Source organism: Cytobacillus gottheilii (assembly GCF_900166665.1).
Lineage (GTDB): Bacteria > Bacillota > Bacilli > Bacillales > Cytobacillaceae > Cytobacillus > Cytobacillus gottheilii_A.
Map to the genome: position 1 here is coordinate 4,469,280 of NZ_LT800494.1, position 230,686 is coordinate 4,699,965.

The window sequence follows — 230,686 nt, forward strand, 5'->3', positions numbered from 1 at the left end:
GTTTTACTTTTAAGATAATCATTTAATGGATACATGGTTGATACTCTCCCTCCAACTATAATCTTCGGCTTATAGTCTAATTGGTCAATTTGCTCCACCAATCGGATCAGATTCGGAAGATTATACACGATAGATATTGAGATACATAGGACATCTGGCCTCCACTTATTTGCAAATACAACTGCATCATGTACAGGAAGATTTGATCCAAAAAAGCGTATATCCCAGCTATGTTCTTTAAAGACATTGTGGACCATTTTTAGACCTAGGCTATGCTCTTCCCCTTCTATGCAAAACATCATTACCTTGCCTGGAGACTTCTTTTTTTCGATCGCAGCACTTTCTCCTACTTTAGAAAGCACAAAACTGCATACATTGGATGCGATATGCTCCTCTGCAACAGAAATTTCATTTTCCTCCCAAAGCTCGCCTATGTATCTCATTACTTTCGTTAATAGCATTTCATAAATATATAGACGATCGTATCCTTCATCTATCAATTTTGATACTTCAACCCATGTGCCGTGTTCGTCTCCTTTTAGCATTAAATCTGCTAAATCCTTTACTATTTTCCCCTGCATTCCAAACACTCTTTTACCGTTTTTATCATCAGTTTAACAGAAGAAAGTACCATCTACTAGTGCAATTTAATAGATTATGGAATTTTCATAAAAAATCCTCTATTTGAATTTTAATCTTTCTAACTTCCCAACTGACATCGCTAGAAATAGAGACCTGCCTAACGTAAAGATAATAAACGAAAACCACAGCTGGTGCGGGGTCATGGCTGATTGGACAGCAAAGGTATACACCAGAAACAAGATAAGCGCCATAAAAATACTATTTCGAACATATTTTGCTTCAGCAGCTCCTGAAAACACACCTTCCAGCTGAAGATTCCAGAAGCCCACAATTGGGTAAGCCACCATCCAGATTAAGAGCGAGGCAGCCTGAACCTTCACTTCTTGAATGTTTGTGAAAAAGGATAAAAGCTGTTCGCCAAAAAATAAAACGACAAACGCTAACACGCCCGCAGAAATAGCTCCCCATATAAAGGAAAGCGAAAGTGTCCGTTTGAACAAGTTTTTTTGCTGACTGCCAATGGATTTGCCAATCAGGATACTAGAGGCATTCCCAAATCCTCCAATCAGATAAGCTATTATATAATGAATCTGCAGTAAAATACTGTTTGCTGCCAGTGCCACTTCATCCATTCTGGCACTCATCGCTGTAAAAACTCCTGTCATGGTCAGCAGACAAATAGACCTTAAGAATAAATCTCTATTTAATATAAGCATTCTCATAAACGCTTCTTTTTTTAAGATCAGATTCCAGCGAATAGTGCTAATATCGATTTGTTTCATTCTTAGTACAAAATATAATCCTATGAAAACGGTGCTGACTTCAGCAATTAAGGTTGCTGCTGCTACCCCTGCTACGCCCATTCCAAACCCCAGTACGAATAAAAGATCCAACAAGATGTTGCATACATTCATATATACTTGTGTAGCTAATGATAATTTCACCTTTCCTAAGCCCATTAGCCACCCAATTAACACATAATTTAATAGTGCAAAAGGCGCTCCCCAAATTCTTATGGAGAAATAGGCAGAGGTCAATGACTCTATTTCAGATTGGATACCTAATAATTTTTGAGAAATATATAAAATTGGACCCTGCAGAATAATAAAAATAAGACCAATACCAATTGCTATGGCCATAGGACGCAAAAATGATAAGGCAGATTCCTCCTTATCATTTGCACCAATCGCTTGTGCTGTTAAGCCTGTCGTACTTACTCTCAAAAAGCCCAGCAGCCAGTATATTGTATTAAAGATAACTGCCCCAATAGATACAGCTCCTATTCCCACTGGATCAGGCATCCTTCCTACTACAGCAGTGTCAACAGCTCCGATAAGCGGTGTTGAAATCCCTGCAATAATCAGCGGAATGGCCAGCTTAATATAATCATGGTGAGTGACAGTTGTCTGTAAATCCTTTGAGACGGCTGATTTCCGCATTCCCATTCTTTTTATCCTCCGATGGACTTAAGCCCTTAAAATATTTCAATCAATTCTTTTGTATAAGAATGACGGTCCTCTGAAAATAATTCAGAAACAGGAAAATGATCGACTAGTTTTCCTTTTTTCATCACCATAATCTGCTGACTTAATTGATGAACAGCTGTTAAGTCATGTGAAATAAACAAATAAGATAGCTGTAACTGCTGGCGAAGCTCAGCCAGTAAAGCTAATACTTCCGCTTGCGTAATCACATCAAGACTGGCAGTTGGCTCATCAAGAATCAACATCTCCGGCTCAATGCTGATGGCTCTTGCAATGGTCACACGCTGCCGCTGACCGCCGCTGATTTCATGAGGATACCTGTCTCCCATCCCTTTTGGCAATCCAACAGCTTCTAAAAGCTGATTGACATACTGATCCTTGGAAGTAAAAGAAAAATGAGTTAATGATAATTCCTTTTGGTACTGAAGGTATGGGTCTAGTATGGAATCCTTTATTTTCAAGCGGGGGTTTAAGGCTGCTGTAGGATTTTGAAAAATAATCTGTATGTCCTTACGAATTGGCCGAAGCTGACTTTGGCTTAAATTTTGAATTTCCTTGTCCTTAAAAGTGATAGAACCAGCGTCTACACCCTCCAGCCGAAGCAAGCAGCGTGAGAGTGTGCTTTTTCCGCACCCGCTTTCTCCGACAAGTCCAAGACATTCACCCTTTTTGAGATCAAAAGAAATATGATCCACCGCGTTTATTCCGTTATAGGATTTGACCAAATCTTTAACTGAAAGTAGGTTCATGTTTTTTCTCCTCTTCTAAACCAGAACGCAGCCCGCTTCCTAAAATAGGAGCTGCTTTAATCAATTGTCGTGTATATTCGTGCCTCGGATGATCAAGAATACGGTGTTTCCCGCCCGTTTCAATAATCTGGCCTTCCTTCATGACAGCCAGACGATCGGCATAGCGTCTAACATGACGCCAATCATGCGTAATAAAAAGAATCGCACAGCCCGTATCCTTTTGCTTTTGAGCTAATAACTGCAGTATTTTGTGACTTGAAACACTATCCAAAGCAGTTGTGATTTCATCTGCAATCACCAAATCTGGCGAAAGCAAAAGCGCTAAGGCGATGGAAACACGCTGAAGCTGTCCTCCACTGAGCTGAAAAGCATACCTCTTATAGAAAGACGCATCCAATCCCACCGATTCAAGTGCTTCAATGGCATTGTCTTTTCGCTGTTCTCTACTCGAAATGCCATGCGCCTTTTGATACTCGTGAAAATGCTGAGCAATCGTTCGAAAAGGAGTAAAAGAGCCATGATAATCCTGAAAGATATACGAAATTCGCTTGCCCCGAATATCTTTCATCTGCTTCCTGTCTAAAGTCAGCATGTTTTGATTCATGAACTGAATATTTCCACTTGCTTTTAAATTGGCGGGAAGCATTTGACCAACTGCCTGTGAAAGCACGCTTTTTCCGCTTCCGCTCTGTCCAACGAGGGCAAACCATTCCCCTTCCCGAATCGACAAAGAGACATTATGAACAAGCTGTTTTTCCTTCGTGCTCACACCTAATTGTTCAATTGATAGAATCATCCTTGCATCTCCTTTTTAACATCGAATCGATCTCTCCAATAGTCTCCAAGCATATTTGAAACTAACACCACAAGGACAATGGCTATACCAGGATAGATCATTAATTCAGGGTGTGACTGGAAATGTGCTTTAGAATCATTTAGCATTGTTCCCCACTCTGGCACTGGCGGCTGTGCACCAAGCCCAATATAGGATAGGGATGAAATTAATAAAATGATTTTTCCTAAGTCTAAACTTGCCATGACAAGAACATTTCCCACAATATGAGGAATGATATGCTTTTTAATAATGCTAAATGATGATAGTCCATTTGTGCGAGCAGCTAATATATAATCTTTCTTAGATTCAAGCATGACCGTACTGCGGACAAGACGGGCATAATTCACCCATTTAACCAAGACAATTGCAAGCATCAGGTTGCCAATTCCAGGACCAAGCAAGCCGCTAAGCACTATTGCTACGATAGTATCAGGAAAAGCCAAAAATCCATCGGCAATTCTCATAAAAATACGATCAACTACACCGCCCTTATACCCCGAGATAAGTCCGATTGGAATTCCAACAAGCAATGCAGCTAAAAGTGCAAATAAACTATATCCTATTGTTTGCTGTCCACCTAACAGGAGCCTTGTCAGTACATCTCTGCCAAGATGATCGGTACCAAGCGGATGCTCCCAGCTCGAGTCTTGAAGCCTCTGGCCAAGATCTGTTTGCGTTGCATCGTGCTGCAAATATAGAAAGGCATAAAGACAAACTAGCACAATAACGACCAGCAGAAGCTTGAGCAGGTTGAGCTGCCATTTTCCTTTTTGTTTTTTCTGCGCAAAAGCATTCAACGACTTCATTATTTGTTCTCCATTTCTTTCATTCTGATCTCAGGATTTAGATAACGAAGCGAGAGATCAACACATGTATTCACGACAAATACAATCATAGCCATAACCAATATATACCCCTGAATTAGCGGGTAATCTCTCTGCCGAATCGCTTCAACTACAAGACTTCCTAACCCAGGATAGGAAAAGATGACTTCAATAACAACGACACCGCCAATTAAACTTCCTAAGCTCACACCAAAAACAGTTATGACTGGCGGAATACTATGCCGAAATGCATGCATGAAAAAGATCCGAACTTCCGACAATCCGCGTGCCCGGGCAGCACGAATAAATTCTTGGCTGAATGAATCAAGCAAACTTGAGCGAAGCAGACGTACATATACACTTGAAATAGCTAAACCTAAAGTGATGGACGGCAGGAATAATGACATCAATCCATCTCTGCCCATTGTCGGAAACCAATTTAATTGCACTCCAAAAAGCTGAATGAAAATAAGCCCTAGCCAGAAGCTTGGGATGGCTGCTCCAACAATGGATAGAATTCTGCTCACATGGTCAATCCAGTGGTCACGATAAAGGGCAGCTAGAGATCCGAGCGGAATAGCTACAATTAACATGACAACAATGGCACCTATAGATAATTCCACTGTTGCCGGTAAAGCAGCTAATATCATGTCCATGACCTTTTGTCCTGTAACGAAGGATTCTCCAAAATCCAATTGGATAAAATTCAAAAGCCAGAGCCCGTACTGGACGAGAACTGGCTTATCGAATCCCATTTCAGTTCTAAGAGCTTCAACTTGCTCTTGACTTACTGAAAGTTCATCTACATTTAAAATGGTCAATACTGGATCACCAGGTGCTAGTCTAATAAACAGAAAACTAACAAACGTGATAAATAATACAAATATTAATACCTCAAAAAATTTCCTGGTGATGATTTTTAACATTATTTCACTTCCAACTTATTGTTGATCATATAGTACTCACTTTTTGTTGTTACCCAATTTACCACTTTATCCTTGTTAAAAGCAACAATGGTAGAAGGATGCAGCACAAACGAGTTAATCATATGTTCATTTACATAATCAGCTGCTTGTTCAGCAAGCGCAGAACGATCATCTTGATCTACCGCTTGATTCAGCTCATCAATAATTGCTGTTAGTTCTGGCTCGTCTGCACCGCTAAAGTTTAATGCTCCTGTTGGGTGGTACGTAGCATTCAAGTAATATCCAGCATCTCCGCGCGGTGCTGTTAAGTTACTATAGGTAGCTAAATCCCAATCGCGGTTAGAGGCCATATATTCTTCTGGAATTTCAATTTGTCTAATCTCAACTTCAATGCCAATTTGCTTTGCATCAGATTGGAACACTTGTGCAATCAGCGGCAAATCTGCTCTAGCAGGATATGAGAGTAAAGTTAGCTTAAGTGGTTCCCCATCCTTCTGCATAACCCCATCCTGCAGTGTATAGCCGGCTTCTTTTAGGTATTCTACTGCTACATCAGCACCATGCGGCTTTTCTTCATAATCTGGTGCAAATGGAAGGGACGGCAAGAATGGTCCAACAGCTGGCTCAGCGTGGCCAAGCAAGATTTCATCTACAATTCCCTGTCTGTCAATTAATGCATCAACAGCACGGCGGACATTAACATCTTTTAAACTCTCTCTTTGAACGTTCATTGTCATTTGATGCACTCGGAATGTTGCTGTGGATTCTACTTCAATGGATTCATCTTTTTGCAGGTTTTCTAAAGTCTCTACTTCCGGACGGTACACGATATCCACCTGACCTGATTCTAGAGCTAAAGAGCGTGCATTAGCATCTTCATTAAAAGAGAAAGTTACAGTATCTAATTTTGATGCTCCGTCCCAATAATCATCAAAACGTTCAAGCTCCAGTTTACTTCCCGGTGAAAACGAAGTAAGCTTAAACGGGCCTGTTCCAACAGGATTATTGACAATATCTTCTTCTGTAACATCTATAATAGAAACATTTGGATTAACCAGTTCAGAAATAAACTCCGGAAATGGCTCTGTTGTAATTTGCAGTGTCAGTTCATCTACGACTTCTATACCCTCTATCTTTAAGGCATTTTGAATCGCTACATTTTCTGCTAATGCTCGATCTAATGACTTCTTAACAGCTTCTGCATCCATTGCATTTCCATTTTGGAATTTGATGCCTTCACGAAGCTTGATTGTCCAATTTTCACCATCTTCACCTTCCCAGCTTTCAGCCAGCCAAGGTTCAATGCTTAAATTTTCTTCATCTAAGCGGATTAGCGTTTCGGTAATTCCCGCTCTAATAGGCACGTAACTTGAATCTACATGCGGATCAAGTGAATTGGTAGAGAAGTTATATAAGAAATGAATATTCTTCTCTCCATTTTCTTGTCCTTTCTCAGAAGAGGTACCCATACATGCGCTCAGCATAACTGCACATATAATTAATATCACTAAACTCATCCAATTTTTCTTTATGTAAAATCTATTCAAAACAATAACCTCCAAAACGAAATAATTACGATTCTAATAGTATCGTAATGGTTACGATTTATCAAGGAAAATTTTAATCTCTTTTCTATTCTATTTTCATTCATGTATAATAATTCACATTGCCATAATTAATAACTTCATATTTTTATCACATTTTTGTTTTACGCTTTTTCAGTACTTATTATTATTGAAGGAGAAAAATCCAATGAAAGAATTAACGAAGACAAGTTCTTCTAAAAAGCAAACAGATGCTTCATTATATAGATCAGTTTGGCGCTGGCATTTTTATGCCGGCATTATTATTGCACCATTTCTTCTTATCCTAGCGGTTACAGGATCTATTTACTTATTTGCTCCTCAGATTGAACAAGCTATGTATAAAGATTACTATGTTGTTGAAGCACAAGGAGACAAGCTTCCTGCCACAGAGCAGCTTGCAGCTGTATCAGCAGCATATCCAAATGGACTGATTACAGCCTACCGTCCTGGAGAAAACGAAACACGATCAAGTGAAGCAACCATTACAATGAACGATAAATCATACACGGCTTTTATTAATCCATATACAGGTGAACTGGTTGGTTCACTTAATAATGAAGATCGTATTATGGATAAAATTGAAGAAGTCCACGGAGAACTAATGGCAGGCACTATAGGGGATCGTGTTGTAGAGCTTGTTGCATGCTGGGCAGTTGTATTAATCGTTACCGGCTTTTTCTTATGGGCTCCACGGAAAAAGACAGGCCTTCTTGGCACGCTGTTCATTCGTTTTAATAAAGGGAAAAAAATCTTTAGACGAGATCTTCATGCTGTTCCAGCATTTTGGATCTCAGCTGGAATGTTATTTCTAATAATGACGGGTTTGCCTTGGTCCGGTTTCTGGGGCACTAACTTTCAAACCATTGTTACAAACACAGGTACAGGATATCCTCCTTCTGTTTGGGTAGGAAGCGGACCTGAATCGATCGTAAAAACAAAAGATATTGCAGATGTTCCATGGGCAGCGGAAAATTTAGAAGTCCCACAGTCGGATATCCAAGACTATGTTCCAGTTTCAATAGATGAAGTAGTATCCATTGCCAATAGAGAAGACCTTCATCCAAGCTACACCATTAGTATCCCTAATACAAAAGAAGGCGTGTATACCTTATCTGCTTTTCCCCCAAAAGCGAAAGACGAATTAACGATGCATATTGATCAGTATTCTGGTGCAGTATTAACAGATTATCGTTATGACAACTATGAATTTATGGGAAAAGTCATTGCCATTGGCATTACACTTCATAAAGGAACAGAATTTGGACTGATCAATCAGTTAATTAGTTTATTTATCTGCCTGGGGATTATATTAATCGTCCTAAGCGGTTTATATCTATGGTTAAAACGTAAGCCTAAAAAAGAAATGGGTGCACCAAAAGCACCTAAAATCTTCAATAAGAAACTTTTCCTTTTTACGCTCATAGGTTTAGGAATTATTTTCCCGCTAGTTGGCCTATCATTGATTATTGTATGGCTGCTTGACCTGCTTGTGATCCAAAGAATTCCTGCTATAAAGAGATTTTTTAATGCTTAAAGGGAGATTATATCTATGAAAAGATTATTTAGTGTTTTTATATTTTCAGCTTTTCTTCTAAGCGCCTGTTCACTTGATGAGAATGTTGCTGATCTATATAAGCAAGAATCTCCTCTCGAAGCAGATATTTTGATACCTGAGTATTTTTCAAAGGAAGAATCTGAGCTGATCCAAGTTCAACTCACTCAAAATGGAAAAATTGTAGAAAATCCTGATTTTGTTCACCTAGAAATCTGGAAGCAGGACGGCTCTTTGAATTATGGTATGGAAGAAGCTGAAAACTTGGGAGATGGCATCTTCGGCCTCAGCAAACCATTTGACCTGGACGGCCTCTACTATGTCAAAGTTCACGCCAGCAGCGCCGGTTCCATGATCGTTCCCACAAAGCAATTCATTGTCGGTGAACTTTCACAGAGCGACCTGGACGCCCTCCAAAAAGGCATCAAACAAGAGGGTGACACAGGCGGCCATCATCATTAAGCCAGGAAAGTCAGGAGAACGGTTCTCCTGGCTTTTTTGCTGCAGATGGCTGGGGGAAAAGTTTTTGATACCTTTTTAGGGGGAAATTCATTCATTATTGTCCCACATAGAGAAATCTCACTTACAAGTTAGACAGCAGCGTGGAAAAACAACCGTTCAGCTAGTTATTTCCCTGTCCTAATGATACAAAAAAGACGGATATTCGCCGTTGTGGAAATTTATCCGCCGTAATAACTCAAATATTCGCCGTTATTTTCATATATTCGCCGTCTTTTTCATATAATCGCCGTCAGAAAATTTTATCCGCCAAACGCCCTAATTGCCAGAGGACCAGCCTACTGCACCACTTTCAAAAAAAAGAGCGTGGACAACACCACGCTCTTAAAATACTTTCTTCTTATATATATACATCGATAAAAGCCACGAGCCTGCATATAAAACGAAAACAGCACCAGCCATCATAAAATAGATCAGATTTCCCTCCAAAGCAAGGAGCCATCCAATAAACGCTCTAATCTGATCAATCCAATTTCGAACAAATAGATTTATTACCACAATAAAGATGCCTGATCCGATAAGTGTGACCATTAATAATTGGCCGCTTTTAAATTGATAAGAGAGCGGGAAGATAAAGGAAATCACACTAAGGACAATACAAAACATCAGTAAAAAAACTTTCCAATCAACAATCACACCATTAATAACGTAATTGCCTATAAGAATGGTGAGAGCAACTCCCGTTGTAAAAATAAGCGTAACAATATATTTTGAACTGACAATTTCCTTCCTTGTATAGGGCAGGGAATTAAACAGTATATGAATAGGAGACTTCTCATCCTTTGAAAAAGAAGACAATGAGATCACAACGCTAAAGACAATTCCAACCCATAAAATTGAAGTATTCATCGTCAAGTAGATACACAAAACCGGCAACAGCAGGATTGAACTTTTCTGCAAGATTAGATCCTTACGAACCAAACTAAACATGCTGCTTCGCTCCTTTCTTTGTGTAATACATAATGTCTTCTAGTGTAGCCTTCTCCATAATCACCATATCCCCAAAGATCTCTTCTGCTCTTCTCTTATTTGATGTTAAAGCTTCGAAACCGTAATTCGATTTGCGAACTGCCAAAAATTCCTGCTCAATTTCTCTATCCAATAGCTCCAATCCGCCTTTAACAATCGCATACTCTTCTTCAATTTCAATCAGATTTTTTGTGAAAATATGCTCGCCATCATGAATAAACGTAATATAATCTGCAATCATATCTAAATCTGTTGTGATATGTGTGGAAAAGAAGATTGTTTTATCACCGTCTTGCATCAGCTGGTGAAGGATCTCCAGAAGTTCTCGTCTAAAAATAGGATCTAATCCGGATGTTGGCTCATCCATAATGATTAGTTCGGCATGATGTGATAAAGCCATCGTGAGGGAGGCTTTCATCATCATTCCTTTCGAAAACGTTTTAATTTTTTTCTTTAGCGGCAAATCAAATAGTTTTACATACTGGTTGAATAGATGATCATCCCATTTTTCATATGCATGTCTTACAATATCTTTCATTTGTTTCAGTGACAAATGATCATATAATATATTTTCATCATAAACAAATCCAATTCGCTGCTTAATCTCTTTCTCATGCTCTTTATAATTCAAGCCAAAAACAGAAACCGTCCCGCTATCTGGCTGCAGCAAATTCATAATCATTTTTATGGTTGTTGATTTTCCAACTCCATTTCCTCCTATAAATCCTGTGACAAACCCCTTTTTTACAGTTATAGAAAAGTTCTTAATGTTAAACCCTTTAAAGGATTTATGAACATTTTTAAGTTCTATAATGTTTTCCATTATTCTTCCTCCCTGTAAAGAATCGTCAGTAGTTCTTTTAATTCTGTAAGGCTGATGCCAATGTCTTTGCTATTTCGAATGGCAGTGAGCAGCTGCTCCTCAATCCCCTTCATTTTCGCTTCTTTCACCATCTCACTATTTTGCTCTGACACAAAAGAACCTTTTCCGACTATTGAATAAATGAACCCGGTCTTCTCCAGCTCCTCATATGCGCGCTTTGTTGTAATAAGACTTACATTTAACTCCTTTGCCAGCTGCCGCATAGATGGCAGCGACTGTCCTGCTTTCAATTCATCTGATGTGATACTCCTTTTCAGTTGTTCGTAAATTTGCTCATATATGGGCTGTTTTGAGCTATTTGAAATGATAATTTGCATGGCAACCTCTTTTATTGTATATATTGTTTATATACACATTATATACAATATATACAATAAATCAACCCTTCTATTTAAAAACTTGGTTGGCTCTTTTCTGAGTGCTTGTTTTTTTGGTAGATGTTTACTTGAATAAAAAACAGTGAAATAAGCGGAGATTTTACCCTTATTTCTAGAATTGAGCAATTTCGAGGCGAAATAAGCGGAGATTTTCCGGTTATGTGGAATAAAATCGCCGATTTGCATGGTTTTCGGAGAGTTAGACGGAATTTCTCCGTCTATTTAAGCTCATTTTAAGTGGTTTTATGATTTAAGCGGAATTCTTCCGTCTATTTTTTATGCATTTGTAATTTTTGCATTTTCAGAAAAAATCTGTGTACTATGCCTGTTCAATGAAACGATAAGTGTGAGACTCTGCTTATGCTCAGCACCCACCCAGCCGGAAAGCGAGTACATGACTATAGGATTTTTGTATATTTAAGTAATAAAACAAGGTTTGCAAAAACAAAAAAAGCACAGGATGTTGTACCTCATCCTGTGCCGATCCTTCTATTCTTCCTCTGCAAAACGAATTAAAACTCCGCCATCGTCAACTCACTATTCACACCAGCCGCTGCACGGACTCCTTCACTCGCTGCAATAATCAGCTGTGAAGGGCCTGAGAATGATGTATCACCTGCAGCAAACACGCCAGTTATATTCGTTTTTCCGAGGGCATCCACTATGATTCCGCCATTTTCATTTGACGCACAGCCTAACGAAGCTCCAAACTGATTCCCTTGGTATAATTCTGTCGTGACAAACCCGCCTGTCCTTAAGATTTCATGACCGTCTTCAAATATAACCTTTTCCAGCTTGCCTTCTGCACCGTGTAAACGGGCTATTTTTTCCTCCCTCACGAGAATTCCTTTACGCTCAAATACTAATTTATCTTCTTCAGAGATGATGGTGTTTCCATTCGTACAAATGATTAAATCTTTGCTCCACTGATAGATCATTTTTGCCATATGGACCGCATGGGCATTTTCAGAAATCAAGACAAGGGGCTGATCCCTTTGTTCCCAGCCATCGCAATACGGACAGCTGAATAAACTTTTCCCATAGAACTCCCTAACACCTTCAACATTGGGGAGTCTTTCTTTTAATCCTGTAGCAAAAATAAGTTTTTTACTTGTGATAATCTGTCCATCTGCAGTCTTTACACTGATAAGTCCATTCTCTTCCTTATATACTTCAATTATTGTTTCCTTCTCAATTTTTACGGAAGGATATTTAAAAATATCATTATGAGCTGCTTCTCTGAATTCCTTAGGTGTTACACCATCTCTTGTTATAAAGCCATGCGACTCGTGGGTCACCTTGTTTCTGGCATCGTTATTGTCAAACAGTACAGTTTGTCTTCTTGCTCTTCCTAAAACCAATGCTGCATTTAATCCCGCGGGACCACCGCCAATAATGATACACTCCAACATACTTACGCCACCTCATTCGTTAATTTTTTATGCAGATATCAAATGATGTTTTTGACTACTCTTCTTTCAAAGACATTAAAGATATTTATAGTCTATAATTAGAAGAAAAAAATTAGTTTGCCGCCGTGTGAATACTCGTGATCATATCGGCATTTACTTTTTCAGCCACACCTGCAATGGTATTAAGCGTTAAATGCTCTTCCATTTTTTGCTCAGCTTCATTCATAACATTCTCTATCATGCAATTTCGGCGATCATGGATATTATTTTCTAGTCCGCATTGAAAAAAGGATGCTTTGCCTTCAATTGCTTGGATCACATCTAAAAAAGTAATTTCCTTTGGATCCTTAATCAGCTTATATCCGCCGTTTACACCTGTTACAGACTCTACAAAACCAGCCTTGACCAGGTTTGCCAGTACCTTTGACAGATACGTAGGAGAAACCTTTTGGACTTCAGCCAATGACTTTACTCCAATTGTTTTCCCAGATGGTATAACAGCTAAAAAAACCATTGAATGTAATGCGTAATTAGTTGCTTTTGAAAATTTCAACAAACTCACCTTCTAATTATAGACTTACGGTATCTATAATATCCTATTTAAAATTGACCGTCAATCATACGAATTCAATCCTCAAAAACTATTCATCCAGCTTAATTACATAGGACGTAACATTCTTAAGCACATTTTTCCCCGCACTGATAAAATCAATGACATGGCAAAAAGAATAGGAATCTCCATTTGCTAATGTAAGTTGACCATGTGCTGCCGCCTGCTTACCATGTGTAATGACTGCTGATAATTCCAGCTGTGATATCACAATATTGCTTTGTAAATACGCTCCGACCTTTTCTTTGCCTTGAAGGTTTACTTTATTTACAATGTTCCAGCACACATTCTCATCACTATTCTCCAATATAAAGGATGAATCCTTACGAGCAGCTGCCACTAGAATCTCTTGGATTATTTTCTTTTTCGGTGAGTTCCCACAGTCTTTAGGCAAGGTAAAAAGAATTTCATCGTTCTGTCCAAGAGGCTTGCTCATGTCGTCAGTCCTTTTCCTTCAGAATTGCTAATCACTTTTCTTATTGTATAATTTTCTTCTCGTATTTCTCTTTTATGTGTCAGAAGAACAGATTGGAACGCTTTGAATAAAGCTTGAATCTCAGGATGCTGATTGATTAACTCGAGACTTTGTATGTATTCTTTCTCATCAGTATACTTCGTTATTTCTAACCACTTTGTGGGGTCATCTTTACTCTGTAAGTACTGTGTATGGAATAATAGATATCTGCCATATATTCTGCTGGCCTTTTCTTGAATATCTAAAAACTCTTCCAGTTTATCGTCTTGAACATAATATTCATACACCTTAACAAACATCTCTTCCCTCCTCCATTACAGAACTCTTTTTATATTTATAAGATCATTTCCAGAAAAAACAAGCATATATATGTCAGGCATGTCGAGGCTCTTCCAAAAGTCAAAACCATAATCCTTATGATAATAATTCATGATCAGCGCCATCAGATTTCCATGTGTGCCAACAGCCACTTTCTGGCCTGGATGCCGTTTAAGCAGCTCCTTTGTAACGGTCACACCTCTTTGCTGTGCAAACTTATTGGATTCCCCGCCTTCCCAGGAAAAATCCTCATCACTCCAAACCATCGCAATTGCTGCCTGAAAGTCTTCTAAAGGGCGGGCAGCTAAGGTTCTTTCCTTAAAGTTTTCTTCTATAAGTATTTCTTTGCCTATATATTCTGCAATTCCTTCCACTGTTTGCAAAGCCCGTCTATAGGGACTTGAGTAAACATAATCAATTCTTTCCCCTTTTAAAACTTCTGTCACCCGAGCCGCATCTGTATAACCACGCACAGACAGCGGCCTTCTTAGCTCATCAGGTGTATAGTCAGAATGAGCATGTCTGACTAAATATAATTGAGTCGTCGTTTCCATCTGCTTCCTCTCTTAAACTAGTTTATATCTCCTAAGTAAACAGGCTGTTGTTTGCCTGCAAAATAGTTCATGATGAACTGCCGCATGGTGTGCGGGTATAATCGATGCTCCAATAACTCTGATATATTCAGCCATTCTACACCAATCTGGCCATCGTCAGGATTGATTCCATTTCCTATTTCTTTACTGTCCTCTGAAATCCTGCATAAAAACATATATTCTGTCTGCTGAATCTCGTGATCAAAATGGGCATGTTCATGATTTTTCCCAATATACTCACGGATAAAAAGCAACTCTCCAATTTCTACACTTGCATTGATTTCTTCAATACATTCTCTTTTTAACGCCTGATGAAGGTTTTCTCCAAATTCCTGGCCGCCGCCTGGAAGTATATAATACCCTCCTGCCTCATCGCGTTTTTTAATTGCCAGTAAGCTGTTATCTTGGACGATTATCGCTTTTGCTGAGTTTCTAATGCCCATTTGATCATCTCCTATTATTAAATATTATATTCTGTCTATTTAAAACAAAAAGAGAGTGACATCATGCTAAATTACTTACTATTTCCTTTGCCAATTCATCCAGACCCTCATCTTTTTCACCTTCTGTTGGTTTTTCCGCTATATGTATTAAATCATCTTTAAATACCGCTCTAAGATCATCTGGCATTTCTTTAACCAAATACTCTAAACACCAATATTTCCATGGTTCATCATCTGTTGTTAAAACAATTTTAATCAGATGGATAATATCCTCTGGGTAGGTTAACAGCAGCTGCACAACCTCACGCGCAATCGGCCAATTGATGTCTTGCATCCATTCCATGAGCGCCGGCAGCAAGGGGAGCAACTCACTTTTATCCAAATTATTTAATTTAGTCACTCTTTCAATGTCGTGCTTGTGTCTTGGCAAGTAATCATCCAGCAACTGAACCATTTCATTTTCTGTATCTCTTTCTGATATAACCCGATAATTAGATGCAACATATTGAAATATATATCTATCTCCAAGTTCTTCAATCACCTGCATTGTTAATAAGGCTCCACTTTCGTTAAACACTTCCTCCAATTCCAAACCATTAGGAAGGAATTTTTCAGTTTCCCAATTAATCCACTCCCCGTATTTCAAGCTCCATGAAGACAACTCATCTTTTAAAGCATCCGAAATAGGCAATTCCTCAAGATCTAAATTACAGCCGCATCTGTTGCACCAAATCGGATCTGCACCAATATCGCCTTCAACCTTAATATCCTTAGTACTTCCTGTTTTACATAAGCAGTTCATTATTCCACCCACATTCGGTCATTGTAGTAATTTGTTAAAAGAAGTCAGAGATAGCTGTTCATTCACCCTTATCTCCTCCAGTTTGGAAAATCCATTTTTAGTATAAAATTGAATGGCTGGAGCATTATTTGAGGCAGTTGAGACGCAAATGGTATCTATATTATCCATATACGTTTCTATGAAACTTAAAAGTTCCCCAGCAATCCCTTTTTTAAAATATTGAGGATGCACGATTAGCCGATGTATATCTAGTACGTTTTTTTCCAGTTTCACCGATATGACACCACATAACTTTTTCCCGCAATAATAACCAAAGAATATTTCTCCACACCGCTGCAGTGATTCGACCGTATCTTTTAAAGGAGGAATATCTTGATAGCCTATAATATAAGCCTCAATGTTATAGGAAGGAATTTGAACATCTAAAACTGCCTTAGCATGTTCAGGATCTGTAATATCAATTTTCTGTATCAAATCATTTCCTCGTTCCTGTCATATATATTTTTACACTAAAATAGATCACACCTTTGTGTACCTTACCTAGCACATAGAGAATTACAAATTTATATTTATTTACTTTATTTTATTGCTTCATCTTCTGGTTATTTCCATTTTATCATGCCAGTTTGTCATTTCAGGAAATATTTTCAAGGAAAATATATAAAAAAACAGCCCTGCTAGTTTAATAACAAGGCTGTTAGTAATTCTATTACATTTGATGTTCAACTTTTACACGTTTAATAAACAGGGAAATGATGAATCCGATGATCGCCATAATGATAGCAAAGATGAACGCATCCTGAACTCCTGCAGTAAAGGCAAGAAGCTGATTGACAGGGTTAGCTGGATCTTCAACAGATGTCATAAATGACTCTTGACCTGAAGACATAATAGAGATGGCAATGGCCGTTCCAATCGCACCAGCCACCTGCTGCAATGTATTCATAATGGCTGTTCCATCAGGATAAAGCTCACGCGGCAGCTGATTTAAGCCGTTTGTTTGAGCAGGCATCATAATCATAGAGATTCCCACCATTGTAACGATGTGAAGACCAATAATAAATCCAGAGCTTGTTTCCATTGTAATCGTTGAGAATCCAAACATAGCTCCTGCTAAAATGACAATCCCAATTTTCACTAGCCATTTTGGACCGAACTTATCAAATAAACCCCCCATAACTGGAGACAGGATTCCATTAATGATTCCTCCTGGAAGAAGAAGCAATCCTGCTGCAAACGTCGTTAAGGCAAGGGATGTCTGTAAGTATAATGGTAAAAGGATCATGGTTGATAACATGACCATCATACAAACAAGAATTAACAGCAATCCAATTGTAAACATTGGGTATTTAAACGCTCGTAAATCAAGCATCGGCTTTTCCATCTTCGTTTGTCGGATTGAAAATAGAACTAAGGAAATTACCCCAACAATAATGGCAATGATAACCGTTGGACTTCCCCAGCCGCCGCCTTCACCCGCACTGCTGAATCCAAATACAATTCCGCCAAAACCAAGAGTCGATAGAATAATAGAAAGAAAATCAATTTTTGGTTTTGTTGGAACTGCTACATTTTGCATAAAGAATAAGCCAAAAATAAGAGCACCAATTAATAAAGGCAGTGAGAACCAAAAAATCCAATGCCATGTTAAATTATTGATAATAATACCTGAAATCGTTGGTCCTACGGCTGGAGCAAACATAATAACCAGACCAATAACACCCATAATACGACCACGTCTATGCGGCGGTATTATTAGTAGCATTGTATTAAACATAAGCGGCAGTAATAAAGCTGTCCCGATTGCCTGAACGACACGTGCGATCATTAAAACAGCAAAAGTTGGAGCAATGGCTGCGATCAGCGTTCCAATAATCGAAGCAATAAGTGATGTGATAAATAACTGCCTTGTTGTAAACCACTGCATAATAAGTCCTGAAACTGGCACTAAAATTCCTAATGTCAGCAAGTATCCAGTTGTTAACCATTGAGCCGTGGTTTCGTGAATACCAAAGTCTCCAATTAAATTTGTTAACGCCATATTTAACGCTGTTTCACTAAACAAGCCAATAAAACCTGCTACAACAAATGAGATGATGATCGGCACAACGCGCAAATCACCAATATTGATTTCCCCCGTTTTCACCTGCTGTGTATTACCCATTTCCATTCTGTTTCCCCCTATATGTCATTCTTGATTCATTTTTAACAGCAACGACAGCTGCCTTGCGATCCTCCGGATAGGATTCCCATTTTGATACGTGATCGACAAAATGCATGCCCCTTCTATCATTGCAGCTATGGTAATTCCTAACTCTTCCGCGTTTTCTCTTCTAAACCCATACTGCATGAGGATCCCAGCATATAGAGTCTGAAAATCTTTGAAAACCATTTCACATGAATAACGAAGCCTCTCATGTGTAAACGCTGTTTCCGATGCGATTAATCCGATTGATAACCCATCGATACAATCTCTTACATCAAAAATCGCAGCTACATTATCAAGATAATATTCGAATGCCTCTGCTGCTGTATTTTTCCCAGATAAGTCTTTCTCAGCTCCCTCCAGTACTAGCTTTCTCATCACTGAAATGGCTTCAATGGCAATTTCTTCTTTGCCGTTTGGAAAGTGATAATAAATGGAGCCTTTTGGAGCACCACTTTCCTCAATGATCTGATTAAGCCCTGTTCCGTTATAGCCTTGACGCTGAAATAAACGAGTAGCAGTTTGCAAGATGATATCCTTTGTATTCTGTTTACCCTTCATCCTATTCACCCCAAAAATATAGCAACCGGTCTAGAGTATGTTAACCAATTATTTTTATAGAGTCAATTGGAGTGCTCGCTTATTTATAAAATCTTTACAATGGTCATTTTCTTTTGAATGCAATATTAAATGAGTGTAAGCAGCAGGTTGAAATGTTTAATCGTTTGTGGAAATACGGAGGGCTACAACTGGTAAAACAGGAGAGGGCAGAACCATCTAAAAACATTTTGGCTCTAACCCTCTATCATACGATCTAATGTTTCTTGTATTTCTTTCTCATAAGGAATGTCCTTTGAGCTTAAATTTTGTTCATGCACGTAAAAGATCAATATATTTTGCTTTCCATAAGTAAGGAATGAGACTAAATTAAAGGCAGCGGTCTGATCATCAAAATCGTTCAGTCCTTTTTTCAATGCTTCTTCTGATTTAAACTCAAAAATATATAGCTCTTTAGCATTTAACTTATAGACAGCTGGTTTCACATGATTTAACTTTGAGCCGAAAACACTCCCTTTTGTACTGTCTGCTTCTTCTAAATTAATTCCATCTTCTATTAAGGCAGCAACGATTTCTTCTTCAGTCAAAAGCGAGCTATCATTGGTGTTTTGCGCCTGACAAGAGATCAAGAGCATGACCAAGCATATTATGATTAATTTTTTCATAGATCACCTTTATTAGAATGATTGTGCATCTGTCCTTATATCCCGCTTTAATAGAGAGTATATGTATAAGTCATCAAATTTCCCGTTTGTATATTCATAGTTTCTCAATAGCCCCTCTTTTATAAAGCCTATTTTTTCTACCACTTTTTGCGAAGGCTGATTTGCTGGTTCAATTAGTGCTTCAATCCGATTGATGTTCATTTGGTCAAACCCGTAACTGACGACTGCTTTGATTGCTTCTGCTGCAATTCCCTTGCCCCAATAAGCTTTACTTAATTCAAAACCAATTTCTGTTCGAAAATGCTTTGCAACTCCGTTATGAAAACCGCAGCTTCCAATAATAATATCTTCTTCCTTTAGAGTAATGCCCCACCTCATACCGGTCTGTTGATCTTGTATGGATTGATACCAAGCGATCTCATCTAACGCATCGTCTACTGATGTAAAGGGTAATAATCCGTAATATTTCATTACATCCTCATCAGAAAGATAAACTAAAATACTATTCGCATCCTCTGCTGTTATTTTCCTTAATCTTAATCTGGGTGTTTCTATTATTGGGAAATGCTCCGCACTGATTTTCACTGCAAAATCTCCTTTTTCAATGTATGATTTTCCTTTATAGTTTAACACCATAAACTTAGCATTAGTTTATTAATTTAAGACAATTTTCAATAGTGAAAATATAAATATTCACTTATAATAATAAATAGATTATCACCAAGTTTTTGCGGCAAAATTAGAATATTTTGAAGGAGCTAAAACATGCAAATCTCTAACAAAGTTACGGTGGAAACAACTGTTCACGCACCAATTGAAAAAGTTTGGACGTATTGGACAGAACCAGACCATATTAAAAACTGGAATAGTGCCTCTGAGGATTGGCACACTCCATTTGCTGAAAACGACCTTCGAGCTGGAGGGAGCTTTGTTTCCAGAATGGAAGCAAAGGATGGCAGCGCTGGCTTCGACATGGGCGGAGTGTATGATGAAGTGGTGTTACATGAACGAATCTCCTATACAATGGCTGATGGCAGAACGGTTCAAATACAATTTAAAGAAAACGGAAACGAAACCGAGATCGTTGAGACCTTTGATGCCGAGAGCACTCATCCAGTTGAATTTCAACAGCAAGGCTGGCAGGCCATTTTAGATAACTTTAAAAACTATGCAGAAGGCAGCAACTAATTCTCTACAGGAAAAGACTCAATCACCAGATTGAGTCTTTTATTTTGGATCCAAGATTAAAGCATACTAGCCAATCAATTGTTCGTAGAGTTCCTCCCACTGCTGCTCAAGCTTTTCCTTCTCTGCAAACAATTGCTGCAGAAGCTCTAAATCCTGAACTTCTGCCAGCCTTTCTTCTAGCCCAGAAATTTTCTTCTCTACTTCTTCTAACACCTCTTCCAGATCTCTAGGCTGTAAATCCTTCTGTTTAGGTGATCTTAGTCTGGCTGGAGCAGCTTTCTTCTTCTCTTCTGCTCCTGGCTGAAGACGGCTTGTTCTTTCAAACATTTTCTGTTTAGCCCATTGATAATTCCCGTCAAATCCATGAACTTTCTTCGATTCAATCCAATAGATCCTATCGAACAGCTTATTCAAAAAGTAACGGTCATGCGAAACGGCTAGGATCGTCCCCTTATAACTTTCTAAAGATTCTTCTAACACTTCACGAGAGTCAATATCAAGATGGTTTGTTGGCTCATCCAAAACCAGAACATTCGTATCCTGGTACATCAGCTGAGCTAAGCGAAGTCTCATTCGCTCTCCCCCGCTCAACTGGGAAACCTTGCGGAAAACCATATGACCATAAAATAAAAATCCTGCTAATATCTGTCTCGCCTCACCTTCTGTCACTCTTACCTCGTTGCGGAATACATCCATAACGGTTTCATCTGCAATATCAGAAAAAATATGCTGTGATAGATAACCAAATTTCACGTTGCTACCGATCTTCACTTCTCCTGCATCTGCTTCCATTTGACCAAGTATCATCTTGATCAAAGTAGATTTCCCCGTTCCATTTTCTCCAATAATAGCCGTTCGATCCTGGTATGAAATATGCAAATTGACATGACTAAAAAGCAACTGTTCTCCAAATGTTTTCGATACCTCTTTAAGACTGATTACATCCTTTCCGCTGCGACCAGAAGAGTCCATATCAAGGTTCATTTTCTTGCGATTTAACACTGGTCGGTTCAATTTTTCCATTCTTTCCAAGGCTCTTTCCATATTCCTCGCCCGCTTATGCAGCCCTTCATTTGGGGGATTTGCACGGTTTGCCCACTCTCTGAGCCGCTTAATCGCTTCTTTCATCTTCTTTATTTTCTTTTGCTGTTCTTCATAAGCGTGAAACTCCTGCAGCAGCTGTTCTTCCTTCTTCACTATATAATCAGAAAAGTTTGTTGGATAAGATTGAATCTCTCCATCCTCTAAATCTAAAATTTTATTAACGACTTCATCTAGAAAATATCGGTCATGGGAGACCACCACAATTGTCCCGCTATAGTCTTTGAGAAAATGCCCAAGCCATTCGACTGCCATTAAATCCAAGTGATTAGTCGGTTCATCTAAAATTAAAAAGTCCGGCTTTTTAAGCAGCATCAAGGCTAAACCAATCTTTGTTTTTTCTCCTCCGCTCAAGGAAGCAAATAACTTTTCCAGCAGATTCGAAATCTGAAGGCCGTTGACGATTTTATCGATATTTGCCTCCACTTCATACCCTCCTGCTAACATGAATTCATCCTGCAGCTGGCCGTAATCTTGGATCAGCTTTTCTAACCTTTCACTGTTAGCTGGTGTACTCATTTCCACTTCGAGTTCCTTCAATCGATCTTCTAACTGAAAAAGACTTGAGAAGGCCGTCTTTAATACTTCCTTCGTTGTTAATTCCTTTGGAAATTCAGGGATTTGTGCCAAGTATCCAATTTGGGAACCTTTTCTCCAATGGATTTGCCCATGATCGGGGGCCTCTTCACCAGATAATAATTTTAATAATGTCGTCTTTCCGCTTCCATTTCTGCCAACTAAGCCGACCCGTTCCTGATCTTGAATTTCAAAAGATATATGTTCAAAAATGACGCTTCCGCCATACATTTTGCTAACTCCATTTACACTGCATGCAATCATCCTATTTCCTCCTTAAATAACAAAAATCCATGGGTACAGAAAACACCCATGGATCTCAGACAAATATTTTATACAGAAAAAAGAGGAGCATGAAACGCCCCTCTTTTGCCAGTTATATATAGTGGGTTAGAGATGTTTTCACTGTTTTAGCTTGCTATTAAGTTGTTAAAAATGGACAGACGTGTCCCGTTAACAACTTCAACAGCAAATTTTGCACGGTTAAAATACAAAAACTCATTCCAAAAACCGCACACTAAAACAGCTTGATTCAACATCATTCCCCACCTCCGTTCAAAATAGAATTATTACTATTATAATAAATCCTCTACCATTTTTCAAACTTTTCTCTAAATTAACAATCGACAAAATGCGGGACATTTCGGGGAATTTTGAGGCATCACAGTGACCGGTCAGACCGGGCTGACCATCGCTCCCTGCTCAACACCATATTCAAGGAATCAATCCATTTTCCTTCAAATTCCAGATCATTTCGATCAATACTCTCCAGTACAAATCCAGCCTTTTCGTACACTTTCTTTGCTCTCGGATTAAAATCAAATACACTCAAGGTAATTTGATTTAAATTAGTATTCTGGAATACATAATCAATCAATAACTGAGTGGCTTCAGATCCCATTCCACGGTTTCTCCCTCTTGGACCGATCAGAATCCTAAAATTCATACTATGATTCTTATCATTATATAAATTGATAACTGCTTCCCCTACTGTAATATTTAGAGTCCTATCCACAATGGCAAGATCAAGCCGGTCCTTCTGTTCATTCCTAGTGTTATACCACTCTATGACTGCATCTCTGTCGTAATCCGCACTGCTCCCTGTCAGCTTTAAAACTTCAGGATCCTTTAGACACTCTTCAATAGATGGAAAGTCATCCAGATTAAATGGCCTTAAGATGACTGCCTCACCTATAATAGTTGGTTTTATGCTCAAATCCACCACATGAATCACTCCTGTATTTAAAAGATTATTGCTAATCCTCCCAAATCGAATTTAGATGATACACAAATAACTCATATATTCTTTCTTGGTTCATTCGTTCTTTTTCCATTAAAGCATGTATTGCGATTCCATCAACTAATGCATACAACCGTTCAATTTCCAGATCGATATTTAAGTCTTTACGCAGCAGTTTTAACTGATCCATTGATCGAATAAGCTTGGCCATTCCCTGATAGATCCCATCATGTGGAAGATCCATATTCACTTGCTTATGTCTTGCGTAGCTTATAAATGTGAACCACACTTCCATTTCAGCCAGTGTTTCGGAATTTGTTGGGACAAGTTGCATTAGGATTTGCAACATCATCTCTTTTGGAGGTAATTCTTTTAAGGCTATTTTTTCTATTCGCTCTGTCGCACGTTCCATAACAAGCTTCATCGCAAATTCAAGCAGTTCATCTTGAGTGGAGAAATAGTGACGTAATGCTCCTAATGAGAGCCCTGCTTCTTTTGCTATATTCCGGACTGTTGCTCCTTCCATTCCCTGTTCAAGAATAACCCTCCATGACGCTTCAGCAATTTGGTTTTTTCTTAGATTATGATCAACTATTTTTGGCATAGTTTTATTTTATCATAAATTGTTTTTATAATACGATTGTATTATTTAAAACCAGATGTTATAATCTTTTTAAATAATACAACTGTATTAAAAAGGAGCTGGATCGTTTGAATATAGTTGGCTGGATGATTATCTTTTGTGAAGTGATGTTTTGGGTCGTCATCTTATTAGGGTTAGTGACCCGATATATTTTCAAAAGAAAAAGTCTTGGGTTGTTTTTATTAGCATTAACTCCTGTCATTGATGTCATCTTGTTACTTACAGCTGGTTTTGATTTGTATCAGGGTGAATCCGCTACATTAGCACATGCCCTTGCTGCCGTATATATAGGAGTTTCTCTGTCGTTTGGAAAAAGCATGATTGCATGGGCAGATCAGCGCTTTCAATATTACGTAACAAAGCAAGGAGAAAAGCCAAGAAAACGCTATGGAATGGATTATGCAAAGCATTACTTTACAAGCTGGCTTAGACATCTGTTAGCCTATATTATTGGCGTGGGTATATTAGTGGGATTGATCTTTTGGATTGGTGACCCAGCAAGAACAGAAGCTTTACTGGGAGTAACCAGAATTTGGTCAATCGCTTTGGCAATTGATCTGGTCATCTCAATTACCTTTTTTATTTGGCCGCCAAAACCAAAGGGGATTTCTTCATCAACTTAACAACATTGGGACAATTGTCCAATCAATTGTATTCCCCTTTAGCCTAATAAGGGTTATTTTCGACCACATAAGGACATGGCTAAAGCGTCAATGAATGTTCTGTCCATAATTGAGTTAACTAGCGCTTTAAATTAAACGGAATTTTTCCGACTATTTGCAGGATATAGCTCTTTTCGAAGGATTTAAGGGGAGGTTTTCCGGTTATTTAAAGGAAAACCTTACATTTTCATATTATTTAGGGCAATAGGCGGAATTTCTCCGTCTATTTAAGCTCTTTTCAATGATATTTATTTTATAGTCGGAATTTCTCCGTTTATTTATTAGATTGGGTATTTAGTTGATTTAATCTCTTTACCGCCCTAAATTCCATCTACAGTACTTTTCCTTTTTTCTTAGCATCTGTATCTAATCCTGACCCTATTGCAACACCGATTCCCATCCCGATCGGAAGCCCTAGCGGCATGTTATCGAATAAAAGCAAACCAAATACCATTCCTAAACTTAAACCAAGGGATAAATAAACACTCATATAGTATCCGCTTGTCACCAGTTTATGCTTGTTTATTAAATGAGAAGTAATGTTTGCTGTTATTTTTCTATGAAGCTTAATATCCTGTTGGGTAAGCTCCTCCGTTTTTGTCTGATTTAATAATTTTATAAAATGACTTTCTAAATCATTTACATACTGGTGGCATTCTTCACAGTTTGCTGAGAATTCTTCCAATCGCTTGATTATTCGCATACACTTATCTAATTCCAACTTTGCGGCGTTTTTTTCACCAACTCTATTTTTAAGTTCCTCTATATCAGACTGGATTTTATTCACTAGCTTCTCCATCAGTCAGCCTCCTTAGAATTTCTAAGATATTACTACGGTTACCCACCTTCATTCTAAATGCCTCATTTTAGAAAACGTCTTACTCATTATCTACGAACTACATGAATAATTGGTCTCACTTTTTTTAAAATAAGAAGCAAACAGCGATCGCCTTATTTAAATGGTTTAGGCATTTTTCACATTATAGGCGAAGAGAAATTAATTACCTTTTATAATGCAATATTCGAAGAATGATGGACGAGTAAGCCTTATCCTCGTCATCAGGAGGCTGGGACAAAACGAAATAAATCTTTCTAAAACACGAACCTTCAATATCTTGGTTTGGGTATTTAAACAAGTCCGTTCCACCTGCGCTGCGGACCCTCGCTTTCCGTGGGGAGGAAGCTGAGCCTCCTCGGAGCAAGCTCCTGCGGGGTCTCACCTTTTCCTCTATTGCCCACAGGAGTCGAGAGTCCTCCGTTCCATTTCACTCATGCTAATAAAACACATTTTATAATCGTAAAAAAACCGAATGAATAGAAAGATGACTTCCTAACCATTCGGTTCTATGAGAGTGTTAAATACTTATGTCCCAGCCTCTTAAACTTTTCTGGAATCTGATTTGAAAAACGCTTAGATTTTCGACACATTTCGGGGCGTTCCTGTGACGCTCATTCCACCACAATATACGTCGCTTTAACAGGTCCATGAACACCAACAATAAGATTCATTTCAATATCAGCACTATTACTTGGTCCTGTGATAAAGCTAACATAAGATGGTACATTCTCGCCTGCCGTCTGCATACTGTGTACAAGTGCAGCAGCCTGTGTCATTCTTGCCACAAGTGTACTTTTCGGTATAATCGCTATAAAGGTTTTTGGCAGCAGACTAATGGAGCGCCCATGATCTTTATTATGAAATAAGGTGACAGTGCCAGATTCGGCGAGCGTTACGTCACTAAAAACGAGCCCAACATCTGCCGCTTCTGCTATTTGCTGATTTCTCTTTCCTTCTGCTGGATCCCAAATGTGAATATCCATATCTTTATCCGCGGCTTTAAGATAATCTGTAACCCCATATTCTTCAAATCGTATGTCATTTGGCATAATAATGGACTTTCCATCAAATCCGCTAATCGTTTCTCTAACAGTGTCGAGTAAGCCTTTACGATCTGTCCGCTTGAATTCTGTATGAATCACTCTGCAGTGTTCAGCTAGTATTTCTACTAACTGATCTTGCGATTTATCTTTAAACACCTCATATTGAGGCGTTACACTCCACTCTGGACGTTCAACGCCTTCCGTGCGGCGCTCCCTACCAAGACGATCTGCGAGCTTATCTAAAAACGTGTCGCGATTTTTGATTGTCATGATGTCTCACCATCTTTCTGCCTTTGCTTAAACCAAGCTCGGAACGATTGGCCTTGCGGAACATCAAAGTTACGCACGTCTGTCCAGTCTTTTAACGGTCCTGGACCATTTTCGATTGTCCCTTCTTTTGTCCAAGGACTAAGAGCAGGCTTTGCCAGATTTGCACTAAGATTATAAAGGGATGGATGAGCAGACCACTGTTCAAACCCTTTCATCATAAGCTTCTCTGCCATTGGTGCTTTCTTTTCTTTTTCAACAATAATTTGGCGGTGTCTTATTAAATGCTCATGGAGCGGAATTTTAACCGGACAAGCTTCTGTACATGCTGCACATAAAGTGGATGCATATGGAAGCTCTTTATGATCATCATAGCCTTCTAAAAGAGGCGTGATGACTGCGCCGATTGGTCCTGGATAAATAGAATTATATGCATGACCGCCAATATGGCGATACACCGGACAAGCATTGATACAGGCTGCGCAGCGAATACAATGCAGAGCAGATTGAAACTCTGTTCCTAATATTTTGGACCGGCCGTTATCTACTATAACCAAATGGAACTCTTCTGGACCATCAACTTCATCATCCAGCTTTGCTCCAGTTATGGCCGTAATATAACTTGTCAGCTTTTGGCCAACTGCGGCTCGCGTTAATAAACCAACCAGGACTTCCATTTCTTCCCACGTTGGAACAATCCGCTCCATTCCCATAACAGTAATGACAGTATCCGGCAGGCTCGTAACCATTTCTGCATTTCCTTCATTCGTGACTAATGTAACAGAACCAGACTCAGCGATAGCAAAGTTACAGCCCGTAACTCCAACATCGGCTGCCAGAAAGTCTTGACGAAGCTGTTCTCTTGCAAAAGCAGCCAGTTCCTCTGGTGTATCTGAACCTGAATATCCTTTTTCTCTCATAAATGTTTCACGAATTTGCTGCTTATTTTTGTGCAATGCAGGCGTTACAATATGTGAGGGCGGATCTTCATCTAATTGTAAAATCCATTCCCCTAAATCCGATTCAACAACCTCTGCTCCAACTTCTTCAAGAGCCTTATTTAAGCCAATTTCTTCTGTTACCATTGATTTTGCTTTAACAACCTTCTTGGCTTCCTTTTTTTGAATAATCTGCTTCACATAGTCATTTGCTTCCTCTGCCGTCTCTGCAAAGAAGACATTGCCGCCACGTTTCGCTACCTGCTCACTTAATTGCTGCAAGTAGTAATCGAGATTTTCTAACGTATGAGAACGAATTTCCGACCCAAGCTGACGCCAGTCCTCCCAGTTTCCTAATGCTTCTGCCTGTGTCAGTCTTCCATTACGAAACCTTCCTTGCGCGGAGGATACGGCTTTCCTCATGAAGTCATCCTTAATTCCTTTTTGAATACGCTCTTTATATGGAATTTCACCAATTTTAACGCTCATGTCTGCCCCTCCGTACTTAGTGAGTATTTAAAATTTCTGTAATATGAACAACCTTAACGTTTTTTCCCTCACGTTTCATGCGGCCGCCGATATTCATTAAACAACCCATATCAGCACCAACCAGGTATTCTGCTTCTGTTTCTGAAACATGTCGTGACTTCTCGCTCACCATCTCCTGGGAAATAGCAGCATTTTTCACGGCAAAAGTTCCTCCAAAGCCGCAGCAGTCTTCCTCGTAAGGCAAATTGACTAACTCGACTCCTTCTACATTGTTTAATAATATTTTCGGCTGTTCTTTTACGCCAAGCAGCCTTTTCATATGACAAGAAGAATGGAATGTTACTTTTCCTTTAAACGTTGACCCAACATCTGTCACTTTTAGCACATCTACTAGAAACTCAGTAATTTCATAGCATTTAGAAGCAAATGTCTTGGCTTCCTGCTCCCATTCCGGATCCCCGACAAAAACGTGGGGATACTCTTTAAGCATACTAATACATGAACCGGATGGACCTACGATATATTCGGACTGGCGGAAAGCTTTCATCATTTGTTTCATAGACTTTTTTGCCTCCTGCAAATAGCCGCTATTGTAAGCAGGCTGACCGCAGCAGGTTTGCCCCATAGGATAATCAACTGTGCATCCGAACCGCTCTAAAAGTTCAAGTGTATGTTTGGACACATCCGCATAAAGAATATCGCTAAGACATGTACTAAATAAGGAAACTTTCATTCTTACTCACCTCTAAAAATTTGTTAAAACACACGACCAACTATTCAATATACTGAAAAAGGCGCTTTTGAACTGTCTGCAAATGCTCAAGCATCGCCTGTCTTGCCTCGTTTGGCTGTCTATTTTTTATAGCTTCATAGATTTTTCGATGTTCTGTTTTAAGATCTTCTATGGTATTACCTGAATATAAAAATACTTTTCTCGCTTCCTGAATCGTTTCAGATATAACGGAGGAAACACTGCTCATCAGGTTAATTAATAATTTGTTATGTGTTGCGTTTGCAATAGCTAGATGAAAATCAATATCTCCGCTAGATGCCAATTCTTCGTTGCCATTTGCATTTTCCATAACAATGATTGCTTTCTCAAGCGCAAGGAGGTCTTCTTCTGTATGAACAAGAGCTGCCTGAGCAGCTGTGCCTACCTCTAAAATTTCGCGCACCTGGTATAGCTCTTTTATATCTTCTATTTTCATTAAAAATGCGATATTAACCGGAAGCTGGAACTTAGTTGGATCAAAACTGTTAACAAACGTTCCCTCTCCATGCCTTACCTCTACTAACCCCATCGTTCGCAGACCGCTAAGCGCCTCACGTATTGTTGACTGTCCCACTTCAAAGCTTTTAGCCAACTTTTCAACAGAGTCTAATTTATCTCCAGGTTTTAAATCACCTTTTTTTATGAATTCAATTAAAGTTTCAGCTACTTCTTCATAGATCTTTTTTCCGCGTACACGTTTATAATTCACTTTCTTCAACCCCCATCTATCTCTCTATTATATAAGTTTACTGACAGGAGAAACCAATGGGAAATCATGCTTTTCGAGTTTAAAAGATATAGAGGAAAAGAAATCCTGAAATACCAGCTAAGACTCCGTATAGAATCGCAGGTATAAGCGTTTTGCGGATAATTTCTCCTTCTTTTCCGGATAAGCCAACAACTGCACTCGCAGCCACGACATTATGCACGCAGATCATATTTCCTGCTGCCGCGCCGATCAGCTGTACAGCCAACACAATATTAATGTCCAGTCCAATCGCCTCAGCCACATTGTACTGAATCGGAGAGAACGTTAATGTTGAAACGGTCGCGCTTCCAGTGATAAAAGATCCTAATTCTCCCAGGAATGGTGCAACAAAAATCCAAACCGAACCTAGCGAATTAGCAAATGATTCTGCGATATATTGTGGCATGCTATTTAAATCATTTATGTTGATACCTGAATTAACAAACACTTGCACCATTGCTAACGTAGCAATTAAAGAAACGCTTGTGATTTTCATTGTACTTAATGATTTCTTCGATGCTTGAGTAAATGTGCTGTATGACTTGCGCTGGATTAAGAAAGCGAAAATAGCTGCCAGTGTTAAAACGGTTCCGGGAGAATACAAGAATTCCCAAGCTGATGTTACCCCTTCGACACCTAAAATATTGGTCCATGTGAAATCGACAGCAGTTTGTGTAAATTCTTTAAGCCAAGGTACAATCCTTGTCAGCAATAACAAGGCAACAACTGCTACATATGGTGACCAAGCTGTAAAGATACTCATTGAAGATCTTTCATCGCTAACTGTAAAGTCTTCACGCATTGCTTTCTTCCATTCCGTTTTTGGAAGCAGGATGCCTTTGGAAGCTGTTAATGTCGCTACAACTAAAGTAATTAGTGCTGCCAGAATAGATACAAATTCATGACCAAATAGGCTTGCTACTCCCAATGCGCTGACTGTGTAAATAACACCAATCAACATCGTCCATGGAAGCATTGGCAGGGCAGCTTTCATGCCGTCTCCGCTGAAGGCAGTTAACAGCACGATTAGAATAAATGGAATAAAAGTACCTGCAAGCAGGTCAACACTCGTAACCGTTACGGCTATGTCGTGAAAAAAACTGGTATCCGCATTCGGAATATTACTTAATCCTACCGCTACAGGCGTTCCTACCGCTCCAAACATAACGGACGTACTATCTGCAATTAACGCGATCGTTGCGGCTACTAATGGCCGAAAACCTAAGGCTAATAATAACGGTCCTGTTACCATTGCCGGTGTGCCAAATCCAGCTGCACCTTCAATAAGAGCACCGAATAAGAAAGCGACAACAATAACCTGTACACGCATATCCCCTGAAATACTTTGAAAACCTTGGTTAATGCGATCGACTGCCCCTGTATTTTGAAGCGTATTTAACAAAACCAAGGCTCCAAATAAAATCCATAAGATCGTTAATGTTTTATGCGTCCCTTGAAAAACAGATGATAAAACAACCTGCCCTTCCATCCCCCAAGTGGTAAGCGCTAACAAAATTACGATAACTGAACTAATTGCCATGCCCTTTGCTGCAGACATTCTCAGGACAACAAGAAACAAAAACGGAGCAATAATTGCACTTAGTGCAATGAGCAATAACATATAAACCCTTCCCCCCTTGCTTTTCCATAAAAAATACAAGCGTTTACATATAACAGGTCATCTGATGACCTCATAAATATAGTTACATATATTTCATAATTTTACAATGAAAAAGTTAATATTTTGTGAACAAATGTGATTTTTTAAATAGTTTGGTAAAACATGAGCCTTTTAGAAAAAAATAATACTTTACTAGGCTATACCTCTTTCAATATATGAATAACCTTACTCTGCTTAACGAAAAAAGACGATGGAACAAAACAAAAATTCTATGTCTAATACACAAATATTCATTGCCATGGTTGAAGTATTTAAACCAGCCCGTTCCATTGCGCTGCGGACCCTGTTTTTTCTTGGGGGCACAAGCTGAGCCTCATCGTCGCTTCCGCTCCTGCGGGGGACTCACCCTTTCCTCTACCGCCCACAGGAGTCCATTTCACTCATGTTTCGAAAGAAAAATTAAAAAAAGCAAATAAAAAACCGGATGATTAGAAATAGTCACTTTCTAATCATTCGGCTCTAAGGTTGTGTCAAATACATATGTTCCAGCTCTATAGTAATCAAAGGCTGCAAAGATACTATCTAGATCCTTTTTCCTTCTCAAGCTCTTTAATGAGATTTTCACCCTCGATATCAAGGTTTGGCAGAACTCGATCGAGCCATTTTGGCAGCCACCATACTTTGTCACCGAACATTGACATCACTGCAGGTACAAAAATCATTCTAATTAAGAAGGCATCAATTAAAATGCCCAGTGCCAGAGCGAATCCGATTTGTTTAATCATGATGTCGTCTGTAAAAATAAATCCTGAGAAGACGGAAACCATAATTAAGGCAGCAGCAACAACTACTCTGCTTGCAATTGTATAGCCATTTATGACACCTTTATCACCTTTATGTCCATGTACATATGCTTCCCGCATAGATGAAACAAGGAAAACTTGATAATCCATTGCCAATCCATACAAGATACCTGTAACCATAATAGGAATAAAGCTTAATAATGGACCACCCGTGTCTACATCAAAGATAGAGCCTAACCAGCCCCATTGGAATACTGCTGTAGTAACACCAAATGTTGCCATAATACTTAACAGGAAACCTACCGTTGCTTTAATAGGTACAATGATAGACCTAAACACAACCAAAAGAATAGCGAGTGATAGGACGACAATAATCCCAATATAAATCGGAAACACTTCAGATAAATTCTCTGAGATATCAATATTGATCGCTGTCAATCCTGTTACTCCGACAACTAGATCAGTATTTTCAACAACTGATGCATCTGTTCTTAAATGCTCAACTAATTCTTTTGTTTCATTATCTGTTGGCCCATTTTCAGGAACAATACTTAGAATTGCCATTGTTCCATCATCATTGAACCCTCCTGGAGTCACTTCCGCAACACCATCAAGTTCATGTAAATTAGTGATTAATTGAAAAAGATCTTCCTGATTAACTGCATTTGCCTCATTATTTTCAGCCACCAGCACTAACGGCCCATTATAGCCTTCGCCAAATCCATCAGTGATTAAGTCATAGGCTTGTCTTTGTGCGGTATCTTTATTTGCGCTTGCTCCTGATGGCATTCCTAAGTTCATATCTATTACAGGGTAGGCCAAGAATCCTAATCCCGCTACAACAATAACAACTGCAAGCCATTTAAACCTAATAACACCGTTAATCCAGTGCGATGAGAACGTTGGTTTATCCTTGTGCTTTCCTTGCTGTGCTTTCCTTGCTTTTGCAGAGACAATTCTTTCACCCACCAGCCCTAAAAGAGCAGGCAGCAGCGTAAGAGCAACGAGCACATCTAAGAATACAGTTAACGAAGCGACTAAAGCCATGCTGCTTAAAAAGCCGATTCCAATGACCAATAAACCGCAAAGGGCAATAATAACCGTCAATCCTGCAAAGAAAACTGCACTGCCTGCAGTGCCAATCGCTCTAGCTGCAGCTTCTTTAGAAGATAACCCTTCTTCTAAAATTAATCTTCTTTGTCTGTTGACAATAAATAACGCATAATCAATTCCAACAGCAAGACCAACCATTAATGCAAGAACTGGGGTCATACTGTTAATTTCAAAAATACTAGACATTGCGTATGTTCCGCCGACACCTACACCAACGCCTATTAGTGCTGTAACGAGCGGTAATCCCGCTGCCACCAATGAACCTAGAGTAACAAAGAGAATGATCGCTGCTACGACTAACCCAATAATCTCATGGGTGCCGCCAATCGGAATATCCGTTTTCATAAGTGAACCAGAAGGTACTGCAATTATGGATGTATCTTCTTCAATTTCACTCGCTGTACTTAATAATTCATCAAGTTCATCATCTGTTAAACTTTCGACTTGTTCAGTAAGCTGGAATTGAAAAAGAGCAATATTTCCTTCTTCAGAAATCTTCACGCCAGGGATTGGAATGTTATTGACAATCAGTGGTCTATAACTCACTTCAGCTGCACCCGGAATTTGAGCCAGCTGTGCTTGCATTTCCTGCATTTGTGATGCTTGCGGGCTTTCAGCTAATAATTCGAGTGGATTAACCACTACTTCTAATTCATAAATATCGTTGATTGTCTTTGTCAGTGATTCAATATTCTCAAGTGAGTCAACTTGTTCTCCTTCTGGAAGCTCAAATAAAAAACTGCCTTGTCCTCCAGAAGCCATTGGGAAATCCTTCTCAAGCTGATCTAAAATATCCTGTGATTCTGTTCCATCTATTCGAGTCTCTGTACTAACACTAATTCCGTTTGCCACTATGGCAGTAATAACTACTCCCAATATAAAAAGCCAGCCTACGATAAAAGCCCATGGCTTATTATAAGCAGCTTTACCCATTTTATATAAAAATTTTGACATATATTGCACTCCTCAAGTTAAATAATTGAAACAAAATTCAGTACTTCGATACCTCCCCTTTTCTATTTGCTGCATTGACATGCATAAATACTTTCCATAAAATAAAACTTACAAATGAACTAACAAGTGTAAGTATAGGCAGTAAAAATCCTTCTTTCAAGTTTAAATGGCTTCCTAAGCCTTAAAGCGAACAAAACAAGGAGATGTGTTAGCGATGAGAAAATCGAGAGAAGACAGCATTAACTCCCAGAAATATATTATGGAAGCATTAAATGCACTATTGCATGAACAGCGGCTGCAAGATATTACAGTGACAGATATATGTAAAAAAGCTGGTGTTGCGAGGGTTACATTCTACAAATACTACAGTACAATTTACGATGTTATGCGTGCAACTGTTGACGAGAAAGTGGAACAATTTTCTGGAAAAATTGCTAATTTAGATCCTCATTCAGATTTACAGAGAATTATAGAATATGTAATTGAGGTTCTTGACTACTCAGAAGGAATTCTAAAAAATATCATTAATTCAAATATGTCAGGAATTCTTCTTGATTATATTAATTATGGAATCGAAATGATAACAGAAGAGGATGTAAAGAACAATAAGATAAGCAGAACTCAAGTTCTGTTTTTATCTGGAGGAATTTTTAATATTATTCATGACTGGATTAAAAGAGGTTCCAAAGAATCGCCGCAGCTTCTTGCACAGGAACTGATCAAATTGATTCCACCAAGTACATTGCAGGAATAGCCATCTGCCGTTTATTAGTATAGAATAACCTGCCTTTTGGCATCCCTTGAATGCTGACGCAATATTAGCCTGTTCCTCATCTGTCAATGAAGGCAGTTGGGGTTTTTAATAATTAAAAAAGATTAAGGTATTCTCAGTTTCTCACTTAGATCCTCTTTCATATGCTCAATAGTCTCTCCTCAATCAGTTCTCCTTTCCTGTAAAGCTTGCATAGTTGAAGCTATTCTTCCGGAGAATCATTACTTAATACTCCTACTATCTACAAAGGATGTCGCTATGACATTACTTCTGTTAGTTTATCTAATAAACAAACTAATATTTTTAATCTTCCGTAAATATGATAAAATATTTTTAAAAACCTGTTTTATAGACTTAATTGAGGAAAATCCCCCTTATTAAGAGAGGCTAACCGCTTATGTTGAATCAGCTAAAGAAATGGAATACATTGCGTAATCAAATTTTGTTTATCTTTTTAACAGTCATGGTGATTGTACTATTGATTGTCAGTCTTCTTACACTGCGACAAGTCTCTACGTTATTGAAAAACAATGCAGAAAAGCAATTTCAGCAAGTAGCTATTGAAGCAAACGGAAGAATGGAAACGCTTTATAGTCAAATTAATATGTCTTCAAAGCTTATGATTACCGACAGAGAGGTTCAGAGAGTATTGACAGATGTATATGACGGAAATGAATTAGTCTTTCGGGATCGTCAAAGATTAATGGGACACGTGAATAGAATTATGGGGAATACAGAGGGAGTCGTTTCCGTTCAGCTTTTTTCTAATAATCAGAAGCGTGTACTTCCTCTCGATGAAGACTCATTAATCAATCAAACGGATAGAAAGTGGATTAACGCGGCAGACCGAGCTAAAGGAAACATAGTGTGGATCGGTGATGATCCTAATGATAAAAACAACTTCTTAGCCATTCGCAGGGTAAACCTCATGGAAAGGGAGTATAGAAATGGAGGTTATCTGTTAATTTCCATTAACCGCGAACATTTCTATTTTGCAAATGAGGTTTATGAGAACGATCAATTCTCTCTTCTTCTAGATCAAAACCAAAATCCAATTATTCAAAATTACACCGGGGACACTACAAGTATCATTAAAAGCAGTGAAAATATCATTCAATTGGACAAGCAGGATTACTTAGTCACAAAGCAGACATCTGATTTAACTGGCTGGACGGTATTGATCTTAACTCCAGTCAGTGAACTAACAAAGGGTATATCAGGAATTCGGGCAGGGATTATCATTTCTGGTGTAGTTGGAGGATTCATCTTTACTGTTTTTTCTATATTCCTCTCTACCATCATTACAAGACCAATTTTACGACTGACAAAAACGATGCAGCGCGCAGGTGAAGGTTCACTAACATTAAATCCGCGTGTGCATTCTGTAAATGAAATTAATGAATTAAATTATACGTACAATCAGCTCGTAAAAGGTACCAATCACTTGATTCAAATGGTTTATCAAAAAGAAATTTTACGGAATCAGAGTGAATTGAAGGCTCTTCAGGCTCAAATTAATCCCCACTTTCTCTTCAACACCTTGGATGCACTTCATTGGTCACTAGAAGAAAAAGGAGAAGATGAATTATCAGAACTTGTTGTGTCCATGTCAAGTTTATACCGCTATACCATTACCAAGGAAACCGATGATGATTGGGTATTTCTAAAAAGTGAAATTCAGCATATCGGAAACTACATGGATATTATGATGATGCGCTTCGGTGACAGGTTAAAGTGGAAAGCCTCCGTTCCAAAAGAATATGAACTTATTAAAATTCCTAAACTGATTATTCAGCCATTGGTTGAAAATGCAATTTTGCATGGAGCGGGAAGGAAAACAGGGGATTGTCATATCTCTGTCATTGTTGAGCCTGCTGAACAGAACGAGAAGGAGCTCCGGATCATTGTTAAAGACAACGGTTCTGGCATGGAAGAGGACCGGATTCGCTGGGTTGTTCAATCTATGAAGACAGGCGGGACATCTTCAGAAAATGGAAAAGGAATGGCCATATCAAACGTCTATAAGCGGCTGCATTTGTATTTCAAGGATTTTTCCCATCAGGAGTTTTTGATTGAAAGCCAAGTAAACAAAGGAACAACGATCTCATTTAAAATACCGATTGATGCGGAGGAATAACATGTTTACTAGGAATATTGTAATCGTAGATGATGAACCAATTACAAGGAAAGGTATTCAGCGCACTTTAGAAAACTGGAATAATGGAGAATTTGCCATTCACATTGCCGAAAGTGCTGAAGAAGTACTTAGGATTGCAGAAACCAAAAAGATTCATATTTTGCTATCTGATATTAGGCTGCCTGAGATGACCGGTTTACAGCTATTAAAAAATATTAAAGCCATTCAAATGAATCCCGTTGTCATTGTGATTTCTGCCTATTCCGAGTTTGAATATGCTCAAGAAGCCTTAAGATTAGGAGTCGTAAATTATTTGCTCAAACCTGTTGGAAAGAAGAAGTTAATTGAAGCCGTTGAAGAAGCCGTTCAGGTGTTAGCAAAACAGGTGCGAGCTGGAATAATTGAAAAAGTAGTAGATGAAAAGATCATCACTGCCAGCACGAAAGTCCGTTCAACTACAGATCCGGTCCGTGCAGCCATTACATATATAGATCTACATCTTAAAGATGAACTAACTTTAAAAGACGTAGCTGCACATGTCCATTTAAACTCAAGTTATTTCAGTGTTTTGTTTAAGGAACAAATCAATCTAACCTTTAGTGAATATATAACAAGACGAAGGATTCAGCGGGCCAAAGAATTAATGATTTCTACCAATCTGCCAGTCAGCGAGATCGCCGACGAAGTAGGATATAAAACCTCCCGATACTTTATAAAACTATTTAGGGAAATGGAAGGTGTTACCCCTGCGGTTTACCGAAAGCACAATAATGAAAGGGCTTTCTAAACAAAGTAGTATATTTCCCAATCGTGGTTACCTTTTTAGGAAATCTCCTTAATGGTAAAGTTAAATATGAAGGTAGGAGAAACATATTATAGGGGGGATTTAATTTTGAAGAAAAAGAAAGCGTTTTCTCAAGTGGTATCCTTGGCATTAGTTAGCGGATTAATTTTAGGGGCCTGCTCATCGTCTTCTTCTACAGAAGACACAAGTGAGTCAAACAGTGACAAAACCGTTGTAAAAATGATGCATCTATGGCCTGAAGGAAGTTCGAATGCACAGTATTCGATCGTCGATGACATCATTAAATCTTATGAAGAAGAAAATGCGAATGTCGATATTCAAACTGAGATTTTAGGAAATGAACAGTACAAAGAAAAAATTAAAGTATTATCTGCTTCTAATGAACTTCCTGATGTTGGGATTACTTGGGCAGCTGGGTATATGCAGCCTTTCGTTGATGGAAACAAGTTCTCATCTCTAGATGATATTGTGAAAGACGACCAATTTGTTGCTGGTACGCTTGATGCTTTTTCGGTAGATGATTCTGCCTATGCTTTACCTCTTGAATTAAATATCACTCCTGTCTATTACAACAAAGAAATCTTCGAAAAGTATAACTTGGAAGCTCCAAAAACATATGATGAATTTTTAAGCATTGTAGAAACACTTGCTGATAATGGAGTTACTCCTATCACTCTAGGAAACAAGGATCGCTGGACTGGATCTATGTGGTATATGTACCTCGCTGATCGTATTGGTGGTCCTGAATCCTTAAACAACGCCATCAATCGTACTGGAAGCTTTGAAGATCCTGCACTGGTTCAAGCTGCTGAGGAAATAGCAAAGCTTGTTGATATGGACGCATTTGTAAAAGGATTTAATGGCCTTTCCAATGATGAAGCTAAAGGGTATTTCATGAATGAGCAAGCTGCAATGTATTTAATGGCAACTTGGGAACTGCCAAACTACACCACTAGTCCTGATGTTGCTCAAGAGTTTAAAGACAAAGTCGGCTACTTCAAATTCCCTACTTATGAAGGCGGTAAAGGTGACATTGATAGCTATGTGGGAGGACCAGGTGTCGGTTTATTTGTTTCAGAAGAATCCAAGGTTAAAGACGAAGCAAAAAAATTCGTTTCTTATTTAGTTGAAGAATGGGGCAAGCGTTCAGTAACAGATGCTGGTGTCATTCCAGCAACTGTTGTAGATACTTCAAATGGCGATCTCGATCAAATGTACATTGATATTTTAAATGATTTAGGCAATGCGACTAACCTTACACTTTATGCAGATGTACAAATGTCTGCTGGGGTCGCTGATGTACATTTAAATCAAATTCAAGCTTTATTCGGCGGTCAATCTACTCCTGAAGAGTTCACAAAAACCCAAGAAGAGGCGCTTGCTGCTGAGAAATAATACTGAATTCAGAGGAGGACATATGATTAAGAAGTATGTCCTTTTCTTTTTTCACCTTCACCTTAAAGAAAGGAAGATGCTAACCTCATGAAAAATGTAATGTCGAATAAGTTCGTTATTACCCTTTATACACTCCCTGCTTTACTTCTCATTCTTATTCTAATTTATATCCCAATTACATTATCCGGTTATTACGGTCTTATGGAATGGGATGGAATTGGTGAAATGAAGTTTATAGGATTAGATAACTATATCACCTTGGTTCAAGATAAAATGTTCTGGACAAGTACTTGGCACTCTTTTTTATTAGCTCTTTTTTCTACGGCAAGCTTATTGCTATACTTAGCAATCTCACTAGTTCTTGCAAGTAAAATTAAGGGTGCTGATTTATTACGAAAGATTTATTTAATTCCTATGCTATTATCTTCAGTTGCGATCGCACAGCTTTGGATGAAAATATTTGATCCAACAAATGGGATGGCCAACAAATTACTCGAAGCGCTTGGGGTTCAAAACACGCCAATATGGCTAGCAGACCCAGCAATTGCTCTTTATGCAATCTTCATACCCGTTATTTGGCAATATGCCGGTTTTTATATTCTGATTTATTATGCTGCACTGAAAAATGTACCCGATGAAGTCATTGAAGCAGCTAAAATTGACGGTGCATCACCAATCCAAATTGCATTTAAAATTAAGTTACCTCTAATTTCAAATGTATTTAAAGTAACAATTATGCTCGCAGTAGTCGGGTCATTAAAGTATTTTGACTTAATCTATGTTATGACGGGCGGAGGACCAAATGGAGCCAGTGAAGTAATGGCATCCTATATGTATAAAGAAGCATTTAAACTAAATAACTTTGGATATGGAAGTGCAATCGGATTCGGTTTATTAATGATCTGTTTACTCATGACATGGCTGACTTCAAAAGTTACGAAATCGAAAGATGATGTTCAGTATTAAGGGGGATTGAAGCAAGATGAGTGAGGTTCGCACACACAAAACAACGATGAACGTTTCCGCACCTATTAATCCGAAGAAATCTTATCTGAACAAAATCGGTTTAGGATTTCTTTATCTTATATTAGGATTGTTTGCGGTTATTCAAATTTACCCATTAATTTGGCTGGTTTTCTTTTCACTTAAATCGAATCAAGAAGTATTTGGGATGTCGCCTTTTGCATTGCCACAAGATCCTCAGTGGGGAAACTATATGAAAGCATGGACGTCAGGGAATATCGGTCTTTATTTTTTCAATAGTGTCTGGATTACCGTTCTCTCTGTGGCACTTACAATCATTTTAGCTAGTTTCGTAACATTTGCTGTGACTCGGATGCATTGGAAACTGAGCGGCCCCATTCTCGGCTTATTCTTAGTCGCATATATGATTCCGCTGCATTCAACATTAATTCCTCTCTTTAATATGTTTAACAATGCAAATTTAATAGATAACCCAGCATCAATTGTTTTATCCTATACAGCATTTAACCTGCCTTTAACCATTATGATTCTATTAGGGTTTTATAAAACCTTCCCACGTGAAATTGAAGAAGCTGCAGTAATGGACGGCTGCTCTGTGCATCGGATTTTTTTCCAGATCACCCTTCCAATGACCGTGCCCGTCCTTTCAACTACAGCGATTATTAATATGATCTATAACTGGAATGAATTCGTATTTGTTAATACTTTTATTAGTTCTGATAATTTTAAAACATTGACTGTTGGAATTAACAATTTCGTTGGTCAATACTTAACAGATTGGGGTGCTATTGGTGCCACACTAGTGATCAGCATCATCCCGATTCTACTAGCCTTTTTATTCTTAAGCGATAAAATTGTAGAAGGAATGGCCGCAGGTTCTGTAAAAGGTTAAAGGATTCTACCTATAGCAGGATAAAAGGATAAAAATAGCTGTCTAGAAGTTTGCTCTCAAACCTTCCGGACAGCTTTGTTTATTTCTCTAACAGTACTAGAAAATAATAGATCCCTATTCAACATTAAAGGTAGGGACCTTGTTGTACTTATACTCCCTCTAATTAATATAATATGAAAGCAACAATAAAAAACCCGAATGATTATAAAAATGATCCATAACCATCCGGGTATGTCCCAGCTCCTTATATCATCTGCTTCTTCTTAACCTTCTTAAAGACCAAATAGCAAGCAGCCATCAAAATGGCAGCTGTCATACTGCCGCCAAAGAAAAACCCTAATCCTGGTATGAACTTTACCACTAATGCTACAGCAGCCACTCCCGAAATCATCACTAGGTTTTCTATTGGATGAAGCAGCATCATCAAGAATGAATTTTTAATAATTTGCACTAGTGTTAACTCAAAGTGAACATAGACAGGGAACATATAAAAAATAGTTATACCTGCCACAAACATAAACATATATACAGGGACTTGAATAATACCAAAGAAACCACTTCCCGCATTTTGTATAATAACTAAATTAAGTATAATCAGTCCCAGCACGAAGATTGTGATAGCTCCTAAAGAATTGCTTTTCATAAATTCAGACTTATAGGTGTTCCAGAAGGTCTGAAAAATCGGAATGTCAGCATCACCCATTATCCATTTGCGAACGACCGTAAACATCGAGACAGTTGCTGGAAAGATCCCAAAAACTACTAGACCAGCCAGCGAGAAACCAATCCATAATAGGTTAACGTATGCAAATTTTGTGATCCATTCTGTTGCAGCATAAGCCCGGGTTGCCGTTTTATTCATTATACCCACTCCTATATACCGATCTCGGCGAATCATTCCCAATGGATCCGACGAGTTCTGACAAACTGTCCACCGCTTTTCTTATTAATCTACCATTAATCCAAACTTATAATGGGTTACAGAAGTATACCGCTGCCCTTTATCCAAAATGATAGATGCAAAATTGGCATGATGTATAGCATCAGGCAATCCTTGTGTTTCCAGACTTATTCCTAAATACTTTTGAGAAGGCACACCCTGAAAGTCTTTTTCAGATTGCAGCATATTACTAGTATAAACAATAACGGCCGGTTCATCTGTTTCAACGGTTAAAGTTCTTCCACTCTCTTTTTCCTTAAGCACAATTTCGTTATCATGATTTGTATTCAGTAAAAAAGGATGATCATATCCATTCCCTACTAAGACATTTTGCCGATAGTTAGAGGTCACTCCTGTTTCAATCAGGTTCTCCCGTCTGAAATCAAAGGGTGTATTTGCTACTCCAGCTTTATGGCCAGTTGGGATAAAGTCTTGATCCAGCTCTAGGAATTCATCACTTTTTAAAGTTAACGTATGGTTTAAAATATTCCTCTTAGCATCCCCGCTTAAATTAAAGTAGGAATGATTGGTTACCGTTAACAATGTCTTCTGATCCGTTACAGCCTCATAATGGATAGAAAGTTCATTATTATGATTAAGGGTGTATGTTACCTTAATTGTCAGGTTCCCCGGGTATCCCTCTTCACCATCCTTACTTACATAAGAAAAGCATACGCCTCCTTCAATAATTTCAGCATCCCATACAACCTTATCAAACCCTTTTTTCCCGCCATGAAGATGATGTGTGCCGTCGTTTTGCATCAAGGTATATTCTTTTCCGTCTAACTCAAAGGAGCCACCTTTAATGCGTCCCCCAACTCGTCCGACAATCGCTCCTAAATAATTTGTGTCACTTAAGTAGTCTTCCAGTGTTTCATAGTTAAGTACAATATTCTCATAATGATTATTTTTATCCGGTACTATGATGCGTGTAATCGTACAGCCATAATTAATAACAGTCACTTCTACCCCTTGATCATTGATGATGGTATATGAAAAGACTGACTGCTGATCTAATTGTCCGTAGCTTTCTTTGATGACCTGCATAAATATTCCCTCCTTTTAAACGAATACGGCACCTCTCATAATGAAAAGAAATCCCCGCAAAAGTGGGGATAGAATGATAGATGACTATTTTCTTAAGGCTTTTAATTGATCATTAAGTGACTTTGTCTGAGAATACACCTGCTGATACACTGCAAAGATTTCTTTATACACCTTTACATTCTCTGGTATTGGATCATACGTTTTTGCACTTTGAATGAACACATCAGCACAATCTTTTAAAGATGTAAACCAGCCGCTTCCATATGCAGCCAGCATGGCAGCTCCCATACCTGGACCCTGCTCATTGTTCAGCTTTTCAACTTTGGAATTAAAGATATCAGCCTGCATCTGCAGCCATATTTCATTTTTAGCACCGCCGCCAATAGAGATAATTGAATCAATCGATTTGCCGCTGCTTCTAAATAGTTCAATAGAATCATTTAACGAAAAAGTAATTCCTTCAAGTACTGCACGAACAAAATGCTTTTTTTCATGGGCCGCATCTATGCCAATAAAACTGCCGCGTATGGCTGAATCTGCATACGGAGTTCGCTCCCCAGCGATGTATGGTGTAAATACTAATCCATTACTGCCAGGCGAAACTTGATTCAAATCTTTTAAAAGCTCATCAAAATCCTCATTTTTAAAAAAGGTATCTTTAAACCAGCTTAAACTATATCCTGCAGCCAATGTCACACCCATAGTGTAATAAGCATTTTCTTCCCCGTGGTTAAAGTAATGGACCTTACCGTCAAAATCCAAATCATTCTTTTCTTCATAAGAAAGAACCACCCCGGAAGTTCCAATACTGCATAAGGTTTTTCCATCTTTTAAAATCCCAGCTCCAATGGCACCGCAAGCATTATCCGCACCACCTGCAAACACTTTTGTCGCTTCTGATAAACCCGTTTGGCTGGCAAACTCTGATTGAATCGTTCCAACATACGCATGTGACTCCACTAATGGCGGACATAGCTTAAGCGGAATCTCAAAAAGATTTAATAACTCAGAGCTCCATTTTCTTTTCGCCACATTTAATAATAAAGTTCCAGCTGCATCAGAGTATTCCGTGTGCATGTTTCCTGTCATCCGAAACCGTAAATAATCCTTCGGCAGCATAAAAGTATATGCTCTTTGATAAATTTCAGGCTCATTCTCTTTAACCCAAAGAATCTTCGGCAAGGTAAAGCCTTCAAGCGCAGGATTCTTTGTGATCTCTAATAACGTCTGTTTGCCGACCGCCTCATAGATCTGCTTACATTGCTCCGTTGTTCTTGTGTCATTCCAGAGAATAGCATTTCTAAGCACTTCCTTGTCTTGATCCAGCAAAACAAGGCCATGCATCTGGCCAGAGAAGCTAATACCCTCGATATCATTCACATCTCCGTCAAAATGCTCGATTAACTCCGCTAATCCAGCCGTTGTTTTCTCCACCCATTCCTCAGGGTTTTGTTCACTATAACCCGATTTTTCAATGATAAGAGGATAAGGTTTAGATATTTCTTTACATACTTCTCCTTGCTGATTAACTAGCAGGATTTTTACCGCGCTAGTACCAAGATCAATGCCGATTACATATTTCATTTCTATCACCCTTTTTAAAGAAATGTGCTGGAATGATAAACCCCCAGCACATTTCTATTCGCTTATTAAAATAAATTAAGCATTTACACCAGCAAGAGTTTCTAGTAAATACTGATTAATTACAGCCTTTAAGCGCTCTGTTCTTCCTGATTGATTTTTAATTTCGTTTAATTGAAGTGCATAAGCCTCTAGTTCGCGGAAGTTTGTTCTGCCTTCCACAATATCTAAACCGATTCCGCTTGTATAACTGCTGTACCGCTCATCAATGAATTGATCAAGCACTTTATCTTCAATCAATTTATTTGCCACTTTTAGACCGACTGCAAAAGCATCCATTCCTGCAATATGTGCATGGAAAAGATCTTCCGGCTCGAACGAACCTCTTCTTACTTTAGCATCAAAGTTTAATCCGCCGCTGCCTAAACCGCCATTTTTCAAAATTTCATACATCGCTAAAGTATTTGTATATAAGTCTGTCGGAAATTCATCTGTATCCCACCCTAAAAGGGTATCTCCCTGATTGGCATCAACAGAACCCAGCATCCCATTAATACGGGCAGTTCTTAATTCATGCTCAAATGTATGCCCAGCAAGTGTAGCGTGGTTTGCTTCTATATTAAACTTAAATTTGTCTGTTAAATCATATTTCTGCAAGAATGCCAAGCCAGTTGCCACATCAAAATCATACTGATGCTTCGTTGGCTCTTTTGGTTTTGGCTCAATTAAGAACGGAACATCTAGACCAATCTCCTGCGCATAGTCTACTGCCATATGGAAGAAGCGTGCCAAATTGTCCTGTTCAAGTTTCATATCGGTGTTCAGAAGTGTTTCATATCCTTCACGCCCACCCCAGAATACATAGTTTTCAGCACCAAGCTCTTTTGCAACCTCAAGACCTTTTTTCACTTTTGCAGCTGAATATGCAAAAACATCTGCATTTGGAGAAGTAGCAGCTCCATGAGTATATCTTGGATTTGTAAACATATTCGCTGTATTCCATAGTAATTTGGTTCTGCTTGTTTTCATGTAATCTTGAATCATCCCAACAATACGATCGAGATTTTCATTTGTTTCTTTTAAAGTGCTGCCCTCTGGAGCAATATCCACATCATGGAAAGCAAAAAATGGAACGTTCAACTTCTCAAATAATTCAAAGGCAGCCTCCACACGTGCTTTTGCTAAATCTAATCCATGAAATCGGTCCCAAGTACGTACCGCCGTACCAGCCCCAAATGGATCTGATCCATCAGCAGTAAATGTATGCCAATATGCCACTGAATAACGCAGGATTTCCTCCATTGTTTTCCCATTAATCTTTTCTTCTGGATTATAATACTTGAACGCAAAAGGGTTTTTAGAAGCAGAACCTTCATATCTAATTTTGTTAACGTTTTCAAAATAAACCATGGGAATATTCCTCCTATTGTTTTATTAAACAAGTAATCTAATAATGACAAATGAAATATATGCCATTTGTTAAATATATTATAGCATCGCCATCTTAGTTTGTATACATAATAAACTAAGTTTCTATCTTTACCATTCACCGAAACTCGCAAACTTCTTTACAGTATTATTAGAGTTACATTTTTCTTACTATTAGTAGGAATGTCGTAACTACATAGAGCAACAACAAGAAGATTAACCAGCATTTTCATTTATAACACCCAAGTAATATTGAGATACTCACATATCCAAAGTTGGTATATCTGATAAACAAACATTTATGATAAAATACTATTACTAGCTAATAAGGAGTTTTTTACAAGTGGAAACCATGACATGGAATCAGCAGGTCGTTAAGAAAAACAATAAAGCACTCGTATTAAAAATCATTATTGAAAAAGAACAGATTTCAAGAGCAGACATTGCTCAAGTTTCAGGATTAAACAAGACAACCGTGTCTTTATTAGTAAATGAACTATTAGAAGAAGAACTGATCTTCGAATCCGGACCAGGAATCTCCAGCGGCGGACGCCGTCCTGTTATTCTCCATTTTAATAAAGAAGCCGGCTATACCATTGGTGTGGATATCGGGGTCAACTATGTATTATGCGTTCTTACCGATTTGCAGGGAAAAATAATAATTGAAAAAAATCAAAGTGTTCAGCGTACTCCCTATTCAGGAATCATTAGCATTGTTCAAACGATGATTCAAGCTCTATTGGAAGAAATGCCTGCCAGCAAGTACGGTGTTGTCGGTATTGGAGCTGGCGTGCCTGGTATTGTCAACGGTGAAGGGACGATTCTTCTCGCTCCGAATTTAGGCTGGACCAATATTCAGTTAAAGGACGATCTTGAAAAAATGTTCCAAATACCTGTCATCATTGAAAACGAAGCAAAGGCAGGAGCTGTAGGTGAGCAGCAATTTGGTGCTGGCCAAGACTTTCAGAACATCATTTATATAAGTGCTGGTATCGGCATTGGTGTGGGCATTATTTTTAATAAGCAGTTATATCAAGGAAAAAACGGATTTTCAGGTGAAATGGGACATATGGTTATACAAATGAACGGCAAACGCTGTAATTGCGGCAGCCGAGGGTGCTGGGAAGCATACGCTTCTGAACAGGCCTTACTGGAAATGGCCGGGCAAAACGCGGAGAGCTTAGAACAATTGATACAACTAGCAGATAAAGGGGACCAGACAGCACGAGATCTTTTTAAGGAAGCAGGAAATTACTTAGGATATGGCATCAATAATATCATTAATACCTTTAACCCTGACCAAATTATCCTCGGTAACCGCATGGCAATCGCAAAGGACTGGATTGAAGAATCCATACAAACAACGATTGAACAGCACACCCTTCCATATCATAAAAGAGAGATGCAATTTACTTTCTCTACATTGAGTAAATACTCCACTGTCTTAGGTGTATCAGCATTTGTTGTAGAAAATTTCCTTAAAGGAGAAGCTAAAACCTCATGATTTTTCATATGGGGTTTTTGCCTCTCTTTTCTTTTATTAATTAAAAAAGCTGACTCCATTTAAGGACGTCAGCCATATACGAAGCTTATTTATCGCCATAAGGATTAATCGTTTGAATCATTCCGTTCTGATCATAGCTCAGCTCTGTATATTTCACTGAGCGCTTATGGTCCACACCACCCGATAATGAGCAATCATGATAGAACAAATACCATTTTTCTTTATATTGAACAATTGAATGATGAGTAGTCCAGCCTGATACAGGAGTTAAAATCGTACCTTTGTATTCAAATGGACCGTATGGACTTTCACTGGTTGCATAAACAATTTTATGGGTTGTTCCTGTTGAATAGGATAGATAATAGAGACCATTGTATTTATGAAGCCACGGACCTTCAAAATATCTGCGATCCTCATCTCCTGCCAGAATCGGGTTTCCGTTTTCATCTACAATAGATATTTCCTTCGGTTCACCTTTAAAATTCAGCATATCATCGCTTAATTCAGCAACAATTGGGCCTAGGGCAGGTTCTGAAGGGTCTGGACCTTCTCCATCTTGTCTGAAATTTCCAGTCTGCCATTTTTCCATCTGTCCTCCCCAAAGACCCCCAAAATACATATAAGCGCTTTCATCTTCATCCACAAACACCGCCGGGTCAATACTAAAGCTTCCTGGAATATAATTTTCTTCTGGTTTAAATGGGCCTTCTGGTCTCCTGCTTGTTGCAACACCAATCCGAAAAATACCATCATGATCTCTCGCTGGGAAAAATAAGTAATAGGTGTCATTTTTATAAGCAGCATCTGGTGCCCAAAGCTGTTTACTCGCCCAAGGAATATCTCTTAAATGAAGCGCCTCACCGTGGTCTGTACACTCTCCGCCAATTTCATCTAATGATAATACATGGTAGTCTTCCATCTTATATTGATCACCATTGTCATTAGATGGTTCGTCATGCTCAAGATCATGTGAAGGATAAATATAAAGTTTTCCTTCAAATACATGTGCAGAAGGATCTGCAGTAAAGATATGCCTTACTATAGGCTCGTTAAATTTAGGATTGTTCGCCATTGTGTTTCCTCCTTAAATTTATTGATCATTACAATTTCATTATATAGCTAGATTAATAACTTTGTATACCCAACAAACTAATTATTATTTAAAATGATCTTCATTTTGCAGAACATTTCGCTGCTTGTTAAGATCAGGCACCATCCAACCTTTTTATGAAACTAAAAAGAGACAGGGGTTTCCCCGTGTCTCAATTTACATTCTCTTTAATATCTTCTACCGTATCCTCAATCTGCTCTCCCCAATGGTCATTTTTCTCTGTGAAAGTGACATTACCCTCTGAGTCAATGATTCCATAGCCTCTGTATGCTGCATCTCCGTTCTTCATATCCATAGCGTCAATTAACTCTAATTCAGGATCGGAAATGAAAGGGAGACTTTGACCGAACTCATCATTTAAAGCCTTATACAATTGAAGCTGTTCCTCTGGAGAATCCTTGCTGATTACGTACATATCAACATCTAAATCTGTTAACAAATCCATATTTTCGTGCAACTGAACTAGTTGCTGTGCGCAAAGTCCTCAGGTGTATGTTGTAATAAAGAAAAATACAGCCGGCTTGTCTGATGGAAATGTAACTTCTTCTTGATTCTGATTCAGAAGTGTCATGGGCTCACTCAGTGACTTTTGTCCACAAGCTGACACTATGAGCATGGCCAAAATGATGGAAAGAAATAATCTTGTTTTCATTTTTATCTCCTTTTGATTTTTCATAATTATTCATTTCTCTGTAGATAACCTGCTGCTTCTATTTCATTCTCTTGATGACTTACAATAAGATCTAATAATAAAAAGGATACATGATTTCCCGCTTAGGTACAATGCAGAAAAAGAGAATAAACTAATTTGGAGTAGTGAAGACTCTTACACTTTTTTGCCATTTAAAATCATATTTGCCTCTTTTAAAGGCAATATTATTTGTATAAGTATAATTACAGAGGGTGTTCAAATGAAAAAGGCAAGTTATTTAAATATAGGAATGGTGCTGCTATCCTGGTTATCCCTTCCTTTACTTGGTAAAAAATCAGTGAAACGGTTTATCCTTTCCTCTCTTCTCATGAGTCTGTATATCATCTTTGAATTTAGATTTGCAGAAAAGAGAAAGTGGTGGTGGTTTCCCATTTCCCTGAAATCAAATTTCCTGGGAGGCTTACCCATTATACTTGGTCCGTTCCTAATTGGTTCTATGTGGATACTAAAATTCACTTATGGGAAGTTTAATTTGTACCTATTAGTAAACCTCATAGTGGATTCTCTCTTTACATACTTTGGCATGGAATGGTTTAAAAAGATCGGTTACGCATCCTTAGTGAGGTTAACTAAGTTTCAATTATCACTCGTTTTTTTAATAAAGTCTTTTGTGTTATATGGTTTCCAGGTTATATTCGAAAAGGTTACACAAGGTATTTCAAAAGAAACCTAAGGATGAGATTTTCTTTATTAAGATAAAAAGCCCCTCTCTTTTTGAGAATGGCTTTTTATATCTCCCGTAAGTTTCGTACAGAAAGTTATTACATATTCAAGGCTTGACCCTTCTATACTATGAAACAATGGTTCATGTTTTGACTAGATAAAAAGCTGACTTGATAAGCTTACCATTAAATCAGCCATTCGATGACAGCATCTTCTTACACAAGTCTTTTCCGTATTTGAGTAGAGATGAGGTCAATGATTGTTACAACTACAATAATCATTAACAATATAAGCCCCATTTCCTCCCAGTTACGATTCATTTTCGCAAATACAATTAGTGTTCCAATTCCCCCTGCCCCGACAATTCCCAGGATGGTTGAAGCACGAACATCAATTTCAAATCGATAAATGGCATAGGAAAGAAATTCTGGTGTAATCTGCGGAAGAATTCCATGAACTAGAATTTGCAGCTTATTCGCTCCGTTCGCTTCCATGGCTTCCACCACATTTGTATCGATTGATTCCAGAACTTCTGAATACAATTTCCCTAGCATGCCTGTAGAACCAATTGCGATGGCAAGGACTCCCGCAAAAGGCTTTGGTCCGACAACAACTATAAATAAAATGGCTAGAATGATATCCGGAAAAGCACGAATTGCACTTAAGATCCATTTTCCAATTGTCGTTAATACTCTGTTATTCGTCATGTTTTGTGCAGCTAAGAACCCTAGAGGAATGGCGATAATGGCTGCCATCAAAGAGCCGGCAAAAGCAATATAAATCGTTTCTACCATGGCTGCCCAAACATCTGATAGTGCTGACCAGTCGGGATCTAAAAGCTTAGGAATAATGCGGGCATAGTTGTTAGCCATTCGATCTAGTGCTTTGGCAAAGTCAATATCGATGCCCATAAATGTCCAAATATAGATCCCTGCTAAAATAATGGCAATAATGATATCTCGAACTGTCTTAAAGGCTGACCGCTTCGGTTTAGGAGGTAAATTATGCATCATTAGACAATCGCCTCCCTTACTTTTGTGCTAATAAATTCAATGATAACAACCAATGCAAAAATGATGATAATAATGCCCATTGCATTCGGATACTCATAGAATTTGATCTGCTGATCCAGAATTTGTCCAATTCCACCGGCACCTACTAATCCTAATACGACGGACGCACGGATATTAATTTCAAAAACATATAGAACAAATGAAGTGAACTGAGGCAATACTTGCGGCACAACTGAATAATATATAGTTTGAATCGTGTTCGCTCCAGATGCCTGCATCGCCTCAAGCGGATTCATATCAATGGATTCTATCGTTTCACTTATTAATTTGGCCAATATACCAAGAGAAAAAATAACAAGTGCGATGATACCTGGTAATGCTCCAATTCCAAACAATGCAACGAAAATAACAGCTAGTACAAGGTCCGGAATCGTTCTTAAAATATTTAATAAAAAGCGGACAATATTATAAAGGACCTTATTGGTTGTAACATTATTAGCTGCCAGTAGGCTTAATGGAACACAGAGGATCCCTGCAACTGTTGTTGCTATAATAGCCATTTGAATTGTTTCAGCTAAAGCTGGCCAAATGGCTTGAAATAAACCTAAATTTGGCGGGAAAAACTTCTGAAATAGCTCTCCCATGTTTCCAAAGCCTTCTATAAATTCAGTGAGTGAAGACTCTGTTTTATAAGAACTAAACAAGTAGAATGCAAGAACAGCAAAGAAAATAAGTGTAATCCGAAACTTTGCTTTTATAGGAATAACAGCAGGTGACTGCGTACTAGTGTTTTTTATTTCTACTTTTGTCATGCCTCAGTCCCTCCGCGAAGATCACCTTCACGTATTGTTCGGCCATAGATTTCTTCAAATGTTTTTTCATTTACTTCTGAAGCAGGTCCATCGAATACTACTTCACCTGCGCGCATGCCTATAATTCGATCCGCATACTCCATTGCCATATCAATAAAATGGAGATTTACGATCGTTGTTATATTATCTTCTTGATTTATTTTTCTTAAATACGTCATCACCTGATGAGAAGTAGGCGGGTCAAGTGATGCAACAGGTTCATCGGCTAAGATATATTTGGGCTTTTGAGTGAGCACGCGCGCGATACTTACACGCTGCTGCTGTCCGCCGCTTAGTTCGTCTGCACGATTGTATATTTTTTCTTCGATATTGACACGCTTAAGACTTTCATAAGCAAGACTGCGGTCTTCTTTACTAAATAAGTTAAAAAGTGAACGCAAAGTGCCTGTGTGACCCAGCCGACCAGCTAACACATTTTTAAAGACATTGGAGCGTTTTACTAGATTGTAATTTTGGAAGATCATGCCGACTTTTGTGCGGAGATTGCGAAGTTTTTTCCCCTTATGGGTTAAGATGTTCTCACTATCAACCAGCAGCTCTCCTTCAGTCGCCGTAACAAGTCGGTTTATGCTGCGTATTAATGTTGATTTACCGGCACCTGAAAGCCCAACAATAACAACAAATTCTCCCTCGTTGATTGTTAAGTTTACATTTTTCAAACCCTTTGTGCCATTCGGGTATGTTAAGGAAACATTTTTAAATTCAATCATTGGTTATAACCCCTTTTATTCTAGGTGTATTCTAACAGCCACAATTCCTGCCCTTTTAGGAATCTTGCTAATTGGTAAGCTACGATTCTGACCAATTGGCATATAGATGAATGCCATGCAATTCAATTAATCCTTTTAGAAGTGTAAAAAGAGAGGAGAAATTGCCTCCCCTCTCCAAGTTATTCAATATTAGTCTAAGCTAATTGAATCTTTAAGTTTTGAGTATGTGTCACGAACAACATCATATTCAGCATCTTCAGCTTCTTCAATTGCATCCCAGCTGTATACATCGTTCATGATTTGAATCATTTCTTCATCTTCATTGAAAGAAAGGAATGTTTCATTAATTTTTGTAACTAGCTCTTCATCTAATTCTTTAACAGTAGAAATGGTATCGTTCGGAATTTCTGAAGTATAGCCAAGAATTTTTAATTTTTCTTCCATATCTGGATAATCTTCAGTTAGTGTAGTACGAACATCATCAAATGTCGTTGCTACATCAGCATCACCATCATAAACTGCAATTGCAGCGGAATCATGGCCGCCAGCCGCAACACCTTCAGAGAAAAATTCAGTTTGCAGTGCTTCAGCAGATGCAATATCAAACTCGCCCATTAATTGTGCTGCAGGGAATAGGAAACCAGAAGTTGAAGCAGCATCTGGATAAGCCCAAATTTTACCTTCTAGATCTTCTAGTGACTCAATGCCGGAATCTGCACGTACAACGTATTGTGCTTTATATGTTCCACTGCCGTGACGAACAGATTTTAATTGTACATCTACACCATATTGCTCATTAGCAAGTACATAAGCAAATGCAGGGATAAAACCAATTTGTACTTCATTTGCACCCATTGCTTCAATTAATGCTGAGTAATCAGTCATTACTTTACCTTCTACCTCAACACCAAGTTCTTCACTTAAACGATCAGCTAACGGTTCAACAGTATCTGCGATTGTATCGGAATCCTGTGATGGTACAAACCCCATTACAAGACTTTCAGGTGTTTCTGCTGTTTCAGTTGCTTCACTTCCATTGTTATCATCTGTTGAATCTCCTGATGTATCTTCGTTACTTGAAGATTCGCCGCCGCAAGCTGCAAGTGTTACTGCTAAAATTGCTATTAGCAAGAAACCAAGAAATTTTTTCATTACTAATTCCTCCCGAAGTGTATGAATTTTGCCTAAAACCTATTATGACTTCGGATATTCTACTTTTCTACCATTTCTGAGTTTTTTTACAATTCATTTACATGGCTTTACATTTGTTAAAATCAGCACTACGATTCTATCTATTGTTACGGAAAGGATTAGGTAGTTTTCCCTATATTTCACACTTGTTCAATTTACAAAACATTTACATTGATAGAGGTTTAAAAAAGAAATAAAAAAACACCGATCTCTTAAAAAGAGTCAGTGTTTCCTCCATTCTAATCATGATTACCGCAGAATCTTTTCCATCTTTTTTCCCTTTGCTAATTCATCAATCAGTTTATCCAAATAGCGAATTTCGCGCATTGTTGTTTCTTCAATCTCTTCGATTCGCACACCGCAGATTACACCTTTTATTAAGGATCTTGATAGGTTCATTTGCGGAGCGGCTTCAAAGAAGTTCTCAAAGTCTGTTTTATTTTCTATTTGCTCTTCTAACTCAGTTTGGCTATAGCCTGTTAGCCAGCGGATAATTTCATCGACTTCTTCTTTTGTTCGTCCCTTTTTCTCTGCCTTTGTCACATAATGGGGATAGACACTTGCAAAACTAGTCGTATAGATTCGGTGCTTAGTCATTGATACACCCTCACTTATATGTTTTCAACTAGTATATCATGATTAAAGCCTTCTTAAACGACTATACAGCTTCCTATTACTCCTTAATGCTGCTAATGAAAACCTTCTAGTTGAGGAGTTATTATCTGCCGATACAAGTAATCGATCTCATTTCTACAACCAAAATAAAGATACGCCTCTCCAAGCAATATATCAATCTGTTTTGAATTCAGAATTGAGAATCAAGAAAAATCCTTATCCGAACTGAATAGTGATTCAACAAATTTGAAGCGTGGAAGGGAAAAGTGTATGAATTACTAAAAGGGGTATTTCAGCGTTTTTATTGGAAATAATTTTAATAAAATAAAAACCAGTACCATTTAAGGAGGCGATTACTATGGCATCAACCTTTGCTATGTGTATGAACTGTGGTTGTAATGAAGAAGATGTAGAGGTATACAAGTGTTATGATTGCAATAAAACATATTGTTATGTATGTGCAAACTCTGGTTTCTTTTCAACTAATTGCCCTAACTGCAATAGCGGTGGTACAAGACTAGGCAAAATTATATAGATGTACTTTTGCCATAATAAAAAACTGTGCAATAAAAAGAACAGTTAATTCAAATGCCAAGTTTGCTATTTTTATTGAATTTATTGTGTAACTTCTTTCCTCCGTTAGATTTTTTAAACAAAAAAAGAATCGTGATAAAGTGCCGAGGCACATATCACGATTCTAAATTACATAGATTGATTTATATATTATGTCACACGATAATAAAATCCTGTGTCATTTTAAGTTAAAAACTGTGACATTTTATATTAAAATCCACAATAGCTTTTTATTGCCCTGCTAAAAAGTCCTTCCCCGTCTTCCTCTCCCTCTCACTCCCCTCAAACCCTTGCGACTCTAAGCCCCACCCTTCTTATCTTGCCTTTTTTCTTCATTCCATTCTGCTACATAGTTCTTCCCCAAAACCCCCATTTTCGCCCTCTTTTTTCCGTTCTGGGTCGTATCGAATATTCAGACAATGTTAAAAAGTTCTTCCATAATGGAGGGAAGAATCAAGAGAAAAGATTGAAAAAACACGTTGAGAAATACACGAAAAAGAACTGAAACCCTACGGGTTTATGCAGTGAGGAAAACAACATATTAGAAGAGAGAAAAGAATGAGCAAGGATGATTGAACCCCTACTGGACAAGGGATTGAGGAGATATTGGACAAAACAAAAAGACTGGACCACTATTGGATCCAGCCTGAAATATAATTGATTTTACGATTGAAAAATGATTGAGTACATATTGTTCGCCTGCTCTTTTTTCCTCACTCTTCCTTCCGCTCTGGATACCAACTATTTAACAGTAGCTACCGACTTTTTAGCATGGAGAAGAAGAATAAGACAGCTACATACCAAGTTTGCTATTTTTATTGAATTTATTGTGTAACTTCTTTCCTCCGTTAGATTTTTTAAACAAAAAAAGAATCGTGATAAAGTGCCGAGGCACATATCACGATTCTAAATTACATAGATTGATTTATATATTATGTCACACGATAATAAAATCCTGTGTCATTTTAAGTTAAAAACTGTGACATTTTATATTAAAATCCACAATAGCTTTTTATTGCCCTGCTAAAAAGTCCTTCCCCGTCTTCCTCTCCCTCTCACTCCCCTCAAACCCTTGCGACTCTAAGCCCCACCCTTCTTATCTTGCCTTTTTTCTTCATTCCATTCTGCTACATAGTTCTTCCCCAAAACCCCCATTTTCGCCCTCTTTTTTCCGTTCTGGGTCGTATCGAATATTCAGACAATGTTAAAAAGTTCTTCCATAATGGAGGGAAGAATCAAGAGAAAAGATTGAAAAAACACGTTGAGAAATACACGAAAAAGAACTGAAACCCTACGGGTTTATGCAGTGAGGAAAACAACATATTAGAAGAGAGAAAAGAATGAGCAAGGATGATTGAACCCCTACTGGACAAGGGATTGAGGAGATATTGGACAAAACAAAAAGACTGGACCACTATTGGATCCAGCCTGAAATATAATTGATTTTACGATTGAAAAATGATTGAGTACATATTGTTCGCCTGCTCTTTTTTCCTCACTCTTCCTTCCGCTCTGGATACCAACTATTTAACAGTAGCTACCGACTTTTTAGCATGGAGAAGAAGAATAAGACAGCTACATACCAAGTTTGCTATTTTTATTGAATTTATTGTGTAACTTCTTTCCTCCGTTAGATTTTTTAAACAAAAAAAGAATCGTGATAAAGTGCCGAGGCACATATCACGATTCTAAATTACATAGATTGATTTATATATTATGTCACACGATAATAAAATCCTGTGTCATTTTAAGTTAAAAACTGTGACATTTTATATTAAAATCCACAATAGCTTTTTATTGCCCTGCTAAAAAGTCCTTCCCCGTCTTCCTCTCCCTCTCACTCCCCTCAAACCCTTGCGACTCTAAGCCCCACCCTTCTTATCTTGCCTTTTTTCTTCATTCCATTCTGCTACATAGTTCTTCCCCAAAACCCCCATTTTCGCCCTCTTTTTTCCGTTCTGGGTCGTATCGAATATTCAGACAATGTTAAAAAGTTCTTCCATAATGGAGGGAAGAATCAAGAGAAAAGATTGAAAAAACACGTTGAGAAATACACGAAAAAGAACTGAAACCCTACGGGTTTATGCAGTGAGGAAAACAACATATTAGAAGAGAGAAAAGAATGAGCAAGGATGATTGAACCCCTACTGGACAAGGGATTGAGGAGATATTGGACAAAACAAAAAGACTGGACCACTATTGGATCCAGCCTGAAATATAATTGATTTTACGATTGAAAAATGATTGAGTACATATTGTTCGCCTGCTCTTTTTTCCTCACTCTTCCTTCCGCTCTGGATACCAACTATTTAACAGTAGCTACCGACTTTTTAGCATGGAGAAGAAGAATAAGACAGCTACATACCAAGTTTGCTATTTTTATTGAATTTATTGTGTAACTTCTTTCCTCCGTTAGATTTTTTAAACAAAAAAAGAATCGTGATAAAGTGCCGAGGCACATATCACGATTCTAAATTACATAGATTGATTTATATATTATGTCACACGATAATAAAATCCTGTGTCATTTTAAGTTAAAAACTGTGACATTTTATATTAAAATCCACAATAGCTTTTTATTGCCCTGCTAAAAAGTCCTTCCCCGTCTTCCTCTCCCTCTCACTCCCCTCAAACCCTTGCGACTCTAAGCCCCACCCTTCTTATCTTGCCTTTTTTCTTCATTCCATTCTGCTACATAGTTCTTCCCCAAAACCCCCATTTTCGCCCTCTTTTTTCCGTTCTGGGTCGTATCGAATATTCAGACAATGTTAAAAAGTTCTTCCATAATGGAGGGAAGAATCAAGAGAAAAGATTGAAAAAACACGTTGAGAAATACACGAAAAAGAACTGAAACCCTACGGGTTTATGCAGTGAGGAAAACAACATATTAGAAGAGAGAAAAGAATGAGCAAGGATGATTGAACCCCTACTGGACAAGGGATTGAGGAGATATTGGACAAAACAAAAAGACTGGACCACTATTGGATCCAGCCTGAAATATAATTGATTTTACGATTGAAAAATGATTGAGTACATATTGTTCGCCTGCTCTTTTTTCCTCACTCTTCCTTCCGCTCTGGATACCAACTATTTAACAGTAGCTACCGACTTTTTAGCATGGAGAAGAAGAATAAGACAGCTACATATAATAGAAAAAAGAATAAAGAAACAAGATGAAATAAATATAAAAAGGATAAGCTATCTCGCCCCATTACTTTAAGGTGTGATACTTCACAATATTCTACGTAAACAAAAAAAGGCAATGCTATTATAAAGTAAAGCATTCGCCCCTTGGCTTAATAAGAGAGTTTTATTTTTCAAGTTGACCTTTTACCCCAACTAACTTGTCTTTAATAAAAGGGTCAATCTCGTCAGGTAAATGATCTAATCCAAAAAATTGTGCCTCTATTCCTTGGTTGCTTTCAGGTGTTATTTCTCCTTCGTACTTGGTACATAAATAACCAATTGCAACCGTTTGATACTCGTCTCCACTTTCCTCGACACGATTTATTAATTCCTTTCCTGAATAGACACCAAATAATTTTAACTCTTTTATCTTTAAGCCTATTTCTTGAAAGACTTTTCGTGTAATACAATCCTCAACTGACTCATTTAACTGCAAAATTCCACCCGGAATCCCCCAAGTTGCTCCTGAATATCTACTTAATAATATTTCTCCGTAATGATTAACAATAGCTACACTTGGCCGAACAATAATTAGTGAAGAATTCCCAATCATTTGTCTCATATTTTCACAATAATCCATACATACCTCCGATGATATTAATTTATTTACATTTACCCTGCACAACAAGATAGCTTCGAAACATCTTTATCAAATGTAAGAGCAGTTAGTCTTAGTCCTTCTGCCATTGTTAAATATGGTGCAAGGCTATCTTTTAAATCCTCCACGGTTAAACCAAACTTAACTGCTAATGTCGCTGCATAAATCACATCACCTGCATTTTCAGATACAATATGAACTCCAAGAATTTTTAATGTTTTAGCATCAGCAACAACCTTAAATACACCTGTCGTTTCACGGTTTACTAATGCTCTTGGAACGGAATCTAAAGATAGTACAGATGTTTTTACTTCATAGCCTTGTTCTTTTGCCTTTTTCTCTGTTAAACCAACTGTTGCAATGGATGGATTTATAAATGTGACAGCAGGAAAAACTGATAAATCTAATTTTTTATTTAACCCACCAATCGCATTATCAGCAACAACCCCACCTTCATAGGCTGCTACATATACAAATTGCGGCCCTAATGTTACATCTCCTGCTGCATAAATCTTCTGATTACTTGTTCTGGCATAATCATTTATCAGTATTTCATTTCGTTTTCCGACTTCAACCCCTGCTGCACTTAAATTTAAAGAATCCGTATTTGGTTTTCTTCCTGTTGCAACAAGTAGTTGTTCTGATTCCACAACTTTTTTCTTGCCATCTACCGTTACATAAACCTTTTTTACCGCTCCAACTTGCTCTACACGCTCATAAGTTGCCCCTTTCAAAAGGTTTATACCTTGTTCTGTCAAAACCTTTTCTACAGCTTCTGAAATCTCTGGATCATATTCTTTTAAAAGACAATCACTTCTTTGGATAAGAGTTACTTCTGAACCTAAATTATGAAACAGTTGCCCAAGTTCCAACCCGATATAGCCTGAACCCATTACTGTTAATCGCTTAGGCATCTTTTTTAATTCAAGTAGTGTTGTACTTGTAATATAATCTACTTCTTCAAGTCCTGAAATTGTTGGTATTGATGGTGAAGCACCTGTTGCAATTAAAAAGCGTTTAGCAGAATGTTTCTCCCCATTTACTTCAACTGTATTTTCATCAATAAATTTTGCTTCACCCTTTATTAAATCAATACCATATTCATCAATTAAGTCTATATATTTTTGATTTCGAAGTTCGCTAACTAATTCATCCTTTTGCTTCACCAAAGAGGCTAAATCGACTTCTCCAACAGATGTTTGTAACCCTATAAATGGATTTGCTTTTGCTATATGATTGATTTCTCCTGCTCTAAGAAGTGTTTTTGATGGAACACAACCAACATTCACGCAAGTTCCACCAACAGTTCCACGTTCAATCATCCCCACTTTTGCCCCATATTCAATTGATTTAATGGCAGCAGAAAAAGCTGCCCCGCCTGAACCAATGATAAGTAAATCGTAATCACTTTTAATATCTAACTCTATATCTTTTAGCTTCTGTGTTGAAATATCTTCTATGTCTTCTGGTTGATATTTTGCTTGTTTAATTGCTTGTCTTACATTTTCAGCATTAACATCATCTGGTATTTCAAATACCGATTCACCACGTCTAAAACTGGTTTCGATATTTAAAGCACCTATGTTGGTTAAAGCAGCATAAATATGTTGTTCACAGCCTGTACAGGTCATTCCGTTGATTTTAATCCGATATTTTTTCACCTTTTCTTCCTCCTCTATTTAAAAATCAATCAAAAATCAAAGATTCAACAATAGGACATTGATGTATTGCCTTTTGATCTGGACATCGACTTTTTAAGTCCTTTAACATTGACTCAATACGCTTTAAATCTGCAATTTGTTCTTGAATTTCTAATTCTTTTTTTGATACAAATTCAAATATATTTTTGCAGCGAACTTCATCATTATCGACAACTCCAAGTAATATATATATTTCACTCAATGAAAAGCCAAGATTTTGCAGTCTTTTAATAAATTTTACACGCTTAACATCATCATCTGAATATATCCGATAACCTTCATTCGTTCGGGAAGGATCTTTTAATAATGATTTTTTTTCGTAATACCTAATTGTCTCTTTATTTACACCGGATTTTTCGGCAAACACACTAATTCGGTAACTCAAATTATTCACCCCTATAAACATAATAAACCGTGTACTAAGGTACACGGTCAAGTATAATATTAAAATTCTTTTCTTCAAGTATTCTGCCCGTTAACGTCTTGCTATCCCTTTTACATATGATTCTATTCTTTAACTTTTAGCAATCGCAAACTGTTTAATGTCACAAGTAATGTTGCACCCATATCTGCAAATATCGCTATCCATAGCGTTAACCAACCAGGCATAACTAACAATAATGCCACTAATTTAATCGCTAAAGAGAAGGTAATATTTTGCTTGATGATTACTAAAGCCTTACGACTTAACTTTATTGTATATGGCAATTTGCTTAAATCATCAGACATTAAGGCAATATCAGCCGTTTCTAATGCTGTATCTGTTCCAGCACCACCCATCGCTACACCAACAGTGGAAGCTGCAAGTGCTGGTGCATCATTCACACCATCCCCAACCATTGCTACACTTTGATGTTTTCCTCGAAGTTCTTTAATAAAATTCAACTTATCCTCTGGTAGCAAATCAGCTTTTATATCAGTAACTCCAACTTGTTTCCCAATTGCTGATGCAGTTCTTTTGTTATCCCCTGTCAACATTACCGTTTCAATTCCAATATTATTCAATTTACCAATGACTTCTTTTGATGTTTCCCTAATTTCATCGGCTACGGCGATTAACGAAAGAATCGCTTTCTCCGTTCCTAGTACCATCACGGTTTTTCCTTGGGTTTGCATTTCAGTAATCTTTTGTTTTCTATCACTTTCAATGCTTCCGTGTAATTCTTCAAAAAGTGCTGGACTTCCAACATAATACATTTCGTTATTTACCTTGGCTTTTACACCTTTACCTGTAATAGATTGGAAGTCTTCAACTATTACATCATTAAAGTCTAATCCCTTTTCTTCTGCTTTCCGCATAATAGCTGAAGCTAATGGATGTTGGGATCCTTTTTCAATCGCTGCTGTAATGGTTAACTGTTCATTTTCATTTCCACCATATATCATAATGTCTGTTACAGCAGGAATCCCTTTAGTTAATGTACCTGTTTTATCAAAAGCAATAGCCTTCAAATGCCCTGCTTCTTCTAAATGGATGCCACCTTTAATTAACACTCCATTTTTTGCTGCATTTCCTATTGCAGTTACAACCGCAACTGGAGTAGAAACAACCAAGGCACATGGACAACCAACTACTAATACAGCTAAACCTTGATAAACCCATTCGCTCCAATCTCCCCCAAATAACGGTGGAATAACCGCAATTAAAAGAGCCAAGATCACAATAACTGGTGTATAGTATTTCGCAAATTTATCGACGAACGCTTGAGAAGGTGCCCGTTCTGCTTGAGCTTCTTCTACCAAGTGAATGATTTTTGAAAGAGTGGTATCTTCTACTCGTTTTGTCACTTTAACTTCAAGTAACCCTTCTTCATTTAAGGTTCCCGCAAAAACTTCTTCATCTATCGTTTTCGTTACCGGAACACTTTCACCAGTAATAGCAGCCTGATTTAACGTGGACGTTCCTTTTATAACGATTCCATCCATTGCTAATTTTTGGCCAGGCTTTACAATCATGATGTCTCCAACTTGAATTTCATCAACATGAATCATCATTTCTTCATTTCCACGGCGAATCAATGCTTCTTTTGGAGCAATATCCATTAATGATTCAATTGATTGACGAGCTTTATCCATTGAATAACGCTCTAACGCTTCACTGATCGCAAATAAGATGACAACGGTTGCTCCTTCACCCCACTCACCAATAAGGGCAGCTCCTATAATCGCAATGGTCATTAGCGTATTCATATCAAAGAGTAATCTGCTTAGATTTTTAAGTCCTTTAATGAATAGCGAATACCCCCCAATTAAAATAGACGCTGCATAACCAATCGAAGGTAGTATATGCTCCTCACCATATTGCTCACCTAAGAACCAACTGACTACAAGCAAAATGGCAGATATATATACCTTAATGTTTTCTTTCTGTTTCCAGAATGGTTCACGCTCTACTTTTTGTTCTTTTTCATCCCGAATCTTTAAATTTTCAAACGCCCCTGCTTTTTCCAATTCCTCAATCGTTGTATTCCCTTGAACATAAACTTTAGATGCTCCAAAGTTTACTTTCGCATTCTGAACACCAGGAAGATCTTTTACATTATCTTCAAAAATGGCAGCACAGTTGGCACAAGTAAATCCTTGAACACGATAGGCTTTCAATTCTTGTTCATTTAGTTTTGCTGTTTGATCAGACATTGGTTTTCACCTCGTTTTTATGTGCTAACGCAATCATCATTATCTGTTTGATGTGGTCATCATCTAATGAATAAAATGCTAGTTTTCCCTCTTTTCTGAACTTAACAATCCCTTGCTTGTGGAGGGTACGTAAATGATGAGAAGCATTCGCTACAGTAACACCTACAATATTTGCTATATCGCACACACATAGTTCTTCATCTTGGCACAAAGCGTAGGTAATTTTTGCTCTATTTTCATCTGCAATAGCTTTTAGCATTTGGGATACACTAACAATGTCAATTGATTGTAAATCCCCTTGTATTCGATTTACCTTTTCTTCATCATAACAATAAATCTCACAGGTATCTTTTTTATTCATTTTTTCACTCCATTCTCATTCAAGTGTTTATTTGAATATAGTATACTCCTTTTACTCGCTAACATTCAAGTGGTTATTTGAATGAATGTAAAATTGAATTATGGTATCCGATTCTAATAACAATTTTTTTAATACAAAATAAAAGGTTATCACAAAATATCCGGATAACCTCTGTTATATTTTTCGTTATTTATGCAGTTGCACAGCTACAAACCTTACCTTATTGAGCTTCCTCACTATATTGGACCGGTGTCAAATTGATTCCGAATCTCCTCAGCAAGTGTCTCTAAGGATACTTAGCAAAATCTAAAATAAAAAGGAGTAATCAACTCATGAATGAGCTAACTACTCCTTTTTACCTTTTCCTAACAACAACCACTTGCACCTAATAATACTAAACCTTCACCGTTCTGATTTTCTTCTTTGTCTAAAGTTAGCTCCTCAGTTGTAGCAACCTGTGAATCAATTGCTACTTTAATACCATTAATAGTTTCAATTATATCAGTTTCAAGTGGTGCATCTAAAGATAACGCAAATTGTGGTCCGCAGCATCCAGCAACTGAATAAAGGCGTATACCTTCTGCACCATTTTCCGTTAATACATTTTCTAATAAGTGTTTCGCAGCATCTGTAATTTTCATTAAGGTTTCTCCCCTATCCATTTGGATAAATTCTTTTTAAAGCCTCTTTCATTTCTGGCTTCACATTAATTTTTGGTCTTGCTGCCTTAGCAATTTCTTCTGCTTCAGCAATTGTACTTGCTTTTTCTAAGGCTAATAATGTTCCGATTGCAACAGTACCAGTGCGATTACTTCCTCCTTGGCAATGGAAGTAAATATTCTTACCCTCGTTATATGCTTTTATTACATGATCAATAGATTTCTTAATAGATTCTTCTTGGTCTGCTGCATCATCAACAATAGGGCTATGAATACGGTTATAAACTACATCTTCTATCGGAGCCTCAGCTCTTAAATCAAATACAACATCTATTTTCTCATTCCCTAATAAATCATTTACATCGTCTGCACCACCGATGTAAATTCTATCCTTGATTAATTCATGATAATTCTTTGTTGTCATTGTAGTACCTCCATCATTTTTCTACATCATTAATTTATATAGTCTTTTAGTTTCTCATACCCAATCTTTTCTTCATGCAACCAAGGTATAATCGCACAACTATCGGCTAAATGATTATTGACCTCACGAATCCACTCTTTTTCAGAAATTGCTTTCCCTCTTAACACAGGGTCTTTGGTATCAGTGGCAAATAGACTTTGATTAATAACCCACCATTTTGGGCTAATATTTGCTCTTCTTAAATCATCTTGTAATCGGGAGGCTTCAAATACAGGTGTAGCTTCAGCTAAGGTAACGATTACGACAGATGTTTCCTTGGAATCTCTAATCTTTGGAAGTAGTTTTGTTACACTTTCTGGCACTTCGCCAGTAGACCTAGCAATTTCCTTGCTATATGACTGTGCTGCATCTAATAAGAGTAATGTATGACCTGTAGGAGCTGTGTCAATGACGACAATCTCATTTTCAGATTTGGCAACTACTTCGGCAAATGCACGAAAGACTGCAATTTCCTCTGTACAAGGTGAGTTTAAATCTTCCTGTAAATAAGCCAGACCTTCCTCATCTAAATCCTTACCAGCAGTCGCCAACACTTCGGTTTTATATTTTTCTACTTCATCTTTAGGATTAATGCTGCTAATAGTTAGATTTTGATTTAATTGGTCGCTTTGAAATTGATACTGCAAGTGAGCTGCAGGATCAGTTGTCGTCAAATGAACTCGATGGCCCTGTTCCACCAAACCAACTGCAATGGCTGAAGCGACCGTTGTTTTTCCAACGCCCCCTTTACCCATAGTAAAAATTATTCTTGTATTAGTTGATGAGAAATCACTAATGACATCGTTTAGATTTGGTAGTCTTACTATCTCGTTCTCACTGTTTTCCTCTGATACTGGAATAACGTATTCTTTAAATAAATAACGTAAATTTTCAACCCCAGTTAGAGAATATGAAACAAACGGTAATGAATAGCTTACTGTCTGTTTTAGATTAGCTGGTATCTGCTTTAAAGCATTCCTTTGCCTTTGATAAAAAGCTGATGAAACTTCATCGTCTTTCATATAGTTCAGAAGCAGACCGTTAACAATAAGTATTTGATTTTTTATTCCAATCTCTTTGAGTTCTATTGATGCCCGGTCTGCTTCTATTAGAGATGATATATCAGGTCTTGTTACTAATATAAGTGTTGTTTTATTTGAATCCGAAAGAACATCAACAGTTTCCGAATATAAATTTTTCTTATCAGCAAGTCCTGATAAAGGACCTAAACAAGAAGCACCATGCGTACTTTCCTCTAAGAATCCGTTCCAGTCTGTTGGTAGTTGTAATAGACGTAACGTATGGCCCGTTGGTGCTGTATCAAAAACGATATGGTCATATTGGTTTATAATTTCTGTGTTTGTAAGTAAAGTTGTAAATTCATCAAATGCGGCAATCTCGACTGTACATGCTCCTGATAGTTGCTCTTCCATTGTAGCTACAACGGAATCTGGTAATATTCCACGGTATGGACCGACTACTTTTTCACGATATGCACTTGCTGATGCCTCGGGATCTAAATTACTGGCAAATAAATTTTCTACCGTTGGAACTGCTTTAGGCGAGTTTGTTAATTCAAAATCAAAAACATCCTGTAAATTAGATGCTGGGTCTGTACTAATTAGTAAAACTTTTTTTCCACTTTCCGCTAAAGCTACGGCTGTTGCACATGCAGTTGATGTTTTTCCAACTCCGCCTTTTCCAGTTAAAAATAAAAACTGTGTCTGCACAACATTTTGAGGTTTGAAAGATTGAAACATGTTTTTCACTTCTTTCTTTTCACTGTTTTTTTATGTTTAATGAAAGTCGGACTTTCGGTTTTTCAGTAAGCTCTTCAGCTTTTACCCCTAGCCATTCTGCAAGTTCTTCATTTGTTGGATAGGTTCCAACTTTAACAACTTGTTCATCTACTAAAACTACAGGTAACGCATCCGGTCCCTTTTCATGTAAAACACTATTCACTGACTGTGTTTTACCAAATTTATCAGGGTCATTTGTTAATTGATACCGTTTCACATCAAATCCTTTTTTCTCCAAAGAATATACCGCAGATGCTACTCTGGTTAGTTCTGGATCAACTGATGGACCACATACTCCTGTTGAACAACACATTGCTGGATCAAATATCTCGACTTTTTTCATCTAAAACCCTCCGATTAATATTAAATAAGCATATACTTATATTAGTCTTTAAAGAAAACCAAGAGATGGATCTCTTGGTATAAGGCTGTTTTATTCTCCAGTTTCAGCAAAACGCTTGATTCTTTCACCTATTTGGTCACGAACTCGTTGGAATACAGCCCATTTTTCCTCTTCACTTCCTTGAGCTTTTGCAGGGTCATCAAATCCCCAATGATCACGTTTTACATGTGGTGGTGTCATTGGACACTTATCAGCAGCATCTCCACATAAAGTAACGACAAATTCAGCATTGTTTAGGATCTCTGGGTCAATAATGTCAGATGTTTGATTTGAAATATCAATTTCTACTTCATTCATTGCTTTCACTGCATTGGGATTTAAGCCATGTGCCTCGATACCTGCACTCTTAACTTCCCACTCATCACCTAAATACTTCTTCCCCCAGCCTTCAGCCATTTGGCTTCTGCAAGAATTTCCAGTACATAAAAAATAGATTGTTTTTTTAGACATAATAATTCTCCTTTTTAAAATAGAGTAAGTGTTAGGTAAAGACCTAATAATGTAATAAATAGAATTGGAATTGTTAAAATAATACCCGTTTTAAAATAAGTTCCCCATGAAATTTTAACACCTTTTTGTGACAATACATGAAGCCATACTAATGTTGCTAAAGAACCAATTGGTGTGATTTTTGGACCTAAATCGGAGCCAACTACATTAGCATAAATAAGTGCTTCCCTTAACACACCAGATGTATCTGTTTCAGCAATGGCTAAAGCATCAATCATAACGGTTGGCATATTATTCATGATGGATGAGAGGAAAGCAGCTAAAAATCCCATTGCAACAGTTCCAACAAATAAACCTTGATCAGCTACTGTTTGAATGACACTTGCCAGTGCAGATGTAAGTCCCGCATTTCCTAATCCATATACCACCACATACATTCCAATAGAGAAAAATACAATATTCCAAGGTGCACTTTTAATAACTTCCTTAGTATTAACAGAAGCACTACGTCTTGCCATTATGAAAAAGAAAATAGCAATGGTTCCTGCAATTATAGAAACAGGTACGTTGATGAAATCGCTAGTAAAGTATCCAATTACTAATAAACTAAGAACATACCATGATAAGCGAAACATTTTTAAGTCTTTAATAGCCTCTTTTGGTTCCTTTAATTTTGATAAATCGTAATTTCTAGGGATACTTTTTCTAAAGTAAATTAACAATACAAAAATCGTCGCAATCAGTGAAAATAAGTTTGGAATTATCATTCGTGAGGCATATTCCACAAATCCGATACCAAAAAAGTCTGCAGAGACTATATTTACTAGGTTACTTACAATAAACGGAAGTGAAGTTGTATCAGCAATAAATCCACTTGCCATAATGAAGGGAAATATCATTTGTTCTTTAAACTTTAAATTTCGTACCATAGCAAGTACAATGGGTGTTAGAATTAATGCCGCACCATCATTTGCAAATAAGGCCGCTACAATAGCACCTAGAATACTGATGTAAACAAACATCTTTATTCCATGACCTTTTGCTACCCGTGCCATGTGTAATGCTGCCCATTCAAATAATCCAATCTCATCTAATATTAATGAAATGAGGATAATTGCAACGAAAGATAACGTTGCATTCCATGTAATGTCAATTACTTCAAGAACATCACTAAATCCCACTACTCCTGCTAATAAAGCTATTACAGCCCCTCCGCAAGCTGACCAGCCAATATTTAACCCTTTAGGTTGCCAAATAACTAAAATCAATGTTGCAATAAAGATAATAAGAGCTAAAATAAGTGTTCCTGACAAAATGTAAAACCCCCAATATTAACAACAAGAAATCCGTTTCCCTTGTTTTTCTAAATCCTCTAACTTATCCTTTTGGCTAGGTAATTGGTTAAGAATCTGAGTAACAAATGGATAGTAGATATTGTTCTCATTAATTGAATAAAAAACCCACTGTCCCTTTTTCTCCTCTTGAACCAATCCCATATCTTTCAACCTTCTTAGATGTTGGCTTATAGCTGGTTGTGTCATTTGAAATATCTCAACAAATTCACATACACAACATGCTCCACCATCAAGAATTTTCATCATGGTTAGCCTAGTTTTATCTCCTAATAGTTTAAGTATTACAGCAACTTGTTCTATTTCAATAGTCGTTTTCAATTTTACACCTCACTTTTTCACTTTAAATAAGTATTTACTTATATAATAATCCACTTATATATGTGTTTCAAGTTTTTTCTTCAATGGTTTTTCACAGCACTTTCCCCTCTAACTATTTGTCTATGGTAAAAAGGTTTTAAACTCACTTTCCTTCCTCTTTTAAATCCTCATACGCATTTGTAAAACGTTCAAAAGAAATGCTCCCAAGTGTTTCCTTATCTTTCTGAAATAGACGCTCAAACGTGATTTCCTTTGCCTTTTCTAAGGTGCATTGTCTACTATTCATAATTAATTTAAGATATGCAATAAAGTATTCTTTACTTAAATTACCACCTTTATTAATGACCATCATCATTACCTCCAAAAAAAGGAGAGTATATTCGACTCCCCCTTTCTAATTTCACAATTTTAGCAGCATGAATTTGAACTACAGGATGCTTTTGTAACATTTAGATTCGTACTACATACACCCGTTTCAGGTAATTCCAACTCAACCTTCTCTGAGGCTTCGTAGTCCCCTGATATGTATGCTACAACGGAGCGAACCTGCTCATATCCTGTCGCCATTAAAAATGTTGGTGCTCGACCATAGCTTTTTGCTCCAACGATATAAAAATCTTTTTCAGGTTGCCGTAATTCTTTTTCCCCATGAGGACGTACCGTTCCACAACTATGAATATTAGGATCAATCAATGGAGCGAGAGCTTTGACACATTCCGTTGCTGTATCAATGCTGGTCCTCACTTCCCGAAGGATTGAAAAGTCTGGACGATTCCCTGTATTGACAATCATTTCATCTATATCTGAATAGGTTTTTAAGTCATCTTTAGTCTCCCCTACTAGCTCTATTTTCCCATTTTCCCCTTTAATGTTTTGAATCCTAAAAGGAGTAATAACTTGAACTACGCACGAATCCACTAATTTGTGTATGCGACTTCCTAAATCACCTCTCGCCTCGAGTGCATCCAGTTCCTCTCCTCCATAAGCCTCTTCAACTCGCACTTTTCTCAAAACCCATACAATTTCTGTTGCGGGATATTCTTCTCTTAATTTTGCTAACTCTAATAATGAATTGATTGCAGAATGGCCACTTCCAATAACAGCAACACGTTTATTTAGATAACGGCTTTTACCTGCTCCTAGAATATCTGGGATGCCATAGAAAATTTGATTTTTTATGGCTTCCTCTTCTTTTAACCAAATGCCATTTGAATTTGCAGGATTAGGATTACCCCAGGTGCCTGTTGCATCAATAACTGCTCTCGCCTCAAACTTTTTAAATTCGCCATTTTGCTCTGCATAAATGACAAATGGTTGTTTTTCTCGATTAGCAGTTTTCATTTTATCCATATTTTTTCGGCTAATTGAAAAAACCTTTGTATTAGCAAACAAAGATTTTTTAATTTCAGGAGTATTTGCCAACGGCTTTAAATATTGATCAACTAATTCTTTCCCAGTAGGTAATTCATTTAGGTCTGGCTCAGTCCAACCTTGTTCTTTAAGAAGTTTAGATGCCGTCTCATCAATGTTATATCTCCAAGGTGAAAATACTCGAACATGACCCCATGTTAGGATATTCGCCCCTACTTGAGCTCCAGATTCTAAAAGAATAAATGGTTGATCATATCTTGCTAAATGGGCTGCTGCTGCAAGACCTACAGGGCCCGCCCCAATAATTGCAACGGGTAAATGTTTGTTTTCATCTTTATTAGTTTCTTTCAATTCCTCTTCAGCTTGACAACAGGTCGGTTTGATTTCTATCCATTCCATTTTCATCTTTCCTCTCATTATGTTTTTTAAAGAAGACTACTTCGACTTTGTAACTGAGATATTTGCTGTATGTAAAATCCAGATGCTTAGATTAACAATTTGCACCTAGTATTTTTTCCATCGCCATTACATCTACAAATTCACCATCAAGAATTCCTTGATTCTTAAATATCCCAACTTGGCGATACTTCAATTTGTTATATAAGCCTTGACCTATAGAGTTAAATGGGAAAGTAAATAAAACTAATTTATAAAAGTCATGATTCGATGCTTCTATTTCAAGTTGTTTTAGCAACCTTTGCCCAATCCCTTTCCCTCTAAAATCACGATGGATATAGACCGAGATTTCCCCTACTCCCCTATAGGCATCTCTAGGATTATAAGGACTTATGGCTGCCCATCCGACAATGTTTCTTTCTTCATCCTCTGCGACCAACCCAACGTATCTCCCCTGACGATGAAGAAACCAGGAATGGATATAATCTTGATCTTTCGTTCTAGTTTCAAGTGTGGCAATCCGATCCTCTATTCCTTGATTATAAATCTGAAGAACTTTCATCAAGTCTTTTACTTCGACCTCCCTAATGATCATTAATCACCCCTCCTTTAATTGCTAAAATCAACACTTGATAAAGTCAAATATCACCCAAAAGGAAACCACTATTTATTTAGTGGTACAACAACCAGAACCAGATCCATCATTCATCCTCATGGCACTCAGTAAGACCTGTAAACTATCTATAACCTGATCCTTTTTATCATCTGGAATGAATCCTAAAATCTGCCCAATGTATTGATTCATTTGACCGGAGATTTCGTTTGCTTTTACTTGCCCTTCTTCAGTAAGTAATAAAACAACATAACGTCTATCGTTTGGATCTGGGGTTCGAGAAACATACCCTAATTCCACCACTTTATTGATTTGCCTACTTAGCATTCCGGTATCCATGGATAATTTCTCAGCCAGATCAATTAAGGAAATACGGGGATTTTTATCCAGTTCATATATAATGTGACTTTGCAGGACTGTTATTCCGCAACATTCTGAACCTTCACGCTGTAATAAACCAAAATCACGAACCAATTGTTGAAGAATTTCTCTGATCTCAATTGCTTCTTTAAAACTCATTTTTTCATTCACCTCACAGTAAATGATATATACAACAATTGACTTTGTCAACTATTATTCAAAAGATTGAAAGGATATTGTGCAAAAAGGATGAAATCACGATTGGATTCTTTTCGTTGTCTACCTATGTAATTTCCTTTTCCATTCCATTTACACTCTGTTGAGGCATAACTAACTGATTTGATTATTTATGATTGTTATGGAATCACTTTTTTACCTTCTTATTTACCTATTTTCCAATCCTATAGGGCATAAATTCATTTATTTTGAAGGTTCACCAAATGAGAAAAGATCCTTCAATTTTTAGAAGGATCTCCTCAAAGCGTTCTTTTAATTCGTTCTTTAATTCGTTCATTTATAAATCGTTCTTTTTAATCGTTCTTTTTGAATCTTCATCATCATTATATTCATTTTTAGAGAAAAATACAACACTTTCTTTAAATTTTTTTTAACTCTAAAGATTTTTTGATTCTTTGAGAAGGAGATACCAGTGTTTGTTTAGCTAAAACATCTAACATAAATTAATTAATTTGACACTTATACTAAGGATTCTTCTCTTGTTTCATATTTAACATTTATTTCCTCGTCCAAGGTTAATCCTAGCTCATTCAGCTTTTCGGGGTTTATAAAATTAGCTTTTCTTGTTGTTTCCTTATCCTCTATATTAACTTCTACCTCTTTAATAATAATTAATTTTTCATTTTTAAAATAATCCAGTATTGCAGAGGAATCAGATGGTTGCAAATTAAAACTTGACTCATCATTCAAAAATTCTAAAATATTTTTTTGATAAATTACTGTCAGAGGTTTAGAACCGTATTTAACAAATAGTCTATTCATTCCTTTATTAATACAATTTAAGTATTTTAACTTTTCCTCATCACTTGATTCTATATCTTCTATATCAAAAGGTCTGTATGTTTCCACACCTAAAATATCCTCAATCTTCTTTACATTAATCCTAGTTTTTAGGCTTTCTACGTATCTTTTTTTTACTTTAGATTCTAAGTATAAAAGAGTTATTTCTTTATCTTGATAACTAAGCTCTAAAATTAGAGGAAGCATATCAGAATCCGAGGAAACAATTACATAGTGTTCGAACTTACGAGTATTATATAGCGATTTAATTACATCAATCGCCAAAGCTAAATCAGACGCATTGGTTTTTCCATCTCCAATGGAATTAATATGCCGTAACTCTACTAAATTCTCCTGTAGATCACTTATTTCATTATTTGCTGTCTTAAAGTCACAAAACGCTTTAATAAGTTGGACTGAATTTTCCTCTCCTAATGCTAAATGTTCTAGTATTTTTTTTACTACTTCACTTGTTTTAAACTGGGAATATGATTCATTAATAGAACGGTATAAATTATCATAATCCATATATACTGCTGTCGCTTTCCCCATATCTATACCCCTTAAATTAAAATTAGTAATAATTTCCTAAATTTATTATACTGAAAACCCCTCTTTTTTACTATAGAATAGTAGACACTTTTCAAAACACTATGTAATCACTTGCACCGGGATACTATTAAATACTGAAATTAGTAATTTGTCGTATGTACTCACTTACCTCTTCGTAGAACTTTTTATTAATCCCGGCATTCCTAAGCACCTTCCATACCTTTATTTCATCTTCGTCATTATTCATTAAACCAATTACATAACCTATTCTTCGTACACGAAAATCCTTTTCTGACTCACAAACATCATCTACCAATGCTTTGGTTTTTGGCATCTTATCTAAATGTTGCTCCAATAACGCTCTTTCTCCAATTACATCACCAATCCTCTTAACTGTAACCCTTTTAGGCTTATCGTTGTAATATCTAATTTCATCCATAGACTTTTGTACACTAGCTAATATCTCTTGGTCTCTTTTCTGCCAATCCACTCTCTTATTATCGTTTCTTCTCTTTTTCAAATTAGGTGAATTATTTTGAAGCCACTCATTATCATTTCTATATAGATAGGCATAAGTTGCTGGATTAATATTTCTTAGTTGAGTCTTAGATAGCCGTGGATTCTCGCCTTGCAGCTGCATCCAAACTTGTCGATATCTTTCGATAGTTCCACTCTCATCCTGCTTCAAAACTTCTTTTGTTGATTTCTCTATCCCCTCTTTTTCTGATTTATATTTAATCACAGTTCCGGGATCAACATTTAATCTTCGAGCAATCTCCCGATAACTGAGTTTTTCTTCTAACAAAGTTTTTAATACCTTGTTCCATATAGGACCAAAATCCATAATCCGTGTATAGCGGTACTGTCCTGTTTTTTCTGGGTCCTGTCCTTTTCTTGTATAAGAAAATCCACATACAGGACAAGTAAATCTCCCAATAGGTTTCTTTGTTTTCTCACATATTCTTACAGTTACTTCATCAATAACCTTCTTATGATACTTGGGACAAACGACATTAAGGCAAGGCCATTTAGGCTTTCCGAAAGGATAACTTTCAAAAGAATTGCCCTTAAATATTGAGTTAGTATCTAATCCAAGAAAGGTTAGCATTAGAATGTGATAATAAGGATGAAATGACTTTCGATGTTTACGGGATATATTGGCTATCCAAGAATCGGATTGCCGTATTTTCACATGCAGATTTTCCAAAACTTGCTGTGAAAAATATGTATGAAAATCATCATACAACTTTTTCTGATAAACCTGTCCTCTATAACTAGCGTAACCTTTTTCCATTAAATGATAGCGATAAAACTTTGTGAAATGGGAAAAGCATTGATTTTGATATTTCCTATTCAATAAATGCTCTGCTCGTAAAACAATATCCTTGAGATGTATTAGGTTGTTCTCAGTTATTTTTCTCTTTCTTTTCAAATCACAGTTGCTGGTGGTTGGTAAGATAAAAGCATGTTTATTAGAATGAGTTATCAATACATCGCTATCCTCTAACCACAACTCATGCTTAGCACAAATGAGATTTCCAGGTAACTGATGAAGGCGATGCCAGTACAATTCTCGATACGTAGCTATATCTTCTTCAGCACAGGCTGAACAATATTTTAAATACCTGTTTTGTGGTATCGAACTTGCCATAATACCCGATTGCATATAAATCTTCTTTCCGTCATCACTTGTCATAGACTCATAAATTGATTGAGCCTTTTCTGTTGGCAAGAACACTGTATAAAAAGGATACATTGTATGTTTCTCTATAAGCATCTGTTCGTTCAATGTCGTGTTTTTAGGCAAATGCTGAACTAGAGAGGCAATTCCAGATGGCAAAAATACCGAAGCACTTATCGTCCTCTTACCGAATAAATCTTCCAATGTGTGTTTCCAAAAAACATTTCCTGATCGGATGTGATACCGAGCAATAATACTATATAAAAGTTCATCAGGATATGGGGTTGGGAATTGTATAATCATGAAACATCACGCTCAGGGTAATCCTGCTTAATTACTCCAGCATCTAGTAGTGCTTGATACGCAATTATTTGTTGTTCTTTCCCTTTTTTTATAATGGTTCTTAGGTCGTTACTTATTACTTTATCCGTACTTTTTTCATTATTGTTTAATAGAAGAAAAACATCTTTTACGACTTGTGATACATCCCTTATTTGATTGTTCTCAGAAACAACTTTTTGTGCTGCCTTAACAGCAACATCATTATTAAAACCTAGCATCCCTAAACGGAAAACAGTATCATCAATTAATTGTACTTGCTCATTTTTCCGTTCGGCTCCTTCTTGGAGTGAGTTCAGTACCTGATTTTGATCAACAATAATCCGTTCTTGTTCAATAAAGTCCTCAATATTTGGTAGCATTATGTCGTCATATTTTACTAGCTTGCTATAGTCCTTGCTCTTTAATGTATTTAGCATAGGCTGAACCATTTTTAATTCTTCTTGAGCCACTTGTTTAATTAACGCAGTGGTAATCTTTTCATTACCACTACTAATAGCACGTAGCTGCACCATCATATAGAGCTTAATTGCGATGTCTGCAATTCCTTGAGACTCATTATATAGGGTTGAAGAAATTTGTTCTGTAATCGGTGATTCCTCTTTTGTCCACTGATATTTCCACATACCCTGAACAAATAAATCCCAAATAGCATCTTTTTCAAATCTATCCCACATGATGTTCCCCATATTAGTGCTTCTTCTTGCTTGTCTAAACTGTGATTGTAAGACATCCATTGCCTTTGGGGTTCCAACCATAATGAGAGGGATATTTATCGTATTGATTAACGCTGTAAAAAAGTTTAATATCTGTGCTGAGCTAGAGCTTTTTATACCCTTTAAATGTTGTAACTCGTCCAGGAATAGCATGCCAAGGTTTATACTTTTAGCAATCTGAGCCATAATGGGCATTAGCTGACTTGTTGACAAATGACTGTTTACGTATCTATTAAAATAGTTGGAGCCTAGAAGTAGATCTACTTGATACATAAAATCGTAAATAATGGTTTTTACGGAACCATCAAAAGGGGTTTCAATTTTTAAATAGGTTACTTGATAGTGATTTAAGGCTTGCCCTTTATATGAAACATGAGAAATGACCTGTGGAATGGTTTGCAAGACTCGCTGTAATGTACGTGTTTTTCCTACACCTGAGACCCCCAAAATACTCAATGTTTGTCCTGTCTGGATAATAGACTTATCAAAAGACTTATTTTGTATATTATTCCAGTTATCCACAAAAGTTTGTGCATAAGTAGAACTTACTGGATTGCGATAGGTATAACCAGTTCTAATTAACCTAGATATTGATGACTCAATTCTTAGATGGATCGGGATAGCTTGAAAATAATGCAGCAACCTAGAAATTAGATGAACTCTCTGATGGTCATTCAAATATCTTTCTTCCTTATTATATGGAGGATACATGCTTAGACGGTCAATGACTTCCTCCTGAGAATAGATTGGCGGCAACGCCTCTATAAGAGGATTGCCTTGATATTCCAATATCTCTTGTTCCCTATATTCTGCAATTTGTGCCTCAGTTCCATTATGTAATTCAATTATCTCCATCATAAAGCACTTCCTTTTGTTTCTTTCGGAAAATATCCAACACTTTTACCGGTTCAGTATCATGATTTACTTCGTTCGATTGCTTTCCAATGTTATTTTGATCCACCACGGTTTGTTTTTCCCTTTTAAATATTTCTCTCTCTTTTTCTCGATTTTCTCTAATATTCTTTATATCTTTAGGAACCTCACCATTTAAGATTTGATTGTTAGCCTCTTTTTTCGCCATTTTAACAATCTCCTCTATGTCCTGAGCTAATTGAATTGCTCCATTTAAACTGCTTTCCTCATATTCTGCCTCTTGTTGCTTTCTTTCAGTTTTTAAACTCACAACTTCTTCCATCTTTACACCACGATACATTTCGTATTGTTCGATTAATGAACAAACTTCATAGTTCAACCTATCTATACGAATATAAATATTAGATACGTCTTGAGGATCATAATGCACCCCCATACTCCAACTGCCTTTTATTCGAGCCTTAGAAAACCACCGTTCTTTCAATGCTTTCGCACAAGTATAATAGAGACCTCCAAAGTTGATTCCTTTCGGGGTGATTTTTGCACTAGCTTTAGGTAAAACACTACTTCTGATCGCATCTAAAGGCATAGTTCTCAGTAATCCTGTTCCTTTACGCAAACCCCACTTAAATATTTCTATCGGTATTGGTGGGACCTTTTCTGCTATCATACTTTGCGTTAACGGGTAGTCCGATAAATAATTATGATTGTTATAATATAGAACCGTTCTGACTAAAATTTGGACGTACTCGTTTAGGTTTAACACTGCTTTCTTCCTGTAATCCTTTCCTCCACGCTTCATAAAATCTTTTTGGACCGCCCCAGGGAGGAATGGAGAGATGTGGTCCTGAAGAATGTCAAAGTATTTTTCGCATACGGCCTTTAGCTCAGGTCTGTACGGACCTAAATTTTGGATCTTAATGTTTAAATCCGCCGTGATTTGTGTTAATTCATTGGAAATCAACTCACTACCCCGATCCGCCAAAATAGTATGCGGAAGATAATGAATAGGCCAATCATTTTCATCAATATCCATATCGAGGGTCCGCTTGCAAAATTCCTTTTTATCTTCAAAGGCATTTGCAAGAGCCAACCTCAACGATTCTTTTGACATATTTTGAATTCCTGCATATACAGAAACAATACACCTGGAAAAAATATCCACAGTTAAATAAATGACAGGACGGCCAATCACTATATTCCTATCAAAACTTGAAACTAAATAAACATCACCAATGGTTGCATCAATGGCATATGTACCTATCCCCATAGAATCTTCTGTGGCTGAACCGGTTATAGCACGATAGTTTTGTAAAAATTCCCTTCTGCCCTCTCTTTTATGAATGGCATCTTCCGGTTTGTACCACTTGCGATACCAATAATAGAATTGGTCATATGAAATAATTGGCTTATCTAAATCTAATACTTTATAGCCTGACTTTTCATCCTCTTTGGAGAAATACTCCTTTACCATTTGCTGATAAGCATATTTTAATGAGGGTTTAGAACGAATAAAGTAGTATTTTTCTAGGCTAATTCTAATGATTTTCTTCCATTCATCGGTTATTGCTGCCCTTTGAATAGAGGAAGAGTAAGCGAAGGGTCTTCCTGCCTTTTTGATATATTTACGTTCCTTTCCTTGCTGTTTCCCACACTTATTAAAGTCGGGTAAGAGAGCATTCTTTACCATCCCTCTCGACCAATATCGTTTTAAATATTGTCGAATGGTCTTTGTGCTAAGGAAAAAATCCTTACTGGCCATTTTTATTAGCTCTGATCTCCTCTTTGGAATAAAAATGTCAGGAATTAAATAGATTTGATTTATTACTATCCATGCTTTATCACGTTTTTCAATTTCTATCCCAGATAAATCTTCTTCTTTCACGCTGAACGCCCACGGTTCAGTTGCAACCTTTGTAATCTCACCTTTGATCAAAGAGGATTCTATACTGTGTATTTCCTCACTGTAAGGAAATGATGGTTCACGGACATTAACTAGAAAACAAAGTTGATGCTCATTATCGACCCAAACTACCCTTTGAATAAATTCAGGATTTTCAGTGCTTTGTAATAAATCATTAATTACCAACTGCATACCTTACATCACCACCATTTTCACCAGTAAATTCAATATGATAATTTTCAATTTTATTAGTCAAATAGATTTTCCTGCTTAAATCCATGCTTACTTCTTTATGGGCTATCAAATGTTTAAATAAGATTAGACCCAATCCTTCATCCAAGCTATATTCTCTTTCCAATCGGGAAAAAATGCCTTGAAACGTATCCGATTTATTAGACAAATACTGAACTATATCTCTTTTTAAGTGGGGCAAATTCAAAGTAAGCAATGGATAATCTTGAATGTCATAGGAGTTCAATGCCCAGCCAATATTTCGTGCCAATTGTTTATTGATTTCTTTTTCTGTCACAATTCCAAAATCAATCCCTTTCTTTTCAAAATACCTTCTTTGTAGTTCCAATCTTTGCAAGGTTGCATTTTTCTCTAACTCCTGTGATTGCTTAATTATTCTTGCTTGATAATAAGGTTCTCCATTTTCCCCCTTCCTTGTTACAAAAAAAGAAACCGTAAAGATATGTGGTACTTGTGTCTTCGTATCAAATAGTTTCTTTGTAAGCTCCTCATCCACTTGGATATTCATGTCATGGAAATCTAGTAAAGGGTACTGCTCCCTTATGTCAGTAACATGGTCGTCAAATTCCAATAAGTAGAAGTAATATAACTGCATATCGCTTAATAGATGGTAGACCCTTTGAGTGGTATGACCAAAAATACGAGTAGATCTTCCTTTCGATGCTATGTCTTGAACTTGCAGCCATGGTTTATAGTCTTTTCCTGTTCCTTGACCTCGTTTTTCCATTAGGAACCTTTTAATAGTTGTTTCATTCCATTCTCTAATCATTCGGTATCCCCCTACTCCCTCTTTCTTGAAGAATAATGTGTTCATTATCAATTGCTGAATCAACAGTTGTTTTGAATTCACATTTAAAAAGATTAGAATATTCATCCCAACCATTAAATGGAGAGTAATTTTTATCCTGTGAATCATTAATACGACATAATTCTTCTTTTATCAGTGTTAATTGCCTACGGATTAAATAACGTAAGAACTGTGACCCTGTTACTTTTTGGAATTCAGAAACAAAATCAACATAAGAACAACCCGCCAATTCTTCTACATGTTTATTGCAAATCTCATCATGATAATGCTCATCAATGTATTGAATGACAGCATTAATTTTGTCCATCGTTTAGTAAGCCCCCTTAAATATAAAAAAGCATTTGTTGCGTTGACTTTTGTCAAAACGGATTGTTTTTTTTCTCCGTATAACAAAGTCAGCAACAAATGCCTCTATTTTATAAATTAACTTGTAAGTACAATTCATCAAGATCTTCTTGTAATATTCCAAGATACCTTTTAGTTTCCGCAACGGACCTATGATTAAGGGCTATACATATGTAATCAAGTGATATGCCTTTCTTAAAAGCCCAATAGCCCCAAGTTTTTCTCATTCCGTGCGTTGAGAATTTCTCTGTTATCCCTACCATATCACAGGCTTCATTCAACATTGATGCAGCATATTGCCTGGTGATAGGTTGATTGGTTCCCTTTCTACTGGTAAAAAGGAAGTCCTCCTGTTTCTTATCAGGAAACTCTCTATTAAATTCTTTAATACTTTTCGCTAAATTTGGCGTAATCGGGAACCGCTTATATTTACCAGTCTTCTTTTCATTCACTTCGATAAACTCTGTTGGCTTCCTACCGTCCCACACTTGATTCACCTTTAACATCAAAATGTCAGAAATTCTTAGAGCTGATGAAATACCGACCATAAAAAGCAAATAGTCTCTTTTATTTTTCCCTCGAAGGTATCCTTTCACCGCTTCAAGTTGTTTTAAATCTCGAATCGGATGAACAACTTTCACTTTAGTTCACCTCCTGTATGAATCTTACATATTCATTGTAAATCTCTATTTGAGTAAGATTCAACAGCCTAGAGGCAAAATCCAAAAATAAAAATGCCGATTTTATAGGATTTCCTTGTTTACACAACAGGGTTTTGTAAAGTAAAGAATCCTCACTAGGATTCTAGCGAAAAATAGTTTCAAAAAGACTTTTAGATTCCAAAACTATTACCTTAGTATTCTCATTAATAACATAAAAAGTTTCGTCCTCAACAATTAACCTGAATGAAGGGTTAATTTGCTTGAATCCATTTTGAAACAGGAAATCGGACATATTCTTATGATTTTCTTTTAAAGTACCTTCCATATCTCTCAACGTTCGAAATATATGATCTGTTTTCGTTGTGTGATTTATATTGGTTCGTGCAGTTGTTATTCCACCCCCAATTAACCCATAAACTTCTTCATCAATTTCAATTAAAGAGGCACTTCCTGATTTTCTCAATTCCGAATAATCTTTATCCGACATTTCTCTCTCTAATGAAAATGCACCTTTTAATTTATATGGTTCAAGTAAGTAAGGCCAGTTATTCTTAACGATTCTCAACAATTCTTGCTGTGAAAATTCCGTTCCATCAGGTAATTTATGTTTGGTTACATCTATAAAATAGACATTATTATTGTCAATCATGAAAAATAATAGGTAGTCTGATCTTTCTACAAATTTCTTTCCTTTTTTCGGCATACTTAAATGCAAATGATGAATCCCCCAATCATATAGAAGTAAATCTTTTTGTGAAGGCTTAATACTTTTTTTACTTAGAAAAATACTTACATCTTTCCCATTCTTAAACCTATTTTTAATATGATGTAAACATTGTTTGTAATAATCATCTAATACGCCCCCACTTAGCTCCTTTGATACTTTAACGTTTCTTATTTTAGGCTCAATTATTTTATCCTTTAAATTGAAAAACCGGGATAATAAAGTATGGGCATCTCCATTAGGAGGGTTTATACCTTTTTCCTTATAAGCCTGCAACATTATTTCTGACAGGTCCTTAACGAAATCCACCATTTATCACCTCTTTAATTAGATATTACAACAACTCTAAGAACTTATGAACCAATTGATAACAGTATTAATATACCTGAAATTAAATAACAGAAAGGATAAAGAGCATAATATCTCCTTACCCTTTCAAAAGATTAACTCGCTTTTTCATCGCTGATGTTTGACATTTTCGTTGTAAGTACATTCCGTATAGAAAACCTCAACCCATCAATCTCTTTTAAGGTCTCCTTCGAAATAATACCTTTGTTCAAGGATGTTTCCAATAAGCTGTCGAGCCCTTGTAACGCCTTTAATGAATCATTGAAGAAACGAAACTTTTTGGGTATATACAATTGATGAGCTTCTGCGATATTGGCAACACATGAAGTGGAACATTGTCGCATGCCATATAAAAGATCTTTTTCCCGCCAATATTCTCGTTGCCTTGTAATCTCATAGATCCTTTCCACCAGTAATAGAGCATTCTTGTATGCACCAAAATTATTCACATTTGGAGTATAAGGGTTAGGCAAATCTATCCCCTTTCCCTCATTATCCTTTAAGTGACATAGGGTTTTGGTTAAGATGGATACCACTTGGTTTACCAAACAATCCAAATCATCATATTGCTCTTGTGTTATATATTTTTGCCCCAATGAAATTTGTAACCATGCTGAAGTTTCTTTTGCCGACCCAATGCTCATACTATATTGGGAAAACTTTTCACCAATATATATCTGTTCTCCTATAGAGATTCTTTCTTTTATTGATTTAGCACTCCTATGAATTTGGTCGATAACATGTTTCTTTTCATATGAGGGAAAACTTTTACATAGTTCAATAATCTTTTCTTCGAGTTCTTTGGCCTTCTTATAACCGATGAATTGCTTTACATCTCTTACATCGAGGTGTTGTTGTTTTTTGGTTTGTTTTTCTTTTTTTACAGGTACTGGATTTAATGAATATTGGTTGAGTGGTGTTGTAGCAGATTCATTCGAGGGCTGTAGATAGGGGATGCCATCAAGGTTATCGTAAATTTGATTGGCTCTATACTCATTCAAATAATGATCAATCAGTATTTTCTCACCATCAGACATATCTTTCAAATCTTTTAGAACCCAGATTAACCCTCTGTCTGCAAGTTCCTTTAAGCTAATGTCAATATCAAAGATACTGTAATTTTTTAATTCTCGGTTCTCTCGATATTTTTGTTGAATTTGTGTAATGACTTGATTCAACTTAAATCATCTCCTTAATCTATCGTGGTAAAAAGGAGATAAAAATCTTGAACATAGCTTCTTATCTCCTTTTGAATTTCACTAATTAGTGGACCTATTCTATTTGTTTTCATGAGGAAGAAAAAGTGTTTTATCTTTTCCATTATTGTTACCTCATTTTAGTACCTTTCTCCTTGAAATAATCACCTTTGAGGTTCTACCAAGTTTGATCCCTACTTAATTTTAAGAATCAAATTGTATGTGCTCAACTTTTGGATCCTAAACCTATTCAAAGAACATCGGTTCTTCATCTAATTCAATACATAGTTCATTCAGCACAGCGACTGCTTCTTCGTTACTTAAAGACTGATCTTGTGCAATAATTCGGTGTAACCTACAATGGACTTTTTCACAACTAGGGCAATAATCGTATTCAGTTACTGCAAAAACAACTAGGAGTCTACCCTCTTCTGTTAGGAAGATTTCCTTTTCCATTTCAATATTGCCGTCTATACCTTCTTGCTGAAATTCTTCTGAATTATACAGAAGATAGCCCATTAGAACATCACCATCGTTTCCAATGTAAAATTCCTCCTCATCATAATTCCAATCGTCTCCCGTTGCATTTTTGGGAACTGGTTCAAACTCTAGGTTGTTTTGTCCATTTATCAGTAGTCTTTCGATTGTTTCCTCCATTGTTAGAGAATTATCTTTTTCCTCAGCAGTTTGATAATTATCAAATTTTACTACGTTATTTTTCATTTGTTTATGTCTCCTTTTTTCTTTTTGGTTTCCTTCTATAATTCTATTGTATATAGTCACCGGGGTTAAAAAGTTGCCTGCCAAGTCACAATTAGACTTTTTTGAGTAATTTTTTATAAATGATAAACGCAACTAATTTGTAATAGGTTAAAATTTGTATAATAATAAGTGTCTTTCCGGAATAGAATACTAGACCCACAAGAAAAGGAAGTTGCTATGCAACTTCCTTCATATCTTCTTCTATGGTTTGCAGACCATAAGTGAGGGTTATATACTGTTCATCCTTGAAACCATGTAATGTATAGAACTTCTTACCATTTGATGGTTTTACTTCGATGTTGAGTAGTTTTTTAAAAGTTTGGGGCTTGAATCGGCTGGCATCCAGTTCAAGTCCTTTTTCCTTGAGTTTTCTACCAAGACATTTTTTCAAGAAATCACTCACTTCATCACTGAGCTCAAACGTAAGTCTTTTTTTACTATTCTTGAATACTTCATCTAACACATCCACCAACTGAACTTGTAAGGTTACTTTTTTTCTTCCTCTAATGTCCTTAATCTCCTCAATGGCTTTTAGGTCATCAACATAGCAATATGTTTTGGACTGTGATGGCTTTTGATGGGCTTTAAACACTTTGCTAACCACTTCATAATCATGTTCTGTTTCAAGAAAGTAATTCAAGTCCTTTTTACCTCCACCCTTTAAGATATTACGAACAAGTTCAAGTTCTCCATCTTTTCTCCCTGCCATATATTCTTCCTTTAATTGATTGAAATAGCTTTCATTGGAGGCTAATTGCTTAATGATGCTTTTAGAATCACCTTTGATTTTATTGTTTTTCAGTAATTCATTTTTGTTCACCGTTACGGATTCATTCGAATCCGTAAACTGGCACCTGAATTTAGCCTCCAATTCTTTAATGAGGGAACGATAATTATTGTAATTGTTGTAAGTTTTTATCATAATTCCCTCAGATTCAATTGCTGGGTAGTTGATACGTATACTACCATCATTATCCGAATATACCCCGCAGTTGCGTTCTATTTCATCCAAATCACCGATAACAGGAACATCCTCACCCCGTAACATTTCAATGTATTTCTTGGAGTTTTCAGCCTTCCTTTTCTGCTCTTCCACATAGGCATGGTATCGGAAAACATTACCTTGTTTATCTGATGAACTTTCTTGGAAGAAAATCTTGAAAGCCTCATATGACTCTACTTCCTTACTTACTCTATAACGATTAGACATCTGCACCAAACGTGTAAATTCATGATTCATACTGGAACTACTACAGTACACCCATGTTTCAGCCTGTTCATTGAATCCTGATACAATGCTAATTCCAGCACTCATCGCTGTTGTTCCAAGGATAACTTGAACATCCTCCGGAATAATCCCTGATTCGATAATGGACAGCTCTTCTTCACTCCTAGCTTTCTCTTTTTTGGAATAAACACCAACCCCTTTAATTCCCTTCTTTTCCAGGTCCTTTTTATAGTCCTCGATCAACTTTTTATTTTCAATGAATACCAGAAGTTTTCTCGTTGGATTCTTTTTGATTGCTTCTCTAATTAGCTTTAGCATCATTGAGTCGACTTCATTGGTATCTTTGCCGGACAGGACTTTATATCCAGCCTGACGAAAAGGGTTTTTTCGATTCTTTTGTGTAACCTTGATAACCAAATCATAAACACCTTCAATGGTTAGACTCTCGGGGGTGGCTGTCATGTGTAAAACTACACCACCATTTTTCATATGCTCTTCTTCTTCCGCCAAATACCTTTCGATGGTATCGGACTTAAACGTTGAGTCATTAGCTAACATATGGCATTCATCGAGAATCATGATACGATGGTGTTTCAAAACTTCTAACGTTGCTGCAGCATAACCACTTCGGCTCACTCTTTCCCCCTCTACCAGCTTCATGTCAAGAATTACATGTGCATGATCAGGTGTTGTAAGGAACTTATCATTAGCAGCAATCACGCTTTCTCGTTGCCCCTTAATCATTTCATCGGAACCCGTTAAGACGGCTGACTTTTCCGTTGTAAAGTTTTCCTTTAGATTGTTAATTAGGTTTCTCCTTGGAATTGACATGATTGAGTAAGATAAACTACCGATACTTCTGTAGGTCTTTTTGAGAGACTGTAATCTATCATTAAATTCATCAAGTACATCCAAAGTGAATTTTGACTTTCCAATTCCGGTATCCCCAATAAACAAAATACGTTTTCCAGGATTATTCAGTACCAAATCCTTAATTTCCCCACAAACCTGAACATTGTTTGAAAGATAGCCTTCAATCTCCCATTCCTTATCAATTCTCATTTCATGTTTCTCACTTAGTTGAAAAATTCCTTTTGTGTCAATACCAAACGTGTGCAAATCATAAATGAAACTCCCCATCGTCCTTTCACAGTATCCATACCTTTCGAACTTATTGAATTCTTCACGATAGGCTCCATTTCCATCATCAATGATTTCACATAGCTGATATGCTTGATCCCTGTTAATTAATCTTTCAAGCATCATGCTATAAAAAGTCTGTAAGAGATTAGACCATTCTTTGTAATCATCAATAAATGGCATTTCTTCAAGAGCCTTAACAATAGCATCATAGTTAACCCCAATTGTTTGGAATTGATTATTGAAGCGTTTGTCGGCTAATTTTCTTGCGACTTGTTTATCACCAACTTTTCTTTTATTGGTCTTCATTTTTTTCTTTTCTTCATGGAATTCGTCAACATAAGGCTGGAGGTTTGTCGGTTTTTGTTTCTTGTTAATGTGGACCTTTTTACCAGAGGCATAAATTAGCTTTAGCAAATGTTGGCTTTGGTCAAAGGAAATACCTAGTTCTTGTTCCCAATACTCCATTCTTCTCTTGTACGCATAAGCCCAATGCTCATACGAACAGTTTTCTAATGGAATGACCCGTTCATATACGTGGTATCGGGGATCGCTGAAATCATCACTACTTGAGAATGATCTTTGAACCATATAGAAGTTTTTAAACAACTTCTTTTCTAGCTCCTTTTTTCTTTCATAGGATAAATGCTTTATGTCATCTATATCGTATTCAATAATATTTGACATAAGGCCTTTTACTTCATCCCTTTTATTTGGTGAATCAAAATAGTTTACCACAAGATGTGGTGTACCAGTTTCTAGGATATTATGTGCAAATTCGTATTCATCCATATGCCTAAACTCTGTTTTGTTTCCGATATTTACGGATTTGAAGTAGTTTTGCATTTTTGCTGCATCAATTTTTGATGGTTTTGTTTTGTATCCGTGAGTGTATGGAGTGATCAGTAGATCGGTTTGAGGAAATTGAGGAGTTTGTGAGGATTTAGTTTGGGGTGCTTGACTCATTATTTATCACCCCCAATTGAGGAATTACTTATTCCTTGTAAAACGCTGAGCCAATGTTGAACCTGGTTTAGCCCATATTTTTCTGTTAATCTAGCGTAATGCTTCAAACCCTCATAAATTTGTTTTGCTTCTTTTGGTGACTTTACGTTTAACTCAACAGCCTTCTTTGTGTAAAACTCTTCACGGTATGACTTATTTGCTTTTTTCATATCTATCACTTCCCTTTCATTTGATACTTTATGATAGATAGGTTTTGAAAAGATATAACGCCATTTTTTGAATTCCGTGTTCGAGCATGGTTTGAGCTACCAACCCCTAAAATCTTGTTTGGGTTTTTATCAAATTTGGCTGAGTATAAACCTAATAGTGACAAGTTTTGAGGTTTTGTATTAAATACAGACACCATTTTTCGTCACTGTTTGGTAGATTTGCTTGAACTCTGCATACTTTCGTAAATAAGACCCCACCACTCACCTTTTAAGGGTGGCAAATAAAAAGGAACCAGCAGCAACCGATTCTCCTAACTCATTAATAAATAAATAAAAAGACAGCCCCTGATACGGAAACTGTCCCTTTACATTTCTTTTACTATCTCTTCATCCAAAATCTTCTTTCGCTTCTCCCAATCAGGCATAAGAGTATAAAGCATGTTATAGAACTTTTCACTGTGATCATTGTATTTAAAATGGATTAATTCATGTAAGATTACGTAATCAATACAATGCTTCGGGGCCTTTATTAGTTCAGTATTTAGTTGAATGATGTTTTTATCTGTTAACGCTGATCCCCAGCGAGCTTTCATCATACGAAGGGTAAGAGTTGGTTTTTCAATACCATATTTCTCTACCAATGGTGAGAGTTTATTCATGGATTCATTAAACACTTTAATAGCCTTTTCCCGGTACCAATTATCCATTAATTGTTCTTTTCGGCTGTAGTTGTTTGTTTCCTTTACCAACAAATAAATAAAACCCCGAAAATACTTTACTACTTCATCATCTTCTACCTGCTGAACACGCAGCCGATATTGTTTACCTAGATATTTAAAAGATTCGCCACTTACGTATTCTCTTTTACTTTGGTAAATTGGCTGAACGTCTTCGAAATGCTTCACATGTTTTAGTATCCACGATCCTTTACCCTTTACAAAATCATATATATAAGTAAGGGGGACCTTTTCGTTTGCTGAAACCTCTATTGTCATATCAGGCTTAATATTGAGGTTAACATTCTTCACATTTTTTCGTTGTATTGCAAAATCTATTGTCTTATTGGCGTATTGTATTTGATGTCTTTCCATGTTGTTCACCACCCTTAATAGCGTCTAAGAGCAATGGTTTTTATCTGCTCAATAATCTTATCAATTGTATCAAAATCTAGGTCAATTTGATATTTATTAGAAAAGTCAAAGAGTAGATCGTCTAGGTCTTGTGCAATTCTGTTATGGATTTCAAGGTTATTATGCCAATCAACCTTCTGGTGTTCTTTAACTACTGCATCCATCTTTAAAGCTAAATCACCGATAGGATCTGAACCATAAGATGAATGACTTTCTTTTATTTGTGCCATCAAATCTTTCGTTACTCCATAAAAGGCTTGAGCATTTCGGTTTTCTTTAATTGCTTCTGGATAATCTTCGGTTGATTCTCCCTTTCGGTAATCTTTCATGATGTCTTTCATTTTGTTAAGGTATTCTGCTTCCGATATGCGTTTATCTTTATATTCTCGAATTGCTTCTTGAATCCTTTCAGAGAACCTCTTATAGTATGCAGGATTTTCATCCCACTTAGCTCTGACACTTTTTGTTAAACGAGTTCGGATGGCATCAGCCTTTGCCCGTTTAGATTCCAGCCTTTCTAATTCTTCTTCGAATGCCTTTTCATTTAATATATCTACAGGGTTTGTAACTCGGATTACTTCTTCTGCTGAAATATAGTGATCCATTAACATCTGCATTTTAGCTTCATATTCTTTATGATCAATTGTATCTGAATAACGATATTTAACATTTTTCCTAAGCTCCTGAAAAAACTTTAGATCCTGTTTGTACTTATTCAATTCTTCTGATGGAAGTGCATTATAGATTTTCTCAGATTCCAATGCAATTCCCAAGTTTCTTCCGAAGTTACTTAGAATACCATAAAATGTTTCCCTTCGCTCTTCATCCTCTAACCAGACCTCGAATTCTTCCAAATCCTGTTTGTTCCTTACTGGTGCAAAAATTTGTAAAAGATCTGAATGGTACTGCCTCAGTGAACCAATAATACTGATAACATCGTAGATAGCTCCATCCAAATCTTTCGGATCGAAATTTTCTAAACCAGAGCCTGAATACATTTGCATCGCCTGGTCTAGCTTTTCCAAAAGGCCCCGATAGTCAATAATAAACCCATATTCTTTTCCTTCATAAAGGCGATTAACCCTTGCAATTGCTTGTAGGAGTGTATGTTCTCTCATTGGTTTATCAATATAAAGCACAGTTGCCCTAGGTGCATCAAAACCAGTTAGCAACTTGTCTACAACAATTAGCAAGTCAATATCGTTTCCATTTACAAATTCATCTTTGATGGCATCTTCATATCCTTCAGGTGTTTCATACCGATTCATCATCCGCTTCCAAAATCGTTGTACTTTATCTTTTGACTCCACATCAACTACTTCATGCCCTTCTCGTTGATCTGGTGGAGAAATAACAACAGCACAATTCAAATCACCTAGTTCTTCAAATGCCTCTAAATACCGTATTCCCTCAATTTTACTATTTGTGGCCAGCATTGCTTTAAATCGACTACCTTGAGTCTTATAATTAGTTAGGAAATGCTCATTTATATCAAATGCAATCATGCTTAAACGTTGATTAGAAGAAGCAATTCTCTCAAACTGACTCCATTTATTCATGACTGCTTCCTTCTGTTTGTCGTTAAGGTGTCTAGTAATCATCTCAAGTCTATTATCAATCGCTTTCTGATTAACAGACTGATCTACCATTTTGCCCTCGTAAAGTAGAGGCACAATCGCTTTGTCCCTTACACCATCAGCAATCGTATAAGTATGAATGAGCTTACCAAACTTGATCATTGTGTTCTTTTCTTTTTTCATTAAAGGCGTTCCTGTAAAGCCCAAATAACAAGCATTAGGGAAAACCTTTTTCATTTTGATGTGAAGCTCCCCGTACTGAGTTCGGTGCGACTCGTCAACAAGGACAAAGATGTCCCTTGATTCTATAGGGTTTTGCTTTGACGATGCTGTATCAAACTTATGAACCAATGTCGTAATAATATCTGCATTATTATTGTTAATTAAATCTATTAAATGATTGCCTGATGTAGCCCTGTTGGCCTTTAATCTTGTATGACGAAAGGTTTTATGAATCTGTTTATCCAATTCAACACGATCCGTAACCACTACTACCTTGGGATTATGCTCCCACAATTCAGAAAGAATATATTTTGCAAGCATTACCATTGTTAGTGATTTACCTGAACCTTGTGTATGCCAAATGACACCACTTTGGCGGTTCCCATTTTCATCTTTCTCTTCAATCGTTTTAATGATTTCTTTGATTGCAAAGTATTGCTGATAACGGACAACCTTTTTAACATCTTTATCAAATACAATGAAAAATTGGGTGATTTCTAATAAACGTTCTGGATGATATAATGAAATGATATTTTTATCTTGAGTGGTCGGTAATCTTTTCTCTAAGGCTTTACTTAACCAGGCATTCAACCACTCTTCTTTTTCTTCCTTCCAAACCGACCAAAACTTTTTAGGGGTATTACAGGTCGCATATTTTGTTTCATTTTTATTCGTAGACATCACTATTTGGGCATACTTAAACAATTGCGGAATATAATCTTTACCTTGATTCCGAATCATTTGACTGATTCCTTGTTCCATGGATATAGATGCTTTTTTACATTCAATTACTGCAAAAGGGATACCATTCACAAACAGCACAATATCTGGACGGACTGTTCCACGACCATCCATCCGCTCTACCTCAAATTCTTCTACAACATGAAATATGTTTTTTTCAATATTAGTCCAATCAATAAACTGAATAGTAAAGGATTTTTTAGAACCATCAGGTAGAAATTCGGTATATGTTCTACCATTCATTAGAGTTTCAAAAATTGATTCATTTGTTTTTACAAGTCCATTTGACAAAGGTTCATCCAAATCACGAATTGCTTGTTGAATATTAATATTACTGAATTTATATGTTTTTCCTTTATACTCATAGGAGTTCATTGAATGTAGTTTTTCAACTAACACATCATTTAGGAGAACATTATGCAAATTTCCTCGTATATGATTAGCTTCCTCTGACTGAAGTTTTTGATAACCTATTTCCTGAAGTAATTCGACTGCAGGGATTTGGCTACTTATTCGTTCACCGTAAATCTCTTCAGTTTCCATATTCACACCTCCGTTTCTAAGATAAAGATGAAAAGGTTTTTGGTACTACACCTATACCCGAACCTTACCTATTAGAAGTTGTTGCATAAGGCCCTTCTTTTGAAGTTTTATAGCTTCAAGTTCCTTCTCTAAAAGATCTAATTCCTTTTTACCTGTTTGTAAAACAAACATAATTCTATTCTGTTCTTCTATTGATGGGAAAGGTATTCTTATTTTAGAAAAATCGTTCCACCTTAAACTACCTCTTCTATCTACCGATGCTGACATCATTGTTTCAAATATCCTTCTATAATTTTCGGTCTTTAATAAAGCAAACAAAAACTCATTATTAATATTGCTTTTGGCTCTAAATACTGTGTACATAGGACTCACCAGACCATAATCATAATCTCTTTGCAGGCCTATTGATCCCTCTTCAATATGATTAGTTGCATATGCAAATTCATTTTTTGAAACCACTTTATATTTAGATAAATCTGCACTAAAGACTTGTTTTCCGAAGTATTTTAACGAATCCACTAATCCATCATATTTTGTACAGGAAAGAACTACATATTTGTTATTATTTTTATTTACTGTAGTCACTTGGTTAGCTATTTCGCTAATTTTTACAAACTTCCAATCCCTTGGAATTATAAATCTCTTAACTTTCTGATACCCATTAGGCGGGAGTCCTTTATTAATCAATATTTTTCTTTTATCTAATTCTTGGTTAGAGCTTCCTCCATCTATATCACTAATACGAATATGTCCCCACAGCAACCTCTGCATAAGCCCTTTTTGTTGCTTGCCTTTCTGTTCTATCAGCTTTTCTTTTAATTCAATGGATTTATCCCAAACTTTTAAAATATTTCCGATTCCCTCACACACCTTATTTTCTAATGGTAGGTATATAAGATCATTTAATATGTCACTTCTTGAAATACCAGGAATCAGACCAGTGGAATCCGAATTATAATGTTTTTCTCTCATCTGAAGATTGTAATAAATAAAGTCCCTTAATTTTTCAGGTGTTCTAATAGCCATTAACTGTCTGCCTATACCATATTCCCCATCAGATATTATTACTTTTCCAACCCCAGAACCTTTTACTGTTATTAAGATGTCACCCTCTTTACAGACAATTTTAGGTTTATTTGTGTATTTTGTTATAATAATTTGACCGTTATGAAAATCAGCAGGACCTGATATATATGGAATACCAATTCCCTCAGTATTATAATTACTAGAATCTATATGCTGACCAGAAAATAATTCAATAACCTCACCCAATTTAATTTTTTTCCATCCAATATTGTTAACAACAGTCGTCATCGTTTTCCATCCTTTATAATCCTAGCTCTTTCAAATACTTTTCCATCTGTGCTTCAACTTCTTGAAGTTCATCCTTAATATTTGCTATATTACTTTTCACTTCAACCATGTCAACAGGTTCTTCTTCTTCAAAAGTATCAACATACCGAGGGATATTTAGGTTAAAGTCGTTTTCTTTAATCTCATCAAATGTTGCTACACTCGAAAATTTTTCTTTGGTTTCCCATTTCTCATACGTAGAAACAATTTCCTCTATATCTTTCTCTCGTAGCTTGTTCTGATTTTTCTCTTTCTCATAATGGTCTTCTCCTGACGCATCAATGAATAGAATATCTTTTCTCTTTCGGTCTTTTTTAAAAACCATAATACATGCCGGGATTGGGGTACCATAAAATAGTCCTTCTGGTAAGCCAATTACAGCATCCAACAGGTTCATCTCTAAAATCTGCTTACGAATTTGTCCTTCACTTGCTCCACGGAATAAAACCCCATGTGGAAGAATGGTAGCCATACGTCCATCTTCTGCCAATGAATAGAGCATATGTTGCACGAAGGCATAATCGCCTTTGGAACTTGGTGGAACACCCCATTCAAATCTGCGGAATGGATCAAGACTTCCCTCCATTTTAAATTTCTTATCTATGTTCCCTTCACCCGCAAATCCCATGGCCCATTTGTCAAGGCTGAAGGGTGGATTTGCAACTATTACCGAGTGCTTCATTAATTTGCCGTCTTCTAAAAGTAATGGATTAGCTAACGTATCGCCCCATTCAATTGTTGCATCATCAATACCATGTAAATACATATTCATGAGAGCCAATGAATGCGTCGCTCCATTTCGTTCTTGTCCATAGATTGCTATTTTTTTATTTGGAACCTGATTTGCAACTTTAATCAGTAGGGAGCCTGATCCACATGTCGGATCGTACACACGATCATTTTCTTTAGGTCTTACCAAACGTGCCAAAAGTTCGGATACTTCCGCAGGTGTATAGAACTCCCCACCCTTTTTTCCAGCATCCGAGGCGAATTGTCCAATCATATACTGATAAGCATTCCCTACAACATCTTCATCTCCAATTTGTGATGGCCTTAAAGATAGCTGATTGAAATCCTCTAACAAAGAACGTAGAATAGCATTTCTTTCTTTTGCCTTCCCAAGAATAGATTCGCTATTGAAGTCGATATTGCGGAATACACCTCGAAGTTTTCCTGTATTCTCATTTTCAATTCGTTCCAACGCTTTATTAATGATTTCGCCAATTTCAGGATCATTTCTTTTACTATATAAATAACCAAATGTTGACAGTTCATCTAAAACAAATCGTTCCCTCGACATAGCTCGTTGAACACGCTGCTCATCGCCGTTATAACGCTCTGTATACTGCTCTACCTTCTCCTTATACGAATCACTGAGATACTTAATAAACAGCATTGTAAGGATATAATCCTTGTATGTACTGGAGTCTATTTTGCCCCGAAATGAATCAGCTGCTTGCCATAGTATTCTATTAATATGGTCCTGTGTTACTTTCTCTTGCATTTGCTTTCCTCCTATTTTCCCGCAACTCTCTTGTGATGTTCATTCACAAACCTCTATTAATCTAAAAATGCAACCTCTCTAATTTATCTGTAAAATAATAGTATTTATTTACTACTTATCCTCTTAATTATCGCAAAATAGACGCTGATTAGCAATTTCATTCCTATTTTTGGTATCTTGCAACAGTATTTAGCTCGAACCATGAACCTCGCTTACTTTTTCCTCCAAACCATTCTCGATACCTTGTGCTTCATAACCTATTGTGGTTGGTTATCTCTCAATTCTGAAATCTTACGAACTTTAATATGCTGGTATGACATTAACTTTAGGATTAATACAAGTCATCCCCTCCAAACGGGTGCCTTACTGAGACTTACTTAATACACCCTTATAGCCGTTCACAGTCAAGGGGGCGTTTTTCATAGGAAGACTGAAAACTACATTTTGAAAACAATATTAATGGTTTATGATTCGAGAATCCTACTTATCTGAAAATTCATCCAATAAACCGATAATAAGTTATACATTTGAAGCATTCTCAATTCCTTGAGATAATGCAAACGGGTGCCTCACTCAGACCGCCTATTACACCCCTATAGCCGTTCACAGTCAAGGGTGCGTTTTTCATAAGAAGACTGAAAACTAGATTTTGAAAACAATACTAATGGTTTATGTTTCGGCAATCGTATTTTATTGAATTATCGGTTAATTCACTCTTTAAAAAAGGGGCTACCGAAAAATAAATAAGTAGCTCCTCTTTCAATTACTCTAATCAGTAATTTTTTTTAGTTGATCTTTGTTTTGTAAAACCTGTTTAATGTATTCCTCTGCCCAACCTTCCAATCCAAAACCATTGATAAGTATGTTTAGCTTAGTTGTCAGTTCACAGCCTCTGTAGCCCTTGATAAGTCTGAAAATGAAACTAGGTGAGAGGTTTGTCTTATCAGAAATATCCTTTAAGCTATACCCTCTTTGACCCTTTAATTCCTCAACGAATTCACCGAAGTTATTTTCAATCATCTCAATAATGTCTTTATTTCCCTGTTGCTCCATTATCATTTCCTCCTATTAATTCACTGACACTATGTTCAGTTCCTGATTTGTCATAAGACCTTATATACTAAGCACCAGCACCATCATTTACTACTTAATAGAGCAAATTATTTTCTATTAGAAAGGAATATTTTTTTAGGAGAAATCTAGTATAAAAGGTAAGAAGAATTAAAGGGGGAATGATTATGGATACACAAAAATTCATGAGTTTATCCGCAATTGAGAGAGTAGAATTAGCTAATAAGATGTTAAGTGCAGAGACGAACGACCACTTGAAAAATGTAGCTTCTAAGTTAGGCTTGTCTGAATCTACTTTCTCAAAGATCATGAGAGATAACGCATCTTATCAGTACAACAAAACTAGCAAACAGTACGATCGAATTATACCAATTGAGGAATACAAGAAATATCTCCAATCAGGGTCTAACGAGAACAAAATGGAGGAAACATTGCAGTTTGTTGCTGAACATCTTGAAGAGTTAAAGGGGCTTTTGCATGCACATGAAAGTGAATTGATATTAGAGCCTGAAATCTATGACCCTAGCAGCAAAACTATCACTAGAACCATACAAGTGAACGAGGACATTTATAAAGAGTTCTCTGACTTGTATTCTAGTAAGTTCTCTCACATTCGACTCAGAGAAATCTACAGCAAATGTCTGTTGGATTTCATCAAATACTATCAACCAAAAAAGTCACCTAAGTATAGGGTTAACAGGTTTACTTCAGAGGTGCAACAAGTTCAATCACAAATGTTAACAAATGACCTAAATTGCGAAACCAAAAGGGGGAATTAAAATGGAAAAAACATATGATGTAGTTGTTAGAGTCCTATTCAGTACGATGGTTGAAATTGAAGCGAATAGTGAGGAAGAAGCTATTGAAAAGGCAATAGAGCAATATGACGATGGCGAAATTATGCCTGAATTACGTTATAGTGAGTATTACGCTGGCCTTGATGAAGTTATTGCCGATGAAAGCATTTAAAATCACAAAAGGAATCATTTGAAATGAAAAACAAAAACGCAAACCTATTTGGATTGCGTTTTTTTGTATGCGAATTTATTGTATTTTTAATGTGAATTCCCAAGAGAATTAGCGTTTTGGCCCCACATGTAAACCCTTTGAATTAAGTATCGGGGGTTTCAATTACCTTTTTGCCGCTCATGTAACAACTCAATTATTTCACTCTGCCTAAACCCATCCCAGCCATTTTCGGCTCTTCGGAAGCAATCTTCATCAATCTTCGCTCCCTTTTCAAGGAGTGCCTTGCAAACCTCGTAAAACCCGAAATAACAAGCAATTTGTAAAAGGGGCCGCCCTAGCCGATCTGTTTCATTAACATCAATATCTTTGTCATCAAGTAACTTCTCAACTGTGTCTAAATCATTCATATACACCGCTTGAAACAAGGAATTATCCATAGATTATCCTTCCTTTATCATTATCAATAGATTTTCAAATCTCTTGTGAATCAATATACTGGTACACAACCATTACATCTCTAAAACCATGACTTAAACATTTCTCTAACGAACTTCCCCAAATCTTCATCGCTCATACTTGAGCTACTCGCAGCAAGTTCTATTGCTTTTGATCTTGTACTTTCAATTTTATTTAATTGTGAAGGTTTTTTAGCCTCCCTATCTTCTTTTGCAGCATTTTTTGCCCATTCTCGATATTCTCTATATCTCTTTGTTGATAATTCCATAGCTTCTCTTGGAGTTTTAACCTTCTTTCTTATCCAATCAATTGCTATTTTCTCCATGAAACTTTTGGATAGTTTGGTGTCGAAAATCCTAAATGTAAAATGAATTAAAACATTTAAGACACTATCAGGAAGATTATATTTCCAAATTTGTTCTAAGATTTCGAAATTCTCTTTTGTTGAGCCAGTAGAATCAGACAATTCATTTAAAAATTCCTCCGGATTAGTGTTTTCAAACCGTTGTACTAATTCATCCTCTTTACTACATATATTCATAGCAATCTCCATTTCATTTTAAGTTTCCCATTGTCAATGTTCAGAGACAAAAGCCCGTAGATATTCTTCAAATTCTTTATCTTCAAGGTAAAATAAGTCTAAATAAGAAATCGGCATTTTATGTCCCTTCGAATCTATTTCAAAACCTTCTCTCCTGCCAAATCCATTATTTTCAGAAGAGTATTCATGTTTCAGTACGACCAATAATTGAAAGAAACGCATATCCGGGTTCAATCCCCATATTTCTTGAATCAAATGCAGTATCCTCATTATTCTCTCTGAGTCTCTTCTCTTTTCATTTGTCATAATTATTATCACTCTTTTCCATGTTTAGGAATTTATCTTTCATTTGCTAATTCTTTCTCTTCTAATCTTTTCATTGCCTCTATTGCCACAATTAAATGCTTGTCTTGAGGCTTTGATGTAAAGAGAAGATATTGCGTTACTTTTCCAATTACCATTATTAAATCCCAAATTACTTTTGGCTCACCCTTCCACAATTCGAATCCAATAGCCCAACTTAAAAGAAACACATGAACTGAATTTTCAAGTATTAGAGATAGGATAGAGAAACAAAGAAAGATACTCACCGCTAGATTTGTGCCGCAGTCCTTATGCACCCTCGGTTGCTCTCTTACGTTTTCTAACCTTAAATTTAGACCACTCTCAAAGGCTGAGACGGTCTGATGCTCTGCTCCGTGATATTTTCCAATGGGGCTTATTTTTATGATTAGACTTGCTATAACTAGAAAGATAAACAATAACTCTAAGGTGCTAATTTGAATGGTATGTAAAAGAAAAGAACTTGATTCTCCAATTAATAAAATCTCCATCAACAACAAGACAATAAACGCTAATAAAAACCTTTTCCAATTTTCGATTATAAGTTCAAAGATCATGGAGAAGGAACGAACAAAAGGTATCCTCGATAGAATCATGGTTATTTTCCTATCTGCTTTTTTCATTTTCAGTTCTGTTGTGATTTTCCCATCCTTGAATCGAGATATTGACTGGTACCTTTCTCCAGTAAAACTCACAGAATTATATCCAGCTCTTCCTCTGCATATTTTCACATTCTATCTCTCCTAAATTAAACTTACTTCCTCCATCTCGACTGCCAAATAATCGTTGCAGCAACTGCACCTAATGAAATATTAATCAGAACGGCAATAACGGAAACAATTAATAACCACACACTAACCCCTCCCTTAGATCAGCACCAAAATTTTCGTTACTTCATTTTAAATATTTATCAAATAAACCTTTATTTTCAAATACCGCTCTATATAGTTTTGTTGCACTTCCCATGCTTTCTAAAGCAAATAACACTATTACCATTCGCTTTAGCGAGTCATTATTCTCCGCTTCAATCCAATCCCAAGCACTCCTTGATAAAATAAGATTGTGCTGCTCTTGGGCCAGCTTGGTTATCAATTTTATTAAGGGGCCTTTCTCCAATCCTCCTATCACCTGCATTAACTGACTATCTTTTTTAGATAAACTATTATTAACACCATTTTTGATTTCCGTAAGCACTTCAATGATGTCTTCACTTACCACTTTTGTTTCATCCCAATACAATAAATCTCCAAAGGTAGAGACTATATTTTGCTCCGATTCATTGTGTAGTTCCTCCTCTATCTCCTCTAATCTCCTACCATGTCCTTCAATCAGTCTTACAATCTCTTGATATTTTGTTTCGATTACCTCAACAAATTGGTCCGTATCATTAAATTTTTTCTTTAGCATCTTCAGTACCTCATCCTTTGGAATAAACCGTTTGGTTCGCCTCCCAATAAAAGCCACTTCTAAAAAAATTGAACCAAATTGAGATTCGACAGTCTCCGGTGTTTCAGGTGATTTATTCAGCAAATTCAAATTCTCTCTTATTTCAGGAGCTACCATTACCCATGTTGAGCAAAGTGCCTTTGAAAACTCAATCGCATTAAATCTTGGACCATTCTCATGGAAGCAACAAATATCTGTTAGAACTTCTAATGGAAGCCCAATATTTAACCCTTTGATAATAAGTAGCTCCGCTCCAAGTTGGGTTGCACTGTTAAAATTCCGTAATTCTTTAGCGAGGTAACATGAAACTGTTTCAATGCTAAAATGCTTTGCAACAAGCCTATCAATAGCTTCACTATCACCTATAAATATGTCATACCAAGTCTCTAGTTGCTTTTCATCGGACTCTATTGTCTTCAAACTTTCTAAGAGCTTTGGTGGGTCTATTCTTACCGGTAAGGTTATTGGCTTATCCAGAATTGAGTTCGCCCATTCTACTGCCTTCTGAGCCTGTTCCATTGTAATATCACCATATACACAGGCATACTGTGGAAATCTACTTTCAATTAACGTAGCAATCGCTAGTAAAGGAATATGATAAGGCAATCCTTGGGTCTTGGCATAGAATATTTCTGAAGCTCCTTTTCCACTATTCCTTCTTTGATATAAAAGAATGTCTTTCTCTTGTATATCTTCCTTCCGCTCTTTATATCTCTCTAAATTAGAACTGAGAGTGAAACTTTCACCTGTTTCTTTACTCTCTAAATCACCATTTATCTTCCAATATCTTTCCGTTTTCCCATCCACGTAAAGGTGTTGCTCTTTTGTTTGCTCCAATACTAATCGTTTGTAATCATCCTTCTGTTCTACACTCAATGTAGCAAATGGATATGCTTGAACAAGTTTCAATGTTTCTTCAAAAACTCGTTCCCAATCGTCTTGATTAATATAATCTGGTATAACTTCCAATCCTAGGTATACTCCCATTTCTTCATCCTCCTCACAAGTAAGTCCTTTTCACTTCTTTACCAATGACTAAAGTCAAAGGAAAATAAAAAAGCCCGTATTCCCCCTTAACTGGAATACGAGCCATTTAATATATTGAATTTTATTTTGAACGCAGTTTTTTCAATCATAGTTTTCCCTGCTTTTCATTTTATTAAATTGTATTATAAATAAGATTAGTGCGATAATCAAGATAAGTATTTGGATAAACTTTACGTTAATAAGGAAAAAGGTGAAAATATGTATTCATTTACTGAAGTATGCAAGAAACTAGGGTTAGATCGTCAAACAGTACAAAACATGTGTGAAAAAGGAATGTTCCAGGACGCTTATCAAACTGAAGAGGGTGTTTGGCTGATTCCGGAATTTAATTTCACTACCACAAGAAAGCAGGACAAAAAAGCTGAAGAAATCCTACGGCATATTGATAGAAAAAATCATGCTGGAAGGGATGAAACTGTTATACCTTATATTCCTGCAAAAGTAGTAGCTGAATATTATGAGGTTACATTAGAAAAAGTGATAAGTTGGATTAAACAGGGGTACCTTTCAGGAAAGCAAGTGGAAGGAGAATACTTAGTACCAAAAGAGGAATTTGATTACCTTAAATCTAAAAGAGATAAAGATGCAACAGAGGATGAAATCAAAAAACTACTTGGTTCCGACTATAATGACGATTGGGAAGTAGAAATTGAGGAATAAAAGAATTTAAAGATAAGGCTCAACACTCCCTCAATAGTCTAAAAAGTGTTAATACTTTATTAATCAAACATCGACATAGTGAAGATTCGCAGTGAAAACCTTTTAACAAGATCTCAAATGAAGGAGAAGAAAAGAAAAACCTTCTTTTCTTCCGTCCGTGCCATGTCCTGTCATACCTCTCCATAGCGTACCATACCCTACCTTACCCCTCCGCAATTTGACTCACCTAACCATATCACACCAATCCCTGTCTATCCGAGCCCCAAAGTCCAATTACTCTTCAGTGTCGGGTTGGACCAATTCCCAACAGACAAAAGAATTTTATATAAATTTCCTTTGTTTCGTACATAAATTTTCTATTATTGCCCTTAATTGCACACCCCAATTTATCATAAAAAAACTTAATGTAGATAAATTTGCTATCTCATTCTAAAATCTGATGTACTATAATAGATCACCCATCCCAAACAAGGTGCCTCCAATTCGGCGGAATGATCCCTTGGGCTATTGCTTTTGATCTCATTCCATTGTGCCTAAAATCCGCACGGAGAACATGACAAACATAACAGAGAGTGCGTAGGTTGTTATCTTCATTAGTCCCTAATTTTCCACTTTTAATATGGTCTATGTGGCATCCCTTTAACTTCAGCGGAATCCCACATCGAACACACCTTTCACCATCTCTTAACCATATTCTTTTCCTGGTAACATTCCAGATTGCTCTAGGCTGACGTTTTTTTGGCACCTTTTTTGAACTCCTCATAGGATTGGATATCTACCGATGATACATCAAAACGCCCATATCCTATAGAACGTCCATCAGCTAACCCTACTAACATACCTGCATCATGTAATACACCTTCTATTTGCATACCATTTACCAAGGTATTATCCCAAATAATTTCAAATTCCGTTTCCCAACCAGGAGACAATGCTACACGATAACGCAAATTCCTATTTTTTGTATTCGGATTTATTACTGAACGAACGTCTAAGTAGACTGGCTCATTCTCATCTTTAGTAATTTCTCTTGGCATATATCTGTTTAAATAGATACGATTCGATAATACTTGAAGTGTTGCAGAAACTACTTTTTGAAGAGTGGAACGGCCACGGCCACTTGGACTATACCTAGCCGCCTCTCTCATACAACCGAAAACATAGGAAGAATCAAGGTATAAATGATTATTTTCATCTGCAGTATAAGTGCTTTTCCATTCTTCAGGATCATTTCCAGCTCCACCGCTTCTTTCTTTTCTTTCCAATGATAATACATTCGCATTAAAGGTGTGGATCAATAATGGTTTTGTACCTCTAATCCTAACCTTAGCATATTGTAAAGCCATACATTTCATCCTTTCTTTTAAATGATCATACTAGAGTTATTAGTTATTTTTCTATTTACCCAGCCCTTAATAGAAAATTTCTATTAACAAAATCATCACCTCCCATCCAGCACTAACATTCATTAGCAAATTTTCCTCTTTTTATACACCTTTTCTTTATCTTTTTTGAAATTAATGTATAGGAGGTTCTTAAATTGGTGAATATAATAAGTTTGCCACCAAATATAGTCAATGGTATTCCTTTGCCTTTCGAAGTGGAAAGTGACAGGGAAAAAGGAACGGAATCAATTGGAATCCGCTCCTGTCTTACCTCTAGCATATTATAACTCCTTGAATTTCCCACCTTCATACAAGTATTGCCCTTCAGCAACAACAAAGACTTTTCCTAAATCCCTTTCATCACACCATTTTTGCTCTATTAGATCATGAATAGAAGCCAGTTCATAGTCATACCCAATCATTTCATTTTCTACACCAAATAGGTCTCCGTTGTCATACAGATAAATATATTCAGTGGGGATGGCAATCCCTTCTTTCTCCAAATATTCATTTTCAAATTCCAGTACCATTTCAACGAGTAATTTAGATATTGCAAAATCAGGAAATTCTTGATGAATTCTTTTCAAGATAAAGTCTTCCACTTCTTCCATATTGATTATTGGTGCATTCATTTTGTTATTCATTTTCATTTCCTCCTACGGATAGTGTTTTTAGCCTCTTAGCTGTTGTTCATCATTAGTGGTATCACCTTGGTATATCCACAGTACGTTCCTCCAATCCCAATGTTTCCCTCCCCTTCAATTCATTGCTGTTCTCACCTTTCTTGAATTCACTATTGCGTTGCTTTATGATTCTATTGTATATAGGCAATGGAATATAAAGGTTGCCCAGCAAGTCACATATAGAACTTTTTTGGGAGGAAGATAGAAATGAGCAACAATCTTGATCCAGAATTGAAAGAGGAATTGGACTTGTTTATAGAAAATAATGTAATAGCTTCAAGGGTAAAATCCCTTAATATAATCAAAAAAGCAGGAGTTTCGCATGAACCAACAACTTCTTTTGGACATGCCTTCGGTAATTTTGATTTTACAGCCGATTTAGACGCAAGAATAAACAAGGTGAAAGACACCCAAACATTAGGCGAATATATCGAAGAACTGTATCAGAAAAAGCGAAAAGATGATCCTAATGTACTGAGAAAAGCTGGAATTGATAGAGCATATAAATATAAAGTTGTTAATAACCGAATCCATCCAACGAAATCAAAATTATTATGCTTTGCTATTGCTTTTGAATTAGACCTGGAAGGAACAGAAAAGCTACTGAACAAGGCAGGATACACTCTTGCAGAAGAAAATAATGTTTTCGATTCCATTATTGGTTATTTCATAGAGAAGGGTTATTATTTCGGTGCAGATATTGATATTTGCTTAGAGGAATACGGTCAACCCACAATCTTCTCAGTTGCTTAAAAACCGTAGAAAGGTTTTGCGGAGAGGGAAGAAAGCCCTTAAACTTCACTTCCCTCTATCATCGAAATCAAGGTTATTTCATAGTGTACTTGAAACGGACTTAATGTGGACTTTATAGATATTATCAAACTAAAATCATCAGTAAGTTACTCTAAATTTCAGCGTAGTGTACCTGGAACGGACTTTATTCAGACTTTATAAATACTTTTAATAAACTATTTCCCTACTATGATTGAAACTAAGCAGAAATATCACTAAATGACCCCAGTAAAATTACATGATAATGGAACAATAATTCATTTGGTTTATAAAGTGAGGAAAACAACAGAATAGAATATAGTGGCTGAAGAGGATTTATAGAACTATCTGCGGAACATCGAAAAAGACTAGATCAATTTTGACCTAGTCTAATTATTTCTTTTTCAATATTAATTGAGGATCGGACATTACCATTGACGTATTACCAAACACTTTTTCTATATTGTTTAAGCATTTTTAAAGTAACCCAAACAATACTCACAAAAGATGCTCCATCTTCTTGTCTATAAACAATTATTCCATTGCATCTTGGTCCATCACATGTTGTTATTTCGTCTTGGCTTGGTTTGATCCCGCAGATTAAACATGAGAATTGATACCCATCTAAACAAATAAACGTCTCCATTCCACAATCAGGGCACTCATGTAAAGGATTCTCCCCACCATCACTTTCATAACTACATGTACCAACAAAGTTTTCGATATACCCTTCCGTAAATGAAGAAATTTTAAAGGTTGGTTTTATATACCAAGTAATTGTTTCTTTTTAGCGTTGAATTCTTCTTCTGTTAATATTCCACTGTCACGTAAATCTGCTAATTTCTTTATTTGGTCTGCTATATCGACAGAAGTATTGATGGAAGCTGTTTGATTAGAACTTGAATGTAATAACGAGTCAATTAAACTTTTCAGTTCCTGTGCGATATGGATATGTAATTTTTCTACAGATGCCTTATTATTGGAAGCCACAATTTCAATATTCGCACCTAGTCCCTTGACAGTTGTGTTAATAGAACTAACTGATGACAAGGGGAATTCTACCTTTTCATTCTTGAAAATACCTTCTATTTTATGGACAATAATCCTTTTGTCAGTTACATAGATTTGTTCAGTTGGTTTAGGATTGGATGCTCCTACTCCTAATAGGTTTTCTTCTTCCATCAAACCACTTCGAAATAACTCTATTTGTTTTTGCATAGCCTTTTTTCTACCTAAACCTGCTAATTTTATGGTTTCTTGAATGGTATCCATTGACATTTACCTCCATATATTGGTTTTAAATTAATTATAAACCAAAATGGTTTTTTCAACCTCGAAATGTTAGTACAGTTTGGTAAATATTCAACGTAATTATCTATATTTCATTCTCATTATTTTTTATATTTACATACTTAATCGGATTTTGTGCACCTCTTGAAAGGTAATGCTCAACTGATTTTCCAATATATTTAGTTCCTATCGCTTCATCAGCTTTTTTGCCGACAAATTCCCATCTGTTCTCTCTATCTAAAAATCCTCTTGTACTGAATGTGCTTCCCGCTTGGAACCAAGTAATGATCTTGTATACCTCGTGAACAATACCATCAAATACTGCAAAAGTATATTCAGCTTTTTCCCTATCATCGCCTATTCTCCAGACACCCCTCGTTGCATCATAAAGCTCAATATCGGTCATGTCATAACGGAACGTACTATTTAAACGAATTAAAATTGCTGGTTCTTCTATCTGAACTCGTTCCCTTTCATAATGGGATACCAACTGGTTAACCTCAACCCTTCCAAAAACGCCACTTTGCCATCCACGGACTTTATTTGTTAATTTCTCTTTACCAAGTAAATCAATTATCGCTGCTTCAACTTTTAATGCAGTATGTTCATCCTCCAAACCATGAATTAGGATTTCTATCTTAGGTTCCTGGCCCTTTTCAAGGATTCGCTTAATCATTCGACTCTTCGCTGTATCTGCAGCATCAGTTAAATGTGAAAATACTCGGTTTCCAATTCCTTTACCTACATAGAATATCTCACCCGTCTCTGGATCAGAGTAAATATATACGTAATATTTCAATTTACTAATAACTTCTTTTGAAAATTGTTTTATCATATTGACACCTTCTGTTAACTTTTTAATCTCACACTATAAAATCGCATCGCTTCAAGAATTCCTTCGAACTCAAATACTCCAGATTCTATCAGCCTTTTAAGTCGATATTCGAGAAGGGTATCCCCTACGTATTGGTCTAAATGCCCTAGCACCTCACCAATTAATCTTGCTGATTTCATGAAGTCTTTTGTCTTCTGTTTACCATGTAGCTTTTTGGCTTTCTTTATAATAACTTCATCATAATAGTCTTCAGGAACGCTTTGTATTCTTCCATTCCGCCAAATCCTTAAAGTTTCTCGGGTCTCCGCAAGAGAGAGCCACTCTTTTTCATAACCCTCCCTACCATGGTCGGTTAAGAACTTTCCTGACCCATGTTCAAATATGTGTTGGAGTTTTTCTGGGGGAATTTCGCCTGTATGAAGCAGTGTATATTTGACCTTTTTCATCCGGAAAAGTTTATCATACTCCTCTGTCGTGTTAATAACAGTCATATCAATATTTCTTTCCTTTAAAAGATACACAACGAATCGCAGCCCTGTTTGTTCATGTGCACTATCAGAAGCCCAAATTGTTACATGTTCCCCATCAGGTATAGAGTTGATTTGAAGGAACGTCTTATTAAAACTCCCGGTATAATCTGGATACTCACCAAATTCATCATTCATGCACTTCTTCATCCACTCAAATCTGGATTTCACCCCATTTTCCTCATGCAACTGCCAGACTGGACCAGTGGAGAAAATGTCCCAAAAAGAGATGATCTTTTCCCTTTTATTAAGGCCCGTTTCTCTTAAAGCATATTTCAAACTACCTGAAGCTGATGCACCAAATAGAATATGTATCATCCTTATTTTCTCCTCTTTATGTATGACGTATTTCTTCACTTACCTTACTCAAATCATTCTACCTTTTCCAAACCTGTAATTTGATCAAGTAAATTCCTATAGTATTCCGAACGAATAGAAAACCCACCAAACTCCTCATGAGTCGTACATGAAAACCATTCAAAGTTATTTTTTAGAAAGGTTAGGTCTTCGGGCAAATTAGGTGCAACCCAATCATATAATGTGTTTGCAGATTGTTGCAGCAGTTTACATGTATCCCGATTTGCTTCGATTACATACACCGTTGCTGCCGGACCTTTTGTAATCGTATTTGCCCATTTTTTTGTTTTATAGGTTTGGAGTGTATATGGTTTAAATTGTGCAAGAATACCCGGATTGTAGTTCAATTCTTTTCTAGTTACAAAATAGAATTTGTCCGAATGATCACTAACCGCCGATATGTTTCTCCCGTAGGATTCTCAACTAAATCCCAATATTCCATTTTATCACCTTTGTTTTTAATCGTAATTAGTAACTTATACGTGGGATTCACAAGGAAGTTTCGAATTCAAAATAATTATTTTCTATAACTTACGGTTATTAAACTACCAGCAAAATACAGATGCAAATCAGAAGAAAAAAATCGACCTCAAACCGGTAAAAGGGGGAGGTCGACCTTTATCTCTTGATTTAATTCTGTCCTATTGCAACAAACAGAAATTGCATATCCCTTTAAATGGCGTATTGCTCCTTCCATTGGGCATAAAGTTCGTTAAAATGGTCCAAGAAATATTCTCTTTGAAACTTCATCATAAATTCTTCGTCCTGTTGAGTGAAGGATGGAAGATGAATCCTATAAAACGGAGTTTCATCCATTACGCCTGGTATTTTAAAATCCGAATAGAAGTACATATCTACCATGTTGGTTAAGATAGCTATTTTACACGATTCTTCATACGAAAAGTATCTTCTAGTCTGTTTAACGTGATTGTTTAAATCTTCATGGACACCCTTTACTACTGCAAAAACAATAGGATTACCCTCTCGGTCATTGAGAATCACTCCATTAAATTGAGTTCTGTCTATCATCTCCTGTATATAGTCACCAAAATCATCTAATGTTCTAACTTCAACCTTGATATTGTTGTCTTTTTGTATACCTCTTTTTGTACTCATATTAAATCTCCTCATTTCTTTTCATTTTGTTTAACTCTATGTTTTCATTTTATCTGGAATAGAGGTTTAAAAGGTTGCCTGGCAAGTCACATAAAACTATTTTTTATCTTTCATTCTAATCTTTCGTCCTTTTTCCCTGTTTGTATGAATCCTTACCGTGGTGCAAGGTTTTAATGAGATTCGAATGAACAAAACCGATTGAACTGAATTTTGATTTTCCATTTACACTTATCTCAGCATCTTTCTTCTACCCTTGTTCTTTCCAACTATAGAGAAACGATATGCAAAATAACTGAACATGCTATGAATCCTTATTGGACAGAGGATTGAAAAATAGGCCAAAGAAAAGGACTGGATCACTAATGGACCCAGCCTCGAATTTTGATTGATTTTTGATTAAAAAAACCGATTGGTTTATGATTGAAGGCAATTAACCCCAATTAGTCTATTACCAATTAATTTTTTCGAAATCTGATAAAATGCCATTTCTGACATCTATAGCATTTTCTTTTTTACTTTGCATAGATTGTGATTGGAAACTTACACTTAATTCATGAATTATCATTAGAAAATCTGATAATACATTGTCCAAATATAAGTCATAAATATCTTTTACAATTCTATAAACTTGAATTTCCTGCAAATAATCTCCACTGTACATTGTAAAAGTAAACGCATCATTATCATTATAGTGTTGAACATTTATCCAAGTTTGAACACTCAACTCTTTTCCATCAGGACTATCCTCATAAACAAACATATCTACAGCAATAATAAGGTTATCCTCCAACATATTTTCACTGTAGTAAATATACTCCGCATCCGTACCTTCAACATATTTTCGACTTAATCCGTTAATTAAGTTCATATTTGCATCTCCATTCTTTTTATTTTTTTTATCTTTTATTTAACTTTATGTTTAGATTTTATCTGGAATAGAGGTTTAAAAGGTTGCCTGGCAAGTCACTTAAAACTTTTTTTATCTTTCACTCTTATATTTCTTCCTTCTTTTCTGTATGGAGAAACGAGTTAGGAAAGAAGTGACATTAATTGAATAATGTTTGGGAGTTAGCTGAGACATTATCTGGCAAGGATTGAATAGGTATTGAATGAACAAAACCAATTGGTTTTAATTTTTGTTGGAAATGAGAATGAATCATTCCCAGTGATTGGATTTCAAATGTAATTTATAGTTGAAATACATCAGTAAACTTTGTTTGCCAATTCATCACTCCAAGTTTGGTAATATCCACCGCCAATAATTTCAAGTACATCAGAATCTTCATCCGGTTCTACACCCCACCATCTTGATTCTGTGATAACTTCACCATCTAAAGTTTCGATTGTAATTTGTGCTTGTGTGTAGGCAATACCTTCTTCTGCTAATCTTTTTGCCTCATCTAAATCATTTACTTCTGCAATTAGATTTCCAGCACCAGTATGATAATTTATAAAATACTTTTCCATTTGAGCGTCTCCTTTATAGTGATAGCTTGATTTCAATCATTTTGAGCAACTGTTGATTTACTCTATAATCCTATTGTAAATTGTGACTGATTTTAAAAGGTTGCCTACCAAGTCACACCTTGGAAAAATAATGAAAATCTATTAGAAGTTATTGAAAAGGACGTAAAAATCCTACGGAATAATACAGTTAAGAAAATAGGACTGATATTGAAAGGATGAAGAAAGACCGATTGAAACCCTTATTTGAAGGGATTGATGGAATTTTGAACACGTAAAAAAAGACTGAATTACTAATATATCCAGCCTGAATTTGTATTGACTTTTTAATGAAAAAACCGGTATTACCTAATACACTGCCGATGCTCTTCCCAATATCATAAGTAAGTTTGAATGAAGTGATATATTTTCCATCTATAATAAAAATAACCACCAATTCTAAAGAATAAGTGGTTACTAGGACTATAATTGAACGACAAAAAATCCTTCTTTTCCTAGGGATTTAATGACATTTTTCATCTCTTTTTAATTTTTTTATTCGTTCAATGCTTAATATTGATTTTTCTTGTAATGGAAAAATCACTTCTTGTTCAGCCCTGATAGCCGGTGAGTTTAATTCAAAATTTTTATTATCACATTTCATTGCTTCTATAAATCCCTTAATACTAATTCCCGGATTATCTTTTGTTGCTTCTGCTGTAATTATTGTATGATCACACGATGAATTAAACCAATATAAATCTTCTAATTTTTCCGCTGATGTCCATGAGACATAATGATTATTATAATTCACTTCATTCAGGTCTAAATGAACTCTTCTTATTTTCCCCGTATAAAGTAGATATTTTGCAAAATCATTATCATTTTTATCTTCACTGCTCTCCCAATTACGAATATCTTGTAATACCTTTTTCCAACATTCATCTGTATTGTCTAAATCTTTTCTACCACTTCCTTTTTTCGGATGATTTACCCACATTTGAAATAATTCGTATAGATTCATTTTTAAACTCCTTATTTTAATACATACCATTATACTTCCTTGAATTATTTGATGTCTTTTTTATTTTCCCAAAAACTAAAAGACCATCTAAAAAATAGTATGTAATCTCACAGTATTTAAAGAAATTGGAAATTTCGGCTCATCCTTTTTGCAAAAGATTAAACTTTTTCAAGACGGTGCGACTTTTTATAAACAGTTCAACTTTATTTCAAAGCCACAATAACTATTCCCCTGCTTAGGTTGGTATCATGGTTAGGAAACACACAGAATTGAGTTTGAAAATTTTACGGATTTATGGATTGGGAAAACGATTGTAGCCCTATTTGGAAAGGGATTGAACAGTTATTGAGCAATTGAAAAAGAGACGAAGTCCTACTGGACCCGCCCCGAATTAATATTGAATTTTCATTGAAAAAACCAATTGAATAACGATTGATTACATAATAGACCTCCCGCCACTATTCCCTATTCCTTTGTCGTTTGGATACCAACTTATTTAGCAGTCGATACCGACTTTTTTGCGTTGGGAAGAGGAGAGTATTAGCTTTATACATACTTGGGGGAACATTGGGAAAAATAAAGAGAATAAGTCTTATTATCGGAGGATTATATTGATGGTGAATGGTAAGCAGATAAGGATAACATCAGTGGAAATTGCACAACTTTGGGCACAATATTTGAATGATAGCGGAAGTGTGTGTATTCTTACATATTTTTTTGAAAAGGCTGAGGATGCAGAGATTAAGCCTGTCATCGAATATGCTTTAGAGCTCTCAAATAAACATATAGAAAAACTAACTTCCTTTTTTACTGAGGAAAAACATACAATCCCTCATGGTTTTAAAATAGAGGAAGATGTCGATTTAACGGCTCCTAAATTATATTCCGACAATTATGTATTAAACTTTATTCATCAAATGTCTATGATTGGACTTACAACCTACTCAGCTAGTTTATCAGGTTCTACTAGAGCTGATATAACAGATTTTTATATGGAGTGCATTTCAGAGACTATGCAGCTTTTTAAAAAGACGAAGGACCTGCTTTTGTCTAAAGGTCTTTACATAAGGTCTCCGTATCTGCCGAATTTAGAAAGAGAGGATTTTGTAAAAAAGCAGAGTTTCGTATGGGATATTATTGGTGAAAAAAGACCATTAGTAGCATCTGAAATATCCAATCTATTTGCTAACATTCAAAGAAATGCTTTAGGAGCAGCTACACTGGCAGGTTTTTGTCAGGTAGCTCAGGATAAACAAGCAAAACAATTCTTTGTCAGAGGGATAGAAATTGCCAAAAAGCACATTAAATTATTTGGAAAAAAATTCGAAGATAGTTATCTTCCAGTTCCCACGACCTGGGCAACAGAAATCACGAATAGCACAGTCTATACTTTTTCCGATAAACTGATGATGTTCTTTACAACAGCCCTAATCGGTTTGAGTATTGGGTATTATGGAACAGGTATCTCTCAAAGTCCCAGACTGGATATAGGCGTTATGTATAACAGATTGATGGTGGAAATCCAATTATATTCTGAGGATGGCTCCAATATCATGATAAATAATAAATGGTTAGAACAGCCTCCAATAGCATCAGACAGAGATGAGTTAGCCAAAGCTAATCTTAATAGCTGATTTCAAAAGGGAGGTCATGCACCTTCCTTTTTTAAGAAATAATCATTGGTTAAACAAGATATAGTCTGAAGTAGAAGGGCATATGGGGTGAAATTTACAATGAAAAATAGATATAAATCCCCTTGGTCGGCTTTGTTATGGTCATTTGTTTTACCTGGATTTGGTCAATTTTACAATGGCCAACTCTTTATAGGTTTTGTCTTAATGGTTTTGGAGGTTTTGATTAATTACAGTTCTAATCTAAATATGGCAATTTACCATACTTTCAGAGGGGAGCTGCAACAGGCACATAAGGTTGTTCATTACAATTGGGGATTATTTTATCCTTCTCTTTGGGGTTACGGCATGTGGCAAGCATACAATCAAGCAATTTGCATAAACGATACTCTAAGAGAAAAAGGGATAAAGGAACCTCTCAAAAAGGCCAAATTCACAGGAATACTTTTCGGATCCGTTGCAGGAATGGTTATGGGTCTATTTTTTCAATTTATTTTTATTAGCCCAGTTTACACCGGTCTTGCAATTGGGGTAATTGGAGCGATTTTTGGTCATCTGTCGGAAAAGATTATTTATAAAATAATCAGCAGGCATTGATTAGAAAACAACAGCTAAACAAGCCAGATGGCAGGAGCAAAGGCTCTTGCTTTTTTTGTATGACCCAAAAATGAACGAAATAAATCTAGGGCACCCAAGACATTTTAAGATTTTTCTTTTATTTAGTTATTTTATCTAGTTTAAGAGATAAGTTCATACCCTACGACGGTGTTTCAGGGGCTTATTTGACCACCATTCCCGTTTTCTTATTTTAGAATGTTTGCTTTCCTTTTGGGAAGGAATCGAATGAAACCCCAATAGTTTTCCGTCCCAAAAAGAGTTGGGAAAAACACTTGAAAGGATTCCTATTTTATACTGCGAGGAAACCAACAGAAACAATACCTAAGATAGCCCGGACCTTTACAATGAAAGGATTGGAGGAATAGGGAATAAAAAAACGATTGGATTTGTGCTGAATTTTGATTAAAAAATGGGATTGGACTGATATTGAATTACGATGGGGGTTTTTCCGATTTTGGAAATAAAAAAACAGAGGGTCTGCCGGGAAAAGTACCGGAAAAATCTTCGAAATTGGAACGTTATTTTCATTTAAGGAACACCTTTTTTATAGAGACACAGTAGACATATGTTTTGGGACGAAGATTAATAGCTTCTTTTGTATTACATACTCCTATGGTTGCAATGAAACACTAAGCAATCATTTCAGCTACAGTTTCTGGTTTATAGTTTTTTGTTTTATGAAATGAAATAGCCTAGGCCCATATTTACCTAGCTATTTCCTGATCTGTTTTGGAACTTATCTAATTAAAGCACCCATTACTTTAAGTATACTCTTTCACAATTAGCTTTTACTTTTGAAAAATCCTAATTTTTATTTTCCATATAGTTAACCATATGAGGAAGGATCCATAAACCAATAACAGCTATAAACAGTCGAATGATTACAGTCATAAAAACATGATCAAAAGGAAAATAGGTAAACTCTACCTATGTTTAACTCTACGGAGCGTTTGTTGATGCTAACCATATAAACCCCTAAGATGGAAATAGAGCAGGAGGAAAAAATAATGGATAATCGTAAAGTTGGAGAGTTAATTTATAATTTACGGAAAGAAAAAGGGCTGACACAGAAACAATTAGCTGATCAAATGAACATTTCTGATCGAACGATTTCAAAATGGGAGCGTGGATATGGCTGCCCAGATGTCACTCTATTACCAAGTTTATCTACCCTATTGGGCGTAAATATAGAAAATATTTTAGATGGTGAATTATCGTCGAATGAATTTGTAGGAGGAAATATGAAAAAGTCAAATTATTTTGTCTGTCCGTCATGTAATAATGTTGTATTAGCCACTGGAGATATCACCCTATCTTGCTGTGGCAGAAAATTAGAACGATTAGTAGCAAAGAAAGCAACAGACAAAGAAAAGCTATCAATTACAGAAATTGATAATGAATGGTTTATTTCAAGCGATCATCCTATGACAAAAGATCATTATATATCATTTATTGCTGTTGCTACTGGTGATCAAGTTCAAATTATAAAACAGTATCCTGAGTGGGGTTTACAAACACGTATCCCGAAACGTAAACATAGCAAACTGTTATGGTATGATACTCAATTTGGTTTATATTATCAGGTTTTATCATAATTTTTTATATAAAAATACACGAGTTATGACTTAAATGTTCATACTCAATGGTCTTACCTCCACTTCAAAATCTTGATCCAAAAAGTGAGGAATTCTTTTGAAATTAAACCTATTAGGAGTTATCTGAAATGAATAAATCTTTAAATGAAACTATGGTCCTAGCAAAACCGATGATTGCCTTTCTCATACCTGTCATTTTTGCAAGTGTTTTGCAATCATTAGGTCAAGTGTTTGGAATTATCGTCGTTGGACAAACACTTGGAGTAGATTCTTTGGCAGCTATTTCAGCATTCTTCCCTCTATTCTTTTTTTTAATATCCTTTGTAATCGGAATTGGATCTGGAAGTTCCATTCTAGTTGGGCAAACGTACGGTGGTGGAAATATCTCAAAAATGAAGGAAGTTGTTGGAGTAACTTTGGCATTTACGATGATCATATCCATTGCTGTCGCCCTAATCGGAGGGTTCTTTACAGAAGATATCCTAAAATGGATGGGAACACCTGAGAATATTCTGGTTGCAAGTACAGAATATGCACGTATTTTATTTGTTACATTACCTATTACATTCTTATATATGTGCTATACAACCTTTATGAGAGGTGTTGGAGATTCAAAAACACCTTTTTATTTCTTATTAATTAGTATTATCTTAAATATCGCCTTGCTTCCAATTCTTATTTTCGGTTGGCTGGGCTTACCGGAATTTGGATTAAATGGTGCTGCTTACGCCTCTGTATTATCCAATTTTATTACATTCGTGATTCTATTAGTGTACTTACACAAAAAAAGTCATGTACTCAAATTAGATTCTATTATTTTGAAACATCTTCACTTGAAAGGCTCCGTATTGAAAGCCTTACTGAAATTAGCCATTCCTACCAGCATAAGTATGGTTTCAATCGCATTGTCAGAAATTGCAGTCATAACTTTTGTAAATGATTATGGATCCAATGCAACGGCTGCATACGGAATCGTGAATCAAATTGCAAGCTACGTTCAAATACCAGCGATGAGTATTTCAATTGCCATTTCAGTATTTGTTGCACAAGCTGTGGGGTCCGGGAATATTTCGAACATTAAACATATAACAAAAATAGCCATTACACTAAATTATCTTCTTGGTGGTATTCTTATTCTCGTTCTTTACTTGTTACCAAATCCAATTTTGGGAATTTTCTTGGACAACACCGATACTATTAATCTTGCCAAAGATCTTATTATAATCTCATTTTGGAGTTATGTTATTTTGGGTCACACTCAAGCAATTTCAGCAACAATGAGAGCAACAGGTACGGTATTATTGCCAACAATTTTTACAGTCACAAGTATTTTGATGATTGAAGTTCCAGTAGCATACTCCTTGTCACACTTTACAGGACTTGGGATAGATGGAATATGGCTCGCATATCCAGTTACGTTCATAGTCAATTTCTTGGCTCAATCTATTTACCACCGATTTTTTTGGAAAAAGAAATCTTTTAAGGCACTAATTAATTAAAGCCTACTAAAAAAGAAGCTATTTTACAAATTGGGCTGGAACCCTTATTGGACATGGGATTGAGGGGATATTGAATTAAGAGAAACGGGACGAAGTCCTACTGGACTCGCCCCGAATTGATATTGATTTTTGATTGAAAAAACCGATTGAATAACGATTGAGTACATATTAGCTGCCCGCTGCTCTTCCTACTTCCTTTGCCGATTGGAAACCAACTATATAACAGTGGGTACCGACTTTAAGGCAACGAAGACAAGTTAATCATGAAAATTTCGTATATATTGAACCTCTCCCTTATCTTTCACAACAATTCCAAGTTCATTTAAGTCCATTCTTAAATGTTTTATTTTTTTCTTATCTCTTTCTCTTATTGCATTCCTACGTTCATATAATATGGCATAGACATTATCTCCAACCGTACGGTCTTCAAGAGTCCAGAGTTTGTATTGATCAGCATACGGATCTTGTTCGCTCCAAGGATAGTGATGATTCAGGAATTTCTCTCGTATTATAACTTTTTTTATGTCTGTCTTTTCTCTCAATAATTCTTGCCCTTTATTACCTGTAATGACAACTGTACTATCATCCATAAAGATTTCTTTTACGTCTGAATTTTTAATTCTAATTTCTTTATCATCTTTATTAATCAAAATTTCTTTATCTCTAATACTCATTTTCAAGGCTTCACTATAGACTGTTAATGACAAAAGACCCCCTATAATTACGCCTATAATCATCAAGACAATAGAAGTCCAAAAAGGGTCAAGTGACTCCAAGAGTACAATGACCTTTGAATCATTAAAGAGTGGAATTTTTATTATGAAATCCAATAATCTTGGAAGAAACCAACCAATCGTTCCTAACACAATAGGAAATAAAACTGCAAAGAGCTTTTCCAAGAAACCCATACCAATTGTGGATATATCTTTCATATTATTTTTTACTCCTTCATTCACTGTTCTGTACAAGCCAGCTTGAATTTTTAGTTGAATTATAGTTACACAAACGTTTGAATGATTATAGAAAAGCCATCCGAGTGCAGTACATAGCGTTTCTCCTGTTGCTCCACCTTGATTCCACCCTGTTCAAGTAACATACTATAATTCCTCTTTTGGCTTATCACCAATTAAACCAAACAAGAACATTTGTGAAAAAGCATATTTATTGTACATTTTCGAAACAACTGAGGGTATCGTTAAATCAAGTTCCAAATAGGTGGTCAGTATTTGCTGTGTGAATTTTTTTTGATCCGTTAAGGCATATTCCTGCAATTGTTGCACAAACTCCTTGCTAACTTTTTCTCGTCCTCCAAGTGCTTGTTGTAATTGATATCCTACTCGATATAAGGCAGCAGCAATATCTTCATCCGCTTTCTGATGTTCCGCTATATAACTCGATATCCAATCACGAACTAAGGACGAGGTATCTTTATTATTTTCCTTAGCAACCTGTTGGAAACTCTCTTTTAGCTCTTTTGATATTCGTATGTGTAAATTAGTATCCATTTTAGAATAATGCCTCCTTAATTTGAATAAACTTACATTAACACACATGTAATTACATTGTCAACACACACGTGACTACAAGCCATTTCCCAAATTCCCCCATACTAATATAACCCCTGCACCAGCTATATTATTATGACAAGGTAAAATCACTTACAATTACGATATTTAGGTATAAGTCCTACCCATACATTTATGTTTAGAACCTCGTTAATCATCTATCCTTTCCATCAGTGTGAAATGTCGTAATTTGGGGATGAGATGGATAAAGAGAAAAGATGGGCGGATTCTACAGATGTCTATAGTGAGGAAGCACATAATAGAAAGAAGATTAAAAAAGGATGAGGGCTGAATCATTATTGGATCCAGCACCTTGATTTTTTATTGAAAAAGCCGATTAAGTAACGATTGACTACATAATTGACTGGCACCCGCTCTTCCCGTTCCTTTGTCGTTTGAAAACCAGCTATAAAGCATTAGGTACAGACTTTTTAGCATGGGGGAAGAGGAAAAGGGAGATAAGTATAGTGCAATACTACAAAATGACCCTTTACATCCCTTTCCTACTTTTTACATTAACTTCTTAATACTAAGTTTTGTTCCTCTATGACATAAACATGATCAGCTACTCGATCAACAAAGGTTCGATCATGCGATACAAAGAGTACAGTTCCTTCATATCCTTTTAAAAATCGTTCTAACGCTTCAATACAAAATATATCCAAAAAGTTCGTGGGCTCATCCAAAATGAGTATATTGTATCTTCCTAAGAATAGCTGACACAATACGAGGCGAATAGACTCTCCGCCGCTTAAATGACGGACATTCTTTTTTAAATCATTTCCTGTAAAGTTCATAGAATGAAGAACAGAACGAATTTTGCTCTCATCAAAATCACTTCTATCTTTCATAAATTCCAGTACCGCTTCGTCCTTTGTAAACTGATAGTCTGTTTGTTCATAAATGCCGATAACCGCTTTTGGTGAAATCGTAATCCCTTCACCACGCTGTAAAATATGGCGAAGCAACGTTGTTTTTCCTGAACCGTTTTTACCTGTAATCGCAATGGTCTTGCCTAACGGGAATTGAAAACTTGATTGATCAAGAAGCGTCTTCTCCCCCGCCTTCAGGCTTAACTGATCCGCCATTATCGGAAATTTATTGTGTAATTGAAGAGCACCAGACTGGTGAAAGCGAATGATTTGTTCTTCTTTCGGAGCTTTAACTTCTTCCAGTTGTTCCACTCGCTGTTCCATTGCCTTTGCTGCACGTTGCATGGCTTTTTGACTCGTACCTTTTGATTTCGTTTCAAACATTCGATTCCCTTTAACTTTTGTTACTTCTTTACTCCCTTGTGTTACCTTTTCAGCCTTTTGCATTTTTTTCTCTGCTGCTTTCAATAGACGTGTTTTTTCTTTTTCAAATCTTTCATGCTGCTCTAGTTGTTGTCTTTTCTCCAAATCTTTTTGACGAATATAATCCGAATAGTTCCCTGCATATTCTGTTACTTTCCCATCATCTACTTCCCATATTTTCGTCACTAATTTATCTAATACATACCGGTCATGACTCACAAGCACAAGAGCACCATAGTAATAAGTTAATTCTTCAACAAAAAACTGAGTACCTTCTGCGTCAAGATGCGTTGTTGGTTCGTCAATCAATAAACTTTCATGATAGTTCGTAAAAATCTGTGCTAACTTTAGCCTAGTTTGTTCACCGCCACTAAAGTTTTCAAGTTCCGTTACTGGAATAGACAATTTCCCTTTTAGATCATAATCTATCTCTGTTTGTTCAGGTTTTTTTAGTTGATCAAAATAAGCAAAGTCTACATGACTTTTTACTATTCCACTTGTCGGTTGAACTATTCCCGCTAGCAATCTTAATAATGTGCTTTTTCCTGCTCCATTTTTTCCGACAATACCAATACGGTCAAAATGGTGTACAGCTAAACGCTCAATCTCTAATACAGTTTTATCTAAATAAGTCAATTCTATATTTTCTAATTCAAAACATACTTTTTCCATCTTTGCTACCTCCCGAAAATTAATGATTTCGTACCGATAGCCAGGACCGATACGAGCTACTATTTAATGTTCAAGCTCGCATCAAAAGAATAGTAAAAATTGCATGAATATCTCCTCCTATTTCGCTTTCCTTGTTATAACTGCATTTATAATAATCAAGATACCTATTATAGAAAATAATGTAGCAACACTTGTAAGTTCAATCAAAACTCCAGCTACCGCATAACCAATCGGCGTCGCTAATAACGAAAGACTTGTCACAAAACTAAAAACTCTTCCCAAGAGATGAGGTTGTATCTCTGTTTGAATAAAGGCATAGAATGGTGCTGAAAACAATGGTCCAGATAAACCAACCAAACCAGCCATCACAATAAATGCAATGAACAATGAAGGCGGGACGATACCAGATATGAATAGTGCAATCCCCATCAACAGCATTCCTACAGCCATTGTTTTTATTTTATCGAAGCGATCACCTAGTAAACCTAATAGTGCCCCCCCAACAATTAATCCAATGGCAAAAATCACCTCCACTATACCTGCTTCTACAACACCTCTTTCGAAATGATTCCGTGTCATAAGTGGAAAGTAGGTACCTAGTGGAATATAAAGCATAGCGACGATGGTCATTGTCATAGTTAGCTTCAAAACAACAGGATGCTTCACTATCGCATAATATCCTTCTTTCATTTCAGTAATAATACTGATAGAAACCTCTCCTTCTTTTCTCGATACTCTTGGAATGTGAATGAACAATAAAATACTACTTGCCATCACAGCACCAAGAACATCTAACATCAATACCCATTCAAGTGAACTAACTGCAAGCATAGACATCCCAACTGCAGGCCCTGCAATATTTGAAATAGAACTTACTGTCTGTCCCCAGCCTGCTACCTTTGTAAGATGCTCTTCAGGTGCAAGTAGAGGTATAGATGCTTGCATTGCCGGCATATGAAATGCAGTTGCAAGAGAACGTATGACTAAGATAACGATCACCAATGGAATACTTGGCTCATTAAAATACATTGTTATAAATAAGAGTAGGCTGCCAAGAGCGACAGTCATGTCTGCCAGAATCATCATCAATTTTCGAGAGTAACGATCCGTGACTGTGCCTGCAAATGGACCAACTAATGCTTGTGGTAAAAATCCGGCTAGACCAGCCATCGTCAGGACAAGTGGGGATCCACCCGTTGAATCAGTTAGCCACCAAATAATACTAAATTGAACAGCCGCACTACTTAGTAATGAAAAGAACTGCCCTGTATATATTGCAATAAATTTTCGTTTCCAATTTTTATTTCCCATTATCCTTGCCTCCATAAAATTAAAAAAATCACAAGCATCTGCCTGTGATTAAGAGTAAAGGGAAAGAGACCCATCCTTGTTTATAGGGGCTATCAGGAGCCGTTAGCAAATAAACCTACCAATTTTTTTACATTGGGAGGAAAATTAGACATAAATAAAGAAAGGTAGAACAATCCGCCTTTCTAAACATTACATATTCTAATCCGCATACACCTAGCAGTAAGAATCATCTTCAAAAAGATGGACAAAATGCCCGTATGGGGCGGATTTTTTAAAAAATATGAAATGAAGATTATTAAAAAAGGACAGACTAATCCCGTTTACTCTGTATACACAAACAGAGTCTTTGAACGTATTCAATTACTGGTTCAAAGTTAGGGACCATAGTCTAGGTATCATTTTTTAATAATCCTCCTTTTAGTTTAAAATTCATTATTAATTGTAGACCGACTTACAGAAAAAGTCAAAGGTAAATAACGGTTCTCCACTTCATCAGACCTTCATTAACAGTTTTCTTTACTCCCTTTTTTGCGGTATGAAATTTCGTACAAACTTATATTTTTTCTGGTCATGCTGAGCATATAGAAAGCCGAACACACTGAAGACAATAGCACCAATCAGGTTGACAAATAAATCCTTCATTGTATCAATAATTCCAATATCAAGATATCCAGCGTCAATAACGGTTTCAATACTATTTCCCGAATTGTCTTCACTTTCAATAACTGTGCGTTGAATATTCTCAATATGATTTACGCCATTGCTTTCTGCCCCAATGCTTACACTGTTGATTTGTTGAACAACTCGGTCTTTCTGCATATCGAGATTCATCCAGCGGTCTGCGGAGTATTCAAAAAACTCCCACATAACGCCAACGGTCATAGAAAAACAGAAGGTGACTATCGCTAGAAATAATGGGCTTAAATTCATCCCCTCAGCATTCTTATTTAACAGATAGACAAGTGAAAAGCCGACACCTGCAGCTAAAAAACCATTAAGCGTATGAAGTGCTGTGTCCCAAATTTTGAAATAACCATAAAAATCGCTCAGTTCTCCCAGAATAGTCGAACTAAAAATAAATAAGATGATTATCAGTTCCAACAAGTTGGGAATTTCAATGTTAAACATACGTTCCACAAGTTGTGGGATAGCAAATAAAGCGAGTGTCAATACAAGTAGAAAAGCATCCCCCCATCTTTGCATAGGTATCTGATTGATAAGCATAAAAACAGTAATTGCACGAAATATAACATACACTAGAACAATCTTCTTATTGGCTGTTGTCGTGCTACTTGTAAAAAAGTTTTTTATGATATTCATGAATAGTATCCTCCTATTATTTCGGATATTCATCTCTTTTTATTATATTTTGTTTATAAATCTTGCCATTAACATCTCTAACCAATCTCCCAATATATCGGATATTTGTTGACTAAGAAAAGGAAACTCTTGAAGTAAAAAATGGATATTTTATACGTTAAGAGGGTTCTATAAAGGACGTAATTATCCCATATATACCCGTTTCTATAATTCCCTACTCACCAAGAAATTAATAAAAACTTTATCAAACATATTGACTCTCACGTTACGGTATACTTTATAGTAACTGGTGAAGGGAGAGAAACAAGATGAAAGAGAAGGAAGTTTCATCATAGCTTCACTCGCTTTATAATGATGTGGATCGGATCCACTATGTGAATTGGTTTAATAAGTTCGGAATTCACGAAACGTTGGGCTATTTAAGTCTGTTGGAATACAAGGGAACTCCCCCTTAAAGAAATTGTCTGAAAAAGTGTTGACATTCCACATTACTTATACAAATTAATAGAACAACTTAAACAAAAAGGAAATGACTCTTAAATTAAAGTCATTTCCTTTTTTAATTCGTATCTTTAACGAGCCTCACATATTGACCATTTCTTTCATCTCGAATGACGACACCTAATTTTGCTAAATCCTCACGTAGATATTTAGCATCCTCTTTTTCATCTTCTTTTAAAGCGTGCTCCCTTGCATATAGAAGGGCATTTACCTTTTCTGGAAAGTCTGGATGACCTAACACCCATCGTTGGTACTCTTTTTCAAATGGGTCCTTCTCTTTCCAGGGATATTGATACGTCCTAAACGTTTCCTGAACGGTATCTATTTTCGTTTCAAAAACTTCTCTATATAATTCATTGCTATTTTTTCCAAGAATAATTAACTGCTTATTTTCTATATAAATAGTGGAAATATCTTTTTTATCAAGGGTATCTACCTTATCACCTAATTTTAATTGCAAATTCTCATAAGTTATTGTAACTTCGAGACTCTCCTCAAAAATAGTCAATGTCAGCAAAATCCCAACAATAATTCCAATAATAGTTGTTATGATGGAGACCCAAAGGCTATTTAATGATGCTATGAATTCAATAAGTTTTTCCCATGGCAATACAGGAAGATTTAATAGCCAATCTGCAATAACTGGTATAAACCAACCAATCAAGCCACCTAAAACCATAGGAACTAAAATGATAAGTGTTTTTTCCACTTTACTTAATCCAAGAACTGTTTCAGTTTCTCTCATAGGGCTTGTCCTTTCTTATTTCAAATAGTTACTCGCTTAATTAATTATTCTTAATATAATTTTTATCAACGTTTCTTTATATTCCTCTACACTTAATTTATTTTGAAAGGTTAACATAGATTCAGAAATGGCTCCCTGGATTATCGTTGAAATTACTTGAGGTGAAAAATCTCCAAATTCCTCTGACTCTTGCCCTTGGCGAAGTATTTCTCCTAATAAACTTGTTTTTAAATCTTCTTCTTCATCCTCTAATAAATAATAGGGTGTGTGATCAGGTGTCCGAGCATTAAAAACGATTTCAATCAAAGCAATATTATTCGCTTTATTTGTTACTTGATAAGCTAAACTTGCTTCAATAAATGCTGTTAATTTTTCTGTGGCAGTCTGCTTTTGTATCACACATTTATTAATAAATTCCCACTCTTGTTCAACCAAATACATTAATGTATTGTTCATCAAGTCTTCTTTACCAGAAAAATGATATGAAATAAGCCCGGTGCTTATATTTGCCTTTTTTGCTATTTTAGCCAGGCTTGTGCTTACATAACCAATTTCTTTCAATACCTCAATGGCAGCCTTTATTATTTGTTCTCTCCTAGCTTCTGCTATAAAGGTTTGCTTATCTTCCATGAATATTCACACCTCCCGAATTTGATTGTACAATCATTTTTTTGATTAACCGTTCAATTAATCTTATTATAATACTTTCTTAATTCTTGTCAATAGGGTGGAATAAAGGGTTAAAGAGATATTGGGTATAAAGAAAAAGACCGAATCACTATTGATCCAGCCGAATTTGAATTGATTTTAAATTAAGAAATGATTGAATAAGTTTATACTTTTTTGATTTTCACTTTCAAAGTGTATAGTAACCCTCTTTTTCAAAGGGAATCATAAAGGTTTCTTTTTTCTAGTTCATAAACATCGTGTGGGAATAAGAGTAACTAATTACCTATCGTCCCGAATGCTACTCAAACAATGTCCGATAGTTAATTAATGGTTTTAATTTTGTTTAAATCAGAACTACAAAGTATTTCAAGATTAGAAAAGATCTTCTCAGGTGGCCAGTCCCACCATTTTAGTTTAAGTAAATAGTCAATCAATTCATCATCAAATCTCTTCTTAATAATCCTGATTGGATTCCCACCTACTATATGATAAGCAGGAACATCTTTTGCTACTACAGAATTGGCTGCTATAATGGCTCCATCTCCTATATGAACACCAGGCATTACTGTTACATTTTGCCCAATCCATACATCATTGCCAACCACTGTGTCTCCTTTAAATGGTAGGTCTTCAAGTGATGGTGTTGCTTTTTCCCAGCCATTACCCATAATATTAAAGGGATAGGTCGTTACAGAGTTCATCCGATGATTTGCACCATTCATAATAAATTCTATCCCTTTAGCAATCGCACAGAACTTACCGATAATTAGATTATCACCAAGAAACTCATAATGATGTGTGATATGTTCTTCAAACTTTTCAGCTCCATTTACATCATCATAGTAGCTGTAATCTCCCACACTTATATTAGGCCTGGTAATTGTATTCTTTATAAAACAGACGCTTTTAATTGTCTCATTAGGATATAGATCATTCGGATTTGGACCGTACTGCATTTACTCTACCTCCAGTTTATGATTACTTGCTAGTATATTCCCTTTTTAAAATCCCAATCGTAATGATGTCATGCCATTTACCATTTCTAAATAAACTCTCTCGCAAGACTCCTTCTTTCTTAAATCCAAGTTTATTATAAATATGTATAGCTCTTTCGTTAAATGAGAATACCCTAAGTGAAACACGATGTAAATTTAATTCTTTAAAGGCATATTCAAGTAATAATTTGAGGGATTCTGAATCATATCCCTTACCCCAATATTCTTTTTCACCAATATCAATAATACATTCAGCATTTCTATTTTTTGTATCAATATTAATAAGTGACGTTACAGCAATTGCGGTATCACTTTCCCTTTCCTCAGGTGATATAACTCCTAGAAGTGGTTGAATTGAGAATAATATTTTCCACAAAACTTCTCGTTTCATCAAGGGAATATACATCCAATGACGGGCTTGTAGTTTTCATTACATCTAAATCATTTCTCCAAGAATGATATATTTCAATATCACTTTCTACCATTTTTCGAAACTGGAGCCTTTTTGAGCTTAACATTTAAAAACATCTCCCTTTTGGATAAACGGCCCTAATATTTTACACTTTTTCTAGTAATTTTTCCGTTTCTGTTATAAGTTCCTCGAGTATTTCAATCCCTAGTTTTGTGTTATCTATACTTGAAGAAATCAATGTTATGATTTTATCTATCTTTATCTTGTAATCTTGTGGTTTATTATAAAATCCGTCAATCATTCGAACTGCCTTTTTCTCATTGATACAGTATTCTTCATTCATAGCAAACAGGACTTGATTTAAACATGAAATCGTTCGGAAACAATGCCCCATAACATATGAAACATCATCCTTATCCACATTGTCCTTCGCAAACATCAAAGAAAAAGATGCTTCAAACATGAAATAGTCAATTATGGCATCCTTTAATAGTTTCGGATAAGGCTTTGTCTTCGCTTTTAAACCTGATATTTGATTGGCCCGTTCAAACAATATTTTGCAAATGGAGAGTTCCCCCATATACATGACATTTAGATAGGCATGTGGATGCCCTGTATGGTAATGGGTTGAAACATTACCTAAAGAGCATTCATCAATTACTTGAGATACCCTTTTTATATCTCGAAAAATCAAATCTACATGGTACCCTTGAACGACAATCCAACCACCACCATTTATCCAGGCACCCCACTCACCTAATGATGTAACTAAATTTTCTCTATGTTCATCATCCAATTTAGTTGCTATTTTGCTAATTTTTTCAACATCGAAGCCTGCCGTTACATCATAATAAATTCCAATATCAATATCAGAAGTTGAGTGATTTGTACCCCTTGCTCTTGAACCTCCTAAAACTACACCAACAATGCCAGGCACATCTTTTAACTCTTTACTTATTTCATTCATAATGTTTTGCACGATCATAAACTTTCAGCTCCTTAAATATTGTCAAATTTCCCATTTGCAACTTTCGGCTAATCATTCAAAAAATACGCTAGGATATTCTACAACTCCTGAAACTTTATCAAGAACATTTGCATGTAATTCAATTGCCATGAATGCTTCATCTGGGACTTCGAAAGGTGCCTTTATCCCCCAAGTAGATGCTTTTTTGAACCCGAACTTCGGATAATATTCTGGATGTCCCAAGACGACAACCGAATTATATTCAAGCTCTTTTGCTTCTCTTAATGCTTCAAGAATTAAACATCTTCCTACACCTTTATTTTGATACTCTGGTAAGACAGATACAGGTGCAAGAGCAAGTGACTCTACAATTTGATTGTCATTCATAATTTTTATCTTGGATAATAGAATATGTCCCACTTGTTTGTTATTATCTTTATCCATCGCCACTAAAGATAATTCTGGAATAAATACGTTAGAGTTTCTAATTCGAGACACCAAATTATGTTCATTTTTATCACTGTGTTCTGCATTAGCAAATGCACACTTTACCACTTCTTCAGTTACTTTATAGTCCTCGACCTGTTCTTGTTTAATTATTATGTTCATCTCTTAATAGCTCCTGTTCTAAAACAAATACTCACTTATTCCATTCAGCTCTTCCTGCAAATAGTTCATTGTCACAATTCTTTCTTGCTCACCTTGATTATCATATAAAAGCTGTTCCATAAACTCCCATATATCTTCTAATCGTCTTTTTCCCTTATAAAAGGTCATAGCTTCGGTATTAATTGAAAAGTTTTGATGTGTTTCCTGATAGATCTTTATAAATTCATTAAAGTATGGTTTATCAACTAAGAACATTAAGTCAGCTTCTACTGGAGCTAATTTTAACCCTTCCCAGTCAATTAACATTAACTGGTTTCCGGACTGCATTAAATTCCAATAGTGCAAATCTGTATGACATAAGGCCATTCTCAAATTGGCATTTTTCAAGTACAGGGAATGCTCCTCAACTGTATGAATCAGATTATTTAATTGTGGAATGGAGGAATGGATCAATTCCCATACATCAGATGGAAAATCATTTCTCCCTTTTTGCAATAGTTGTCTCAACATCTGTAAAAATGGAACCTCAAAATCTTCTTTTATAGCAGCGGTTTCAACTGGAATGTCTTTCCCAAATGAATGTAGCTCCGTTATCATTTTTGAAAGCTGTCGAACCTGATCGTCTGTTAAATCTTGATCCCCAATCGTTTCCCCCTCAATATACTCATAAAGTAAATACACACCATACTCGTCTTCACATTTATATTCCCCACTACTTGTTATCAATGGAACGGTGATTTTCCCATTTAAGTTGCTATTGTTTATAAGCCAAACCAAGATAGGAACATATTGATCAATCAGAGCAGTCAACTTCGGAGTGAAAGCTCTGCTTTTTTCATATACCTTCAAAAAATAACTTTGATTTTTGTTAAACACTTTATAAGCGAGTGATGCCCAACCACCCTGCTGAGGCAACACATCATTAGTCTCTATGTCATAAAAGTCTTTTAATATACTTTTTACTTGATTCATCCTAGTCCCTCCAGTAAAACACTATCAACTCGGAAAAAGTATAACACAATTCGAGGTTGCCCTTTAATTATTATGAAAAGCCATACTTATGCGTATTAGAATGGTTGAATATGAATTTCAAATGAATTAGTATCTTATTTAAAGCATTATTTATGAGGTGAGTGTATTGGTGAAAGCAGACAAGTTAGCCTTCTAAAAATTAAAAACACATTTTTAGGAGGCTAATCAAATGAAATTTAATCTAATTGAAAAGGAAAAATGGGATAGATTGCCGTATTTCGAGCATTACTTAAATCAGAAGTGCACATTTAGTATTACAGCAAATATAGATATTACAACGTTATTGGAACAGCTCCGTAACAAAGGGATTAAGCTATACCCTGCCTTTATTTACATGGTTACTAGGATAGTAAATGCTCATAAGGAATTTAGAGCATGCTTTAATGATGAGGGTGAATTAGGTTATTGGGAAAAAATGATACCAAGTTATACAATCTTCCATAATGATAACAAATCATTCTCAAGTATATGGACAGAATTCTCTGATGAATTTCGTGTCTTCTATAATAACTATCAAAACGATATGAAACAATATGCAGAGGTTAAAGGATTTTTCACAAAAGAAAATACCCCAGATAATTCCTTTCCTATATCAAGTATTCCATGGGTGAGTTTTACTGGTTTCAACCTAAACGTAAATAATAATCATAACTACTTGTTACCAATTATTACTGGCGGTAAATACTTTAATCAGGAAGACAAAATATTATTACCTATTTCATTACAGGTACATCATGCCGTTTGTGATGGATTTCATGCTAGTATATTTATAGAGGAACTACAGCAACTTTCTAATAACTGCCTTGATTGGCTCCCATAAGTATTGAAGTTGCTATTCATTTCATTTAGTTAAGGGGTTGCTTTGGCGACTCCTTTTTATATAACACTAAAACAACCATTATTCAGATTATCGAAGGTATTAATTGTTCAAACTTCGCTCCAAGCCTTCGCAACTTTCAACATTTGTAACCCCATTTCTTCCTGACCAATTTTTATTAGGAATAATCCAGTAGATATCGACTGAATAAAACCCCACTCCCATATTGCTTGAGTTTTTAAACCAGTTATTTCACTTAGAAGCATACATCTTTTACGACCATTCTCAACTGGATTAATGGACAAATCATCGAGCCATTCACGCATTAATACTCCAAGATCATAAGCTGGTTCAGCAACCAAACCATCAGGGTCAATCAGTTTAAATGAGGGTTGAGATTCTGTCCTATCTTGAAGAATGTTTCCACTGTGAGCATCACCATGAACCAATACGGATTTTTCTTTGCTATTATTTAACAAACGAGACTGTAGGAATTCCAGTGCTTTATCAATTAACTGCCTGGAACATGGACTATTAAGTTCTGCCCAAATTTCGGGAATAAAATTTAAAAACCAATTTATGATATCCTTACTTGATTGTAGTTTTCGGTCTTTCGGTATAGGTTTTCCCCATGATTTTTTTAGTGTGTTACAGATGATCTCAATCTGGTTTTCCATAGAATAACCTACATCTTTTAAAGGAGAACCCAATTTTTCTAATAAAACTGCTCGATGATCCATATCATAATTCAGCAATCGAACATAACCATCGCCACCTGCAATCGTTAAAGCTGCTATTTCCTGCTCAAATACAGAATTTCCTTCAATTTGAGGCATCATCAATTTTAGTATGGCTTCACCTCCACCCTTTGTACTTACTTCAGCAACAAAGGCCTCCGTGCCGCCATTTAAACTTTTACCCATTTGTATATTCCATTTCCGTTCAAATAACTGAGTTACTTCACCTAAACTATCGAGCCATTGTTTACCCTTATCACCTAAATTCATAGCTTTTTGCTGAACAGCTATAGGAACTACAATGTGATTTTTGATATTTACTCATCTCCTTCTATTCATTCAATGACTTATAAATATTTTGCGTATAATTCGAAATGGATTCATCATGATCTGGATACTTATATCCAAGATCTTCTGCCACAGATTTAGAGTATTTTCTAAAGAGCTCATAACAAGTAAACAAAGATTGCCACATATTTGAATAGCTACTCTCAGAATATGTTGTAAGTAATGTTTCCCAATCTTCTTTGGGTAGATAGTGATAAATAAATTTATAGTTCTTCCCAAGACTGAAATTAAAGCCTTTTTCTAATCCTATTTGCCAAGACATCATTCTTAACAAATTCGACCTAACAATCTCATGTAAATGATCCACTGCAAAAAGGATTTCCCTTCTCGCTAATCCCTTTACTACATACGTTGAAACCCACCAAAATTCATTACAACAATCATCAAACTCTCTTGCTGTTGGCTTTTTAATCCAATATTTGCGATCACTAGGAATAACATCATTTTTAACAAGTGAATCCTTATCAAGCAGCACTTCTACTAATCCATCACTCTTAGAAAAATAATCATCCACTTCGTTTACCGGAATAAGGGTTAAGTCTATTCGATTCCCATCTTCAAATAACATAAGATAAGAAAACCAATTCCCTAACTCTGGTGGAAAAAGCTCCATATCTTCTGGTTTTTGCATCATCAAACGCTTCCCAAAAATATCAAGCCATAGATCGCTTTCTTTGAAAGAATCCATATCTGTTACAAAATAGGAAATATCATAATCTTGAAATGAATCACGAGGTATATTTTTATTAGTTCGTGAACCTTCTAGCGTTATAAGTCGAATTCTATTATCATTTTTAGCTAAATCTATAAGCATATTCATCATTTCTCGTTCGGTTCTCATTGCATTTAACCCTCCAATTTGTTGAATAGTAGTTTATGTGCCGTATACGAAGAAATCTCAGAAAATTACTGTTCTGAGATGTCTATTGGTGTACTTTCTATTTAATAAACTATTACTATTACTTTTCTACTGAAATGATTAAAAACATGGGTCTTCTGTTTTCATCTTCCACCCCTGGAACATTCTTTACCATTTCTTCAGTAGCCATAGGTTCCATAACTGCATTAATTTTAAAACCAGTATGAATTAAATTATTTATGTAAGTTGAAACTGTACGGTGATATTTTATTACGTTTTCAGTTAGGAAGGTTGTATTACACACACCTTCTGACTGATAATTGTCAACAGGCCAATGAAGACGATTTCCTTGGCTATCACAATACCAATCTTGTTCATTTCGAGAAGTAAAAATTGGATGTTCCATCGAAAAAACAAATGAACCCCCAGGCTTTAAGCAATCAAAAACCTTTTTGCAAATTGTATCAAACGATTTAATATAGTGAAAAGCCAATGAACTAAAGATAATGTCAAATTGTGAGTCTGGAAAATTGATGTCTTCAATTGGCATGTTAATGTACGAAATTGAAGGATCACTCGTCATTTCATGAGCTTTTTGAAGCATTTTTTCAGAAATATCAACTCCAATAACAGAACTTGCTTGTTGTTCTCGAGCATAGCGGCAATGCCAACCGAAACCACATCCCAAGTCAAGTACGCTCTTATTTTTCAACTCTGGCAATAATGCTTTTAATACAGGCCATTCACCAGCACCTTCAAGTCCCTTGACTGATCTTGGCATTTTTTCATATTCAGAAAAAAATAAAGCATCATCATATTTGTTTTGTTTCATTGTTTTTACATCTCCAATTTATTAATTAGCCAAAGTACATTCTTTTTTCAACAACACATGTCTATTCCTCAACCTCCCAAGCCGGGTTCCAGACTACTTCCCACAAATGGACATCTGGGTCCTGGAAGTGACCAGAATATCCACCCCAAAAAGTACCATGTGCTGGGTCCGTTATTGTTGCACCCGCTTTTTGGGCCTGTTCCAATACCTTATCTACTTCTTCTTTACTGCTTACATTGTGACCAATAGTAAATTCAGTAGGGCTTGCTGACGTTCGTGTAACCTTTGCCTCATATGCAATATCTTCTCGTTTCCAAATAGCAAGTTTCAAACCTGTTTGTAGGTCAAAAAAGGCAACTGCTCCATGGTCAAATTCTTTACCTACAATACCTTCTGTTGGTAGTCCCAAACCATCACGATAGAATTCTAATGCCTTTTCCAAATCATCTACACCTATTGTAATTACTGTGATTCTTGGTTTCATAAATTAATGATACCTCCTCGCTTCATCCTTACTATTATCTCCTAAAGAACCATCTTACAAAGGGACAGATGAATATTGATAAGATTCTGTTTACATTTTCTTACTAAATACATAATCAACCGATCCATTTAATAATGTCGGACCAGTTAAGTGCATTCGCAGTATATTATCCTCCTCTTCTACAAATCTCACTTGAAACGGCAATGACTGAATATCGAAAGCATTTAATGACTTTGGAATTAACAATGATTTTTTCCATACATGTGGAAGTCCATCCGCAATTAAGTTTCCTGAATGAATCTGAATCGAACAGTACAGGATATCTTTCTCCCCTGCAACGTACGTTCCAACTAAATGATGAAAATTTTGTTCAATCATAGAGCTTTCATTAACTTCGTTTATGCCTAAGAATGCTGATATCTCACGACCATAGTCAGACCAATTTTCATCAGTGTTGTCAATGGCCATTTTGGAGCATTCCAAGTCCTGAAAAGACTTATCTATAATACTTCGGTAGTCTTCCCAATATGTAACCATACCTTTGAATCCAACTAACCCCTTAGATTTACCATAAGGTGATTGAGTTGCGGAACGGACAAAGTTTTCCTCCGTATCTTTGCCTCTTCGTGTACAGATTTTTTTGAGTGCTGCTTCAATGTCCCTTTGGTAAAAGTAAATAATCTGTGGATTCAATGGTTTTATTATTCGTTCCACATCCTTGACATATTGCATAATCTCCTGCTTTGAAGCCCCAAATGGAAATAAGCTCCAAGTTAAATATCCAAAAAGACAACTGTCAACAATAATAATTTCAGAGGACGACTGTGCACCAGCAACAAACTCGTTCCATCTTTTTAGAGCTAGTTCTATCACTTTTTGATAATTCCCGCTAGATAAATCATTAATGATCTTCTGCATTGTTTTATAATCATCATAAACATAAACAGGATGACCTTGCTCTTCTTCATACCACCACTTATGTTTATACTCCATACTTTGCAGTATATTTGAAATGAGTTGTGCAGTTGTGGATTTACCCGAACCGGGAATCCCCTCGATCATAATTAATTTGGTATTTTTCACTAGGAACACCACCTAATCAGTATATTATTAGCACTCACACGCATAGAGTGCTAATAACTTTAATCATATCATAGTGTAATTCATTGTTATACACTTCTTATTGCAATTTTTAAGCACAAATCAGTGAGAAAACCAACTGGATTTGATGGAATGGATTAAAAAAAACGGTTGAACTCTTATTGAAAAAAGGATTGGGAGGAAGTTGAACAATGAAAAAGAACTGGATCCGCTAATGGAATCCAGTCTGATTTTGTATTGATTACGATTGAATCAAGATTGAGTACATATTGTTAGCCCACTCTTTTTTCTACACTCTTTTCCCTCTAATACACCAGCTATTAAGCAGTGAAAACCACTAATAGGTAGAGAGACAATATGCTAAATTTCACCTTTCTTCTTCACAGCGAACCATATTTCACTATAAACATTATTTCTATCAGACAAATCTCCCGTAAATGAAATCTCAGGAGCTTCTACCAATTCATAATCTGAAGAAGGAAGCCACTCTGAGACTATCTTTCCCCAGGTCTCTTGCATAATTTTCGGAAATGCACCTTTAGATGCAAATATTGCCCATGTTAGAGCTGGGACTTCTACCACCTCAAACTCATCAAAACCTGATTCTATTGTAGTTAAGAAACCAATCATATGATTGAGACTGCCTTTTTCCTCCATACGTTCATTATCAAAATTATATGAGGCATTCACGATGTTGTTTGGTTCCATGTTTGCATAGCTGTGCAGTCTTTTTCTTTGTTCCGGTGTAATGCTTTTAGCTAACTTTATAATTTCTTGATTTTCACCTTCAAATTGAATAGGAACTCTCTTTTTCACACCCACAATCTTAAATGATTCTTTTTTCTCTATTCTATAATCCATATTTATTCCTCCTTGAATCGTTAATTGGAAGGAGAGCTTAGGAAATGCTTTAAGCATATTTTTCTTTTTAACCTCTGAAGGACTGATTCCCGACCATTCCCGAAAGGCACGTGAAAATCCATCAACTGATTCATAACCATATTTGAATGCTGTTTCTGTAACACTCATTCCCTCATGTAACAAGTCAAAAGTAGCGTTAGATAATTTCCTGTTACGGACATACTCTCCTAACGTCATGCCAGAAAGAAATGAGAACATTCTTCGAAAATGATAAAGAGAAGTTCCTGTAATTCGCTCCAATGCGTTATAATCAATTTCGTCATTCAAATGTGATTCAATATAATCTAATGCTTCGTTCATACTTTTTAGCACTCCTTGCACCCTCCTTCATGTGTTAATTATAACTACGATCATAAAGACAATACCCGATGAAAAAGAAACGGTTGTTGTCGGATAAAGATATATTCCATTATAAATGATCAAGCCCAACTCAAAAATCATGTCCTTTTAATTGAATATAATTAAGTTTTCCACGAATAGAAGGGAAATTCAAGAAAACATTGCAATTATGAGAATTAACAGAGTAAAGATATAAATACAATAAGAAGATGGAAAATGATACGGTTTTATATTGTGAGGATAACAACTGAATTGATTTGATAAGGAGTGATTAATCCCTTATTGGACAAAAGATTGAAGGGATATTGTACAAAGAGAAACAGGCTGAATCACTAATGAATCCAGCCCGAATTTGTATTAATTTTTGATTTGTAAAACCGATTGAATGATGATTGAAAAATCATCCGAGTACAAGCGTTTTCTCCCACTCTTCACTCCGTCCTCTTCCGACTCGGAAACCAACTTAGTTACAACAGGGAAGAACAAAGTTACGTAGGGTAGATGAAAGTTACAGGGAGATACTTGTTTGCTGCTCTATAAAGTTCTAATTGCTCCAGGAACTCTTGCTCGAACAACAAGATCCTCAGCAGAAAAATGAGTAAAATACCATTGTCCATTTTCTTCCCAAATCTTATCCACAATAATTGCATACTCTTTTATGTCTTTTAATATAATAACTTGCCCCTGTTTCAGTTCTTTATCTGTTTCAATTAATGTACCAGTCTCTCCATTCATACGAAAACGAAAAACCTCTTTAAAATCATCAAATGTTTTATGAATTGCATCGTAAAGTAGCAAAGGAATCACCCCCTTTAATTTTTCCATCTTCTTCTTTCAAAAGTTCTCTTTAGAACTATTTCAAAAAAGGTAATCTTCCATTATTAATTTCTTTTGTTACCATTATACAGAAATTCACCTTGTTAAATTAAGGCTCAACTCCTTTATTTTGACTAGGACATATAGTTTTGTTACCAACATCAGAGGTGGTACTTTTTCTTGATTCATGCTTTTTCTTTCTTCTACTATATACCCCTGTAACTTTCTTCTTCCCTCGCCAAATCTCCCTCAACGCCTACTCCCTCTTGACTCTACGCCCTCTTCACTCCGTTATGCAATGGAACTTAGTTCTTCCCTAAACTCCCCGTTTTTCCCTTCTTTTTTCCGTTTCGGGTTGTATAGAATATTCCGACATTGTAAGTGAGTTGGTACCCGTAATGGAGGAAAGAATCAGGATAAAAGAATGAAAAAACTAATGGAATAATATTGAAAAGGCATGAAAAACCCTACGGATTTATACGAAATACCTCTCGAATTTTTCCTCTTTATTCCTCCCCCTCTTCCTTCTGTTATCCTTATTGGACAAGGGATTGAAGGGATATTGAATATAAAAAAAGACTGAACCCTGGTATTGGATTCAGCCTGAATTTGTATTGATTTTTGATTAAAAAAACCGATTGAGTAATGATTGAAAAACCATCCGAGTACATATTGTATCTCCTGTTCTTCTCATCGTTCTTTTCCCGCTCAGAAACCAACTTAGTTACATCAGGGAAGAACAAAGTTACATGGAAACCGAGAAAGTTACAGGGGTATAAATTAAATAATGATTAAGAAGAATTTATTTCCACCAGGATTGCCTTCGTAAATTCCACAGTCACAACTTGAATACATTCCATCCTGAATTGAAACGCAAAATTTCAATTGAATCCCATTGAAATACATTTTATTTACCGATCCAACTCTTGCTTCATCCCTTTACTTCCTTCTACTATATTGCCCTGCTAAAAAGTCCTTCCCCGTCTTCCTCTCCCTCTCACTCCCCTCAAACCCTTGCGACTCTAAGCCCCACCCTTCTTATCTTGCCTTTTTTCTTCATTCCATTCTGCTACATAGTTCTTCCCCAAAACCCCCATTTTCGCCCTCTTTTTTCCGTTCTGGGTCGTATCGAATATTCAGACAATGTTAAAAAGTTCTTCCATAATGGAGGGAAGAATCAAGAGAAAAGATTGAAAAAACACGTTGAGAAATACACGAAAAAGAACTGAAACCCTACGGGTTTATGCAGTGAGGAAAACAACATATTAGAAGAGAGAAAAGAATGAGCAAGGATGATTGAACCCCTACTGGACAAGGGATTGAGGAGATATTGGACAAAACAAAAAGACTGGACCACTATTGGATCCAGCCTGAAATATAATTGATTTTACGATTGAAAAATGATTGAGTACATATTGTTCGCCTGCTCTTTTTTCCTCACTCTTCCTTCCGCTCTGGATACCAACTATTTAACAGTAGCTACCGACTTTTTAGCATGGAGAAGAAGAATAAGACAGCTACATACCAAGTTTGCTATTTTTATTGAATTTATTGTGTAACTTCTTTCCTCCGTTAGATTTTTTAAACAAAAAAAGAATCGTGATAAAGTGCCGAGGCACATATCACGATTCTAAATTACATAGATTGATTTATATATTATGTCACACGATAATAAAATCCTGTGTCATTTTAAGTTAAAAACTGTGACATTTTATATTAAAATCCACAATAGCTTTTGTGTTTATCCTATTCCTATTTACTCAACCGTAACCGACTTCGCCAGGTTTCTTGGCTTATCAACGTCACAGTCGCGGTGAAGAGCTGCGTAGTAAGCAATTAGCTGCAGCGGGATCACAGAGATAAGTGGTGTTAATAGTTCGTGCACTTCTGGGATGATGAATGTATCTCCATCCATTTCAAGACCCTTCATCGAGATGATGCATGGGTTCGCACCGCGGGCTACAACTTCTTTTACGTTGCCGCGGATGCTTAAGTTTACACTTTCTTGTGTAGCAAGAGCGATGATTGGCGTACCGTTTTCGATTAAGGCAATGGTTCCGTGCTTAAGTTCTCCGCCAGCAAAGCCTTCTGCTTGGATATAAGAGATTTCTTTAAGCTTCAGTGAGCCTTCAAGACCAACATAGTAATCGATTCCGCGGCCAATAAAGAAAGCATTACGCGTTGTAGAAAGGAAGCTGCGCGCAATATCTTCGAACTCTTCCTTCGCATCGCAAAGCACTTCCATGCCGTTTGCGACGATACCGAGCTCTTGAACTAAATCAAATTCGTGCTTGAAGCCTTTGCTTGCGCCGACTACCTCTGCTAAAATCGCTAATACCGCTAGCTGAGCTGTATAAGCCTTTGTGGAAGCAACTGCGATTTCTGGACCTGCGTGCAGAAGCAATGTGTAATCTGCTTCACGAGATAAGGTTGATCCTGGTACGTTTGTAACTGTTAGCGTTTTGTAGCCAAGCTTCGTTACGTTTACAAGTACTGCGCGGCTGTCTGCCGTTTCTCCGCTTTGAGAAATAAAGACGAACAACGGCTTTTCAGATAGAATCGGCATATTGTAGCCAAACTCACTCGCAATGTGTACTTCTACTGGAATATTCGCTAATTTTTCAATGAATTGCTTCCCAACAAGTCCTGCATGATAAGAAGTACCAGCTGCTACGATATAAATGCGATCTGATTCATTCACTGCTGAAATAATTTCTTCATCAATTGTCAGCTTGCCTGCATTGTTCTGATATGCTTGGATAATTTTACGTGTAACAAGCGGCTGCTCATCGATTTCTTTTAGCATATAATGTGGATATGTGCCCTTTTCAATGTCGCTTGCATCCAATTCTGCTGTATATGGATCACGGCTGATTGTTTCGCCATTCATGTTTTGAATTGTTACTTGATCCTTTTGAACAATAACAATCTCTTTATCCATAAGCTCCACATACTGGTTTGTCACCTGCAGCATTGCCATCGCATCAGAAGCTACTACATTGAAGTCTTCACCAAGTCCAACTAACAGCGGGCTTTTATTTTTAGCAACAAAGATTGTCTCATTATTTTCTTCATCCAATAGAGCGATTGCGTAAGAACCTTTTAACAGCCCAAGAGTTTTGCGGAAAGCTTCCTCTGTGCTTTGTCCTTCTTTAGCAAATAGTTCAATCAGCTGAACAATAATTTCAGTGTCTGTGTCACTCTCTAACGCTACCCCTTGAAGATATTCACGCTTTAGAAGGTCATAGTTTTCGATAACTCCATTATGAACAAGTGTATAACGGCTTGTTGTGCTTTGGTGCGGGTGAGCGTTAACTGTGCTTGGTACACCATGTGTTGCCCAGCGTGTATGCCCAATTCCTGTATTTGCAAGAACATCCTCTTCTACAATTGAGCGCAAATCTGCAATACGGCCTTTTTCTTTAAAAACTTGAACACCATCTTCGTTCATAACCGCGATTCCTGCTGAATCGTAGCCTCTGTATTCAAGCTTTTCTAAGCCTTTTAGCAAAATTTCCTTTGAGTCATTATTTCCGATAAATCCAACGATACCACACATACTTCTTTTCCTCCTAGTGAAGGGGCAAGAAGCCTTATAATTAGGGCATGCTTGCCCCTTATCTCTGTAATTTTTATTTTTGGTTGTATGATGTCGGACCTTTAAAAGAAGTCCGTATAAAAGCATAGCCATTTCAACGTTCTTTCTGTTAGTTTATGGCGTTCTGCTCATTTTTATTTAGCATTCTCTTCTCTTTGTCCATCAAGTTGCCTTAATGTTTTAAAGAAGAAATTTCGGTTTTGCTATAAACCGGGAGGTATCCGCCGAAAATTCGATAAACCTCCTCCTCGTCAACTAATCCATGTCCGTCCGCGGATTAGTCCAGGCGCTTTTTAATTGTTAGCTTGTTTCGATCCTCCTTTTTCAGATTGTTTCTTTGCATGCAAGAAGCTTACAAAAACAGGATTATCATACCGTAAATATAAAAATCCGTCAATCAANGTGTTTATCCTATTCCTATTTACTCAACCGTAACCGACTTCGCCAGGTTTCTTGGCTTATCAACGTCACAGTCGCGGTGAAGAGCTGCGTAGTAAGCAATTAGCTGCAGCGGGATCACAGAGATAAGTGGTGTTAATAGTTCGTGCACTTCTGGGATGATGAATGTATCTCCATCCATTTCAAGACCCTTCATCGAGATGATGCATGGGTTCGCACCGCGGGCTACAACTTCTTTTACGTTGCCGCGGATGCTTAAGTTTACACTTTCTTGTGTAGCAAGAGCGATGATTGGCGTACCGTTTTCGATTAAGGCAATGGTTCCGTGCTTAAGTTCTCCGCCAGCAAAGCCTTCTGCTTGGATATAAGAGATTTCTTTAAGCTTCAGTGAGCCTTCAAGACCAACATAGTAATCGATTCCGCGGCCAATAAAGAAAGCATTACGCGTTGTAGAAAGGAAGCTGCGCGCAATATCTTCGAACTCTTCCTTCGCATCGCAAAGCACTTCCATGCCGTTTGCGACGATACCGAGCTCTTGAACTAAATCAAATTCGTGCTTGAAGCCTTTGCTTGCGCCGACTACCTCTGCTAAAATCGCTAATACCGCTAGCTGAGCTGTATAAGCCTTTGTGGAAGCAACTGCGATTTCTGGACCTGCGTGCAGAAGCAATGTGTAATCTGCTTCACGAGATAAGGTTGATCCTGGTACGTTTGTAACTGTTAGCGTTTTGTAGCCAAGCTTCGTTACGTTTACAAGTACTGCGCGGCTGTCTGCCGTTTCTCCGCTTTGAGAAATAAAGACGAACAACGGCTTTTCAGATAGAATCGGCATATTGTAGCCAAACTCACTCGCAATGTGTACTTCTACTGGAATATTCGCTAATTTTTCAATGAATTGCTTCCCAACAAGTCCTGCATGATAAGAAGTACCAGCTGCTACGATATAAATGCGATCTGATTCATTCACTGCTGAAATAATTTCTTCATCAATTGTCAGCTTGCCTGCATTGTTCTGATATGCTTGGATAATTTTACGTGTAACAAGCGGCTGCTCATCGATTTCTTTTAGCATATAATGTGGATATGTGCCCTTTTCAATGTCGCTTGCATCCAATTCTGCTGTATATGGATCACGGCTGATTGTTTCGCCATTCATGTTTTGAATTGTTACTTGATCCTTTTGAACAATAACAATCTCTTTATCCATAAGCTCCACATACTGGTTTGTCACCTGCAGCATTGCCATCGCATCAGAAGCTACTACATTGAAGTCTTCACCAAGTCCAACTAACAGCGGGCTTTTATTTTTAGCAACAAAGATTGTCTCATTATTTTCTTCATCCAATAGAGCGATTGCGTAAGAACCTTTTAACAGCCCAAGAGTTTTGCGGAAAGCTTCCTCTGTGCTTTGTCCTTCTTTAGCAAATAGTTCAATCAGCTGAACAATAATTTCAGTGTCTGTGTCACTCTCTAACGCTACCCCTTGAAGATATTCACGCTTTAGAAGGTCATAGTTTTCGATAACTCCATTATGAACAAGTGTATAACGGCTTGTTGTGCTTTGGTGCGGGTGAGCGTTAACTGTGCTTGGTACACCATGTGTTGCCCAGCGTGTATGCCCAATTCCTGTATTTGCAAGAACATCCTCTTCTACAATTGAGCGCAAATCTGCAATACGGCCTTTTTCTTTAAAAACTTGAACACCATCTTCGTTCATAACCGCGATTCCTGCTGAATCGTAGCCTCTGTATTCAAGCTTTTCTAAGCCTTTTAGCAAAATTTCCTTTGAGTCATTATTTCCGATAAATCCAACGATACCACACATACTTCTTTTCCTCCTAGTGAAGGGGCAAGAAGCCTTATAATTAGGGCATGCTTGCCCCTTATCTCTGTAATTTTTATTTTTGGTTGTATGATGTCGGACCTTTAAAAGAAGTCCGTATAAAAGCATAGCCATTTCAACGTTCTTTCTGTTAGTTTATGGCGTTCTGCTCATTTTTATTTAGCATTCTCTTCTCTTTGTCCATCAAGTTGCCTTAATGTTTTAAAGAAGAAATTTCGGTTTTGCTATAAACCGGGAGGTATCCGCCGAAAATTCGATAAACCTCCTCCTCGTCAACTAATCCATGTCCGTCCGCGGATTAGTCCAGGCGCTTTTTAATTGTTAGCTTGTTTCGATCCTCCTTTTTCAGATTGTTTCTTTGCATGCAAGAAGCTTACAAAAACAGGATTATCATACCGTAAATATAAAAATCCGTCAATCAAAAACATAAAGAATGAACATTTTTTCACAATTTGATCTTTCTGAAAGAGCATTCTGTTCATTTTTCTTTAAAATGACTGACCATATAAAAATATGCATGAAGGAAGTAAATGGTTCTCTTCCTTCATGCATAACTTTTCATATTTTCTATTCTTCTTTTAAACCCATCTCAGCCCGTACAACTGCCGCTATTCTTTCCACATAAGAATCACAAAGTTCTTTTGTTGGAGCTTCTGCCATAACACGTACAAGCGGTTCTGTACCAGAAGGGCGCACCAAGATACGGCCATCTCCGTTCATTTCTTGCTCAACTTCTGAAATCACGGCACTTACCTTTGCGTTATCTGTCACATGATGCTTGTCTGTTACCCGGATGTTGACAAGCTTCTGCGGGAATTTTTTCATTTCTTTAGCTAATTCGGATAATGGTTTTTCCGTCATTTTCATAATGTTGACAAGCTGAAGTCCTGAAAGCAGGCCATCACCAGTCGTAATGTAATCAAGGAAAATAATATGTCCTGATTGCTCACCGCCGAGGTTGTAGCCGTTCTTCTTCATTTCTTCTACGACATATCGGTCACCCACAGCCGTTTGCACACTTTCAATGCCATGTTCTTCTAAGCCCTTGTAAAAGCCCAGGTTACTCATGACCGTAGAAACAACTGTACCCTGCTTTAGTCTTCCCTGCTCCTTCATGTATTTACCGCAAATATACATGATTTGGTCTCCATCAACGATATCTCCATTTTCATCAATCGCAATCAGACGGTCTCCATCTCCATCAAAAGCAAGACCAACATCAGCATTTTTCTCTTTAATAAAGGCAGCAAGTGCCTCTGGGTGTGTAGAACCTACACCTTCATTAATATTTAGCCCATTTGGCGATGCTCCCATCATTGAGAGATCTGCATCCAAATCAGCAAATAAATGAGTGGCTAGCGGCGAAGTTGCTCCGTGGGCACAATCTAGTGCAATATGTATACCTGAGAAATCTTCGTCTACCGTTTGTTTTAAGTATTGTAAGTACTTTTGGCCGCCTTCAAAATAGTCGTTCACCTGGCCAAGGTCTCCTCCAACAGGACGCGGAAGGCTGTCCTCAGGCTGATCCATGAGTTCCTCAATTTCATTTTCTTGGTCATCCGAAAGCTTAAAGCCATCCGGTCCGAAAAATTTAATGCCATTGTCAGCCACTGGATTATGAGAAGCAGATATCATGACTCCAGCCTCTGCTCCAAGAGCTTTTGTTAAATAGGCCACACCTGGTGTTGAAATTACACCTAAACGCATTACTTCAGCTCCAATTGATAAAAGGCCAGCTACCAAGGCTCCTTCCAGCATGTGTCCGGAAATGCGTGTATCACGCCCGATCAGAACTTTAGGCCGGTCTTGATTTTTCGTTAGAACATAGCCGCCAAAGCGTCCTAATTTAAACGCCAGCTCTGGTGTTAACTCACTATTTGCAACTCCGCGCACTCCGTCAGTACCGAAATATTTACCCATGAAAAAATCGCTCCTTATATTTAAGCTTCTTTTTGTGTAATTGTAATGGTAGCCGTTTCAACAGCTAAGCTCCAGCTGAGATTCGAGGGACCGTTTACATCAATCTCTACTTCATGATCCCCTTCATCTAAGTTTGCCAAGTCCAACAATAAATCAAAGTCATTTGGGACAAGTCCCTGAATTTCATTTCTTGGACCTCGGACCGTTAAACTTGTATTCCCGCTTGCAGGGGTATTAAATCGTGCATCATAATTTTCACCTAAACCTGCAATTTGTATGGGAATATTCGCCAAGGTTCTTGTTTCTTCTGTGTTTTGTGCCTGATCTTGATTCTGCGTTTCTTCGCCAGCATCATTACTTTCATCCTCGCCATTGTCAATGGCGGAAACTTCAACCCTAACGGTCACTTGTTCTGGATCGACTGCCGTAATGCCATCTGAAATGATGACTGGCAAGGTTAGCTCAGTATCCGCGTTCAGCCCGCTTACATCTACTTCAACACGGACATTCTCGGTTTCGCCAAGAACCGCTTCACTTCCTGAAATAGTAGCCTCGTCCACATTCAAGGTTATTGAATCAATGGAATAACCGTTAGCTGGACTTCCTTCTTCTTCAATTCGAATAGGTACTGTTTTCGTGAGCCGCTCCACTGGAATTGTAACTTCTATTTCAGCAGGCTCCACCACCACATTCAACTTGTTCATATCTCGGTCGAACACACTGACGCTCGCTTTTTCGGTGACGGTTTCAGTGATCGGTCCTTCCAAGTTGTTCATCGTTGCTTTCACAAATGCAATACGATCAACTACATCTTTCCCTCCCGTAATAGTAACGGTATTAGGCTCTGCAATAGGCTGCTCGGCTGTATATCCTTCCCCAAGCAAACTCTGATTAAATTCAGCCTCAACTTGATAATCCTCTGAAACCTTCTCCTGGATCGTTACTTCTACACTGCCAGGATCGACTGTCACTTCAAGTCTTTCAGATATATCTCTAATTTGAAGAGGTACATTTTGTGTGCCAATTTCTGCATCCGTTAAATCAACATATACCTCAAAATCTTGCTGCACGATCACTTGCTGCAAGTTTGCACGTGGTCCAGAAACCGTTACTGTGACAGTTTCCGGCACCCCAGTCACCACTAAATTCTCGGTATCATAGTAGCTTTTAACAGGTATTTCCTCAAGAATTTCTGTATCCTGCTCACTTGGAACGTTCATCTCGCTGACATCCTTATTCGGATCATACTGTGAGTCAAACAGCAATAAGGCCAGAATCAGAGCAAATATTTTCATAAACCAGCTGGTGTCGATGAGCTTATCAATAAACTTATCCATTATTCTTTCCCCTCCAGTTCCATCGAGCGGAAGAAGTTTGCTTTGTATATTGAGATAAAAGCTCTTTAGAGAGCATTTCTTTAAATTGATCTGATTTAAGATCTCGGTGCAGCTCGCCATTTTTGGTCACAGACACACTGCCCGTTTCCTCTGATACTACAATGGTTATACTGTCGGTCACTTCACTAATACCCAGCGCCGCTCTATGTCGTGTACCCAGTTCCTTTGAAATAAAGGGACTCTCTGATAGCGGCAGGTAACAAGCGGCCGCCGCAATCTGATTCTTTTGCAAAATAACGGCTCCATCATGTAACGGAGTGTTCGGGATAAATATATTGATAAGCAGCTCAGAAGAAATTTTTGAGTGAAGCTGAATGCCAGTTTCAATGTAATCCCCCATGCCTGTTTCTCGTTCAAGTGAGATCAGTGCACCAATTCTCCGCTTCGCCATGTAATCTACTGCTTTGGCAATCGATTCGATTAACCTTTCCTGCTCTTCCTCTTCCTGATGTCCGCTTCGTGAGAAGAACCTGCCGCGGCCAAGCTGCTCTAACGCCCTTCTCAGCTCTGGCTGGAAAATAATTGCGATTGCCAAGAATCCCCATAGCAGAACCTGCTCCATCATCCATCCAAGTGTCTGCAAATGAAATTGATCACTAACGATCTTGACAAGCAAGATCACAAAAATCCCCTTAACAAGCTGTACAGCCTTTGTACCTCTTACAATCATAATTAGTTTATATATAACAAACCAAACAAGGAGAATATCAATCGTGTTCGATAATAATCTAAATAAAGAGAAATCTGCAAACGAGAAATCCAAAAACGACATTGCTCTTCCTCCAGGTCTATAGTAGAAAGTTCAAATTCAATCCTGCAAATGAAAGGTGAAACTTCTGAACTTTATTGATGAAGTATTTATAATATGTAACTTACATATTATATCATATTTCAATGTAAATCCAATTTTCAGTTGATTCTCGCTTTTATCTTTAGCAAAAAGGCTCGGAATATTGTGTTCACCTTCATATTTCATCTAAAAAGATACAGTCCAATTCATTTGTGAATTGGACTGCTGCATTTTCAGGCATTCATTTGTTGACTCTATAACATATTAGGTAAAAAGAGATCCGCTTGCTTTACTCGTTCTTAACTGTTTCTGTCTCACCAAAAATATTCATGACATCCTGAGCCGTGTTCTTAATGTGATACCACATCCAGTCAAACAATTGATTCACTTCCTCAATTTCACCCGTTACATGACCAGCTGATGCCTGATAATTTTCTCCATTTATAACTGTTACACTTCCCTCAACCTGTCCATCAATTTTAATATTGCCATTTTTAACGACTACATCGCCCTTAACAATCTCACCTTCAGGGACAATAACCGTATCATTTTCAATCACAAGGTTCGGCTGCTTAGACACTGATAGATGTGGGTCATCATTCCAGGACGATAGTAAACTTCCTGTCATCAAGACTATAAAGAGACTTGCTGCAGTTAAAAGCGGATGATGTCTTAACCAGCGCTGCATGCCCACTTTCTTCTTTTCCTTAGGAAGTCTGGCCATCACACTTGCAGTAAAATCAGATGGTGCTTGTATATGAGAAGAACTTTGCACGAGGGCAATGGTTCTCTTTAATTCATGAAAATGAGTCTGGCAATCAGGGCATTGCTGCAGATGCTCTCTTAATTCTTGTTCTTGTTCGGCTGAGATCTCATCATCTAAATACTCATGCATATATACGACGATTTCTTCTTGGCATTTCAAAGTTCTCACCCTCTTTTTTAAAGGTATCTTAATTGATTTCTTAAAGCTTCTCTGCCTCGGTGAATTCTGGTTTTAACCGTTCCAAGGGGCAGATTTAATATTTCACTAATTTCATTAAGTGATAATTCCTCAATGTACTTTAATACGATAACAGAGCGGTATTTCTCTGGCAACTTAGAAATTTCTTTTTGAATCGTTTCCTGCAGTTCAAGACTTTGAACCTCTTCCTCAGGAAGTCTCGAATCTGAGGCAATTTGCGAGTACATATTAAGTCCATCTGTACCTGCTACTTCAGCATCTAAATAATAATCTGGCTTTTTCTTCCGGATCCGGTCTATACAAAGGTTTGTTGCAATTCTATACAACCACGTTGAAAACTTTAACTCGATATTAAAGCTGTTAATATTAACATATGCTCTTAGGAATGCTTCCTGTGCAATATCCTCCGCCTCATGTCTGTTGCCTAACATACGGAAGCATACGTGAAAGACTTTGTCCTTATACATTTCCACCACTTCTGCATAAGCATCCTGGTCTCCCTTTATGACCTGCTTGATCCTTTTCTTTACGATTGTCTCCATTTATTTACCTCCGCTCTAGTGCGGCTATACGATATTACGAATCGATAGCGGAAAAGGTTTCACTTTTTTTAAATTCTCATTTTCTATATTAACAAATTTTTACTCAAGTGGTTTAAAAAATTTCCTCTGAGGGTATAAAAGTAGTAAATTACACTAAAAGGAATGGTTTTATGTGTGTAAATACATTATTAAAGGATATTGAATTTCACCGTCAAGAAATGGTTTATTTAGCTGCCACGACTTCGCTTTCAAACGAGGAAGTTATTCGGACAAGCGTTAAATTGGATCAGCTGCTGAATGAATATCACATGATTCAATCAAAGAAAATATAATCCCTAATTCTAATGTATAGCTATTCGGATAATCCAATAGCTTTTTTTGTGCTAAAAAATGTATGTTTTTGTTTCAATGGACTTCAAGCAGCTGAAGCTGTGTAAAGAAAATAACTGTTACCCTACATATTAACCTCATTTACTGTAAATATCTTGATATAAAGCTAGCCAATTAAAAAAGTGATTCCTCATAGGAAATCACTTTAATTCGCTTTGCATATAACGTTTAAACTAATTTCTCGCCAAAGAGAGATCCCATTAAGGCAACTGCCAGAGTAGCTGTTTTATTTTTGTCATCTAAAATTGGATTTACTTCCACAAATTCTGCTGAAGTTACGAGTTTTGATTCTGACAACAGTTCCATGGCTAGATGACTTTCCCTGTAGCTCATTCCTCCAATGACGGGTGTTCCGACACCTGGTGCATCATTAGGGTCAAGACCATCTAAATCTAATGAAAGATGAACGCCATCTGTTTTATCCTTTAGATAATGAATGGTTTCTTCCATCACTTTTGCCATTCCCATCAGATCAATTTCATGCATCGTATAAACTTTAATGCCTTTCTCTTTAATTAATTCTTTTTCTCCCTCATCTAAAGACCTTGCACCAATGAGGACAATATGTTCAGGCTTCACTTTTGGCGCGTAGTCCCCCACATTTACCAAAAGCGGGTGGCCGATGCCCATACTGACAGCCAAAGGCATTCCATGGATATTTCCGCTTGGTGATGTTTCAGCAGTATTTAAATCACCATGTGCATCATACCAAATAACACCTAAATTTTGATAGTGCTTTGATACTCCTGCCAGTGTACCAATCGCGATGCTATGATCCCCCCCAAGCACTAATGGAAACGAGCCAGATGAAATTGCCTGATCAACCTTTTCTGCAAGCAGTTCAGTTTTTTCTGCTATTAATGGTAAGTTTCTAAGATTTGATTCTGGATCTACTTCAACTTGTGGCCGGCCGACAGGAATGTCTCCTTCGTCTGAGATCTCATCAAATAGGCTCTGTAATCGTTCATAGACACCTGCATAGCGAATCGCACTCGGCCCCATATCCACACCACGCCTCATTTGTCCTAAATCCATTGGCATTCCAATAATATTGAGCTTTCTCATTAGCAGATTCCCCCTATCAAATATGTAACTCCCTATATTTTAACCGCTTTCAAAGAAATGACTCAACTCAGCAAAAATATGTATATATATGCGTTCTTCATGGTGAAAGGGAAACCCTTCAGCTCATAAAACCAAAAAAGAAACTGAGACCAAAATAATTTATTTTCTAGTTTAACGAGTTCTATTATAATCCTTATTTCAGGAGATCCTTTTCCTTGCGTTGCGGATTCTCGTTTTTCATGGGGAATAAAATTCAACTTCTTTTCGGATGAATACTTAGTTTGCAATCCTTATATCCTTGCCTTTTCAATTATTAGTTTTTAACTATTAGCAAAGCCTGCCCACTGTAACGCTTGTCTCTCAATGCGTTTTACTAGTTGTTCTTTCCCCTTTATGTAAGCGTCGATATCATATGGATATGCAGCTGCCAATTTCATTTTCAACTCCGCGTATTCCTGCTTTATATCTTGATGATTCCGCAAATAGTCTCGAAAAGAGATATGCCTAAGGATATCCGAACTACCTTCCTCAAATATATGAACATGATGAGTGCGGCAATTCCCCCCCTTTTGGAAGTACCTTCTCCCGTTAATTCCATTCTCGCCTTTCGGTTCATATCCAAGCCGAATCATTGCTTCATTATACAAAGTTACGGTGTGAATGTTTTGTACAATCGGCAATATATCTATTATTGGCTTGGCACTTAACCCTTTTACTGACGTACTTCCGATATGATATATGTTTTGAAGTTCACTTCCGAAAATATGACGGATTTTTTCCGCCTCCTCTTTAAATTGCCGAACCCAATCTGGATTGTAGGTACAAACCTCGACCTTTCTCATTAGAACTCCCCCTTTACGATCCGGTTACCATTTGCAAGCAAACTTATGGAGCAACAAGTTCAACCTTCATTCGGTCTGGATCTTCGAAATACACAGCGTAATGATCTTCTCCTCCAGCAAAAGGGTGTTGGCCGGTATAAAGAATATTAGTGCCTTTTTGCTTTAATTTCATTGTCAATTCATCAACATGGTCTCGTGATCGAGCATGAAAAGCTAAATGGTTAAGTCCTACTCGGCAGCGATGATAGGGAACATCAAGAAATCTTTCTTCCGTTTGAACAAAGACAATATAGGTGTTCCCCAATTTCCAGCTTTGCCCTTTCTCCCACTCTTGATAAACGCTATAGCCTAAATCTTCTAAAAACCATCCCCAAAAATCCAAGGTATTATACAAATTCGATACATTCACTTCTATATGATGAAGCATGCCCTGAGTCAATTTCATTTCTCCTTCCACATGTGTTAATAAAGCCTACGGTTTTATTATAGAACCTTTTAAAAACACAAAAAACCATAACCTGTTATGGTTATGGTTAGAGTGATAATCCAACGGCGGAACTTCCTGCATTTGAATACTGCCAGCAAGCAGATTGTATGCTACAGAATACAAAAAGAGATCCAGGAAAGTATTCCCTGAATCTCTTCGCATTACACTGATGAGCCATGAAGGACTCGAACCTTCGACCCTCTGATTAAAAGTCAGATGCTCTACCGACTGAGCTAATGGCTCATAAAATGGCTGGGCTAGCAGGATTCGAACCTACGCGTGACGGAGTCAAAGTCCGTTGCCTTACCGCTTGGCTATAGCCCAATAATGATCATTTTTTTTCAAAATAAAAAGGACTACTTATAGCTTGTCCATTTTATGTTTTTATATGTATTAAAATTAAAATGGTGGAGGGGGACGGATTCGAACCGCCGAACCCTAAGGAGCGGATTTACAGTCCGCCGCGTTTAGCCACTTCGCTACCCCTCCGGAATAAAAAAACAATGGTGCCGGCGAGAGGACTTGAACCCCCAACCTACTGATTACAAGTCAGTTGCTCTACCAATTGAGCTACACCGGCTCAAATAATGGTGGAGGATGACGGGATCGAACCGCCGACCCTCTGCTTGTAAGGCAGATGCTCTCCCAGCTGAGCTAATCCTCCGGATAAATGGTGACCCCTACGGGATTCGAACCCGTGTTACCGCCGTGAAAGGGCGGTGTCTTAACCGCTTGACCAAGGGGCCAGTCTAATTTTGTTACAGAGCTTCCAAGCGGGCTCGAACCGCTGACCTCTTCCTTACCATGGAAGTGCTCTACCTGCTGAGCTATGGAAGCATCAGCTAAACTAAATCTCATAAAAATGGCTCCGCAGGTAGGATTCGAACCTACGACCGCTCGGTTAACAGCCGAGTGCTCTACCACTGAGCTACTGCGGAATAATAAAATAAAATTTGCCCGGCAGCGTCCTACTCTCACAAGGGGACAGCCCCTAACTACCATTGGCGCTGAGAAGCTTAACTTCCGTGTTCGGGATGGGAACGGGTGTGACCTTCTCGCTATCGCCACCGGACTTTTTAAAGACATTTATTATTATAACGTCTTTATGAAAAATATCAAGAACAATTTTAAAAATTATTCCTTCAAAACTAGATAATGTTAGAAGAAGAATGTAAGTAATGCCATTGTTTTGTCTAGCTTCGGCTCCTAACTTCTCGGCCGTTTCGGTCCATTCCTCCAAATCCAAAGTACAGGATTTGAATGACTGGCCCTCCAACGTCTGTCGAAGTTGAACAGTCGCCTCCGCATTTCATTGTGGTTAAGTCCTCGAACGATTAGTATCAGTCAGCTGCACGTGTCGCCACGCTTCCACCTCTGACCTATCAACCTGATCATCTTTCAGGGTTCTTACTAGCTTGACGCTATGGGAAATCTCATCTCGAGGGGGGCTTCATGCTTAGATGCTTTCAGCACTTATCCCTTCCGCACATAGCTACCCAGCGATGCCTTTGGCAAGACAACTGGTACACCAGCGGTGCGTCCATCCCGGTCCTCTCGTACTAAGGACAGCTCCTCTCAAATTTCCTGCGCCCACGACGGATAGGGACCGAACTGTCTCACGACGTTCTGAACCCAGCTCGCGTACCGCTTTAATGGGCGAACAGCCCAACCCTTGGGACCGACTACAGCCCCAGGATGCGATGAGCCGACATCGAGGTGCCAAACCTCCCCGTCGATGTGGACTCTTGGGGGAGATAAGCCTGTTATCCCCGGGGTAGCTTTTATCCGTTGAGCGATGGCCCTTCCATGCGGAACCACCGGATCACTAAGCCCGACTTTCGTCCCTGCTCGACTTGTAGGTCTCGCAGTCAAGCTCCCTTGTGCCTTTACACTCTACGAATGATTTCCAACCATTCTGAGGGAACCTTTGGGCGCCTCCGTTACTTTTTAGGAGGCGACCGCCCCAGTCAAACTGCCCACCTGACACTGTCTCCCGCCCCGATCAGGGGCGCGGGTTAGAATTTCAATACAGCCAGGGTAGTATCCCACCGACGCCTCCACCGAAGCTGGCGCTCCGGTTTCTCAGGCTCCTACCTATCCTGTACAAGCTGTACCAAAATTCAATATCAGGCTACAGTAAAGCTCCACGGGGTCTTTCCGTCCTGTCGCGGGTAACCTGCATCTTCACAGGTACTATAATTTCACCGAGTCTCTCGTTGAGACAGTGCCCAGATCGTTACGCCTTTCGTGCGGGTCGGAACTTACCCGACAAGGAATTTCGCTACCTTAGGACCGTTATAGTTACGGCCGCCGTTTACTGGGGCTTCGATTCAGAGCTTCGCTTGCGCTAACCCCTCCTCTTAACCTTCCAGCACCGGGCAGGCGTCAGCCCCTATACTTCGCCTTGCGGCTTCGCAGAGACCTGTGTTTTTGCTAAACAGTCGCCTGGGCCTATTCACTGCGGCTCATCAAGGCTTTAACACCCTAATGAGCACCCCTTCTCCCGAAGTTACGGGGTCATTTTGCCGAGTTCCTTAACGAGAGTTCTCTCGCTCACCTTAGGATTCTCTCCTCGCCTACCTGTGTCGGTTTGCGGTACGGGCACCTAATCCTCGCTAGAGGCTTTTCTTGGCAGTGTGGAATCAAGAACTTCGGTACTATATTTCCCTCGCCGTCACAGCTCAGCCGTATGCAAGCGGGATTTGCCTCACTTGCAGCCTAACTGCTTGGACGCGCTAATCCAACAGCGCGCTTACCCTATCCTCCTGCGTCCCCCCATCACTCAAACGGATTTTGGTGGTACAGGAATATCAACCTGTTGTCCATCGCCTACGCTTTTCAGCCTCGGCTTAGGTCCCGACTAACCCTGAGCGGACGAGCCTTCCTCAGGAAACCTTAGGCATTCGGTGGATGGGATTCTCACCCATCTTTCGCTACTCATACCGGCATTCTCACTTCTAAGCGCTCCACCAGTCCTTACGGTCTAGCTTCAACGCCCTTAGAACGCTCTCCTACCACGGACACCTAATGGTGTCCATCCACAGCTTCGGTGATACGTTTAGCCCCGGTACATTTTCGGCGCGGAGTCACTCGACCAGTGAGCTATTACGCACTCTTTAAATGGTGGCTGCTTCTAAGCCAACATCCTGGTTGTCTAAGCAACTCCACATCCTTTTCCACTTAACGTATACTTTGGGACCTTAGCTGGTGGTCTGGGCTGTTTCCCTCTTGACTACGGATCTTATCACTCGCAGTCTGACTCCCATGGATAAGTCTTTGGCATTCGGAGTTTGTCTGAATTCGGTAACCCGATGAGGGCCCCTAGTCCAAACAGTGCTCTACCTCCAAGACTCTTACTACATGAGGCTAGCCCTAAAGCTATTTCGGAGAGAACCAGCTATCTCCAAGTTCGATTGGAATTTCTCCGCTACCCACACCTCATCCCCGCACTTTTCAACGTGCGTGGGTTCGGTCCTCCATTCAGTGTTACCTGAACTTCAACCTGGACATGGGTAGATCACCTGGTTTCGGGTCTACGACCACATACTCATTCGCCCTATTCAGACTCGCTTTCGCTGCGGCTCCGTCTTATCAACTTAACCTTGCATGTAATCGTAACTCGCCGGTTCATTCTACAAAAGGCACGCCATCACCCGTTAATGGGCTCTGACTACTTGTAGGCACACGGTTTCAGGAACTATTTCACTCCCCTTCCGGGGTGCTTTTCACCTTTCCCTCACGGTACTGGTTCACTATCGGTCACTAGGGAGTATTTAGCCTTGGGAGATGGTCCTCCCTGCTTCCGACGGGATTTCTCGTGTCCCGCCGTACTCAGGATCCACTCTGGAGGGAACGAAGTTTCAACTACAGGGCTTTTACCTTCTATGGCCGGCCTTTCCAGACCTGTTCACTTACCTCGCTCCTTTGTAACTCCGTGTAGAGTGTCCTACAACCCCAAGAGGCAAGCCTCTTGGTTTGGGCTAATCCCGTTTCGCTCGCCGCTACTCAGGGAATCGCGTTTGCTTTCTCTTCCTCCGGGTACTTAGATGTTTCAGTTCCCCGGGTCTGCCTTCAATACCCTATGTATTCAGGTAAAGATATCATCCCATTACGGATGATGGGTTCCCCCATTCGGAAATCTCCGGATCAAAGCTTACTTACAGCTCCCCGAAGCATATCGGTGTTAGTACCGTCCTTCATCGGCTCCTAGTGCCAAGGCATTCACCGTGCGCCCTTTCTAACTTAACCATGTGTTCGGAAATCGATAAGCTACACATCTCTTCGTCATCTCACTCGTCAAGGTCCTCACGTACCAACTACGTACGTTCCGGCCTTTCCTCACTCGATTCCTCGACCTGTTTGCTTCTCGCTTCCCTCACGGTTTGGTAAAAAGATGAGTTTGAAACACATACTTTTTACGCTCGTGGTTATTGCTCTTACTTAAAATAAATAAGAGAGAAAAAACTAAGATGGCGATTACTTGGTAATCTTCTTCTATTGCATTATCTAGTTTTCAAGGAACAAGGCCACTGATTTCAATCACATCGTGATTAGCCATCGCAGCTATTCTTCATGCTGCCTTGCGACGAGCTGAGGATTAACTTCCTCGAACTACTGCGGCGCAGGAGCAATGTATTTAAGTTAGTATTCTTTTTCAAAATACTAACCCAGAGAGATTGCTCTCTCAAAACTGAACGAACAAATAAAGACGTCTTTTAATGAAGATAAACTTCATTTCATCCTTAGAAAGGAGGTGATCCAGCCGCACCTTCCGATACGGCTACCTTGTTACGACTTCACCCCAATCATCTGTCCCACCTTAGGCGGCTGGCTCCAAAAGGTTACCCCACCGACTTCGGGTGTTACAAACTCTCGTGGTGTGACGGGCGGTGTGTACAAGGCCCGGGAACGTATTCACCGCGGCATGCTGATCCGCGATTACTAGCGATTCCGGCTTCATGCAGGCGAGTTGCAGCCTGCAATCCGAACTGAGAATGGTTTTATGGGATTGGCTAAACCTCGCGGTCTTGCAGCCCTTTGTACCATCCATTGTAGCACGTGTGTAGCCCAGGTCATAAGGGGCATGATGATTTGACGTCATCCCCACCTTCCTCCGGTTTGTCACCGGCAGTCACCTTAGAGTGCCCAACTGAATGCTGGCAACTAAGATCAAGGGTTGCGCTCGTTGCGGGACTTAACCCAACATCTCACGACACGAGCTGACGACAACCATGCACCACCTGTCACTCTGTCCCCCGAAGGGGAACGTCCTATCTCTAGGAGTGTCAGAGGATGTCAAGACCTGGTAAGGTTCTTCGCGTTGCTTCGAATTAAACCACATGCTCCACCGCTTGTGCGGGCCCCCGTCAATTCCTTTGAGTTTCAGCCTTGCGGCCGTACTCCCCAGGCGGAGTGCTTAATGCGTTTGCTGCAGCACTAAAGGGCGGAAACCCTCTAACACTTAGCACTCATCGTTTACGGCGTGGACTACCAGGGTATCTAATCCTGTTCGCTCCCCACGCTTTCGCGCCTCAGCGTCAGTTACAGACCAGAGAGTCGCCTTCGCCACTGGTGTTCCTCCACATCTCTACGCATTTCACCGCTACACGTGGAATTCCACTCTCCTCTTCTGCACTCAAGTCCCCCAGTTTCCAATGACCCTCCACGGTTGAGCCGTGGGCTTTCACATCAGACTTAAAGGACCGCCTGCGCGCGCTTTACGCCCAATAATTCCGGACAACGCTTGCCACCTACGTATTACCGCGGCTGCTGGCACGTAGTTAGCCGTGGCTTTCTGGTTAGGTACCGTCAAGGTACCGGCAGTTACTCCGGTACTTGTTCTTCCCTAACAACAGAGTTTTACGATCCGAAAACCTTCATCACTCACGCGGCGTTGCTCCGTCAGACTTTCGTCCATTGCGGAAGATTCCCTACTGCTGCCTCCCGTAGGAGTCTGGGCCGTGTCTCAGTCCCAGTGTGGCCGATCACCCTCTCAGGTCGGCTACGCATCGTTGCCTTGGTGAGCCGTTACCTCACCAACTAGCTAATGCGCCGCGGGCCCATCTGTAAGTGATAGCCGAAACCATCTTTCAGCTTAAGGACATGAGTCCAAAAGCATTATCCGGTATTAGCTCCGGTTTCCCGAAGTTATCCCAGTCTTACAGGCAGGTTGCCCACGTGTTACTCACCCGTCCGCCGCTGACTTCAGGGAGCAAGCTCCCATCCGTCCGCTCGACTTGCATGTATTAGGCACGCCGCCAGCGTTCGTCCTGAGCCAGGATCAAACTCTCCAAGAAAGAGTTGATTAGCTCTTGTGTACATAATGTACATTGTTGATTCCGAAGAATCTTTTTTAAACGTTGACGTTTTATTGTTCGTTCAGTTTTCAAAGAGCAATTTTTCGCCGCTTCGTTAGCGACTTTCTTATCATAACAGCTATCATCGTGTAAGTCAACAACTTTTTTCTCAGCTTTTTTCTTAGCTGTTTATGACTCTTGATTAACGACTGCTAAAATATAATAACATCACACACCCAAATAGGTCAATAGAAATCCAATACTTTTTTAAAAAAATATTTCAATAAAGTATATAGCTTCAATAAAAGTACTTATAATTAGCTTATTCTAATTACACTCATGCTGTAAAAACTATTACAAAAGAGGTTAATAATCTATATACCCTTATGAATGATTTTTAAACCTCTTCCTCATACAGATTCTATACTACTTTAATCACTATGTCCCTAAGTATTTCGCTTTTTACATCATAGTTCATTGAGTAAGAATTACCGCGAAAGGTACTGCATATGAGGGAAACGCACCAGTATTTTTGAGGAACTACACCATTTGTAATCATTTACCTTCTACTCACTACTATATGTTTTAAAAACCAAACGGCCAGCTCCCACAAGGGAAACTGACCACTTTCTTCTATTATATATTATTTTTCAATCTTAATAATATCTTTATCATTTAGATCAACATTGCCGGGTTTATTGATAACCACGTTTTCTCCTGATTGCAGATTGGTAAATACAATCGGAGTCATGATTGAAGGAGCGTTTTGTTTTACATAGTCAAGATCGACTTGCAGAAGCTGCTGCCCTGCTTTGATCATGTCCCCTTCTTTAACGAAAGTTTCAAAACCCTGCCCTTTTAACTTAACAGTGTCGATACCAACATGGATAAGAATTTCTCTTCCACTGTCAGACAGTATGCCAATGGCATGTTTGGTTGGGAATAAATTAACGATCTTCCCATCAACAGGTGAAACTATTTTCCCATTGGAAGGAATAATTGCAAATCCATCACCCATCATTTTCCCAGAGAATACAGCATCCGGAACTTCTGTTATTGGTTTGATTTCACCTTTAATCGGCGATACAAAAGAGTCTTCCTTATGTTCTGTTTGCAATGCTTTTGGGTTCACTTCTTCGATTTGCTGCTCTACTCCGCCTTCAGGTGCCTTTTCAACCACACGCGGTCTTTTACCGTTCATAATATCTTTCATTTGACCTTTTATTGTTTCAGAACGTGGGCCAAAGATAGCTTGAATATTATTTCCAACTTCCAGCACACCTGAAGCACCAAGTTTTTTTAGACGGTTTTTATCANATGTAAGTAATGCCATTGTTTTGTCTAGCTTCGGCTCCTAACTTCTCGGCCGTTTCGGTCCATTCCTCCAAATCCAAAGTACAGGATTTGAATGACTGGCCCTCCAACGTCTGTCGAAGTTGAACAGTCGCCTCCGCATTTCATTGTGGTTAAGTCCTCGAACGATTAGTATCAGTCAGCTGCACGTGTCGCCACGCTTCCACCTCTGACCTATCAACCTGATCATCTTTCAGGGTTCTTACTAGCTTGACGCTATGGGAAATCTCATCTCGAGGGGGGCTTCATGCTTAGATGCTTTCAGCACTTATCCCTTCCGCACATAGCTACCCAGCGATGCCTTTGGCAAGACAACTGGTACACCAGCGGTGCGTCCATCCCGGTCCTCTCGTACTAAGGACAGCTCCTCTCAAATTTCCTGCGCCCACGACGGATAGGGACCGAACTGTCTCACGACGTTCTGAACCCAGCTCGCGTACCGCTTTAATGGGCGAACAGCCCAACCCTTGGGACCGACTACAGCCCCAGGATGCGATGAGCCGACATCGAGGTGCCAAACCTCCCCGTCGATGTGGACTCTTGGGGGAGATAAGCCTGTTATCCCCGGGGTAGCTTTTATCCGTTGAGCGATGGCCCTTCCATGCGGAACCACCGGATCACTAAGCCCGACTTTCGTCCCTGCTCGACTTGTAGGTCTCGCAGTCAAGCTCCCTTGTGCCTTTACACTCTACGAATGATTTCCAACCATTCTGAGGGAACCTTTGGGCGCCTCCGTTACTTTTTAGGAGGCGACCGCCCCAGTCAAACTGCCCACCTGACACTGTCTCCCGCCCCGATCAGGGGCGCGGGTTAGAATTTCAATACAGCCAGGGTAGTATCCCACCGACGCCTCCACCGAAGCTGGCGCTCCGGTTTCTCAGGCTCCTACCTATCCTGTACAAGCTGTACCAAAATTCAATATCAGGCTACAGTAAAGCTCCACGGGGTCTTTCCGTCCTGTCGCGGGTAACCTGCATCTTCACAGGTACTATAATTTCACCGAGTCTCTCGTTGAGACAGTGCCCAGATCGTTACGCCTTTCGTGCGGGTCGGAACTTACCCGACAAGGAATTTCGCTACCTTAGGACCGTTATAGTTACGGCCGCCGTTTACTGGGGCTTCGATTCAGAGCTTCGCTTGCGCTAACCCCTCCTCTTAACCTTCCAGCACCGGGCAGGCGTCAGCCCCTATACTTCGCCTTGCGGCTTCGCAGAGACCTGTGTTTTTGCTAAACAGTCGCCTGGGCCTATTCACTGCGGCTCATCAAGGCTTTAACACCCTAATGAGCACCCCTTCTCCCGAAGTTACGGGGTCATTTTGCCGAGTTCCTTAACGAGAGTTCTCTCGCTCACCTTAGGATTCTCTCCTCGCCTACCTGTGTCGGTTTGCGGTACGGGCACCTAATCCTCGCTAGAGGCTTTTCTTGGCAGTGTGGAATCAAGAACTTCGGTACTATATTTCCCTCGCCGTCACAGCTCAGCCGTATGCAAGCGGGATTTGCCTCACTTGCAGCCTAACTGCTTGGACGCGCTAATCCAACAGCGCGCTTACCCTATCCTCCTGCGTCCCCCCATCACTCAAACGGATTTTGGTGGTACAGGAATATCAACCTGTTGTCCATCGCCTACGCTTTTCAGCCTCGGCTTAGGTCCCGACTAACCCTGAGCGGACGAGCCTTCCTCAGGAAACCTTAGGCATTCGGTGGATGGGATTCTCACCCATCTTTCGCTACTCATACCGGCATTCTCACTTCTAAGCGCTCCACCAGTCCTTACGGTCTAGCTTCAACGCCCTTAGAACGCTCTCCTACCACGGACACCTAATGGTGTCCATCCACAGCTTCGGTGATACGTTTAGCCCCGGTACATTTTCGGCGCGGAGTCACTCGACCAGTGAGCTATTACGCACTCTTTAAATGGTGGCTGCTTCTAAGCCAACATCCTGGTTGTCTAAGCAACTCCACATCCTTTTCCACTTAACGTATACTTTGGGACCTTAGCTGGTGGTCTGGGCTGTTTCCCTCTTGACTACGGATCTTATCACTCGCAGTCTGACTCCCATGGATAAGTCTTTGGCATTCGGAGTTTGTCTGAATTCGGTAACCCGATGAGGGCCCCTAGTCCAAACAGTGCTCTACCTCCAAGACTCTTACTACATGAGGCTAGCCCTAAAGCTATTTCGGAGAGAACCAGCTATCTCCAAGTTCGATTGGAATTTCTCCGCTACCCACACCTCATCCCCGCACTTTTCAACGTGCGTGGGTTCGGTCCTCCATTCAGTGTTACCTGAACTTCAACCTGGACATGGGTAGATCACCTGGTTTCGGGTCTACGACCACATACTCATTCGCCCTATTCAGACTCGCTTTCGCTGCGGCTCCGTCTTATCAACTTAACCTTGCATGTAATCGTAACTCGCCGGTTCATTCTACAAAAGGCACGCCATCACCCGTTAATGGGCTCTGACTACTTGTAGGCACACGGTTTCAGGAACTATTTCACTCCCCTTCCGGGGTGCTTTTCACCTTTCCCTCACGGTACTGGTTCACTATCGGTCACTAGGGAGTATTTAGCCTTGGGAGATGGTCCTCCCTGCTTCCGACGGGATTTCTCGTGTCCCGCCGTACTCAGGATCCACTCTGGAGGGAACGAAGTTTCAACTACAGGGCTTTTACCTTCTATGGCCGGCCTTTCCAGACCTGTTCACTTACCTCGCTCCTTTGTAACTCCGTGTAGAGTGTCCTACAACCCCAAGAGGCAAGCCTCTTGGTTTGGGCTAATCCCGTTTCGCTCGCCGCTACTCAGGGAATCGCGTTTGCTTTCTCTTCCTCCGGGTACTTAGATGTTTCAGTTCCCCGGGTCTGCCTTCAATACCCTATGTATTCAGGTAAAGATATCATCCCATTACGGATGATGGGTTCCCCCATTCGGAAATCTCCGGATCAAAGCTTACTTACAGCTCCCCGAAGCATATCGGTGTTAGTACCGTCCTTCATCGGCTCCTAGTGCCAAGGCATTCACCGTGCGCCCTTTCTAACTTAACCAGTGTTTATGGTTATTGCTCTTACTTAAAATAAATAAGAGAGAAAAAACTAAGATGGCGATTACTTGGTAATCTTCTTCTATATTGCATTATCTAGTTTTCAAGGAACAATTGGTGGAGCCTAGCGGGATCGAACCGCTGACCTCCTGCGTGCAAGGCAGGCGCTCTCCCAGCTGAGCTAAGGCCCCGTTAAAGAAAATGGTGGGCCTAAATGGACTCGAACCATCGACCTCACGCTTATCAGGCGTGCGCTCTAACCAGCTGAGCTATAGGCCCACATAACGGTAAAGTTATATGCTTTTCAATAAGAGATTACTCTCTCAAAACTGAACGAACAAATAAAGACGTCTTTTAATGAAGATAAACTTCATTTCATCCTTAGAAAGGAGGTGATCCAGCCGCACCTTCCGATACGGCTACCTTGTTACGACTTCACCCCAATCATCTGTCCCACCTTAGGCGGCTGGCTCCAAAAGGTTACCCCACCGACTTCGGGTGTTACAAACTCTCGTGGTGTGACGGGCGGTGTGTACAAGGCCCGGGAACGTATTCACCGCGGCATGCTGATCCGCGATTACTAGCGATTCCGGCTTCATGCAGGCGAGTTGCAGCCTGCAATCCGAACTGAGAATGGTTTTATGGGATTGGCTAAACCTCGCGGTCTTGCAGCCCTTTGTACCATCCATTGTAGCACGTGTGTAGCCCAGGTCATAAGGGGCATGATGATTTGACGTCATCCCCACCTTCCTCCGGTTTGTCACCGGCAGTCACCTTAGAGTGCCCAACTGAATGCTGGCAACTAAGATCAAGGGTTGCGCTCGTTGCGGGACTTAACCCAACATCTCACGACACGAGCTGACGACAACCATGCACCACCTGTCACTCTGTCCCCCGAAGGGGAACGTCCTATCTCTAGGAGTGTCAGAGGATGTCAAGACCTGGTAAGGTTCTTCGCGTTGCTTCGAATTAAACCACATGCTCCACCGCTTGTGCGGGCCCCCGTCAATTCCTTTGAGTTTCAGCCTTGCGGCCGTACTCCCCAGGCGGAGTGCTTAATGCGTTTGCTGCAGCACTAAAGGGCGGAAACCCTCTAACACTTAGCACTCATCGTTTACGGCGTGGACTACCAGGGTATCTAATCCTGTTCGCTCCCCACGCTTTCGCGCCTCAGCGTCAGTTACAGACCAGAGAGTCGCCTTCGCCACTGGTGTTCCTCCACATCTCTACGCATTTCACCGCTACACGTGGAATTCCACTCTCCTCTTCTGCACTCAAGTCCCCCAGTTTCCAATGACCCTCCACGGTTGAGCCGTGGGCTTTCACATCAGACTTAAAGGACCGCCTGCGCGCGCTTTACGCCCAATAATTCCGGACAACGCTTGCCACCTACGTATTACCGCGGCTGCTGGCACGTAGTTAGCCGTGGCTTTCTGGTTAGGTACCGTCAAGGTACCGGCAGTTACTCCGGTACTTGTTCTTCCCTAACAACAGAGTTTTACGATCCGAAAACCTTCATCACTCACGCGGCGTTGCTCCGTCAGACTTTCGTCCATTGCGGAAGATTCCCTACTGCTGCCTCCCGTAGGAGTCTGGGCCGTGTCTCAGTCCCAGTGTGGCCGATCACCCTCTCAGGTCGGCTACGCATCGTTGCCTTGGTGAGCCGTTACCTCACCAACTAGCTAATGCGCCGCGGGCCCATCTGTAAGTGATAGCCGAAACCATCTTTCAGCTTAAGGACATGAGTCCAAAAGCATTATCCGGTATTAGCTCCGGTTTCCCGAAGTTATCCCAGTCTTACAGGCAGGTTGCCCACGTGTTACTCACCCGTCCGCCGCTGACTTCAGGGAGCAAGCTCCCATCCGTCCGCTCGACTTGCATGTATTAGGCACGCCGCCAGCGTTCGTCCTGAGCCAGGATCAAACTCTCCAAGAAAGAGTTGATTAGCTCTTGTGTACATAATGTACATTGTTGATTCCGAAGAATCTTTTTTAAACGTTGACGTTTTATTGTTCGTTCAGTTTTCAAAGAGCAATTTTTAACTCCGCCGCTCAAAAGCGACTTTATTAATTTACCATGTGCTGTCGTTTCTGTCAACAACTTTTTTCATGTTTTTTAACAATCAAGCTGTATGTCAGCAGCGACGTTTATTAATATACCAACTTACTATTATGAAGTCAACAATTTTCACAAAAAAAATAAAATAGATTATATCTAACGAACATTACTGCTTATAAATACTGCCGCTGCGCGTGTATTTCAAGCATTCCTTTGGTGAAGCAATTCGAGTAAACAACTGAAACAAGATTTTATAACGTTCATTCATTGCTCTTTTAACCATAGAATCAATTCTTTCATCTTTTAAATCAAATAGGATTTCATCAAGCTCCCTTTTTATTAAGTACTCCATCTCTTGCACTTCTTTTTGATTGATTAGAAATCCGATCATATACCTTCCTCCAACTCTTTTTAGTTCTAGTAGTATTTTCCACAAGTACTTTTATTATAAGTATTTTTTGCATTTTCTAGACAAGCACAGCATACATATGTAGCAAGCAATGGATTGGACGAGGTGATAATGGAATGAACTTTTTTTACGTACTAAATGGAAAACGTTTAAAACAGATGATCGTGATCATCACTGCCGCTTTTTTCACAGCATGGATTTTTTACTTTCAGAACCTTATTCATATGCCGGCATTCTCCGTAAAAGATGGACCAAAAGCAATCTATAAAGGAGAAAAAAACGTGGCACTCACCTTTAATATTGGCTGGGGCGATGAAAAGGCGGAGCCAATTCTCGACGTATTGAAAAAGGAAAATGTAAAGGCAGCTACTTTCTTTTTATCTGGTGCTTGGGCAGAGAGTCACCCTGAGATTGTAGAAAGAATAGTGAAAGAAGGATATGAAATAGGGATGTTAGGTTATGAATACAAGGATTATACAGAGCTCGAACCTGAGAAAGTCAGACAGGATATCGCAAAAGCGCAAACCGCTTTCGGCAAACTGAATGTTAAAAACATTAAACTGCTGCGTGCACCGACAGGGCATTTTGACCAGAACACATTAAAAACAGCCGAAGGATTGGGCTATACCGTAGTTCATTGGAGTATCGACTCTAAAGATTGGACAAATCCGGGCTCAGAGGTGATTATTCAGAATACAGAGAAAGCAAAAAAAGGGGATATTATCCTTCTTCATGCCTCTGATTCAGCAAAACAAACTGCTGCTGCTTTACCGGATATAGTCAAGAACATTAAAAATCATGGGCATAAGCTTGTATCTGTATCAGAAATGATTGCCAATGCAGATGCCAAAACAGATGAAATCAAGTAAAGCTCTAAAATAGTTCACCCGATAAAACAAAAAACTGCTCTCCATCTGCATAACAATTAATGCAAATGGAGAACAGTTTATTTTTTTAGCGGTATATTCTTTTTTGCCTGCATTTGCTCGCGGCGCATCCGAGATTGTTCATTAATCTTTTGCAGGATTAATAATTGGTATGCATTGCAAATGAGCAGCGGGAAAATCATCAGCCATACCCAGCTATGCTCATTTACTCTCAGAATCGGCACCCATTCAATCGAGGTCACGACGATCATGAAAAACAGGGCAGGTATGAATGTTTCTTTTGATGAAATTCTTACTTTAAGAAACGCAGCAATTAATCCAGCTGCCAGCAGCATTCCTGCTAAACCTATATACGGAAGCAAGCTGTCTCCTTCTTCCGCAAATGCGTTATAGCGGAAGTATACAAGATCAAACAGTACAAATACTATTAGAACAACCTGTACACCGTTCCATAATTTATGGGACTTAAAGATCCCAAGTCCAAAGCGATGTATGGTTAAGTATGCAAAAAAGCCCATCTGGCTAATAATACTAAAAATCAGTCCAACGCCAAATAGCCAGAATAGAACGGAAAGAACCTCCAGAAAATCAAAAGGCATAAAGATTGAAGAGAATTCATCCCATCGTACAATAAATCCGGTGATGCTTGTTACTACTCCCCCAAGTAACAGGGTTGATAAGAATAATTTTACCCAAAGCCGGCTAGTCAATTTATTTTTCCCCCATAGCATTAAATTCCTCTACTATGATTGTACCAACCAAACATTGAAAAATCTAGGTACATCACAAGTTCACGAATAATATTTGTCCTTTTTCTTCATTCTAATGTTAAGGATAAATGTGAAAGGAGTCTTCAACATGATAAAGTTAGCCCGTATACTTTTCCCTCTTCTTTTGTTAGTTCTTATCTCTGGGTGCGGCCAAGAAGAATCTGGCGGTCAAATGGACTATGATCAAACAAAGAAAATGGTTGTTGATATATTAAAAACAGATGATGGCAAAAAGGCAGTACAGGAACTGCTGGAGGATGAGAAAATAAAACAGAGTCTCATTATGGATGAAGCGATTGTTGCAGACACCATTCAAACAACACTTACTTCTAAAGAAGGTACCGAGTTTTGGAAATCTTCTTTTGAAGATCCTAAGTTTGCTGAAAGCATGGCAAAAAGCATGAAGGATGGAAATGAGCAATTACTTAAAGATTTAATGAAGGATCCTGAATATCGCGGCATGATGATTGAAGTACTCAAAGATCCTGAACTGCAAAAAGAAGTGACCAATATTTTAAAAAGCAAAGAATATCGAGAACATCTGCAAACAGTGGTGACAGAGACGTTTGAAAGCCCCTTGTTTAAAGCAAAGCTGCAGGACATACTTCTTAAAGCCGCAGAAGAAGCGGGCGGAGGTGGCAGCGGCGGCGGCCAAGAAGGCGGCGAGGAGCAGCCAGCAGAAGGCGGCGAAGAAGGCGGAGGTGAAGAAGAATCTGGCGGCGGCGGAAGTTAATGAATTAACATCCCCGCAGATGGACAGCACTTTATACCGTCAGCAGCACTGATGATCTAAATGAAAAAGCGTGAAGCATAATGCTTCACGCTTATTTTCCTTCATGGTCAGTATGTTAATCTAAATAGCTTATAGTAAAATTATATCTCAGTTGCTGCAACAATCTTCTTGGCTATATCTCCATAGATTTGTCCAAGTTTGTGCTCCTGATCATAAACAGATGGAGCAAAGTCATCTTCATTATAATCTGGCTGTGCTAAAGGAAGCTGCCCTAAAACATCTGTACGCAATTCTTCCGCAAGCTTCTGCCCGCCGCCTTGGCCGAAAACATATTCTTTTTCACCGGTTACCTTGCTTTCAAAATAAGCCATATTTTCAACGACACCTAAGATTTCATGCTCTGTTCTTAATGCCATGGCTCCCGCTCTGGCAGCAACAAAAGCAGCCGTTGCATGCGGTGTTGTAACAACAATTTCTTTACAGGATGGCAGCATCGTATGCACATCCAATGCAACATCCCCAGTTCCTGGAGGCAAGTCAAGCAGCAGATAGTCGAGCTCTCCCCATTCCACTTCATTGAAGAAACTATTCAGCATCTTGCCGAGCATAGGGCCTCTCCAGATAATAGGCGCATTATCCTCAACAAAGAAGCCCATAGAGATGACTTTTACGCCAAATCTTTCAACAGGGATGATTTGCTCTCCTCTAACAACTGGCCTCTTCGTAATGCCCATCATATCTGGTACACTAAATCCGTAAATATCCGCATCCACAAGTCCGACCTTTTTCCCTAAACGTGCTAAGGATACAGCGAGATTAACTGAAACAGTTGATTTTCCAACGCCGCCTTTTCCGCTTGCAATAGCAATAAATTGTGTCTTGTTTCCAGGAGACAATAATCCAGCTCCACTTTCAGCGTTAGCTTGTCTATATTGAGTAAGAATCTCTTCTGGAAGTTCACTGAAACGAATGCCAACGGTCGCTGCTCCTGCCGCTTTTAAGCGATTGACGATTTCAGTCTGCAGTTGAAGCTGTTCAGCAGTACCCGTCTTTGCAATTAAAATTTTTACACTGACATGCGCTTTTTCTTCTTTAATTTTAATTTCCTCAATTGCATTTAACTCACCTAATGTTTTATGTAAAAATGGCTCTTTCAGTTCGCTGATCGCGTCTTTCATGCGTTGCTCTGTTAACATCGTTGCCCCTCCTTATGTATGATCACTCTTAATATTAGCATGGATAAAAACCAAGCATTAATTCTACTATAACATGTTTATCCCTATAGGATAGTAAACAAAAATTACACTTGTATGAATTATTGGGCAGTAATGAGAACACACCATGTAAACGCTATCTATTCAGATTGTAATTTCTCCCTCGCAACATGAAAAGGTGCTCATAATGAGCACCTTGTTTTTCCTTTATTCTTCCTCTTCTAATTCCGCTTCATTTGTAAAATAGCGAAGAATTCCGTTATATATAGAAGCCGCAACCTTTTCCTGATACTCATCTGTTTTTAAACGAGCCTTTTCTTCAGGGTTTGATAAAAATCCGATTTCAACAAGTGCACCAGGCTTTTTCGCTTTATCAACGATATATACATTGTTGATAGGTTTTGCCTTTCTTGTTGTATTTTCCAGATTTCTGCGCAGTTCATCTTGTATAAACTTCGCTGCTTTGCCATTTTCAATTAAATGATTTGAATAAAAAGTTTGCGCACCGCTCCACTGCGGTGATGGAATGGAATTTAAATGAATGCTGAGATAGTATTCTGCATTGGATTCATTGATCAGTTCCAGCCGTTTTTTTAAGTCCTCTACTTTTCTCCTGCTATACCCCTTTGTCCCTTCTGGCGCTAAATCTCGATCCTCTTCACGCGTCATAAGGACAAGTGCACCTTGCTCCTGAAGATAGTCTCTAATTTTAAATGAAACATTTAAGGCGATATCCTTTTCAAGAGCATCTTCATCTCCAGCTCCGCCATCAGGTCCTCCATGACCGGGATCCAAAAGGATGATCTTCCCTGTTAAAGGTAGGTTCCACGATTCCCATGAATCATCTTCAGAAAAATCGTATTGCAGAATAAAAAACAAAACCGCTAAACCAATGATAAAAAAGCCTGCTTTTATTTTTTTATTCATGTAAGTCATCAACTCCCCGCTCGTCCTCCATTCAATATATGGGACAAGGAGGGGGATTAGAACATGAAAAGATTAATGCAGCCGAAGCTTCTGTCTCCGCTTTCCTTTGCTGTAACCTTCAAGCCACCAGTTGTTTACATACTGCTCACATAAATAATACAGCGATTCACTCATCGCCCCTTCCTGCCCATGACTCCAATACAGGAAAAAATGATAGAGCGTATCAGTGAAATGCACTCGCTCTTCCTTACAGCGCTCCATCACTTGATCATTCGTTTCTCCTCGAATGCCGAATCGGCTGTACTGAGCACCGAGCAAGTAAGCTTCAATCGCTACATCATAACATGCTTCCTCTATTCCGCTGTTCATGAGCAAGTTCGAGACTAACCGGGAAGACCCGAAGTATTGCTTTACCTTTTCTTTTAACTCTTTTATAGTTAGTTCCTTCAGAACGGATTTCTCATATTTAATTTGCTTTTCTCGTCTTTTTTCTGTAAATGTTGTGATCACAGTCAAATGTATTCACCCCTTGAAGATATTCTTTAACTCTTCAAAGACAGTCATTCAAAAATCCGCATTGATTCATTTGCCATTTTTCTGCGATTCTTTTCCATTTTAATAAGAGGCGGTTATAGGTAAATACTATAGAGAAAGATGGACTTGTGATATACTTATGTCTTGAAAAATAAATCAACTACTTTTAGAGGAGGTGTCCGGTTGGAAGCTCTGATCTTAGAAATGATTGAGGCTTTTAAAGGATTATCTTACTTCGGCATTATGCTTGCCTTAACATTCGAATTTGTTCCAGCTGAGCTCGTTTTGCCGTTAGCTGGCTTTTGGGTATATGAAGGGGACATGAATTTATATGGAGCGATTATTGCCGGTTCCATCGGTGGTGTGCTCGGTCCATTGACATTATATGCATTAGGCCGATTTGGCGGCCGTCCAGTGGTTTTGAAATTTGGAAAGTATTTTTTAGTAAAAGAAGAGCATATTGACAAAGCAGATGAATTTTTTGCAAAGTACGGAGGAGCAGTTGCCTTTTTAGGCCGATTTATTCCTGGAGTGCGCACAGCAATTTCCATTCCATGCGGGATGGCGAAGATGAATATTTGGAAATTTATCATTTATACATATGTTGCCATGCTTCCTGTCACAGCCATTTATGTTTATTTAGGCTATGCTTTAGGGCCGCAATGGGAACGAGCTGGAGCCATCTTTGCTCAGTATGCGAACTATCTTCTGATCCCGATTGCGCTATTTCTTATTTGGTTCGTGTTTACAAGACTTCGGAAGAGAAAAATCTAAGGTTTATTATCTTAATAACAAAAATAGCGGCTAATTTGCCGCTATTTTTATTTTCCTTGTGCAGAATAGAAATCAGTTATGCAAAATACTGCCTGCAACATAAAATGTGTGCGCTGTATTATACTTTTGTTAATCATCAAAAAGGAGTGAACTAGATGCAACACAAACCAAGTATCCGTAAAGAAGACATCCTAAAGGCGTTCCAATTTCGCCATGCATGCAAGGAATTCGATCCGGCGCAAAAAATTACAGAAGAGGATTTTGCATTTATTTTAGAAACTGCAAGGCTTTCTCCATCCTCATTCGGTTTTGAACCTTGGAAATTTGTTGTTCTGCAAAATGAACAGATAAGAGAAAAGCTGCGAGCTGTTTCCTGGGGTGCACAAAAAACACTTCCCACAGCCAGTCATTTCGTTCTTATTTTAAGCAGAGTAAAACAAAGTCTTACTCCTGAATCGGTTTATATTCAGCATATTATGAAAGATGTCCATCAAATGCCGCCCGAAGTTGTCAAAGGGATCGGTGGAGCCTACTCCAACTTTATCGAAAATGAATTTAAGCTTAATGCCTTTGACGAACTGTTCTTTCAGTGGGCATCGAGACAATCGTATATTGCTCTCGGAAATATGATGACGGCTGCAGCCATGATTGGCGTTGACTCCTGTCCAATTGAAGGCTTTGATAAAGGAAAAGCAGAGGCTATCTTAAAAGAAGAAGGCATTCTAACCGATGACTTCGGCCTCTCCTGCTTCGCTGCCTTCGGCTATCGCGCCCAAGATCCGAATCGCCCAAAATCCAGACAGCAGGCAGAAGATATTATTCAATGGGTTTAATATAAAGAAAGGCTCGTAGGTCACATTTAATGACCAACGAGCCTTTTACTTTTATAAATGGAAGAATAGCGCACAAAACAATATATAGCTGTACAACAACTCTTTTTTATCATTCTTGTACTCTTAGCAAGAAAATCTGTTATAAGTACCGCTTACACAAGATCCATTAGTTTATTTTTTCAACATATTGACGGGCCAAGTCCGTTACTTTCTGGTAATCTCCATCCACTTTTGCTGCGTTGACTAAATTTCCGCCTACTCCAACAGCAACACATCCATTATCAAGCCATTCCTGAATATTATCCAGACTTACTCCGCCTGTTGGCATAATATTCACATGAGGCAATGGCGCTTTTACTGCTTTGATATAATCCGGACCCACCAAGCTGCCTGGGAATAGTTTAATTACATCAGCCCCATATGTCATTGCTTCCTGCATTTCAGTAATCGTTACGCAGCCAGGCATATAAGGAATTCCATATAAATTACAAAGCTTCGCAACTTGTTTGCTGAAAGCAGGACTGACAACAAACTCACTGCCTGCCATAATAGCTAATCTGGCTGTGGTTTCATCCAGTACGGTACCTGCTCCAACGACAACTCTGCTGTCATCTTTATATTCTGAGACCAGTGATTTAATAGCATCTTCTACACCAGGGGTAGTGTATGTCAGCTCCACGCACGTGATTCCACCTTCAATACAGGCTTTTGTAATCTGTATAGCCTCTTCAGAAGAATCTGCGCGGATGACAGCGACGATTTTTGTTTGTGCAATCTGCTGCAAGGTGTTTACTTTTTTCATTTATTTTCATTCCTTTCTATCAGTTTGCTGTTTTTATAGAACCTGCGGATTCGATAAAATGCTCTAACTTCTCTCTTGTCGGCAGGCCTTCATTATCTCCCGGAGAGCTGAGCTGAATGGCACCAATAGCATTACCGCGTATGACACTATCTTCAATGGACAGCCCTTCTGATAATCCGCTGATCACTCCTGCTGCAAATCCATCTCCTGCTCCAACAGTATCAATAATTTCATCCACTTTAAAGCCTTTAATATAAGTTCCTTCATAATCCTGCCCTTTGGCATAAGCGCCTTTTTCCCCAAGCTTAATGACAACAAGCTTTACACCCTTATGGAGATAGTAGTCAGCGATTTCTTCTGGTGTATCAAAGCCCGTTAAGATTTTCCCTTCTGAAATGCCTGGCAGAACTAAATCGCATTTAGCAGCAAGGTCATTAATGCTTTGAACCATCTCTTCTTGACTATTCCATAAATTTGGACGCAGATTCGGATCAAATGTTATAGTAGCCCCGGCTTTTCTGCCTTCTTCGGCAAAAAAGTGAGAAACAGCCTTTGTCTCAGAGGAAAGTGCCAAAAATACACCCGTTAGATGTACAACATCAAACTTAGAGAAGTCTACCTCCTTAAATTGATCCAGTCCAATTCTGGAAGCCGCACTTCCTTTTCGGAAACTGGCAACATGAGGATCCCCCTCTGTCACCTTTTCTTTCATCTGCAAACCTGTAGCATAGTCGTTGCTCTCAAAAACGAATGAACTGCTTATATGTTCACTTTCAATAAATCTTTTAATCGATTTGCCTAAAGGATCATTTCCCACTTGAGTGGCATAATACACTTCATGGCCAAGTCTCGCCATGCCAACGCTTACATTTAACTCTGCTCCGGCAATCGAGCGCGTAAATTTCTGCACCTTTTCCAGCGGGCCAAATTCATCAGAAACAAACAAGCCCATTGCTTCGCCGATTGTTACGATCCTCTTCCCCATTTTATCCACCTCACTGATTTACTCCATACTTCTTATTGCATTTATTGTTCTTTAACATGTTCGTAGTTTCATATTGTGGAACTATGTTCCGTAAATTAATTATACCTTGCCTCTATTTAATGGTCAATGAGAAAAAGGCTGCAGATATTTTCTTATGCAAATGAAAAAGACACTGTTTGACTGCTGATTTTTCTTCGTCAGTCATTCAATGTCCCCCTTTGGTAGCGGTTTTCACTGCTTATGCTCTTTTGCATTATCCATTGCCGGAATTAATATCCGAATGAATGTCCCTTTATTCCGTGTACTGTTTACTTGAATGGTGCCATCGTGCAGTTGTACAAGTTGTTTGGCAATCGCCATGCCAAGCCCTGTTCCCATACTCGTATCACTTGTATTGGTCCCCCGGTAGTAACGCTGAAATAGCTTATCAAGTGTTTCCTGATCCATGCCAATTCCATCATCTTCAACTTTAATCACAATAAAATGCTGTTCAATCAAAGAAACCGAAACAGTAATGGATGTATGAGCCGGATTATATTTAATGGCGTTTTGAATTAAATTATCCAGTATCCGCTGAAACCATTTGGGATCAATATGAGCTGATATGCTCTCAGGAGAAGGATTAAATTGCAGGTTCATATTCCTGTTGTTTGGATCATTAACAAAATAAATGATGGTTCTGCGGATAAATTCATTCAGATCAACTTCTTCTTTTACAATAGGGAGTGCCTGATTCCGCAGCCGATAAGTCAGTGTCAGGTCCTCAAGCAAATCCATCATATACGCAGATTTGTCAGTGATAATTTCCCCAAACTCCTTTGTTTCCTGTTCAGACCAAGAATAATTTGGTGATTTCAGCATTTGAGAGTAACCTGCTATGGAAGCAAGCGGAGTTTTTAAATCATGTGATATCCCGCTAATCCACTCTTCTCTTGTCTTTGTCATTTTCAGCCGCTCAGATTCATTATCTTTTAACGTTTTGGTTAATTGATGTAGAGCTAGAATAAAATCTTTATATAATCGGTATTTCTTTTTTAGCTTTCCCTTTTTATTCACCAGGACAGATTGTTGATGGAGATCCTGAGGTTCTTCAAAAATACCATCACCAAGATTTTTGATCCATTTCATCATGGTAATCAGCGGGATTCCAAACTTGCGGGCATACAAAACTGTTCCAATTAACAATAATAAAAACAGAACAAGAAAGGCGATAAGGAAGCTTTGACTAATACTGTTATAGATCCTTTCGTCTATGTTTGCTGCTGAAAATCCCCCATCTGTGCCAGCAATAATGGCCTGTCCAGTATCATTATCAAAATGAGAGCTGACTGAATTTTTTTCTGTTTCTGATAGCATGGAAAGTTCCTCGATAGTATAATCGTTAGGCTGACCCTCTGCAGCATAATCATCCACTACTTCTCCTGACGAATTAATGAATTGAACCCATTCATTTTTTTTATTTATTTCGTCCATCATTATAGGTGTAAGTTTTAGCTGCTGATTGTCCCAGTCAACCATCATACTGATCTTTGCTAAAAGATCTTCCAGAGCAGTTCCTTTTCTAATTAGCAGATAATAAGGCTGTATTTGTTCCCAATCCAATAATTCAAACGAGGAGTATTTCTTGGACTCGCCTAAAACCAGTGAAGCAAGCTCTCCCTCATCTAACTCTTCCGGAGGGGTTACAGCCGTATTATAAAAACCAGCAACCCTTCCTTCTTGCGAAAAAACAATCAGCTCCATACCTTGCTTTTTCGCCAGCACTTTCAGTTTGTCATCAAACTCAGCTTTTCCATTATGCATGGAGATTACCCCAGAGAAGTAAAATGAATCAGCATTTGATAAGTCCTTCTCTATCTCGGCACTGCTAATCGAAAAGCCAATCATTCCCCAGATCGCTATGAATAGGAGAAGCAGCAGAATAAAGCCTATTATAATCTGAAATAAAAACTGGACGATAAAACGTCTATAAATGTTCATGACGAACACCTTCCGGAACAAATTTATAGCCCAGCCCCCGAACCGTTACAATGTACTTAGGTTTACTTGGGTTTTCTTCAATTTTTTCACGAAGCTTTCTAATATGTACCATAATCGTATTATCCTCACCCAGAAACGCTTCGCCCCATACTCGCTCATAGAGCTGGCTTTTGCTGAACAGCTGGTTCGGATGTTTACAAAAGAATAGCAGCAGCTGATATACTTGTGCAGGCAACTCAACCTGTTTCCCTTTTACTTTGACTTCTCCAGACGAGGCATTTACAGACAAATACCCAAATTGATAGTTTGTTTGAGCAGGGATTGTCCTTAACATATTCCTGCGCAGGTGAGCTTTAATTCTGGCCACAACTTCCAGTGGATTAAACGGTTTTGTAATATAGTCGTCCGCTCCTAGAGCAAATCCTGAAAGTTTATCTAAATCTGTTGATTTTGCTGTTAAAAAGAAGATCGGAGCATCCGTCGTTTCTCTAATTAATGGACAGATTTCGAAGCCGCTCCGATTCGGCAGCATTACATCAAGCAGAATCAAATCGTATCGTTTCATCTTACAAAGGGAGAGTGCTTCCTCTGCTGTACCTGCCGTATCAATATGTTTAAAGGATTCTTTTGTTAAAATAATTTTTAGCATTTGTACAATGGCTTTTTCATCATCGACAATTAATATATGTTCTTGCATAGATTTTTTTCACCTCTTTTACTTACATCCCCATCTTACCATTAGATGTAATTTCGGATGGAAGAATTAAGGTTGAATTAAGGTGAAGTTTCTTCTTACATAAGATTGAGTCCTTATACTGAATATCAATTACACATTTATGAAGGGAGTATTAAAAATTATGTTTGTAATCAGCAAAAGGGAATTTTTCAGTTTATTTAAAAGTATAAAGTCCATTATAGTCATCGCAATTTTATTAGCAACTGCTTATTATTCATCGAAATTCTCAAATGTATTAACGAATGTCATAGACTTTACTGCAGATGAAATGAACTATGTTCATACAATTGGTCTGCTTTCATTATTGTTATTGTTTGGACAATTATTTGTATTAGGACTTTCACATGATTGCATTAATAGAGAAACACATGAACGCACAATGCGTTTTCTGGTGACAAGAACATCCCGGTCGTCTATTATGTTCGGAAAATTTTTGGGGATTGTTCTATTCTGGACAGTCTGTGTCACCATATCGTTTTTAATCATCAGCATTTTTGCCAAACAGTTCGACTTTTTTAGCTTTTTTCAAGTCATGAGCCTTTTAATCTACCAGATCTCATTGACGGTTCTGCTTTCTACAATCATACCTAAGCCAGGCATTACCATGTTCCTCGGCATTCTCCTTGGTATCGCCTATCCGATTTTTGGGATGTGGATTACGTTTACGTCAAATGAATGGGTAAGCTGGCTTAAGTTTGTCACTCCATTTTACTATTTAGAGCATGATAACTATTTATTCTTGATTATTAACATACTGGCGGCATTTCTGCTGTTTATCTCAGCTATCATTTTCAAAAGGAGGGAATTTTAATGACCGCGATTGAAACGGCTCAGTTAAGGAAGGCATATGGAGCACATCAAGTGGTGAAGGGAATTGATCTGGTTATAGAAAAGGGCGAAGTTTTTGGTTTTCTTGGCCGCAATGGTGCCGGAAAATCAACATTCATTAATATGCTGACAGGCATTATCCACCCGACATCCGGCACCTTTTCGCTGCTTGGTGTTCAGGGCTCTATTGAGAAAGTAAAGAAACGGGTTGGTGTAATGCCTGACTACTCTACTTTTTATGAATCTTTAACGGCATTTGATCATTTAAAGTTTCTGTCAGCACTTTCTGGAAAGCCTACTGGCAAACAACATTGTATGGCGGTCTTGCGGTCTGTCGGATTAGATGAGCATGCACATGTTAAAACCTCTAAATTTTCTTTTGGCATGAAAAAGAAGCTCGGTATTGCCCAGGCAATCATTCATGACCCGGAGCTCATTTTTCTCGATGAACCAACGTCTGGATTAGATGCAGAATCTGTTCTTCATATTCATAAGCTGATTCGTGATTTAAAAGAGCGCGGAAAGACCATTTTTATGACCTCCCACAATTTAGATGAGGTAGAAAAAGTGTGCACCCGAATTGCCATCATGAAAGAAGGCAAGGTTGGCAAAATTGGCACGATGGAGGAACTGCGGACTTTTTACCGTTCCACACTGACTGTAACGGTTAAGCATTCTCCTATGTCTAAAGGAGATCATCATACAATGATGGAATGGCTGCAAACAGTGGGCACTGATGTTTCTGCTGCTGATTCACAAGTCACACTTACCCTTGATCATGAGAAAAAAATTGCAGAAGTCATCCGTGCTTTTAATCAGAAAAAAATCGATGTGTACCGTGTCAGTGTTGATGAACCTTCGCTTGAGGAGATATTTTTAGAAGAGTAAAAGGTGACAAAATTTAAGAGGCTGGGACAAAACGAAATTAATCTTTCTAAAACACGAATATTCAATATCATGGTTTAGGTATATACAAATCCGTTCCATTGCGCTGCAGACCCTCGCTTTCCGCGGGGAGGAAGCTGAGCCTCCTCGGAGCAAGCTCCTGCGGGGTCTCACCTTTTCCTCTATTGCCCACAGGAGTCGAGGGCCCCCGCTCCATTTCACTCATGTTAATAAAATATATTTTATAATCATAAAAAACCGAATGGTTAGAAAGATGACTTCCTAACCATTCGGTTCTATGGGTGTGTTAAATACTTTTGTCCCAGCCTCTTGCTTTTTTCAGCGTTAAAGTGAAGTGAAATTATCAAATTCTCGTCCAAACTCCAACACTTCTGATTTCTTTATATTCTGGTTCCCATACTGCATCGTTTACAGCTTTAGCAGGATCTGTTATTTCTGCTCTTGCAATTCCCTCTTCCATTGCTGCTTTTGCTACTTGAACTGCCACATAAATCGATACTTCATGCAAATGCTCAATAGATGGAAGAAGAGATGCACCAGGCTGACTGCTGTCAGACATTTCGGCAACGGCATTTGAAGCGGCAACGAACATCCCTTTTGAAATAACTTCGGCTTTAGCCACTATCGCTCCAAGTCCCAGCCCGGGGAATACAAATGCATTGTTCGACTGACCAATCTCATAAGTGATTCCATTATGTTCGATATTATTAAACGGACTGCCAGTGGCAATAAGCGCTTTTCCATCTGTCCATTTAATCAGGTTTTCAGGTACAGCTTCTGCAAGAGAAGTCGGATTAGACATCGGCATGATGATCGGGCGTTCCACATGTTTTGCCATCTCTTTAATAATCTCTTCTGTAAACGCACCCGCTTGTCCAGAAGTACCAATTAAAATCGTAGGCTTTACTCTCTGCACAACTTCTTTTAATGTTATAAGTCCTTCCTCATTACGGTCCCAGCCTTCTACTTCTGCAGCTGATCTGACATAAGGCTTTTGGAAGTCAAAAACATCTGGTGTTTCATCTGTCAGTAAACCTCTGTAATCAATAGCCCAGAACTGTCCATATGCCTCTTCTTTTGTCAGTCCATCAAGAATCATAGCATCAGCGATTTGATCAGCATTTCCAATTCCGGCAGCTCCTGGTCCAAAGACCACAACGCGCTGATCCTTCATAGAAACTCCTGTGACTTTCAACGCTGACATAATTGCAGCAAGTGTAACTGCACCTGTCCCTTGGATGTCATCATTGAACGTAAGGATTTTATCACCATATTTATCTAATATTTTACGGGCATTTACATTCCCAAAATCCTCCCAGTGAAGAAGAACTTCCGGAAAATGAGATCTAGCAGACTCAATAAATGAATCAATAAATTCATCATATTGCTCGCCGCGAACACGAGGGATTTTATTCCCTACATAAAGAGGATCAGAAATTAGTTCCTGATTGTTTGTCCCCACATCCAGGACGACCGGAAGAACACGGCTAGGGTCAATACCAGCAGCTGCTGTATAAACAGCAAGCTTTCCGATAGCAATATTAATGCCTCCTACCCCTTGATCTCCAATGCCAAGAATACTTTCGGAGTCTGTAACAACGATTAAATCGATTCCATCTTTAGGCTGCCCAAGGTTTTGAAAGGCTTCTTCAATTCCTTTTGGATCATCGATAGAAAGGTATAAGCCCCCTGGGCGACGGTAAGTATGTGAGTAGGACTGGATTGCATCGCTGACCGTAGGTGTATAAATAATTGGCAGCATTTCTGCTAAGTGCTCTTTTAGCAGCCGATAGAATAAAACAACATTGCGGTTATATAAATCATATAGCAATCCGTTTTTAAACAAATTAGTCGTTCTCATTGAGTATTGCTCATAAGCTCTGCTTACTTGCTCCTCTAATGTAAGAACCTGTGCAGGCAGAAGTCCATTCAGACCCAGGTCTTCTCTTTCCTCTTTTGTAAATGCGATCCCTTTATTTAAATAAGGATTAGAGAGGATTTCTTTCCCTTTTAATGGTGTGATAATAATATCCTTAGAAGCACTCATGAAATTTCCTTCTTTCTTTATAATAAGGTTGTCTATTATCTTATTTTAACATGTTCATTACCTTTGAATTCTACTTATAGGTAATTAACTTATTTATATTATTTTCTAACTAAACAAAGCAGACAGTATGAATGCTGCCTGCTTTGCATTTGTCTTGTTAAAATTAGCTTACCAATTTCAAAAGCATAATCGCAAGGATTACAGTAGCTGCACCGCCAAGTCTTGTTGCAATTTGTGCGAAAGGCATTAATGACATACGGTTGGATGCCGAGAGAATCGCAACATCTCCAGTCCCTCCAAGTCCGCTATGACAGCCTGTTACAATTGCTGAATCAATTGGATGCATATTCATAAGCTTTCCAACAAAATAACCTGTTGCAACCATAGCAACAACGACTGCGACACACACAACGATGTATGAAGGAGTGACAATCTTTACAACATCTTCTAATGGAATGTACAAAAGACCCAGTCCAACCATTAATGGCCACGTTAAGCTTGAAGATACAAATTTATACATATGGTGTGCACCTTGTTCAATCTTTGCAGGAACAAGCTTGAAGCACTTAACCAATGCAGCTGCAACAATCATTAATACTGGACCAGGCATTCCCAGCACCATATGGCCAAGTCCGCCAACAATAAAGAACGTACAAGCAATTAAAAGACCTGCACCCATTAGTGGGAAATCAACTGGTTTATTAATGGTAGTGGATTCTGTAATGCCGTCTCCCCCTTTGGATTTAACCAAAGTACCATTTCCAGTTAAATGTGGTTTCTTTGTTCCTAAGCGGGAAAGAAGACCAGCACAAATGATGGCTGCAATATTCCCGATGACTGCCGCTGGAATTAACTGTCCAACAAATGTTTCTGCATCAGCACCTAAAACTTGCCCGTATCCAATGGAAAGCGGCAGAATACCTTCACCAATTCCTCCCCCGATAATCGGAACAACGATAAAGAATAATGTGTGCTTAGCGGAATACCCAAACAGCATGCCCACCAAAACTCCAGCCCCTACTGAAGCAAGCGTACCAAGAACGAGCGGTACAAACATTTTTGAGAAACCTTGAAGAAGCACTTTGCGGTTCATGCCAAGAATACTTCCTGCTACAAGGATTGAGATATAAAGATATAAAAAGTTCGATGATTTCATTAATTGAGTTACTGCTGTCATACCTGTTTCATTAATTAGATTAAAATACGCTAATATGGATGGTACGAGCAAAGCCATAATTGCAGGTCCGCCAATATCCTTTAAAACAGGGATTTTCATCCCAATTTCCCCCAGAAGAATCCCCATTGTGATAATGATGGCGAAGCCGCCAATCATATCTGTAGGCAATACTTCATAAACTGTTGCAAGATAAACAACTGTAGCGATACATAGATAAAGCGGTAATGGAATAACCCCGATATTTATATGAAGTAAATTAAATTTACTTTTTGCACCAGAACCTCCAGGAATAGGAGTAAGCGATTCCAATTTCTTAGCTGTTTGTGCCATACATAAATCCCCCTTTGATTTGTTACTGGTTCATCATAGTATTTAGTAAACCGTTTTCATAGTTTATGAAAGTTTATCCCTTCTTTTTGTAAATAAAAAAAGTAAGCAGGATAATTCACTGCTTACAAAAAATTTTTTATTAGATGTTCTTTAAAGCGATTATATTCGTGCTGGTAAACGGGCCTGCCAACCGTTCCATAGATGACTTTTACATCCAATATACCAATTTCCTTTAAGAAATTAAGATATTTTCTGGCAGATACTCTTGATATGCCAACATTTTCGGCAACCTCATCTGTTGAAAAAGCTGTTCTTTTTAATTCTTGTACAGATTCCCATACCTGTTTTAGTGTATCTTTTGTTAAGCCCTTTGGAAGTTCTTCCGCTATGGCCGTTTCTTCCCTGTTTAAAAGATAATGATCAAGCTCCTGCTGACTAAATTCTTTTTGCTTATAAGCCAGCATTGCTTTTTGCTGGTAACTTGTTAGTGCAGCATTGAATCTTTCAAACTCAAACGGTTTGATTAAATAGTCTGCCACTCCATATCGCAATGCTTTTTGAATTCGTCCCAAGTCAGATGCAGCTGAGATAATAATGACATCTATTTCAAGCTCGTTTTTCCTAAGGTACGTTAATAGTTCAAGTCCAACCTTACCTGGCATAAAAAGATCTAAAAGAATCAGCTGAATGTCATTACTCTTCAGCAAACGGATCGCTTCATCAACTGAGCCCGCAGTTGCAGTTAAACGAAAACCCTCAATCTTTGAAAGATATTGCTTATTAATTTCCGCTACCATCGGGTCATCTTCAACAATCATCACTTGAATCATTTTTATTCCCCTTCTTCCTTGTACGGTATATACACAGCAAAATTCGTGCCCTTGCCAATTTTTGAGGAAACAATTAAATCTCCTTCCAGCCTCTCAATGGCCTGCTGCAGAAGATAGAGCCCGAACCCGCGATTTTCGCCTTTTGTCGAGAATCCCTTTTCCAGTATTTGATCTTGCATTGACTGTTCTATGCCCTTCCCTGTGTCTTTTACTTCTACTGTTAAAATTTCTTCGGCGTAGTCCAGCAGCAGCTCGACTTTTTTATTAGGACAGTCTGCAACGGCCTCTAATGCATTATCGATTAAATTCCCTATAATAGTAATGAGTTCATTCGTTGCTTTCGATTGCTCCGGCTTCGGAATTTTATTTGGGCATTCAATTGATAGGGAAGCTCCTGATTCTCTTGCAAAGCTAAGCTTTCCAATTAGAAACCCCGCAAGTACAGGATCAAGTACCATTTTCGTAACAAAACCTACTTCCGTTTCGCGGTGACTGACTGTCTCACTCACATAGCTAGCAAGTGTCTCATATTGCTCTGTACGAACCAATCCCAGAATAACATGAAGTTTATTCATAAATTCATGCGCCTGTGCACGGAGAGCATCAGCATAATTACGGACACCTGTGAGTTGTTCAGCAAGAAGCTGAACCTCTGTTTTATCTCGAAATGTAGCGATTGCTCCCACCGCCTGGTTTTCAACAACTACTGGAACTCTGTTAACGAGAATGGTGACTCCATTTAACTTTTGCTCTTGATCCAGCTCCGTCTGCCCGGATTTAATAATGCGCGTTAACCTAGTCTCTGGCAGATAATTTTCAATGCTCTGTCCCATAGGGTCTCCTTCAATGCCCGCTTTTTTAAAAAGCTTCGAGGCTGCTCGATTCACTAAAGTAATTTTCCCTTCCTGATCAATTGCGATGATTCCTTCCCGTACAGATTGCAGCATGGAGCTCCTCTCTTCTAGCAGCTTTGCAATCACAGATGGTTCAAGTCCTAAAAGGATTTTTTTAATATACTTAGCAAGCCCTACTGCACCGAGGATACCAATCAGGATGCCAATTAATGTACCGATCACCATAACCATTTGACCTTTATGTACAGCCTTCGTAACGGTATCTAATGAAATCCCCACTGCTGCTGCTCCAATTTGAATGCCCTGTGCATTTTTAATAGGCGTAAACGCCCTTAATGATGGACCGAGCGAGCCTTTTGCGGTCGATACATACTCTTTCCCTTGGAGAACTGGCCCTTCATCTCCTCCTCTAAAATGCTTGCCAATTTCATTAGGATCCGGATGTGAAAGACGAATTCCTTCCATATTTATTACCACAACAAAGTTAACCTCGGTCAGTTCTCTTATTTCATTGGTAAATGGCTGAACACTTTCCTGATTCGTTTGTTCATCAAGCGCACTAATGACTTGCGGACTGATTGCCACCATCCTGGCTACATTTAGCGCTTTGTCTTTCTGTGTATCTTCAACACTGGAGGTAATCCCTCTGCTTATGAGCAAATCCGTTATTCCAAGTGACAGCGCCACAACAATACAAACAAATAGAATAATGGCCGCTTGTAAACTAATCTTTGGCTTTTTCATGTCAACCTCCAGGCAAGTATTATTTATATTATGGATATAATGGCAAATTTAATGAGAAGAGGCTGCTCAGCTTATTGGGCTTTAAGCAGTCTCTGCATATGAACATTTACTTCAAACTAAACGCAAAATGAAACCATGCTGACTTTTATTATAATATTTGCAGTAAAAGGGAAGCTTTTTGTAATTAAAAAAAGCTGAAGCTAACTACATACTGGCTTAATCTCCCGCCGCATAAATCTCTTATAATAAAAAAAGACCCCCAACCATATGGTTGAGAGCCTTCTGAAACGTAAAATTAACGTTTTGAGAACTGAGGTGCACGACGAGCGCCTTTAAGACCGTATTTTTTACGTTCTTTCATACGAGCGTCACGAGTTAATAGTCCAGCACTCTTAAGTGTAGGACGGAATTCTGGATCAGCTTGAAGCAATGCACGAGAGATCCCGTGACGGATTGCGCCTGCTTGACCAGTGTATCCACCACCATTAACATTTACATGAATGTCATAGCTGCTTACTGTTTCAGTAGCAACAAGTGGCTGCTTTACAACTTCACGAAGAGCTGCAAATGGGATGTAGTCAGTGATTTCACGACCATTGATGATGATGTTTCCGTCGCCTGGAACTAAACGAACACGTGCAACGGAGCTTTTACGACGACCAGTACCAATATATTGAACCTGTGCCAAGATAATAACCTCCCTTTAAAAATTATCCACGAAGTTCGTAAACTTCAGGTTGTTGAGCTTGGTGCGGATGCTCGCTACCAGCATATACATTTAACTTCTTGAAAATTTGACGGCCAAGAGAGTTCTTTGGAAGCATGCCTTTGATTGCAAGCTCTAACATTCTCTCAGGATAGTTCGTACGCATTTCAAGAGCAGTTCTAGACTTTAATCCGCCTGGGTGCATGCTGTGACGGTAGTAAATCTTGTCAGTTAGCTTTTTACCAGTTAAGTGGATTTTTGAAGCATTGATAATAATTACATGATCACCTGTGTCAACATGCGGTGTAAAAGTTGGTTTATGTTTACCACGTAGGATTGATGCAACTTCACTAGAAAGACGACCTAAAGTTTGTCCTTCAGCATCAATCACGTACCATTTACGTTCGATATTATTTGAATTCGCCATAAACGTTGTACGCATCGATATTCCCTCCTAATAATTCCATAATTCATTCGTTTTTTGGTTTCATATATCACACAATAAGTTCCGGGGCTTATCGTGGGTTTAATAACAATACCATATGCTATAATATAACTTTGGGAGAACAATGTCAAGAAAATGTTACACCTGGATTAGTTGTTTTAGAAAAAAATTTAAAATACATATATATATATGATTTCCACAGCAGGACACTCGCTTTCCGCGGGGCGGGCGCTAAGCCTCCTCGTCGCTGTGCTCCTGTGGGGTCTCAGATTCCCACTCCTCCCGCAGGAGTCTCGTATCCTTCCGTTCCAATCAGCAAGTATAGCTATATCGATTTAAATATTTTTGTAAATTAATCCAACTTACATTTTCCATCATTCTCATAAAAAACTTTCCATAAATACAATCCTTGCGGAGGCGCTGTTTTCCCTGCTTTGGTGCGGTCTTTTGCCTCAAGAATTACCGGTATTTCATCTGCCGGCAGCTGTCCATTCCCAACCGCCAGCAGGGTGCCTGCTAAGATTCTGACCATATTATATAAAAAGCCATTTCCTCTAAAACTGAAAATCAGCAAATCTCCGTCTTCCTTGACATCTATTGAAGTAATTCTGCGCACTTTATCTTCCACTTCTGTTTTTGCAGAACAAAAGCTTGTAAAATCAAATTCACCAATTAGATAAGGTATCGCCATCCTGATTGCTGAAATGTCCAGCTGGTATGGATACAAAGAAGCATAGTTGCGCTGAAACGGATCCCTCTGTGCCCTTCTCTGGACAAAATAACGGTACTCCTTTCCGCTTGTATCAAAACGGGCATGAAAGGCATTAGACGTCCATTCTGCGTGTGTGACGGCAACATCAGACGGCAGCAGAGCATTGAGTGCAACCGTCCATCTATCTTCCGGGATTTCCAGCGGAGTATCAAAGTGGATGACCTGCCCTTTTGCATGTACTCCTGCATCGGTACGGCCGGATGCTGTAATTTTCACTTCAGCACCTTTATGAAGCTTAGTCAATGCCTCCTCGATCACTCGCTGGACTGTACGCTTCCCTGGCTGCACCTGGTAGCCGGCAAAACTGGTACCATCATATGAAACTGTACATTTCATTCTTTTCATGACTATCAAGCTCCATTATGTTCTCAGCAGGATTAGAATGACTGTTAGAGCTGCCAGCAGAAGCAGCATCATCGTATCCGTCATTCTCCAGCTTAGCTGTCTATATTTTGTTCTTCCTTCACCGCCGCGATAGCCTCTTGCCTCCATGGCAGTAGCAAGCTCCTCCGCTCTCTTAAAAGAGCTGACGAACAAGGGAATCAATAGAGGAATCACTGCTTTTACTCTCTCCTTGATTGGACCGCCAGAAAAATCAACACCACGTGCGGTTTGTGCTTTCATGATTTTATCGGTCTCTCCCATAAGGGTTGGAATAAACCGCAGAGAAATCGACATCATTAAGGCCAGCTCATGAACCGGGAACTTCACCTTTTTAAGAGGACCTAATAGTGTTTCAAGGCCGTCCGTTATTTCAATTGGCGTAGTGGTTAACGTTAAGATTGAAGTCATTAGGATTAATAGAAAGAAACGCAATGAGATAAAAATCCCTTGTCTAAGTCCCTCTTGATAAATGGTAATCGGTCCAAGCTCAAAAATGATGGCGCCTTCCCGTGTTAAAAACAAATGCAGAATCAGGGTGAAAATAACAAGCAGAAAGACCGGCTTTAATCCTGCTAAAATAAATCGCACTGGCACTTTTGATAACAGGATCATAGCAAATGTATAGATAATGAGTGCAGCATACGTATAAACATTATTAGCAATAAAGACAACACAGACAAACAAAAAAATGAGAATCAGCTTTGAGCGGGGATCCATTCGATGAATAATCGATTCTGCTGGAACATAGCGCCCAAAAATCATTTTTTCCATCATAGAGAATCTCCTCCCTTTAAAAGCTTCATGGCTTCTTCAGCGAGATCTTCCATAGATAAGCACGTCTTCGCAAACTTTCTTCCAAATGCAGATTCCATTTTATGCTGCAGCTTCACAACCTCAGGAACATCGAGTCCCAGTTCCAGCAGCCTTTCAGGATTTGAGAAAATTTCTGAAGGTGTTCCCTTCCTCTCGACCTTGCCATTATGCATAATGACAATTTGATCGGCGTAACGGGAAGCATCCTCCATACTATGTGTGACAAGCACAGTAGAAAGGTTTCTTTCCTGGTGAAGGGAGGCAAACATATTCATAATCTCCTGCCTTCCTCTTGGATCAAGACCCGCTGTCGGCTCATCAAGCACAATGACAGCCGGCTCCATTGCCAGTACACCAGCAATCGCAACACGCCGCATTTGCCCGCCTGAGAGCTCAAATGGCGATTTTGTTAGGATACCTTCAGACAGTCCTACCTGCTGAATTGCACGGCGAGCTCGCGCCTTTGCTTCTTCTTCGGAAACACCAAAGTTCATGGGACCAAAGCAAATATCTTTTTCAACGGTTTCTTCAAATAGCTGATGCTCTGGAAATTGAAAAACAATACCTACCCTTTGACGCACTTGCTTCAAGTTTTTTTGTTTTTTATTTTGTGTGATGACGGTATCACCAATTTTCACAGTACCTTTAGTTGGCTTAATTAGTGCATTTAAGTGCTGCAATACGGTCGATTTCCCTGACCCTGTATGACCAATGAGTGCTAAAAATGTACCTGCCGGCAAATCAATTGATACATCTTCAATCGCAAGCCGTTCAAACGGCGTATTTGCCTGATAACGGTATTCTACATTTTGGAGTGTGATGTCCATAACTCATTCACCAACTCCTCTTCTGTTAAATGATACTTCGTCAATGGAATTCCTTTTTTCTTAAACATTTTGCTCATCTTAACTGGAAAAGGAATATCAAGCCCCAGCTGCACAAGCTCTTCGTCCAGTTGAAAGATTTCATCGGGTGTGCCTTCTCTATAAAGCTGTCCTTTATTCATGACAATAATTCGATCTGCTTTGGCAGCTTCTTCTAGATCATGCGTAATTGATATAACAGTCATGTGATGATCCTGCTTTAGTTCTCTTACTGTATCCAGGACTTCCTCCCTGCCGCGGGGGTCGAGCATAGAGGTTGCTTCATCCAAGATGATCAAATCTGGTCTTAGCGCTATAACCCCAGCTAACGCTACACGCTGCTTCTGTCCTCCTGATAAATGGTGCGGCTCTTGATCAAGAAATTGGTCCATTTTAACCTTTTCGAGTGATTGTAAAACTCGATCCACCATCTCTTCTCGTGCCACTCCGTGATTTTCTAAACCAAAAGCCACATCATCCTGCACAGTTGTTCCAACAAACTGATTATCGGGATTTTGAAAAACCATACCGATTTTTTTGCGGACTTCCCAAACGGTATCCTCTGAAAGCAGCAAGCCATCCACAGAAATCGTTCCCTCCTGTGCATATTGCAGCCCATTTAAAAGCTTTGCTAATGTTGATTTGCCAGAACCATTATGGCCAACAATCGCAAGCCATTCTCCTTCATATATAGAAAAGGATACTCCTTTTAAGGCATAATCCGCCTCTTCATCGTATTGAAAAGAAATATCCTGTAAACGGACAAGTTCATTCATCCAAATACGCTCCTCTCAGCCTTTCTAATCTCTTCTATTCTCCGCTATCCTTGTTTGCATGACAAGTTTTCATATGAGCAAGCCATGCTAAAAATAAAAATATATAATGGCAGTAAAACAAATATATCATGGTGTACAAACAGCTATTTTTTAAAAACAAAAAACCCGCCAACTTGGCGAGCTTGAATAGTAAGACTATAGCATATTTAGGCTTGTACTTCACATAGTAAAACGATCTACATGAATTTCTAAGCGTGTAGAATCATGCTGCCTCCCTATTTAAAGCTCATGATGCAGCTGCATTAAATCCTGTAAAATTCAATATATGATGACATTAGTCTATTAAACATTAACTAGGTCACATGCGATCCTATAGCACCTAATTAATTTAATTAAAATAAAGCCTGCATCTCTTCCAAAACAGGCCATCCTGTTTGTCCGCTAAAGCTATGAGGAAGAGATGCAACGAGCTAGACGAGTCGCGAAGGAAAGGGATAAACCAGTCAGTAAAAATTGTCTGGTTAAAGTACTATTTAAAAAGTACTCCTTCTTTCTTTACTTTTTACATTAGTGTACATAGTAAACTAAATACACGCTCATCATAACACTCAGATTGGCTTATTACTGGACTTAGTAATTAAAGGAAGCAAGTCCATTTACAAAAAGGGGGCAAAGAACAAGTTTGTACTTAAACTGTCCAGCGCCCCACTTGTTGTTGTGCGTCGAACAGGACAGTCAGCAGACTGATCTGTTCATTCGCTAAGGTTTTATTATACTAACTCGATAATTACCATTGGAGCACCGTCACCGCGGCGAGGTCCAAGTTTCATAATACGAGTGTATCCGCCTTGACGCTCTTCGTAACGAGAAGCAACATCGCTGAATAATTTTTGAACAGCATCTTGGTTCTCTTCAGCATTTGCAACTTCATTACGGATAAAAGCAGCAGCTTGACGACGTGCGTGAAGGTCACCACGTTTACCAAGAGTGATCATTTTTTCAACAACTGAACGAAGTTCTTTTGCACGAGCTTCTGTTGTTTCAATACGCTCATTGATGATTAAGTCTGTTGCTAAGTCACGTAGCATCGCTTTACGCTGAGCACTAGTACGTCCTAACTTTCTGTATCCCATGAGAGTTTCCCTCCTTTGTTGAAGTCATTCCCCGAGCTTTATACACTTGCTTAATGATCAATCGTCTTTACGCAAGCCTAAACCAAGCTCTTCTAATTTATGTTTCACTTCTTCAAGTGATTTTCTTCCTAAGTTACGAACCTTCATCATATCTTCTTCAGTCTTGTTAGCCAATTCCTGAACAGTGTTGATGCCTGCGCGCTTTAGGCAGTTATAAGAACGAACAGAAAGATCAAGTTCTTCAATAGTCATTTCAAGTACTTTTTCTTTTTGGTCTTCTTCTTTTTCAACCATGATTTCAGCATTTTGTGCTTCATCAGTTAAACCGACAAAGATATTTAAATGCTCAGTTAAGATCTTCGCTCCAAGTGCAACCGCATCTTGAGGACCTGTACTTCCGTCAGTCCAAACATCGAATGTTAACTTATCATAGTTAGTCATTTGCCCTACACGTGTATTCTCTACTTGATAGGAGACACGAGCAACTGGTGTATAGATCGAATCAATCGGAATCACACCGATCGGCTGATCTTCGCGTTTGTTTTGGACAGCAGGCGTATAGCCTCTTCCGCGTTTTGCAGTCAAGCGCATGTGTAAGTGACCGTTTGAGCCAAGTGTAGCGATATGAAGATCTGGATTAAGAATCTCTACATCACTGTCATGCGTGACATCCGCTGCTGTAACAACACCTTCGCCTTGCACATCAATTTCAAGTGTTTTCTCTTCATCGGAGTAGATTTTCAGTGCTAGCTTCTTAATGTTTAAAATGATAGATGTTACATCTTCTACGACGCCTTCAATTGTTGAGAACTCATGAAGTACCCCATCAATTTGGATCGATGTGACAGCGGCACCTGGGAGTGAGGATAAAAGGATACGACGTAAGGAGTTACCCAGAGTTGTACCATATCCACGCTCTAGTGGCTCTACGACGAATTTCCCGTACTTAGCATCATCGCTGATCTCAACCGTTTCGATTTTTGGTTTTTCTATTTCGATCATCAAAATATACCCTCCTTCAAAACGTCGAAACCCCGGCTAGTTTGTTCTAACCGAAATTCCCCCATGTATACGTTCCCGTTTTGTGCACAACAACTGGAATAATTATTCTGTATAAAAACGAAAGTTTGTATCATATCCCATTATAGACAAGGATACAAAATCTATACAGTAAAATTATACACGGCGGCGTTTTGGTGGACGACATCCGTTATGCGGAACAGGAGTTACGTCTCTGATTGCAGTAACTTCCAGTCCTGCAGCTTGAAGAGCACGAATAGCTGCTTCACGACCTGCACCAGGTCCTTTAACAGTTACCTCTAAAGATTTCATACCATGCTCCATGGAAGTTTTTGCTGCTGTTTCAGCTGCCATTTGTGCTGCAAAAGGAGTAGATTTACGAGAACCTCTGAACCCTAAAGCTCCAGCACTTGACCAAGAAAGAGCATTTCCATGTGCATCTGTAATAGTTACAATTGTGTTATTGAAAGTAGAACGGATATGTGCAATACCATTTTCAATATTCTTTTTGACACGGCGTTTACGTGTGTTAGTTTTACGAGCCATTTAAAGTACCTCCTTTACAGATTATTTCTTCTTGTTCGCTACAGTCTTACGAGGACCTTTGCGTGTACGTGCGTTGTTTTTCGTGTTTTGTCCACGAACAGGTAAACCACGACGATGACGAAGACCGCGGTAGCTTCCGATTTCCATTAAACGTTTAATGTTAAGTGAAACTTCACGGCGAAGGTCACCTTCAACTTTTAATTTGTCGATTTGCTCTCGGATTTTGTTTAATTCATCTTCTGTAAGATCGCGAACGCGAGTGTCTTCAGCTACACCAGCTTCAGCTAGAATCTTAGAAGAAGTGTTTTTACCAATACCATAGATATAAGTTAATGAGATAACCACACGTTTCTCACGTGGTACATCTACACCAGCAATACGTGCCATTTATACGCGCACCTCCTTGTTATTAACCTTGTTTTTGTTTGTGTTTAGGGTTTTCACAGATAACCATTACTTTGCCGCGTCTGCGGATGACTTTGCACTTTTCGCAGATCGGCTTAACTGATGGTCTTACTTTCATTATCCTAACCTCCTTAATAGTACGGAGCGCAATGATTACTTAAAGCGATATGTGATTCTTCCACGAGTTAAATCATATGGAGAAAGCTCAACAGTCACTTTATCTCCAGGTAAGATACGGATGAAGTGCATACGAATTTTACCGGACACATGAGCTAACACTGTATGACCATTTTCTAATTCTACCTTAAACATTGCATTTGGCAAAGTATCAACTACTGTGCCTTCTATCTCGATTACATCGTCTTTTGCCATCGAACGCGTCTCCCTTCTTCTAATCAAATACAAAATCTTAAATGCTCAGGATCATCCCAAAGCAGTCAGCTTTTCTTTTGTTAATTACGCGGTCAGGTTCCTAAAGATCTGCTCCAAACCTGAAGAGTTACTAAATTATTGTACTGCTTATGGCAGCCGAAAAGATCGGGACAACCATTCAACAACCTTATAATTATAGCATACTGACTATGTTTACGTCTTGTAAAAAGAAAAAATTCTTTTTATGCGCAAAATGTCCAGAAAAACTTTGTGAAACCTTATGTCTATAAGACTGTTAGAATTTCATAACCTGTTTCTGTGATCGCTATCGTATGTTCAAAATGAGCACATTTAGACCCATCAACCGTAACAACGGTCCATTGGTCAGCTAGCGTCTTCACATAACGGCTTCCGGCGTTTACCATCGGTTCAACAGCAAGCACCATGCCCGGTTTTAAACGAGGTCCTTTATTCGGGGGACCATAATGTGGAATTTGCGGCTCCTCATGTAAGTCTTGCCCTATCCCATGCCCGACATACTCACGTACAATAGAAAAACCATTTGATTCCGCATAAGTTTGAATTGCATGAGAGATGTTCGATAGACGTTCTCCTGGAATCGCTTCTTTAAGGCCTGTATATAATGACTGCTCCGTTACGTCTAATAAGCGCTTCGTATCATCATCAATGCGGCCCACAGCATACGTCCAGGCAGAATCACCATGATAACCGTTATATTTGGCGCCAATATCGATGCTGATAATATCGCCATTTTTTAAGACTCGATCACCAGGAATGCCATGAACAAGTTCATCATTAACCGAAGCACATATACTTCCTGAAAAACCATTATAGCCTTTAAAAGATGGATATGCGTCATGCTTTTTTATAAAGCTTTCAGCAATGGAATCCAATTCTTTCGTAGTTATTCCAGGGGTGATATGCTTTTTCAGTTCCTCGTGCGTCAGTGCAACAATTCTTCCGGCTTCACGCATAATCGCAATTTCTCGCTCGGTTTTGCAAATAATCATTTAGACAAATCTCCGAGTAGAACATCAATATCAGAAAATACTTTTCCGATCTCTTGCTGGCCATCAATATTGCGTAAATAGCCTTTAGACTCATAAAAACCAAGTAATGGTTTTGTTTGTTTAATATTAACATCAAGACGATTTTTCACGGTTTCTTCATTATCATCTGCACGTTGATATAATTCTCCGCCACAACGGTCGCATACGCCTTCCTTAGCAGGAGGATTAAACACAAGATGATAAGTAGCTCCACAGCTTTTGCAAATTCTGCGGCCTGTGAGACGCTCCATCAAGATCTCTTGATCAACATCAATATTAATAACATAGTCCATTTTTTTGTTTAGTTCAGAAAGGATATTTTCAAGTGCTTCCGCTTGAGGTACCGTTCTTGGAAATCCATCAAGCAAAAACCCATTTTCACAGTCTGATTCGCTCAAACGCTCGCGAACAATGCCAATCGTAACTTCATCAGGAACGAGTTCGCCTTTATCCATGAACGATTTCGCTTGCAGGCCTAGTTCCGTTTCTCCTTTGATGGCTGCACGGAACATATCTCCTGTGGAAATATGAGGGATGCCGTATTTTTGGACAATTTTCTCTGCTTGTGTACCTTTACCGGCACCAGGGAGCCCCATTAATACTAGATTCAAGTGAATTCCCCCTAGTCTGAAAATGGTTATAGGGAACGCACGTCCCCCTTAACCAATTTATTTTATAAAGCCTTTATAATGACGTTTAACAAGCTGTGATTCAAGCTGCTTCATTGTATCAAGTGCAACACCGACAACAATTAGTAAGCTTGTTCCTCCAATTTGCGCTGAATCTGGTAATCCTGCGATGTTAATGAAAAACATCGGCACAATTGAGATCGCGGTAAGGAATAATGCACCGACAAACGTTAAACGGTAGAGAACGCGAGTTAAGTATTCCTGCGTGTTTTTACCTGGTCTAATACCTGGTACATACCCGCCCTGCTTCTTCAAGTTCTCAGAAATTTGCTCTGGGTTTACTTGAATGAAAGCATAGAAATACGTAAATGCAATAATCAGCGCACTATAGATTACCATGCCAATTGGCTGTGTGTAATCAAATACGTTGATAATCCAATTCGTTACACTATTTGATTCAAAGAAACCCGCAATCGTTCTTGGTGTAATGATAAATGACACTGCGAAGATTACTGGAATAACTCCAGCCGCGTTTACTTTCAATGGCAAATGTGTATTTTGCATACCAGCAGAAGTATTGCCTGCTGATACCCGTTTTGCATATTGCACAGGAATTTTCCTTAAAGCCTGTTGGATAAAAATTGTACCAACGATTATAGCAATAACTGCAATAAGGATCAGCACCATTGTAATGATGCGAAGGAATAAATCGTCTCCCGCATTTTCAAATTGCTGAGCATAAATCTGATTGACGATATTTGGAATACCAGCAACGATCCCAGCAAAAATGATAATGGAAATTCCGTTTCCTACTCCCTTTTCAGTAATTTGCTCGCCAAGCCACATTAAAAATGCAGTTCCAGCGGTCAATACTGTTGCAATAAGCAGGTATGAACCTATACCAGTATTCTCAATTAGCATACCGCCTGCAAGGTTATTAAACCCGTAAGACATACCAAGAGCCTGGATAAATCCAAGCACAATAGTAAAATAGCGTGTAAACTGTGCTAGCTTACGGCGCCCAACATCTCCTTGCTTAGACCATTCCGTAAATTTAGGCACAACATCCATTTGCAGAAGCTGAACAATGATTGATGCTGTGATATACGGCATGATCCCCATTGCAAGAATGGAGAAGTTTAGAAGTGCACCGCCGCCAAATGTATTAAGCACACCAAATACATTTAGTGAATCCTGAGCTTGTAATACATCGGCATTCACACCTGGTACAGGTATGAACGTACCGATGCGAAAAACAATCAGCATTAAAAGGGTGAATATAATCTTGTTTCTTATATCACCCACGCGCATAAAATTGGAGATTGTCTTAAACATTAAATCACCTCTGTTGTACCGCCGGCAGCTTCAATAGCTTCCTTTGCAGCAGAAGAGAATTTATGAGCTTTAACTGTAAGCTTTTTCTCAACTTTGCCTTTAGCAAGAATTTTGATTCCTGCTCTTTCCTTGCTGACAACGCCTGTTTCGATTAGAAGCTCTGGGGAAACCACAGTTCCATCTTCAAAGCGGTTCAATGCATCAAGGTTAACAACAGCGTAATCTTTACGATTGATGTTTGTAAAACCGCGTTTCGGCAAGCGTTGGAATAAAGGTGTTTGACCACCTTCAAAACCAGGACGTACACCGCCGCCTGAACGTGCGTTTTGACCTTTATGACCTTTACCAGCAGTTTTACCATTACCAGAACCGATTCCGCGTCCTTTACGTTTGCGTTCTTGACGTGAACCTTCTGCAGGTTTTAATTCATGAAGTTTCATATTGCACCTCCTTATTTTATAGAAGAGTGATGATTAGATTTCTTTTACCGTTACAAGGTGAGCAACCTTGTTGATCATACCGCGGATTGCAGTGTTATCTTGGTGCTCAACTGTTTGGTGCATTTTACGCAAGCCAAGGGCTTTAACTGTTTCGCGTTGGTCCTGTGGGCGGCCAATCACGCTGCGAGTGAGGGTCACTTCTAGTTTATTCGCCATCTGATTTCCCTCCTTATCCTAACAGTTCTTCTACTGATTTACCACGTAGTTTTGCTACGTCTTCAGCACGTTTTAATTGGTTCAATCCGTCCAATGTAGCGCGAACCATGTTAATTGGTGTGTTTGTTCCTAAAGATTTAGAAAGGATATCGCCAACACCAGCTAACTCAAGAACCGCACGGACAGGACCACCAGCGATAACTCCTGTACCTTCATATGCAGGTTTTAGAAGAATTTCGCCAGCACCGAAATGACCGATTACTTGGTGAGGAATTGTAGTTCCAACCATAGGTACTTCGATTAGGTTTTTCTTCGCATCTTCAATTGCTTTACGGATAGCTTCCGGTACCTCTTGTGCTTTACCAGTTCCAAAGCCAACGTGACCGTTTTTGTCACCTACTACTACAAGAGCAGAGAATCTAAAACGACGTCCACCTTTAACAACCTTTGCAACACGGTTAACCGTAACTACGCGCTCTTCAAGTTCAAGTTTGTTTGGATCAATACGACGCATCTTTTTGTGTCCCTCCTTTGTCTATTAAAATTCCAACCCGTTTTCGCGTGCAGCATCAGCTAATGCTTTTACGCGGCCATGATAGAGGTATCCTCCACGGTCGAATACTACAGAATTAACTCCTTTTTCAACAGCACGTTTTGCAACTAGTTCTCCAACTTTAACAGCTGCATCAACATTGCTTGTAGAATCAAGGTTAACATCTTTATCAAGTGATGATGCACTTGCGATTGTTACTTTGTTTACATCATCAATTAATTGAGCGTAAATGTGTTTGTTTGAACGGAACACATTTAAACGAGGACGAACTGCAGTTCCAGAAAGCTTTGCACGAACACGTGCATGTCTTTTTTTACGAACTGCATTTTTATCAGCCTTCGTAATCATTTCGGTCACTCCTTTCGTTTACCTAAGCGGCATTACTTACCTGTTTTACCTTCTTTACGGCGCACATATTCGCCTTCATAACGGATCCCTTTACCTTTGTAAGGCTCTGGAGGACGAACGTCACGGATGTTAGCTGCTAAAGCACCAACGCGTTCTTTGTTAGTTCCTTTAACGATAACTTTTGTATTAGATGGTACTTCGATTTCAAGACCTTCTTCAGGCTCGATTTCTACAGGGTGAGAATAACCAACGTTTAACACTAGCTTTTTCCCTTGTTTTTGAGCACGGTAACCGACACCGATAAGCTCTAAACCTCTTTCAAAGCCTTTGGAAACTCCCTCAACCATGTTAGCGATCAATGCACGAGTAGTTCCGTGAAGAGCACGGTGCTCTTTTGATTCAGTTGGACGAACAATGTTAATGATGTTCTCTTCCACTTTCACTTCGATATCAGGGTTAAATGAACGAGAAAGTTCACCTTTAGGACCTTTAACTGTAACTGTTTCTCCATCAATTGTAATTGTTACGCCAGATGGAATTTCGATTGGTTTTTTACCTATACGAGACATTTATTGCACCTCCATTCATTAAGAAACTCTATTACCAAACGTATGCTAGTACTTCTCCGCCAACTTGTTTAGCGCGAGCTTCTTTATCTGTAAGAACTCCTTGAGAAGTAGAAACTAGTGCGATACCTAAACCGTTAAGTACACGAGGTACTTCATCAGCTTTTGCGTATACACGAAGACCAGGCTTACTGATACGCTTAAGACCAGTAATAACACGCTCGTTGTTAGCACCGTATTTTAAGAAAATGCGGATAATGCCTTGCTTATTGTCTTCGATAAACTCAACATCACGCACGAATCCTTCACGCTTAAGGATTTCAGCAACTTCTTTTTTGATATTAGAAGCAGGAACTTCTAATTTTTCGTGACGAACCATATTCGCATTACGGATGCGAGTAAGCAAATCTGCAATTGGATCTGTCATGACCATTGTTTTTACCTCCTTCCCAACTTTGGGTTTTACCAGCTAGCTTTTTTCACACCAGGTATTTGACCTTTATATGCTAATTCACGGAAACAAATACGACAAAGCTTAAATTTACGGTATACAGAATGTGGACGGCCGCAACGCTCGCAGCGTGTATATTCTTGTACCTTATATTTAGGCGTGCGTTTTTGCTTCGCAATCATTGACTTTTTAGCCACGTTTTCGCCTCCCTCTATTTAGCGATTACTTTTGGAATGGCATTCCAAATTGAGTTAAAAGTTCACGAGCTTCTTCATCAGTATTAGCTGTAGTAACGATAACGATATCCATACCACGAACTTTGCTTACTTTATCGTAATCAATCTCAGGGAAGATTAATTGTTCTTTAACACCAAGAGTGTAGTTTCCACGGCCGTCAAAAGACTTTTTAGAAATACCGCGGAAGTCACGTACACGTGGAAGAGAAACTGATACTAATTTATCAAAGAATTCGTACATACGCTCACCGCGTAATGTAACTTTAGCACCGATCGGCATGCCTTCACGAAGACGGAAGCCAGCGATTGATTTCTTCGCACGAGTCACAAGTGGTTTTTGACCAGTGATTTGTCCAAGCTCTTCAACAGCATTATCTAATGCTTTAGAGTTTGAAACAGCATCACCGACACCCATATTGACAACGATTTTTTCAAGCTTAGGAACTTGCATTACTGATTCATAGTTGAACTTGCTCATAAGAGCAGGTGTAATTTCTTTACTGTGTTTTTCCTTTAGGCGGTTCATTCAGAGTACCTCCCTTCTTCATTTAACTATTTATCTAGAACTTCACCGGATTTTTTTGCTACACGTACTTTTTTGCCATCAACCGTTTTGTAGCCTACACGACTTGGTTCACCAGACTTAGGGTCAACAGGCATAACGTTTGATACATGAACAGGTGCCTCTTGGCTGATGATTCCGCCTTGCGGATTCACTTGGGAAGGCTTAGCGTGTTTCTTAACAACGTTTACTCCTTCAACTAGCACTCGGCTTTGTTTTGGGAATGCTGCTAGGATAACACCTGTTTTGCCTTTATCCTTACCAGAGATGACCATAACTTTATCACCTTTTTTTACATGCATCTGTGCGCACCTCCTTAAAGGCAATTTGATTTATATTTATAATACTTCTGGAGCTAATGAAACAATTTTCATGAAGTTGTTGTCACGAAGTTCACGCGCAACAGGTCCGAAAATACGAGTACCACGAGGACCTTTATCATCACGAATAATCACACATGCGTTTTCATCAAAACGAATGTAAGTACCGTCATTACGACGAACACCGCTTTTTGTTCTAACAACTACAGCTTTAACAACGTCACCTTTTTTAACAACGCCACCTGGTGTTGCTTGTTTCACTGTACAAACGATGACATCACCAATGTTTGCAGTTTTACGGCCAGAACCGCCAAGAACTTTAATGGTTAGTACTTCACGAGCACCAGAGTTGTCAGCAACTTTTAAACGTGATTCTTGTTGAATCATGTGTGTAACCTCCCTTCGGGATCAATCTCCCAACCGAACAATTAGATAATAACTGCTTTTTCAACAACTTCTACTAGACGGAAGCGTTTAGTCGCAGATAGTGGACGAGTTTCCATAATACGAACGATATCGCCAATTTTTGCTTCGTTTTGCTCATCATGAGCTTTAAACTTTTTAGAGTACTTAACGCGTTTACCATAAAGTGCGTGCTTTTTGTATGTTTCAACCAAAACAGTAACAGTCTTATCCATTTTGTCAGAAACCACACGTCCTGTGTAAACTTTGCGTTGGTTGCGTTCACTCATTGTGCGAACCTCCTCTCAATATCACTTGCTAAAACCAATTTCTCTTTCACGGATAACAGTTTTCATACGAGCGATCGCCTTGCGAACTTCACGGATGCGAGCTGTATTTTCCAGTTGTCCTGTCGCCAATTGAAAGCGAAGGTTAAAAAGCTCTTCTTTTAAAGATTTCACTTTTTGTTCAATTTCTGCAGTGGTAAGGTCACGAATTTCATTAGCTTTCACTTGATTCACCACCAATTTCTTCTCGTTTTACAAACTTACATTTTACAGGAAGTTTGTGTGATGCAAGGCGAAGTGCTTCACGAGCTACCTCTTCAGAAACACCAGCGATTTCAAACATGATTTTTCCAGGTTTAACAACAGCTACCCAGCCTTCTGGAGCACCTTTACCAGAACCCATTCGGACTTCTAGAGGCTTTGCAGTATAAGGCTTATGTGGGAAGATTTTAATCCAAACTTTACCGCCACGTTTCATGTAACGAGTCATTGCGATACGGGCAGATTCAATTTGACGGTTCGTGATCCAAGAAGCTTCTAATGCTTGTAGACCGTATTCACCGAAAGTAACTTCAGTGCCGCCTTTAGCTTGACCGCGCATTTTCCCACGGTGTACACGACGATATTTGACGCGTTTTGGTACTAACATATTAGTTGCCTCCTTCCGCAGTTTTCTTCTTTGCTGGAAGGACCTCTCCACGATAGATCCATACTTTTACGCCTAATTTACCGTAAGTAGTATCTGCTTCAGCTGTAGCATAGTCGATATCAGCACGAAGTGTATGAAGTGGAACTGTTCCTTCACTGTATGATTCAGAACGAGCGATATCAGCACCGCCAAGACGACCAGATACCATTGTTTTGATACCTTTAGCGCCAGCGCGCATAGCACGTTGAATTGTTTGTTTTTGAGCACGACGGAAAGATACACGGTTTTCTAATTGACGAGCAATGTTTTCCGCAACCAATTTCGCATCGATATCTGCTTTTTTGATTTCAAGAATGTTGATGTGAACACGTTTGCCAGTAAGTGAGTTAAGAGACTTACGAAGCGCTTCAACTTCAGTACCACCTTTACCAATTACCATACCTGGCTTAGCAGTGTGGACAGTGATGTTCAAGCGGTTAGCAGCACGTTCGATTTCTACTTTAGAAACAGAAGCATCCTTTAAGCGCTTTGTAATATACTCACGCACTTTTAGGTCTTCGTGTAAAAGATCAGCATAGTCTTTGCCTGCATACCATTTAGATTCCCAATCACGAATAACTCCGATACGCAAACCGACTGGATTTACTTTTTGACCCACTGATTATCCCTCCTTCTTTTCTGATAAAACGATAGTGATGTGGCTTGTGCGCTTGTTAATTGCGCTTGCACGACCCATTGCACGAGGACGGAAACGTTTTAAAGTTGGTCCTTCGTCAACGAATGCTTGAGTAACTACTAAATTGTTTACGTCCATTTCGTAGTTATGCTCAGCGTTTGCCAATGCAGATTTCAATACTTTTTCTACGATTGGAGAAGCTGCTTTTGGAGTCAGATTAAGAATCGCTACCGCTTCACCAACTTGCTTTCCTCGAATTAAATCTACGACTAAACGAGCTTTACGAGGAGCAATACGAACTGTTCTTGCAACAGCTTTAGCTTGCATTTGAATGCCCTCCTCTCATTAACGTCTTGTTTTCTTATCATCATTGCCATGGCCTTTGTATGCACGAGTTGGAGCGAATTCTCCAAGCTTGTGTCCTACCATGTCTTCTGTGACATATACAGGCACATGTTTACGACCATCATATACTGCAATAGTATGTCCGATGAATTGCGGGAAGATCGTAGAACGACGAGACCAAGTTTTAGTAACAGACTTACTTTCGGTTTCGTTTAGCTTTTCGATCTTTGTCATTAAATGTTCGTCAACAAAAGGTCCTTTTTTTAAGCTGCGACCCATGATTGAACCTCCCTTCGTGATTGTTCTACGGCCCTGTTCTGGAACCGTAGTTCAATCCCGTTATTTTTTACGGCGACGCACGATAAATTTATCTGATTTGTTGTTTTTCTTACGAGTTTTGAATCCAAGAGTTGGTTTGCCCCAAGGAGTCATAGGAGACTTACGTCCGATTGGTGCACGACCTTCACCACCACCGTGTGGGTGATCATTAGGGTTCATTACAGATCCACGAACTGTAGGACGCTTGCCTAACCAGCGTGAACGACCTGCTTTACCAATGTTGATAAGCTCATGCTGTTCATTACCAACTTGACCGATTGTAGCACGGCAAGTAGCAAGAATCATGCGAACTTCACCAGAGTTTAAACGTACTAATACGTATTTGCCTTCTTTACCAAGTACTTGTGCACTTGTTCCAGCAGAACGTACTAATTGTCCGCCTTTACCTGGTTTTAATTCGATGTTGTGGATAACAGAACCCACTGGAATGTTTACAAGTGGTAACGCGTTACCTACTTTGATATCTGCTTCAGGACCAGACATTACTTCCATACCCACTTCTAAATTCTTAGGAGCTAGGATGTAACGCTTTTCTCCATCAACATAGTTAATTAATGCAATATTTGCTGAACGGTTTGGATCATACTCGATTGTAGCAACGCGGCCTGGAATGCCATCTTTGTTGCGTTTAAAATCGATTAGACGATATTGACGTTTATGACCGCCACCTTGATGACGAACTGTCAACTTACCTTGGTTGTTACGACCACCTTTACGCTTAATAGGAGCAAGTAAAGATTTTTCCGGTTTATTTGTTGTGATTTCTGCGAAATCAGAAACCGTCATGCCGCGACGACCGTTAGAGGTAGGTTTATACTTTTTAATCGCCATTTCGTTTCCCTCCTCTTCTTTTTAGATCAATGATCTTAAGCTTCGAAAATCTCGATTTCTTTGCTGTCGGCAGTTAATTTCACAATCGCTTTACGACGTTTGTTTGTATATCCGCCAAATTTGCCCATACGCTTGAATTTACCTTTGTAGTTCATGATGTTGACTTTTTCAACCTTCACGTCAAAGATTTCTTCAACAGCGTCTTTAACTTGTGTTTTGTTTGCTCTTACATCAACTTCGAAAGTGTATTTCTTCTCAGCCATGATGTCAGTAGAACGTTCTGTGATAACGGGGCGCTTAATGATATCGCGTGCATCCATTATGCAAGCACCTCCTCTACTTTTTCAACCGCTTGTTTCGTCATGATTAATTTATCATGATTTAAAACATCTAACACACTAATTCCAGCAGCAGTTACAACAGTTACACCAGGGATGTTACGAGCAGATAATGCTACGTTTTCATCAAGGTCAGCTGTTACGATAAGTGCTTTAGAATCAACTGATAGACCTTTTAGAAGACCTTTGAAATCCTTTGTTTTTGGAGCTTCAAAAGCTAAACCTTCTAATACAAGTACATTTTCATCTAAAACTTTAGAAGAAAGTGCAGATTTAATTGCTAAACGGCGTACTTTTTTAGGTAATTTATAGCTGTAGCTGCGTGGTACAGGACCGAATACAGTACCGCCTCCGCGCCATTGTGGTGATCTGATAGATCCTTGACGAGCACGGCCAGTTCCTTTTTGGCGCCATGGCTTACGTCCACCGCCCGCTACTTCAGAACGAATTTTTGTTTTATGAGTTCCTTGACGTAAAGATGCTCTTTGCATTACTACTGCTTCGAACATTACGTGGTTATTAGGCTCAATACCAAAGATTGATTCGTTAAGTTCGATATCACCAACTTTAGAACCGCTTTGGTTATATAATGCTACTTTAGGCATTTATGTTTCCTCCTTTCCAGTGTAATTACTTCGCTTTTACCGCGCTTTTAATTTTAAGAAGTGCTTTTCTAGGACCTGGCACATTTCCTTTGATTAAAAGAAGGTTGCGTTCTGCATCCACTTTAACGATTTCAAGGTTTTGAACTGTGATTTGCTCGCCGCCCATGCGTCCTGGTAATAATTTACCTTTGAATACACGGTTTGGAGCTACAGGACCCATTGAACCAGGACGACGGTGGTAACGTGAACCGTGCGCCATTGGCCCGCGAGATTGTCCGTGGCGTTTAATAGCACCCTGGAAACCTTTACCTTTTGAGATTCCTGTTACATCAACAGTTTCGCCCTCAGCGAAAATTTCTACTTTGACTTCTTGACCAACTTCATACTCAGCTAAGTTTACGTCGCGGAATTCACGAACGAAGCGCTTAGGAGTAGTGTTTGCTTTTGCAACATGACCTTTTTCAGGTTTGTTTGAAAGCTTTTCGCGTTTGTCTTCGAAACCGATTTGAATCGCTTCGTAGCCATCTGTTTCAGAAGATTTCTTTTGAAGAACAACGTTTCCAGCAGCTTCAACAACTGTTACCGGGATTAGATCACCGTTTTCAGCAAATACTTGAGTCATACCAATCTTTCTTCCTAAGATTCCTTTGGTCATTTCAGTCACACCTCCTACAATATGTTAGTTATTTATTAAATTAAAGCTTGATTTCGATATCCACACCAGATGGTAGATCTAAACGCATTAAAGAATCAACCGTTTGTGGTGTTGGGTTAATGATGTCGATAAGACGTTTATGCGTACGCATTTCGAATTGCTCACGAGAATCTTTGTACTTATGCACCGCACGAAGAATTGTGTAGATTGACTTTTCAGTTGGCAATGGAATTGGACCAGATACAGCCGCACCAGAGCGTTTTGCAGTTTCTACAATTTTCTCAGCAGATTGATCAAGGATTCTGTGATCATACGCTTTTAAACGAATACGAATTTTTTGTTTTGCCATTATTTTCCCTCCTTTTCGCCTATTTTCATATAGACATTCTCCGTGAAAATTTCCCACACACTCGCCATGGCAAAGCGGCCGGGTGTGTCAGCAACCTTTCACATCATCGCAGTCAAAGACCAACATTGTCTATTATACAGAAACTATAAATGAATTGCAACATAAATATTGATTCATTTCCGTTTCGCGCACTTTTTTAATTATATCTACTTATACACCTTATTTCAAGTCATTCTTTTAACTAACAGCAATTTCTATTTTATAATCAGGATATTGATGTGTTTCTTCTATATTACTGTTCCAATATAGGAATATCTTATATCCCCTGGGAACCAGCTTCCTTCGTTAAACTAAATCATCGTTTCCTTCACATATGCTAATTATGTATTAAGGAGTTATCTTTTAGAATTACATACTGCATGAGTTTGATTACCGTTCTACACTAAACAGATATTTTTAAGGTTTTATTTGTGGAATATTGTTATTCGGATTTTACATGCATAGAAACAAGAAGCCGCAGCTCTATATTAAGACTGCAGCTAAAAGGGCTTATTGACTTTTTGTCATAAAAAAATACCAGGAGATAAATCTCCCGGTACTTAATTTAATTATTCAACGATTGTAGCAACTACGCCAGCGCCTACAGTACGTCCACCCTCACGGATAGAGAATTTAGTACCTTCTTCGATAGCGATTGGAGCGATTAGCTCAACGTGCATTTCGATGTTGTCCCCAGGCATAACCATTTCTACGCCTTCAGGTAGGTTACAAATACCAGTTACATCAGTTGTACGGAAGTAGAACTGAGGACGGTAGTTTGTGAAGAATGGAGTGTGACGTCCACCCTCTTCTTTAGATAATACGTAAACTTCTGCTTTGAACTTTGTGTGTGGCTTGATCGTACCTGGCTTAGCAAGTACTTGTCCACGTTGGATATCTTCACGTGCAACACCACGTAGAAGTGCACCAATGTTGTCACCAGCTTCTGCATAATCAAGAAGCTTACGGAACATTTCAACACCTGTTACAGTTGTTGATTTTGGCTCTTCAGTGAAACCAGTGATATCGATAACGTCTCCAACTTTAACTACTCCACGCTCAACACGTCCAGTAGCAACTGTTCCACGTCCAGTGATAGAGAATACATCCTCAACTGGCATCATGAATGGCTTGTCAGTGTCACGAGTTGGTGTTGGGATATACTCATCAACAGCAGCCATAAGCTCGTTGATTTTTTCTTCCCATTGAGCATCTCCTTCAAGTGCTCTTAGAGCAGAACCTTTGATAACTGGAATGTCATCGCCAGGGAACTCATATTCAGATAGAAGGTCACGAACTTCCATTTCTACTAACTCAAGAAGTTCTTCGTCGTCTACCATGTCACATTTGTTCATGAATACAACAAGGTAAGGTACACCTACTTGACGAGAAAGAAGAATGTGCTCACGAGTTTGTGGCATTGGGCCGTCAGCAGCAGAAACAACTAGGATTCCGCCGTCCATTTGTGCAGCACCAGTGATCATGTTTTTAACATAGTCAGCATGTCCTGGGCAGTCAACGTGTGCATAGTGACGGTTTGGAGTTTCGTACTCAACGTGTGCAGTTGAGATTGTGATTCCACGCTCGCGCTCTTCTGGAGCAGCGTCGATTTGATCATATCCGCGTGCTTCACCGCCGCCTGCTTTTGAAAGAACAGTAGTGATAGCAGCTGTTAAAGTAGTTTTACCATGGTCAACGTGTCCGATAGTACCGATGTTAACATGGGGTTTTGAACGGTCAAATTTAGCTTTTGCCATTTTAAAAGTCCTCCTTCGGATTGTAAAAGTTAAGTATTTTTTAATGACGGCCGGAAGATAACTCCCGGCAGTCTAATAGCCTACATTAGTAGTTATACTTGATTGAAAAGGTAAAATCAATTATTCACCTTTATTTTTTTTGATGATTTCTTCAGAAATTGATTTTGGAACTTCTTCATAGTGATCAAAGTGCATTGAGAACACACCGCGACCTTGCGTGCTAGAACGCAATGAAGTTGCGTAACCAAACATTTCTGATAGTGGAACCATAGCACGAACAACTTGTGCATTACCACGGGCATCCATACCTTCTACACGTCCACGACGTGAAGTAACGTTACCCATAATGTCACCAAGGTATTCTTCAGGAATGATTACTTCAATTTTCATAACCGGCTCAAGAATTACAGGGTTACATTTTGAAGCAGCATTCTTAAGTGCCATTGATGCAGCAATTTTAAACGCCATTTCAGATGAGTCAACATCATGGTAAGAACCATCATATAGTCTTGCTTTGATGTCAACAAGTGGATATCCAGCAAGTACACCTCTATCTAGAGAGTCTTCTAGACCAGCTTGAACTGCAGGGATATATTCACGAGGAACTACCCCACCAACGATTGCGTTTTCGAATTCAAAGCCTTTTCCTTCTTCGTTAGGAGAGAATTCAATCCAAACGTGTCCGAATTGTCCACGTCCACCAGATTGACGTGCAAATTTACCTTCAACTTGCGCTGAAGAACGGAAAGTTTCACGGTATGCAACCTGAGGTGCACCAACGTTTGCTTCCACTTTAAATTCACGACGCATACGGTCTACCAGGATATCCAAGTGAAGCTCACCCATACCTGCGATAATAACTTGTCCAGTTTCCTGGTCAGTATGCGCGCGGAATGTCGGATCTTCTTCTTGAAGTTTTTGAAGAGCAGTTGTCATCTTATCTTGGTCAGCCTTTGACTTAGGCTCGATAGAAAGCTGAATAACTGGTTCAGGGAATTCCATAGATTCAAGGATTACTAAATCTTTCTCATCACATAAAGTATCACCAGTTGTAGTGTCTTTTAGACCTACAGCTGCAGCGATATCTCCTGCATATACTGTAGAGATCTCTTCACGAGAGTTTGCATGCATTTGCAGGATACGACCTACACGCTCACGCTTGTCTTTTGTAGAGTTCTTTACATATGATCCAGAATTAAGTGTACCTGAATACACACGGAAGAATGTTAGCTTACCAACGTAAGGGTCAGTCATAACTTTAAACGCAAGTGCAGAGAATGGTGCATCGTCACTAGAAGGACGAGTTACCTCTTCATCTGAATCCGCTAGAGTACCTTTAATTGCAGGTACATCTAATGGAGATGGAAGATATGCAATGACTGCGTCTAGCATTTTTTGAACACCTTTGTTTTTGAAAGCTGATCCACAGATAACAGGGTAGAATTCAACGTTTACAGTACCTTTACGAATTGCCGCTTTTAGCTCTTCGTTAGAGATTTCTTCTCCACCAAGGTATTTCTCCATTAATTCTTCATCAAGTTCAGCTACCGCTTCAATTAACTTTTCACGATATTCTTCTGCTTGATCCATGTATTCTGCAGGAATTTCACGTTCTTGGATATCTGTACCAAGGTCGTTACCATAGAACGTTGCTTTCATTTCAATTAAATCGATGATGCCTTCGAATTGATCTTCAGCACCAATCGGTAATTGAATAGCAGCTGCATTTGCTTGCAGGCGGTCATGTAATGTGCTTAGTGAGTATAGGAAATCTGCACCAAGCTTATCCATTTTGTTTACGAAAACAACACGTGGTACACCATATGTTGTTGCTTGACGCCAAACTGTTTCAGTTTGAGGCTCAACACCAGATTGAGCATCAAGTACTGCTACAGCACCATCAAGTACACGAAGTGAACGTTCAACTTCAACAGTGAAGTCTACGTGTCCTGGTGTATCGATGATGTTAACACGGTGACCTTTCCATTGAGCAGTAGTAGCGGCGGAAGTAATTGTAATTCCGCGCTCCTGCTCTTGTTCCATCCAGTCCATCTGTGAAGCACCTTCGTGCGTTTCACCGATCTTGTGGATACGGCCAGTGTAATAAAGTACACGTTCAGTTGTTGTTGTTTTACCGGCATCAATATGCGCCATGATACCAATATTACGAGTATTTTCTAAGGAGAACTCTCTTGCCATTGGGTCTTTCTCCTTCCTAGTATAAGGGTTATTTTATTTAATAAGGTTATCTTACCAGCGATAGTGAGCAAACGCTTTGTTTGCTTCAGCCATTTTATGCATATCTTCACGTTTCTTAACAGATGCACCAGTGTTGTTTGCTGCATCAAGGATTTCGTTAGCTAAACGCTCTTCCATTGTTTTTTCACCGCGAAGACGTGAGTAGTTCACTAACCAGCGAAGACCTAAAGTCGTACGGCGGTCAGGACGCACCTCAACTGGTACTTGGTAGTTAGCTCCACCAACACGGCGTGCTCTAACTTCAAGTACAGGCATGATGTTTTTTAACGCTTGATCAAAAACTTCCATTGGCTCTTTGCCAGTGCGTTCTTGAATAGTATCAAATGCAGAATATAGGATCGCTTGCGCTTTCCCTCTCTTACCATCGATCATCATTTTGTTGATTAAACGGCTGATAAGCTTTGAGTTGTAAATCGGATCTGGCAATACGTCTCTTTTTGCTACAGGACCTTTACGTGGCATTTAATTTTCCTCCTTTCAGAAAGGGTTGTATTTTAAATTGTTTGTTTTATTATTTCTTAGCTGCTTTCGGACGCTTAGCACCGTATTTAGAACGGCCTTGCATACGATTGTTAACACCAGCTGTATCTAAAGCACCGCGTACGATGTGGTAACGTACACCCGGTAAGTCTTTTACACGTCCTCCACGGATCAGAACAACGCTGTGTTCTTGAAGGTTGTGTCCAATACCAGGAATATAAGCGTTAACCTCAATTCCGTTTGTTAAACGAACACGTGCATATTTACGTAACGCCGAGTTCGGTTTTTTTGGAGTCATTGTACCAACACGTGTACATACACCGCGTTTTTGTGGTGAAGAAACATTTGTTTGTACTTTTTTGAAGCTGTTGTAACCTTTGTTAAGCGCAGGTGAATTTGACTTCTCCTCTTTCGTTTTACGAGGCTTGCGCACTAATTGGTTAATAGTAGGCATGATTGTTTTCCTCCCTTCATCTTTTCGTGTAAGCCCACACATCCAGGTGGTTCATTTTGAAGCAAAAACAAAGTTCTTGCAGAAGTCTTCCGCAAAAACAGTTTTTAATTAATTATCGCAACAGCAGTTGCTCCAACTTGTATCCCGCATGCTTTTCCGAGCTTTTTCATCGAATCCGCATATTGAATCGGAACAAGTAATTCCTTCGCTGTATTCTCTACTTTTGCCAGTACATGTTGATCAGCATCAGCAGCCAATATAACTTCTTGGACTGTTCCTGTTTTTAGAGCCTTTACTGTTTGCTTTGTTCCTACTACAAAGTTTTTTGCCTGCAATACTTTTTCATAAGACATCATTCATATCCTCCAAAGTATCCAGTTAATAGGAGCACCTTTGCTATATTAGCATCTTTAAAACTTAATGTCAACAAAGATTTCAAACTGGGCAGATAAATATCATTTAAATGCGGTATTTGCTCGAGAAAGCAAATACCGCATTTCTATTAATTATTCAACTGTTACTGCATCTTCAGCAGCTTCGTTGGCAGTATAAGGCTCTGCTGTTCGGTAACGCTGCATGCCTGTTCCGGCTGGTACAAGCTTACCGATGATAACATTTTCCTTCAAGCCAAGCAGCTCATCACGTTTTCCTTTAATTGCAGCATCCGTAAGAACCCTTGTTGTTTCTTGGAAGGATGCAGCAGATAAGAAGGAATCGGTTTCGAGTGAAGCTTTTGTGATTCCAAGCAATACCGGGCGTCCGGTTGCAGGAATTTTCCCTGCAAGAAGAGCTTTTTCGTTTGCATCAGTAAACTGGTGGATATCAAGCAATGTACCTGGAAGCACATCTGTTTCAGCCGCATCAATGACACGTACCTTACGAAGCATTTGACGAACCATAACTTCGATATGCTTATCCCCAATTTCAACCCCTTGCATACGGTAAACTTTCTGTACCTCACGCAGTAAGTATTCTTGAACTGCTGTAACATCTTTGACCTTGATTAACTCTTTCGGGTCAATTGAACCTTCAGTTAATTCTTGACCGCGTTCAACTTGATCGTTGACAGCAACCTTTAAACGCGCTGTGTAAGGCGCATTATATGTGCGTGATTCAACTTCGCCTTGAACGACAATTTCATGCTGGCGGTCGCGGCCTTCATTAATGCCTACGATTACACCATCAATTTCTGAAATAACAGCCTGACCTTTTGGATTACGAGCTTCAAAGATCTCCTGGATACGTGGTAGACCTTGTGTAATGTCGTCTCCCGCAACCCCGCCTGTATGGAATGTACGCATTGTTAACTGCGTACCTGGCTCACCGATGGATTGAGCAGCAATGATACCAACTGCTTCCCCAACCTCAACCTCTTGACCTGTTGCAAGATTACGGCCATAACACTTCTTACATACACCGTGGCGAGTATTACAAGTAAATGCTGAACGGATCCACACAGTTTCAATTCCTGCATCAATAATTTGAACAGCAATGTCTTCTGTAATTAGATCATTCTCAGCTACAATTACTTCTTTTGTTTCAGGATGCTTTACAGTTCTTCTTGCATAACGTCCAATTAAACGTTCGTCAAGAGCTTCAATTACTTCTGTTCCATCCTTTAAGGCTGAAATCTCAAGACCGCGGTCAGTACCACAATCATCATCACGAACGATAACATCTTGAGCAACATCAACAAGACGGCGTGTTAAGTAACCAGAGTCAGCCGTTTTAAGAGCTGTATCGGCAAGACCTTTACGCGCACCGTGAGTGGAGATGAAGTATTCCAATACCGTTAGACCTTCACGGAAACTTGATTTAATTGGAAGTTCAATAATACGTCCAGCCGGGTTGGCCATTAGTCCGCGCATACCAGCAAGCTGTGTAAAGTTAGACGCGTTACCACGGGCTCCGGAATCACTCATCATGAATATCGGGTTCGATTTATCAAGAGATTTCATCAATCTTGATTGAATATCATCCTTCGCAGCACTCCAGATGGAAATAACTCTGTCATAACGCTCATCTTCTGTGATTAAACCACGTCTGAATTGCTTCGTGACATTATCAACCTTTGTTTGTGCTTCTTGGATGATCTGCTCTTTATCACCTAATACTACGATGTCGGATACACCAACTGTAATACCGGCTTTTGTAGAATAGCGGAATCCAAGATTTTTCATACGGTCAAGCATTTTAGATGTTTCAGTAATCTTAAAGCGTTTAAATACTTCCGCAATAATATTACCTAAAATTTTCTTCTTGAACGGATCTACAAGCGGCATTTCCTTGATTGCTGCAGGTACGTCTGTACCAGGATCTACAAAGTACTTCTTAGGCGTTTCTTCTTCTAAGTTAGTTTTTGTAGGCTCATTAATGTATGGGAATGTCTCAGGTAAAATCTCATTAAAGATCAGTTTTCCAACTGTCGTAATTAAAAGCTGGTTGTTTTGCTCTTCTGTAAAGGTTTGATTGTTTAATGAAGAAGCATTAACTGCTACTCTCGTGTGAAGGTGAACATATCCATTTTGGTATGCCAATAGGGCTTCACTCGTATCATTAAAGATCATTCCTTCTCCAACTGCTCCTTCTCTTTCAAGAGTTAAGTAGTAGTTACCTAGCACCATATCCTGAGAAGGTGTTACAACTGGTTTTCCATCTTTCGGATTCAAGATGTTTTGTGCCGCTAGCATTAGAAGTCTTGCTTCAGCTTGAGCTTCTGAAGAAAGCGGAACGTGAACTGCCATTTGGTCTCCGTCAAAGTCAGCGTTATAAGCTGTACATACGAGCGGATGCAAACGGATTGCACGGCCTTCTACAAGTGTTGGCTCAAATGCCTGAATTCCAAGTCTATGCAGAGTAGGGGCACGGTTAAGAAGAACTGGATGTTCTTTAATAACACTTTCTAGTACATCCCAAACTTCCGGCTGCACTCTTTCAATTTTACGTTTTGCCGATTTAATATTATGAGCAAGACCTTTTTCAACCAATTCCTTCATAACAAAAGGCTTAAATAGTTCTAATGCCATTTCTTTTGGTAATCCGCACTGATACATTTTCAAGTTTGGTCCAACAACGATAACGGAACGACCTGAGTAGTCAACACGTTTACCCAGAAGGTTTTGACGGAAACGTCCTTGCTTTCCTTTTAGCATATGTGACAATGATTTCAATGGACGGTTACCCGGTCCAGTAACTGGTCTGCCACGGCGGCCATTGTCGATTAGTGCATCAACCGCTTCCTGAAGCATACGCTTTTCGTTTTGAACGATGATGCTTGGAGCACCAAGGTCTAATAAACGCTTTAAACGATTATTACGGTTGATAACACGACGATAAAGGTCATTTAAGTCAGAAGTAGCGAAACGTCCGCCATCTAACTGTACCATTGGGCGAAGCTCTGGAGGAATAACAGGAAGAACATCAAGAATCATCCAAGAAGGTTCATTACCAGAACCACGGAATGCTTCAATAACTTCTAATCTTTTAATTGCACGTGTACGACGCTGCCCTTGAGCAGTGCGCAGTTCTTCTTTAAGTGTATCAGCCTCTTTGTTCAGGTCGATATCTGAAAGAAGTTTTTTAATGGATTCAGCACCCATTGATGCTTGGAACTTAGTTCCGTATTTTTCACGGTATGCACGGTATTCCTTTTCGGATAACAGCTGCTTTTTCTCAAGTGCTGTATCACCAGAATCTGTCACTACATAGGAAGCGAAGTAAATAACCTCTTCCAAAGCACGTGGTGACATATCTAAAACAAGCCCCATTCTGCTAGGGATCCCTTTGAAGTACCAAATATGAGAAACAGGAGCCGCAAGCTCAATATGACCCATTCTTTCACGACGTACTTTTGCGCGTGTTACTTCAACGCCGCATCGGTCACAAACTACACCTTTGTAACGAACTCGTTTGTATTTTCCGCAATGACATTCCCAGTCTTTTGTAGGACCAAAAATGCGCTCACAGAACAAACCGTCCTTTTCTGGCTTTAATGTACGATAGTTAATCGTTTCAGGTTTTTTTACCTCACCATGTGACCAAGAACGAATCTTGTCAGGTGAAGCTAGACCTATTTTCATATACTCAAAATTATTTACATCTAGCAAGGGGCCTACCTCCCTTTTGATCTCCGGATTTTACCCATTTTGCCTAAATTATTATTGAATGGAGGAGGACATGGTTGCCCTCACTCCGTATGCTTCATTTATTCTTTTGCAGCAACCTTTTCAGATTCTTCATTTGCTGTATCTGGAGCAATTGTAAGGGATTCAGCTTGCTGAATCTCTTCTTCATCCTCAAGGTCTCTCATTTCAATTTCTTCTTCGTCACCAGATAGAATCTTCACATCCATACCTAAGCTTTGAAGTTCTTTGATTAATACTTTAAACGATTCAGGTACACCTGGCTCAGGGACATTTTCACCTTTAACAATCGATTCGTATGTTTTCACACGTCCTACAACATCATCAGATTTAACCGTTAAGATCTCCTGAAGTGTATAGGCTGCACCGTAAGCTTCGAGTGCCCAAACCTCCATCTCACCGAAACGCTGTCCGCCAAATTGAGCTTTACCGCCCAACGGCTGCTGCGTAACTAGAGAGTATGGTCCTGTTGAACGAGCATGGAGCTTATCGTCAACCATGTGCGCAAGTTTAATCATGTACATGACACCTACAGATACACGGTTGTCAAAAGGCTCACCTGAACGGCCGTCGTAAAGAACGGTTTTAGCATCTCTTGCCATCCCAGCTTCTTCAATTGTTTCCCAAACATCTTCCTCGTTTGCTCCATCAAATACTGGAGACGCAACGTGGATGCCTAATGCTCTTGCAGCCATACCAAGATGAAGCTCAAGCACCTGACCGATGTTCATACGAGACGGAACCCCAAGTGGGTTTAACATGATGTCAACAGGTGTTCCGTCCGGAAGGTAAGGCATATCCTCTTCTGGCAAGATTCTGGATATAACCCCTTTGTTTCCGTGACGTCCGGCCATTTTATCTCCTTCAGAAATCTTACGCTTCTGAACAATATAGACGCGAACGAGCTGGTTTACACCTGGAGGCAATTCGTCTCCATCTTCACGATTAAATACTTTTACATCCAATACAATTCCGCCGCCGCCATGTGGCACACGAAGAGATGTATCACGGACTTCACGAGCTTTCTCACCAAAGATCGCATGCAATAGTCTTTCTTCTGCCGTTAGTTCTGTTACCCCTTTAGGAGTTACTTTCCCAACAAGAAGATCACCATCTTTTACTTCTGCACCTGTACGGATAATTCCGCGTTCATCGAGGTTGCGAAGAGCATCTTCCCCAACGTTAGGAATATCTCTTGTAATCTCTTCAGGTCCAAGCTTAGTATCACGAGATTCTGATTCATATTCTTCAATATGAATAGAAGTATATACATCATCTTTTACAAGGCGCTCACTCATAATGATCGCATCCTCGTAGTTATATCCATCCCAAGTCATAAACGCTACAAGAACATTTCGTCCTAATGCTAATTCCCCAAGCTCCATAGAAGGACCGTCAGCAAGGATTTCTCCTTTTGTTACACGGTTTCCAACCGCAACGATTGGACGTTGGTTATAGCAAGTTCCTTGGTTGGAACGGATGAATTTTAACATTCTGTACTTGTCAAGATCGCCTTTTACTTCTTGGCCATCTACTACATTAATGCGGCGCACCCAAACTTCGCGTGCTTCCACGTGCTCAACAATACCTTCGTGTTTACAGATAACAGCAGCACCAGAGTCTTTCCCTGATACATACTCCATTCCTGTTCCTACACGAGGAGCTTCCGGCTGCATAAGAGGAACCGCTTGACGTTGCATGTTCGCTCCCATAAGGGCACGGTTAGAGTCATCGTTTTCAAGGAACGGAATACAAGCTGTTGCGGCAGAAACAACCTGCTTAGGAGATACATCCATGTAATCGATGCGATCTCGGCTTACAACTGTGTTTTCCCCTTTAAAACGAGAAACAACTTCTTCATCTAGGAAAGAGCCGTCTTCGCCTAAAACAGCGTTTGCCTGTGCAACAACATAGTTATCCTCTTCATCAGCTGTTAAATAATCGATTCGGGATGTCACTTTACCTGTATCAGGGTCGATACGGCGGTAAGGTGTTTCAATAAAGCCGAAACGATTTACTTTTGCAAAAGATGATAGAGAGTTGATCAAACCGATGTTCGGACCCTCTGGTGTCTCAATTGGACACATACGGCCGTAGTGAGAGTAGTGAACGTCACGAACTTCAAAGCCTGCACGCTCACGCGTCAAACCACCAGGCCCTAGGGCAGATAAACGGCGTTTATGTGTTAATTCTGCTAATGGGTTTGTCTGATCCATGAACTGGGAAAGCTGAGAGCTTCCGAAGAACTCTTTAATAGATGCAATGACAGGACGAATATTGATTAACTGCTGTGGAGTAATCGTATTTGTATCCTGAATTGACATTCTTTCACGAACCACACGTTCCATTCTGGATAAACCAATACGGAATTGGTTTTGCAGTAATTCTCCAACAGAACGCAGACGTCTGTTTCCTAAGTGATCGATATCATCTGTATCGCCTACACCATGCAGCAGGTTAAAGAAATAACTGATGGAAGCAATAATATCAGAAGGTGAAATGTTCTTCACTGCTTCCTCAACGTATGCATTTCCAATTACGTTAATAGCTTTTTCCCCATCTTCATTAGGTGCATAGATTTTAATAGACTGAAGTTCTACATCATCTGAGATAACTCCACCTAAAAGATTTACAGATTTGAAACCGATGTTCTTTTCAAGGTTAGGCAAGATACGGTCTAACGTACGGCGGTCTAAAGTAGCACCTTTTTCTGCGATAATTTCACCTGTTTCTGGATCAACAAGTGTTTCTGCCAATCTCTGACCAAATAATCTATTTTTTATATGAAGCTTTTTATTAATCTTGTAACGACCAACATTTGCTAAGTCATATCTCTTAGGATCAAAGAATCTTGACAAAAGAAGACTTTTAGCATTTTCAACCGTTGGCGGTTCACCCGGACGGAGACGCTCATAAATTTCTAATAGCGCTTTATCGATTCCTTCCGTGTTATCTTTTTCAAGCGTATTGCGGATATATTCATTATCCCCAATTAAATCAATGATCTCTTGATCAGAGCCGAACCCAAGTGCACGCAAAAGAACCGTAACGGGCAGTTTCCGAGTACGATCTATTCTAACGTATACGACATCTTTGGCATCTGTTTCATACTCAAGCCAAGCGCCGCGGTTCGGAATTACTGTCGCAGTAAAACCTTTCTTTCCATTTTTATCAAGCTTCCCGCTGTAATATACGCTAGGAGAACGCACAAGCTGGGAAACGATGACACGTTCCGCTCCATTAATTACGAACGTACCTGTCTCTGTCATTAACGGGAAATCACCCATAAAGACATCCTGGTCTTTTACTTCGCCTGTTTCTTTGTTTACAAGACGCACTTTAACACGCAGTGGTGCAGAGTATGTAACATCTCGTTCTTTCGATTCCTCAACGGAATATTTTGGTTCGCCAAGGCTGTAATCAATAAATTCAAGCGACAAATTACCAGTAAAGTCTTCAATCGGCGAAATGTCATGAAACATTTCACGTAAACCCTCATCAAGAAACCATTGATAAGAAGAGGTTTGGATTTCGATTAGATTTGGTAATTCTAAAACTTCACTGATTCGCGCGTAACTTCTACGTTGGCGGTGTCGTCCATACTGAACTAGTTGACCTGTCAACTGATTCACCCCTCAAATCAAGCTAATTTATTTAGAAAAGCGCAAGCGCACCTGCATCCGTTCGATACACATTGGTTTCCAGCGACATTGAATGCTGCACGCTGGATCATTGTTTCACGAAAAAAAGAGGCACTGAAGCACTAATCAGTTTCAAAACTTATTCTTCAAAAAACATTATAGCCTGCGTAAAAGTGTCTAATTATGAATAGTACACCTTTTAACCGCAAGCAAGCCGATACTCATAAGACAAAAAGAAAAAGGGTTTTAGTCATAAAACCACATTTCCACAATACGACTATTATTTTATTAGCATTCCCAATAAAACCAAATTTATACAAGAGATGATTAATTTAGTTTAGATCAGAAATATAATATGTTGGCATTTTACAATACTATCATAGCGAAAATGTCAAGTCAATCTTTTTTTGCTTTAATAATAAAATAGCCTTTCTTCTTCACAACCGTTTCTACTTCAGGGAAAAGGTCACTTAATTTCTCTATTGCAGAAGGCGCTCCCTGCTTTTTTTGAATAACGACCCAAAGCTCTCCTTCGGGGAGTAACGCTTCATAACTCTGCTCAAATATTTCATGCACAACTTGCTTCCCTGCACGAATAGGCGGGTTCGTTAAAATAGCAGCAAACTTATTTCCTTTTACCTTTTCAAGGCGATCACTTTCATACACATGAACGTTCTTAATATGATTTAACTCAGCATTTTCCTTTGCAAGACCAAGAGCACGAGTATTCACATCGACCATATGAACAGTCCGAGTACTCAATTTCTTAGCTGCCGACAATCCGATAGGTCCATACCCGCAGCCTACATCCAGAATGTTCCCCTCTATTTGAGGCTCCATAAATGTTTCAATTAGCAGCTTTGAACCAAAGTCAACCTCTGCTTTCGAAAAGACACCATTGTCTGTTTTAAAAACAAAAGAGCTTCCATTCAATGAATAACGCCATGTTTTCGGCTGACTTTCTACCTTTTGAGTTTGGGAATAGTAATGCTCAGACATAATATCACCTCCGGGCGGGGATAAAGTAGAAGATTAATCATACAAATTAAGGACGGAGAGTTCGAAATTACTTCTATAATATAGAAGAAAAAAAGAATGCATAAGTGGAAAAAAACCCGCTTTAACAGCGGGCTTTTTAACATTATTACTTAACTTCTACGCCAGCTCCAACTTCGTCAAGCTTAGCTTTGATTTCTTCAGCTTCTTCTTTAGAAATGCCTTCTTTAAGAGCTTTAGGAGTGTTATCAACAAGTTCTTTCGCTTCTTTAAGACCAAGGCCTGTGATTTCACGAACAACTTTGATAACTTTGATTTTTTGGTCGCCTGCAGAAGCAAGAACCACATCAAATTCAGTTTTCTCTTCAGCAGCACCGCCAGCAGCAGCTCCACCAACCATTGCTACAGGAGCAGCAGCAGTTACACCAAATTCTTCTTCGATTGCTTTTACTAAGTCGTTAAGTTCTAAAACAGTCATATTTTTAACTGCTTCAATGATTTGTTCTTTAGTCATGAGTATGTTTCCTCCTTATATTTGGTTTGAATCTATTAGTTTAACGAGTAATTTAACTTACGCGCCTTGTTCTTATTTTTGATCTGCAACAGCTTTTGCAGCAAGAGCAAGGTTGCGGACTGGAGCTTGAAGTACGCTGAGTAGCATAGAAAGTAAACCTTCGCGGGATGGTAGTTCCGCAAGAGCTTTAATATCTTCTGCTGAAGCAACATTACCTTCAATGACACCTGCTTTGATTTCTAATGCTTCATGCTTTTTCGCGAAATCGTTTAAGATTTTCGCTGGAGCAACAACATCTTCTGTGCTGAACGCTACTGCGTTTGGACCAGTAAGCGATTCGTTTAAACCAGTAAGTTCAGCTGCTTCAGCTGCACGGCGAGTTAAAGAGTTTTTGTACACTTTAAATTCTACGCCAGCTTCACGAAGCTGCTTACGAAGTTCAGTTACTTCTGCAACAGAAAGACCACGGTAGTCAACAACAACTGTTGATAAACTTGCTTTAAATTTATCAGCAATTTCTTCTACGATTTGTTTCTTTTGTTCGATTACGCTGCTCATCCTTACACCTCCTGTAGAATTTCTGCATTTATACCGGCCGGCTTATAAAAAACCTCCATATCCGAAAGAGACATGGAGGTTGTATACAATAGCTAATGTAAGCAATCAATCTATCGTATGACCTCGGCAGGAAATTAAGCTATAAGCACCTGCTGTCTTCGGTACAAATGTTATTTATTTTTCACAACAAAATACATATTACTAAATGTATTATTGTTTGTCAAATCCTTTTTTAACCAAACTCTGTAATTATTTTACTGTTACAGAAGATGGATCTACTTTTACGCCAGGGCCCATTGTAGAAGTAACAGAAACGTTCTTCATGTATGTGCCTTTAGCAGCAGAAGGTTTTACTTTAAGCATAGTATCGAAGATTGTGTTGAAGTTTTCAACTAGCTTTGTATCTTCAAAAGATACTTTACCAATCGGAACGTGGATGTTACCAGCTTTATCAACACGGTATTCAACTTTACCTGCTTTAATTTCATTTACTGCTTTTTCAACGTCAAATGTTACAGTGCCAGTTTTAGGGTTTGGCATTAAGCCTTTAGGTCCTAATACACGCCCAAGCTTACCAACTTCACCCATCATGTCTGGAGTTGCAACGATAACGTCGAACTCAAACCAACCTTGTTGGATTTTGTTGATGAATTCAGAATCGCCAACAAAATCAGCACCAGCAGCTTCTGCTTCTTTTGCTTTTTCACCTTTAGCGAAAACTAAAACGCGTTGTGTTTTACCAGTTCCGTTTGGAAGCACAACTGCTCCACGGATTTGCTGGTCAGCTTTCTTAGGATCTACACCTAAACGGAATGCCACTTCAACAGTTGCATCAAATTTAGCGAAGTTTGTTTTTTTAACAAGCTCGATTGCTTCAACAACCGGGTATGCTTTAGTGTTATCAACAAGCTTTGCAGCTTCGATAAACTTTTTACCTTTTTTAGCCATTTTAAAATTTCCTCCTATATTGTGGTTTTAGCGGAATAACCTCCCACGTGACGAAACAGCTTTCCTGTTAAGAAAGCGTTCGGACAACTCATAAAGCGTCCGCACTAATAAAGGTTGCGCGTGAAACCAAATTCAGCGTCGCAACCTCATCAATTACAGCAGGGATTAGTCTTCGATAACAATACCCATGCTGCGTGCAGTACCTTCAACCATACGCATTGCAGCTTCAACACTTGCAGCGTTTAGATCAGGCATTTTTGTTTCAGCAATCTCGCGTACCTTGTCACGCTTGACTGTTGCTACTTTATTACGGTTTGGTTCACCAGAACCAGACTCAATTCCAGCAGCTTTCTTAAGAAGAACAGCAGCAGGCGGAGTTTTCGTAATAAATGTAAATGAACGGTCTTCAAACACCGTGATTTCAACAGGAATGATTAAGCCAGCCTGTTCAGCTGTACGAGCGTTAAACTCTTTACAGAATCCCATGATATTAACACCGGCTTGACCAAGTGCAGGACCTACCGGCGGTGCTGGATTCGCTTTACCTGCAGGAATTTGCAACTTAACAAGTTTGATTACTTTTTTAGCCACGAGACACACCTCCTTAAAGTCCGTGATGTGGTAATAGGGAATAAACCCTCCCACTCAACTCATATTCTTTATATTAAGATAAAGAACTAACAATTGTCCGGTCTCATTCCGAGACATACTGACCTTTGAAATTCTACCACTTTCCCAAACTGATTTCAAGTTTTTTTGAAAATATATGAAGTTAATCATAAAACCGCCTGCTTAAAGATGCGAAAAGCCCTCGTTCGAATGACCTCCACACCTTCTTCATCTGAGACAGCCGTCTGATTACCCTTAAATTTTTTCGATTTGAGAAAAATCAAGTTCAACAGGCGTGTCACGGCCAAACATGTTCACTAGCACTTTGATTTTCGCTTTATCTTTATCAATCTCTTCAATCGTACCTGTAAAGTTAGCGAAAGGCCCTTCTTGAACTTGTACAGTTTCACCAAGCTCGAAGTTAACATCAACTCGTTTTTCGTCCACACCCATACGCTTGAGGATGACCTGAACTTCTTCCGGCAGAAGAGGGGTTGGTTTTGATCCAGATCCTGCAGAACCTACGAAGCCTGTTACACCTGGCGTATTTCTGACAACATACCATGAGTCATCAGTCATGACGATTTCCACTAGAACATACCCTGGGAATACCTTGCGTTTAACAACCTTCTTTTTCCCGTTTTTAAAATCTGTTTCTTCTTCCTCTGGAACCACAACTCTGAAGATTTTATCTTGCATCCCCATCGATTCGACCCGTTTTTCCAAATTTGCTTTTACTTTATTTTCATAGCCAGAGTACGTATGAACAACATACCAATTCTTTTCCATTCAAGAGGACTTGTTCGTCCTTCCCTCCCTGCAATTTCATAATTTTATTTCACAATCTTCAGCCAGCGATTGTTTACAAACAAGTACATATCTACTTACGCAGATGATGCTGATTCCATCTCTTCGCTTTTCATTTTTTAACCAAATGAAAAAACCCGTTTCCGGGCTTCTGCGAATTTGACCTGTATTATTTTCCATTATACCATGGAATCACAGGGGTTATTCAAGAATTAAACGAATCAATTCGGAAATTCCAAGATCAAGCACAGCGAAAAACACTGAAAAGAACACAACAACTGATAATACAGTAACTGTATACTTTGTAAGTTCTTTGCGTTTTGGCCAGCTGACCTTTTTCATTTCCCGTCCAACTTCACGGAAAAAATTCACGATGCGTTGCATTTCGTAACCCCCAACTTCAAGAGATATATCCTAAAAGCCCACATTAATGTGCTATTTATTCTAAGATCAAATAAGTAACCTTACCGAAAAAAGGCGTAAACAGAGGCTTAGCTGTACTTATCTTTCGAATGACTTGTACTAAAAAAACCATTCTGGCGTAAGCAGCCGCAAATTTTCTACGCTTATTTTGTTTCTCGATGTACTGTATGCGTACTGCATGTGCTGCAAAACTTTTTAAATTCCAGCCGCGTTCCATCTTTGCTCGCAGATGTAGAATAATTTCTTTTTCCGCATTGTGAACACGCTAAAACAGCTTTTTTTTGCATAGTCTCCACCTGCTACACTTTCATTTACGTCTTTAAAACTGTACCACGGGCGACAAATGATGTCAATAACTGCAAAATTCTAAATTATATTTACAGAGAAAACTCTCGAACTTCCAAATATCGCTCAAGCTTGCGCTTTACTCGCTGCAGCGCATTATCAATCGATTTCACATGACGATTAAGTTCTTCGGAAATCTCCTGGTATGATTGCCCGTCCAAATATAGAGCAAGGACTTTTCGTTCCAGGTCACTCAGCAGCTCGGACATTTTTACTTCAATTTGGTCAAATTCCTCCTGGTTGATGATCAGTTCCTCTGGATCCATCACCTTTGCACCAGAAATGACATCCATCAGCGTTCTGTCTGACTCCTCATCATAAATAGGCTTGTCCAAAGATACATATGAGTTTAAAGGGATATGCTTTTGCCGTGTGGCTGTTTTGATGGCGGTAATAATTTGTCTGGTAATGCATAATTCTGCAAAGGCTTTAAAAGAAGATAACTTGTCGCCTTTATAGTCGCGGATCGCTTTATAAAGACCAATCATGCCTTCCTGTACAATATCTTCCTTATCTGCACCAATCAAAAAATAGGACCTTGCCTTTGCTCTTACAAAGTTGCGATACTTATGAATCAAGTAATCTAACGCTTGACTCTCACCCTTATGCACCAATTCAATCAGCTCTTCATCCTCAAGCTCCAAAAAGGCAATGTTGTTATCATCATTCGTCTTGAAGTCAGTACTCACTAAGATCCCTCCGACCGTACAAGCATGGATAGAAATATTATACAGTACATTTTTTTCAAGCGTCAACCGCTCATTCCTTCCCTCGGCGCCATTTTTCAAAAATTTCTGCCACTTCATCCGGGAGAGCAATTTTAGAAGACGGTCTTTTCTCTTGGATTTTTTTGACCTTTTTTTGAATTTTACCTTCAATGACATTCATCTCATTGAGCAGCTCGCGGGCTGACTTCCGTAAAGCGCCTTGGCCAAAAATCACCCATTGCTCCGTATAATCAGAAGTAGCCACATGAATTTGCGTCCGGATGTTATTCAGGTCACTCGCAAGCTTTTCAATTCGTTCATCTGCCGACTCGTTATTCCGCGTAAAAATAACTTCCACTTTATAGTTTTTATACTTTTTTTCCGTTCCTTTTACAAAATGCGCGTCAAACACAATAATGACCCGAAACCCAGTATACCCTTGATATTCAGCCATTTTTTCCACTAGCCTGTCCCTGGCCGAAGCTAAATCCTTCTTTTTAAGCTCATCCAGCTCTGGCCAGGCGCCAATTATGTTATAGCCGTCTACAATCAAAATATCCATTATCGTACATCAGGATTACGTTTCCTGTATACCTCATACATAAGCAGTGCTGCAGCAACAGATGCATTCAAAGATGTTACATGTCCAGCCATCGGTAAACTCAGCAAAAAGTCACATTTGTCTTTAATCAGCCTGCCCATTCCCTTTCCTTCACTGCCGATTACTAAACCCAGCGGCATAGTTCCATCAAATTGTCTGTAGTCTTGCTTACCGGATGCGTCTGTTCCTGCAATCCATACACCACGTTCTTTTAATTCATCGATTGTTCTGGCCATATTGGTCACCCGTGCAACCGGTATATGCTCAATGGCACCAGTGGATGCTTTCGCTACAGTTGCCGTCAGTCCTACGGCTCTTCGTTTTGGAATGATAATACCATGCGCTCCTGCAGCATCAGCTGTCCGCATAATCGATCCAAGATTATGAGGGTCTTCGATTTCATCAAGCAGCAGGAAGAAAGGATCTTCATTTCTTTCTTCAGCACGAGCAAAAAGCTCGTCCACCTCTGCATACTGATAAGCTGCTACTGCCGCTACAACTCCTTGATGTGTTCCTTCAACAAGCTGATCCAGCTTTTTTTTCGGTACAAATTGAACAAGCACGCCATTTGTTTTTGCTAAACCGATTACTTGCTGCATCTGGCCGCTTTGGGAACCTTCAGCTATAAAAATTTTATTAATATCCCGATCCGATTTTAACGCTTCTATAACCGGGTTTTTACCAATGATAAAATCCTGACTCATTCTATTTGCCTCCTTCCTTTAGTTCGACGGAGCGGAATGCGGCTTGTATTAATTCCTCAAGCCGCTGCTCTCTGTCTGCTAAATATAAATAACCGACCAACGCTTCAAACGCTGTACTGTAGCGATAGGTTTGGACGTCCGTGTTTTTAGGAATGGTTCCTGACTTAGCGTTCCTGCCTCTTCTCACAACTGCTTCCTCTTCCTCCGAAAGCAGACCTTCATTTAGAAAACCATGTATAACATGGGCTTGAGCCTTTGCTGACACATATCGTGTACCTTCTTTATGAAGCTGATGCGGTCTTACTTTTCCGCTTTGCAAAAGATGCCTTCGTACATATATCTCATAAACAGCATCTCCCATATAGGCAAGCGCAAGACTATTTAATTGTTTTTCATCTAATTTTTCACTGTAGCTGAGCATTTGTTCAGCCTCTCTTCCATCTGGTCCCTTGAGCTGTATCCTCAAGAATGATATTCATTTCCTTTAGCTTGTCGCGAATATCGTCTGCCAGCTGGAAGTTACGGTCTTTTCTTGCTTGAATTCTCTGCTCCAGCAATTGTTCAATTTCCTCATCAAGCAGTTCTTCTTGTTCTTTTTCAAGTGAAAGGCCTAAAACGGAGAATAAATCTTCAAACTCCTTTAAAAATGCATCAATAACAGCTGCAGAAGTGTTTTTCTCCATCAGATAGTAGTTAGCAAGCTTAGAAAGTTCAAATAGAACAGAAATAGCATTTGCAGTATTAAAATCATCGTCCATTGCAGTAATGAATTCTTCATGATGCTGACTGATCTTTTGCAGCCATTCTTCATTATGATCTGTCAGTTCCGCACTTGCCTGTTTGCGGTGCTTTAAGTTTTCATACGAAGTACGGATGCGCTCTAATCCAACTCTTGTGTTTTCGAGAAGTTCATCGTTGTAATTAATAGGATTACGGTAGTGAACAGAAAGCATAAAAAATCTTAATACTTGCGGGTCATGCTTCTTAATAATATCGTGCACAAGGACAAAGTTACCTAATGACTTCGACATCTTTTCATTATCAATATTAATATAGCCATTATGCATCCAGTAGCGTGCGAAGGTTTTTCCTGTTAAAGCCTCCGATTGAGCGATTTCATTCTCATGATGCGGGAATGAAAGATCTTGGCCGCCAGCATGAATATCAATCGTATCTCCCAGGTATTTTTTCGCCATTGCCGAGCACTCGATATGCCAGCCTGGACGTCCTTGGCCCCAAGGACTATCCCACTTGATTTCGCCTTCTTTGGCTGATTTCCACAATACAAAATCCAGTGCATCTTGCTTCTTTTCTCCAATTGCAATCCGAGCACCAACTCGAAGTTCATCTATAGACTGATGTGAAAGCTTTCCATACCCATCAAATTTTCGCGTATGGAAGTATACATCTCCTTCTGATTCATATGCATAGCCCTTATCAATTAGCGTTTGAATAAACTCAATGATAATATCCATGCTTTCAGTTACACGCGGATGAACATCTGCACGTTTGCATCCTAGAGCTGTTACATCTTCAAAATAAGCATCAATAAAACGCTCCGCAATTTGCGGCACTTCTTCGCCCAATTCTTTCGCTGTACGAATTAACTTATCGTCAACATCTGTGAAATTTGAAACATAGTGTACATCGTAGCCTCTATATGTTAAATAATTTCTCACTGTATCAAATACAATTGGCGGACGGGCGTTCCCTATATGAATATAGTTATAAACCGTTGGTCCGCATACATACATTTTCACTTTCCCTTCCTCTAAAGGAATAAACGGTTCTTTTTTTCTTGTCAATGTATTATAAAGCTGAATAGCCATTATACTTTGCTCCTTTCTTTCTTTAACAACTCTAATTCATTTTTTAAGGCTAAAAGTTCCTCATCTATTTCTTTCATTCGATCAAAAAGCGGATCCGGCAAATCCGTGTGATTTAAATCCTTGATCTTCACACCATCCTGCACCTTCACTCGTCCCGGAATCCCAACCACTGTTGAATTAGGAGGAACATCGTGAAGCACCACTGAGCCAGCGCCGATTTTTGCATTTTCCCCTATCGTAATCGAGCCCAGTACTTTAGCTCCTGTCGCAATAAGGGCATTATCCAAAATAGTTGGATGCCGCTTTCCTTTTTCCTTGCCTGTTCCGCCTAATGTTACTCCTTGGAAAACTGTGACATTATCTCCAATTTCACATGTTTCTCCAATAACAACTCCCATCCCATGATCAATAAAGAATTTCCTCCCTATTTTTGCACCAGGATGAATTTCAATTCCGGTGAAGAACCGGCTGAGCTGTGAAATCATTCTTGCCAGGAAATAAAATCGCTTTTTGTAAAACTTATGAGCAAGTCTGTGTGCCCAAACAGCATGCAAACCAGAATACGTTAAGATGACCTCCAAACTGCTTCGTGCAGCGGGATCTTGTTCAAAAACCACTCCAATGTCCTCTTTCATTCGCTTAAACATAAACACCCCTCCTCTGGGCGATTTGCTTTTCTCGAATAGTATTTTCCGGGAAATATTATCCGTGTGTCTTGGAATATTGCGCGTGTAAATCAGGAAACTGAATACTGCTGCCATTTGCTAATGAGTAAAAGACAAACATGGAAAACTCCTCCGCTATCATTCCCTTACCTTTGATCAAAATAAAAAACGCCCCTGTCAAATGACAGAGACGTTTTACCCGCGGTTCCACTCTGTTTAGACTAATCGTTTGAACGATCATGCCTCAACTTTAGCCTAATAACGGATAGGTTCCGCCTATATCTACAGCACTCTTTTCTAAAGAGTTATCTTATCGTTCGATACAGGGCTCAGAGGGGCACTTCAAAAAATGAGAGGCCTGAACCACTTTCAGCCGGTGATGGTTCTCTCTAAAAAGCTTCATTTCCCTACTTTTCCTCTTCCACGCTTTAAATTATTTTTAATTATATTTACTATATTACATTTTTCCCAATATGTTAACCTAAAATGCTCATGATTCTGGTTTTTACTTTTTCTTTACCTAAAAGCTCAATGGCCTGCGGCAGATCCGGACCATGTGTCTGGCCTGTTGTTGCAGAACGTATCGGCATAAATAAGTTTTTCCCTTTTTGTCCTGTCTGCTTTTGTACAGCCTTCATTGCTGCTTTAATTCCATCAGCAGCAAACGGCTCAAGCTTTTCAATTTCAACTAAGAATGCATTTAACACTTCCGGCACCTGTTCGCCAGAAAGCACTTCTTTTGCTTCGTCTTCTATATTCATTTCCTCGGTAAAAAACAGTTCAGACATTTCGACGATCTCAGCACCGAAGCTCATTTTTTCCTGGTACAAAGCAATGAGTTTTCGCACCCACTCTTGTTTTTCAGGTGATAGCTGTTCCTCTACTTTTCCGGTTTTCACTAGATGCGGCAGAGAAAGGCTGACAAGTCGATCCAGATCAATCTTTTTCATATACTGATTGTTCAGCCATGTTAATTTTTGTTTATCAAACAGTGCTGGGGATTTAGAAAGACGGCTTGCGTCAAATAAATCAATAAATTGTTCTTTACTATAGATTTCTTCTTCTCCAGCAGGCGACCAGCCAAGCAGTGCAATAAAGTTAAAGAGAGCTTCCGGTAAATAGCCAAGCTCTTCATATTGCTCAATAAATTGAATGATGGACTCATCCCGCTTGCTTAATTTTTTTCGGCTTTCATTGACAATTAAAGTCATATGACCAAAAACAGGAGGCTCCCAGCCTAAAGCTTCATAAATCATTAATTGCTTTGGTGTGTTTGAAATATGATCATCTCCGCGTAGAACATGTGAGATGGCCATTAGATGATCATCGACAGCTACTGCAAAATTATATGTTGGAGTCCCATCCTTTTTCACAATTACATGATCACCAATGCCGTCTGATTCAAACGATACCTGTCCTTTTACCATGTCATCAAAAGAGTATACAACCCCTTTTGGGACAAGGAATCGGATGCTCGGCTTTCTGCCTTCTGCTTCTAATGCTGCTCTTTGTTCATCCGTTAAATTGCGGCACTTTCCAGAGTAAATTGGATTTTCACCTTTTGCCATCTGTGCTTCGCGTTCTGCTTCCAGCTCTTCTTCTGTGCAGTAGCATTTATAAGCATGACCCTTCTCCAGCAATTCTTGTGCATATTTTTGATAAAGGTCATTTCTTTCAGATTGACGATAAGGACCATACTCTCCTTCTTTATCTACACTTTCATCCCAATCGATTCCAAGCCAATTTAGATATTTAAGCTGGCTCTCTTCTCCGCCTTCGATATTGCGCTTCTTATCAGTATCCTCAATGCGGATAATAAATTTTCCGCCTTGCCTGCGTGCAAATAAATAATTGAATAAAGCTGTACGTGCATTTCCAATATGTAAATGTCCAGTTGGACTTGGTGCATAACGGACACGGATATTATTTGACATCATAGTGCCTCCTTATTTTTTCGCTTCATTTTTCGTAATTTCTCTAAGCTGCTAATGCTGCATTAGCTTTCGCGCTTTTTTAATAACACAACCGCCTGGGAAACAATCCCTTCACCTCTGCCAGGAAAACCAAGCTTTTCAGTTGTTGTTGCTTTCACATTAATGTTCTCAATTTCTGTCTCTAACAAAAATGCAATTCTTTCTCTCATTTTATCAATATGCGGCGCCATCTTCGGCATCTGAGCAATGATCGTACAATCTGCATTAACAAGCTCATAACCTTTTTCTTTAACCAATGCCCACACATGCTGCAGAAGTTTGGCAGAGTCAGCATCCTTAAATTCAGGATCTGTATCAGGAAAATGTTTTCCGATGTCCCCAGCTGCAATTGCACCTAAACAGGCATCGGCTACTGTATGCAATAGCACATCGGCATCCGAATGTCCTAATAACCCTTTTTCATATGGTATCTCAATCCCGCCGATGATAAGAGGTCTTCCCTCTGTCAGCTGATGTACATCAAATCCTTGTCCAATACGAAACATTCCATTCAACTCCTTTTTAGAAATATCCTTAAGATGTATGATGCTAATCCTCTGTTTCTATACAATTGAAAGGCTTTGGCAAAACCTCTGTTTGAACAAGAGGGCTAAGCGTAAAACCAAACATTTACTTTTTCTTTTTACCTTGCTCTCTTTTATTCATAATCGCTTCAGCAAAGTACAGATCTTCGGGTGTCGTCAGCTTTATGTTGTCATAGCTGCCTTCAACAATTTTTATATCTCCGTTTATTCGTTCTACCAGACTTGCATCATCTGTTCCTACATAACTTTCTCTTACAGCTCGTTCATGAGCATCAAACAGCATAGTCAGGCGGAATGCTTGAGGAGTTTGCACAGACCATAGAGTTGCCCGCTCAATCGTTTCTGAGACCAAGCCTTCATTTGCCTTTTTAACGGTATCCTTCATAGGCACAGCTAAAATAGAGGCACCTGTTTCTTCTGCTGCCTCTACCAGGCGGCTTATGGCGTCTATTTCAACAAACGGCCTTGCTGCATCATGCACTAAAACAATGCCTTCTCCAACTAGTTCCTTCACCACATGATACACGCTATGCTGGCGCTCTTTTCCGCCATGGATTAGAGACGCAACTTTTTTTATCTCATATTTTTGCAGGAGCTTTCTCATTTCCCCTTCATCGTCTGGATGGATTGCAAGATGTACCGCTCCACAATTTGGATCTTGTTCAAACACCTTTAATGTATGTATAAGCACAGGGACTTCCCGAAGCTCGAGCAGCAGCTTGTTTTTCCCAGCTTCCATTCTTTTTCCTTGCCCGGCTGCAGGAATGATCACTTCATAACCCATTGTAATCTCCTATCCATTTGGTCAATATCTACCTTTTATAACATCATCATTCTATCAGATATTCAATTCACTAGAAAGAGAGCAAAACAGCAATCAATCATAATTTACTGTTTATCCATTGATTCCTCTTACACTTTAAGGATCTTTTCTAGTAACTCTTTGTAAAAAACCGTTTATCATCGCACAATTTGAAAAGAGCTGTTAGCAAAACAGCTCTATCAATCACTTTATTATAATGCTTTTTCTAATAGTTTGGGTTTAGCAAAAATCATTCTTCCCGCAGAAGTTTGCAGAACGCTGGTAACAAGAACATCGATATGTTTACCGATATAATTTCGTCCCTCTTCTACGACAATCATCGTTCCATCATCTAAATAAGCAATTCCCTGGTTTTGCTCCTTGCCATCTTTAATGACTTGGACTTTCATCTCTTCTCCTGGAAGAACAACTGGTTTTACAGCGTTTGCAAGATCATTTATATTAAGAACCGCTACCTGCTGTAATTCACAAACTTTATTTAAATTAAAGTCATTTGTGACAACAACACCATTAGATATTTTAGCTAGTTTAACAAGCTTACTGTCCACCTCTTGAATTTCTTCAAAATCACCTTCATATATTTCTACCTTTATGGAAAGTTCTTTTTGGATACGGTTAAGGATATCTAAACCGCGGCGTCCTCTATTTCGTTTGAGTACATCAGAAGAATCTGCAATATGCTGCAGCTCCTCGAGAACAAATTGCGGGATCACAATTGTTCCTTCCAAAAAGCCTGTCTGGCAGATATCTGCAATTCGACCATCAATAATGACACTTGTATCTAGAATTTTCAGCGTTTTAGGGGCTGTTTTTTCAGTTTCCTCTTCAGCCGCTTTCTTTTTCTTACTTGTAAAGAGTGTTAATAGTTCATCCCGCTTCTTAAAGCCTACCTGAAAGCCCAGATATCCAAATAGCAGTGTTAATACAATCGGTGCAACTGTATTTATGATAGGAAACTCTGAGAGCGCAAAACCAATAAGAAACGCAATCACAAGCCCAAATACTAGTCCAACACTTCCAAAAATAATATCAGTAATGGGAACCTTAACGAGCGATTCCTCTGTCCAGCGCACAAAGTTGACAACATAATCAACCGCCCAAAAAGTAATAAGATAAAATATAATGGCACCTAACACACCGGATATATATGGATTATTTAACCAAGAAACCCCGTCTAAGGCAACAAACGATAATAATTGAGGAATTAAAAAGATTCCAAGCGCGACCCCAGTAATAAGGAAGCATGCCTGTACAATACGTTTTAACATTCCCTCACCTCCTTTTAATCATTATAAACAATTTTTTCAAATCGAAACCTTCTATTACAGATAATTTTATTTTTGTAACACAAATGTTATTCTACAAAACCAATCCACATAAGGCATTTTCCAGTTGATAAGGTATATCAATAGGTTAGCATCGAACATCATGAGGTGTCAAATAATAACCAACCATTTTAGCACAACCAAATTTATAGTTCAATGGTCTCTATACATGTCTATCTAAAAAAACTTGGTTTTTTATACGTTTTAAGCCCTCTTTTATTTTTTTTGCCCTCACTTCTCCAATGCCATCAACATCATCCAGTTCTTCAATCGTAGCAGCCATAATATTTGGCAGCTCCTGAAATTGTTCTATTAAATTTACAATAATAATGGATGGCAAGCGCGCCACTTTATTTAGCATTCTATATCCTCTTGGCTGCTTCATTTCTTCAAGATGAATGTATCCTTGATATCCGAGAAGTTTCATAATTACACTGTCTTCTGCTCGATCTCCGTTTGAAATTTGCTGAAGTGAAGAGAGAACTTCTTTTGCACTCACTTTAGGTGAAAAGGCGTAATCCTTAATAATAAACTCAGCCTCTTTTTCTAATTCGGTCAATAACTCATCCATTTGCAGCCGAATTAGCCTGCCTTCTGTGCCGAGCTCGCAAAGGAATGTCAGCAGCTCGTTTTTTATTCTAAACACCATGGATACACTATGCAGTACATTTACAAGATCAGTATAAGTAACCGCTTCCTCAAATTCAAGCATACTTAAATCCGTGATTTTTTGTTCAAGAACCGCCTTATATTTTTCAAGTGTTTGCACAGCTACATTTGCTTTGGTTAAAATCACACCTATATCTCGCAATGCATACCGCAGAGAGCTTTGGTAAAGCGTGATGACGTTTCTCCGCTGTGATACTGCAATAACCAACGCACCAGTCTGCTTAGCAACACGCTCAGCTGTGCGGTGCCTCATCCCTGTTTCCGTTGAAGGGATGCCTCGGTCTGGCGCAAGCTGAGCATTCGCTACTAATATACGACTTCCTTCCTCGTTTAAAATAATTGCTCCATCCATCTTGGCCAGCTCATATAAATAGCTGGGAGTAAACGGACAATCAATCCGAAAACCGCCTTCTACGATTCCGTCTGTCTGCTCTTTGGAGCCTAAGACGATCAGTCCTCCCGTATTGGCTCGCAGAACGTTTTCAATCCCCTCACGGATTGGTGTTCCAGGGGCCATAAAGCGAAGGACTTTGGTGATCTTTTTCTCGTCCGCTTTTTTTGCTTCCATATTTACCTCCCTAGTGCTTCATTTAATGCCTCACTAACTGAGTTAACGCCTATGAGCTGAACACCTGCAGGAGCTTGCCAGCCTCCGATATTATTGGCGGGAAGGATTACTCGTTCAAAACCAAGCTTTGCAGCTTCTTGTACACGCTGTTCGATTCGGGACA

224 protein-coding genes, 10 tRNA genes, 5 rRNA genes, 3 pseudogenes and 1 other annotated feature (2 of these 243 only partly in view) are annotated in these 230,686 nt (G+C 38.5%); of the genes and pseudogenes, 27 read left to right on the top strand and 215 right to left on the bottom strand.

Annotated elements, in window-relative coordinates:
* The 7 genes from B7E07_RS21900 to nikA all read right to left on the bottom strand — a co-directional run.
* Positions 1-581, bottom strand: the 5' portion of a protein-coding gene (locus B7E07_RS21900) for a cobalamin B12-binding domain-containing protein (RefSeq protein WP_080848891.1). The gene continues 82 nt to the left of window position 1, outside the view; 581 of the gene's 663 nt are visible here — the first part of the coding sequence; the start codon lies at positions 579-581; the stop codon falls past the left edge of the window.
* A gap of 99 nt (positions 582-680) precedes the next feature.
* Positions 681-2,027, bottom strand: coding sequence for an MATE family efflux transporter (locus tag B7E07_RS21905; protein ID WP_080848892.1), 1,347 nt, complete (start codon positions 2,025-2,027; stop codon positions 681-683).
* A gap of 29 nt (positions 2,028-2,056) precedes the next feature.
* Positions 2,057-2,815: an ABC transporter ATP-binding protein gene (locus tag B7E07_RS21910; protein WP_080848893.1), complete on the bottom strand. Its 759-nt coding sequence runs from the start codon at positions 2,813-2,815 to the stop codon at positions 2,057-2,059.
* Entirely contained in the window at positions 2,796-3,611 is an 816-nt protein-coding gene (locus B7E07_RS21915; RefSeq protein ID WP_080848894.1) for an ABC transporter ATP-binding protein, read from the bottom strand. The genes B7E07_RS21910 and B7E07_RS21915 overlap by 20 nt, the downstream gene beginning before the upstream one ends.
* A complete protein-coding gene (gene nikC, locus B7E07_RS21920) occupies positions 3,608-4,456 on the bottom strand; it encodes a nickel transporter permease (RefSeq protein ID WP_080848895.1) in 849 nt (282 codons plus the stop codon). The genes B7E07_RS21915 and nikC overlap by 4 nt, the downstream gene beginning before the upstream one ends.
* Positions 4,456-5,400, bottom strand: a complete 945-nt coding sequence (nikB, locus tag B7E07_RS21925; RefSeq protein WP_080848896.1) for a nickel ABC transporter permease — start codon at positions 5,398-5,400, stop codon at positions 4,456-4,458. Before nikB ends, nikC begins: the two co-directional genes overlap by 1 nt.
* Entirely contained in the window at positions 5,400-6,884 is a 1,485-nt protein-coding gene (gene nikA, locus B7E07_RS21930) for a nickel ABC transporter substrate-binding protein (protein ID WP_373886080.1), read from the bottom strand. The genes nikB and nikA overlap by 1 nt, the downstream gene beginning before the upstream one ends.
* Positions 6,885-7,152: 268 nt before the next feature.
* Here nikA and B7E07_RS21935 point away from each other — a divergent pair, with 268 nt between their 5' ends.
* Both B7E07_RS21935 and B7E07_RS21940 read left to right on the top strand, forming a co-directional pair.
* Positions 7,153-8,520 (top strand): PepSY-associated TM helix domain-containing protein, encoded by a 1,368-nt coding sequence (locus tag B7E07_RS21935; RefSeq protein ID WP_080848897.1) that lies wholly within the window; start codon positions 7,153-7,155, stop codon positions 8,518-8,520.
* A gap of 15 nt (positions 8,521-8,535) precedes the next feature.
* The gene (locus B7E07_RS21940; protein WP_080848898.1) at positions 8,536-9,000 is read left to right on the top strand and encodes a FixH family protein; all 465 of its coding nucleotides are present in this window, start codon (positions 8,536-8,538) and stop codon (positions 8,998-9,000) included.
* A gap of 381 nt (positions 9,001-9,381) precedes the next feature.
* Here the strand turns inward: B7E07_RS21940 and B7E07_RS21945 are convergent, their stop codons facing one another.
* From B7E07_RS21945 to B7E07_RS22020, 15 genes are all read right to left on the bottom strand, one after another.
* Positions 9,382-9,987 (bottom strand): ABC-2 transporter permease, encoded by a 606-nt coding sequence (locus B7E07_RS21945; RefSeq protein ID WP_080848899.1) that lies wholly within the window; start codon positions 9,985-9,987, stop codon positions 9,382-9,384.
* A complete protein-coding gene (locus B7E07_RS21950) occupies positions 9,980-10,849 on the bottom strand; it encodes an ABC transporter ATP-binding protein (RefSeq protein WP_080848900.1) in 870 nt (289 codons plus the stop codon). Before B7E07_RS21950 ends, B7E07_RS21945 begins: the two co-directional genes overlap by 8 nt.
* The gene (locus B7E07_RS21955) at positions 10,849-11,226 is read right to left on the bottom strand and encodes a GntR family transcriptional regulator (protein WP_080848901.1); all 378 of its coding nucleotides are present in this window, start codon (positions 11,224-11,226) and stop codon (positions 10,849-10,851) included. The genes B7E07_RS21950 and B7E07_RS21955 overlap by 1 nt, the downstream gene beginning before the upstream one ends.
* Before the next feature lie 572 nt (positions 11,227-11,798).
* A complete protein-coding gene (locus B7E07_RS21960; protein ID WP_080848902.1) occupies positions 11,799-12,698 on the bottom strand; it encodes an NAD(P)/FAD-dependent oxidoreductase in 900 nt (299 codons plus the stop codon).
* 112 nt (positions 12,699-12,810) lie between these two features.
* Positions 12,811-13,251 carry an Rrf2 family transcriptional regulator gene (locus B7E07_RS21965; RefSeq protein ID WP_080848903.1) on the bottom strand — a complete coding sequence of 147 codons (441 nt, stop codon included), beginning with the start codon at positions 13,249-13,251 and terminating at the stop codon, positions 12,811-12,813.
* Between the two features lie 88 nt (positions 13,252-13,339).
* Positions 13,340-13,744 (bottom strand): nuclear transport factor 2-like protein, encoded by a 405-nt coding sequence (locus tag B7E07_RS21970; protein WP_080848904.1) that lies wholly within the window; start codon positions 13,742-13,744, stop codon positions 13,340-13,342.
* Complete coding sequence (locus B7E07_RS21975) at positions 13,741-14,082, bottom strand: hypothetical protein (protein WP_080848905.1); 342 nt, start codon at positions 14,080-14,082, stop codon at positions 13,741-13,743. Before B7E07_RS21975 ends, B7E07_RS21970 begins: the two co-directional genes overlap by 4 nt.
* A 15-nt stretch (positions 14,083-14,097) precedes the next feature.
* On the bottom strand, positions 14,098-14,655 hold the full coding sequence (locus B7E07_RS21980) for a histidine phosphatase family protein (RefSeq protein WP_080848906.1): 558 nt from the start codon (positions 14,653-14,655) through the stop codon (positions 14,098-14,100).
* 17 nt (positions 14,656-14,672) lie between these two features.
* Positions 14,673-15,137 (bottom strand): NUDIX domain-containing protein, encoded by a 465-nt coding sequence (locus B7E07_RS21985; RefSeq protein WP_080848907.1) that lies wholly within the window; start codon positions 15,135-15,137, stop codon positions 14,673-14,675.
* 61 nt (positions 15,138-15,198) lie between these two features.
* Positions 15,199-15,939: a DUF5071 domain-containing protein gene (locus tag B7E07_RS24915; RefSeq protein WP_306807576.1), complete on the bottom strand. Its 741-nt coding sequence runs from the start codon at positions 15,937-15,939 to the stop codon at positions 15,199-15,201.
* Between the two features lie 18 nt (positions 15,940-15,957).
* Complete coding sequence (locus B7E07_RS22000) at positions 15,958-16,413, bottom strand: GNAT family N-acetyltransferase (protein WP_080848908.1); 456 nt, start codon at positions 16,411-16,413, stop codon at positions 15,958-15,960.
* A gap of 235 nt (positions 16,414-16,648) precedes the next feature.
* Positions 16,649-18,103 carry a DHA2 family efflux MFS transporter permease subunit gene (locus B7E07_RS22005; RefSeq protein WP_080849339.1) on the bottom strand — a complete coding sequence of 485 codons (1,455 nt, stop codon included), beginning with the start codon at positions 18,101-18,103 and terminating at the stop codon, positions 16,649-16,651.
* Between the two features lie 24 nt (positions 18,104-18,127).
* A complete protein-coding gene (locus B7E07_RS22010) occupies positions 18,128-18,706 on the bottom strand; it encodes a TetR/AcrR family transcriptional regulator (RefSeq protein WP_080848909.1) in 579 nt (192 codons plus the stop codon).
* Positions 18,707-18,939: 233 nt separating this feature from the next.
* The gene (locus B7E07_RS22015; RefSeq protein WP_218970450.1) at positions 18,940-19,332 is read right to left on the bottom strand and encodes a hypothetical protein; all 393 of its coding nucleotides are present in this window, start codon (positions 19,330-19,332) and stop codon (positions 18,940-18,942) included.
* A gap of 48 nt (positions 19,333-19,380) precedes the next feature.
* Positions 19,381-19,953: a GNAT family N-acetyltransferase gene (locus tag B7E07_RS22020; RefSeq protein WP_257391518.1), complete on the bottom strand. Its 573-nt coding sequence runs from the start codon at positions 19,951-19,953 to the stop codon at positions 19,381-19,383.
* A gap of 180 nt (positions 19,954-20,133) precedes the next feature.
* On the opposite strand from B7E07_RS22020, the gene B7E07_RS22025 reads away from it, so the two are divergent.
* Positions 20,134-20,556 (top strand): SRPBCC family protein, encoded by a 423-nt coding sequence (locus tag B7E07_RS22025; RefSeq protein WP_080848912.1) that lies wholly within the window; start codon positions 20,134-20,136, stop codon positions 20,554-20,556.
* Positions 20,557-20,622: 66 nt separating this feature from the next.
* Here B7E07_RS22025 and abc-f read toward each other — a convergent pair whose 3' ends face one another.
* The 4 genes from abc-f to B7E07_RS22040 all read right to left on the bottom strand — a co-directional run bounded on the left by abc-f (position 20,623) and on the right by B7E07_RS22040 (position 24,077).
* The gene (abc-f, locus tag B7E07_RS22030; protein ID WP_080848913.1) at positions 20,623-22,497 is read right to left on the bottom strand and encodes a ribosomal protection-like ABC-F family protein; all 1,875 of its coding nucleotides are present in this window, start codon (positions 22,495-22,497) and stop codon (positions 20,623-20,625) included.
* Between the two features lie 146 nt (positions 22,498-22,643).
* Positions 22,644-22,775: an RAxF-45 family protein gene (locus tag B7E07_RS24570; protein WP_257391519.1), complete on the bottom strand. Its 132-nt coding sequence runs from the start codon at positions 22,773-22,775 to the stop codon at positions 22,644-22,646.
* Positions 22,776-22,894: 119 nt separating this feature from the next.
* Positions 22,895-23,458 carry a GNAT family N-acetyltransferase gene (locus tag B7E07_RS22035; RefSeq protein ID WP_080848914.1) on the bottom strand — a complete coding sequence of 188 codons (564 nt, stop codon included), beginning with the start codon at positions 23,456-23,458 and terminating at the stop codon, positions 22,895-22,897.
* A gap of 31 nt (positions 23,459-23,489) precedes the next feature.
* Positions 23,490-24,077: a TetR/AcrR family transcriptional regulator gene (locus B7E07_RS22040; RefSeq protein ID WP_080848915.1), complete on the bottom strand. Its 588-nt coding sequence runs from the start codon at positions 24,075-24,077 to the stop codon at positions 23,490-23,492.
* A 107-nt stretch (positions 24,078-24,184) separates the two neighbouring features.
* On the opposite strand from B7E07_RS22040, the gene B7E07_RS22045 reads away from it, so the two are divergent.
* Positions 24,185-24,739, top strand: a complete 555-nt coding sequence (locus tag B7E07_RS22045; protein ID WP_080848916.1) for a hypothetical protein — start codon at positions 24,185-24,187, stop codon at positions 24,737-24,739.
* Between the two features lie 370 nt (positions 24,740-25,109).
* Here B7E07_RS22045 and B7E07_RS24575 read toward each other — a convergent pair whose 3' ends face one another.
* The 7 genes from B7E07_RS24575 to B7E07_RS22080 all read right to left on the bottom strand — a co-directional run bounded on the left by B7E07_RS24575 (position 25,110) and on the right by B7E07_RS22080 (position 34,364).
* Positions 25,110-25,577 (bottom strand): hypothetical protein, encoded by a 468-nt coding sequence (locus tag B7E07_RS24575; protein ID WP_257391520.1) that lies wholly within the window; start codon positions 25,575-25,577, stop codon positions 25,110-25,112.
* Between the two features lie 650 nt (positions 25,578-26,227).
* Entirely contained in the window at positions 26,228-26,929 is a 702-nt protein-coding gene (locus B7E07_RS22055; protein ID WP_080848917.1) for a LutC/YkgG family protein, read from the bottom strand.
* Positions 26,926-28,353, bottom strand: coding sequence for a LutB/LldF family L-lactate oxidation iron-sulfur protein (locus B7E07_RS22060; RefSeq protein ID WP_080848918.1), 1,428 nt, complete (start codon positions 28,351-28,353; stop codon positions 26,926-26,928). The genes B7E07_RS22055 and B7E07_RS22060 overlap by 4 nt, the downstream gene beginning before the upstream one ends.
* A gap of 16 nt (positions 28,354-28,369) precedes the next feature.
* Entirely contained in the window at positions 28,370-29,086 is a 717-nt protein-coding gene (locus tag B7E07_RS22065) for a (Fe-S)-binding protein (RefSeq protein ID WP_080848919.1), read from the bottom strand.
* Between the two features lie 40 nt (positions 29,087-29,126).
* On the bottom strand, positions 29,127-29,834 hold the full coding sequence (locus tag B7E07_RS22070) for a FadR/GntR family transcriptional regulator (protein WP_080848920.1): 708 nt from the start codon (positions 29,832-29,834) through the stop codon (positions 29,127-29,129).
* A gap of 79 nt (positions 29,835-29,913) precedes the next feature.
* A complete protein-coding gene (locus B7E07_RS22075) occupies positions 29,914-31,494 on the bottom strand; it encodes an L-lactate permease (RefSeq protein ID WP_080848921.1) in 1,581 nt (526 codons plus the stop codon).
* A gap of 578 nt (positions 31,495-32,072) precedes the next feature.
* Positions 32,073-34,364, bottom strand: coding sequence for an MMPL family transporter (locus B7E07_RS22080; RefSeq protein ID WP_080848922.1), 2,292 nt, complete (start codon positions 34,362-34,364; stop codon positions 32,073-32,075).
* Between the two features lie 214 nt (positions 34,365-34,578).
* Here B7E07_RS22080 and B7E07_RS22085 point away from each other — a divergent pair, with 214 nt between their 5' ends.
* From B7E07_RS22085 to B7E07_RS22110, 6 genes are all read left to right on the top strand, one after another.
* Positions 34,579-35,118: a TetR/AcrR family transcriptional regulator gene (locus B7E07_RS22085; RefSeq protein ID WP_080848923.1), complete on the top strand. Its 540-nt coding sequence runs from the start codon at positions 34,579-34,581 to the stop codon at positions 35,116-35,118.
* A gap of 415 nt (positions 35,119-35,533) precedes the next feature.
* Complete coding sequence (locus B7E07_RS22090; RefSeq protein ID WP_080848924.1) at positions 35,534-37,273, top strand: sensor histidine kinase; 1,740 nt, start codon at positions 35,534-35,536, stop codon at positions 37,271-37,273.
* Position 37,274: 1 nt separating this feature from the next.
* The gene (locus tag B7E07_RS22095; protein ID WP_080848925.1) at positions 37,275-38,060 is read left to right on the top strand and encodes a response regulator transcription factor; all 786 of its coding nucleotides are present in this window, start codon (positions 37,275-37,277) and stop codon (positions 38,058-38,060) included.
* A 105-nt stretch (positions 38,061-38,165) separates the two neighbouring features.
* Positions 38,166-39,473, top strand: a complete 1,308-nt coding sequence (locus tag B7E07_RS22100; RefSeq protein ID WP_257391521.1) for an extracellular solute-binding protein — start codon at positions 38,166-38,168, stop codon at positions 39,471-39,473.
* Positions 39,474-39,560: 87 nt separating this feature from the next.
* On the top strand, positions 39,561-40,439 hold the full coding sequence (locus B7E07_RS22105; RefSeq protein WP_080848926.1) for a carbohydrate ABC transporter permease: 879 nt from the start codon (positions 39,561-39,563) through the stop codon (positions 40,437-40,439).
* A 16-nt stretch (positions 40,440-40,455) separates the two neighbouring features.
* The gene (locus tag B7E07_RS22110; protein ID WP_176215266.1) at positions 40,456-41,349 is read left to right on the top strand and encodes a carbohydrate ABC transporter permease; all 894 of its coding nucleotides are present in this window, start codon (positions 40,456-40,458) and stop codon (positions 41,347-41,349) included.
* Positions 41,350-41,593: 244 nt separating this feature from the next.
* On the opposite strand, the gene B7E07_RS22115 is transcribed toward B7E07_RS22110, so the two are convergent.
* The 4 genes from B7E07_RS22115 to xylA form a co-directional block, all read right to left on the bottom strand.
* A complete protein-coding gene (locus B7E07_RS22115; protein WP_080848927.1) occupies positions 41,594-42,211 on the bottom strand; it encodes a YesL family protein in 618 nt (205 codons plus the stop codon).
* An 84-nt stretch (positions 42,212-42,295) separates the two neighbouring features.
* Positions 42,296-43,336 carry an aldose epimerase family protein gene (locus tag B7E07_RS22120; RefSeq protein ID WP_080848928.1) on the bottom strand — a complete coding sequence of 347 codons (1,041 nt, stop codon included), beginning with the start codon at positions 43,334-43,336 and terminating at the stop codon, positions 42,296-42,298.
* Between the two features lie 84 nt (positions 43,337-43,420).
* On the bottom strand, positions 43,421-44,920 hold the full coding sequence (gene xylB, locus B7E07_RS22125; protein WP_080848929.1) for a xylulokinase: 1,500 nt from the start codon (positions 44,918-44,920) through the stop codon (positions 43,421-43,423).
* 75 nt (positions 44,921-44,995) lie between these two features.
* Positions 44,996-46,327 (bottom strand): xylose isomerase, encoded by a 1,332-nt coding sequence (xylA, locus tag B7E07_RS22130; RefSeq protein WP_080848930.1) that lies wholly within the window; start codon positions 46,325-46,327, stop codon positions 44,996-44,998.
* Positions 46,328-46,697: 370 nt separating this feature from the next.
* Here xylA and B7E07_RS22135 point away from each other — a divergent pair, with 370 nt between their 5' ends.
* Positions 46,698-47,849 carry an ROK family protein gene (locus B7E07_RS22135; RefSeq protein WP_176215318.1) on the top strand — a complete coding sequence of 384 codons (1,152 nt, stop codon included), beginning with the start codon at positions 46,698-46,700 and terminating at the stop codon, positions 47,847-47,849.
* Between the two features lie 85 nt (positions 47,850-47,934).
* On the opposite strand, the gene B7E07_RS22140 is transcribed toward B7E07_RS22135, so the two are convergent.
* From B7E07_RS22140 to B7E07_RS22340, 41 genes and pseudogenes are all read right to left on the bottom strand, one after another.
* Complete coding sequence (locus tag B7E07_RS22140; protein ID WP_080848932.1) at positions 47,935-48,921, bottom strand: glycoside hydrolase family 43 protein; 987 nt, start codon at positions 48,919-48,921, stop codon at positions 47,935-47,937.
* Positions 48,922-49,111: 190 nt separating this feature from the next.
* Positions 49,112-49,429 (bottom strand): annotated as a pseudogene (locus B7E07_RS22145) (redoxin domain-containing protein); the annotation flags it as partial.
* 15 nt (positions 49,430-49,444) lie between these two features.
* Positions 49,445-49,612: a hypothetical protein gene (locus tag B7E07_RS23870; RefSeq protein WP_176215267.1), complete on the bottom strand. Its 168-nt coding sequence runs from the start codon at positions 49,610-49,612 to the stop codon at positions 49,445-49,447.
* A 938-nt stretch (positions 49,613-50,550) separates the two neighbouring features.
* A complete protein-coding gene (gene phnE, locus B7E07_RS22155; RefSeq protein ID WP_139785689.1) occupies positions 50,551-51,348 on the bottom strand; it encodes a phosphonate ABC transporter, permease protein PhnE in 798 nt (265 codons plus the stop codon).
* Positions 51,348-52,160, bottom strand: a complete 813-nt coding sequence (gene phnE, locus B7E07_RS22160) for a phosphonate ABC transporter, permease protein PhnE (protein WP_080848935.1) — start codon at positions 52,158-52,160, stop codon at positions 51,348-51,350. The genes phnE (B7E07_RS22155) and phnE (B7E07_RS22160) overlap by 1 nt, the downstream gene beginning before the upstream one ends.
* On the bottom strand, positions 52,157-52,930 hold the full coding sequence (phnC, locus tag B7E07_RS22165; protein ID WP_080848936.1) for a phosphonate ABC transporter ATP-binding protein: 774 nt from the start codon (positions 52,928-52,930) through the stop codon (positions 52,157-52,159). The genes phnE (B7E07_RS22160) and phnC overlap by 4 nt, the downstream gene beginning before the upstream one ends.
* Positions 52,931-53,119: 189 nt before the next feature.
* On the bottom strand, positions 53,120-54,082 hold the full coding sequence (phnD, locus tag B7E07_RS22170) for a phosphate/phosphite/phosphonate ABC transporter substrate-binding protein (protein ID WP_080848937.1): 963 nt from the start codon (positions 54,080-54,082) through the stop codon (positions 53,120-53,122).
* 288 nt (positions 54,083-54,370) lie between these two features.
* Positions 54,371-54,718 (bottom strand): DUF2200 domain-containing protein, encoded by a 348-nt coding sequence (locus tag B7E07_RS22175; protein ID WP_080848938.1) that lies wholly within the window; start codon positions 54,716-54,718, stop codon positions 54,371-54,373.
* A gap of 3,901 nt (positions 54,719-58,619) precedes the next feature.
* On the bottom strand, positions 58,620-59,075 hold the full coding sequence (locus B7E07_RS22180; RefSeq protein WP_026682622.1) for an NUDIX domain-containing protein: 456 nt from the start codon (positions 59,073-59,075) through the stop codon (positions 58,620-58,622).
* 32 nt (positions 59,076-59,107) lie between these two features.
* Positions 59,108-60,724 (bottom strand): mercury(II) reductase, encoded by a 1,617-nt coding sequence (gene merA, locus B7E07_RS22185; protein WP_225230588.1) that lies wholly within the window; start codon positions 60,722-60,724, stop codon positions 59,108-59,110.
* Positions 60,725-60,779: 55 nt separating this feature from the next.
* Positions 60,780-61,178: an Hg(II)-responsive transcriptional regulator gene (gene merR / locus B7E07_RS22190; RefSeq protein ID WP_026682624.1), complete on the bottom strand. Its 399-nt coding sequence runs from the start codon at positions 61,176-61,178 to the stop codon at positions 60,780-60,782.
* 122 nt (positions 61,179-61,300) lie between these two features.
* A complete protein-coding gene (locus B7E07_RS22195) occupies positions 61,301-63,430 on the bottom strand; it encodes a heavy metal translocating P-type ATPase (RefSeq protein WP_019156604.1) in 2,130 nt (709 codons plus the stop codon).
* Complete coding sequence (locus B7E07_RS22200; protein WP_019156605.1) at positions 63,423-63,791, bottom strand: ArsR/SmtB family transcription factor; 369 nt, start codon at positions 63,789-63,791, stop codon at positions 63,423-63,425. The genes B7E07_RS22195 and B7E07_RS22200 overlap by 8 nt, the downstream gene beginning before the upstream one ends.
* A 365-nt stretch (positions 63,792-64,156) precedes the next feature.
* Complete coding sequence (locus tag B7E07_RS22205) at positions 64,157-64,432, bottom strand: iron-sulfur cluster assembly accessory protein (RefSeq protein WP_019156606.1); 276 nt, start codon at positions 64,430-64,432, stop codon at positions 64,157-64,159.
* A 13-nt stretch (positions 64,433-64,445) separates the two neighbouring features.
* The gene (locus B7E07_RS22210; RefSeq protein ID WP_019156607.1) at positions 64,446-64,874 is read right to left on the bottom strand and encodes a protein-tyrosine phosphatase family protein; all 429 of its coding nucleotides are present in this window, start codon (positions 64,872-64,874) and stop codon (positions 64,446-64,448) included.
* Positions 64,875-64,903: 29 nt separating this feature from the next.
* Positions 64,904-66,673, bottom strand: coding sequence for an arsenical pump-driving ATPase (gene arsA, locus B7E07_RS22215; protein WP_026682625.1), 1,770 nt, complete (start codon positions 66,671-66,673; stop codon positions 64,904-64,906).
* A 19-nt stretch (positions 66,674-66,692) separates the two neighbouring features.
* Entirely contained in the window at positions 66,693-67,055 is a 363-nt protein-coding gene (gene arsD, locus B7E07_RS22220) for an arsenite efflux transporter metallochaperone ArsD (protein ID WP_019156609.1), read from the bottom strand.
* 90 nt (positions 67,056-67,145) lie between these two features.
* A complete protein-coding gene (gene arsC / locus B7E07_RS22225) occupies positions 67,146-67,565 on the bottom strand; it encodes an arsenate reductase (thioredoxin) (RefSeq protein WP_026682626.1) in 420 nt (139 codons plus the stop codon).
* A 14-nt stretch (positions 67,566-67,579) separates the two neighbouring features.
* A complete protein-coding gene (locus tag B7E07_RS22230; protein ID WP_026682627.1) occupies positions 67,580-68,878 on the bottom strand; it encodes an arsenic transporter in 1,299 nt (432 codons plus the stop codon).
* Between the two features lie 18 nt (positions 68,879-68,896).
* Positions 68,897-69,238 carry an ArsR/SmtB family transcription factor gene (locus B7E07_RS22235; RefSeq protein WP_026682628.1) on the bottom strand — a complete coding sequence of 114 codons (342 nt, stop codon included), beginning with the start codon at positions 69,236-69,238 and terminating at the stop codon, positions 68,897-68,899.
* A gap of 142 nt (positions 69,239-69,380) precedes the next feature.
* Positions 69,381-69,593 carry a hypothetical protein gene (locus B7E07_RS22240; protein WP_257391522.1) on the bottom strand — a complete coding sequence of 71 codons (213 nt, stop codon included), beginning with the start codon at positions 69,591-69,593 and terminating at the stop codon, positions 69,381-69,383.
* A gap of 53 nt (positions 69,594-69,646) precedes the next feature.
* Positions 69,647-71,014, bottom strand: coding sequence for an NAD(P)-binding domain-containing protein (locus tag B7E07_RS22245; protein WP_026682630.1), 1,368 nt, complete (start codon positions 71,012-71,014; stop codon positions 69,647-69,649).
* 85 nt (positions 71,015-71,099) lie between these two features.
* Positions 71,100-71,600, bottom strand: a complete 501-nt coding sequence (locus B7E07_RS22250) for an arsinothricin resistance N-acetyltransferase ArsN1 family A (protein ID WP_026682631.1) — start codon at positions 71,598-71,600, stop codon at positions 71,100-71,102.
* Positions 71,601-71,672: 72 nt separating this feature from the next.
* A complete protein-coding gene (locus B7E07_RS22255) occupies positions 71,673-72,137 on the bottom strand; it encodes a MarR family winged helix-turn-helix transcriptional regulator (RefSeq protein ID WP_026682632.1) in 465 nt (154 codons plus the stop codon).
* 537 nt (positions 72,138-72,674) lie between these two features.
* Entirely contained in the window at positions 72,675-73,547 is an 873-nt protein-coding gene (locus B7E07_RS22260; protein ID WP_026682633.1) for an NYN domain-containing protein, read from the bottom strand.
* A 127-nt stretch (positions 73,548-73,674) separates the two neighbouring features.
* Positions 73,675-75,531 carry a TnsD family Tn7-like transposition protein gene (locus B7E07_RS22265; protein ID WP_026682634.1) on the bottom strand — a complete coding sequence of 619 codons (1,857 nt, stop codon included), beginning with the start codon at positions 75,529-75,531 and terminating at the stop codon, positions 73,675-73,677.
* Entirely contained in the window at positions 75,528-77,141 is a 1,614-nt protein-coding gene (locus B7E07_RS22270; RefSeq protein WP_251685483.1) for an ATP-binding protein, read from the bottom strand. Before B7E07_RS22270 ends, B7E07_RS22265 begins: the two co-directional genes overlap by 4 nt.
* Positions 77,125-79,251, bottom strand: coding sequence for an integrase catalytic domain-containing protein (locus B7E07_RS22275; RefSeq protein ID WP_080848939.1), 2,127 nt, complete (start codon positions 79,249-79,251; stop codon positions 77,125-77,127). Before B7E07_RS22275 ends, B7E07_RS22270 begins: the two co-directional genes overlap by 17 nt.
* Entirely contained in the window at positions 79,235-80,080 is an 846-nt protein-coding gene (locus tag B7E07_RS22280; protein WP_080848940.1) for a TnsA endonuclease C-terminal domain-containing protein, read from the bottom strand. The genes B7E07_RS22275 and B7E07_RS22280 overlap by 17 nt, the downstream gene beginning before the upstream one ends.
* Complete coding sequence (locus tag B7E07_RS22285; protein ID WP_080848941.1) at positions 80,073-80,426, bottom strand: AraC family transcriptional regulator; 354 nt, start codon at positions 80,424-80,426, stop codon at positions 80,073-80,075. The genes B7E07_RS22280 and B7E07_RS22285 overlap by 8 nt, the downstream gene beginning before the upstream one ends.
* A gap of 109 nt (positions 80,427-80,535) precedes the next feature.
* Positions 80,536-81,105, bottom strand: a complete 570-nt coding sequence (locus B7E07_RS22290) for a tyrosine-type recombinase/integrase (RefSeq protein WP_080848942.1) — start codon at positions 81,103-81,105, stop codon at positions 80,536-80,538.
* Positions 81,106-81,268: 163 nt separating this feature from the next.
* A complete protein-coding gene (locus tag B7E07_RS22295; protein ID WP_080848943.1) occupies positions 81,269-82,162 on the bottom strand; it encodes a hypothetical protein in 894 nt (297 codons plus the stop codon).
* Positions 82,163-82,293: 131 nt separating this feature from the next.
* A complete protein-coding gene (locus B7E07_RS22300; RefSeq protein WP_080848944.1) occupies positions 82,294-83,376 on the bottom strand; it encodes a four helix bundle protein in 1,083 nt (360 codons plus the stop codon).
* A gap of 264 nt (positions 83,377-83,640) precedes the next feature.
* On the bottom strand, positions 83,641-84,117 hold the full coding sequence (locus B7E07_RS22305) for a hypothetical protein (protein WP_080848945.1): 477 nt from the start codon (positions 84,115-84,117) through the stop codon (positions 83,641-83,643).
* 214 nt (positions 84,118-84,331) lie between these two features.
* On the bottom strand, positions 84,332-87,211 hold the full coding sequence (locus B7E07_RS22310; protein WP_176215268.1) for a DEAD/DEAH box helicase: 2,880 nt from the start codon (positions 87,209-87,211) through the stop codon (positions 84,332-84,334).
* 278 nt (positions 87,212-87,489) lie between these two features.
* Complete coding sequence (locus B7E07_RS22315; protein WP_080848947.1) at positions 87,490-87,699, bottom strand: hypothetical protein; 210 nt, start codon at positions 87,697-87,699, stop codon at positions 87,490-87,492.
* Positions 87,700-88,064: 365 nt separating this feature from the next.
* The gene (locus B7E07_RS22320; protein ID WP_080848948.1) at positions 88,065-88,790 is read right to left on the bottom strand and encodes a M48 family metallopeptidase; all 726 of its coding nucleotides are present in this window, start codon (positions 88,788-88,790) and stop codon (positions 88,065-88,067) included.
* 14 nt (positions 88,791-88,804) lie between these two features.
* Complete coding sequence (locus B7E07_RS22325) at positions 88,805-91,912, bottom strand: type I restriction endonuclease subunit R (protein ID WP_080848949.1); 3,108 nt, start codon at positions 91,910-91,912, stop codon at positions 88,805-88,807.
* A 51-nt stretch (positions 91,913-91,963) separates the two neighbouring features.
* The gene (locus tag B7E07_RS22330; RefSeq protein ID WP_080848950.1) at positions 91,964-93,226 is read right to left on the bottom strand and encodes a restriction endonuclease subunit S; all 1,263 of its coding nucleotides are present in this window, start codon (positions 93,224-93,226) and stop codon (positions 91,964-91,966) included.
* A 13-nt stretch (positions 93,227-93,239) separates the two neighbouring features.
* On the bottom strand, positions 93,240-94,769 hold the full coding sequence (locus B7E07_RS22335; protein WP_080848951.1) for a type I restriction-modification system subunit M: 1,530 nt from the start codon (positions 94,767-94,769) through the stop codon (positions 93,240-93,242).
* Between the two features lie 768 nt (positions 94,770-95,537).
* Positions 95,538-95,822, bottom strand: coding sequence for a hypothetical protein (locus B7E07_RS22340; RefSeq protein ID WP_080848952.1), 285 nt, complete (start codon positions 95,820-95,822; stop codon positions 95,538-95,540).
* A 185-nt stretch (positions 95,823-96,007) separates the two neighbouring features.
* Here B7E07_RS22340 and B7E07_RS22345 point away from each other — a divergent pair, with 185 nt between their 5' ends.
* Both B7E07_RS22345 and B7E07_RS22350 read left to right on the top strand, forming a co-directional pair.
* A complete protein-coding gene (locus B7E07_RS22345) occupies positions 96,008-96,619 on the top strand; it encodes a hypothetical protein (protein WP_176215269.1) in 612 nt (203 codons plus the stop codon).
* 1 nt (position 96,620) lies between these two features.
* A complete protein-coding gene (locus tag B7E07_RS22350; protein ID WP_080848953.1) occupies positions 96,621-96,809 on the top strand; it encodes a DpnD/PcfM family protein in 189 nt (62 codons plus the stop codon).
* A gap of 158 nt (positions 96,810-96,967) precedes the next feature.
* Here B7E07_RS22350 and B7E07_RS22355 read toward each other — a convergent pair whose 3' ends face one another.
* The 5 genes from B7E07_RS22355 to B7E07_RS22375 all read right to left on the bottom strand — a co-directional run bounded on the left by B7E07_RS22355 (position 96,968) and on the right by B7E07_RS22375 (position 100,581).
* Positions 96,968-97,246: an ankyrin repeat domain-containing protein gene (locus B7E07_RS22355; RefSeq protein WP_080848954.1), complete on the bottom strand. Its 279-nt coding sequence runs from the start codon at positions 97,244-97,246 to the stop codon at positions 96,968-96,970.
* 80 nt (positions 97,247-97,326) lie between these two features.
* Positions 97,327-97,818 (bottom strand): DnaD domain protein, encoded by a 492-nt coding sequence (locus tag B7E07_RS22360; protein WP_080848955.1) that lies wholly within the window; start codon positions 97,816-97,818, stop codon positions 97,327-97,329.
* Positions 97,819-97,839: 21 nt separating this feature from the next.
* Positions 97,840-98,112, bottom strand: a complete 273-nt coding sequence (locus tag B7E07_RS22365; RefSeq protein ID WP_139785690.1) for a hypothetical protein — start codon at positions 98,110-98,112, stop codon at positions 97,840-97,842.
* Between the two features lie 32 nt (positions 98,113-98,144).
* Positions 98,145-98,879 (bottom strand): DUF1385 domain-containing protein, encoded by a 735-nt coding sequence (locus B7E07_RS22370; RefSeq protein WP_080848957.1) that lies wholly within the window; start codon positions 98,877-98,879, stop codon positions 98,145-98,147.
* Between the two features lie 163 nt (positions 98,880-99,042).
* Positions 99,043-100,581 (bottom strand): hypothetical protein, encoded by a 1,539-nt coding sequence (locus B7E07_RS22375; RefSeq protein WP_080848958.1) that lies wholly within the window; start codon positions 100,579-100,581, stop codon positions 99,043-99,045.
* A gap of 219 nt (positions 100,582-100,800) precedes the next feature.
* Between B7E07_RS22375 and B7E07_RS22380 the strand changes: the two genes are divergently transcribed.
* Positions 100,801-101,301, top strand: a complete 501-nt coding sequence (locus B7E07_RS22380; protein ID WP_139785691.1) for a helix-turn-helix domain-containing protein — start codon at positions 100,801-100,803, stop codon at positions 101,299-101,301.
* A gap of 454 nt (positions 101,302-101,755) precedes the next feature.
* Here the strand turns inward: B7E07_RS22380 and B7E07_RS22385 are convergent, their stop codons facing one another.
* From B7E07_RS22385 to B7E07_RS22400, 3 genes are all read right to left on the bottom strand, one after another.
* Positions 101,756-102,064 carry an HNH endonuclease gene (locus B7E07_RS22385; RefSeq protein ID WP_139785692.1) on the bottom strand — a complete coding sequence of 103 codons (309 nt, stop codon included), beginning with the start codon at positions 102,062-102,064 and terminating at the stop codon, positions 101,756-101,758.
* On the bottom strand, positions 102,024-102,647 hold the full coding sequence (locus B7E07_RS22390; RefSeq protein WP_080848961.1) for a hypothetical protein: 624 nt from the start codon (positions 102,645-102,647) through the stop codon (positions 102,024-102,026). The genes B7E07_RS22385 and B7E07_RS22390 overlap by 41 nt, the downstream gene beginning before the upstream one ends.
* A gap of 320 nt (positions 102,648-102,967) precedes the next feature.
* The gene (locus B7E07_RS22400) at positions 102,968-103,330 is read right to left on the bottom strand and encodes a hypothetical protein (RefSeq protein ID WP_080848963.1); all 363 of its coding nucleotides are present in this window, start codon (positions 103,328-103,330) and stop codon (positions 102,968-102,970) included.
* 246 nt (positions 103,331-103,576) lie between these two features.
* Here B7E07_RS22400 and B7E07_RS22405 point away from each other — a divergent pair, with 246 nt between their 5' ends.
* Positions 103,577-104,122, top strand: a complete 546-nt coding sequence (locus B7E07_RS22405) for a hypothetical protein (RefSeq protein ID WP_080848964.1) — start codon at positions 103,577-103,579, stop codon at positions 104,120-104,122.
* 780 nt (positions 104,123-104,902) lie between these two features.
* Here B7E07_RS22405 and B7E07_RS22410 read toward each other — a convergent pair.
* The 8 genes from B7E07_RS22410 to B7E07_RS22445 all read right to left on the bottom strand — a co-directional run bounded on the left by B7E07_RS22410 (position 104,903) and on the right by B7E07_RS22445 (position 110,732).
* Positions 104,903-105,412: an SHOCT domain-containing protein gene (locus B7E07_RS22410; protein WP_080848965.1), complete on the bottom strand. Its 510-nt coding sequence runs from the start codon at positions 105,410-105,412 to the stop codon at positions 104,903-104,905.
* Between the two features lie 103 nt (positions 105,413-105,515).
* Positions 105,516-106,265, bottom strand: coding sequence for an LEM-3-like GIY-YIG domain-containing protein (locus B7E07_RS22415; RefSeq protein ID WP_080848966.1), 750 nt, complete (start codon positions 106,263-106,265; stop codon positions 105,516-105,518).
* 14 nt (positions 106,266-106,279) lie between these two features.
* Positions 106,280-107,110: a DUF1835 domain-containing protein gene (locus tag B7E07_RS22420; RefSeq protein ID WP_080848967.1), complete on the bottom strand. Its 831-nt coding sequence runs from the start codon at positions 107,108-107,110 to the stop codon at positions 106,280-106,282.
* Positions 107,111-107,163: 53 nt separating this feature from the next.
* The gene (locus tag B7E07_RS22425) at positions 107,164-107,496 is read right to left on the bottom strand and encodes a hypothetical protein (RefSeq protein WP_080848968.1); all 333 of its coding nucleotides are present in this window, start codon (positions 107,494-107,496) and stop codon (positions 107,164-107,166) included.
* A 325-nt stretch (positions 107,497-107,821) separates the two neighbouring features.
* Complete coding sequence (locus B7E07_RS22430; protein WP_080848969.1) at positions 107,822-108,265, bottom strand: hypothetical protein; 444 nt, start codon at positions 108,263-108,265, stop codon at positions 107,822-107,824.
* Between the two features lie 448 nt (positions 108,266-108,713).
* Complete coding sequence (locus B7E07_RS22435) at positions 108,714-109,133, bottom strand: hypothetical protein (RefSeq protein WP_080848970.1); 420 nt, start codon at positions 109,131-109,133, stop codon at positions 108,714-108,716.
* A gap of 335 nt (positions 109,134-109,468) precedes the next feature.
* Complete coding sequence (locus B7E07_RS22440) at positions 109,469-109,732, bottom strand: hypothetical protein (RefSeq protein WP_080848971.1); 264 nt, start codon at positions 109,730-109,732, stop codon at positions 109,469-109,471.
* Between the two features lie 499 nt (positions 109,733-110,231).
* Positions 110,232-110,732, bottom strand: coding sequence for a hypothetical protein (locus tag B7E07_RS22445; protein WP_080848972.1), 501 nt, complete (start codon positions 110,730-110,732; stop codon positions 110,232-110,234).
* A gap of 614 nt (positions 110,733-111,346) precedes the next feature.
* Between B7E07_RS22445 and B7E07_RS22450 the strand changes: the two genes are divergently transcribed.
* From B7E07_RS22450 to B7E07_RS22465, 4 genes are all read left to right on the top strand, one after another.
* Positions 111,347-112,366, top strand: a complete 1,020-nt coding sequence (locus B7E07_RS22450; protein WP_080848973.1) for a DUF3231 family protein — start codon at positions 111,347-111,349, stop codon at positions 112,364-112,366.
* A gap of 99 nt (positions 112,367-112,465) precedes the next feature.
* Entirely contained in the window at positions 112,466-112,960 is a 495-nt protein-coding gene (locus tag B7E07_RS22455) for a DUF5683 domain-containing protein (protein ID WP_080848974.1), read from the top strand.
* A gap of 1,028 nt (positions 112,961-113,988) precedes the next feature.
* Positions 113,989-114,576 carry a helix-turn-helix domain-containing protein gene (locus B7E07_RS22460; RefSeq protein WP_080848975.1) on the top strand — a complete coding sequence of 196 codons (588 nt, stop codon included), beginning with the start codon at positions 113,989-113,991 and terminating at the stop codon, positions 114,574-114,576.
* Positions 114,577-114,704: 128 nt separating this feature from the next.
* Complete coding sequence (locus B7E07_RS22465) at positions 114,705-116,075, top strand: MATE family efflux transporter (RefSeq protein ID WP_080848976.1); 1,371 nt, start codon at positions 114,705-114,707, stop codon at positions 116,073-116,075.
* A gap of 257 nt (positions 116,076-116,332) precedes the next feature.
* On the opposite strand, the gene B7E07_RS22470 is transcribed toward B7E07_RS22465, so the two are convergent.
* The 12 genes and pseudogenes from B7E07_RS22470 to B7E07_RS22525 all read right to left on the bottom strand — a co-directional run bounded on the left by B7E07_RS22470 (position 116,333) and on the right by B7E07_RS22525 (position 128,108).
* Positions 116,333-117,031, bottom strand: a complete 699-nt coding sequence (locus tag B7E07_RS22470; protein WP_445079833.1) for a YqeB family protein — start codon at positions 117,029-117,031, stop codon at positions 116,333-116,335.
* A gap of 141 nt (positions 117,032-117,172) precedes the next feature.
* Positions 117,173-117,580 (bottom strand): hypothetical protein, encoded by a 408-nt coding sequence (locus B7E07_RS22475; RefSeq protein ID WP_080848978.1) that lies wholly within the window; start codon positions 117,578-117,580, stop codon positions 117,173-117,175.
* A 575-nt stretch (positions 117,581-118,155) separates the two neighbouring features.
* Entirely contained in the window at positions 118,156-119,607 is a 1,452-nt protein-coding gene (locus B7E07_RS22480) for an Msr family ABC-F type ribosomal protection protein (RefSeq protein WP_080848979.1), read from the bottom strand.
* Between the two features lie 117 nt (positions 119,608-119,724).
* A complete protein-coding gene (locus B7E07_RS22485) occupies positions 119,725-120,918 on the bottom strand; it encodes an MFS transporter (RefSeq protein ID WP_080848980.1) in 1,194 nt (397 codons plus the stop codon).
* A 516-nt stretch (positions 120,919-121,434) separates the two neighbouring features.
* Positions 121,435-122,238, bottom strand: coding sequence for a hypothetical protein (locus tag B7E07_RS22490; protein ID WP_080848981.1), 804 nt, complete (start codon positions 122,236-122,238; stop codon positions 121,435-121,437).
* A 559-nt stretch (positions 122,239-122,797) separates the two neighbouring features.
* Positions 122,798-123,484: a YqeB family protein gene (locus tag B7E07_RS22495; RefSeq protein WP_080848982.1), complete on the bottom strand. Its 687-nt coding sequence runs from the start codon at positions 123,482-123,484 to the stop codon at positions 122,798-122,800.
* 36 nt (positions 123,485-123,520) lie between these two features.
* The gene (locus B7E07_RS22500) at positions 123,521-124,114 is read right to left on the bottom strand and encodes a TetR/AcrR family transcriptional regulator (RefSeq protein ID WP_080848983.1); all 594 of its coding nucleotides are present in this window, start codon (positions 124,112-124,114) and stop codon (positions 123,521-123,523) included.
* 359 nt (positions 124,115-124,473) lie between these two features.
* Entirely contained in the window at positions 124,474-125,109 is a 636-nt protein-coding gene (locus tag B7E07_RS22505; RefSeq protein WP_080848984.1) for a Vat family streptogramin A O-acetyltransferase, read from the bottom strand.
* 22 nt (positions 125,110-125,131) lie between these two features.
* Positions 125,132-125,666 (bottom strand): annotated as a pseudogene (locus tag B7E07_RS22510) (GNAT family N-acetyltransferase).
* Between the two features lie 39 nt (positions 125,667-125,705).
* The gene (locus tag B7E07_RS22515) at positions 125,706-126,545 is read right to left on the bottom strand and encodes a nucleotidyltransferase domain-containing protein (protein ID WP_080848985.1); all 840 of its coding nucleotides are present in this window, start codon (positions 126,543-126,545) and stop codon (positions 125,706-125,708) included.
* A 54-nt stretch (positions 126,546-126,599) separates the two neighbouring features.
* Positions 126,600-127,136 (bottom strand): GNAT family N-acetyltransferase, encoded by a 537-nt coding sequence (locus B7E07_RS22520; protein ID WP_080848986.1) that lies wholly within the window; start codon positions 127,134-127,136, stop codon positions 126,600-126,602.
* 18 nt (positions 127,137-127,154) lie between these two features.
* The gene (locus tag B7E07_RS22525; RefSeq protein ID WP_080848987.1) at positions 127,155-128,108 is read right to left on the bottom strand and encodes an aminoglycoside phosphotransferase family protein; all 954 of its coding nucleotides are present in this window, start codon (positions 128,106-128,108) and stop codon (positions 127,155-127,157) included.
* Positions 128,109-128,337: 229 nt separating this feature from the next.
* On the opposite strand from B7E07_RS22525, the gene catA reads away from it, so the two are divergent.
* A complete protein-coding gene (catA, locus tag B7E07_RS22530; RefSeq protein WP_080848988.1) occupies positions 128,338-128,988 on the top strand; it encodes a type A chloramphenicol O-acetyltransferase in 651 nt (216 codons plus the stop codon).
* A 107-nt stretch (positions 128,989-129,095) separates the two neighbouring features.
* Here the strand turns inward: catA and B7E07_RS22535 are convergent, their stop codons facing one another.
* The 14 genes from B7E07_RS22535 to sigW form a co-directional block, all read right to left on the bottom strand.
* Positions 129,096-129,992 carry an aminoglycoside phosphotransferase family protein gene (locus tag B7E07_RS22535; RefSeq protein ID WP_080848989.1) on the bottom strand — a complete coding sequence of 299 codons (897 nt, stop codon included), beginning with the start codon at positions 129,990-129,992 and terminating at the stop codon, positions 129,096-129,098.
* 61 nt (positions 129,993-130,053) lie between these two features.
* On the bottom strand, positions 130,054-130,911 hold the full coding sequence (gene ant(6) / locus B7E07_RS22540; RefSeq protein WP_080848990.1) for an aminoglycoside 6-adenylyltransferase: 858 nt from the start codon (positions 130,909-130,911) through the stop codon (positions 130,054-130,056).
* A gap of 118 nt (positions 130,912-131,029) precedes the next feature.
* Entirely contained in the window at positions 131,030-131,761 is a 732-nt protein-coding gene (locus B7E07_RS22545; protein ID WP_080848991.1) for a class I SAM-dependent methyltransferase, read from the bottom strand.
* A gap of 61 nt (positions 131,762-131,822) precedes the next feature.
* The gene (locus B7E07_RS22550; protein ID WP_080848992.1) at positions 131,823-132,245 is read right to left on the bottom strand and encodes a VOC family protein; all 423 of its coding nucleotides are present in this window, start codon (positions 132,243-132,245) and stop codon (positions 131,823-131,825) included.
* A 90-nt stretch (positions 132,246-132,335) separates the two neighbouring features.
* The gene (locus B7E07_RS22555; RefSeq protein WP_080848993.1) at positions 132,336-133,328 is read right to left on the bottom strand and encodes a P-loop NTPase family protein; all 993 of its coding nucleotides are present in this window, start codon (positions 133,326-133,328) and stop codon (positions 132,336-132,338) included.
* Between the two features lie 378 nt (positions 133,329-133,706).
* Entirely contained in the window at positions 133,707-134,579 is an 873-nt protein-coding gene (locus B7E07_RS22560) for an AraC family transcriptional regulator (RefSeq protein ID WP_176215270.1), read from the bottom strand.
* A gap of 561 nt (positions 134,580-135,140) precedes the next feature.
* Positions 135,141-135,431 carry a hypothetical protein gene (locus B7E07_RS22565; protein ID WP_139785693.1) on the bottom strand — a complete coding sequence of 97 codons (291 nt, stop codon included), beginning with the start codon at positions 135,429-135,431 and terminating at the stop codon, positions 135,141-135,143.
* Positions 135,432-137,178: 1,747 nt separating this feature from the next.
* Positions 137,179-138,981: a glutamine--fructose-6-phosphate transaminase (isomerizing) gene (glmS, locus tag B7E07_RS22570; protein WP_080848995.1), complete on the bottom strand. Its 1,803-nt coding sequence runs from the start codon at positions 138,979-138,981 to the stop codon at positions 137,179-137,181.
* Between the two features lie 460 nt (positions 138,982-139,441).
* A complete protein-coding gene (gene glmS / locus B7E07_RS22575; RefSeq protein ID WP_080848995.1) occupies positions 139,442-141,244 on the bottom strand; it encodes a glutamine--fructose-6-phosphate transaminase (isomerizing) in 1,803 nt (600 codons plus the stop codon).
* A 585-nt stretch (positions 141,245-141,829) separates the two neighbouring features.
* Complete coding sequence (gene glmM, locus B7E07_RS22580) at positions 141,830-143,182, bottom strand: phosphoglucosamine mutase (RefSeq protein ID WP_080848996.1); 1,353 nt, start codon at positions 143,180-143,182, stop codon at positions 141,830-141,832.
* 20 nt (positions 143,183-143,202) lie between these two features.
* On the bottom strand, positions 143,203-144,519 hold the full coding sequence (locus tag B7E07_RS22585; protein ID WP_080848997.1) for a CdaR family protein: 1,317 nt from the start codon (positions 144,517-144,519) through the stop codon (positions 143,203-143,205).
* Positions 144,512-145,351: a diadenylate cyclase CdaA gene (gene cdaA / locus B7E07_RS22590; protein WP_080848998.1), complete on the bottom strand. Its 840-nt coding sequence runs from the start codon at positions 145,349-145,351 to the stop codon at positions 144,512-144,514. The genes B7E07_RS22585 and cdaA overlap by 8 nt, the downstream gene beginning before the upstream one ends.
* A gap of 307 nt (positions 145,352-145,658) precedes the next feature.
* The gene (locus B7E07_RS22595) at positions 145,659-146,294 is read right to left on the bottom strand and encodes an anti-sigma factor family protein (protein WP_080848999.1); all 636 of its coding nucleotides are present in this window, start codon (positions 146,292-146,294) and stop codon (positions 145,659-145,661) included.
* A gap of 17 nt (positions 146,295-146,311) precedes the next feature.
* A complete protein-coding gene (gene sigW, locus B7E07_RS22600) occupies positions 146,312-146,875 on the bottom strand; it encodes an RNA polymerase sigma factor SigW (RefSeq protein ID WP_080849000.1) in 564 nt (187 codons plus the stop codon).
* A 170-nt stretch (positions 146,876-147,045) separates the two neighbouring features.
* Between sigW and B7E07_RS22605 the strand changes: the two genes are divergently transcribed.
* On the top strand, positions 147,046-147,207 hold the full coding sequence (locus B7E07_RS22605; RefSeq protein WP_080849001.1) for an aspartyl-phosphate phosphatase Spo0E family protein: 162 nt from the start codon (positions 147,046-147,048) through the stop codon (positions 147,205-147,207).
* A gap of 226 nt (positions 147,208-147,433) precedes the next feature.
* Here the strand turns inward: B7E07_RS22605 and rocF are convergent, their stop codons facing one another.
* The 20 genes and pseudogenes from rocF to B7E07_RS22710 form a co-directional block, all read right to left on the bottom strand.
* Positions 147,434-148,330, bottom strand: coding sequence for an arginase (rocF, locus tag B7E07_RS22610; protein ID WP_080849002.1), 897 nt, complete (start codon positions 148,328-148,330; stop codon positions 147,434-147,436).
* Positions 148,331-148,650: 320 nt separating this feature from the next.
* Positions 148,651-149,172 (bottom strand): GrpB family protein, encoded by a 522-nt coding sequence (locus tag B7E07_RS22620; RefSeq protein WP_080849004.1) that lies wholly within the window; start codon positions 149,170-149,172, stop codon positions 148,651-148,653.
* Between the two features lie 43 nt (positions 149,173-149,215).
* The gene (locus tag B7E07_RS22625; protein ID WP_373886064.1) at positions 149,216-149,617 is read right to left on the bottom strand and encodes a VOC family protein; all 402 of its coding nucleotides are present in this window, start codon (positions 149,615-149,617) and stop codon (positions 149,216-149,218) included.
* Between the two features lie 212 nt (positions 149,618-149,829).
* Positions 149,830-149,902, bottom strand: a tRNA-Lys gene (locus B7E07_RS22630).
* Positions 149,903-149,908: 6 nt separating this feature from the next.
* A tRNA-Gln gene (locus tag B7E07_RS22635) sits at positions 149,909-149,983 on the bottom strand.
* An 81-nt stretch (positions 149,984-150,064) separates the two neighbouring features.
* Positions 150,065-150,148, bottom strand: a tRNA-Tyr gene (locus tag B7E07_RS22640).
* Positions 150,149-150,163: 15 nt separating this feature from the next.
* A tRNA-Thr gene (locus B7E07_RS22645) sits at positions 150,164-150,239 on the bottom strand.
* An 8-nt stretch (positions 150,240-150,247) separates the two neighbouring features.
* Positions 150,248-150,323, bottom strand: a tRNA-Val gene (locus B7E07_RS22650).
* A 7-nt stretch (positions 150,324-150,330) separates the two neighbouring features.
* Positions 150,331-150,405: transfer RNA gene (locus B7E07_RS22655), tRNA-Glu, on the bottom strand.
* An 18-nt stretch (positions 150,406-150,423) separates the two neighbouring features.
* A tRNA-Thr gene (locus tag B7E07_RS22660) sits at positions 150,424-150,496 on the bottom strand.
* Between the two features lie 26 nt (positions 150,497-150,522).
* Positions 150,523-150,597: transfer RNA gene (locus B7E07_RS22665), tRNA-Asn, on the bottom strand.
* A gap of 17 nt (positions 150,598-150,614) precedes the next feature.
* Positions 150,615-150,731: ribosomal RNA gene (gene rrf, locus B7E07_RS22670) — 5S ribosomal RNA — on the bottom strand.
* Positions 150,732-150,973: 242 nt separating this feature from the next.
* Positions 150,974-153,907: ribosomal RNA gene (locus B7E07_RS22675) — 23S ribosomal RNA — on the bottom strand.
* A gap of 498 nt (positions 153,908-154,405) precedes the next feature.
* Positions 154,406-155,955: ribosomal RNA gene (locus B7E07_RS22680) — 16S ribosomal RNA — on the bottom strand.
* Positions 155,956-156,598: 643 nt separating this feature from the next.
* Positions 156,599-157,270 (bottom strand): annotated as a pseudogene (locus tag B7E07_RS22685) (glucose PTS transporter subunit IIA); the annotation flags it as partial.
* 147 nt (positions 157,271-157,417) lie between these two features.
* Positions 157,418-160,351, bottom strand: a 23S ribosomal RNA gene (locus B7E07_RS22690).
* A gap of 111 nt (positions 160,352-160,462) precedes the next feature.
* Positions 160,463-160,538: transfer RNA gene (locus tag B7E07_RS22695), tRNA-Ala, on the bottom strand.
* Between the two features lie 11 nt (positions 160,539-160,549).
* Positions 160,550-160,626, bottom strand: a tRNA-Ile gene (locus tag B7E07_RS22700).
* Between the two features lie 106 nt (positions 160,627-160,732).
* A 16S ribosomal RNA gene (locus B7E07_RS22705) occupies positions 160,733-162,282 on the bottom strand.
* The 16S, 23S and 5S rRNA genes sit together here with 10 tRNA genes alongside, the layout of an rRNA operon.
* A 289-nt stretch (positions 162,283-162,571) precedes the next feature.
* On the bottom strand, positions 162,572-162,796 hold the full coding sequence (locus B7E07_RS22710; RefSeq protein WP_080849007.1) for a hypothetical protein: 225 nt from the start codon (positions 162,794-162,796) through the stop codon (positions 162,572-162,574).
* A gap of 134 nt (positions 162,797-162,930) precedes the next feature.
* Between B7E07_RS22710 and pdaB the strand changes: the two genes are divergently transcribed.
* Positions 162,931-163,683 carry a polysaccharide deacetylase family sporulation protein PdaB gene (gene pdaB / locus B7E07_RS22715; protein ID WP_080849008.1) on the top strand — a complete coding sequence of 251 codons (753 nt, stop codon included), beginning with the start codon at positions 162,931-162,933 and terminating at the stop codon, positions 163,681-163,683.
* 77 nt (positions 163,684-163,760) lie between these two features.
* Here the strand turns inward: pdaB and B7E07_RS22720 are convergent, their stop codons facing one another.
* On the bottom strand, positions 163,761-164,411 hold the full coding sequence (locus B7E07_RS22720; RefSeq protein WP_080849009.1) for a KinB-signaling pathway activation protein: 651 nt from the start codon (positions 164,409-164,411) through the stop codon (positions 163,761-163,763).
* Positions 164,412-164,559: 148 nt separating this feature from the next.
* On the opposite strand from B7E07_RS22720, the gene gerD reads away from it, so the two are divergent.
* Positions 164,560-165,204, top strand: a complete 645-nt coding sequence (gene gerD / locus B7E07_RS22725) for a spore germination lipoprotein GerD (protein ID WP_080849010.1) — start codon at positions 164,560-164,562, stop codon at positions 165,202-165,204.
* 140 nt (positions 165,205-165,344) lie between these two features.
* On the opposite strand, the gene B7E07_RS22730 is transcribed toward gerD, so the two are convergent.
* From B7E07_RS22730 to B7E07_RS22740, 3 genes are all read right to left on the bottom strand, one after another.
* On the bottom strand, positions 165,345-166,400 hold the full coding sequence (locus B7E07_RS22730; RefSeq protein WP_080849011.1) for a P-loop NTPase: 1,056 nt from the start codon (positions 166,398-166,400) through the stop codon (positions 165,345-165,347).
* 225 nt (positions 166,401-166,625) lie between these two features.
* Complete coding sequence (cwlD, locus tag B7E07_RS22735) at positions 166,626-167,345, bottom strand: N-acetylmuramoyl-L-alanine amidase CwlD (RefSeq protein WP_080849012.1); 720 nt, start codon at positions 167,343-167,345, stop codon at positions 166,626-166,628.
* A gap of 72 nt (positions 167,346-167,417) precedes the next feature.
* Positions 167,418-167,861 carry a YbaK family protein gene (locus B7E07_RS22740; protein ID WP_080849013.1) on the bottom strand — a complete coding sequence of 148 codons (444 nt, stop codon included), beginning with the start codon at positions 167,859-167,861 and terminating at the stop codon, positions 167,418-167,420.
* Between the two features lie 201 nt (positions 167,862-168,062).
* On the opposite strand from B7E07_RS22740, the gene B7E07_RS22745 reads away from it, so the two are divergent.
* The gene (locus B7E07_RS22745; protein WP_139785694.1) at positions 168,063-168,653 is read left to right on the top strand and encodes a DedA family protein; all 591 of its coding nucleotides are present in this window, start codon (positions 168,063-168,065) and stop codon (positions 168,651-168,653) included.
* 155 nt (positions 168,654-168,808) lie between these two features.
* Positions 168,809-169,486: an NAD(P)H-dependent oxidoreductase gene (locus tag B7E07_RS22750; RefSeq protein WP_176215271.1), complete on the top strand. Its 678-nt coding sequence runs from the start codon at positions 168,809-168,811 to the stop codon at positions 169,484-169,486.
* A 166-nt stretch (positions 169,487-169,652) separates the two neighbouring features.
* On the opposite strand, the gene B7E07_RS22755 is transcribed toward B7E07_RS22750, so the two are convergent.
* The 4 genes from B7E07_RS22755 to B7E07_RS22770 all read right to left on the bottom strand — a co-directional run bounded on the left by B7E07_RS22755 (position 169,653) and on the right by B7E07_RS22770 (position 173,950).
* The gene (locus B7E07_RS22755; protein ID WP_080849014.1) at positions 169,653-170,288 is read right to left on the bottom strand and encodes a bifunctional 2-keto-4-hydroxyglutarate aldolase/2-keto-3-deoxy-6-phosphogluconate aldolase; all 636 of its coding nucleotides are present in this window, start codon (positions 170,286-170,288) and stop codon (positions 169,653-169,655) included.
* Between the two features lie 19 nt (positions 170,289-170,307).
* On the bottom strand, positions 170,308-171,273 hold the full coding sequence (locus B7E07_RS22760; RefSeq protein ID WP_080849015.1) for a sugar kinase: 966 nt from the start codon (positions 171,271-171,273) through the stop codon (positions 170,308-170,310).
* 231 nt (positions 171,274-171,504) lie between these two features.
* On the bottom strand, positions 171,505-173,253 hold the full coding sequence (locus B7E07_RS22765) for a sensor histidine kinase (RefSeq protein WP_080849016.1): 1,749 nt from the start codon (positions 173,251-173,253) through the stop codon (positions 171,505-171,507).
* Positions 173,240-173,950, bottom strand: a complete 711-nt coding sequence (locus B7E07_RS22770) for a response regulator transcription factor (RefSeq protein ID WP_080849017.1) — start codon at positions 173,948-173,950, stop codon at positions 173,240-173,242. The genes B7E07_RS22765 and B7E07_RS22770 overlap by 14 nt, the downstream gene beginning before the upstream one ends.
* 139 nt (positions 173,951-174,089) lie before the next feature.
* Between B7E07_RS22770 and B7E07_RS22775 the strand changes: the two genes are divergently transcribed.
* Both B7E07_RS22775 and B7E07_RS22780 read left to right on the top strand, forming a co-directional pair.
* Positions 174,090-174,800, top strand: a complete 711-nt coding sequence (locus B7E07_RS22775) for an ABC transporter permease (RefSeq protein ID WP_257391523.1) — start codon at positions 174,090-174,092, stop codon at positions 174,798-174,800.
* Positions 174,800-175,705, top strand: coding sequence for an ABC transporter ATP-binding protein (locus B7E07_RS22780; protein WP_080849019.1), 906 nt, complete (start codon positions 174,800-174,802; stop codon positions 175,703-175,705). Before B7E07_RS22775 ends, B7E07_RS22780 begins: the two co-directional genes overlap by 1 nt.
* Positions 175,706-176,066: 361 nt before the next feature.
* Here B7E07_RS22780 and B7E07_RS22785 read toward each other — a convergent pair whose 3' ends face one another.
* The 67 genes from B7E07_RS22785 to radA form a co-directional block, all read right to left on the bottom strand.
* Positions 176,067-177,770: an NAD-dependent malic enzyme gene (locus B7E07_RS22785; protein WP_080849020.1), complete on the bottom strand. Its 1,704-nt coding sequence runs from the start codon at positions 177,768-177,770 to the stop codon at positions 176,067-176,069.
* Between the two features lie 163 nt (positions 177,771-177,933).
* Positions 177,934-179,277 carry a 2-hydroxycarboxylate transporter family protein gene (locus tag B7E07_RS22790; RefSeq protein WP_080849021.1) on the bottom strand — a complete coding sequence of 448 codons (1,344 nt, stop codon included), beginning with the start codon at positions 179,275-179,277 and terminating at the stop codon, positions 177,934-177,936.
* Positions 179,278-179,399: 122 nt separating this feature from the next.
* Complete coding sequence (locus B7E07_RS22795; protein ID WP_080849022.1) at positions 179,400-180,107, bottom strand: response regulator; 708 nt, start codon at positions 180,105-180,107, stop codon at positions 179,400-179,402.
* 2 nt (positions 180,108-180,109) lie between these two features.
* Complete coding sequence (gene dcuS / locus B7E07_RS22800; protein ID WP_080849023.1) at positions 180,110-181,705, bottom strand: DcuS/MalK family sensor histidine kinase; 1,596 nt, start codon at positions 181,703-181,705, stop codon at positions 180,110-180,112.
* A gap of 295 nt (positions 181,706-182,000) precedes the next feature.
* Positions 182,001-182,393, bottom strand: coding sequence for a 30S ribosomal protein S9 (gene rpsI, locus B7E07_RS22805; RefSeq protein WP_080849024.1), 393 nt, complete (start codon positions 182,391-182,393; stop codon positions 182,001-182,003).
* A 22-nt stretch (positions 182,394-182,415) separates the two neighbouring features.
* The gene (gene rplM, locus B7E07_RS22810) at positions 182,416-182,853 is read right to left on the bottom strand and encodes a 50S ribosomal protein L13 (RefSeq protein ID WP_066441500.1); all 438 of its coding nucleotides are present in this window, start codon (positions 182,851-182,853) and stop codon (positions 182,416-182,418) included.
* A gap of 355 nt (positions 182,854-183,208) precedes the next feature.
* A complete protein-coding gene (truA, locus tag B7E07_RS22815) occupies positions 183,209-183,973 on the bottom strand; it encodes a tRNA pseudouridine(38-40) synthase TruA (protein ID WP_080849025.1) in 765 nt (254 codons plus the stop codon).
* 15 nt (positions 183,974-183,988) lie between these two features.
* Positions 183,989-184,786 carry an energy-coupling factor transporter transmembrane component T family protein gene (locus B7E07_RS22820; protein ID WP_080849026.1) on the bottom strand — a complete coding sequence of 266 codons (798 nt, stop codon included), beginning with the start codon at positions 184,784-184,786 and terminating at the stop codon, positions 183,989-183,991.
* The gene (locus B7E07_RS22825) at positions 184,783-185,652 is read right to left on the bottom strand and encodes an energy-coupling factor ABC transporter ATP-binding protein (protein ID WP_080849027.1); all 870 of its coding nucleotides are present in this window, start codon (positions 185,650-185,652) and stop codon (positions 184,783-184,785) included. The genes B7E07_RS22820 and B7E07_RS22825 overlap by 4 nt, the downstream gene beginning before the upstream one ends.
* Complete coding sequence (locus B7E07_RS22830; protein ID WP_080849028.1) at positions 185,628-186,464, bottom strand: energy-coupling factor ABC transporter ATP-binding protein; 837 nt, start codon at positions 186,462-186,464, stop codon at positions 185,628-185,630. Before B7E07_RS22830 ends, B7E07_RS22825 begins: the two co-directional genes overlap by 25 nt.
* A 770-nt stretch (positions 186,465-187,234) precedes the next feature.
* Entirely contained in the window at positions 187,235-187,597 is a 363-nt protein-coding gene (rplQ, locus tag B7E07_RS22835) for a 50S ribosomal protein L17 (RefSeq protein ID WP_066441511.1), read from the bottom strand.
* A 57-nt stretch (positions 187,598-187,654) separates the two neighbouring features.
* Entirely contained in the window at positions 187,655-188,599 is a 945-nt protein-coding gene (locus B7E07_RS22840; RefSeq protein WP_066441514.1) for a DNA-directed RNA polymerase subunit alpha, read from the bottom strand.
* Positions 188,600-188,773: 174 nt separating this feature from the next.
* Complete coding sequence (rpsK, locus tag B7E07_RS22845; RefSeq protein WP_066441517.1) at positions 188,774-189,163, bottom strand: 30S ribosomal protein S11; 390 nt, start codon at positions 189,161-189,163, stop codon at positions 188,774-188,776.
* Between the two features lie 21 nt (positions 189,164-189,184).
* A complete protein-coding gene (rpsM, locus tag B7E07_RS22850; protein WP_080849029.1) occupies positions 189,185-189,550 on the bottom strand; it encodes a 30S ribosomal protein S13 in 366 nt (121 codons plus the stop codon).
* Positions 189,551-189,572: 22 nt separating this feature from the next.
* Positions 189,573-189,686, bottom strand: a complete 114-nt coding sequence (gene rpmJ, locus B7E07_RS22855) for a 50S ribosomal protein L36 (RefSeq protein ID WP_000868344.1) — start codon at positions 189,684-189,686, stop codon at positions 189,573-189,575.
* Between the two features lie 35 nt (positions 189,687-189,721).
* The gene (gene infA / locus B7E07_RS22860; RefSeq protein WP_009336604.1) at positions 189,722-189,940 is read right to left on the bottom strand and encodes a translation initiation factor IF-1; all 219 of its coding nucleotides are present in this window, start codon (positions 189,938-189,940) and stop codon (positions 189,722-189,724) included.
* A 284-nt stretch (positions 189,941-190,224) separates the two neighbouring features.
* Positions 190,225-190,971, bottom strand: coding sequence for a type I methionyl aminopeptidase (gene map, locus B7E07_RS22865; RefSeq protein ID WP_080849030.1), 747 nt, complete (start codon positions 190,969-190,971; stop codon positions 190,225-190,227).
* Positions 190,968-191,621, bottom strand: coding sequence for an adenylate kinase (locus B7E07_RS22870; protein ID WP_080849031.1), 654 nt, complete (start codon positions 191,619-191,621; stop codon positions 190,968-190,970). Before B7E07_RS22870 ends, map begins: the two co-directional genes overlap by 4 nt.
* A gap of 57 nt (positions 191,622-191,678) precedes the next feature.
* Positions 191,679-192,974, bottom strand: coding sequence for a preprotein translocase subunit SecY (gene secY, locus B7E07_RS22875; protein WP_080849032.1), 1,296 nt, complete (start codon positions 192,972-192,974; stop codon positions 191,679-191,681).
* Positions 192,974-193,414, bottom strand: coding sequence for a 50S ribosomal protein L15 (gene rplO, locus B7E07_RS22880; protein ID WP_080849033.1), 441 nt, complete (start codon positions 193,412-193,414; stop codon positions 192,974-192,976). Before rplO ends, secY begins: the two co-directional genes overlap by 1 nt.
* A 33-nt stretch (positions 193,415-193,447) precedes the next feature.
* Positions 193,448-193,630 carry a 50S ribosomal protein L30 gene (gene rpmD / locus B7E07_RS22885; protein ID WP_080849034.1) on the bottom strand — a complete coding sequence of 61 codons (183 nt, stop codon included), beginning with the start codon at positions 193,628-193,630 and terminating at the stop codon, positions 193,448-193,450.
* Positions 193,631-193,643: 13 nt separating this feature from the next.
* On the bottom strand, positions 193,644-194,144 hold the full coding sequence (gene rpsE, locus B7E07_RS22890) for a 30S ribosomal protein S5 (RefSeq protein WP_066441535.1): 501 nt from the start codon (positions 194,142-194,144) through the stop codon (positions 193,644-193,646).
* 24 nt (positions 194,145-194,168) lie between these two features.
* A complete protein-coding gene (gene rplR / locus B7E07_RS22895) occupies positions 194,169-194,531 on the bottom strand; it encodes a 50S ribosomal protein L18 (RefSeq protein ID WP_066441536.1) in 363 nt (120 codons plus the stop codon).
* 32 nt (positions 194,532-194,563) lie between these two features.
* Positions 194,564-195,100, bottom strand: a complete 537-nt coding sequence (rplF, locus tag B7E07_RS22900) for a 50S ribosomal protein L6 (protein ID WP_080849035.1) — start codon at positions 195,098-195,100, stop codon at positions 194,564-194,566.
* 31 nt (positions 195,101-195,131) lie between these two features.
* A complete protein-coding gene (rpsH, locus tag B7E07_RS22905) occupies positions 195,132-195,530 on the bottom strand; it encodes a 30S ribosomal protein S8 (RefSeq protein ID WP_066441538.1) in 399 nt (132 codons plus the stop codon).
* Positions 195,531-195,559: 29 nt separating this feature from the next.
* On the bottom strand, positions 195,560-195,745 hold the full coding sequence (rpsN, locus tag B7E07_RS22910) for a 30S ribosomal protein S14 (RefSeq protein WP_009499044.1): 186 nt from the start codon (positions 195,743-195,745) through the stop codon (positions 195,560-195,562).
* A 25-nt stretch (positions 195,746-195,770) separates the two neighbouring features.
* Entirely contained in the window at positions 195,771-196,310 is a 540-nt protein-coding gene (gene rplE / locus B7E07_RS22915; RefSeq protein WP_080849036.1) for a 50S ribosomal protein L5, read from the bottom strand.
* A 26-nt stretch (positions 196,311-196,336) separates the two neighbouring features.
* On the bottom strand, positions 196,337-196,648 hold the full coding sequence (rplX, locus tag B7E07_RS22920) for a 50S ribosomal protein L24 (RefSeq protein WP_080849037.1): 312 nt from the start codon (positions 196,646-196,648) through the stop codon (positions 196,337-196,339).
* Positions 196,649-196,684: 36 nt separating this feature from the next.
* A complete protein-coding gene (rplN, locus tag B7E07_RS22925) occupies positions 196,685-197,053 on the bottom strand; it encodes a 50S ribosomal protein L14 (protein ID WP_066441555.1) in 369 nt (122 codons plus the stop codon).
* Positions 197,054-197,094: 41 nt separating this feature from the next.
* Complete coding sequence (gene rpsQ / locus B7E07_RS22930; protein WP_066441558.1) at positions 197,095-197,358, bottom strand: 30S ribosomal protein S17; 264 nt, start codon at positions 197,356-197,358, stop codon at positions 197,095-197,097.
* Positions 197,359-197,379: 21 nt separating this feature from the next.
* Positions 197,380-197,580 carry a 50S ribosomal protein L29 gene (rpmC, locus tag B7E07_RS22935; protein ID WP_009336588.1) on the bottom strand — a complete coding sequence of 67 codons (201 nt, stop codon included), beginning with the start codon at positions 197,578-197,580 and terminating at the stop codon, positions 197,380-197,382.
* Positions 197,570-198,004 carry a 50S ribosomal protein L16 gene (rplP, locus tag B7E07_RS22940; protein ID WP_080849038.1) on the bottom strand — a complete coding sequence of 145 codons (435 nt, stop codon included), beginning with the start codon at positions 198,002-198,004 and terminating at the stop codon, positions 197,570-197,572. Before rplP ends, rpmC begins: the two co-directional genes overlap by 11 nt.
* Before the next feature lies 1 nt (position 198,005).
* Complete coding sequence (gene rpsC / locus B7E07_RS22945; RefSeq protein ID WP_066441563.1) at positions 198,006-198,662, bottom strand: 30S ribosomal protein S3; 657 nt, start codon at positions 198,660-198,662, stop codon at positions 198,006-198,008.
* 3 nt (positions 198,663-198,665) lie between these two features.
* Entirely contained in the window at positions 198,666-199,007 is a 342-nt protein-coding gene (gene rplV / locus B7E07_RS22950) for a 50S ribosomal protein L22 (RefSeq protein ID WP_080849039.1), read from the bottom strand.
* Between the two features lie 18 nt (positions 199,008-199,025).
* Positions 199,026-199,304, bottom strand: a complete 279-nt coding sequence (rpsS, locus tag B7E07_RS22955) for a 30S ribosomal protein S19 (RefSeq protein ID WP_080849040.1) — start codon at positions 199,302-199,304, stop codon at positions 199,026-199,028.
* Between the two features lie 60 nt (positions 199,305-199,364).
* A complete protein-coding gene (gene rplB, locus B7E07_RS22960; protein ID WP_080849041.1) occupies positions 199,365-200,195 on the bottom strand; it encodes a 50S ribosomal protein L2 in 831 nt (276 codons plus the stop codon).
* 35 nt (positions 200,196-200,230) lie between these two features.
* Positions 200,231-200,515, bottom strand: a complete 285-nt coding sequence (rplW, locus tag B7E07_RS22965) for a 50S ribosomal protein L23 (protein ID WP_066441577.1) — start codon at positions 200,513-200,515, stop codon at positions 200,231-200,233.
* Positions 200,515-201,138: a 50S ribosomal protein L4 gene (gene rplD / locus B7E07_RS22970; RefSeq protein WP_066441580.1), complete on the bottom strand. Its 624-nt coding sequence runs from the start codon at positions 201,136-201,138 to the stop codon at positions 200,515-200,517. Before rplD ends, rplW begins: the two co-directional genes overlap by 1 nt.
* A 25-nt stretch (positions 201,139-201,163) precedes the next feature.
* Entirely contained in the window at positions 201,164-201,793 is a 630-nt protein-coding gene (rplC, locus tag B7E07_RS22975; protein WP_080849042.1) for a 50S ribosomal protein L3, read from the bottom strand.
* 40 nt (positions 201,794-201,833) lie between these two features.
* Entirely contained in the window at positions 201,834-202,142 is a 309-nt protein-coding gene (gene rpsJ, locus B7E07_RS22980) for a 30S ribosomal protein S10 (RefSeq protein WP_009791329.1), read from the bottom strand.
* 608 nt (positions 202,143-202,750) lie between these two features.
* Positions 202,751-203,938: an elongation factor Tu gene (gene tuf / locus B7E07_RS22985; protein ID WP_066441586.1), complete on the bottom strand. Its 1,188-nt coding sequence runs from the start codon at positions 203,936-203,938 to the stop codon at positions 202,751-202,753.
* A gap of 120 nt (positions 203,939-204,058) precedes the next feature.
* Entirely contained in the window at positions 204,059-206,137 is a 2,079-nt protein-coding gene (gene fusA / locus B7E07_RS22990) for an elongation factor G (protein ID WP_080849043.1), read from the bottom strand.
* A 51-nt stretch (positions 206,138-206,188) separates the two neighbouring features.
* Positions 206,189-206,659 (bottom strand): 30S ribosomal protein S7, encoded by a 471-nt coding sequence (gene rpsG, locus B7E07_RS22995; RefSeq protein WP_066441590.1) that lies wholly within the window; start codon positions 206,657-206,659, stop codon positions 206,189-206,191.
* A 49-nt stretch (positions 206,660-206,708) separates the two neighbouring features.
* A complete protein-coding gene (gene rpsL, locus B7E07_RS23000) occupies positions 206,709-207,131 on the bottom strand; it encodes a 30S ribosomal protein S12 (RefSeq protein WP_066441591.1) in 423 nt (140 codons plus the stop codon).
* 104 nt (positions 207,132-207,235) lie between these two features.
* A complete protein-coding gene (locus B7E07_RS23005; RefSeq protein ID WP_080849347.1) occupies positions 207,236-207,484 on the bottom strand; it encodes a 50S ribosomal protein L7ae-like protein in 249 nt (82 codons plus the stop codon).
* A gap of 153 nt (positions 207,485-207,637) precedes the next feature.
* Positions 207,638-211,237: a DNA-directed RNA polymerase subunit beta' gene (gene rpoC / locus B7E07_RS23010; protein WP_080849044.1), complete on the bottom strand. Its 3,600-nt coding sequence runs from the start codon at positions 211,235-211,237 to the stop codon at positions 207,638-207,640.
* Positions 211,238-211,335: 98 nt separating this feature from the next.
* Complete coding sequence (gene rpoB / locus B7E07_RS23015) at positions 211,336-214,896, bottom strand: DNA-directed RNA polymerase subunit beta (protein WP_066441595.1); 3,561 nt, start codon at positions 214,894-214,896, stop codon at positions 211,336-211,338.
* Positions 214,897-215,310: 414 nt separating this feature from the next.
* A complete protein-coding gene (locus B7E07_RS23020) occupies positions 215,311-215,913 on the bottom strand; it encodes a class I SAM-dependent methyltransferase (protein ID WP_080849045.1) in 603 nt (200 codons plus the stop codon).
* A 145-nt stretch (positions 215,914-216,058) separates the two neighbouring features.
* Positions 216,059-216,424 carry a 50S ribosomal protein L7/L12 gene (gene rplL, locus B7E07_RS23025; RefSeq protein ID WP_080849046.1) on the bottom strand — a complete coding sequence of 122 codons (366 nt, stop codon included), beginning with the start codon at positions 216,422-216,424 and terminating at the stop codon, positions 216,059-216,061.
* 72 nt (positions 216,425-216,496) lie between these two features.
* Complete coding sequence (gene rplJ, locus B7E07_RS23030) at positions 216,497-216,982, bottom strand: 50S ribosomal protein L10 (protein WP_080849047.1); 486 nt, start codon at positions 216,980-216,982, stop codon at positions 216,497-216,499.
* Positions 216,983-217,019: 37 nt separating this feature from the next.
* Positions 217,020-217,162, bottom strand: a sequence feature (ribosomal protein L10 leader region).
* Between the two features lie 69 nt (positions 217,163-217,231).
* Positions 217,232-217,930 carry a 50S ribosomal protein L1 gene (gene rplA, locus B7E07_RS23035; RefSeq protein ID WP_080849048.1) on the bottom strand — a complete coding sequence of 233 codons (699 nt, stop codon included), beginning with the start codon at positions 217,928-217,930 and terminating at the stop codon, positions 217,232-217,234.
* Between the two features lie 165 nt (positions 217,931-218,095).
* Positions 218,096-218,521 carry a 50S ribosomal protein L11 gene (gene rplK / locus B7E07_RS23040; protein WP_009336545.1) on the bottom strand — a complete coding sequence of 142 codons (426 nt, stop codon included), beginning with the start codon at positions 218,519-218,521 and terminating at the stop codon, positions 218,096-218,098.
* 273 nt (positions 218,522-218,794) lie between these two features.
* The gene (nusG, locus tag B7E07_RS23045; protein ID WP_066441609.1) at positions 218,795-219,328 is read right to left on the bottom strand and encodes a transcription termination/antitermination protein NusG; all 534 of its coding nucleotides are present in this window, start codon (positions 219,326-219,328) and stop codon (positions 218,795-218,797) included.
* Positions 219,329-219,547: 219 nt separating this feature from the next.
* Positions 219,548-219,730, bottom strand: coding sequence for a preprotein translocase subunit SecE (secE, locus tag B7E07_RS23050; RefSeq protein WP_066441612.1), 183 nt, complete (start codon positions 219,728-219,730; stop codon positions 219,548-219,550).
* A 182-nt stretch (positions 219,731-219,912) separates the two neighbouring features.
* Positions 219,913-220,056 (bottom strand): 50S ribosomal protein L33, encoded by a 144-nt coding sequence (gene rpmG / locus B7E07_RS23055; RefSeq protein WP_080849049.1) that lies wholly within the window; start codon positions 220,054-220,056, stop codon positions 219,913-219,915.
* Between the two features lie 90 nt (positions 220,057-220,146).
* Complete coding sequence (gene sigH / locus B7E07_RS23060) at positions 220,147-220,803, bottom strand: RNA polymerase sporulation sigma factor SigH (RefSeq protein ID WP_066441614.1); 657 nt, start codon at positions 220,801-220,803, stop codon at positions 220,147-220,149.
* 70 nt (positions 220,804-220,873) lie between these two features.
* A complete protein-coding gene (locus B7E07_RS23065; protein WP_066441623.1) occupies positions 220,874-221,383 on the bottom strand; it encodes an NYN domain-containing protein in 510 nt (169 codons plus the stop codon).
* Positions 221,383-222,126, bottom strand: a complete 744-nt coding sequence (rlmB, locus tag B7E07_RS23070) for a 23S rRNA (guanosine(2251)-2'-O)-methyltransferase RlmB (protein ID WP_080849050.1) — start codon at positions 222,124-222,126, stop codon at positions 221,383-221,385. Before rlmB ends, B7E07_RS23065 begins: the two co-directional genes overlap by 1 nt.
* 1 nt (position 222,127) lies before the next feature.
* Positions 222,128-222,547 carry a Mini-ribonuclease 3 gene (locus tag B7E07_RS23075; protein WP_080849051.1) on the bottom strand — a complete coding sequence of 140 codons (420 nt, stop codon included), beginning with the start codon at positions 222,545-222,547 and terminating at the stop codon, positions 222,128-222,130.
* 4 nt (positions 222,548-222,551) lie between these two features.
* Positions 222,552-223,955: a cysteine--tRNA ligase gene (gene cysS, locus B7E07_RS23080; protein ID WP_080849052.1), complete on the bottom strand. Its 1,404-nt coding sequence runs from the start codon at positions 223,953-223,955 to the stop codon at positions 222,552-222,554.
* Positions 223,955-224,602, bottom strand: a complete 648-nt coding sequence (gene cysE, locus B7E07_RS23085) for a serine O-acetyltransferase (protein ID WP_066441632.1) — start codon at positions 224,600-224,602, stop codon at positions 223,955-223,957. Before cysE ends, cysS begins: the two co-directional genes overlap by 1 nt.
* A gap of 494 nt (positions 224,603-225,096) precedes the next feature.
* Complete coding sequence (gltX, locus tag B7E07_RS23090) at positions 225,097-226,554, bottom strand: glutamate--tRNA ligase (RefSeq protein WP_080849053.1); 1,458 nt, start codon at positions 226,552-226,554, stop codon at positions 225,097-225,099.
* 62 nt (positions 226,555-226,616) lie between these two features.
* Positions 226,617-227,099 carry a 2-C-methyl-D-erythritol 2,4-cyclodiphosphate synthase gene (gene ispF, locus B7E07_RS23095; protein ID WP_080849054.1) on the bottom strand — a complete coding sequence of 161 codons (483 nt, stop codon included), beginning with the start codon at positions 227,097-227,099 and terminating at the stop codon, positions 226,617-226,619.
* A gap of 124 nt (positions 227,100-227,223) precedes the next feature.
* Positions 227,224-227,922 carry a 2-C-methyl-D-erythritol 4-phosphate cytidylyltransferase gene (gene ispD, locus B7E07_RS23100; protein WP_080849055.1) on the bottom strand — a complete coding sequence of 233 codons (699 nt, stop codon included), beginning with the start codon at positions 227,920-227,922 and terminating at the stop codon, positions 227,224-227,226.
* A 230-nt stretch (positions 227,923-228,152) separates the two neighbouring features.
* The gene (locus B7E07_RS23105) at positions 228,153-229,229 is read right to left on the bottom strand and encodes a PIN/TRAM domain-containing protein (RefSeq protein ID WP_080849056.1); all 1,077 of its coding nucleotides are present in this window, start codon (positions 229,227-229,229) and stop codon (positions 228,153-228,155) included.
* Between the two features lie 220 nt (positions 229,230-229,449).
* Positions 229,450-230,523 (bottom strand): DNA integrity scanning diadenylate cyclase DisA, encoded by a 1,074-nt coding sequence (disA, locus tag B7E07_RS23110; RefSeq protein ID WP_080849057.1) that lies wholly within the window; start codon positions 230,521-230,523, stop codon positions 229,450-229,452.
* A gap of 2 nt (positions 230,524-230,525) precedes the next feature.
* Positions 230,526-230,686: the end of a DNA repair protein RadA gene (gene radA, locus B7E07_RS23115; protein ID WP_080849058.1), read on the bottom strand. The gene runs 1,219 nt beyond the window's last position; only the last 161 of its 1,380 coding nucleotides appear in the window; its start codon lies beyond the right edge, outside the window; the stop codon is at positions 230,526-230,528.

Excerpts from the sequence above, each read along its gene's own strand:
- B7E07_RS21905 (WP_080848892.1), bottom strand. The coding sequence starts at position 2,027 with ATGGGAATGCGGAAATCAGCCGTCTCAAAGGATTTACAGACAACTGTC.
- B7E07_RS21910 (WP_080848893.1), bottom strand. The coding sequence starts at position 2,815 with ATGAACCTACTTTCAGTTAAAGATTTGGTCAAATCCTATAACGGAATA.
- B7E07_RS21915 (WP_080848894.1), bottom strand. The coding sequence starts at position 3,611 with ATGATTCTATCAATTGAACAATTAGGTGTGAGCACGAAGGAAAAACAG.
- nikC (WP_080848895.1), bottom strand. The coding sequence starts at position 4,456 with ATGAAGTCGTTGAATGCTTTTGCGCAGAAAAAACAAAAAGGAAAATGG.
- nikB (WP_080848896.1), bottom strand. The coding sequence starts at position 5,400 with ATGTTAAAAATCATCACCAGGAAATTTTTTGAGGTATTAATATTTGTA.
- nikA (WP_373886080.1), bottom strand. The coding sequence starts at position 6,884 with ATGCTGAGCGCATGTATGGGTACCTCTTCTGAGAAAGGACAAGAAAAT.
- B7E07_RS21935 (WP_080848897.1), top strand. The coding sequence starts at position 7,153 with ATGAAAGAATTAACGAAGACAAGTTCTTCTAAAAAGCAAACAGATGCT.
- B7E07_RS21940 (WP_080848898.1), top strand. The coding sequence starts at position 8,536 with ATGAAAAGATTATTTAGTGTTTTTATATTTTCAGCTTTTCTTCTAAGC.
- B7E07_RS21945 (WP_080848899.1), bottom strand. The coding sequence starts at position 9,987 with ATGTTTAGTTTGGTTCGTAAGGATCTAATCTTGCAGAAAAGTTCAATC.
- B7E07_RS21950 (WP_080848900.1), bottom strand. The coding sequence starts at position 10,849 with ATGGAAAACATTATAGAACTTAAAAATGTTCATAAATCCTTTAAAGGG.
- B7E07_RS21955 (WP_080848901.1), bottom strand. The coding sequence starts at position 11,226 with ATGCAAATTATCATTTCAAATAGCTCAAAACAGCCCATATATGAGCAA.
- B7E07_RS21960 (WP_080848902.1), bottom strand. The coding sequence starts at position 12,698 with ATGTTGGAGTGTATCATTATTGGCGGTGGTCCCGCGGGATTAAATGCA.
- B7E07_RS21970 (WP_080848904.1), bottom strand. The coding sequence starts at position 13,744 with ATGAGCAAGCCTCTTGGACAGAACGATGAAATTCTTTTTACCTTGCCT.
- B7E07_RS21975 (WP_080848905.1), bottom strand. The coding sequence starts at position 14,082 with ATGTTTGTTAAGGTGTATGAATATTATGTTCAAGACGATAAACTGGAA.
- B7E07_RS21980 (WP_080848906.1), bottom strand. The coding sequence starts at position 14,655 with ATGGAAACGACGACTCAATTATATTTAGTCAGACATGCTCATTCTGAC.
- B7E07_RS21985 (WP_080848907.1), bottom strand. The coding sequence starts at position 15,137 with ATGGGCATTAGAAACTCAGCAAAAGCGATAATCGTCCAAGATAACAGC.
- B7E07_RS24915 (WP_306807576.1), bottom strand. The coding sequence starts at position 15,939 with ATGAACTGCTTATGTAAAACAGGAAGTACTAAGGATATTAAGGTTGAA.
- B7E07_RS22005 (WP_080849339.1), bottom strand. The coding sequence starts at position 18,103 with ATGGGTAATACACAGCAGGTGAAAACGGGGGAAATCAATATTGGTGAT.
- B7E07_RS22010 (WP_080848909.1), bottom strand. The coding sequence starts at position 18,706 with ATGAAGGGTAAACAGAATACAAAGGATATCATCTTGCAAACTGCTACT.
- B7E07_RS22025 (WP_080848912.1), top strand. The coding sequence starts at position 20,134 with ATGCAAATCTCTAACAAAGTTACGGTGGAAACAACTGTTCACGCACCA.
- abc-f (WP_080848913.1), bottom strand. The coding sequence starts at position 22,497 with ATGATTGCATGCAGTGTAAATGGAGTTAGCAAAATGTATGGCGGAAGC.
- B7E07_RS24570 (WP_257391519.1), bottom strand. The coding sequence starts at position 22,775 with ATGATGTTGAATCAAGCTGTTTTAGTGTGCGGTTTTTGGAATGAGTTT.
- B7E07_RS22040 (WP_080848915.1), bottom strand. The coding sequence starts at position 24,077 with ATGCCAAAAATAGTTGATCATAATCTAAGAAAAAACCAAATTGCTGAA.
- B7E07_RS24575 (WP_257391520.1), bottom strand. The coding sequence starts at position 25,577 with ATGGAGAAGCTAGTGAATAAAATCCAGTCTGATATAGAGGAACTTAAA.
- B7E07_RS22055 (WP_080848917.1), bottom strand. The coding sequence starts at position 26,929 with ATGACAATCAAAAATCGCGACACGTTTTTAGATAAGCTCGCAGATCGT.
- B7E07_RS22060 (WP_080848918.1), bottom strand. The coding sequence starts at position 28,353 with ATGAGCGTTAAAATTGGTGAAATTCCATATAAAGAGCGTATTCAAAAA.
- B7E07_RS22065 (WP_080848919.1), bottom strand. The coding sequence starts at position 29,086 with ATGAAAGTTTCCTTATTTAGTACATGTCTTAGCGATATTCTTTATGCG.
- B7E07_RS22075 (WP_080848921.1), bottom strand. The coding sequence starts at position 31,494 with ATGTTATTGCTCATTGCACTAAGTGCAATTATTGCTCCGTTTTTGTTT.
- B7E07_RS22080 (WP_080848922.1), bottom strand. The coding sequence starts at position 34,364 with ATGTCAAAATTTTTATATAAAATGGGTAAAGCTGCTTATAATAAGCCA.
- B7E07_RS22085 (WP_080848923.1), top strand. The coding sequence starts at position 34,579 with ATGAGAAAATCGAGAGAAGACAGCATTAACTCCCAGAAATATATTATG.
- B7E07_RS22090 (WP_080848924.1), top strand. The coding sequence starts at position 35,534 with ATGTTGAATCAGCTAAAGAAATGGAATACATTGCGTAATCAAATTTTG.
- B7E07_RS22095 (WP_080848925.1), top strand. The coding sequence starts at position 37,275 with ATGTTTACTAGGAATATTGTAATCGTAGATGATGAACCAATTACAAGG.
- B7E07_RS22105 (WP_080848926.1), top strand. The coding sequence starts at position 39,561 with ATGAAAAATGTAATGTCGAATAAGTTCGTTATTACCCTTTATACACTC.
- B7E07_RS22110 (WP_176215266.1), top strand. The coding sequence starts at position 40,456 with ATGAGTGAGGTTCGCACACACAAAACAACGATGAACGTTTCCGCACCT.
- B7E07_RS22115 (WP_080848927.1), bottom strand. The coding sequence starts at position 42,211 with ATGAATAAAACGGCAACCCGGGCTTATGCTGCAACAGAATGGATCACA.
- B7E07_RS22120 (WP_080848928.1), bottom strand. The coding sequence starts at position 43,336 with ATGCAGGTCATCAAAGAAAGCTACGGACAATTAGATCAGCAGTCAGTC.
- xylB (WP_080848929.1), bottom strand. The coding sequence starts at position 44,920 with ATGAAATATGTAATCGGCATTGATCTTGGTACTAGCGCGGTAAAAATC.
- xylA (WP_080848930.1), bottom strand. The coding sequence starts at position 46,327 with ATGGTTTATTTTGAAAACGTTAACAAAATTAGATATGAAGGTTCTGCT.
- B7E07_RS22135 (WP_176215318.1), top strand. The coding sequence starts at position 46,698 with ATGACATGGAATCAGCAGGTCGTTAAGAAAAACAATAAAGCACTCGTA.
- B7E07_RS22140 (WP_080848932.1), bottom strand. The coding sequence starts at position 48,921 with ATGGCGAACAATCCTAAATTTAACGAGCCTATAGTAAGGCATATCTTT.
- B7E07_RS23870 (WP_176215267.1), bottom strand. The coding sequence starts at position 49,612 with ATGAAAACAAGATTATTTCTTTCCATCATTTTGGCCATGCTCATAGTG.
- phnE (WP_139785689.1), bottom strand. The coding sequence starts at position 51,348 with ATGATGCATAATTTACCTCCTAAACCGAAGCGGTCAGCCTTTAAGACA.
- phnE (WP_080848935.1), bottom strand. The coding sequence starts at position 52,160 with ATGACAAAAGTAGAAATAAAAAACACTAGTACGCAGTCACCTGCTGTT.
- phnC (WP_080848936.1), bottom strand. The coding sequence starts at position 52,930 with ATGATTGAATTTAAAAATGTTTCCTTAACATACCCGAATGGCACAAAG.
- phnD (WP_080848937.1), bottom strand. The coding sequence starts at position 54,082 with ATGAAAAAATTTCTTGGTTTCTTGCTAATAGCAATTTTAGCAGTAACA.
- B7E07_RS22175 (WP_080848938.1), bottom strand. The coding sequence starts at position 54,718 with ATGACTAAGCACCGAATCTATACGACTAGTTTTGCAAGTGTCTATCCC.
- B7E07_RS22180 (WP_026682622.1), bottom strand. The coding sequence starts at position 59,075 with ATGGATTATTGTGAAAATATGAGACAAATGATTGGGAATTCTTCACTA.
- merA (WP_225230588.1), bottom strand. The coding sequence starts at position 60,724 with ATGACCTGTACAGGCTGTGAACAACATATTTATGCTGCTTTAACCAAC.
- B7E07_RS22195 (WP_019156604.1), bottom strand. The coding sequence starts at position 63,430 with ATGTCTGATCAAACAGCAAAACTAAATGAACAAGAATTGAAAGCCTAT.
- B7E07_RS22200 (WP_019156605.1), bottom strand. The coding sequence starts at position 63,791 with ATGAATAAAAAAGATACCTGTGAGATTTATTGTTATGATGAAGAAAAG.
- B7E07_RS22205 (WP_019156606.1), bottom strand. The coding sequence starts at position 64,432 with ATGAAAATTACAGATGCTGCGAAACACTTATTAGAAAATGTATTAACG.
- B7E07_RS22210 (WP_019156607.1), bottom strand. The coding sequence starts at position 64,874 with ATGACAACAAAGAATTATCATGAATTAATCAAGGATAGAATTTACATC.
- arsA (WP_026682625.1), bottom strand. The coding sequence starts at position 66,673 with ATGTTTCAATCTTTCAAACCTCAAAATGTTGTGCAGACACAGTTTTTA.
- arsD (WP_019156609.1), bottom strand. The coding sequence starts at position 67,055 with ATGAAAAAAGTCGAGATATTTGATCCAGCAATGTGTTGTTCAACAGGA.
- arsC (WP_026682626.1), bottom strand. The coding sequence starts at position 67,565 with ATGTCTAAAAAAACAATCTATTTTTTATGTACTGGAAATTCTTGCAGA.
- B7E07_RS22240 (WP_257391522.1), bottom strand. The coding sequence starts at position 69,593 with ATGATGATGGTCATTAATAAAGGTGGTAATTTAAGTAAAGAATACTTT.
- B7E07_RS22245 (WP_026682630.1), bottom strand. The coding sequence starts at position 71,014 with ATGAAAATGGAATGGATAGAAATCAAACCGACCTGTTGTCAAGCTGAA.
- B7E07_RS22250 (WP_026682631.1), bottom strand. The coding sequence starts at position 71,600 with ATGATCATTAGGGAGGTCGAAGTAAAAGACTTGATGAAAGTTCTTCAG.
- B7E07_RS22255 (WP_026682632.1), bottom strand. The coding sequence starts at position 72,137 with ATGAGTTTTAAAGAAGCAATTGAGATCAGAGAAATTCTTCAACAATTG.
- B7E07_RS22260 (WP_026682633.1), bottom strand. The coding sequence starts at position 73,547 with ATGGGGAAAGCGACAGCAGTATATATGGATTATGATAATTTATACCGT.
- B7E07_RS22265 (WP_026682634.1), bottom strand. The coding sequence starts at position 75,531 with ATGATTATACAATTCCCAACCCCATATCCTGATGAACTTTTATATAGT.
- B7E07_RS22270 (WP_251685483.1), bottom strand. The coding sequence starts at position 77,141 with ATGATGGAGATAATTGAATTACATAATGGAACTGAGGCACAAATTGCA.
- B7E07_RS22275 (WP_080848939.1), bottom strand. The coding sequence starts at position 79,251 with ATGCAGTTGGTAATTAATGATTTATTACAAAGCACTGAAAATCCTGAA.
- B7E07_RS22280 (WP_080848940.1), bottom strand. The coding sequence starts at position 80,080 with ATGATTAGAGAATGGAATGAAACAACTATTAAAAGGTTCCTAATGGAA.
- B7E07_RS22285 (WP_080848941.1), bottom strand. The coding sequence starts at position 80,426 with ATGGACAAAATTAATGCTGTCATTCAATACATTGATGAGCATTATCAT.
- B7E07_RS22295 (WP_080848943.1), bottom strand. The coding sequence starts at position 82,162 with ATGGTGGATTTCGTTAAGGACCTGTCAGAAATAATGTTGCAGGCTTAT.
- B7E07_RS22305 (WP_080848945.1), bottom strand. The coding sequence starts at position 84,117 with ATGAAAAATAACGTAGTAAAATTTGATAATTATCAAACTGCTGAGGAA.
- B7E07_RS22310 (WP_176215268.1), bottom strand. The coding sequence starts at position 87,211 with ATGTCAAATATTATTGAATACGATATAGATGACATAAAGCATTTATCC.
- B7E07_RS22315 (WP_080848947.1), bottom strand. The coding sequence starts at position 87,699 with ATGAAAAAAGCAAATAAGTCATACCGTGAAGAGTTTTACACAAAGAAG.
- B7E07_RS22320 (WP_080848948.1), bottom strand. The coding sequence starts at position 88,790 with ATGGAAAGACATCAAATACAATACGCCAATAAGACAATAGATTTTGCA.
- B7E07_RS22325 (WP_080848949.1), bottom strand. The coding sequence starts at position 91,912 with ATGGAAACTGAAGAGATTTACGGTGAACGAATAAGTAGCCAAATCCCT.
- B7E07_RS22330 (WP_080848950.1), bottom strand. The coding sequence starts at position 93,226 with ATGACGACTGTTGTTAACAATATTGGATGGAAAAAAATTAAATTGGGT.
- B7E07_RS22335 (WP_080848951.1), bottom strand. The coding sequence starts at position 94,769 with ATGCAAGAGAAAGTAACACAGGACCATATTAATAGAATACTATGGCAA.
- B7E07_RS22340 (WP_080848952.1), bottom strand. The coding sequence starts at position 95,822 with ATGGAGCAACAGGGAAATAAAGACATTATTGAGATGATTGAAAATAAC.
- B7E07_RS22345 (WP_176215269.1), top strand. The coding sequence starts at position 96,008 with ATGGATACACAAAAATTCATGAGTTTATCCGCAATTGAGAGAGTAGAA.
- B7E07_RS22350 (WP_080848953.1), top strand. The coding sequence starts at position 96,621 with ATGGAAAAAACATATGATGTAGTTGTTAGAGTCCTATTCAGTACGATG.
- B7E07_RS22355 (WP_080848954.1), bottom strand. The coding sequence starts at position 97,246 with ATGGATAATTCCTTGTTTCAAGCGGTGTATATGAATGATTTAGACACA.
- B7E07_RS22360 (WP_080848955.1), bottom strand. The coding sequence starts at position 97,818 with ATGGAGATTGCTATGAATATATGTAGTAAAGAGGATGAATTAGTACAA.
- B7E07_RS22365 (WP_139785690.1), bottom strand. The coding sequence starts at position 98,112 with ATGACAAATGAAAAGAGAAGAGACTCAGAGAGAATAATGAGGATACTG.
- B7E07_RS22375 (WP_080848958.1), bottom strand. The coding sequence starts at position 100,581 with ATGGGAGTATACCTAGGATTGGAAGTTATACCAGATTATATTAATCAA.
- B7E07_RS22385 (WP_139785692.1), bottom strand. The coding sequence starts at position 102,064 with ATGAGGAGTTCAAAAAAGGTGCCAAAAAAACGTCAGCCTAGAGCAATC.
- B7E07_RS22390 (WP_080848961.1), bottom strand. The coding sequence starts at position 102,647 with ATGGCTTTACAATATGCTAAGGTTAGGATTAGAGGTACAAAACCATTA.
- B7E07_RS22400 (WP_080848963.1), bottom strand. The coding sequence starts at position 103,330 with ATGAATAACAAAATGAATGCACCAATAATCAATATGGAAGAAGTGGAA.
- B7E07_RS22405 (WP_080848964.1), top strand. The coding sequence starts at position 103,577 with ATGAGCAACAATCTTGATCCAGAATTGAAAGAGGAATTGGACTTGTTT.
- B7E07_RS22410 (WP_080848965.1), bottom strand. The coding sequence starts at position 105,412 with ATGGATACCATTCAAGAAACCATAAAATTAGCAGGTTTAGGTAGAAAA.
- B7E07_RS22415 (WP_080848966.1), bottom strand. The coding sequence starts at position 106,265 with ATGATAAAACAATTTTCAAAAGAAGTTATTAGTAAATTGAAATATTAC.
- B7E07_RS22420 (WP_080848967.1), bottom strand. The coding sequence starts at position 107,110 with ATGATACATATTCTATTTGGTGCATCAGCTTCAGGTAGTTTGAAATAT.
- B7E07_RS22430 (WP_080848969.1), bottom strand. The coding sequence starts at position 108,265 with ATGAGTACAAAAAGAGGTATACAAAAAGACAACAATATCAAGGTTGAA.
- B7E07_RS22435 (WP_080848970.1), bottom strand. The coding sequence starts at position 109,133 with ATGAACTTAATTAACGGATTAAGTCGAAAATATGTTGAAGGTACGGAT.
- B7E07_RS22440 (WP_080848971.1), bottom strand. The coding sequence starts at position 109,732 with ATGGAAAAGTATTTTATAAATTATCATACTGGTGCTGGAAATCTAATT.
- B7E07_RS22445 (WP_080848972.1), bottom strand. The coding sequence starts at position 110,732 with ATGAATCTATACGAATTATTTCAAATGTGGGTAAATCATCCGAAAAAA.
- B7E07_RS22450 (WP_080848973.1), top strand. The coding sequence starts at position 111,347 with ATGGTGAATGGTAAGCAGATAAGGATAACATCAGTGGAAATTGCACAA.
- B7E07_RS22455 (WP_080848974.1), top strand. The coding sequence starts at position 112,466 with ATGAAAAATAGATATAAATCCCCTTGGTCGGCTTTGTTATGGTCATTT.
- B7E07_RS22460 (WP_080848975.1), top strand. The coding sequence starts at position 113,989 with ATGGATAATCGTAAAGTTGGAGAGTTAATTTATAATTTACGGAAAGAA.
- B7E07_RS22465 (WP_080848976.1), top strand. The coding sequence starts at position 114,705 with ATGAATAAATCTTTAAATGAAACTATGGTCCTAGCAAAACCGATGATT.
- B7E07_RS22475 (WP_080848978.1), bottom strand. The coding sequence starts at position 117,580 with ATGGATACTAATTTACACATACGAATATCAAAAGAGCTAAAAGAGAGT.
- B7E07_RS22480 (WP_080848979.1), bottom strand. The coding sequence starts at position 119,607 with ATGGAAAAAGTATGTTTTGAATTAGAAAATATAGAATTGACTTATTTA.
- B7E07_RS22485 (WP_080848980.1), bottom strand. The coding sequence starts at position 120,918 with ATGGGAAATAAAAATTGGAAACGAAAATTTATTGCAATATATACAGGG.
- B7E07_RS22490 (WP_080848981.1), bottom strand. The coding sequence starts at position 122,238 with ATGAATATCATAAAAAACTTTTTTACAAGTAGCACGACAACAGCCAAT.
- B7E07_RS22495 (WP_080848982.1), bottom strand. The coding sequence starts at position 123,484 with ATGAGAGAAACTGAAACAGTTCTTGGATTAAGTAAAGTGGAAAAAACA.
- B7E07_RS22500 (WP_080848983.1), bottom strand. The coding sequence starts at position 124,114 with ATGGAAGATAAGCAAACCTTTATAGCAGAAGCTAGGAGAGAACAAATA.
- B7E07_RS22505 (WP_080848984.1), bottom strand. The coding sequence starts at position 125,109 with ATGCAGTACGGTCCAAATCCGAATGATCTATATCCTAATGAGACAATT.
- B7E07_RS22515 (WP_080848985.1), bottom strand. The coding sequence starts at position 126,545 with ATGATCGTGCAAAACATTATGAATGAAATAAGTAAAGAGTTAAAAGAT.
- B7E07_RS22520 (WP_080848986.1), bottom strand. The coding sequence starts at position 127,136 with ATGAACATAATAATTAAACAAGAACAGGTCGAGGACTATAAAGTAACT.
- B7E07_RS22525 (WP_080848987.1), bottom strand. The coding sequence starts at position 128,108 with ATGAATCAAGTAAAAAGTATATTAAAAGACTTTTATGACATAGAGACT.
- catA (WP_080848988.1), top strand. The coding sequence starts at position 128,338 with ATGAAATTTAATCTAATTGAAAAGGAAAAATGGGATAGATTGCCGTAT.
- B7E07_RS22535 (WP_080848989.1), bottom strand. The coding sequence starts at position 129,992 with ATGAATTTAGGTGATAAGGGTAAACAATGGCTCGATAGTTTAGGTGAA.
- B7E07_RS22545 (WP_080848991.1), bottom strand. The coding sequence starts at position 131,761 with ATGAAACAAAACAAATATGATGATGCTTTATTTTTTTCTGAATATGAA.
- B7E07_RS22550 (WP_080848992.1), bottom strand. The coding sequence starts at position 132,245 with ATGAAACCAAGAATCACAGTAATTACAATAGGTGTAGATGATTTGGAA.
- B7E07_RS22565 (WP_139785693.1), bottom strand. The coding sequence starts at position 135,431 with ATGGAAAAATTAAAGGGGGTGATTCCTTTGCTACTTTACGATGCAATT.
- glmS (WP_080848995.1), bottom strand. The coding sequence starts at position 138,981 with ATGTGTGGTATCGTTGGATTTATCGGAAATAATGACTCAAAGGAAATT.
- glmS (WP_080848995.1), bottom strand. The coding sequence starts at position 141,244 with ATGTGTGGTATCGTTGGATTTATCGGAAATAATGACTCAAAGGAAATT.
- glmM (WP_080848996.1), bottom strand. The coding sequence starts at position 143,182 with ATGGGTAAATATTTCGGTACTGACGGAGTGCGCGGAGTTGCAAATAGT.
- B7E07_RS22585 (WP_080848997.1), bottom strand. The coding sequence starts at position 144,519 with ATGGATAAGTTTATTGATAAGCTCATCGACACCAGCTGGTTTATGAAA.
- cdaA (WP_080848998.1), bottom strand. The coding sequence starts at position 145,351 with ATGTCGTTTTTGGATTTCTCGTTTGCAGATTTCTCTTTATTTAGATTA.
- sigW (WP_080849000.1), bottom strand. The coding sequence starts at position 146,875 with ATGGAGACAATCGTAAAGAAAAGGATCAAGCAGGTCATAAAGGGAGAC.
- B7E07_RS22605 (WP_080849001.1), top strand. The coding sequence starts at position 147,046 with ATGTGTGTAAATACATTATTAAAGGATATTGAATTTCACCGTCAAGAA.
- rocF (WP_080849002.1), bottom strand. The coding sequence starts at position 148,330 with ATGAGAAAGCTCAATATTATTGGAATGCCAATGGATTTAGGACAAATG.
- B7E07_RS22620 (WP_080849004.1), bottom strand. The coding sequence starts at position 149,172 with ATGAGAAAGGTCGAGGTTTGTACCTACAATCCAGATTGGGTTCGGCAA.
- B7E07_RS22625 (WP_373886064.1), bottom strand. The coding sequence starts at position 149,617 with ATGAAATTGACTCAGGGCATGCTTCATCATATAGAAGTGAATGTATCG.
- B7E07_RS22710 (WP_080849007.1), bottom strand. The coding sequence starts at position 162,796 with ATGATCGGATTTCTAATCAATCAAAAAGAAGTGCAAGAGATGGAGTAC.
- pdaB (WP_080849008.1), top strand. The coding sequence starts at position 162,931 with ATGAACTTTTTTTACGTACTAAATGGAAAACGTTTAAAACAGATGATC.
- gerD (WP_080849010.1), top strand. The coding sequence starts at position 164,560 with ATGATAAAGTTAGCCCGTATACTTTTCCCTCTTCTTTTGTTAGTTCTT.
- B7E07_RS22730 (WP_080849011.1), bottom strand. The coding sequence starts at position 166,400 with ATGTTAACAGAGCAACGCATGAAAGACGCGATCAGCGAACTGAAAGAG.
- cwlD (WP_080849012.1), bottom strand. The coding sequence starts at position 167,345 with ATGAATAAAAAAATAAAAGCAGGCTTTTTTATCATTGGTTTAGCGGTT.
- B7E07_RS22750 (WP_176215271.1), top strand. The coding sequence starts at position 168,809 with ATGCAACACAAACCAAGTATCCGTAAAGAAGACATCCTAAAGGCGTTC.
- B7E07_RS22755 (WP_080849014.1), bottom strand. The coding sequence starts at position 170,288 with ATGAAAAAAGTAAACACCTTGCAGCAGATTGCACAAACAAAAATCGTC.
- B7E07_RS22760 (WP_080849015.1), bottom strand. The coding sequence starts at position 171,273 with ATGGGGAAGAGGATCGTAACAATCGGCGAAGCAATGGGCTTGTTTGTT.
- B7E07_RS22765 (WP_080849016.1), bottom strand. The coding sequence starts at position 173,253 with ATGAACATTTATAGACGTTTTATCGTCCAGTTTTTATTTCAGATTATA.
- B7E07_RS22770 (WP_080849017.1), bottom strand. The coding sequence starts at position 173,950 with ATGCAAGAACATATATTAATTGTCGATGATGAAAAAGCCATTGTACAA.
- B7E07_RS22775 (WP_257391523.1), top strand. The coding sequence starts at position 174,090 with ATGAAGGGAGTATTAAAAATTATGTTTGTAATCAGCAAAAGGGAATTT.
- B7E07_RS22780 (WP_080849019.1), top strand. The coding sequence starts at position 174,800 with ATGACCGCGATTGAAACGGCTCAGTTAAGGAAGGCATATGGAGCACAT.
- B7E07_RS22785 (WP_080849020.1), bottom strand. The coding sequence starts at position 177,770 with ATGAGTGCTTCTAAGGATATTATTATCACACCATTAAAAGGGAAAGAA.
- B7E07_RS22790 (WP_080849021.1), bottom strand. The coding sequence starts at position 179,277 with ATGGCACAAACAGCTAAGAAATTGGAATCGCTTACTCCTATTCCTGGA.
- B7E07_RS22795 (WP_080849022.1), bottom strand. The coding sequence starts at position 180,107 with ATGATTCAAGTGATGATTGTTGAAGATGACCCGATGGTAGCGGAAATT.
- dcuS (WP_080849023.1), bottom strand. The coding sequence starts at position 181,705 with ATGAAAAAGCCAAAGATTAGTTTACAAGCGGCCATTATTCTATTTGTT.
- rplM (WP_066441500.1), bottom strand. The coding sequence starts at position 182,853 with ATGCGTACAACGTTTATGGCGAATTCAAATAATATCGAACGTAAATGG.
- truA (WP_080849025.1), bottom strand. The coding sequence starts at position 183,973 with ATGAAAAGAATGAAATGTACAGTTTCATATGATGGTACCAGTTTTGCC.
- B7E07_RS22820 (WP_080849026.1), bottom strand. The coding sequence starts at position 184,786 with ATGATGGAAAAAATGATTTTTGGGCGCTATGTTCCAGCAGAATCGATT.
- B7E07_RS22825 (WP_080849027.1), bottom strand. The coding sequence starts at position 185,652 with ATGGACATCACACTCCAAAATGTAGAATACCGTTATCAGGCAAATACG.
- B7E07_RS22830 (WP_080849028.1), bottom strand. The coding sequence starts at position 186,464 with ATGAATGAACTTGTCCGTTTACAGGATATTTCTTTTCAATACGATGAA.
- rplQ (WP_066441511.1), bottom strand. The coding sequence starts at position 187,597 with ATGGGATACAGAAAGTTAGGACGTACTAGTGCTCAGCGTAAAGCGATG.
- B7E07_RS22840 (WP_066441514.1), bottom strand. The coding sequence starts at position 188,599 with ATGATCGAAATAGAAAAACCAAAAATCGAAACGGTTGAGATCAGCGAT.
- rpsK (WP_066441517.1), bottom strand. The coding sequence starts at position 189,163 with ATGGCTCGTAAAACTAACACACGTAAACGCCGTGTCAAAAAGAATATT.
- rpsM (WP_080849029.1), bottom strand. The coding sequence starts at position 189,550 with ATGGCACGTATTGCTGGTGTAGATGTACCACGTGAGAAACGTGTGGTT.
- rpmJ (WP_000868344.1), bottom strand. The coding sequence starts at position 189,686 with ATGAAAGTAAGACCATCAGTTAAGCCGATCTGCGAAAAGTGCAAAGTC.
- infA (WP_009336604.1), bottom strand. The coding sequence starts at position 189,940 with ATGGCAAAAGACGATGTAATCGAGATAGAAGGCACAGTAGTTGATACT.
- map (WP_080849030.1), bottom strand. The coding sequence starts at position 190,971 with ATGATTATTTGCAAAACCGAGCGAGAAATTGCGATTATGCGTGAAGCC.
- secY (WP_080849032.1), bottom strand. The coding sequence starts at position 192,974 with ATGTTTAAGACAATCTCCAATTTTATGCGCGTGGGTGATATAAGAAAC.
- rplO (WP_080849033.1), bottom strand. The coding sequence starts at position 193,414 with ATGAAACTTCATGAATTAAAACCTGCAGAAGGTTCACGTCAAGAACGC.
- rpmD (WP_080849034.1), bottom strand. The coding sequence starts at position 193,630 with ATGGCGAATAAACTAGAAGTGACCCTCACTCGCAGCGTGATTGGCCGC.
- rpsE (WP_066441535.1), bottom strand. The coding sequence starts at position 194,144 with ATGCGTCGTATTGATCCAAACAAACTTGAACTTGAAGAGCGCGTAGTT.
- rplR (WP_066441536.1), bottom strand. The coding sequence starts at position 194,531 with ATGATTACGAAGGCTGATAAAAATGCAGTTCGTAAAAAAAGACATGCA.
- rplF (WP_080849035.1), bottom strand. The coding sequence starts at position 195,100 with ATGTCTCGTATAGGTAAAAAACCAATCGAAATTCCATCTGGCGTAACA.
- rpsH (WP_066441538.1), bottom strand. The coding sequence starts at position 195,530 with ATGGTCATGACAGATCCAATTGCAGATTTGCTTACTCGCATCCGTAAT.
- rplE (WP_080849036.1), bottom strand. The coding sequence starts at position 196,310 with ATGAACCGCCTAAAGGAAAAACACAGTAAAGAAATTACACCTGCTCTT.
- rplX (WP_080849037.1), bottom strand. The coding sequence starts at position 196,648 with ATGCATGTAAAAAAAGGTGATAAAGTTATGGTCATCTCTGGTAAGGAT.
- rplN (WP_066441555.1), bottom strand. The coding sequence starts at position 197,053 with ATGATTCAACAAGAATCACGTTTAAAAGTTGCTGACAACTCTGGTGCT.
- rpsQ (WP_066441558.1), bottom strand. The coding sequence starts at position 197,358 with ATGAGTGAACGCAACCAACGCAAAGTTTACACAGGACGTGTGGTTTCT.
- rplP (WP_080849038.1), bottom strand. The coding sequence starts at position 198,004 with ATGTTAGTACCAAAACGCGTCAAATATCGTCGTGTACACCGTGGGAAA.
- rplV (WP_080849039.1), bottom strand. The coding sequence starts at position 199,007 with ATGCAAGCTAAAGCTGTTGCAAGAACAGTTCGTATTGCTCCTCGTAAA.
- rpsS (WP_080849040.1), bottom strand. The coding sequence starts at position 199,304 with ATGGGTCGCAGCTTAAAAAAAGGACCTTTTGTTGACGAACATTTAATG.
- rplB (WP_080849041.1), bottom strand. The coding sequence starts at position 200,195 with ATGGCGATTAAAAAGTATAAACCTACCTCTAACGGTCGTCGCGGCATG.
- rplW (WP_066441577.1), bottom strand. The coding sequence starts at position 200,515 with ATGGATGCACGCGATATCATTAAGCGCCCCGTTATCACAGAACGTTCT.
- rplD (WP_066441580.1), bottom strand. The coding sequence starts at position 201,138 with ATGCCTAAAGTAGCATTATATAACCAAAGCGGTTCTAAAGTTGGTGAT.
- rplC (WP_080849042.1), bottom strand. The coding sequence starts at position 201,793 with ATGACCAAAGGAATCTTAGGAAGAAAGATTGGTATGACTCAAGTATTT.
- rpsJ (WP_009791329.1), bottom strand. The coding sequence starts at position 202,142 with ATGGCAAAACAAAAAATTCGTATTCGTTTAAAAGCGTATGATCACAGA.
- tuf (WP_066441586.1), bottom strand. The coding sequence starts at position 203,938 with ATGGCAAAAGCTAAATTTGACCGTTCAAAACCCCATGTTAACATCGGT.
- fusA (WP_080849043.1), bottom strand. The coding sequence starts at position 206,137 with ATGGCAAGAGAGTTCTCCTTAGAAAATACTCGTAATATTGGTATCATG.
- rpsG (WP_066441590.1), bottom strand. The coding sequence starts at position 206,659 with ATGCCACGTAAAGGTCCTGTAGCAAAAAGAGACGTATTGCCAGATCCG.
- rpsL (WP_066441591.1), bottom strand. The coding sequence starts at position 207,131 with ATGCCTACTATTAACCAATTAGTGCGCAAGCCTCGTAAAACGAAAGAG.
- B7E07_RS23005 (WP_080849347.1), bottom strand. The coding sequence starts at position 207,484 with ATGTCTTATGAAAAAGTATTGCAGGCAAAAAACTTTGTAGTAGGAACA.
- B7E07_RS23020 (WP_080849045.1), bottom strand. The coding sequence starts at position 215,913 with ATGTCTGAGCATTACTATTCCCAAACTCAAAAGGTAGAAAGTCAGCCG.
- rplL (WP_080849046.1), bottom strand. The coding sequence starts at position 216,424 with ATGACTAAAGAACAAATCATTGAAGCAGTTAAAAATATGACTGTTTTA.
- rplJ (WP_080849047.1), bottom strand. The coding sequence starts at position 216,982 with ATGAGCAGCGTAATCGAACAAAAGAAACAAATCGTAGAAGAAATTGCT.
- rplA (WP_080849048.1), bottom strand. The coding sequence starts at position 217,930 with ATGGCTAAAAAAGGTAAAAAGTTTATCGAAGCTGCAAAGCTTGTTGAT.
- nusG (WP_066441609.1), bottom strand. The coding sequence starts at position 219,328 with ATGGAAAAGAATTGGTATGTTGTTCATACGTACTCTGGCTATGAAAAT.
- secE (WP_066441612.1), bottom strand. The coding sequence starts at position 219,730 with ATGCAACGCATCGTGAATTTTTTCCGTGAAGTTGGACGGGAAATGAAA.
- rpmG (WP_080849049.1), bottom strand. The coding sequence starts at position 220,056 with ATGCAAAAAAAAGCTGTTTTAGCGTGTTCACAATGCGGAAAAAGAAAT.
- B7E07_RS23065 (WP_066441623.1), bottom strand. The coding sequence starts at position 221,383 with ATGGATATTTTGATTGTAGACGGCTATAACATAATTGGCGCCTGGCCA.
- rlmB (WP_080849050.1), bottom strand. The coding sequence starts at position 222,126 with ATGAGTCAGGATTTTATCATTGGTAAAAACCCGGTTATAGAAGCGTTA.
- B7E07_RS23075 (WP_080849051.1), bottom strand. The coding sequence starts at position 222,547 with ATGCTCAGCTACAGTGAAAAATTAGATGAAAAACAATTAAATAGTCTT.
- cysS (WP_080849052.1), bottom strand. The coding sequence starts at position 223,955 with ATGGCTATTCAGCTTTATAATACATTGACAAGAAAAAAAGAACCGTTT.
- cysE (WP_066441632.1), bottom strand. The coding sequence starts at position 224,602 with ATGTTTAAGCGAATGAAAGAGGACATTGGAGTGGTTTTTGAACAAGAT.
- gltX (WP_080849053.1), bottom strand. The coding sequence starts at position 226,554 with ATGTCAAATAATATCCGTGTCCGTTATGCACCAAGTCCAACTGGACAT.
- ispF (WP_080849054.1), bottom strand. The coding sequence starts at position 227,099 with ATGTTTCGTATTGGACAAGGATTTGATGTACATCAGCTGACAGAGGGA.
- ispD (WP_080849055.1), bottom strand. The coding sequence starts at position 227,922 with ATGGGTTATGAAGTGATCATTCCTGCAGCCGGGCAAGGAAAAAGAATG.
- B7E07_RS23105 (WP_080849056.1), bottom strand. The coding sequence starts at position 229,229 with ATGTTAAAACGTATTGTACAGGCATGCTTCCTTATTACTGGGGTCGCG.
- disA (WP_080849057.1), bottom strand. The coding sequence starts at position 230,523 with ATGGAAGCAAAAAAAGCGGACGAGAAAAAGATCACCAAAGTCCTTCGC.